Here is a 230,045-nt window from a genome sequence, read left to right as displayed (position 1 = left end):
ACCCAAAAATTTCTTGAACGCGTAAAGGCCCTGGAAGTTTTTAACGCCCAGAATATTTTGAGATTCAGCCAAGCTGGGGCGGACGCAAACGGCATCACTATTGCCATGGGTGTCGGCACCACTTCCAGCAGCACCAGATACAACAACACAAGCGGAACAGTCCTAATAGATGAAACACGAATCGGCTTCAACGGGGCTCAGCAGGACCTTCTGAACCAAGCCTATGAAAGCCTAAAGACTTCGATATACAACGCATTGCTGCTGCAAACTCGCTTGAAACCGTATATGGATGCGATGGATCTGGAGCTGACAGGCTCAACGATCAAGCTCGTTCCGAATCGGGAGCGGCTCGAAGAGCTTTATTCAAATACCCCAGTGCAGGTAATAAGAGACATCTTTGAGTTCAATGGCACATCAGTAGGAAAACAAGTCAACTCTGGGCTATTTAGTAGCTTAGGCGACTTTCTATCCAGATTGGCGCCAGCCGATCAGAACGCAATCCATACGGAATTCCCCCATATAGAGTTTGGTACACCCGGTGCCGATCAGCTCCAAAGCACAGCCAGCAAGCCACTTGTCTTTGGTGGTAATGGCAACGACACCCTGGAGGGTCTGAGTGGCCATGACAGCCTCTACGGCGGTGATGGCGATGACGTCCTGCGCGGCGGCGACAACAACGACCTGCTCGAAGGCGGTGACGGTAACGACACCCTCGATGGCGGCGACCAGGCTGACCGTCTCTACGGTGGGGCCGGCAACGACCTCCTCCTCGGCGGCTATGGTGACGACACCCTCCATGGCGGACAGGGTAACGACACCCTCAGCGATGGCTATGGCAGTGACACCTTCCTCTTCAACCTCGGCGATGGGCAGGACACCCTCATCGTGACCGACTCCGTCTGGACCTATGACGTCCTGCGCTTCGGCGATGGCATCCTCCCGACCGACATCACTGCCAGCCGCTCCGGTAATGACCTGGTCCTGCAGCATGCCAATGGCCAGGATCGCGTCACCCTGCAGAACTGGTTCATCGCCACCAATGGACAGGGCAGCTACAACCAGCTCGACCACATCCTGTTTACCGATGGCACGACATGGACTGCCGCTGAGCTCAACACCCAGGTACTCACTGTCCACGGCACTGAAACCGGCGAGCAAATCACCGGCATAGAGGCCTACAGCGACTACCTCTACGGCAATGGTGGCAATGACACCCTGGAGGGCCTGAGTGGCCATGACAGCCTCTACGGCGGTGATGGCGATGACGTCCTGCGCGGCGGCGACAACAACGACCTGCTCGAAGGCGGTGACGGCAACGACACCCTCGATGGCGGCGACCAGGCTGACCGTCTCTACGGTGGGGCCGGCAACGACCTCCTCCTCGGCGGTTATGGTGACGACACCCTCCATGGCGGACAGGGTAACGACACCCTCAGCGATGGCTATGGCAGTGACACCTTCCTCTTCAACCTCGGCGATGGGCAGGACACCCTCATCGTGACCGACTCCGTCTGGACCTATGACGTCCTGCGCTTCGGCGATGGCATCCTCCCGACCGACATCACTGCCAGCCGCTCCGGTAATGACCTGGTCCTGCAGCATGCCAACGGCCAGGACCGTGTCACCCTGCAGAACTGGTTCATCGCCACCAATGGACAGGGCAGCTACAACCAGCTCGACCACATCCTGTTTACCGATGGCACGACATGGACTGCCGCTGAGCTCAACACCCAGGTACTCACTGTCCACGGCACTGAAACCGGCGAGCAAATCACCGGCATAGAGGCCTACAGCGACTACCTCTACGGCAATGGTGGCAATGACACCCTGGAGGGCCTGAGTGGCCATGACAGCCTCTACGGCGGTGATGGCGATGACGTCCTGCGCGGCGGCGACAACAACGACCTGCTCGAAGGCGGTGACGGCAACGACACCCTCGATGGCGGCGACCAGGCTGACCGTCTCTACGGTGGGGCCGGCAACGACCTCCTCCTCGGCGGTTATGGTGACGACACCCTCCATGGCGGACAGGGTAACGACACCCTCAGCGATGGCTATGGCAGTGACACCTTCCTCTTCAACCTCGGCGATGGGCAGGACACCCTCATCGTGACCGACTCCGTCTGGACCTATGACGTCCTGCGCTTCGGTGATGGCATCCTCCCGACCGACATCACTGCCAGCCGCTCCGGCAATGACCTGGTCCTGCAGCATGCCAACGGCCAGGACCGTGTCACCCTGCAGAACTGGTTCATCGCCACCAATGGACAGGGCAGCTACAACCAGCTCGACCACATCCTGTTTACCGATGGCACGACATGGACTGCCGCTGAGCTCAACACCCAGGTACTCACTGTCCACGGCACTGAAACCGGCGAGCAAATCACCGGCATAGAGGCCTACAGCGACTACCTCTACGGCAATGGTGGCAATGACACCCTGGAGGGCCTGAGTGGCCATGACAGCCTCTACGGCGGTGATGGCGATGACGTCCTGCGCGGCGGCGACAACAACGACCTGCTCGAAGGCGGTGACGGCAACGACACCCTCGATGGCGGCGACCAGGCTGACCGTCTCTACGGTGGGGCCGGCAACGACCTCCTCCTCGGCGGTTATGGTGACGACACCCTCCATGGCGGACAGGGTAACGACACCCTCAGCGATGGCTATGGCAGTGACACCTTCCTCTTCAACCTCGGCGATGGGCAGGACACCCTCATCGTGACCGACTCCGTCTGGACCTATGACGTCCTGCGCTTCGGTGATGGCATCCTCCCGACCGACATCACTGCCAGCCGCTCCGGCAATGACCTGGTCCTGCAGCATGCCAATGGCCAGGATCGCGTCACCCTGCAGAACTGGTTCATCGCCACCAATGGACAGGGCAGCTACAACCAGCTCGACAGCATTCTTTTTGCCAACGGCACTGCGTGGACAAATATTGATCTTCGTGTTCTTACGGTTGTTGGTACAGATGCTAATGAGCACTTCGTTGGTGTTGAAGGCTACAGCGACTACCTCTACGGCAATGGTGGCAACGACACCCTGGAGGGTCTGAGTGGCCATGACAGCCTCTACGGCGGTGATGGCGATGACGTCCTGCGCGGCGGCGACAACAACGACCTGCTCGAAGGCGGTGACGGCAACGACACCCTCGATGGCGGCGACCAGGCTGACCGTATCTACGGTGGGGCCGGCAACGACCTCCTCCTCGGCGGTTATGGTGACGACACCCTCCATGGCGGACAGGGTAACGACACCCTCAGCGATGGCTATGGCAGTGACACCTTCCTCTTCAACCTCGGCGATGGGCAGGACACCCTCATCGTGACCGACTCCGTCTGGACCTATGACGTCCTGCGCTTCGGCGATGGCATCCTCCCGACCGACATCACTGCCAGCCGCTCCGGTAATGACCTGGTCCTGCAGCATGCCAACGGCCAGGATCGCGTCACCCTGCAGAACTGGTTCATCGCCACCAATGGACAGGGCAGCTACAACCAGCTCGACCACATCCTGTTTACCGATGGCACGACATGGACTGCCGCTGAGCTCAACACCCAGGTACTCACTGTCCACGGCACTGAAACCGGCGAGCAAATCACCGGCATAGAGGCCTACAGCGACTACCTCTACGGCGATGGTGGCAATGACACCCTGGAGGGCCTGAGTGGCCATGACAGCCTCTACGGCGGTGATGGCGATGACGTCCTGCGCGGCGGCGACAACAACGACCTGCTCGAAGGCGGTGACGGCAACGACACCCTCGATGGCGGCGACCAGGCTGACCGTCTCTACGGTGGGGCCGGCAACGACCTCCTCCTCGGCGGTTATGGTGACGACACCCTCCATGGCGGACAGGGTAACGACACCCTCAGCGATGGCTATGGCAGTGACACCTTCCTCTTCAACCTCGGCGATGGGCAGGACACCCTCATCGTGACCGACTCCGTCTGGACCTATGACGTCCTGCGCTTCGGCGATGGCATCCTCCCGACCGACATCACTGCCAGCCGCTCCGGTAATGACCTGGTCCTGCAGCATGCCAATGGCCAGGATCGCGTCACCCTGCAGAACTGGTTCATCGCCACCAATGGACAGGGCAGCTACAACCAGCTCGACCACATCCTGTTTACCGATGGCACGACATGGACTGCCGCTGAGCTCAACACCCAGGTACTCACTGTCCACGGCACTGAAACCGGCGAGCAAATCACCGGCATAGAGGCCTACAGCGACTACCTCTACGGCAATGGTGGCAATGACACCCTGGAGGGCCTGAGTGGCCATGACAGCCTCTACGGCGGTGATGGCGATGACGTCCTGCGCGGCGGCGACAACAACGACCTGCTCGAAGGCGGTGACGGTAACGACACCCTCGATGGCGGCGACCAGGCTGACCGTCTCTACGGTGGGGCCGGCAACGACCTCCTCCTCGGCGGCTATGGTGACGACACCCTCCATGGCGGACAGGGTAACGACACCCTCAGCGATGGCTATGGCAGTGACACCTTCCTCTTCAACCTCGGCGATGGGCAGGACACCCTCATCGTGACCGACTCCGTCTGGACCTATGACGTCCTGCGCTTCGGCGATGGCATCCTCCCGACCGACATCACTGCCAGCCGCTCCGGTAATGACCTGGTCCTGCAGCATGCCAATGGCCAGGATCGCGTCACCCTGCAGAACTGGTTCATCGCCACCAATGGACAGGGCAGCTACAACCAGCTCGACCACATCCTGTTTACCGATGGCACGACATGGACTGCCGCTGAGCTCAACACCCAGGTACTCACTGTCCACGGCACTGAAACCGGCGAGCAAATCACCGGCATAGAGGCCTACAGCGACTACCTCTACGGCAATGGTGGCAATGACACCCTGGAGGGCCTGAGTGGCCATGACAGCCTCTACGGCGGTGATGGCGATGACGTCCTGCGCGGCGGCGACAACAACGACCTGCTCGACGGCGGTGACGGCAACGACACCCTCGATGGCGGCGACCAGGCTGACCGTCTCTACGGTGGGGCCGGCAACGACCTCCTCCTCGGCGGTTATGGTGACGACACCCTCCATGGCGGACAGGGTAACGACACCCTCAGCGATGGCTATGGCAGTGACACCTTCCTCTTCAACCTCGGCGATGGGCAGGACACCCTCATCGTGACCGACTCCGTCTGGACCTATGACGTCCTGCGCTTCGGCGATGGCATCCTCCCGACCGACATCACTGCCAGCCGCTCCGGCAATGACCTGGTCCTGCAGCATGCCAATGGCCAGGATCGCGTCACCCTGCAGAACTGGTTCATCGCCACCAATGGACAGGGCAGCTACAACCAGCTCGACCACATCCTGTTTACCGATGGCATGACATGGACTGCCGCTGAGCTCAACACCCAGGTACTCACTGTCCACGGCACTGAAACCGGCGAGCAAATCACCGGCATAGAGGCCTACAGCGACTACCTCTACGGCAATGGTGGCAATGACACCCTGGAGGGCCTGAGTGGCCATGACAGCCTCTACGGCGGTGATGGCGATGACGTCCTGCGCGGCGGCGACAACAACGACCTGCTCGACGGCGGTGACGGCAACGACACCCTCGATGGCGGCGACCAGGCTGACCGTCTCTACGGTGGGGCCGGCAACGACCTCCTCCTCGGCGGTTATGGTGACGACACCCTCCATGGCGGACAGGGTAACGACACCCTCAGCGATGGCTATGGCAGTGACACCTTCCTCTTCAACCTCGGCGATGGGCAGGACACCCTCATCGTGACCGACTCCGTCTGGACCTATGACGTCCTGCGCTTCGGCGATGGCATCCTCCCGACCGACATCACTGCCAGCCGCTCCGGCAATGACCTGGTCCTGCAGCATGCCAATGGCCAGGATCGCGTCACCCTGCAGAACTGGTTCATCGCCACCAATGGACAGGGCAGCTACAACCAGCTCGACCACATCCTGTTTGCCGATGGCACGGCGTGGACTGCTGCTGAAATCGACAATCGTCCCAAGTCAATCGTCGGTACCGAGAACGCGGACGTGCTTTACGGTACCAACGGAAATGACACGTTCAATGGCCTGGGAGGCAATGACACTCTTGTCGGTGGTATGGGCGACGATACCTACTCAGTTTCTCAAGGTACTGGCCAGAAGCAGATATCCGATACAGATGGCAACGACACCCTTCTCTTCGGCGAAGGCATCTCCGCCAACGACATCTGGCTCCAACGCAACGGCAGCAACCTGGAGCTGCCCCTGCGCGACTCCACCGACAAGGTCACCATCAACAACTGGTACTCGAGCACCTCGAACCACATCGAGACCATCAAGTCCGGCGACGGCAAGACCCTGCTCGACAGCCAGGTGCAGAACCTGGTCAACGCCATGGCGGCCTTCGCGCCGCCTGCCGGTGGCAGCTCCAACCTGACGCCTGAACAAAAGGCGCAGCTGGAGGTAGTGATCGCCGCGAACTGGGCCTGACCTGCATCAGCGATAACGACAGGAGCGCCCATTGGCGCTCCTGTTCGCTGTGTGAAGCCCTGGGGTACCAGGGGTGTTCTGTTCCGCTCGGTAGAAACTCCAACGTTCCATGGATCACGCGGCTTGCCGAGCTGTGCGGATGACTGTCGCCTCGCCCCCATCAGGATGAGTGTTTGGAAATGACCAGCGGCTCATTCGAGCCCCTGGAGAGTTGGATATTTCTAGTCAAGGAGACGAGGCAATGTGGCGATACGTAGGAAGGGATGGTGATGTCGTTGTGGTCGAGAACGACCAGGGCCGTCGCATCGAGATCAACACCAAGGATGAGGTGGTCAACGGCAATACCGTCGGCATGAGCACCGGTGAGGCGCACGATGCGCTGGAGGCCCTGGACGAAGGGCTGGAAGCCGCAGGTGCCGGGGCGGCCTCCAAACCCGCCAAGCTGCTGCTGAAGTTCTTCAACAAGGCCGGTGTGGCCGATGACATCCCGCAGGATGCCGTCGGGCCCGTCTGGTGGTGGAAGAACAGGAGCGCCTTTGAAATCGAGCAGATGGACAAGGAGATCAACACCAACTTTGACGCTGCCGTGAAAACCGCCTCCCCCATGGTTCTGGACCTGGATGGCGACGGTATCGAAACCTATGGCGCCGAGGGCCAGACGCTGTTCGACCATGATGGCGATGGCAACAAGCACGGCTCTGGCTGGGTCAAGCCGGACGACGGCTTGCTCGTGCTGGATCGCAACCACAACGGCTCCATCGACAGTGGCCATGAGCTGTTCGGCGAGAACACCCTGCTGGCTGATGGCAGCAAGGCCAAGGATGGCTTCGCCGCGATGCAGGCCGTGGACGGCAATGCGGACGGCAAGCTGGATGCCAACGACGCAGTGTGGGGTGATCTGCGCGTCTGGCGCGACTTGAACGGTGACGGTATCAGCCAGTCTGGCGAGCTGTTCACCCTGCAGGTCCTGGGCATCGAGAGCATCGCCACCGGCTCGGATGGCAAGAAGCAGGCCCTGGGCAACGACAACCATATCGACGGCTTCGGCACCTTCAAATGGGATGCTGCCCATGGCGGCGGCAGCGGTGTGTCGGGCGATGTCTACTTCGAGAACAACCCCTTCTATCGCGAGTTCGCCGACTCGATCGAGATTCCGGCCAACCTGGCCGGGGCGGCTGATATGCGCGGCGCAGGGGCCGTGCGTGACCTGCGCGAGGCTGCAGCCAGCAGCAGCTCCCTGAGCGCGGCGCTTGCCACCTATTCCCAGGCCGATACCCGGGTGGGCCAGCAGGTGCTGCTGGATCAACTGGTCCGGGCCTGGGCCGATAGCGCCAGCTTCCGCACCTTCGATGAACGCATCTCGGACCTGGCCGAAGGCAAGACCTACAAGATCGAGTTCGACTACTCCTGGGAAGTGAAGAAGAAAGGCTTTGCGGCAGGTTCCAGCAGCGGTGGCTCGAACGTCAGCGGCGGGACCAACGGCATTCCCGTAGGTACCGGCCAGGACACCTCGCCCACCGCCGACCAGCTCCGCAAGAAAGAGCTGCTGGAGATGGTGCGTGTGTTGGAGGTGTTCAACGGCCAGTACTTCTTCGACTTCAAGCCTGTTACCGATGACGACAAGGATGGAAAGATCAACCTCTCGTACGTCGCGGGGGTGCAATCGCGATCCGGCAGTGCCGGGGGCTCGCTGGCGTTTGGTTCGACCTTCTACCTTACGGAGGAGGACTTCTCCTTCGGCCCGAACCAGGAGAAACACATCCGCGCGGCCTATCAGGCCCTGCTGGATTCGGTCTACAACGGCCTGCTGCTGCAGACCCGCCTGAAGCCCTATCTGGACGCCGTATCCCTGGTACTGACCCAGGACACGCTGACCCTGGACTTCACTGCAGCCCTCGACAAGTTCGCCCAGACCCACGCCCACTCCCCGGTGAAAGCGATTGTCGACGTGCTCGAGTTCGGCTCGGCCATTGCAGGTACTGCGGGCTGGGCGGCCAATGAAATCGCCATTGCCGGCAACTGGGTCCGCCAGTTGGATGCAGCCCAGGTCGAGGCGCTGAAAGCGCAACTGGGCGCGGCCAGCAACGTGGTCTTCGACACCATCGCCAATAGCAACCTGATAGGAGGCTCCGGCTCCGACTTCCTGTTTGGCGAAGCCGGCAACGACACCCTGACCGGTAACGACGGTGCCGATTTCCTGGATGGCGGCGACGGCAATGATCGCCTGTACGGCAACAGCGGAAATGACCTGCTGCTGGCGGCAGCAGGCAATGACTCGCTCTATGGTGGCGACGGCAATGATGTTCTCGACGGCGGCACCGGCAACGACGCCCTGAGCGGTGAAAGCGGCAGTGACACCTACCGCTTCGCCCGTGGCTGGGGCCAGGACAGCATCAACAACAACGACGCCAGCACCGGCAAGGTCGATGCCATCGAGTTCGGCGCCGGCATCACGGCCAGTGACATCGTCGCTACCCGCTCCGGCACCCACCTGATCCTCAGCCTGGTCGGCAGTACCGACCGCATCACCGTCACCAACTACTTCAATGCCGATGGCACCAGCAGCTATAAGCTGGAGGAAATCCGCTTCATCGATGGCAGCGTCTGGGACATTGCCAAGGTCAAGGAATTGGCCCTGCTCAATACCGCCGGCAACGACACACTGACCGGCTATGCGACCGCTGATGTACTCAACGGCGGTGCTGGCAATGACTCGCTCTACGGCGGTGCCGGTGATGACCAACTGCTCGGTGAGTTGGGCGACGACCGCCTCTACGGCGAAGACGGCAACGACCTGCTGCAAGGCGCCGAGGGTAACGACAGCCTGTACGGCGGCGAAGGCAACGACGCCCTCTACGGCGGTGAAGGCGTCGACAACCTCTTTGGCGGTAACGGCAATGACATCCTCGAAGGCGGTGCCGGCAACGACAACCTGAGCGGCGAAGGTGGCAGTGACACCTATCGCTTCGCCCGTGGTTGGGGCCAGGACACCATCAACAACAACGATGCCGGCACCGGCAAGGTCGATGCCATCGAGTTCGGCGCCGGCATCACAGCCAGCGATATCGTCGTCACCCGCTCCGGCACCAACCTGATCCTCAGCCTGGTTGGCAGCACTGATCGCATCACCGTCACCAACTACTTCAATGCCGATGGCACCAGCAGCTATAAGCTGGAGGAAATCCGCTTCATCGATGGCAGCGTCTGGGACATTGCCAAGGTCAAGGAATTGGCCCTGCTCAATACCGCCGGCAACGACACACTGACCGGCTATGCGACCGCTGATGTACTCAACGGCGGTGCTGGCAATGACTCGCTCTACGGCGGTGCCGGTGATGACCAACTGCTCGGTGAGTTGGGCGACGACCGCCTCTACGGCGAAGACGGCAACGACCTGCTGCAAGGCGCCGAGGGTAACGACAGCCTGTACGGCGGCGAAGGCAGCGACGCCCTCTACGGCGGTGAAGGCGTCGATAACCTCTTCGGTGGGAACGGCAACGACATCCTCGAAGGCGGCACCGGCAACGACAACCTGAGCGGCGAAGGTGGCAGTGACACCTATCGCTTCGCCCGTGGTTGGGGCCAGGACAGCATCAACAACAACGACACCAGCACCGGCAAGGTCGATGCCATCGAGTTCGGCGTCGGCATCACGGCCAGCGATATCGCCATCACCCGCTCCGGCAGCAACCTGATCCTCAGCCTGGTTGGCAGCACCGACCGCATCACCGTCACCAACTACTTCAATGCCGATGGCACCAGCAGCTACAAGCTGGAGGAAATCCGCTTCATCGATGGGAATGTGTGGGACATCGCTACGGTCAAGGAACTGGCCCTTCTCAATACCGCCGGCAACGACACACTGACGGGCTATGCAACCGACGATGTACTCAACGGTGGCGCTGGCAACGACTCTCTCTACGGCGCAGCCGGCGATGATCAGCTCAACGGCGAGCTGGGCGACGACCGCCTCTACGGCGAGGACGGCAACGACCTGCTGCAAGGCGCCGAGGGTAACGACAGCCTGTACGGCGGCGAAGGCAGCGACGCCCTCTACGGCGGTGAAGGCATCGACAACCTCTTCGGTGGGAACGGCAACGACATCCTCGAAGGTGGCACCGGCAACGACAACCTGAGCGGCGAAGGTGGCAGTGACACCTACCGCTTCGCCCGTGGTTGGGGCCAGGACAGCATCAACAACAACGATGCCGGTACCGCCAAGGTCGATGCCATCGAGTTCGGCGCCGGCATCACGGCCAGCGATATCGTCGTCACCCGCTCCGGCACCAACCTGATCCTCAGCCTGGTCGGCAGTACCGACCGCATCACTGTCACCAACTACTTCAATGCCGATGGCACCAGCAGCTACAAGCTGGAGGAAATCCGCTTCATCGACGGCAACGTCTGGGACATCGCCACGGTCAAGGAGCTGGCCCTGCTCGGAACGGCAGGCAATGACAGCCTGACCGGCTATGCCACTGCCGATGCCATCAATGGCGGCAGCGGCAACGACACGCTAGCGGGAGAAGGCGGCGACGACACCCTCGTAGGCGGCCAGGGCAATGACGTGCTGAACGGCGGTGCCGGCAACAACACCTTTGTGTTTGCGCGCGGCGATGGCAGCGACATCATCAAGGGCTTCAGCGACCAGACGGCGTCCAAGCTGAACACCTTGCTGTTCGCGGAAGGCATCCGTCCCGAAGATGTTTCTTCGTACCGCAGCGGCAGTTCGCTGGTCCTCACCATCGGTACCGATGACAAGGTCACCATCGAGAACTTCTTCTACTCGGCAGCGACAGCAAGCAGCTCGAGCCCGGTGCAAACCATCAGGTTCGCCGATGGTACCGAGTGGTCGATCAACGCCAGTTCCGGGACGACGAACGTCATCAGCGGCAAAGCTGGCAAGGACTTTATCGTCGTCGCCGATGGCTCGAAGAACAATGTCCTGAGTGGCGGCCTGGGGGATGACGTCTTGCATGGCAGCTACTACGCCGACACCTACGTGTTCAACCTGGGCGATGGCAAGGACACGGTCGTCGAAACGTCCACCTACACCAATGTCACCGACACCCTGCGCTTCGGCGATGACATCGTTGCCAGCGATATCCAGGTGCAGAAAGTCGGTGTCGATCTGGTCTTCGCTCACCGCAACGGTGCCGATCAGGTCACCGTGAGGAACTGGTTCAACACCACGGCATCCACGGCCACGGCGGTCGACGCCAGCCGGGTCGAGCGCATCGAGTTTGCCGATGGATCGAGCTGGGACGTCAACCAGATCCAGAGCCAGATCATCGTGCTGGGCACCACCCAGGCCGACACCCTGAACGGCTGGGCCGGTGACGAGACCCTCCACGGCGGTGATGGCAATGACCTGCTGGACGGCGGCGCCGGCACCAACCAGCTGTTCGGTGGTGCAGGCGATGACACGCTCAAGGTGGCAACCACCGCCAAGGGCAGCTCGCTGGCAGGCGGAACCGGGAGTGACACGCTGTTCGGCAGCTATTACGCCGATACCTACGTGTTCAACCTGGGCGATGGCAAAGACACGGTCGTCGAGACCTCCACCTACTCCAACGTCACGGACACCCTGCGCTTCGGCGATGGCATCGCTGCCAGCGATATCCAGGTGCAGAAGGTCGGCGTCGACCTGGTCTTCGCTCACCGCAATGGCTCCGATCAAGTCACCGTCAGGAACTGGTTCAACACCACGGCATCCACCGCCACGGCGGTCGATTCCAGCCGGGTCGAGCGTATCGAGTTTGCCGATGGATCGAGCTGGGACGTCAACCAGATCCAGAGCCAGATCATCGTGCTGGGCACCATCCAGGCCGACACACTGAACGGCTGGGCCGGTGACGAAGCCCTCTACGGCGGTGACGGTAATGACCTGCTGGACGGCGGCGCCGGTACCAACCGGCTGTTTGGTGGTGCAGGTGATGACACGCTCAAGGTGGCAACCACCGCCAAAGGCAGCCTGCTGGCCGGCGGGACGGGAAGCGACATGCTGTACGGCAGCTATTACGCCGACACCTATGTGTTCAACCTGGGCGACGGTAAGGACACGGTGGTTGAGACCTCCACCTACGCCAACGTCACGGACACCCTGCGCTTCGGCGAAGGCATCGCTGCCAGCGATATCCAGGTGCAAAAGGTCGGCGTCGACCTGGTCTTCGCTCACCGCAATGGCTCCGATCAGGTCACCGTGAAGAACTGGTTCAACACCACGGCATCCACCGCCACGGCGGTAGATAGCAGCCGGGTCGAGCGCATCGAGTTCGCCGATGGGTCAAGCTGGGACGTCAACCAGATCCAGGGCCAGATCGTCGTGCTGGGCACCGCCCAGGGCGACACACTGAACGGCTGGGCTGGGGACGAGAGCCTCTACGGCGGTGACGGTAATGACCTGCTGGACGGCGGCGCCGGTACCAACCAGCTGTTTGGTGGTGCAGGTGATGACACGCTCAAGGTAGCCAGTACTGCAAAGGGCAATCTGCTGGCGGGCGGGACGGGTAGCGATACGCTTTACGGCAGCTACTACTCGGACACCTACCTGTTCAATGCAGGGGACGGTCACGACACCCTCATCGAGACCTCAACCTACTCAGGGGTCACCGATGTGCTGCGTTTCGGTGGGGATATCGACGCCAACGAACTGTGGTTCCGCCAGGTAGGGACGGATCTGGAGATTTCGACCGACAACCCGGCGGACAAAGTCTCGATCAAGGGCTGGTATTCATCGAACGCAGCCCGCGTGGAGCGCGTTGAGTCGGCCGACGGGAAAGTGCTGCTCGACAGCCAGGTGCAGAACCTGGTCAACGCCATGGCGGCCTTCGCACCGCCTGCGGGCGGCAGCTCGAACCTGACGCCCGAGCAGAGGGCGCAGCTGGAGGTGGTGATCGCCGCGAACTGGCAGTAACCGCTAAGTAAACGACAAGGCCCCTGACGGGGCCTTGTTCATTACCGGGGTTTGGAAATGTGCAGCGCTCCGTCTACCCATCCCCTCACCTGCTCGGCGCTGGGGGCTTGGGGGGCGAAGAGGATGCGGTAGATCATCGGGGCGACCACGGCGTCGACCAGTTGATCGGCGCTGGGGGCCGATTCGCCGCGTTGGGCGGCGCGGTCGAGGATGAGCTGCAGCTGGCAGCGGACGAGGTCGGCGCATTGGCCAGGGTAGTCGCCGGCGAGGTCGGAGACGACGTCGCGGATCAGGGTGCGGCCGAGCTCGGAGCTCATCTCGTCGAGGTATTGCTCGGCCCAGGCGTGCAGGTCGCCGGCGAGGGTGCCGGTGTCCTGCGGCTCGCTGGGGAGCATGCGTTCCAGGGCGACGTCGGCCAGCAGCGCCGAGAGGTCGCCCCAGCGGCGGTAGATGGTGGAGGGCGTGACGCCAGCGCGAGCGGCGATCTGCGGGACGGTGAGGTCGGCGCGGTCGCGCTCGTCGAGCAGTGCGCGCACGGCGGTGTGGATGGATTCCTGCACCCGGGCGCTGCGCCCGCCAGTGCGGCGGTTTTCTTTGATGGCCATGGCGGCGGACCTTATCACAAAGAATTTGCGTTAAGGAATTACTGCGCGCAGACTGCGCAAACGCAATGTCTTAGCTTTAGTGAGCCCATCATGGTCCAGACCGCCGATACCTGCCTCGACCAGCGTCACACCCGCAGCGGCATCGCCTTGCTGGCGAGCACGCTGCTGAGCTTCCTGGCCGCGTCCAGCGCGCCCACCCCGCTCTACCCCGTGTACCAGGCGCATTGGGCCTTCAGCCCGGCGATGCTGACGCTGGTCTTCGCCATCTATGCCTTCAGCCTGCTGGCGGCACTGCTCACCCTGGGCAAGCTGTCCGATTACCTGGGCCGGCGGCCGGTGATCCTCGCCGCGCTGTTGCTGGAGATGCTGGCGATGGCGCTGTTCATCGAGGCCGATGGCGTCGGCTGGTTGCTGGCAGCGCGGGTGATGCAGGGCTTCGCCACGGGGATGGCGACCAGCGTGCTGGGTGCGGCGCTGCTGGATCGCAACCCCGAGCGCGGGCCGCTGTTCAACAGCGTGGCGCCGCAACTGGGCATGGCCTGTGGCGCCCTGGGCTGCGGGATGCTGGTGGAGTGGGCGCCCTGGCCCTTGCACCTGGTCTACCTGGTCCTGCTGCTGGTGTTCGCCGCCCAGGCTCTGCTGCTGTGGTGGCTGCCGGAATCCATCTCGCGCCGCCCGGGCGCCCTCGCCTCGCTGCGCCCGACCCTGCGGGTGCCGCCCCAGGCCCGGGGCGCGCTGTGGCGCACGCTGCCGGTGAACGTCGCGGTCTGGTCCCTGGGCGGTTTCTACCTGTCCCTCGCGCCGTCGTTGATCCGCACAGCCACCGGCTCCAATTCGGCGTTGGTGGGTGGGCTGGCGGTAACGGCGCTGACCCTGAGCGGCGCGCTGTCGATCCTGTGGCTGCGCCAGCACACGGCGCAGCAGGTGTTGCGCATCGCCACCACCCTGCTGCTGATCGGAGTGGGCGCCATGCTGGTGGCCGTGCAGGCCGGCTGGCTGTGGCTGTTCCTGCTCGCCTCGCTGGTGGCCGGCGGTGGCTTCGGTTCAGGGTTCCTCGGCGCGCTGCGCAGCGTGATGCCGCTGGCCCATGCCCACGAACGCGCGGGGCTGATGGCCACCTACTACGTGATCAGCTACCTGGCGTTCTGTGTACCGGCGCTGCTGGCGGGTGTGATGGCTCGCCACTTCGGCCTGGTGGCGACCGCAACGGGATTCGCGACGGTACTGATCGGGCTGACGCTGGTGGCACTGATTGGGCTGGCGCGCCGGGATCACGCCTGAGCTATCCCAGCCTGTAGCGATCCGACGATTGGATTACAGGTGTAATATACAAGCGTTTGAATTATGCATATCATCCTAAGCATGCGCCCGTCGTATCGCTCTCTCACCCTGGCGCTCCCGCCGGCTCCGCCCGGCTCTACCACGCAAGGACACGAGATATGCAATCCATCGTCATCGCCGGTTTCGCCCGCTCGCCCTTCCACTTCGCCAAGAAGGGCGGCCTGATCAACATCCGCCCGGACGACCTCGCCGGCCAGGTCGTGAAGGGGCTGGTGGACCGCCTGGACATCGACCCCAACGAGATCGAGGACCTGATCCTCGGCTGCGCCTACCCCGAGGCCGAGCAGGGCATGAACCTGGCACGTATCGTTGGCTTCCTCGCCGGCCTGCCGCAGAGCGTGGCCGGGGCCACGGTGAACCGCTTCTGCGGCTCGTCCATGACCTCCATCCACTTCGCCGCCGGGCAGATCCAGCTCGGCGCCGGTGAGGCCTTCATCTGCGGCGGCGTGGAATCCATGACCCGCGTGCCCATGGGCGGCTTCAACATTTCGCCCAACCCGCGCCTGACCAGCGGCGAGATCCAGGCCTATATCCCCATGGGCCACACCGCCGAGATCGTCGCCGAGCGCTACGCCATCAGCCGCGCGGACCAGGAGGCGATGGCCGTGCAGTCCCACGAGAAGGCCGCCGATGCACGCCTGCGCGGCTTGCTGCAGGACGAGATCATCACCATCGAGACGCCCGACGGCCCGGTCACCGAAGACGGCTGCATCCGCCCCGGCACCAACGCCGAGGCCCTGGCCCAACTGAAGCCGGCCTTCGGTGGCAGCGTGACCGCCGGCACCGCCTCGCCGCTGACCGATGGCGCGGCGGCGGTGTTCGTGTGCACCGAGGCGTTCGCCCGGCGCTGGAAGCTGGACATCCTCGCCCGCATCAAGGCGGTGGCTGTGGTCGGCTGCGCGCCGGAGGTGATGGGCATGGGCCCGCTGCACGCCACCCGCAAGCTGCTGCAGCGCAGCGGCCTGTCGGTGAACGACATCGACCTGTTCGAGATCAACGAAGCCTTCGCCAGCCAGGCACTGGCCTGCATCCGCGAACTGGACATCGACGTCGCCAAGGTCAACCTCGACGGCGGCGGCATGGCCATCGGGCACCCGCTGGGCGCCACCGGTGCGCGCATCACCGGCAAGGCCGCTTCGCTGCTCAAGCGCACCGGCGGCCGCTACGCCATCGCCACCCAGTGCATCGGTGGCGGCCAGGGCGTGGCCACGCTGCTGGAAAGCGTCGAGTGAGGCGCCGGGGAGGTGCGCTCGCACCTCCCCTTCCGTCGGCCACCGGCACTCGCGCGACGCTGACTGCATACAGGCGGTGAATGTGGAATTACAATCGCCATACTAACGCCCGGAAGTTGAGGCCATTGCCATGCGCTACTCGGAAGACCACAAAGCCGAAACCCACAAACGCATCATCGCCGAAGCCTCCCGCCGCTTCCGCGCGGACGGCATCGACGCCACCGGCCTGCAGCCGCTGATGAAGGCGCTGGGCCTGACCCACGGCGGCTTCTACGCCCACTTCAAATCCAAGGACGCCCTGGTGCAGGAAGCCCTGCGCGCGGCGGCCAACGACGCCAGCGGTCAGTGGGCCAAGGTGCTGGCCAAGCCGGAACCGCTGAAGACCCTGTTCAAGCGCTACCTGTCGCCGGAACACCGCGACAACCCGGACGCCGGCTGCCCGCTGCCGACCATGTCGTCCGAGCTGGGCCAGCGCGGCCAGGCCAGCCCCATCAGCGACGAGGTGGTGGGCAACCTGCTGAGGATGATCGAGAAGGAAACGGGCGACCCGCAGGAAGCGATGGCGATGGTCGCCACCATGGTCGGCGCGCTGAGCCTGTCCCGCAGCGTGGCGGACGAGGCCCTGTCCAAGCGCATTCTCGACGATGCCTGCGCCAACCTGACGGCGCGCCTGGAAGAAAAAAGCGGCAAGGCCTGAGCCTGCCGCTTCGATGTAACGGGAGCGGCCGCAAGGGCCGCTCGGCTCACCCCATCCAGCGTCGGAACAGCACGCTGGCATTCACCCCGCCGAAACCGAAACCGTTGGACAACGCGTAGTTGATGGTCATCGGCCGCGCCGCACCGTGGACGATGTCCACGCCGGCGGCATCCTCGTCCGGTTGCTCCAGGTTCAGGGTCGGCGGTGCCACCTGGTCGCGGATGGCCAGTACGGTGAAGATCGCTTCCAGCCCACCGGCAGCGCCAAGCAGGTGCCCGGTGGCGGACTTGGTGGCGGATACGGCCACCCCGCCCTCCTCGCCGAACACCGCCTTGATCGCCGCCAGCTCCCCCTTGTCGCCCACCGGGGTGGAGGTGGCGTGGGCGTTGAGGTGCTGGATCTGCCGCGGCTCGATACCGGCCTGGGCGATGGCGGTGCGCATGGCGCGCTGGGCGCCGCTGCCATCCTCCGGCCCGGCGGTGAGGTGGTAGGCGTCGGCACTGGTGCCGTAGCCCACCAGTTCGGCAATGGGCGTGGCGCCACGGGCCAGGGCATGGTCGAGTGATTCGATCACCAGCATGCCGGCGCCTTCGCCCATGACGAAGCCGTCGCGGCGGCTGTCGAAGGGCCGCGAGGCCTGCTCCGGGTGCTCGCTGAAGTCAGTGGACAGCGCCCGCGCCGCCGCGAAGCCGGCCAGCGCCACGCGGTCGATGGAGGCTTCGGCGCCGCCGCACAGGGCGATATCCACTTCGCCGGCACGAATCATCCGCGCGGCGTCGCCGATGGCCTGGACGCTCGCGGCGCAGGCGGTCACCGGGGCACCGATGGGGCCCTGGAAGCCATGGCGGATGGACACGTGCCCAGCGGCCAGGTTGACCAGGAAGGACGGGATGGTAAAGGGCGACAGGCGCCGTGGGCCGCGGCTGTCGGTGGTGCGCACGGCGTCGGCGATGGCGCCGAAACCGCCGATGCCGGAACCGATCACGGTGGCGGTGCGGGCCTTCTTCTCGTCGCTGTCGGCGACCCAGCCGGATTGCTGCAACGCTTCGTCGGCGGCGGCCAGGGCGAAGAGGATGAAGCGGTCCATCTTCTTCTGCTCCTTCGGCGGCGCGGCGCTGTCAGGATCGAAGCCGCCTTCGGCGTCTTCCTCCCGGGTCGGTACGCTGCCGCCCACCTTGGCGGCGAGATCCCGCACGGTGTCTTCGGGCAGGGCACGCAGCCCCGAGCGTCCCGCCAGCAGGCGCTGCCAGGCGGTTTCCACGCCGCAGCCCAGGGGCGAGACCAGCCCCATGCCGGTGACGACGATTCGTTGCGAGTTCATCATTTCCCTCCGAGTATCAGGCAGGTCGTGGAACCGGTGGCATAGAGCTTCCCGTCCACGTCATAGATGCGGCCCTCGGCCAGTGCGGTCGAGCGCCCCACGTGGATGATCCGCCCCTCCGCCCGCACCGGCCCCGTGTTCACGGTCATGGCCCGCACGTAACTGATGCGCAGGTCGGTGGTGGTGTAGCCCTGCCCCGGCTTGACGTGCATATGGATGGCGCAGCCCATGCAGGAATCCAGCAGGGTCGCCGCATAGCCGCCATGCACGGTGCCCAGGGGATTGTAGTGACGGGCATCGGGAACGCCCTGGAAAACGAAGCGCTCCTCTGACCATTCGATAGGCACGAAGCCCATCAGTTCACCGATGGGAGGTGACGGCAGGTCGCCCCGGCCGATGCCGTCGAAGAACTCACGGGGGCTCAGTTGGACGACCTCGGACATGCTCAGGGTGCCGGGCTTCAGGCGCTCCAGCATGCTGCGCTCCGCTTCCAGCCAGGCCTGCAGTTTCTCTTCACGGCTCGATTCGCTCATGGCACCTACCCTCTTGTCCGGCCCGCAGGCCCTATTTGAATTTCGATCATCATATAACGAGGCGCAGGGCCTCGCGCAAGGCCACCCGATGGGCGCCTTGCGCGGGTGGCTTCAGAGCCCCATCTGCTTGCTGATGATTTCGTTCATGATCTCCCGCGAGCCGCCGCCGATGGAGAGGATGCGGTTGTCGCGGTAGAGGCGCTCCACCAGGCTCTCGCGCATATAGCCCATGCCGCCGAGCATCTGCACGGCGTCGTAGGTGAGGCGGTCGGCGATGTCGGTGGCGAAGTTCTTGGCCATGGAGATCTCCTTGATCACGCTCTTGCCGGCGGCCATCTTCGCCGCCTGGCGGTAGGTGAACTCGCGGGAGACCTCAACCTGGGTGGCCATCTCGGCCAGGCGGTGCTTGAGCACCTGGAACTTGCCGATGGGCTTGCCGAAGGCCTCGCGCTCGCGGGCCCAGGCCAGGGATTCCTCCAGCGCCAGCTGCGCGGTCATGTTGGCCATGATGGCCAGGGCCAGCCGCTCGGACTGGAAGTTGGCCATGATGCAGGCGAAGCCCATGTTCTCGGCACCGATCAGGTTGCCCACGGGCACCAGGCAGTCCTCGAAGAACAGCTCGGCGGTGTCGGAGGCCCACCAGCCCATCTTCTTCAGCTTGCGGCCGACGCTGAAGCCGGGTGTGCCCTTCTCGATCAGCAGCAGGCTGACACCGCCGAAGCCATCGCCACCGGTGCGCACCGCCACCGTGTAATAGTCCGCACGCACGCCGCTGGTGATGAAGGTCTTGCTGCCGTTGACGCGGTAGAAATCGCCCTCGCGCACGGCGCGGGTCTTGAGGCTGGCGACGTCGGAGCCGCCAGAGGGTTCGGTGATGGCCAGGGCCATGATCTTCTCGCCGGCCAGTACCTGGGGCGCGATGCGTTCGCGCAGCTCGGGGCGGCCCCACTTGACCAGCGGCGGCAGGCCGATGTCCAGGGAGCCCAGCCCGGCCACCAGGCCGCCGGAGCCGCTGCGCATCAGCTCCTCGCTGGCCGCCACCTTGGCGAACAGGTCGCCTTCGTGGCTGCCGCCGTACTGCTCCGGGTAGCCGATGCCGAGAATGCCGGCGGCGCCGGCCTTGAGGTAGAGCTCGCGGGGGAATTCCTCGGCCTCCTCCCAGTCGCCGATGTGCGGGAGGATTTCCCGCTCGACGAAGCGGCGCACCGAATCGCGCACCAGTTGATGGGATTCGTCGAAGTATTCCTGGCAAACGGACATGGCGGAGCTCCCTGAGAAAGTTAGAGAAAATTACCGAGCGCTTGCTTGGTTTTCAAGGCGAGACAAGCGCCATCGATCAGGACGTATGCGCCGCGCCGAAGCGCTCCCGGTAGGCCGAAGGCGGTAGCCCGACGGCGTTGCGGAAGGCCACGCGGAAGCTTTCCACCGAGCGGAAGCCGCACAGCTCGGCGATGCGTTCGCTGCCGTCGACGCCGCTTTCCAGCAGCTCACGGGCACGGGCCAGGCGCTCGTACTGCAGCCAAGCCTTGGGCGTCATGCCGGTGGCTTCGCTGAAACGCCGCAGGAAGGTGCGCTCGCTCATGGCCACGCGGCGTGCCAGCTGGCTCACCTCCAGCGGTTGCTGCAGGTTCTGCCGGGCCCAGTGCATCAACGCCGAGAGGTCGTTGCGCGGCGCCCGGGCCACCGGTGCCGGAATGAACTGCGCCTGGCCGCCGGCGCGCTGGGGCGACATCACCAGGCGCCGCGCCACGGTGTTGGCCACCTGGGTACCGAAGTCCCGCGCCACCAGGTGCAGGCAGGCGTCGATGCCGGCGGCGCTGCCCGCCGAGCTGATCAGTTGGCCGGCGTCGACGTACAGCACCTCGGGGTCCACCTCGACGGCCGGAAAGCGCTGCGCCAGTTCCTCGGCGTAGCGCCAGTGGGTGGTGGCGCGCTGGCCGTCCAGCAGGCCGCTGGCGGCGAGGACGAAAACGCCGGAGCAGATGGACACCAGCCGCGCCCCACGCGCATGGGCCTCGCGCAGCGCGGCCAGCAGCCGCTCGGGCGGTGCCTCGGCACGGTCACGCCAGCCGGGGATGACAACGGTCCGGGCCTCAGCCAGGCGCTCCAGCCCGCCGTCGGCGAGCACCTGGATGCCACCCATGGCGCGCATGGGGCCATCGTCCAGGCCGACGATGCAGTGGCGGTACCAGGGGAAATCGAACTCGGGCCGAGGCAGGCCGAAGACTTCCACGGCGATGCCGAATTCGAAGGTGCACAGGCCGTCGTAGGCGAGGATGGCCACCAGGCCGGGGTCGTCGTTCATTTGGCGGAAACTTACCAGTCGCTGTCCTGCCCGCCACTGTAGAGCAGGAAAGGCGCTGGATACAGTGGCGTCATCAACTCAACCGATGGAGAACCACCATGCCCAGCCTCGTCAGCCAGTTCCCCGCCGCCGCTCCCCATGCGGCCCTGGCCCATTTCACCCAGCGCCTGGCCTTCGAGACCGATTGCTCGGACGTGAACGCCAGCCAGCAGGCCGGCGACGTCGACTACGTGCTGGTCGATGTGCGCGGTGAGACGGCCTTCGCCGCCGGCCATGTGCCAGGCGCGATCAACATCCCCCACCGCCTGATGGACGCCGCGTTCATGGCGGTCTACCCGCGCGACACACTGTTCGTCGTCTACTGCGCCGGCCCCCACTGCAACGGCGTGCACCGCGCCGCCGTGCGCCTGGCCGGGCTGGGCTTCGCGGTGAAGGAGATGCTCGGCGGCGTCACCGGCTGGCTGGATGAGGGGCTGAGCCTCACCGGCGCGGTAGCGGTCCACCCCGCTGGCCAGGGCATCCCCTGCGCATGCTGAGTGCGGAGATACACGAGGCGCGGGCCGAGGATGTGCCCGCCCTCCTCCCGCTGATGCGCGAACTGGCCCGCTTCGAGGACTACCTGGAGGACTTCGCGGTGGACGAGGCGCAGCTGCTGGCCCGCGCCTTTGGCCCGCAGCCTCAGTGCCGGATAGTCGTGGCCGAGGCGGCGGGCAGGTTGCTCGGCTATGCGGTAACGCTGGAGATCGCCTACACCTACGACCTGCAGCCGACCCTGGTGCTCAAGGAGCTGTTCGTGGCACCGCCGGCACGCTCGCTCGGCATCGGCGAGCGCCTGCTCGCCGCCGTTGCGCGGTTTGCGCTGGCACGCGGTGCGGGGCGGATGAAGTGGGATGTGCTGGCGGGCAACGGTGATGCCGAGCGCTTCTATCAGCGCCTGGGTGGGCGGCCGGACGGCAAGTGGATCGCCTATGGGATGGATGCAGAGGCGTTGGCTGCATTGGCGGACAAACTCACTCCGGCCCCGGGCTGAAGCCCGGGCTACGGCGCACGTTTACGCAGAGGGGCGATCAGAGGCCGATGGGGCGGCGACCGGCCAGGGCGTGGGTCAGGGTGCCGCCGTCCACCAGCTCCAGTTCGCCACCCAGGGGCACGCCATGGGCGATGCGGGAGGCCACCAGGCCCTTGGGGGCCAGGAGTTGGGCGATGTAGTGGGCAGTGGCTTCGCCTTCCACCGTGGGGTTGGTGGCGAGGATGACTTCGCTGAAGGCGCCGGCATCCACACGCTCCATCAGCTCGGGAATGCCGATGGCTTCCGGGCCCAGGCCATCGAGGGGCGAGAGGTGGCCCTTGAGCACGAAGAAACGGCCGCGATAACCGGTCTGCTCGACGGCGAACACATCCAGCGGCCCCTCCACCACGCACAACAACGAATCGTCGCGGCGCGGGTCGGCGCACTGCGGGCAGAGATCATCCTCGCTGAGAGTGCGGCACTGCTTGCAATGCCCCACGCCTTCCATCGCCGAGGTCAGCGCCTGGGCCAGGCGCAGCCCGCCGCTGCGGTCACGCTCGAGCATCTGCAACGCCATGCGCTGGGCGGTCTTCTGCCCGACACCGGGCAGGATGCGCAGGGCATCGATCAGTTGGCGGATCAGCGGGCTGAAGCTCATCAAGAAATCTCGGGATTGGGGCTGAAACGGGCTCCGGTGCCCTGCTCTGTTCCGACCTTTACCTCAACCGCTGTCGCCAGGAGCGATCAGACGGTATGCAGTACAAGGCGTGAACGGCTACGGGCACCGGAGTTTACGTCTGTAAATGAGGATGCCCGGGGCCGTTCGCAACGCAGTAATGCGTGCTGGCTGGGCGCTCCCCACTTAGAAGGGCATCTTGAAGCCGGGCGGCAGTTGCATACCGGCAGTCATGCCGGACATCTTTTCCTGGCTGTTCTGCTCGACCTTGCGCACGGCATCGTTGACGGCGGCGGCGATCAGGTCTTCGAGGATGTCCTTGTCTTCCTGCATCAGGCTGTCGTCCAGGGTGACGCGCTTGACGTCATGGCGACCGGTCATCACCACGCTCACCAGGCCGGCACCGGACTGGCCGGTAACCTCGGCATTGGCCAGCTCTTCCTGCATCTTCTGCATCTTTTCTTGCATCTGTTGGGCCTGTTTCATCAGGCCTGCCATGCCACCCTTCATCATGATGGTTGTCCTCAGCGGTCAAGGGGTTCAATGGTGTCCGGGCGAACGCTCGCGCCGAACTGTTCGATCATCTTCTGTACCAGCGGGTCGAGGGAGATGGATTCCTCGGCATCGCGCTGGCGGGCAGCACGCTTGCGGGCGGCGGCCTGGGCAGGGGTTTCCTGCTCGGGCTTGCGCACCTCTACTTCCAGCACCAGGGTACGACCGTGGTACTGGTTCAGCGCGTCGTTGATGCGGCGCTGCTGGGTGGAGTTGAACAGCGCGCTCTGCGCCGGGTCCAGGTGCAGGCGCCAGACGTCGCCCTCCACGGACACCAGGGTGCAGTTGGCGGCGATGTTGCCGGTGAGGCCACTGATGCCCAGGCGCGGGAACAGGTCCAGCCACTCGGCGGCAAGCCCCGTGGCGGGCTGCGCGGCGGGCAGCACCTCCGGCACGGCGGCGGCTTCAGGTTCGGCGACGGGCAGTTCATCCATGTAGGCGATGGATTCGACGTCCGCCTCGTAATAATCGTCGTAGTCGCCGGGTGGCGGCTCGTCGTCATCCGCATCCGAGGCGACAACCAGCTCCGTACCCTGGGGTTGCGCCACCACGGGCTCGGCAACGGGCTGCGGCTCGGGAGTGGGCTCGACGACCGGGGCTGGCGCTTCCACCACCGGAGCAGGCGGCTCGACCGCCTCGACTACTGCAACGGCTTCAACAATCTCGGCGACTGCGGCCGGCTCGGCGATCTCGGCTGCGGGCTGGGCAGGCGCGACCGGCGAGGCGGGACGCTCTTCCCAGGGCAGGTCGATCACCTCGGCCTGGGCAACAGGTTCGGGCTCGGGCTCGGGCTCGGGAGCAGGCTGAGCGACCTGGGCAGGCTCGGCTACAGGCTGCGGCGCCACTTCAGCAGCAGGAGCCACTTCAGCCACGCGGGGCGCGACCGGGGCTTCCACCACAGGGGCAGCAACCACCGGCTCGGGTGCAACCTGCACCGGCACCACGGCCGCCGGGGCGACCACGGGCTCGACAGGCGGCTGGGGAGCCGCTACCGGGGCAACGGGGGATACGGGGGCAACCGGCGCCACGACAGCGCCGGCCACTGGGGGGTTCGAGGAATCAGCCGTGGCCCTGCTGATTCCCGGGTCCTTTAGCGTGACCCTCGGGGCGCCGTCGGCATCCGCAGGACGGAAGGCGAGCATGCGCAGCAGCACCATTTCGAAGCCACCACGCGGGTCCGGCGCCAATGGCAGGTCGCGGCGGCCGATCAGGCCCATCTGGTAATAGAACTGCACGTCCTCGGCGGGTAGCGCTTCGGCCAAGGCCAGCACGCGGTCGCGGTCGCCCTGGCCGTTGTCCACCGCATCCGGCAATGCCTGGGCGATGGCCACGCGGTGCAGCACGTTGAGGATTTCGGCGAGCACGCCGCTCCAGTCCGGGCCTTGCTCGGCCAGGTGGCGGATGGCCTCGAGCACGCCACGGGCATCGCCCTGCAGCAGCGCATGGAGCACGCCATAGACCTGGCCATGGTCGAGGGTGCCGAGCATGGCACGCACATCGGCAGCGAGGACCTTGCCCTCACCGAAGGCGATGGCCTGGTCGGTGAGGCTCATGGCGTCGCGCATCGAGCCGTCAGCGGCACGGCCCAGCAGCCACAGGGCGTCGGGCTCGAACGGCACGCTTTCGGCACCGAGGACGTGGGTCAGGTGCTCGACCACACGCTCCGGCGGCATGTTCTTCAGGGAGAACTGCAGGCAACGCGAGAGGATGGTCACGGGCAGCTTCTGCGGGTCGGTGGTGGCCAGCAGGAACTTGACGTGGGGTGGCGGCTCTTCGAGGGTCTTGAGCAGGGCGTTGAACGAGTGCGTGGAGAGCATGTGCACTTCGTCGATCAGGTAGACCTTGTAGCGGCCACGGCTCGGCGCGTACTGCACGTTGTCCAGCAGTTCGCGGGTGTCTTCGACCTTGGTGCGGCTCGCGGCGTCCACTTCGATCAGGTCGACGAAGCGGCCCTCGTCGATCTCGCGGCACACCGAGCATTGGCCGCACGGCGTGGAGCTGATGCCGGTTTCGCAGTTCAGGCACTTGGCGAGGATGCGTGCGATGGTGGTCTTGCCCACGCCACGGGTGCCGGTGAACAGGTAGGCATGGTGCAGGCGCTGGTTGTCCAGCGCGTTGATCAGAGCCTTCAGCACATGGGTCTGGCCGACCATTTCGCGGAACGAGCGCGGACGCCATTTACGTGCAAGAACCTGATAACTCATTGAAAACCGTCGCAGCTGGGGAATCGGAAGGGGCTAATGCTAGCGGAGCAAACCGCAAATTGCATCCGATGCGAAGTGCTCTATGTTCAACAGGTGTGACACGGGGCATCGTGGATGCCTCGCCATACCCGTTCGAGGGTGCTCGATGCGTCCAACGCTGCTCCTTCTGTTGCTGATCACCAGTGCGCTGGCTCGCGCCGAAACGGCTCCCCTGCGCTTCTCCGCGGTGGACAGCTGGGCCATGCCGGTGGCGCAGATCGAGAGCAACGAGCTGACCGGCGGCATCATCTTCGACATCATCCAGGGCCTGGCCCGGCAACTCGGGCGCGAGGCGCAGATCAACGTGCTGCCCCGCACCCGCGTGCAGTTGGCCCTGGAGCATGGCGATGTCGACGTCCGCTGCTACGTGAGCCCCAACTGGATGGGCGACTTGGGCGTGAACTACCTGTGGAGCGAGCCGATCCTGGTGCAGCGTGACCTGCTGGTGAGCGCCCCCGACAACGCGAGCCCCGTCGACCCGCAACGCCTACCGGCGCAGAGCGTGGGCACCGTACTGGGCTATTCCTATCCAGGCCTGCAGGAGCGGTTCGATGACGGCACCCTGCAACGAGACGAGGCCCGCAACCAGGGCCTGGTGCTGCAGAAACTCGGCGCGGGGCGCTACCGCTACGCAGTCAGCAGCGAACTGGCGCTGAAATGGTTCAACCGCGGCATGCCGGCGAGCGAACGCTTGGCGGCGGTGGCGGTACTGGAGGAAGAGCCCGTGGCCTGCCTGGTGCGCAATGCACCGGAGATACCGGCGAACGAAATCGTGCGTGCACTGGCGCGCATGCGGACATCGGGAGAGATAGAGAGAATCGTGTCGCGCTACCGGTGAATTGCAGCGCTGGGAGATGGGGGTGACCCTACCAGCCACACCCCGGCACACAATGTTCCCGCTGTGGCTGCTTCCTTCCGGATCTGACCAGGTTGACGGGTAATCGTTGCGGGGGGACCGGCAGGGCCACCATAACGCAGCTCGCCAGATCGGCGAGCCGCGCCATTGTACCGGCTCTTCGCCAACTTACAACTGCTAAAAACATTTCCGTTACAAGCACTTGCGACTCATACCCGGAAGCGCCCGACCAGCTTGGCGAGGCCACTGGAAAGCTCGGAGAGATGACGGCTCGCCTGGGTGCTCTGGTCGGAGGTTTGTGCCGCTTCGGTTGAGAGGTCGCGGATGTCGCTGATGTTGCGGGCGATCTCTTCGGTGACGCTGCTTTGCTCCTCGCAGGCGGTGGCGATCTGCGCAGCCATGTCGTTGATGCGCTGCACCGAATCGCCGGTGTCCGTCAGCGCCTGGTCGACGCCAGCGGCGCGCTCCACGCTGTCACGGGCCTGGGCGCTGCCCGAATGCATGGCGCGCACGGCATTCTGCACGCCCACCTGCAGGCGCTCGATCATCTGCTGGATGTCCTTGGTGGACTCCTGGGTGCGCGCGGCCAGGGCACGCACCTCGTCGGCCACCACCGCGAAGCCCCTGCCCTGCTCGCCGGCCCGCGCCGCTTCGATGGCTGCGTTGAGCGCCAGCAGGTTGGTCTGGTCGGCGATGCCCTTGATCACCGCCAGCACGGCGCCGATGTTGGCGGTCTCCTGCTCCAGGGTGCCGATGGTGGTGGAGGCGCTTTCCACCTCCTGGGCCAACTGGCGGATTGCCTTGATGGTGGCGCCGACCACCTGCGCCCCCTCGCGGGATTGCACCTCGGCGAAGCGCGCGGCATCGGCGGCGTTCTGGGCGTTGCGTGCCACCTCATGAACGGCCGCGCTCATTTCGGTGGCAGCGGTGCTGACCTGGTCGACCGCCGCGTGCTCGCTGCTGATCAGCCGGTCGTTGGCCGCCGCCAGGCCGGCCAGGTTCTGCGCCGAGTCGGCAACCTCGCCGGTGACGCGCCCGACCTCCTTGATCAGCGGCTGCAGCTTGTCGAGGAAACGGTTGAAGGCGTGGCTGAGCTTGCCCAGCTCGTCCCGCGAGGTAACATCGAGGCGCACACGCAGGTCACCGTCGCCATCGGCGATCTGCTCGATGCGCTCCAGCAGGCGATGCAGGGGCCGGGTGACCAGAGTCGGGAAGCCGAGCACCAGCACCAGGCAGATGGCCAGGCCGATGACGATGATCACCCCCTGCTGCCAGCTGCGCGTCTCGCCGATGGCAATCGCCCGCTGCCCCTCGGCATTGGCTGCGTTGTCCTCGAGCTCGCCGAGCTTATCGATGGCATCGCGCATGTTCTGGAACTGGCTTTCGCTGTCACCAAAGCTGAGGACGCTGGCGGCTTCCGGGTCGGAAGTCGCCAGCTGGACCACTTTCAGGGAGGTGACCTTCCACTGCTGGAAGCCGCTGTCGAACTGGGCCACCAGCTGCCGCGCCTCGGCACTCGCGCCCATCTCTGCGTACTTGTGCACGCGGTCATAGGCCTGCTGCAGGTTCTCCGCATGGTCGGCCTTGAGCTGCTCGATATGCGTACCTGCCCCCTCGTCCAGCAGGCTGCGCTCGGCCGTGAAGGCCTGGTAGAGATCGCGGTCGGCGTTGAGCAGCAGGCTGATGGCGGGCAGGTAGCGATTGGTCAGCTGCTTGCTGGAATCGGCCACCTGGGACACCCCCTGCATGCCCAGGCCCCCCATCAGCACCAGGAGCACCACCAGGAGCAGGATGGGCAGGGCGATCTTCCAGCGAAACCCCAGGTCGGCAAAGGCACGTAGCATGGCGACTCTCCGCGATGTCATAGCGATGTAACAGCAAGCGTAGACCGCCCATCACCGCCTGTCGGGCTTCTGCGAAAAGGCCGTGGCGACGAACAGAAACACTTGGTGGCAGGAGTGCCCTGGCTTTTATGCTAGCGTGCCGCCCGCTTCGCTAATGGCACCTGGCGCCATCGCACTTTCAGCGCGAGCGCGGGTCTGAACCCGCGCTGGCATCGCCAACCCGAACGCGAACCGAACCCACATCCACTGGAGCTACACCATGGCAATCACCAAAGACCAACTGATCGCAGACATCGCCGAAGCCACCGACACCACCAAGGCCTCCGTGCGTGCCGTGCTGGAACAGCTGAGCGAGATCGTCAGCGATACGCTGGAAAACAGTGATGAGATCACCCTGCCGGGCATCGGCAAGCTGAAGATCACCGAGCGTCCGGCCCGCACCGGCCGCAACCCGCAGACCGGCAAGAGCATCGACATCGCGGCCAAGAAGGTCGTCAAATTCGTGCCGGCCAAAGGCCTCAGCGACGCCGTGAACAAGTAAGCGACAACGCAATAAAAAAGGCCGGGCTAATGCCCGGCCTTTTCATGTGTGCCGCCTTTCAGCAAGAGCACGCTCGCTGAGCATGGCCACGACGGATCACAGCGAAACGCCCATCCCTTTCAATTCGGCCAGGAAGGCCTCCTCGTCCAGCACGCGCACGCCCAGCTCGGTGGCCTTGGCCAGCTTGGAGCCGGCACCGGGGCCCGCCACCACGCAGTGGGTACGGGCCGAGACCGAGCCCGCCACCTTGGCGCCGAGGGCTTCCAGCTTTTCCTTGGCCACATCGCGGCTCATCACTTCCAGGGTGCCGGTCAGCACCCAGGTCTGCCCGGCCAGGGGCAGGCCTTCGACGGTCTTCTTCTCGCTCTCCCAGTGCATGCCGAAGTCGCGCAGCTGCGCTTCGATCAGCGCGGCGCGCTCGGCATTAGCGGGCTGGCCGAAGAAGTCGCGCAGGGACTTGGCCGCCTTCTCGTTGAGGCGTTCCACCTGGCGCAGGTCCAGCCAGTCGGCCTTGATCACGCCCTCCAGGCTGCCGAACTTCACTGCCAGCTTCTCTGCACCGGTGGCAGCGATGAAGGGGATGTTGAGCTTGTCGATAAAGCCCGCCAGGGTCGCGCAGGCAGCGAACTCGGGGCTGAGGTCGCCCTCCTCCTGCAGCACCACGCCACGGGCCAGCAGGTCGTCGATGACCTGGAGGTTGTGGGCATCGCTGAAGAAGTTGTGGATCTCGAAGGCGACCTCCAGGCCCACGTCCGGCAGGTAGGTCAGCACCTCGGGCAGCGCCTGGCGGATACGCGCCAGGGAACCGAGGGCGCGGGCCAGCAGCTTGGCGGTTTCCTCCCCCACATCGGGGATGCCCAGCGCATAGATGAAGCGCGCCAGGGTCGGCTTGGCGCTGTCCTGGATCGCCGCCAGCAGGTTGCGGGTCGACAGATCGGCGAAGCCTTCCAGCGCCACCACCTGTTCGTAGGTCAGGGTGAACAGGTCCGCCGGCGAGGCCACCAGCCCGGTGTCCACCAGTTGCTCGACGATCTTGTCACCCAGGCCTTCGATATCCAGCGCGCGACGGGACGCGAAGTGGATGATCGCCTGCTTCAGCTGGGCGCCACAGGCCAGGCGACCGACGCAGCGGTAGACCGAGCCTTCGCTGGTGGTTTCCTTGCCCTTGGCGCGCTTGACCAGCTGGGTGCGCTCGACAGCCGAGCCGCACACCGGACACTGCTCGGGGACATGCACTTCGCGGGCATCTGCGGGGCGGCGCTCGGTGACCACCTGCATCACCTGGGGGATCACGTCGCCGGCCCGGCGGATGATCACCGTGTCGCCGATCATCAGGCCCAGGCGTGCGACCTCGTCCATGTTGTGCAGGGTGGCATTGGCCACGGTGACGCCGGCCACCTTGATCGGCTTCAGCCGCGCCACCGGGGTGACGGCACCGGTACGGCCGACCTGGAATTCCACGTCCAGCAGCTCGGTGAGCTCCTCCTGGGCGGGGAACTTGTGGGCCAGCGCCCAGTGCGGGGTGCGCGCACGGAAACCCAGCTGCTGCTGGTCTTCGATGTTGTTGACCTTGAACACCACGCCGTCGATGTCATAGGCCAGGTCCATGCGCCGCTGGCCGATGTCGTGGTAGTAGGCCAGGCAGGCTTCGACGCCCTTGGCCAGTTTCAATTCACGGCTGATGGGCACGCCCCAGCCCTTGAGCTTCTCCAGCATGCCGACCTGGGTGGCCGGCAGCTCGCCGCTGACCTGGCCGATGCCGTAGCAGCAGAACTCCAGGGGGCGGCTGGCGGTGATGCGCGGGTCCAGCTGACGCAGGCTGCCGGCCGCGGCGTTGCGCGGGTTGGCGAAGGTCTTGCCGCCGCTTTCCGCCTGGCGCGCGTTCAGCTCATCGAAGCCGGCCTTGGGCATGTACACCTCGCCGCGCACTTCGAGCACGGCGGGCCAGCCCTCGCCCTTGAGCTTCAGCGGCACGTTGCGGATGGTGCGCACGTTGGCGCTGATGTCTTCACCGGTGCTGCCGTCGCCACGGGTGGCACCGCGCACCAGCTGGCCGTCGCGGTACAGCAGGCTGACCGCCAGGCCGTCGAGCTTGGGCTCACAGCTGTACTCCACCTCGGCGCCGCCACCGAACAGGTCGCCGGAAGAGAGCCCCAGGCCGCTCTGCACGCTGCGGTCGAAGGCGCGCAGGTCGTCCTCCTCGAAGGCGTTGCCCAGGCTGAGCATAGGTACCTCATGGCGCACTTCGCCGAAGGCACTCAGGGCCTCGCCGCCCACACGCTGGGTCGGCGACTCCGGCGTCACCAGCTCCGGATGCTCGGCCTCCAGGGCCTGCAACTCGCGGAACAGGCGGTCGTACTCGGCATCGGGGACGCTGGGTTCGTCCAGCACGTAGTAGCGGTAGTTGTGCTCATCCAGTTCGGCACGCAATTGGTGGATGCGCTGGGCGGCGGTCTGGGCGTCGGTCATGATTCGTGCTCTTTTCTGTGCAAACGAAAAGAGCAGCCTGGGCCGCTCTTTCGTTGGATCCTGTGATTCAGCGTTTGGTCAGGCTGCGGCGCTCGAACTCGACGATGCGCTGCCGATAGTGTTCGATCGTTTGCGCCGTCATCACGCTGCGCTGATCGTCCTTCAATTCGCCGTTCAGTTCCTGGGACAGCTTGCGCGCCGCGGCGACCATCACATCGAAGGCCTGCTTCGGATGACGCGGGCCCGGCAGGCCGAGGAAGAAGCTCACCGCACGGGTGCTGAAGTGGTCGATGTCGTCCAGGTCGAAGGTGCCGGGCTTGACGCCGTTGGCCATGGAGAACAGCACTTCGCCGTTACCGGCCATGCTTTCGTGACGGTGGAAGATATCCATTTCGCCGAAGCGCAGGCCGCTCTCGAGGATGTTCTGCAGCAGGGCCGGGCCCTTGAAGCCGTCACCGTCGCGCGCCACCACGTTGATCACCAGCACTTCCTCCACCGGAGGCAGGTCCTGGGCCGGTGCAGCATGGGTCTTGCCGTTCTTGGCGGGCTTGGCCGGGGTGCCATCGTCCACGGGGTTGAGCAGGGTCGGTACCGGCTCATCGAGATTGAGGTCGCCCTGGTGCGGTTCGCCGCGGCGCTTGTTCAGCTCCTTGGCGCTCATGGGCGGCAGGTCTTCCTCGTCCAGCGAGGGCTCCTGGTGGCGTTCCTTGACGCGGACGGGCCCCATCAGGCCGGGGTCCTCGTCGTCATCGGGGAGATTGGAGAAGCTGCGATCGAGCTTGAACTTGAGTTTTCCCTTGCCGCCGCTCATGCGGCGCCAGCCATCGAACAAAATGCCGGCGATTACGATGATGCCGATGACGATCAGCCACTCGCGCAGACCGATATCCATTAATCCTGTGTCCCCTGGTCAAAAAATATTCTGATGATGGTGAAGAAAGGACATCCGGTCCCCTGAAAACGTGGCGCCCAACTCCATGTTCTGAATGGCGTTTTCCACGTGCGACAAAAGTGGGCATTAAGCTAGCACGGCCAGCCCAGCAGAGAAACCTCTGATAGAGGCTTCACGGCCCCTGGAGCGGTGAGGATTCTCCCCGCCCGGTCAGGCCTCTACGAGGGAAAGAGCCTCCTCGACATCCACCGCGACCAGACGCGAGCATCCCGGCTCGTGCATGGTCACGCCCATCAGTTGATCGGCCATTTCCATGGCGATCTTGTTGTGGGTGATATAGATGAACTGGACCTTCTCCGACATCTCCTTCACCAGGCGGGCATAGCGCCCGACGTTGGCGTCGTCCAGCGGCGCGTCCACCTCGTCGAGCATGCAGAACGGCGCGGGGTTGAGCTGGAAGATGGCGAATACCAGGGCCAGCGCGGTGAGCGCCTTCTCGCCACCGGAAAGCAGGTGGATGGTGCTGTTCTTCTTGCCTGGCGGCCGCGCCATGATGGCGACGCCGGTGTCGAGCAGGTCCTCCCCGGTCAGCTCCAGATAGGCATGGCCGCCACCGAAGACCTTGGGGAACAATGCCTGCAGGCCCGAGTTGATCTGGTCGAAGGTTTCCTTGAAGCGGTTGCGGGTCTCCTTGTCGATCTTGCGGATGACGTTTTCCAGGGTGTCCAGCGCTTCCACCAGGTCGTCGTTCTGGGCGTCCAGGTAGCGTTTGCGCTCGGATTGCTGCTGGTATTCGTCGATCGCCGCGAGGTTGATCGGCCCCAGGCGCTGGATGCGCGCCGCGAGGCGTTCGAGTTCTTCTTCCCAGGCCGCTTCGCTGGCCTCGTTGGGCAGCGTGGCGAGCACGCCGTGGAGGTCGTAGCCGTCTTCGTGAAGCTGGTCCTGCAGGGTCTTGCGGCGCACGCTCAGGGCTTGCCAGTCCATGCGCTGCTGCTCCAGCTGGCCGCGCAACAGTTGCGCTTGCTGCTCGGCCTGGGTGCGGCGCTTCTCGGCGTCACGCAGCTCACGGTCGGCATCTTCCAGGGCCAGGCGGGCGAGCTTGAGCTCCTCCTCCACACCCATGCGCCGGTCCAGCAGTTCTTCGAGCTTCATGCGCAGCTCTTCCAGTGGCGCGGCGCCCTCTTCCAGATTGAGGTTGAGCTGCTCGCGGCGCTCTTCGAGGCGCTCGAACTGCAGGCTCAGGCGCTCCAGCGCCTGGCGCGTGGAATCATGCTGGGCACGCAGGGAGCCGACGCGCACGGCCAACTGGTGTGCTTGGTCCTTGTGCTGCCGGGCCTCCTGGCGGATGCGGTCGAGGCGCTCGCGCAGGCTGTCGCGCTCGGCGAGCAGCTTCTCGCGCTGCTCGGTGTCGGTTTCCATCGCATCCAGCGCGTCCTGCAGGGTGAGGCGTGATTCGCCGAGCTGCTCGTGTTCGATGGCGCGCTGCTCGTCCAGCTCGGCCAGCTCCGCTTCCAGGCGGCGGCGACGCAAGGTGAGCTGCTCGACCTTGGCCTGCTGGGCAGACAACTGCGCCTTGAGCTCGCCCAGGCGGCGGGATTCATCCTGGGCGCGGCGGCGTTGCTGCTCGCGACTCTCTTCCTGCTGGCGCTGGCTGTCACGCAGGTGCTGCAGGCGCTCTTCCAGGGTTTCCAGGGCCGCTTGCTGCTCATCATGCTCAGCATGCAGGCGCTCCAGCTCCTGGCCACGGGCCAGCACGCCACTCTCGGCTTCGCTGGCGCGGCGCACACGAAGGAAATTGCGCCCGACCCAGTAGCCATCACGGCTGATCAGGCTCTCATCAGCGGCCAGCGTCGAACGCGCGGCCAGGGCCTGGTCGAGGCTGTCCACGGGCCGTACCCGCGCCAGCCAGGGCGCCAGGTCGATGGCGGACTCGACCTTGTCCAGCAGACTGCCGGGCACCCGGGCGCCGCCCTTGACGGCAGCCGCCAGGCGCAGGTCGCCCTGGGTAAAGCCGCTCAGGTCCAGGGCATTGAAATCGTCCAGCAGCACGGCTTGCAGGTCGGCACCGAGCACGGTTTCCACCGCCAGCTCCCAACCCGCTTCCACCCGCATGCTTTCAGCCAGGCGCGGGCGCTGGTCGAGCTTCTGGTTGCGCAGCCATTCAGCGGTGCCGCTACCGGGATCGAGCGCGGCCTGCTGCAGGGCTTCGAGGGAGGCGATGCGCCCGTTGAGGCGCTGCAGTTCACCCTGGGCACGCTGCTGGGCCTGGGTCGCCTGCTGGAGTTCTTCACGCAGTTGCTCCAGGCGCTCGACCTGGGCCTCTTCAGCGGCCTGCAGCTCTTCCAGCTGCAATTCACCGGCGGCGAGCTGCTCGCTCAGCTCGAGAATGGCCGCGTCTTCCGGGTCAGCCGCGAGCTGGGCGCGTTCGTCATTGAGGCGGCGCCCACGCTCCAGCAGGCGCTCGAGGCTCTGCTCCAGCTGCTGGATGCGCGCCTGCTGCACTTCGGCCTGACGCCGGGGCTCGGCGCTGCGCTGGTTGAAGCCGTCCCACTGCTCCTGCCAGGCATGCATGCCGGTCTCGGCTTCTTCCAGCTGAGCGGCGGCTTCCTCGGCGGCGGCGGCGCTGATCTCCTGCTCGGGCGCGAGCATTTCCAGCTCCTCGCCCAGGGTGGCCAACAGGGTGCGGTCGTGGCCGAGGTGGGATTCGGTTTCCTGGCGGGCGCGCTCGGCGTCGCGCAGGTCGTCCTGCAACTGGCGCAGGCGCTGCTGGCCGTGCTGGATGCTTTGCTCGACGCGAGCGATGTCGCCGCCCACGGAATAGAAACGCCCCTGTACCAGGTTGAAGCGCTCGGACAGCTCGTGATGACCATCGCGCAGGCGTTCGATGCTGGCATCAGCGCTGCGCTGCTCGGCCACCAGCGCCTCGAAGCTGACCTCCTGGCTGCCGATCACCGCCTCACGCTGGCCTACCTGTTCGTTCAGGGCCTGCCATTTGAGGGCCGCGAGCTGGGCGCGCAGCTGGCGCTCTTCGGCCTTGTATTCCTGGTACTTCTCGGCCGCCTGGGCCTGGCGATGCAGGCGTTCGAGCTGGCGTTCCAGCTCTTCGCGCAGGTCGGTGAGGCGGGCGAGGTTCTCGTGGGTGCGGCGGATGCGGCTCTCGGTCTCGCGGCGGCGCTCCTTGTACTTGGAGATGCCGGCGGCTTCCTCGATGAAGTTGCGCAGGTCCTCGGGCTTGGCCTCGATCAGCTTGGAAATCATCCCCTGCTCGATGATCGAGTAGCTGCGCGGCCCCAGGCCGGTGCCGAGGAAGATATCGGTGATGTCGCGGCGCCGGCACTTGGTGCCGTTGAGGAAATAGGTGTTCTGCCCGTCGCGGCTGACCCGGCGGCGAATGGAGATTTCGGCGAAGGCCGCGTACTCGCCCACCAGGGTGTTGTCGGAGTTGTCGAAGATCAGCTCGATGCTGGCCTGGGCCACCGGCTTGCGGGTGTTGGAGCCGTTGAAGATGACGTCGGTCATCGACTCGCCGCGCAGGTTCTTCGCCGAGCTCTCGCCCATTACCCAGCGCACGGCGTCGATGATGTTGGACTTGCCGCAGCCGTTGGGGCCGACGACCGCCGCCATGTTGCTGGGGAAGTTGACCGTGGTCGGGTCGACGAAGGATTTGAACCCCGCCAGTTTGATGCACTTGAGCCGCATCCCTGCCTCCCTCGGTCAGTGAACGATCAGCGCCCGGCCAGCGCCGCAAGCACCAGTTGGCAGTTGTGCTGGCCATAGGCGTGCAGCACGTCGCGGATGCGCGCCGGCTCACGGGCGATCACCGCCTGCAGCAACTCGGCGAACGCCAGCATGAACTGGGCCATCTCGCCTTTGCGCTGTTCCAGCGCCAGGTGATAGGTGCGGCTGATGGCCGGCAGCAGGTTCTCCACCGTCTCTTCCAGGTAGGGGTTGTCGGCGAAGGGGAAGGCGGCGCGCATGATGTCGAAGCTGGCATCGACGAAGTTGCCGATGTCGTGCTCCTTCAGGCATTCCTCCAGGCGCAGCTGGATGGCGCGGAAGGGGGCGAGGTCCGCTTCGCTTTTCCAGCGCTGGGCCACGGCGTTGGCCAGGAGGATGTACATCTCCATCATCAGCGCATAGAGGCTCTGCACGTGATGGGGGGTGAGCTCGGAAACCTGGGCGCCACGGCGCGGCAGGATGTTGATCAGGTGGCGGCGCTCGAGGATCAGCAACGCCTCGCGCACGGAACCGCGGCTGACGTTGAGGGACTGGGTGACCTTCTGCTCCTGAATGCGCTCGCGTTCCTTCATCTCCCCGCGAATGATGCGCTCGGCGAGGTGGCGGGCGATCTGTTCGGCGAGGCTGTCCGGTGCCTTGAACGTCATGGTTTTCCTTCGGTCATGGAGGCTGGGAATGTCCGTAAGGCGCCCTCGGCGATAGCTCCGGCGTTGCTATATCGGCCCGGGAACGCAGCAGCTTCAAGGGATTGCGGCCCGCAGCGGAACGCTGCAGGGGGCGAAGTGTAACACAGGGTGTTACCTGGCAAAGGTGACAACAAGCGGGCATTCAGACCTAAAGGTCGGTCGCCGGGTGGGGCTGGGAAGCGCAGGATTGTCTGACAATTTTACAAGAACCCATCCACCTCGACACGGAGAACACCCATGTTCGAACGCCTGCCTTCCAACTGGATGCTCGCCCTGAAAAAGGTCGGCTACTGGATCTGGCTGATCCCGGTTGCCGGAATCCCCATGAGTTTCTACTGGTCGCTGGACAGCAGCTACGCCAATGCGTGGCCCTGGCTGGTGATCACCGTGGTCTTCGGGGTGATCCCGCTCCTCGACGCCATCGTCGGCCGCGACCCGGCCAACCCGGATGAAGCCGAGCAGGTGCCGGAGATGGAGCGCCAGGACTACTACCAGGTGCTCAGCCTGGCCACCGTGCCGCTGCTGCTGGGGATGCTGGTCTGGAGCGGCTGGGTCTTCATCCACCACGAGGACTGGAACTGGGTCGGCCGCCTCGGCTGGCTGCTCTCGGTGGGCACCGTGATGGGTGCCATCGGCATCACCGTATCCCACGAGCTGATCCACAAGGACCCGAAGATCGAGCAGAACGCCGGCGGCCTGCTGTTGGCGGCCGTCTGCTACGGGGGCTTCAAGGTCGAGCATGTGCGTGGCCACCACGTCCATGTGTCGACGCCCGAGGACGCCTCCTCCTCGCGCTACGGGCAAAGCCTCTATGCCTTCCTGCCCCATGCCTATAAGCACAACTTCCTCAATGCCTGGCACCTGGAGTCCGAGCGCCTGAAGCGCAAGGGCTTGCCTGCACTGCATTGGCGCAACGAGCTGATCTGGTGGTACGCCATCAGTGCAGCCTTCACCGTCGGTTTCGGCCTGGCGTTCGGCTGGCTCGGCGTGCTGTTCTTCCTCGGCCAGTCGGCCATGGCCTTCACCCTGCTGGAGATCGTCAACTACGTGGAGCACTACGGCCTGCACCGGCGCAAGCTGGAGAACGGCCGCTACGAGCGGACCAGCCCGGCGCATTCCTGGAACAGCAACTTCCTGCTCACCAACCTGTTCCTCTTCCATCTGCAGCGCCACTCCGACCACCACGCCTACGCCAAGCGCCGCTACCAGGTGCTGCGTCACTTCGACGACAGCCCGCAACTGCCCAACGGCTATGCGGGGATGATCGTCCTGGCGCTGATCCCGCCGCTCTGGCGCGCGGTAATGGACCCCCGCGTGCGGGCCTACTACGCCGGCGAGGAACACCAGCTGACGGATTCCCAGCAGGCCGCCTGACCGCCCTCCCCACCCCCACCGTTCGACCGACGCCCCCGCATGGGGGCGTCGGCGTTTCTACACTTGCAGATGACTGGCACGGATTAAGCAACTTTGCCGTACCAGAGCGGGCGCGCCGCCCTTATAGCCCATCGGCATGAAGATTTTCTGACTTTTGAGTCAAATATTTATTGACCAGAAAGTCAGGGGATTCTAAATTCGCGGCCATACGAGCCCTCGTAAAAACAATAAAGTGCCTGGAGGTCGTCCTTGATCCAGTTTTTAGTCAATCGGGAGCTGCGCACCGAGCGCGATCTCGATCCCAACGTCACCGTGCTCAACTACTTGCGTGAACACCTGGCCAAACCCGGAACCAAAGAAGGCTGTGCCTCGGGCGACTGCGGCGCCTGCACGGTCGTGGTCGGCGAGCTGGAGGGGGATCGCATCCGCTATCGCACCCTCAACTCCTGCCTGACCTTCGTCTCGTCCCTGCACGGCAAGCAGCTGATTTCCGTGGAAGACCTCAAGCACAAAGGCCAGTTGCACTCCGTGCAGCAAGCCATGGTCGACTGCCATGGTTCCCAGTGCGGCTTCTGCACCCCCGGCTTCGTCATGTCGCTGTTCGCCCTGCAAAAGAACAGCGACGGCTACGACAAGGCCCAGACCCTGGAAGCCCTGGCCGGCAACCTGTGCCGCTGCACCGGCTACCGCCCCATCATCGACGCCGCCGAGCAAGCCTGCTGCCAGAAACAGCCGGACCAGTTCGACGCCTTCGAGGCCCAGACCGTGGCCCAGCTCCAGGCCATCGCCCCGCGCGAGACCGCCGAGCTCAACAGCGGTGACAAGCGCTGCCTGGTGCCGCTGACCGTCGCCGACCTGGCCGACTTCTACACCGCCAACCCGCAAGCCCGCCTGCTGGCCGGTGGCACCGACCTGGCCCTGGAAGTCACCCAGTTCCACCGCGAACTGCCGGTGATGATCTACGTCGGCCACATCGACGCCATGAAGCGCGTCGAGATCGGCCCCGACTTCATCGAGATCGGCGCCGCCACCGCGCTCTCCGACTGCTACAGCGCCCTGGCCCGCGAGTACCCGGACTTCGGCGAACTGCTGCACCGCTTCGCCTCGCTGCAGATCCGCAACCAGGGCACCCTGGGCGGCAACATCGGCAACGCCTCCCCCATCGGCGACGCCCCGCCGCTGCTGATCGCCCTGGGCGCGAAGATCGTCCTGCGCAAGGGCAACCAGACCCGCACCCTGCCGCTGGACGAGTACTTCCTCGACTACAAGGTGACGGTGCGCCAGGAAGCCGAGTTCATCGAAAAGATCCTCGTGCCGCGCGCCCGCACCAACCAGGCATTCCGTGCCTACAAGGTCTCCAAGCGCCTGGACGACGACATTTCCGCCGTCTGCGCCGCCTTCAACCTGGTGATCGAAAACGGCGTGGTGCGTGAAGCCCGCATCGCCTTCGGCGGCATGGCCGGCATTCCCAAGCGCGCGGCAGCCTGTGAAGCCGCGCTGGTGGGCGCCGCCTGGTACCCGGGCGTGATCGAGCGCGCCTGCGAAGCCCTGGCCCAGGACTTCACCCCGCTGTCGGACTTCCGTGCCAGCAAGGAATACCGCCTGCTGACCGCACAGAACCTGCTGCGCAAATTCTTCCTCGAACTGCAGGCCCCCGAAGTCGAAACCCGGGTGACTGCCTATGTGTGATTTCAAGCATGTCGCGCACCAAGCGCCGCACCCGGCAGTTGCTGGCCAGGAAGCGCAGTACCGTCGGCTTAATCTGCACGTCGCGCCCGTCACCGTTCACGCGGGCGCAGCAGTCGTTGGAGGCACAGAGCATGTCTAACCACCACAAGATCAAATCCCAGGAAGAACTGGCCGCGCTGTTCCGCGCCGACATCACCAACGGCGTCGGCAAGAGCGTCAAGCACGAGAGCGCGCCCAAGCACGTGTCCGGCGAAGCCGTTTACGTCGACGACCGCCTGGAGTTCCCCAACCAGCTGCATGTCTATGCCCGCATGAGCGACCGCGCCCATGCCCGCATCCTGCGCATCGACACCACCCCCTGCTACGCCTTCCCGGGCGTGGCCATCGCCATCACCGCCGAGGACGTTCCCGGCCAGCTGGACATCGGCCCGGTCGTGGCCGGCGACCCGCTGCTGGCGGACGGCAAGGTCGAGTACGTCGGCCAGGTGGTCATCGCCGTTGGTGCCGACAGCCTGGAAACCGCCCGCAAGGCGGCCATGGCCGCGATCATCGAATACGAAGACCTGGAGCCGGTGCTCGACGTGGTCGACGCGCTGCGCAAGAAGCACTTCGTCCTCGACAGCCACCAGCACAAGCGCGGTGACTCGGCCAGCGCCCTGGCCAGCGCGAAGAACCGCCTGCAGGGCAACCTGCATATCGGCGGCCAGGAGCACTTCTACCTGGAAACCCAGATCTCCTCGGTGATGCCCACCGAGGACGGCGGCATGATCGTCTACACCTCCACCCAGAACGCCACCGAGGTGCAGAAGCTGGTGGCCGAGGTGCTGGGCGTGCACATGCACAAGATCGTCATCGACATGCGCCGCATGGGCGGTGGCTTCGGCGGCAAGGAAACCCAGGCCGCCGGCCCGGCATGCCTCTGCGCGGTGATCGCGCACCTCACCGGCCGCCCGACCAAGATGCGCCTGCCGCGCGTCGAAGACATGAGCATCACCGGCAAGCGCCACCCGTTCTACGCCGAGTACGACATCGGCTTCGACGACAACGGCCTGCTCACCGGCATCGAACTGGAACTGGCGGGCAACTGCGGCTACTCGCCGGACCTCTCCGGCTCCATCGTCGACCGCGCGATGTTCCACTCGGACAACGCCTATTTCCTCGAACACGCCACCATCAACGGCCACCGCTGCAAGACCAACACCGCGTCGAACACCGCCTATCGCGGCTTCGGCGGCCCGCAGGGCATGGTGGTGATCGAAGAGATCATGGACGTGATCGCGCGCCACCTGGGCAAGGACCCGCTGGAGGTGCGCAAGACCAACTACTACGGCAAGGACGAGCGCAACGTCACCCACTACTACCAGCCGGTCGAGCACAACCTGCTGGATGAGATGACCGCCGACCTCGAGACCAGCAGCGAATACGCCAAGCGCCGCGAAGAGATCCGCGCGTTCAACGCCAAGAGCCCGGTGCTGAAAAAGGGCCTGGCGCTGACTCCGGTCAAGTTCGGCATCAGCTTCACCGCCACCTTCCTCAACCAGGCCGGCGCGCTCGTGCACATCTACACCGACGGTTCGATCCACCTGAACCACGGCGGCACCGAGATGGGCCAGGGCCTGAACACCAAGGTCGCCCAGGTGGTGGCCGAGGTCTTCCAGGTGGACATCGGCCGCATCCAGATCACCGCAACCAACACCGACAAGGTGCCCAACACCTCGCCGACCGCGGCCTCCAGCGGCACCGACCTGAACGGCAAGGCCGCGCAGAACGCTGCCGAAACCATCAAGAAGCGCCTGGTGGACTTCCTCGCCATCCACTTCAAGGTGACCGACGAAGACATCGAGTTCAGCAACGAGCAGGTGCGCGTACGCGACCACTACCTGTCCTTCGAGGAAGTGATCCAGCTCGCCTACTTCAACCAGATCTCGCTCTCCAGCACCGGTTTCTACCGCACGCCGAAGATCTTCTACGACCGCGACAAGGCCAGCGGCCGCCCCTTCTACTACTTCGCCTACGGCGCTGCCTGCGCGGAAGTGCTGGTGGATACCCTGACCGGCGAGTACAAGATGCTGCGCACCGACATCCTGCATGACGTGGGCGACTCGCTGAACCCGGCCATCGACATCGGCCAGGTGGAAGGCGCGTTCGTCCAGGGCATGGGCTGGCTGACCATGGAAGAGCTGGTGTGGAACGCCAAGGGCAAGCTGATGACCAGCGGCCCGGCGAGCTACAAGATCCCCGCCATCGCCGACATGCCCATCGACCTGCGGGTGAAGCTGGTAGAGAACCGCAAGAACCCCGAGCAGACGGTGTTCCACTCCAAGGCCGTTGGCGAGCCGCCCTTCATGCTCGGCATCGCCGTGTGGTGCGCACTCAAGGACGCCGTGGCCAGCCTGGCGGACTACAAGGCGCAACCGAACATCGATGCACCGGCCACTCCGGAGCGTGTGCTCTGGGGCGTGGAGCAGATGAAGAAGCTGCAGCAGGCGGCCAGCAAGCCCGCTGCCAGCCAGGTAGAGCCCGCCTGACGGCGGGCCGGGAGCCGAGATGAACAGCCAACCCGCCTTCAGCCGCGAAACCCCGGAACAGCAGGCCGCTCCCGTCCTGCCGACCGAAGCCTTGCGTCGCCCGGAACAGGATGTCTGGCGCCTCTCGCGCTCCGCCAAACCCCTGCGTACCTGGAGGTTGAGCAAATGAGCTGGATCAGCGCCCTGGCCGAACTCCAGCAACGCAGCGAAGCCTGCGTGCTGGTGACCATCATCGAAGAGCGCGGCTCCACCCCGCGCAATTCCGGCTCGAAGATGGTGGTCAGTGATGACCGCATCTACGAAACCATCGGTGGCGGCCACCTGGAGTTCAAGGCGATGGAAATCGCCCGGGAAATGCTCCGCACCCGCACCCAGGACACCCGCCTGGAACGCTTCAGCCTGGGCGCCAGCCTCGGCCAATGCTGTGGCGGTGCCACGGTGCTGCTGTTCGAACCCATGGGCCAGCCCCAGGCGCACATCGCCCTGTTCGGCGCCGGCCACGTCGGCCGCGCCCTGGTTCCGCTGCTCGCCAGCCTGCCCTGCAAGGTGCGCTGGATCGACTCGCGGGAGAACGAATTCCCGGCATTCATCCCGGCAGGCGTCGAGAGGGTGGTCAATGATGAAGTGGTCGATGAAGTCGAGCGCATGCCCGTCGGCAGCTACTTCATCGTCATGACCCATAACCACCAGCTCGACCTGGAGCTCACCGCAGAGATCCTCAAGCGCAACGACTTCGCCTACTACGGCCTGATCGGCTCGAAGACCAAACGCGTGAAGTTCGAACACCGCCTGCGCGACCGCGGCTTCGCCGCCGAGACCGTGCAACGCATGCGCTGCCCCATGGGCATCGCCGAGGTGAAAGGCAAGCTGCCCGCCGAGATCGCCATCTCCATCGCCGGCGAGATCATCGCCACCTACAACGCCACCTTCGGTCAGAAGGAAGAAGGCCAGGACGTGAAGAAAAGGGAAACAGTCGCCAAACTGGTGCCCTCTTCCCGCCGCGAACAGGCCTGACACCCCGATTCATGCAGAAGGACGCCGAGCTGCTTCAGCTCGGCGCTCGCCTGCGCGGAGCCCCGACACGGGGCATCACGATCACGAAAGAACGAGATTCAACATGACCAGCCCTGTAAAAGCCTATCGCGCCGCCATCCTGCACAGCATCGCCGACCCCGCCGAGGTGGGCATCGAGCAGTCCTACGAATACTTCGAGGACGGCGTGCTGGTGATCGAGGACGGCAAGGTCGCCCGCGCCGGCAATGCCGCCGACCTGCTGCCCGGTCTCAAGGGCGTGGACGTGCGCGAATACCGCGACGCCCTGATCACCCCCGGCTTCATCGACACCCACATCCACTACCCGCAGACCGGCATGATCGCCTCCTACGGCGAACAGCTGCTGGACTGGCTGAACACCTACACCTTCCCCACCGAGAAAGCCTTCGCCGACAAGGCCCACGCGGCGGACGTGGCGGCCATCTTCCTCAAGGAACTGCTGCGCAGCGGCACCACCACGGCCCTGGTGTTCGGCACCGTGCACAAGCAGTCGGTCGACGCCTTCTTCGAAGCCGCCGAAGCCCTGGACCTGCGCATGATCGCCGGCAAGGTGCTGATGGACCGCAACGCCCCCGACTACCTGACCGACACCCCGGAAAGCGGCTACGCCGACAGCAAGGAGCTGATCGAGCGCTGGCACGGCAAGGGCCGCCTGCACTACGCGGTGACCCCGCGCTTCGCCCCCACCAGCACCCCGGAGCAACTGACCCTGGCCGGCAAGCTGTTCGGCGAGTTCCCGGACCTGTACATGCACACCCACCTCTCCGAGAACAAGGCGGAGATCGAATGGGTGAAGTCGCTGTTCCCGGAGCGCAAGGGCTACCTGGACGTGTACGACCACTACGAGCTGATCGGCCCACGCGCGGTCTTTGCCCACGGCGTCCACGTCTGCGACGACGAGTGCAAGCGCCTGGCGGAAACCGGCTCGGCCGTGGCCTTCTGCCCCACCTCCAACCTGTTCCTGGGCAGCGGCCTGTTCGACCTGCAGAAGCTGGAAGAGCACGGCGTGCGCGTGGGCCTGGGCACTGACGTCGGCGCCGGCACCAGCTTCTCCCAGCTGCAGTCGCTGAACGAGGCCTACAAGGTCATGCAGCTGCAGGGCAAGAAGCTCGACCCGTTCAAATCCCTGTACCTGGCCACCCTGGGCGGCGCCCGCGCGCTGTACCTGGACGACAAGATCGGTAACTTCGCCAGCGGCAAGGACGCGGACTTCGTGGCCCTCGACTACCAGGCCACCCCGCTGATCGCCTACCGCATGCAGCAGGCCAAGACCATCGAGGAGAAGCTCTTCGCGCTGACCATCCTCGGCGACGACCGCTCCGTGAAGGAAACCTTCGCCGCCGGCCGCTCCGTGCACAAACGCGACTGATCCAGCGCCCCTCCCGAGAAGCCCCGCTTTGCGGGGCTTTTTCTTTGTGCACCGCCCGTGGGCGAATTCATTCGCGATGGGATATCCGGCCACATGCAGCCACATGCCGGCGGCGGATCTTTCGCGGCTGAAGCCGCTCCCACGGGAAGCACCTGCGACGCCGTGCCGCTGTAGGTCGGGGGCAACCCGACAGGGCTCCTGCGTGGAACCACGCGGGTTTCACCCGCCCTACGGAGCGGACCGGTGTGTAGGGTGGATGGCGCTCTTTTCATCCACCAAGCGACCTTCCAGCCCACACGCATGCCCGCCTCGTGGGAGCGAATTCATTCGCGATGAAGCCAGCAACCTGCGCCCTTTTTCGCGGCTGAAGCCGCTCCCACAGAGGCCGGTGGCCGTTGCGCCAGGCCGTCGGGTTGCACCCGACCTACCCGCCTCCCCCAAACCACCCGCCCACAAAAAAGCCCCGCATTGCGGGGCTTCTTCATTGCGCCAGGCTCAGGCGCTGCGCGAAGTGGCGCGGGTGCTTTTCTTCTTGCTCTGCAGCAGGTGCGAGAACACCGCGTGCAGGTCATCGGAGGCGGTCTCGCCTTCGAGGTTGAGCTTGGCGTCGACGCTGTCCATGTGGCGCATCATCAGGTCGACCGCGACCTCGACATTGTGCGATTCGATGGCGTCGATGACCTTGTCATGCTCCTCGTCCGAGCAGTGGGTGCGGCTGTTGCTCTCGTAGAGGGCGATGATCAGCGAGGTCTGCGAGATCAGGCTGCGCAGGAAGCCCAGCAGGGTGAAGTTGCCGGCGGCCTCGGCCAGTTTCAGATGGAACTCGCCGGACAGGCGGATGCCCATGCCGCGGTCACCACGGGCGAAGCATTCGCGCTCCTCGATGACCATCTGGCGCAGGCCGGCGATCTGTTCGGGGGTGGCGTTGACGCAGGCCAGTTCGGTGATAGCGCGCTCGATCATGCGACGGGCATAGAAGATCTGCCGCGCCTCCTCGGCACCGGGGCTGGCCACGACGGCACCACGGTTGGGACGCAGCAGCACCACGCCTTCATGGGCGAGGCGCGACAGGGCGCGACGGATGATGGTGCGGCTGACGCCGAAGATCTCACCCAGGGCTTCTTCGCTCAGCTTGGTGGCCGGGGCCAGGCGCTGTTCGAGGATGGCTTCGAAGATGTGTGCGTAGACGACTTCGTCCTGGGTGCCATTGCGCGTGCCTTTGGCGGCACGCGGCGGCTTCTTCAAACTGTGTTCAACGTCGTTCATGGGGGCCCACGTAGAAGGTTTCGAAAGCGGCAATAGGGCTGACACTACGCCGAGTCGGCATCGTATTGCCAGCCTCCGGCGGGGAAAGCCTCGGAAAAATGTGCGCATTGTACACAATCTGACCGAACAAAAGCAGTGCCGCTCCGCTCAACCTCACCTCTACAGGGCCCTGGAGCCCTCCGGCAGCTCCAGGCGCAACCCCATGCGCCGCCCCTCGCTCACCAGATGGTCACGCATCAGCGAGGACGCCAGCAGGCTGTCCCGTCGGCGGATGGCCTGCACCAGCGCTTCGTGCTCGCGCACCCGCTCCTGCAGCTCGTCGCCGCGCTGGCGCAGCAAGGCATCGCTGCGGGCCAGGGCGTCACCTGCCTGGGTCACCAGGGACTGGAAGATGGGGTTGGTGGTCAGCGAGCCGAGCAATTGATGGAAGCCTATATAGGCCTCGACGAAGGCATCCATGTCGTCATCCTCGGCGGCATCGCGCAGGTCCATCAGGCGCAGGCGCAGGCGGTCGAGGTCGCTTGATGCGATGGATTGCGCCACCAGGCCGACGATGAAGGGTTCCAGCGCATAGCGCAGCTGGATCACATCCTCGATGCTGTGGTCCCGGGGCGCCGTGATGGCGTGCTCTGTCGCCTCCCGCCCCAGCACCTGCACGCCCTTGCCGGGCAGCGAGCGGACCATGCCGAGGGTTTCCAGCACCGTTACCGCCTCGCGCAGGCAGGGCCGGCTTATGCCCAGTTGCTCGGCCAGCTCTCGTTGGCCCGGGAGCATCTCGCCGACGGGCCAGCGCCCCTGCTCGATGGACTCGCGCAGGGACTGGACGATGGAACCCACCAGGGTCGATGAGCTGTTCACTGTGATTTCCTCCTTGTGAAACCAGGCGAGCCGGATCGGGCCGCAGCATCATGCAGCCCACCAGCATCGTTCTCAATCCGCCGTTGTGCTCACACCACTGCGATCCTTGAAGGCGAAACCCTGTTCGCCGGCCAATACGCTGCGGGCGCGGCCCAGGTCGATGTCCTTCTCCCAGCGGGCGATGGCCACGGTGGCGATGCAGTTGCCGATCAGGTTGGTCAGCGCCCGGCCGATGCCCATGAACCAGTCCACCGACAACACCAGCACCAGGCCTACAACGGGTATGGCCGGTACGGCCGCGAGCGTGGCGGCCAGGATCACCAGCGCCGAACCTGGAATGCCGTGGGCGCCCTTGGAGGTCACCAGGGACACCAGCAGGATGGTGATCAGGTCATTCATCGCCAGCGGCGTTCCGGTGGCATGGGCGATGAAGACGATGGCCAGGGTCAGGTAGATGGAGAAGCCGTCCAGGTTGAAGGAATAGCCGGTGGGAATCACCAGACCCACCGTGGAACTGCGGATGCCCAGGTGCTCCAGCTTGCGCATGATCTGCGGCAGCACCGCATCCGAGGAGGCGGTGCCGAGGACGATCAGCAATTCCTCGCGCAGGTAGCCGAGGAACGGCCACAGGCGCAGCCCGGAAACCCGCAGCACGGTGCCCAGTACCAGCAGCACGAACACCGCGCAGGTGGCGTAGAACACCACCACCAGCCCGCCCAGGTGGCGCAGCGAATCCACGCCGTACTTGCTGGTGGTGAAGGCGATGGCGCCGAACACGCCGATGGGCGCCAGGCGCACGATCATGCCCATGATGCGGAAGATCACATGGCTCATCTCGTTGATCAGCCGGGCCACGCCCGAGGCGGCCTCGCCCACCTGGTTCAACGCACAGCCGAACAGCACCGAGAACAGCAGCACCTGGAGGATGTCGTTGCTGGCGAAGGCGCCAACGACCGAGGCCGGGATCAGCCCCATGACGAAGTCCACCGGCCCGTGCAGGTCGCCGGTGCGCGAGGTGTAGAGCGCAGCGTCTCCGGCCGGCAACTGGCCGAGATCGATATTGGCGCCCACGCCCAACCCGCCGCCATAGGCCACCAGCAGGCCGATCAGCAGCGCCACCGTGGTCAGCACCTCGAAATACACCACCGCCTTGAAGCCGATGCGGCCGACCTTCTTCAGGTCACCCGCCCCGGAAATGCCGCTCACCACCACGCAGAACACGATCAGCGCGATGAGCATCTTGATCAGCTTGATGAAGCCATCGCCCAAGGGCTTGAGCTGCGCGGAGAACTCGGGGAAGCCGATACCGCAGAGGATACCGATGACCAGGCCAATGACGACCTGCAGGAATATCGAGCGCGAGCACCACTTGAGCATGGGGGAATCTCCGTTGCGGTGCCCCCGGAGCGCTGGCGTGGCTACGCCCTTGTGCGAGATCCGGAGGCTTTGTTGTTGTGGTCTTACCGGTCAGTCCAGCACGCGCAGTCTATGCCCCCAAAAAGCTGCACACAAGCCGACAAACATTAATTGACTTTTTTGTACACAAACACATAATCCGACTGCGTACTTTTTGACCCAAAAGTCAGAAATCTCGCACTGCCCCGTGAGGCACCAAACCTCAGGCTTTTCGCTGCGCAAGGGACCCAGGTAACCAGCCGGCCGAAACAGCTAAAAACAACTAAATGAGAGGTACCTGCTGTGGAAAGCACCAAACAACAAGAACAAGGAACGTATGCTGCGAGCCCTCCCGCCAAAGGCCTGCTTGAACGCCTCTTCAAGCTGACCGAACACCGCACCACCGTGAGAACCGAGCTGGCCGCCGGCCTCACCACCTTCATCACCATGGCCTACATCATCTTCGTAAACCCCAACATCATGGCGGACGCCGGCATCGATCACGGTGCGGCATTCGTGGCCACCTGCCTGGCCGCGGCATTCGGCTGCTTCCTGATGGGCCTCTACGCCAACTGGCCGGTCGGCCTGGCACCGGGCATGGGCCTCAACGCCTTCTTCACCTACACCGTGGTCAACACCATGGGCTACAGCTGGCAGATCGCCCTCGGCGCGGTGTTCCTGTCCGGCGTGCTGTTCATGATCCTGACCTTCTCGCGCATCCGCGAATGGCTGCTCAACAGCATCCCCAGCAGCCTGCGCTTCGCCATGGGCGCGGGGGTCGGATTGTTCCTCGGGCTCATCGGCCTGAAGACCGCAGGCATCGTGGTACCGAACTCCAGCACCCTGGTGCACATCGGTGACCTGACCTCCCCCGCTCCCCTGCTGGCCGCCATCTGCTTCCTGATGATCGCCGTGCTGGAATATCGCCGCGTGTTCGGCGGCATCCTGATCAGCATCCTCACCGTCACCCTGATCGGCGTCGGCCTGGGCATCGTCAAGTTCGGCGGCGTCTTCTCCATGCCGCCGAGCCTGGCGCCCACCTTCATGGCGATGGACATCACCGGTGCGTTCGACGTGACCATGATCAGCGTGATCCTGGCCTTCCTCTTCGTGCACATGTTCGACACCGCCGGCACCCTGATGGGCGTGGCCCAGCGCGCGAACCTGGTGAAGGAAGACGGCCGCATCGAGAACCTGTCGAAAGCCATGAAGGCCGATAGCGCCTCCAGCGTGTTCGGCGGCGTGCTCGGCGTACCGCCGGTCACCAGCTACGTGGAAAGCGCCGCGGGCGTCGCCGCAGGCGGCCGCACCGGTCTGACCGCCGTCACCGTCGGCATCCTCTTCGTCGCCGCCATGTTCTTCGCCCCGCTGGCCGGCATGATCCCCGCCTACGCCACCTCCGGCGCGCTGATCTACGTCGCCATGCTGATGATGGGCGGCATGGCCCACATCGACTGGGACGAGCACACCGAAACCATTCCCGCGATCGTCACCGTCATCATGATGCCGCTGACCTTCTCGGTCGCCGACGGTATCGCCCTGGGCTTCGTGACCTATGTGGTGATGAAGGCCTGCACTGGCAAATACCGCGAGGTATCGCCCAGCCTGTATGCACTTTGCGCCATCTTCGTCGCCAAGTTCATTTTCCTGTAAGCTCGCCCCGCAACACCCCAAGGCCCTGGCGCTGAAGCGCCAGGGCCTTTTCATTTCCCGGAGACGAGCGAATGAGCCTGGAAACCTGGCTGCTGTTCAGCAGCGCCGCGCTGGTGGTGATCCTGATCCCCGGCCCCCTGTCCCTGCTGATGGTCAGCAACAGCCTCAACTACGGCATCCGCCGCTCTCTGCCCGCCTTCCTCGGTGGCGTCAGCGCCGCCACCGGGCTGCTCGCCGCCTCCGCGCTCGGCCTCGGCGCCCTGCTGCTGGCCTCCGAGCAACTGTTCAGCGCACTCAAGCTGGTGGGCGCGCTCTACCTCTTCTACCTCGCCTGGCAAAGCTGGAAGCAATCGCGCAACGCCGCCAAACCGGTGGCGACCGAGGAGCAACCGGTCAACCCGGGCTTCCGCGCCCTCTACTGGAAAGCCTTCGGCCTCGCCGCCAGCAACCCCAAGGACATCCTCTTCTTCGCCGCCTTCCTGCCCCAGTTCATCAGCGCCGACCGCCCGCTGCTGGGCCAGCTCTCGGTGATGATCGCCACCTGGGCCGTGCTGGACCTCGCCTGCAAGCTCTTCTACGGCCTCAGCGCCCACGCCGCCGCCCGCTACCTGCGTTCCGGCCAGGGCCAGGCCTGGTTCAACCGCGTCAGCGCCGGGCTGTTCGGCGCAGCGGGGACGGCGGCGCTGATCTCGCGCTGACGCCTTCCGCCGGCTCGACAAGGGCGGATTTCCGCCAGAAACACCCAGAAACGTGGCGGTTTCCCGCCATGAATTCCCCGCAGCGCTCGCAAGCGCTGCTCCGCAGGACCCAGAATCCGTGCCTCAACGCGCCTGGTACGGGTCTTGCCATTGCATCGCCAACGAGCCGACAAGAACAAGACTGGCCGTGATTCAGGTACTGACCGCTTTCCCCCTGGTCAGCGCCTAGACTTGCTCTTGTCAGCCGTAGTAGCGCTACCCGCGCATGGATCTGCTTACAACTACAAGAGGAAGTCCCATGTTCAAACCCACGCTAAAAGCTCTCGCCTGTGCACTCGCCCTGGGTGCCGCCAGCCTGGCGCATGCTGCCGATCCCATCGTCATCAAGTTCTCCCACGTCGTCGCCGAACACACGCCCAAGGGCCAGGGCGCGCTGCTATTCAAGAAGCTCGCGGAAGAACGCCTGCCCGGCAAGGTCAAGGTCGAGGTCTACCCGAACTCCTCGCTCTTCGGCGACGGCAAGGAAATGGAAGCGCTGCTGCTGGGCGACGTGCAGATGATCGCGCCCTCCCTGGCCAAGTTCGAGCAGTACACCAAGCAGGTGCAGCTGTTCGACCTACCCTTCCTGTTCAACGACATCCAGGCCGTCGACCGCTTCCAGCTCAGCCCCGAGGGCCAGGGCCTGCTGAAGTCCATGGAGAGCAAGAACATCACCGGGCTGGGTTACTGGCACAACGGCATGAAGCAGCTCTCGGCCAACAAGCCCCTGCGCGAACCCAAGGACGCCCGCGGCCTGAAGTTCCGCGTGCAGGCTTCCGCCGTGCTCGAGGAGCAGTTCAAGGCCGTACGCGCCAACCCGCGCAAGATGAGCTTCGCCGAGGTCTACCAGGGCCTGCAGACCGGCGTGGTCAACGGCGCCGAGAACCCCTGGTCGAACATCTACTCGCAGAAGATGCATGAAGTGCAGAAGTACATCACCGAGTCCAACCACGGTGTGCTCGACTACATGCTGATCACCAACACCAAGTTCTGGAACGGCCTGCCGCCGGATGTACGCAGCGAGCTGGAGAAGATCACCCAGGAAGTCACCGCCGAGGTGAACAAGCAGGCCGAAGCCCTCAACCAGGGTGACAAGCAGCGCATCATCGAAGCCAAGACCAGCGAGATCATCGAGCTCACCCCCGAGCAGCGCAACGAATGGCGCGACGCCATGAAGCCGGTGTGGAAGAAGTTCGAAGGCGAGATCGGCGCCGACCTGATCAAGGCCGCCGAAGCGGCCAACCAGGCTCAGTAACCGCCAGCCGGCGCGGGACCACCGCGCCGGCACCGCCTCCAGCCATCGGGAGACACCATCCATGAACGCCCTAAGGCGCGTCTGGGACCACTTCGAGGAAGGCTTCATCGCCTTCCTCCTGGCGGCCATGACGCTGGTCACCTTCGTCTACGTGATCCTCAACAACCTCTACACCCTCTTCTACAACCTCGCCGACCGCTGGGAAGGTGCCAGCGAAAGCCTCTTCGCCATCGGCGACAGCATCATGGGCATGGCCCAGGCCATGACCTGGAGCACCTCGCTGACCAAGGCCCTGTTCGCCTGGCTGATCTTCTTCGGCCTTTCCTACGGCGTACGTACCGCCGGCCACATCGGCGTCGACGCCTTGGTCAAGCTCACCTCGCGCAAGGTGCAACGCATCATCGGCGTCATCGCCTGCCTCTGCTGCCTGGCCTACGCCGGCCTGCTGGGCGTGGCCAGCTTCGAGTGGGTGCAGACCCTGTTCACCGCCGCCATCGGTGCGGAAGACCTCGGCCACTACGGCGTCATGCAATGGCATATCGCCCTGATCGTGCCCCTCGGCTTCGCCATGGTCTTCATCCGCTACGGCGAAATCCTCGTGCGCCTGCTGCAGAACCGGCAGACCGGTCTCGGCCTGGCCGATGAAGCCGCCGACGCCCTGAAACTCACCGAGCTCGAGGAAGGCAAGCAATGACCATCCTGTTCCTCTTCCTCCTGCTGTTCCTGCTGATGTTCATCGGCGTGCCCATCGCCATCTCCCTGGGCCTCGCCGGCTCGCTGACCATCATGCTGTTCAGCCCCGACTCGGTGCGCTCGCTGGCCATCAAGCTGTTCGAGACCTCCGAGCACTACACCCTGCTGGCCATTCCCTTCTTCCTGCTGGCCGGCGCCTTCATGACCACCGGCGGCGTGGCCAAGCGCCTGATCGACTTCGCCAACGCCTGCGTCGGCCACATCCGCGGTGGCCTCGCCATCGCCGCAGTACTGGCCTGCATGCTGTTCGCCGCCCTCTCCGGCTCCAGCCCCGCCACCGTGGCCGCTGTGGGCTCCATCGCCATCGCCGGCATGGTGCGCTCCGGCTACCCGCAGGCGTTCGGCGCCGGCATCGTGTGCAACGCCGGCACCCTGGGCATCCTCATCCCGCCGTCCATCGTCATGGTGGTCTACGCCGCCGCCACCGAAACTTCGGTGGGCAAGCTGTTCATGGCGGGCGTCGTCCCCGGTCTTCTACTTGGCCTGGTGCTGATGGTGGCGATCTACATCATCGCGGTGAAGAAGAACCTGCCTGCCATGCCCCGCGCCACCTTCCGCGAATGGCTCAGCGCCGCGCGCAAGGCGATCTGGGGGCTGCTGCTGATGGTGATCATCCTCGGCGGCATCTACTCAGGCATGTTCACCCCCACCGAAGCCGCCGCCGTCGCCGCCGTCTACTCGGCCTTCATCGCCCTGTTCGTCTACAAGGACATGAAGCTCAGCGAAGCGCCCAAGGTGCTGCTGGAGTCGGGCAAGCTGTCGATCATGCTGATGTTCATCATCGCCAACGCCATGCTCTTCGCCCACGTGCTGACCACCGAGCAACTGCCCCAGCAGATCACCGCCTGGGTCATCGAAGCGGGGCTCACCCCCTTCATGTTCCTGCTCATGGTCAACATCGTGCTGCTGGTGGCCGGCGCCTTCATGGAGCCCTCGGCGATCATCCTGATCCTCGCGCCCATCCTCTTCCCCATCGCCATGAAGCTGGGCATCGACCCGATCCACCTCGGCATCATCATGGTCGTCAACATGGAGATCGGCCTGATCACCCCACCCGTGGGGCTCAACCTCTTCGTCACCTCCGCGGTGACCGGCATGCCGCTGACCTCCACCATCCGCGCCGCCATGCCCTGGCTGATGATCCTGCTCGCCTTCCTGATCCTCATCACCTACGTGCCCTGGATCTCCCTGGCACTGCCCAACTGGCTGGGTATGAGCTGACTGTTCGCAGATACAAAAAAGCCCGGCTTAGTGCCGGGCTTTTTTATGGGGGCGCAAGAGCACTCGATTCAATGCTTCAGAAGCCAAAGCGCAGGTAGTCGACAGCACTCGCTTTGCGTGGAAAAGCTCATTGGAACGCTCTTTCTCTTGTACTGGAAGCAATCACGCAGTGCTGCCAAGCCGGTAGCAGCCGAGGAGCAACCGGCCAAGCCGGGCTTCCGAGCCCTCCACTGGAAAGCCTTCGGCCTTGCCGCGAGCAACCTGAAGGGCATCCTCTTCTTTCCCGCCTTTCCACCCCAGTTCATCAGCGCCGACCTCCCACTGCTGGGTCAGCTCTCGGTGATGATCGCCACCTGGGCCGTGCTGGACCTCGTCTGCAAACTCTTCTACGGCCTCAGCGCCCACGCCGCCGACCGCTACCTGCGTTCCGGCCAGGGCCAGGCCTGATTCAACCGCGTCAGCGCCGGGCTGTTCGGTGCGGCGGGAACAGCGGCGTTGATATCTCGCTGAAACGGTTCCTCTGAAATGACGAAGCCCGGCGGATGCCGGGCTTTTTATGATGGGGCGAGAGGGCTTAGCTGCAGGCGCTCAAACGAGCTCGTCGAACTACTCAGCGAAACAGACACAAGAATCCAGCAGCAGATTGACCGTACCGGCCAAGCCGCAGCCACTCACCCCGCTATCAGAGTGGAGGACAGGGAAAGCGGATCCACCTGCTCAACGCATACCACTGTAGGGATCCGCAATCGTTGAGGACATCTCAGCTTCTGCCTCCTCAATTGCCTCTCGACTGGCAATGGACATCACCTGCCTATCAAGCCCTAGAAGAAATTCCCAGGCTTCTACCAGTCCTAATTTAGATACGATCGACAAGGCGTAATCGGTTATTTCTGGCTGGTCTCGCCAACATAAGATGATCAACTGTTCGACACGAGATTTCAGCGGCTCTGGCAATAAAGAATATGTATGCCATTGGCGGTCAGCCAACTCGTCAAGCGCCTCCATGAACGGGAGCACTTCCATATCACCTTGTGTCTGTAGAAGCGTTTCGATTTCATAGCGAACAGCTTCAGGTGCTGCTTCCTCGGTTAATGATCGATGGCACTCAGAGTTTTTCATCATCAAAAAATTCATTAGCAGTATTCGACCCTCTTCGTCTTAGCAAGGTTACTACCGTTGTAACACCCTGAGAGCAATAGCACACTTATGCACTCTCTCAACCAAGAGAGTCCCAGCGAATATAAAAGCACTCAGTAAACTGACCCTACCAGCAACGATCACCCTAAATAGGGTGCCACCATCACCCACATGCACATGCCGAAACCCTCCTTGGCAACTGAGTGCCAAATGGCGCTCACATGACTAGACCGAAACACCACCTCCATCTAAACATGCGCGAGCAGACAAAAGTATCATACGACAGCTCCAGCCACGCCTTTCAAGAAGCCTATCAAAGCTCATCAAACATTTGCCGCTCATAGAACTGCATTTCTGGAAACTTAGCATCACTATCAAATATCAAAGCATGCCCTTCATGCTTTTGCAGAAAAGCTTGAAGCGCAAGCCAAACTCTGCCCTCATCAACCCATTTCATCTCCTGCTCGGAGAACATCCCCTGTAAAACCAGCCTCTCCCCCTTCGCAATTTTTTTACCGAAATTCAGAGACACCTCACAATCCCTACAGCAAATGTTATAATAATCACCCACTACAAATTCCTTCAGCAACTCCATTAGAGCCTAGCAATTACGACAAACTGCAAAAATAAAGACAGGGAAAGAGCTCACTGAGCCTATCACTTGGCAGAAGCCTATCAACAGAAAAATCCACGCTCGTTGAAACCGCAACTCCCTTACGGAGCTCCGAAGGAAAGTCATTGATTGACCCAAGCACACCAGGGACCATAAACCTGTAATAATCCCCCATCTTGGATTCACCTATATGCCCGACGGGGTAATCATCACCAGGAAAACTCCCTTCCACTGCATGATAAACATAGAACCCCTTGTTTTTAGCCACGTTGGCATCCGCAAACCGGCCTCTCCTTAACAACTCCTCTTGAAGCCTGCCACGCACTTCCTCTCGAGAGGAAAACTCACGCCACATAAATGCAGAGTACAGATCCACCTCAAACGAACCGCCTTTATCTTGGGGGTATTCCACGTACTCAGCAGACTCCTCCCATATGAACTCATTCATCTTATCTAGCAATATCTCAACCTGATCAACCCTCAATAACTGGCTTGGTAGACCTCCAAAACCGTTATTCACCATCATTGCCAAGCAACCATTTATATCGATAGCAAACCACGTATGTATAACGCCAAAGCCAGGCACCCAATCCTTGCCAAGCATCGTCATACCCTCCTGTTTAGAAACGAACGCTACTCCTGCTCACCCGCAATTTCACGCCAATACGTTGATGGTATTCGCTTTTCCAGCCAGCCCGTAGGGAGTTCAACGGCACACATACTCAAATTTCGTTCAAACAGAGCTCCAGAAGATAAAAAATCGACATCACCAGACGACGATGGATAATTACCACTTCTATTGAAATTCTCCCAATGCTCAATCCCAGCACCCAAATATAATCCAATAGAATAGATCGCTTCGCTCAGCGAACCATATATAAACTCTACGAGTAGCCCACCTTCATCGTACCCATACGTATCAAACTCAACTAGAACTCTATTACCTGCAGCGATGCTGACCGACCTTACCAAGCCGGGATACTCATCTAGCAAGTGCTTGCTTACGCAAACGCTGTTAGTAGAGCCAACGGAAATATAAGCCTCAATTTCTGAAATATTCATCATTACAGTTCATGCAAAAATGACTATCCATACCTTGCAACCGTGATCGTCGATAACGCTTACTTGGATCTACTTATCGCTTAGCGCCCCGACGGGATCGGCAATGAAGCGATACGCTCTCGACCCTTCAAATAGTCTTGTCAGTCGCTCCAGAGAGGGCCCTACAACCCGTCCATCTTGGCCGAGAACGATCAGACAGTCCGCGTCCCTGGCAAGATCAGAAAAAAATCTCAACTCATCTACCACTGCCTCACGGGCGTCGACAAAAACCACCACATCATCTGTCCAGAGTTCCACCCGCGTACCGTTATCGCGCCCAAACATAGCCGCCTCTTCGCTCCAGGAGCCGGATAACGGATACCGAGACTCGACGCGCGACCGAATAAGTGGGGAAACGCCCTCTCCCATCCAGTAATCAGGGTACTGCTTGTTCTCGTCGAACTCAGAGTCGACAGAATGGGGTTTGTATTCGTCTAGGCTCAGAGGAATACATCCATATACTTTCAGCAACCCGGATGTGGGAACCAGATAGATCCTGAAATGCCAGACAGCCATTCTTGGCTCCTCTATTCTTGATAAGCGCTAACTAGTCGGCAGGACATTCCGTTTGCGGATGACATAGATCAGTGCAATGCAATAGAGCATTACAACCAACCCATAGCCGACGCTAAAGATTAGCATCGAGTAATCAAACGCAGTTGCGAAGTCCGCTTTCTCGATCTCCATCACATGCCCCTCGACGCCCCAAGAGGCCCCGGTGATAAGGCTAATCACCAAGGCCGGCATATAAGTCCAGAGCACCACGAAATGAGGACGTCCCTGCACCTTGCTGGCCAGCAACCACGACACCATGTAAAGCGCCGATACCACCGCTGCGCTGAGCCACATTCCCGTGTGAGCGTCCAGTGGGATAGCAGCAGGCGCTCTCCAAGTACTGGCATGGTGATCAGCACCATGACGCAGGACAAGAACAGGAAGAAGGCGATGAGAATAAGGGAGAGTGCACGCATGACGTTCCTTGTGAACGGGCTACACAAGCGCGTCCTGTAGCTCCATAACCACGGGGCGCGGGGACTATTCGGTCAAGCACCCCGGCTTGCCACAATCGCGGCCACTTGAAGCGGAGGATGAAACGTTCTCGGATTGCTCGTAGGCCACCTCGTCGAAGGGCGGGTCGGCGAGCACCTGGGCGACGAAGGTATCGACGATCACCCGCACGTTCGCTCCTCGAGCATCCCCAGTCGGGATCAGGCCGATCCTGTGCTCGGTGTGATTGACGATCTCGTAAGCGCGGAGCGGCTTCTCACCTTTGCTGACAAGGAAGCCGATACGGCTATCCCAGTATGTCGGGGCGGGCACGAGGAAGAAGGTGAACGCACTCAGGAACATCCTGGGGATGTTGTGCCACTGCCAGTAGTTGCTCTGGGAAATGACCACCAGGTTGTAGCCGTTCCGATCATAGCCCTCGGTCACCTGCTCGAACGCCCCGGTACCTCGCAGATAGTTGCGAATGAGAGGCGCCGGTACATCTCCACTCATCACGACATTGATGGGGGGCAGCGGCTCGCCGAGTACGATGTCCGGCTCCTTGAGCGTGTGATGGATCTGGCAGCCTGTCAGGAGCAGTAATGCTGCAAGCAATAGCATGCACTTCTTCATTTCAGCTCCCCGGACATCAGCGCCTTGTAGACAGAAGCTTTGGGGCCGTTCTGGTCGATAATCGTCGGATAAGCACCATCGAGGTACTTGAGGTCGAGTTCTTCAATGGAAGGCAACTCAGGGTGCGCCGTCCTTGCGAGCGCTAAATCCCGCTCCGGATGGCGGCTATGGAAATAGGTACAGGCATTCCCGACGATAATGCAGGCGCTGCGGAAATCACCGATGTAGTAGGCCTTGCCAGCCTCCAGATTCAGCGGAATCGAGAAATCCTCCCGACTCCAGGAGCGAGTACGCCCAGTATCGAACCAGACGTTGAAGAGCTCATAGCGTCCAGGCTTCAACGGCATCACGAACAACGAGCCAACTCCTTTCGATCGATCACGTACATCTCGAGGCGTCTGGACGAACCAACCATTGAGCGACTGTGCAGAGGCGAACTCATGACCGCCGCGCTGGCGCAGTAGCAGTTTCTGCTCTTCGGCAGCGATATAGGCATCCGACCAGATACCCACGACACCGATCAGATAACTGGTGCCAGAAGTGGCGGTAGGTTCGTAGGAGGCAGGTACCGATGAGGTGGGCATGCTGTAGCAGCCCCCCAGACTGACAAGGGCAAGAGCGATAAAGAATTTCTGGAGCATTAGGCGACCGATAACGAAGAAAGAAATGGCTGTCCCGACCGGGTAATGGCCGGAAGCAAAATATCTGAGGGGAGTGACGCCGGCACCGTAACCTGTGCCGGCACTATCGACTTAACGTCAGTCTTTTGCTTTCAGCAGGACATACGCCTCACCGCCACTTCGGTCATGAGCGAGGATGAAAACCTGGCCGCCGAGCGTGACCATGGAAGGAGCGGTTTGCGCAACCGGAGTGCCGGATAGACCACGAGCAGAGTCCAGCAATTGCCGGGTAAGGCTTTCGTCCCGCTGCGAAGGCGTGGTCACAGCACACTCCTTCCCTGCCTGGATCTGGACACTCATGCTCTTGTCAGCGTTGAAGCCCGCCATCATGAAGCCCATATCGGTAACTTCGACACCAAATTTCTTGGCGACCACTGCGGCCTGAGAGAAGTCGGGCGCAGTCTTCAGGCAGATATCACGGAAGGCCTGAATAGCAGCAGAAGGTGCTTCATTAGAGGCAACTGGAAGAGTTGCTGGATCTTTATTGGAACAGGCAGTCATAAGAGCCATGACCGCGACAAGACAAGTACGTTTCATATTTCCTTAACACCCTTTCATTTACAGCCTATTCAGATCATAGCCCTAGCACATGCCCAAAGAGCTCAACTATAAGCAGCACAACAAACCATTGACCGGCATCCGCCCAAGCAGACTTTCACCCCTCACCCATCGCCCAGTTACACAGACAGAATATATTTCTTCCTCAACCCGACTAAGGTAGTAGGCAAACACGTAATACTGATCACTCTTTAACCTTGAAAGCCCATCACTTCCAATACTGCACACAGCATAAGATTAAGCAAATTGGGTCAATCACACTCGCGAAGTCGCCTTCCCCCAGCAGTTAAAAATTGAATTCATCTTATTTTGAAGGTCACTGCTTTCAGCACTAGAGAACCCCACACCATGAGCTGAGAAAAAAGCCTTCATCACATTGAAGAAAAGCCAGATCTGCTCTGGGTGAATACCATCCCAAGGATGACTTATCTACGCGACTCGAAAACAGTCACTACATACTTTCAGTGGAGTCCCTCTCACTAGGAAAAATTTTAATGCACATTTTTCAAAGAGCGCAGCCAAACACTCCCCAGATAACCATCTAGCAAAACAAAGCCGATCATCTATCAGGCAGTACATTACTAGTAGGCAGCCATTAAAAAACCTCTAAAAAGCTCAACTCACCAATAACATCGACCCTTAAATCCTCGTAGCCACACACAGAGAAATCATTAGGCTTACTGCATAATCCATGACACAAAAAAACTTGCTCTCGGTTATCCATAACAAACATAAGCCCCACCTCATTTGGCAGATCTTCGTACATCACATCTATAGGCTTTCGCTTTATCAGAAAAACACGTTCTATTTTTTTACCAGAAATCTCACGCCATACGCCTTGGCTAAATCTTTCATCATCATGAAAGACAGGGAAAAACTCCTCATTTCTTTCAATTTCCAATTCAGCCTCCCCCTTTTCCTCCCCCTCTCGCTCCATCCAAATAATTAGCGAATTCAAAGAGTCAGCACTAGTAAAGCCAGCAACCTCCCCCGACCCCAAATAAATAAGAAGCGTCCCCTCAGTGAAAGAAAAGAGCTCACTGTCTTTGATTTTAAATAAATTTATAAATTCCCCTGCCGGCCACCAACCAAACCTAACAGCCTTCAGAATTTCTTTACCCTTCAAGCGCCTAAGAACATCAAAACTTTTACTAGGCACATCAGAATCACTAGCAGCCATTATTTCGCCACTTCAATTAGCTTAGTTTTAGTGCGTTCATTCCGAGCCCTCTTCTAGCACCAGAAAAAGTGGGGACCAGAAGAGCCGACAAACCATGTTTAATCAATCAACCCTGGGTCTAGCCGATAGAAAATGGACGCACTGAGAAACCTCCGGGCTATTGTGCCACTGCAAGTAGCTGCTGGGGAATAATCATCAAATTGTGGCAATTCCGAACATTGCGCTGATTTATTTGCTCGGGCGACTCGCTCCCCACAGATGAACGAAGATCACAAGCATAGAACTTACAGCCAGTTACTCAGATACGAATCTAAAACCAAAAGGAATGTGGCTACTCAACTTGTAGATATCTATGACACGACCAATATCTTTATCTTCTCGAATCCCAAAACCAGTGCTATCACTATAGTATGGGGGAACTTGATACCATGTTCCCGGATACTCTCCTGCCATCCTAAAAGCCTCGACTGCAAAATTACCATCCTTAGAAATCTTCATATATTTTGCTTCCGGCCTTTTAGATGGTTTCACCCTCAATGCCAATAGTTTTTCCTCTAGAGCATCAAACTCAGACTTAGCCAGTATTCTAAGTGTCGGATCATTACCAACCTGCTCACCGAGCAACCGCCCATCTGGCCTAAACAACTCGTCCCACCTCTTCAAATCTGCTACAAGCTTCACAGGATCAGGAATTTTATAGCCACAGCCCCGTAAAAAAACTCTCATACGCGCCTGATCAAGTGCATCGGAGAAGCCCGCCGACAACTTATTGTCGTATTTAAATTTCAGCCCCTTACAAAAATCGACCTTGGACGCATCCCATTTCGCAAGCAAAAGTGGCGAGACTGGCTTAACTTGCATACTAGCCAACAAAGGCCATATGAGAATTTTGTCTAAATCTCTTCCAGCATCCCCCTTGGAGACTCTCTCTGACGCATATAGATAAATGGAATAAGGAGATCCACCAAGCGACTCCCAGCAATAGTATTCAACCTTTCTGAAGGTACTAGAGCCACTATCTGCATCCGAATAGAGACGTGCACATCGCCCCAGCGGCCATGCCACCCAAGATGCTCCAACCAATCTGGAGGACCTATCATAGTTACTCAGATAATCGACTCTTTCTTCGAATAGATCTGCCGGAGAAAGAAATAACTCTGCGCGCCCAAAACCTGCCTGAATTTCCACATTATAGCCCCGTAAAAGCTCCCCATCATGGACCTCCCCTAGGCTCTCTACATTGAGGCTATTGCTTCTCACGTCGTAAATATAGCCCGGCCAACTATCATCACATGGCACACGCTTAAATACTTCCGGCAATTCAAAGCTAACCCTCTGCATATCCTGAACTCTTTGTTTTGCCTTTTCGCATAGCGGGTAATAGACACTTCCGTTTCTTTCAACGCCATACTCGACTCTATGAGCGCACCCACTTACAACGATTAAAAACAGAAGCAATAAAAATAGCCGATTCACTTAAGTCTCCTTATCGCCCCGCCTTCATCAATGACTGTGGGAGAAATCACAATATCCCTAATCTTCTCATTAACTCCTCCTGGAGAAGGCGGGCAATTAACACAACTATAATTGCTGTGTGGACTATCCTTACCCATAAGGCTAGCAAGGCTAAAGAAAGCCCCAAGCCCAAGAGCAGCAGGGTCACTTGAGTACTTTGAGTTCCCACCCAGGATATAGGGGAGATCTGCAACGGCATCAGTTTTTGGTAGTCCTAAGGAGGTTTTTTCATTGGGCCTATTTATTTGAAAGACACGAGACTCATCACTCTTAAAACCAGCCTCCTTTGCTACCCCATGAAACTTAACAGCGTCCACCGGCGCCCCGGACAGTTGAATAGAATTAATCTGAACCGAAGGCTTACTTCCCTTCGAAAAATCTAACCCTTTCAGCGCGACCCAAGTAAGCAGCCCTCCCTGACTATGCCCATAAATATAGAGACTCTCAGAGCTTGAGTTAATCCCCTCCTGAAATAGCCCATTCAGATTTCTTGCCGTCCCGGACCGGACCGCCCCCTGAAGATTCTTATCAAATGCAGATTCAATAAGATCCCCCACCAAACCGTGGGTTGGATTATAAGCAAGCACAAAACTGGAGTCTCCATCTCCACTTCCAGACTGCATGAGGCCATTAACAATTGCCTCACTCAAACTATTCATAATTCCATTGGTGAATATTTTCTCTTCCCCGTTCCTGAATCCCTCAAAGCGCGAGACCTCTACTCCAGCAGCCTTGGGCTTCCCGCCTTCATCCAGCACAAGATCACCCTCTGAATCAACTTCCAGCATGGCTTGCACCCGTAGAGGCCTGAGGTCTCCAGCAACTAGAACCGGCAGTTGCGTAAGGAGCCCTCCATTATTTTTCACACCGGGAAGTATTCCGTAGCTTCTGTCCGCCAAACCATCCATCGCGTTTACGAGTAAATCTGGAGCCCACGCTAGCGCAGCCACCAACTTATCATGCTCTGCAGCAGATAGCGCTTGATCTCTCAGCACACCGAGGTTTGCAAAAGCATCAACGGAATTCCTTCCATAGTTATCAGCATTCTCTTTCCATGTGCGCAGCGTTTCCTTGGGGTTGCTCACCGCCTCCACAGACGACTTGGTTACATAAAGATCTGTACGCTCTTCATGGTCCCTGGTGATCTCGTACGCTTTACTGATATCCCGATTGAGCCCAGCTGTGGAGTCGGCGCCAGTCTCGGAGTCCTTACGCACGATGACGTCGCCATCACCCACAGTGGCGCGGACAATCTGTTGGCGATCCTTCTCGTATTCCCAGCCGTTTACGCTCCAGCCGGCTTCGCCTTCCTTGCCTTTGCCAACCTGGCTGGCATCCTGCGTTGTGCCGCCACTGCTGCCCCCGGCGCTATAGGTACCGCCAACGTTAAGGTAGTAGCCATGCTCTTTGTCCACACCAGCAATGTCGCTGTGTCCCAGCGTGTTGGTGTCCAGCTTGAGGTTGCCGCTATCGGACGCGATGAGTGCGCCGTCGATCTGAGTGTGGTTTTCGGTGCGGATATCCAACTTGTCCTTGGCAGTGATGCTTGTCTGCTCACCTACCCAGTTGGTCTTGCCGGTGGTTTGCCCATAACCGACAGAGCCGCTGAAGCCCGCGCCAGGACCGAAGGTGGCGGTGGCACTGACATCGAACTCCTTGCCCTTCACTTCGCCGGTATCAACGGCAGAGGAAACGTGCAGGTCCCCACCAACACGCCCGACGACCTCATCGCCGCGTAGCGTGGCGCCTGAGATGGTGGTGTCCTTACCACTGTTGAAGTTCAGGCTGTTCCCCGCGTAGAGGTAGGCTTCCTGTTGGCGATCCGCCTCTCTCTCCAGATCGCCCTTGCCCATGTTCACGCTGACATAGACACCCACCCCTTGCGAGCCGAAGGTCAGGCCGACCTCGCCGCCGCCGTTATGGCGGTTGCTTTCGCTGTTGCTGGCGTTTTGCGCGGAAAGAATCTTGAGGTCGTTGCCCGCGTTCAGGTTAATGTCCCGCTCGGCCTTCGCCTCGGTACCGATCAAGCTCAGGTCGTTGCTGGCCTGGAGGTTGATGTCGCGCCCCGCGTCTAGCTGAGTCGCACTGGAGCTGCCCTGGCTGCGGTCCTCGTTCGCGACGCCATTACTGCCGCCGACACCGACCTTGAAGCCGCCGGACGTGCCGCCATGTATGCCGCCCCAGCTCTGCCGCTCCTGGTTCTCCTCGCGGGTTTCGCCCTTGGCCACGTCCAGGGTGATGTCACGCCCCTTGACGTTGATGTCGCGTCCGGCGCCGAGCTGGCTGCCTTTCACCTGCACATCGTTGCCCGCGGTCATGTTCAGGTCGTTGCCAGCCTCCAGAGTGGAAGCACGAGTAGTCTGCTCGGTGATCTCCTGGCTCGAACTCTGCTTGGAGTTGCCCAGTTTCACATCCGCCGTCGGGCCGGCCAGGAACTGGCTGACCGCATCCACACCACGCAAGGCGCTGGAGCCCTGGCTGACGCTGTTCTCACCTTTGCCAGCGTTGCTCACCGCATCCTTGGTGCTGCCGAAGTTGTGATTGAGGCTGATACCCAGGCCCTGACGCTCCTGGACTTCGACATGCTCGATGACCTTGGTCTCGCGGGCAGCATCGATATTGATGTTGTGCCCGGCCTTCAGGTTGATGTCGTTGGATGCCGCCAGGTCGGATCCGATCTGGTTGATATCGCGCCCCGCATTGACGCCAAGGTCCTTCCCGGCAGTGATCTGGCTGGCCGCAGCCGTCTGTTGCTCAAGGCGATTCTTTTCCTGGGCACGATCAGCACCGATGAACAGGTTGATGCCGTTGTCATTACCCGAAATGCCGATACCGACCTGCTTCTTCTTCTCCCAGTCACGTTCGGCATTGCTGTTCTGAGCAGCCACGACGTTGACATCCCGGCCGGCGTCCAGGCTGACATTGCGACCCGCATTGATACCACTGCCGATCACGTTAATGTCGCGCTCCGCCTGCAGCGTCGCATCCCGGTCCGCGTACACCTGGCTGCCAACACTGGTACTGCTCTGCGCCTCGCGACCGGCCTCCTTGGCCGAGGAGATCGACAGGAAGCCACCCGAAGTGGAGAGACCGACCTTCTTCTTGTATTCCTTGGTGAGGCTGTACGCCGTGTCGTTGGCGGAAACGAGGTTGATGTCGCCGGTGTCCTTCACCAGGCCGGCGCGCAATTCCACGTCATTACCCGCGCTGGCTTCACTGGCGCGCAGGCGTATGTCGTTACCCGCCGCGATCACGACATCGTTGCCAGCCTCCAGCTCACTGGCGACCTGGGTCGCGCTGGTCTTGAGCTGGCTCTTGCCGCTCTTCGACATGCCGAGGAAACCGGACTTGGTCTTCTTGCTGTAGGAGCCGTGCTCCTCGACACCGGACAGGATCGCGACATCCCCAGTCGCGCCTACCAGCAGGTCATTACCGGCATGCAGTTCGCTGCCGATCACGGTGACGTTGCGCCCACCGTCGATGTTCAGACTGCCATCGGCCGCCTTGCTGGTGTTGAGGGTGAGATCGCCACCCGCTTCGACGACGGACGCGATATTGGTGCTGTCGTAGCTTTCCCGCTGCTCGGTCTTCTTGCGCCCGAAGGAGCCCTTACTCTTCTTGAAGTAGAAGCTGGCGTCCTCATCCTTCGCGGAAAGCAGGTTCGTGTCCCGCTCGGCATCCAGGGCCACATCCTTCGCGCCCTTGATCTGGCTAGCGACCAGGGTCAGATCCTGGCCTGCCTCGATGGAGATATCACCACCCGCCTGAACGACGGACGCCTGCTGACGAATCTGGTCGTTGCTGCTCTGGACCTTCTTGCTCCGGGAGGCGCGATGGCTCTCATTGGCAGCCGACTCGATGCTGACATCGCGCCCTGCGACCAGCGCCAGCTCCTGACCGGCAGTCACCTTGCTGGCAACTATCCCCAGGTCCTGGCCCGCTTCAGCTCGGAGAGCGCCACCGACCTGAACTTCACTGCCGTGTTGGGTGACCTGCGACTGGGTCGCATAGGACTTCTTGTACCGGGCATCAGCACTGTCCACCTCAGCGACTGCACCGATGGTGAGGTCACGCCCGGCGCTCAGGTTGGCGTTGCCTCCAGCCTTGAGTACGCCGCCCAGATTGTTCAGATCGCGACCTGCGTCCAGATCAAGGCTGTTGGTCGCTTCGATCCTCGCCGCGCTATCAACCGACGCCTGGCTCCAGCTGAAACGCCCGCTGTGCTCGGTGTAGCCGACGGAGCGCTCGTTGGTGATATCGCCCTTGACGGCCGCGACGCTGACGTCCTTGCCGTTGATGATGCCGCCCTGGGCATTGCGGATGCTGTCGGTGGCCAGTAGCGCCAGGCGGTCGCCGGCCTGGATCAGGCCCCTGTTATCGATGTTTTCGGCGCTGGCCTGAAGGCCGGCGCTGGCACGCAGGGTGCCCTTGTTGGCGAGGTCGCCGCCACTGATCAGGCTGACGTCGCGCCCCTGGATCAGCGCGCCGGTGGGTGCGAGGCGATTGTTAGCCTGGGCCAGGTAGAGCACCGGCACCAACACCTTCTCGCCATTCACTACCTGTTCCTGCATCCACACGATGTCGTGGGTCAGGGCTGCGACTTGCTCGGAGGTCAAGGCCACGCCCGGGGCAAGGTTCAGCGCACTCTTGCTGGCGATAGCGTTGTCCATCAGGTAGCGGTACATGGCCTCGTCGCTGTCCAGGCCGGCGATCAGGCGCTGGCCGGTGCGAGCAATGACAGCTTCGCGGATCAGGCGCTGCTCGTAGAGGCCATCACCCAGGCGTTTCTGCGCCTGGTCGGGGTCGAAGCCGAGGCGGCCCAGCAGGTAGTCGGAACTGAGGAAGTTCTTCAGGTTGGCGAAGGCCGGGTTGGTCTCCACCAGGTAGCGGTGGCTGGGGTTGTTGCTGACCTGGAACAGGCCGTTCTGGCCCTGGGGCAGGCTGAAGCTTGGCAGGGCCAGCGGATCAACCGACTGCTGGTGGCTATCCGGCGCCAATTGGGCATTGAGGGTAGCGACCGGCTTGGCATCGCTGCTTACAGCGGTCTGGCCGACACGGCTTGCGCCACGGTCGATCTGCTCGCCCGGGCGCAGCAGGCCGTTCTCGATCGTCTGGGTGCCCTTGATATCGACACGCCCGGCAGCCTGGACCACCGCGTTGGCGATGTCGCCACCACCCGAGGTCTGGGAGACGCTGGAATTGCGCACGCTGCCGATGGCGATGGCGCCGAGCGGCATGGCCGCCGGGTTGTAGTTCGGCGAGTTGGGGTCGTTGTAATCGTTGTAGCGACCGATGTTGGCGATGAAGCCGTAATACTGGCTCTCGCTCTTGGTGTAAATGTAGTAGTCGTAGTAGCGCTTCTCTCCGCCGGCTGCACCGGTATTGAGGAAGTTGCGAGTGTCGAGGCTGATGTCGCCACCGGCGGATACGGTGCTGAAGCGGTTATCGAAATCCCCACCGACGAAGGTCAGGTCGCCGCCCGCGATGAGGCTGGCGCGCGCCGAATCCTGGATGATCTTGAGGCCGAACTCCTCATCCACCACGTAGGAGGCTTCGCAATGATTGCCCTTGCAGTTGTCGGTACCCGTGAGGGTGATACGGCCGCTGGTCTGGCTGATGGTGGAGGCGAAGACATCCTTGCGGTTGATCAGTGAGGCCGCGTCCAGGCGCATGTCGCCCGCGCTTTCGACGGTGCCGGAACGGTTCTCCAGCAACGCCATCTGCCCATTCGCATCGTCCTTCGCCGCGCTCAGTGCGCCCAGGCTGTAGATGTCACCCTTGAGGTTGGTGAGGCTGTTGGCGCGCAGGGCCATGTCGGCGCCACTGAAGACCAGGCCCTGGTTGAGCAGGGTCGGGGCTTCGATGCGCAGCTTCTGCGCGGCGCCGAGGGTGCCGCGGTTGTCGAGGCTGGCGACGATCAGCAGGGTATCGCCCACGGTGCTGATAGTGCCGGCGTTGACCAGGCTGCTGCCGAGGCGGAACTCGCCCTTGCCGCCGCTGCGCAGTTGCGCGCCCTGGCCGAGTTCGGCATTGGCGGCGCTGAGGGTCAGGTCGCCCAGGCTCTTCAGGCTGCCATTGCCCTGGTAGCGGCCGGTGAGGGCCAGTTGCAGGCTGCCTTCGGTTTCGATGGCGCCGTCGTTGGTCCAGTCGCCACCGCTGGCGGTGATGTCGTCGATGGACACCAGCTTGCCGCTGGCGGTCTGGGTGAAGGTGCCGACCTTGAGGTCCAGGCGCTGGGCCTGCAGCAGGCTGCTGTTGGTCCAGTCGGCGACGTCGAGGCTGAGCACGCCGTTGGTGATGAAGCTGCCGCCGGCCTGCCCGGCATCGGCCAGGCTGAGGGCGAAGCCCTGGGTACCGACGTGGCGCAGGGTGCCCTGCTGGTTGCTGAGGCTGGCGCTGGTGAGGCTGAAGCCGGCGTTACCGATTTCCACCAGGCCGCCGTCGTTGTCGAAGCGGCCGCCGATGGCGAAAGCGCTGGTGCCGGTGCTGCCGAGTGCGCGCAGCTTGCCGCCGGCGTTGCTGGCGGAGCCGATGTCGAGGGCGAGGGTCTTGCTGGCTTCGATCAGGCCGCCGTCGTTGGCCAGCTTGCCGGTCAGGGTGAGGCTGGCGCTGTCGCCACCCACAGTGCCGCCCTGGTTGCGCAGGCTGTCGGCATCGACCGTCACCGCCTGCTTGGCCAGTAGCTGGCCGCCGTCGTTGATGACCTCGCCGCGCTTGATGCTCAGGTCGCCCTGGGTGGCGACGATCTGGCCCTGGCCGTTATCCAGGCGGGTGGTGCTGGTGAGCTCGACGCTGTCGCCCTGGATGCGGCCCTGGCCGTTGCCGAGGCTGTCGACGGTGGCCGTGAGGGCACCGCCCTGGGCGTTGAGGCGGCCCTGCTGGTTGCGCAGTTCGCCGGCCGTGAGGGTCAGCGTGCCGTCGCCGGCGAGGACCTTACCGCTGCGGTTGTCCAGGCGGGTGCGGGCGGTGGCCTTGAGCTCGCCGCTGTCGGCCTGGAGGGTACCGCCCTGGTTGTCCAGCACGGCGGTGGTGAGGGTCAGGCCGTCGGACTTGGAGAGGATCAGGCCGTCGCCGAGGTTCTTCACCTCATCGGTGACGGTAACGGTCAGCGCCTTGTTGGCGGCCAGGGTGCCACCGCTGTTGTCCAGCTGCTTGCCATCGACCTTCAGGTCCTGCCGGCCGATGAGTTGGCCACCCTGGTTTTCCAGGGTCTGGGCCTTCACCTGGGCGGAGCCAGCGGCGACCAGCTGCGCGCCCTGGTTGTCGAGCTTCGCCAGGTCGGTAGTGAGGGTGCCTTGGGCCAGCACCTTGCCGCGGTTGGTCAGGGTGCCGCCCTGGATGTCGAGGACGCTGGCGGTGTTGGCGCTGCCGTCGGCGCGCACGCCGGCTTCCAGGCTGCCCTGGTTGTCGATGCGCGCGGCATTCAGGCTCAGGTCGCCGGCGGCAGCCAGGCTTTCCTTCACCTCGACCGTGCCGCCGCTGGTGACGCTGGCCTTGCCGCCGGCGTAGGCGCTGCGGGTCAGGTCGACGTCGGTGGCCTTGAGGGCGATGTCGCCGCTGGCGGCAGTGCGTGCCAGGGTCAGCTTGCCGTTGGCATCGATCTGGATGTCGCCGCCGCTGGCGGCCATGTCGCCGGCGAGCTTCACGCCCACGCCCTGCTCGGTGCCCACCAGGCGGATAGCGCCGGCGTACATGCCGCCGAGGGCGGAGCTGTCGATGGCCAGTTGCGGCTTGGCGCTGCCGTCGTCGGCCTTGGCAGTGACGGCCAGGGTGGCGGCGTCTACCTCGTTGCGGCCAGTGACCATGGCCAGCTGCTTGGCGTGCAGCTCGGCGTTGATCTGTGCACTGCGGGTGATCAGTTCGAACTGGTCGACATTGCCGGCGTTGAGGCCGGCGCCCTCGATGGCGATGGCGCCGCCGTCCACGTCGTAGCGGTCGAGACGGCCGTTCTCCACCACCGGCTTGCCGGTGCTCAGGGTGACCTTGGGCGTATTGATGAAGCCGCAGCCGTCACAGGTGATGCCGTGGGGGTTGGCGACGATGACATGGGCGCCCTGCCCGGCCACTTCGGTGTAGCCCTTGAGCTGGCTGGGGCTGCCGCCGTTGACCTCGTTGAGGATGAGACCAGCGGCGCGGCCGTTGAGGTTGGTGTTGCCGATGATGTAGCCGCCGAGCTGGGTGTTCTGCAGCTTGTCGGTGGCGTTGTTGAGGATCAGCCCCTGCTGGCCGACGTTGTAGTCGGTGAAGCGGTTGTGGGACAGGCCGTTGGCGTTGGGCGTGGCGATATTGACCACGGGCACGCCATTGCCGGCACTGCCGATGCTGGTGTTGCCACCGGCAGCAGCATCCACTGCCAGGTCGGCGGCGGTGGAGACGATGGGGTTGAGGAACATCACGCCGACGAGGAGGGTGGCGATGTTCTGGAACAGGGGGCTGCGAACGTCCATGTACTGGAACTCCGGGCGAAGCTGAAATCAGAAGAAGAGGTCGAAGCGGAAATACACCGGGTGCTCCTGGCGCGTAATGGCGTCAGGACGTTCCAGGGACCGCGCGAAGGTGACCGAGGCGGCCAGGTGTTGGCCACGGGCACTGAACTCGAAGGCGTTGCCGCTGAGGCGGCCGCTCTGGCCGGGGTTGTAGCGATCGCCGTGGATCACCCCCAGGTCGTAGGCGAAGGCGGCACCGTATTCCTGCACGAAGGGCTGCAATGCGGCCCAGGTCACCGGCCGGCGCCAGCGCAGCTGGTTGCGCCAGTAGGCGCCGGTGTCGCCGGAGAGGGATTGCTCCTTGAAGCCACGCACCGAGCTGAGGCCGCCGACGCTGATGCGTTGCGGGCTGTAGAGCACGTCTTCGCTGTGTTGGCCGTTGACCAGGCTGTCGAAGCTGAAGGATTCCCCCAGCAACTGGAAGGACTGCAGGTAGCTGGCGGTGAGGCTGTACTTGTTGTAGCGGGCCTCGGGCGAACCATGGAACGGCGTGCGATCGTGCTGGGCATCGAAGGCGCCGATACCACGCTGCCAGCCGATATCGACGTTGACGAAGGCGTTGCCGATACGGCGGCCATGGTTGAAGCCCAGCTGGGATTCGGTCAGGCGCGGGCTGGAGGTGCCGAGCAGGCTGTTCTCCACGTAGTTGCGCGTTTCCAAATGGGCGATGCCGAGGCTGGCCGCAGTCTTGCTGACGCTGTCGCGGTGCAGCACACGCTCGGCGCGCAACTGGTGGTTCTTGCTCTCGCCGTCGGTGACGAAGGGGAAGCCGCTGTTGTCGTTACGGGTGCGGTAGTAGCTCTGGCTGTAGGCGTAGCTGAAGTTCCACCAGCCGTAGGGCAGGTTGTAGAGAAAGCTCTGGTTGGCCGAGTGCTTCCAGTGGTCGCTGGCCAGGTCCCCGCCGCCACGCAGGCTGAGCTGGTCGGCCAGGCCGAAGGGGCTGTCCCAGTCGAGGCTGGCGCCCCACTGCTGCTCGCCGGTGCTGCGCTGGCCGTCGTTGTGACGGTTCAGGCCCACGCGCCAGGGTTTGCTCGGCTCGCCCTTGAGCTGCACGCGGCTGCCACCCACGTCCGCGCCGGGCACCAGCTCCAGTTGCGCGGGGCGCGACGGCAGGCGGTTGATCTGGTCCACCAGCTGTTCCATTTCACGCAGGTCGAGCACTTCGCCGTTGCGTGCGGGCGACGCCATGGCCAGTTCGCGGTCGCTGGCGATGGCCGAACTGTCGAGGCCTTCGAGCTTGCCTTCGACCACGATGACGTCCAGCTCGCCGTCGGCCAGGTCCTGCTGCGGCAGATAGGCGCGGGAGGTGACGTAGCCCTTGTCGATGTAGTGCTGGGTGATGGCCTTGAGCAGCTCGTTGAGGCGGCCGCTGTCCAGGCACTGGTTTTCGAAGGGCTTGAGCAGCTCGCGCTGGCGCGACGCGGAAATCAGGCTGGCGCCCTGCAGGCGGATGCTGCGGATGTCGAAGCACGGCCCCTGGCTGGTGGGGGTGCTGGGCTGGACGGGAGCCTCGCGGCCGGGCAATTGCTGGAGGTCCTGCAGGCGCTTGCGCTGTTCTTCGAGGATGCGGTCCTGACGCTCGCGGATCAGGTCGCGGTCACCCGCGAAGGGCGCGCCGGGGCTGTCAGCGGCAAAAACAGAAAAAGCGGGGAAAAGCAGGCAGAAGCCCGCAGCGAAAGACTGCAGACGCATTGCGACCGTCCTTGGAATAGTGGCATCTCGACATCGGGGCGGCATTTTTATGGCGCCGGGAACTTTGCTCAAGCCCTTTCCCGACCAAATGCGAACCACTCGTCAGAGAGGGGGCGAAATGCCATCACCCTGGTACGGAAGTGCCATACCCCGCAGTCCAGACAGGACTCTCCTGTCTAGCTCCATGCTGACAGGCACCAAATCGCAGGCAAAAAAAAGCCCGCAGTGTGGACGGGCTGGGAAAAAGGACTCGCTGATGAGTCAGGGGGTAAGACGGGTACTAGCTACCGCGGTAGGTGGAGTAGCTGTAGGGGGAGATCAGCAGCGGTACATGGTAGTGGTCCTGCTCGGCGCTGATGCCGAAACGCAGCACGACCACGTCGAGGAAGGCCTGCTCGGGCAGCTTCACGCCACGCTTGCGGTAATAGTCGCCGGCATGGAAGTGCAGCTGATAGACGCCGGTGGCGTAGCTCTCGCCCTGCAGCAGGGGAGCATCGCAACGGCCGTCGTCGTTGGTGGTGGTGCGGGTGATCAGCTCCATGCCGCCGTTCTCGACGCGGTAGAGCTCGATGCTGATGTCGCTGCCAGGGCAACCGTGGGCGGCATCCAGTACGTGGGTGGTCAATCGTCCCATTGCTTTCCGGGCTCCCGCTGCAGTCGTCGACCCGCGGTTGCCACGCCTCCTCTTCTCGTTGAATTCGGTGCATCCAGGGTGCCTACCGCCCCATGAAAGGGCATCGAGGGCACCGCGATGCGACAAATATAAGACATTATTCTTCAGAATTGTACACAATTATTCGAGAATTTTTCCCACCTCCATAAGAGCTCGGGCAGCTGGCACCATTTTGATGCATACCTCCACCCGACAAGGGTTTTATTGCAAAGAGCTGACCAATCAGGCAAGTTTTTTGCAAACCTGCAGAACGTCGACTTGGGCAAATATTCGATTTACAAAACGCAACGACATTTGTATACAATCACCCATCGCGTTCGCGCAGCCACGGCTCCGCGAACCCTCAATAGACAAGAAGGAATCCAGTAGTGAGCCTCGACTACCCCCGCGACCTGATCGGCTACGGCAGCAATCCCCCGCATCCGCACTGGCCGGGTGAGGCTCGCGTCGCCCTTTCCTTCGTCCTCAACTACGAGGAAGGCGGCGAACGCAACATCCTTCATGGCGACAAGGAATCCGAAGCCTTCCTCTCCGAGATGGTCGCGGCGCAGCCCCTGCAGGGCGCGCGCAACATGAGCATGGAATCCCTCTACGAGTACGGTAGCCGCGTCGGCGTCTGGCGCCTGCTCAACCTGTTCAAGAAGCACGACATCCCGCTGACCATCTTCGCCGTCGCCATGGCCGCCCAGCGTCACCCGGACGCCATCCGCGCCATGGTCGAGGCCGGCCACGAGATCTGCAGCCACGGCTACCGCTGGATCGACTACCAGTACATGAGCGAGGAGCAGGAGCGCGAGCACGTGCTCGAGGCCATCCGCATCCTCACCGAACTGACCGGCGAGCGCCCCGTAGGCTGGTACACCGGCCGCACCGGCCCGAACACCCGCCGCCTGGTGATGGAAGAAGGTGGCTTCCTCTACGACTCCGATACCTACGATGACGACCTGCCCTACTGGGACCCGGCCAGCACCGTGGAGAAACCGCACCTGGTCATCCCCTACACCCTCGACACCAACGACATGCGCTTCACCCAGGTGCAGGGCTTCAACAAGGGCGACGACTTCTACGAATACCTGAAGGACGCCTTCGACGTGCTCTACGCCGAAGGCGCCGCCGGCGCGCCGAAGATGTTGTCCATCGGCATGCACTGCCGCCTGCTGGGCCGCCCCGCGCGCCTCGCCGCCCTGGCCCGCTTCATCGAATACGTGAAGAGCCACGACAAGGTCTGGTTCGCCCGCCGCGTGGACATCGCCCGCCACTGGCACACCACCCACCCTTTCCAAGGCAACGCCCAATGAGCAGCTTCCAGAAGATCACCCCGTCCAGCCTGTCCCGCGATGCCTTCGTCAGCGCCTTCGCCGACATCTACGAGCATTCGCCCTGGGTCGCCGAGAAGGCCTATGACCTCGGCCTGGACGCCAGCGTCGATCAGATCGACGGCCTGCATAAGCGCATGTCCGACATCCTCCTCAGCGCCAGCCACGACGCCCAGCTGGCCCTGATCAACGCTCACCCGGACCTGGCAGGCAAGGCCGCCGTCCGTGGCGAACTGACCGAAGCCAGCACCAGCGAACAGGCCGGTGCCGGCATCCACGAATGCACGGCTGAAGAGTTCTCGCGCTTCACCGAGCTGAACGACGCCTACAAGGCCAAGTTCGGGTTCCCTTTCATCATGGCGGTGAAGGGCAGCAATCGGCACCAGATCCTGGCGGCCTTCGAGGAGCGCATCCACAACTCCCCCGAAGCCGAGTTCAGCCGGGCCCTGGCCGAGATCAACAAGATCGCGCTGTTCCGCCTGCAGCAGATGTAACCCCAGCTGCACGCACGCCGCACCACGTAATGCCCCAGTTCCAAGGCAGACCGTAATGAAGAGCTACGCAGTACCCTTCGAAAAGTACGTCAACCTCGCCGATGCCCGCCTCGGGACCCGAGCACTCTCGGTCACCGACGACTGGTTCGCTGACGTCAACCGCCTGTTCCAGCCGACCGCGGCCGTCTGGAAGGAAGGCGTGTTCGACGACAACGGCAAGTGGATGGACGGCTGGGAATCCCGCCGCAAGCGTTTCGAAGGTTACGACCATGCCGTGATCCGCCTGGGTGTACCGGGCTCGATCAAGGGCGTGGACATCGACACCAGTTTCTTCACCGGCAACTACCCGCCGTCCGCGTCCCTCGAAGGCTGCTTCGTGGCCAACGGCGACCCGGACGAGAACACCCAGTGGAGCGACGTGCTCGGCGCCGTGGAGCTCAAGGGCGACAGCCACCACTACCACGCGATCGACAACGACCAGGCCTTCACTCACCTGCGTTTCAACATCTACCCCGATGGTGGTGTGGCGCGCCTGCGCGTATACGGCGTGCCCCATCGCGACTGGAGCGCGGTCGGCGACAACGAGCAGGTCGACCTCGCCGCCGCCCTCAATGGCGGCCGCGCGCTGGCCTGCTCCGACGAGCACTTCGGCCGCATGGGCAACATCCTCAACCCGGGCCGTGGCATCAACATGGGTGACGGCTGGGAAACCGCCCGCCGCCGCACGCCTGGCAACGATTGGGTGATAGTCGCCCTCGGTCACCCCGGCGAGATCGAGCGCATCGTGGTCGACACCCTGCACTTCAAGGGCAACTACCCCGACAGCTGCTCGATCCAGGCGGCCTTCGTCAAAGGCGGCACCGACAGCCAGATCGAGACCCAGAGCCTGTTCTGGCGCGAACTGCTGCCGAGCCAGAAGCTCTCGATGCACGCCGAGCACGAATACACCGAACAGATCCGGGCCCTCGGCCCCGTCACCCACGTACGCCTGAACGTGTTTCCGGACGGAGGCGTCAGCCGCCTGCGCCTGTTCGGCAAGGTGGCCAGTTAACGCCGGACAGCTTCCGGCAACCCCCGTCACCGTGGCGGGGCGACAGTAAGGATAAGAAGAACAGCATGCGCACTCTCAAGATCGAGCCCCTGACCAAAGAAGCCTTTGCCGCGTTCGGTGACGTCATCGAAACCGAAGGCAGCGAATTCTTCATGATCAACAACGGCTCCACCCGCCGTTACCACAAGCTGGCCACCGTCGAAACGGCCCAGCCGGACGACAAGGCGATCATCAGCATCTTCAGCGCCGAATCCCTGGAGATGCCCCGCCCCATCAGCATGCTTGAACGACATCCGCAGGGCAGCCAGGCCTTCATACCGCTGCTCGGCAACCCCTTTCTGGTCGTGGTCGCGCCCGTTGGCGATGCACCTGTACCGGGTCTGGTCCGCGCTTTCCTCACCAATGGCAAGCAGGGCGTTAATTACCATCGCGGCGTTTGGCACCACCCGGTGCTGACGATCGAAAAGCGGGATGACTTCCTGGTGGTTGATCGCAGTGGTTCTGGCAACAACTGCGATGAGCATTACTTCACCGAGGACGAACAGCTCTTCCTCGACCCCCACCACTAATAAGAGAAGCCCAGCGATCGCCGTGCCGATCGTTCGGGAAAGAGGTACGTACTGTGGAAGCACATCTGACCGAATGGCTGAACCTGAGCATTCGCTGGGTTCACATGATCACCGGTATCGCCTGGATCGGCGCATCGTTCTATTTCGTCTGGCTGGAGAACAACCTCAACCGCAAGGCCCCGCGCGACGGGCTGGCCGGTGACCTGTGGGCGATCCACGGGGGTGGCATCTACCACCTGGAGAAATACAAGCTCGCCCCGCCGAAAATGCCGGACAACCTGCACTGGTTCAAATGGGAAGCCTATTTCACCTGGCTGTCGGGCGTCGCCCTGCTGACCGTGGTGTTCTACCTGAACCCGACCCTGTACCTGATCGCCCCCGGCCTGGACCTCGCCCCTGCGGCAGCCATCGCCATCGGCGTGGGTTCGCTGATCGCCGGCTGGTTCATCTACGACCTGCTGTGCGACTCGCCCCTGGGCAAGCAACCCGCCCTGCTCGGCCTGATCCTCTTCGTGCTGGTGATCGGCGCGGCATGGGGCTTCACCCAGGTGTTCAGCGGTCGTGGTGCCTACATCCACGTCGGCGCACTGATCGGCACCATCATGGTCGGCAACGTGTTCCGCATCATCATGCCGGCACAGCGTGCACTGGTTAAGGCGATCGAAGAGAACCGCACCCCGGACCCGGCCCTGCCGGCCAAGGGCCTGCTGCGCTCGCGCCACAACAACTACTTCACCCTGCCGGTGCTGTTCATCATGATCAGCAACCACTTCCCGAGCACCTACGGCAGCAAGTACAACTGGCTGATCCTGGCCGGGATCGCGGTGATCGCCGTTCTCGTGCGCCACTACTTCAACACCCGCCACGAGAGCAACAAGTTCGCCTGGACCCTCCCGGCCGGCGCACTGGGCATGATCTGCCTGGCCTTCGTCACCTCGCCGAACTACAAGGCCGCCACCGCGCCCACCGCCAACGTCGCCCCGGTCACCGCACCGGCCAAGACCGAAGCCGCAGCGCCGGCAGCCACCACCGAAGCCAGCAAGCCCGCTGAGCAGGCCCAGGCTCCGGCCCAGCCCGCCACCGAGCAGGCGCCCGCTACCGCCCAGGCCAATGCCGGCAGTGCGGACTTCGACAAGGTCCACAGCGTGATCCAGGAACGCTGCTCCGTCTGCCATTCCGCCACCCCCACCAGCCCCCTGTTCACGGCGGCTCCGGGTGGCGTGATGTTCGACACTCCGCAGCAGATCCAGGCCCTCGCGCCGAAGATCCAGGCTCAGGCCGTCGCCACCCAGATCATGCCGCTGGGCAACATCACCCAGATGACCCAGGCCGAGCGTGACCTGATCGGCTCCTGGATCGCACAGGGCGCCAAGACCAACTGATCTCGACCACGACGGGCCGCATCCCCAAGCTGCGGCCCGTGTTTCAAGCCTGCCCCAGGCAGGCTTTTTTTATCGTCTTCCGGCACGGCGTTCCGGTGCACCTCCAGCATCAGGCCCCGCCATTTCTTCCGCGTGCCCCATCCATCGCCCACAGCTGGGCCTGGATGGCAGAAACATGAATACCAGGATCGCAGCCGGCCTTTGCCGGCTGCGGCCTAAACGGCTCAACAAAAACAAAAGCGCCAGAGGTGTTGCATGACCAAGCTGACCGAGCCCGAGCTCGCCATTCCGCCCGCCGATCAACGCCTGCCTCTGCTGCAACTCCTGCTCGTCGGCATCCAGCACGTACTGCTGATGTACGGCGGCGCCGTGGCCGTGCCGCTGATCGTCGGCCAGGCGGCTGGCCTGTCCCGCGAGGAAATCGCCTTCCTGATCAACGCCGACCTGCTGGTCGCCGGCATCGCCACCCTGGTGCAGTCGCTCGGCATCGGCCCGGTGGGCATCCGCATGCCGGTAATGATGGGCGCGAGCTTCGCCGCCGTCGGCAGCATGGTGGTGATGGCCGGCATGCCCGGCGTCGGCCTGCAGGGCATTTTCGGCGCGACCATCGCAGCCGGCTTCTTCGGCTTGCTGCTGGCCCCCTTCATGGCGCGAATCGTGCGCTTCTTCCCGCCGCTGGTAACCGGCACGGTGATCACCTCCATCGGCCTCACCCTCTTCCCCGTCGCAGTGAACTGGGCCGGCGGCGGCAGCAAGGCGGTGCAGTTCGGCGCCCTGGAATACCTGGCGGTCGCCGCCCTGGTGCTCGGCATCATCCTGCTGGTGAACCGCTTCATGCGCGGCTTCTGGGTCAACGTCTCGGTGCTGATCGGCATGGCCGTGGGCTACCTGGTCGCCGGCGGCATGGGCATGGTCGACCTTGCAGGACTGGAACAGGCGCCCTGGTTCCAGGTGGTCACCCCGCTGCACTTCGGCATGCCCAAGTTCGAACTGGCCCCGGTGCTGTCCATGTGCCTGGTGGTGGTGATCATCTTCGTCGAGTCCACCGGCATGTTCCTCGCCCTGGGCAAGATCACCGGCCGCGAGGTCTGCCCGAAAGCCCTGCGCCGTGGCCTGCTGTGCGACGCCGGCGCGTCCTTCTTCGCCGGCTTCTTCAACACCTTCACCCACTCCTCCTTCGCCCAGAACATCGGCCTGGTGCAGATGACCGGCGTGCGCAGCCGCTACGTCACCGCCGTTGCCGGCCTGTTCCTGATCACCCTCAGCCTGCTGCCCAAGGCCGCCTTCCTGGTGGCCTCCATTCCACCTGCGGTCCTGGGCGGCGCAGGCCTGGCGATGTTCGGCATGGTCGCCGCCACCGGCATCAAGATCCTCCACGAAGCGGACATCACCGACCGTCGCAACCAGTTGCTGGTGGCCGTGAGCATGGGGATGGGCATGGCGCCGGTGGTGCGCCCCGAATTCTTCGCCCACCTGCCCCACTGGATGGAACCCATCACCCACAGCGGCATCGCCATGGCCACCGTCAGCGCCCTGGTGCTCAACATCCTGTTCAACATCCTGGGTGAGAAGGAACGCAGCCGACACTGCGCCGCCCACTGAGTTTTGCTCCCACCTGAATGCACCCACCCGGTGAGGACAGGAATTACAGCCCGCCTACAAAGCGGGCTTTTTTATGGCATCCATCTCCGAACGGAACGGCGAGGCACGTAGAGGCTTCGTGCAGGGATGGCGTGCTTCACAGGGCGTTCGGGGGAGGCGCGTGGCGAGTCGATCGGTCGCAGGCAAAACAGCCGATTTTATGTACACAATTTTGATTTATTTTGTTACCCAGCTTGTAAACAGGATGCTATATTCGCAAAACCTGACCCGCAGTTCAGTTTCCGAACGCGAGGCGGCCCGCGGGACGGCTGTAACCCGCAAGCCCACGACCTACAAAAACAACAGGCAGGCTTTGAACGATGAACGCATCCGCCCAGACCGGCACATCCGGCGCCGTCCGCCGCCCGGACCGCGACATGCCCACTGTCCTGCCCTCCCCGTTCACGACATTCCCCACCGCGGCCTTCCCCCACGAGGCCCGGCGCATATCGCACGACGCAGCCGAACAGCCCAGCGCTGAAGATCGCCCGTCGCCGCCCTGGAATCCGAAGACCGACCGCGTCGTCATGCCGAGCTGACGCCAGGACGGCCAACCCGGAATCCCTCCACGCCTCCAGCAAGACCGCCCTGCTCCGTCGGGCGGCTTCCTGCCGGCTGCGTAGAGGCCAACCTGAAGCCCTGAAAAATAAGGAAAACCGCATGAACCTGAAGCATCTGCCTCACTGCATCGCCCTTACCGCAGGCCTCCTGGCGGGAGGGCAGGCCATGGCCGACGGCCCGCTGCTCTGGCAGAACAACAGCGTCACCTACCTCTATGGCAAGGATTTCAAGGTCAACCCGGAAATCCAGCAGACCTTCACCTTCGAGCACGCCAGCGGCTGGACCTGGGGCGACCTGTTCATCTTCGCCGACCAGATCAACTACAACGGCAAGGCCGACGCCAATGCGGGCAACAACACCTACTACGGTGAAATCCAGCCGCGCCTGTCCTTCGGCAAGCTGTTCGATCAGAAGATCGCCTTCGGCCCGGTGGCCGACGTACTGCTGGCCGCCACCTACGAGCGTGGCGAGAACCGCAACCAGAACTACCTGCTCGGCCCAGGCTTCGACCTGGCCATCCCCGGCTTCGATTTCTTCCAGCTGAACTTCTACTACCGCAAGCCCGACGGCATCACCAACAACCCCGCCGGCCAGTGGCAGGTCACCCCGGTGTGGTCGTACACCATTCCGGTGGGCAACTCCGACATCCTCATCGACGGCTTCATGGACTGGGTGTGGAACAACAAGGACGGCACCAGCAGCCACCCGAACGACCTGCACGCCAACCTGCACTTCAACCCGCAGATCAAGTACGACCTGGGCAAGGCCATGAACCTGGGTGCCAAGCAACTCTACGTCGGTGTCGAGTACGACTACTGGAGCAACAAGTACGGCATCGACAACGACAGCTTCCTCGGCGACGAGATTCTCGGCGGCACCGACCAGAACACCGCCAGCCTGCTGGTCAAAGTGCACTTCTGATCAGGTTCGCGGCATGAAAAAAGGGACGGCGCAAAACGCCAGTCCCTTTTTCATGGGGTGGCCCGAAAGCCACCGGGGCCCGCATCAGCTGGCCTTGGCCAGATTGCGCAGGGCCTTGATCTGGTCATGGTTGCGCTGCACGCCGAGCAGTTGCTTCTCGACGATGGAACGCGCGGGCGCCGGCAGCTCCTTGCCCAGTGCTTCCTTGTAGTGCTTCAGCGCCACGTCTTCGCCGCGCTCGCACTCGTTGAGAATCGCCGTGTCGTCCTTGCCGGTGACCAGAGCCTTGAGGTCGATCCAGCGACGGTGCACGGCACCCGCCACGCTGGAGGAGGTTTCCGGGTCACCGCCCATGGAACGGACCACCTGCTGCAACTCGGCAGCGGCGCGTGCACATTCCTGGGAGCGCTGGGTGAAGGTGGCTTTCAACTGGGGATTCTTGATGTCCTCGGCGCATTCGAGAAACCCCTTTTCGCCATCCTTGCTGGTTTCGATCAGGTCGTTGAGAACGGAGATAGCCTTGTGGTTATCCATCGTGCTTTCCTCTTTTCCGCTACGGGTTCCAGCCGAGTTTCTTCCTCAGCCACTCAGGAAAATGGACCGGACGGGATTTCCGATGGTTCAAGGTTTCGGCCACGAGGCAGGCCGGGGCGGTTCACCGCAAGCGGAGCGAGTCGGCGGGATACGGGCCGCCCCACGCGGAGCGGCCCGTTCGTCGATCAGGGTTTGGCGGGGGCGTCCTTGCTCTTCTGCCGCTTCAGGTAATCCACCTTCCACTGCTCCAGGCCCATGTACTCGGAATCGAGGTTGGCCTCGACGCGGTACTGCGCCTTGAGCGCGTCCACCTCGCCCTTGTGTTCGGCCAGGAAGCGGTTGAAGCGCTGGATCAGCTCGGGGTGACGGGAGCTGGAGAGCTGGAAGGTGCCACGGGTGTGCGGCAGCGAGGGGTCGAACACCAGCGCACCCGGGCGGGCACGGATGTTGTCCAGGTAATAGGTGGCGACCACCACGTTGAAATAGGCGCCGTCAGCCTGCTTCTTCAACGCCTGGCGGATCATCTGCCGCAGGTCGTTGCCCTGCACCAGCTGCACCTTGCCCTCGTCGATGCGCGACTGGTAGCCACGGGGCGTCCAACCCTGCACCATGGCCAACCGCTGCAGGGTCTCGACGCCCTGCCCGACCCGCTGGGGCTCCACCAGCACGCCATCCACGTAGCCCACTACCGGCTCGCTATAGGCCATGGGCTTGCCGGCCTTGAGGTCGTCGGCCCATTCGGGGCTGTCCGGGTACTTCAGATCCACCTCGCCCTTGAGCAGGCGCCCGGTGAGTTCGGTGACCGGCACTGCGCGGTAGCTCAGTTCGATGTGCTCGCTGCGGGCGAAAAGGTCCAGCACCTCGCGGGCGAAGCCGCGGTACTCGCCCTGCTCGTCGACCCAGTAGTGCGGCTGGAAGGACTGGCGCTCGACGCCTACCACATAGCTTTCCCCATGGGCGGCGCCCAGGGGCAACAGGCCGGCCAGCAGCCAACCCAGATACCGTGTTCTCAAGAGACTCTCCTTCTGTCGAGGAACAGGGGCCGGCCGCGAGGCAAGCGCGGCCAGCTCGTCATCACTCACCCAGCACCAGTTGGTGGGCGAGGCGGTTGTGGCGCTCGATCACCCGCGGCAGGTCGACCGTCACCAGCTGGCCGTCCTTCACCACCTGGCGGCCGTTGATCACGCTGTGGGAGACCTGGGCCGGGGCGCAGAACACCAGCGCCGCCAGCGGGTCGTGCAGGGCACCGGCAAAGGCAATCTGCTTCAGGTCGAAGGCGACGAAGTCCGCCACCATGCCCGGCGCCAGGGCGCCGATGTCGTTGCGGTTGAGCACCTTGGCGCCGCCCAGGGTGGCGATCTCCAGGGCCTCGCGCGCGGTCATCGCATCAGGGCCGAAGCCCACGCGTTGCAGCAGCAGCGCCTGGCGCACCTCGCCGATCATGGTGGCGCCGTCGTTGGACGCCGAACCGTCGACACCCAGCCCGACCGGTACGCCGGCGTCACGCATGCGGCGGATCGGCGCGATGCCGGACGCCAGGCGCATGTTCGAGCAGGGGCAGTGGGCGACACCGGTGCCGGTACGGGCGAACAGGTCGATGCCGTGCTGGTCGAGCTGCACGCAGTGGGCGTGCCACACGTCATGGCCGACCCAGCCCAGGTCCTCGGCGTATTCGGCCGGGGTCATGCCGAACTTCTCGCGGCTGTAGGCGATGTCGTTGACGTTCTCCGCCAGGTGGGTGTGCAGCGACACGCCGTACTGGCGCGCCAGCACCGCCGCCTCGCGCATCAGGTCGCGGCTCACCGAGAAGGGCGAGCACGGCGCCACCACCACCCGCAGCATCGAGCCGTGGGACGCGTCGTGGTAATCCTCGATCAGGCGCTGGGACTCCTTGAGGATGTCCGCCTCCTTCTCCACCACCGAATCCGGCGGCAGGCCGCCCTGGCTGCGGCCGACGCTCATGCTGCCGCGCGCAGCGTGGAAGCGCATGCCGATCTCCCCGGCGGCGTGGATGCTGTCGTCCAGCTTGCAGCCGTTGGGGTAGATGTACAGGTGGTCGCTGGAGGTGGTGCAGCCGGAGAGGATCAGCTCGGCCATGGCCGTCTGGGTGGAGACCTGGATCATCTCCGGGGTCAGCCGCGCCCAGATCGGGTAGAGGTTGGTCAGCCAGTTGAACAACTCGCCGTCCTGGGCGGCCGGCACCACGCGGGTGAGGCTCTGGTACATGTGGTGGTGGGTGTTGACCAGGCCGGGGATGACGATATGGCCCTTGAGGTCCAGCACCTCGTCGGCGGTCTGCGGCAGCTCGGCGCTCGGCCCCACCTGACGGATGATGTTGTCCTCGATGAACAGCCCGCCCTGCTTCAGCTCACGGCGCTCGCCGTCCATCGTGACCAGCAGGTCAGCGTTCTTCACCAGCAATGTCTTGCCCATGCCTCAATCTCCTCAGCCCTTCAGGGCGCTCTTGTTCTTGAAAAGGAATGCAGCAACGGATCGGGTTGCTGGGAGACGGACCGGCAAGGCGCGCCCTCGAAGACAGTACGGTACGTACGGCGAGAGGGCGCAACGCAGCCGGGCCTAAGCCCAGCAGCCCGATCAGCCGCCGGTGGTGCTCATGAAGCGGACTACCTGTACCTGGGAGTCCGCCTCGAAATGGTGCCGCTCCGGCTTCAGCCTCAGGGCATCCACCAGGGCTGCGCGGAGTCGATCGTTGTCACCGGGGTGGCGACGGATCAGGGCCTTGAGGTCCAGTGCACCTTCGTGGCCGAGGCACAGCACCAGCTTGCCTTCGGCGGTGACGCGCACGCGGTTGCAGTCGCCGCAGAAGTTGCGGCTGTGGGGGGAAATGAAACCGACCTGGGTATTGCTGCCGATCACCTGCCAGTAACGCGAGGGGCCACCGGTGCGATGGCTGCTGAGCAGCAGCTGGAAGCGCTGTTCGACCCGCTCGCGCACCTCTTCGGAGGTGCACAGGGTGACCTTGCGCTCGTGGCTGGAGATGCTGCCCAGGGGCATCTCCTCGATGAAGCTAATATCCAGATCGCGTTCGACGGCGAAGGCCACCAGGTCCTCCACCTCATCGTCATTGCGGCCCTTCTGCACCACGGTGTTGAGCTTGATGCGACGGAAGCCGGCCGCACGCGCGGCGTCGATGCCGGCCAGCACCTGGTCGAGGCTATCGCGACGGGTGAAGGCGGCGAAGCGCTCGCGCTGCAGGGAATCGAGGCTGATATTGAGGCGGGTAACGCCGGCGGCGCGCAGGTCCTGGGCCATGTGGGCGAGCTGCGAGCCGTTGCTGGTGATGGCCAGGTCATCCAGTTCGCTACGGGCGCCGAGCCGGGCCAGCAGGCCGGTCACGCCCTTGCGCACCAGCGGCTCGCCACCGGTCACGCGGATGCGCTTGACCCCGAGCCCGATGAAAGCATCGGCCACGGCGTAGAGTTCTTCGAGGCTGAGTATCTGCGCCCGCGGAGCGAAGACCATGTCTTCGCTCATGCAGTAGGTGCAACGGAAGTCGCAACGGTCGGTGACCGAGAGGCGCAGGTAGGTGATCCGGCGACCGAAGGGGTCGCGCAATGTGCTGTCTTGCATGGTGCAGCCTGCCGCAACACGCGCCGGTCAGGACCCCGGCGGCATGGACGGATGCGGAATAAAAACAGAAATCGCAAATCTTGTATACAGAAACCTTTCGCCCGGCCCCTGCAGCGCCCTACCCGCTTGCTTGAGAGGCCCGGGAGCCCGGTGCTACCATGCCCGACCGCCCGCCAGCCGACCCGTGACGGCACCGGCGAGTGCACAGAGGAGCAGATGTGAGCAGCATTCGCGAGCGCAATAAAGAGCTGATCCTGCGGGCAGCCAGTGAAGAGTTTGCCGACAAGGGTTTCGCCGCCACCAAGACCAGCGACATCGCAGCCAAGGCCGGCCTGCCAAAGCCCAACGTCTACTACTACTTCAAGTCCAAGGAGAACCTCTATCGCGAGGTGCTCGAAAGCATCGTCGAGCCGTTGCTGGCCGCCTCCCACCCGTTCAATGCGGGCGGGCACCCGGGTGATGTGCTCAAGGCCTACATCCGCTCGAAGATCCGCATCTCCCGCGAGCTGCCCTACGCCTCCAAGGTGTTCGCCAGCGAGATCATGCACGGCGCGCCGCACCTCTCCGCCGAGCAGACCGCCCACCTGAACGAGCAGGCCCGCCACAACATCGCCTGCATCCAGAGCTGGATCGACCAGGGGCTGATGGCCAGGATCGACCCCAGCCACCTGCTGTTCAGCATCTGGGCCGCGACCCAGACCTATGCCGACTTCGACTGGCAGATCTCCGTCGTCACCGGCAAGGCCAGCCTCAGCGATGCCGATTACGAAGCCGCCGCCGACACCATCATCCGCCTCGTGCTGAAAGGCTGCGAAGTGGAAGAAGTCCCCCAGGCGCAGAGCGCCTGAGGGGCTCCCCTCAGGCCTTGAAGGTGAGCACCGGGCTGAACCGGGCGATCACCGCCACCGTTTCCTCCTCCACCTGCGAACGCACCACTTCGCCGATCTCCTTATAGGCACCAGGCGCCTCCTCGATCAGCCGCTCCTCGCGGGTGGTGATGCACTGCACCCGCTCCAGTCCGAGAATGCCCGGGTCCTTGCGGCCCTTGAAGAGGATCTCGCTGCGCGACATCGAGCGCCCCGCGCCGTGGCTGGCCGAGCTCAGCCAGCGCTCGTTGCCGAGCCCGGTGAGCAGGTAGGAGTCATGGCCCATGCTGCCGGGGATGAGCAGGTCCTGCCCCGCATAGGCCGGCGTCGCGCCCTTGCGATGCACGTTGCCCACCGCCTCCTGCAGCACGATGTTGTGGGGCACATCCACCAGCAGCGGCGCTTCGGTGTCCGGCCCGAACAGCTCGCGGGTGCGCTGGCGCACCATCTCGGCGATCAGCGCCCGGTTGGCATCGGCGTAATGGGCCGCACTGTGCATGGCCAGCAGGTATTGCCCGGCCATCTCGCCCACCAGGGCGAACACCTTGGACTCGGGGTGCTTCATTCCCTTGGGCCACAGCTCCCGGGCCTTGTCCATCCAGCGACGGCCGACATGGAAGCCGACATCCCGCGAGCCGGTGTGGATCATCACCACCACCTGCCCCACTGACAGCCCGCGCTCGAAGCAGGCGCGCCGGTCCACCAGTTCGGTCACCACCTGCACCTCGACGAAGTGGTTGCCACCGCCGATGGTGCCCAGCCCCGGGTCGCGCAGTACCGCGCGGCCCGTGTTCTGCAGCGCCTCGGGTGCGTAGGCCGCCTCGCCACGGGCGAACGACGACGGGTGCAGCCCGGCCAGTTCACGCGTCACCTGCTCCAGGTCGAGCCGCGCCAGGAGCCCGTCGCGGTTGGAGCGACGCCCCCACCGCACTCCAGAAATCACCCAGCCCACCGGCGAACAGCGCGGTCATGTCGCCCGGCGCGGTGGGAATGTTGCGGGTGCCGCCCAACAGGTCGCCGCGCACCCGCTCCACCCATTCCGCCTTGCGTGCGAGGAAGGCGTCGTAGTGGATGCCCAGCCGATGCAGGCGCATGCCGCAGTTGATATCGGTACCGATGCTCTGGGGAATCACCATGTCGGGGCTGGTGACGATCACCGAGCCCACTGGGATGCCGGAGCCGGCGTGAAAGTCCGGCGTCGCGCAGGCGCAACGCACCTCACCCCCTTCGGGGTGAGACACACCGGCGAAATCCAGCAGCTGCAGCACCGCCTTTTCCTCGATGGGAAAGGATTCGGGCAACAGGATGCTGGCACCCAGGCCGGCGCTGTTCAGTGAGGAAACGGACAGGGTGTTGCCATTGACGCGGCTGATGGCCACGCCGGATCGGGCCAGCTTCTGCTGAACCCGCTTGAAGGGAGTCTTCTTCATGGAATGCTGCTTTTTCGACAGACGAAAAAAGACATCGCCGAATTGGCGATGTGGATGTCCGTCAGCAGCAGAAAGGGACGGCGCGGATGGTAGCGGCATCGCCGGGGCGATTCAACACCTGCGCCAGGGTGCCTCCCGCAGCCGGGAGGCACGGGAGGGGATCAGGCCGCAGCGATGCCGGCATCGGCCTTCAGGCCCACCGACTCCACGCCGCTGATGGCGCACTGCTCGTCGATGTCGGAGGTGTCGCCGCTGATGCCGATGGCGCCGATCACCTCGCCCGCCTGGTTGCGGATCAGCACACCGCCCGGCGCCGGCACCAGGTTGCCGTCCGCCAGGTTGTTCACCGCACCGATGAAGGCCGGGCGCTGCTGGGCGTCGGCGGCGATCAGGCGCGAGCCCTTGCCCAGGGCAACGGCGCCCCATGCCTTGCCGATGGCGATCTGCGGGCGAAGCATGCTCGCGCCGTCTTCACGTTGCAGGGTGATCAGGTGACCGCCGGCATCCAGCACGGCGATGGTCAGGGGGGCGGTACGCAGCTCGCGACCGATGGCCAGTGCGCGGTTGGAGATGCTGACGGCGGTTTCCAGGGACAGGGTGCTCATCGTGAGGCTTCCTCAGGGGAGTGGTTGAAACCATTGGCACGTCGCCGGGTGGTGCTGGCCTTCACGGAGCCGGGGTACGAATGGCGGTGCTTTTCTCAACTATCTCACCGAACACAAAAAAATCAATCCAGATATACAATTAAAATTAATTTTGTATACAGTCATTCTGCCACTGTACCTATAAAGCTCTAGAAGCCGCATCAAACGGGCGTTTTAAAGATTCACCAGCCTGCGACATTTCGCCCGACAAATCTCCTTGACCCTTGAGTCGGCAGCTGAATAGAATCCGGCCCAAGCACTTTGTATACAATTTTCACAAGAAAAGAGGCACAAAACATGGCCAAAATGAGAGCAATCGAGGCCGCCGTCCTGGTGATGCGCCGCGAAGGTATCGACACCGCGTTCGGCATCCCCGGCGCCGCCATCAACCCGCTTTACGCTGCACTGAACAAAATCGGCGGCATTGACCATGTACTGGCTCGTCACGTCGAAGGCGCCTCGCACATGGCCGAGGGCTACACCCGTACCAACCCGGGCAACATCGGCCTGTGCATCGGTACCTCCGGCCCCGCCGGCACCGACATGGTCACCGGCCTGTACTCGGCGTCCGCCGACTCCATCCCGATCCTCTGCATCACCGGCCAGGCTCCCCGTGCACGCCTGCACAAGGAAGACTTCCAGGCCGTCGACATCACCAACATCGTCAAGCCGGTGACCAAGTGGGCGACCACCGTCCTCGAGCCGGGCCAGGTTCCCTACGCCTTCCAGAAGGCCTTCTTCGAAATGCGCAGCGGCCGCCCCGGCCCCGTGCTGATCGACCTGCCCTTCGACGTGCAGATGGCCGAGATCGAGTTCGACATCGAGGCCTACCAGCCGCTGGCAGTGAACAAGCCGTCCGCTTCCCGCATCCAGGCCGAGAAGGCCCTGGCCATGCTCAACGACGCCGAGCGCCCGCTGCTGGTCGCTGGTGGCGGCATCATCAACGCCGACGCCTCCGAGAAGCTGGTGGAGTTCGCCGAGCTGACCGGCGTGCCGGTGATCCCGACCCTGATGGGCTGGGGCACCATCCCCGACGACCACGCGCTGATGGCCGGCATGTGCGGCCTGCAGACCTCGCACCGCTACGGCAACGCCACGCTGCTGGAATCCGACCTGGTGTTCGGCATCGGCAACCGCTGGGCCAACCGCCACACCGGCTCCGTCGATGTCTACACCCAAGGCCGCCGCTTCATCCACGTCGATATCGAACCGACCCAGATCGGCCGCGTATTCACCCCGGACCTGGGCATCGTCTCCGACGCAGGTTCCGCGCTGGACGCTTTCCTGGAAGTCGCCCGCGAGTGGAAAGCCGCCGGCAGGCTGAAGGACCGCAACGCCTGGGCCGAATCCTGCCGCGAGCGCAAGCGCACCCTGCAGCGCAAGACCCACTTCGACAACGTGCCGGTCAAGCCCCAGCGCGTCTACGAAGAGATGAACGAGTTCTTCGGCAAGGACACCTGCTACGTCAGCACCATCGGCCTGTCGCAGATCGCCGGTGCCCAGTTCCTGCACGTGTACAAGCCGCGCCACTGGATCAACTGCGGCCAGGCCGGCCCGCTGGGCTGGACCATCCCCGCCGCTCTCGGCGTGGTCAAGGCCGACCCGGCTCGCCAAGTGGTCGCGCTGTCCGGCGACTATGACTTCCAGTTCATGATCGAAGAACTGGCCGTGGGCGCGCAGTTCAACCTGCCCTACATCCACGTGCTGGTGAACAACTCCTACCTGGGCCTGATCCGCCAAGCGCAGCGTGGCTTCGAGATCGACTACTGCGTGCAGCTGTCCTTCGAAAACATCAACGCACCGGAGCTCAACGGCTACGGCGTCGACCACGTCGCCGTGGTCGAGGGCCTGGGTTGCAAGGCGATCCGCGTGTTCGACGCCAACGAGCTGCAGGGTGCCTTCGCCCAGGCTCGCAAGCTGATGGAAGAGTTCCGCGTACCGGTCGTAGTCGAGGTCATCCTGGAGCGTGTCACCAACATCTCCATGGGTACCGAGATCAACGCCGTCAACGAGTTCGAGGAACTGGCCCTGCGTGGCGCCGACGCCCCGACTGCCATCTCGATGCTGGACTGACGAGCAATGCCCCCTCTCCCGTTCGTGGCGGGAGAGGGACGTCTACCGAGGAGAAACTTCATGCCCCGTTTTGCCGCCAACCTGTCGATGCTGTTCACCGAAGTCGACTTCCTGGACCGATTCGCCGCCGCTGCCGAAGCCGGTTTCACCGGTGTCGAATACCTCTTCCCCTATGACTTCCCGGCCGAAGAGATCAAGGCCCGCCTGGACGCCAACAAGCTGGAACAGGTGCTGTTCAACCTGCCCGCTGGCGATTGGGCCAAGGGTGAGCGCGGCATCGCCTGCCACCCCGACCGCGTCGAGGAATTCCGCGCCGGCGTGGACAAGGCCATCGCCTACGCCAAGGTGCTCGGCAACAAGCAGGTCAACTGCCTGGCCGGCATCCGCCCCCAGGGCCCGGACTGCGCCACCGTCGAGAAGACCTTCGTCGACAATCTGAAGTACGCCGCCGACAAGCTGGAAGCCGCCGGCCTGCGCCTGGTCATGGAAATGATCAACACCCGCGACATCCCGGGCTTCTACCTGAACACCACCAAGCAAGCCCTGGCCATTCGCGAGAAGGTCGGCAGCGCCAACCTGTTCCTGCAGTACGACATCTACCACATGCAGATCATGGAAGGTGACCTGGCCCGCACCGTGGAAGGCAACCTCGCCGTGATCAACCACGTGCAGCTGGCCGACAACCCCGGCCGCAACGAGCCGGGCACCGGCGAGATCAACTACCGCTTCCTCTTCGAGCACCTGGACCGCATCGGCTACCAGGGCTGGGTCGGCTGTGAATACAAGCCCGCCACCACCACCGCCGCCGGCCTTGGCTGGCTGAAAACCCATAACGCCATCTAAGAAAAGAGGTAATCCACATGGCCAAGATCGGATTCATCGGCACCGGCATCATGGGCAAGCCCATGGCTCAGAACCTGCAGAAAGCCGGCCACACCCTGTTCTTCTCCGAGCACTTCGACAAGGCGCCCGCCGACCTGGTCGGCGACAACGGCGTTGCCCTGGCCAACCCGCGCGAAGTGGCCCAGGAAGCCGAATTCATCATCATCATGGTTCCGGACACCCCCCAGGTCGACGACGTACTGTTCCGCAAGGACGGCGTGGTCGAAGGCGTTGGCGCCGGCAAAGTCGTGATCGACATGAGCTCCATCTCCCCGACCGCCACCAAGACCTTCGCCGAGAAGGTCAAGGCCACCGGCGCTTCTTACCTGGACGCCCCGGTATCCGGCGGTGAAGTCGGCGCCAAGGCCGCGACCCTGAGCATCATGGTCGGTGGCTGCCCGAACGCCTTCGAACGCGCCCTGCCGCTGTTCCAGGCCATGGGCAAGAACATCACCCGCGTCGGTGGCAACGGTGATGGCCAGACCGCCAAGGTCGCCAACCAGATCATCGTCGCCCTGAACATCCAGGCCGTTGCCGAAGCCCTGCTGTTCGCCGCCAAGAACGGTGCCGACCCGGCCAAGGTCCGCGAAGCGCTGATGGGTGGTTTCGCCGGCTCGAAGATCCTCGAAGTGCACGGCGAGCGCATGATCAAGGGCACCTTCGACCCGGGCTTCCGCATCAGCCTGCACCAGAAGGACCTCAACCTGGCCCTGGCCGGCGCACGCGAGCTGGGCCTGAACCTGCCCAACACCGCCAACGCCCAGCAGGTGTTCAGCACCTGCGCCGCCATCGGTGGCAGCAACTGGGACCACTCCGCACTGGTGAAGGGCCTGGAGCACATGGCCAATTTCTCCATCCGTAAAGAGTAAGCCGCACTTCGCCGGGCACCCGCCCGGCACCCCTTTCGACCTTCCTGGCTGGCGGAGTCACGGCCCAATGGCCAGGGAGGTCGATTCCAGTCCCGAGCCGCTGCACGCGGCGGCTGGGGACTGCAATCGCCCTCGAAAGCACCACCAGAACAAGAATTCAGCACCCCTCCGGAGTCTGTCATGTCCTTCGATCCGCAAAGCCTGCTGCGCGACCTCTTCGCCACCGCCATCGACGCCGCCCACCCCCGCCAGGTGCTGGCCGACCACCTGCCCGCCGACCGCAGCGGCCGCGTCATCGTCATCGGTGCCGGCAAGGCCGCAGCCGCCATGGCCGAGGTGATCGAGCAGGAATGGCAGGGTGAGATCTCCGGCCTGGTGGTAACCCGCTACGGGCACGGCGCCAACTGCCGCCGCATCGAAGTGGTCGAAGCCGCACACCCGGTGCCGGATGCCGCCGGGCTGGAAACCGCACAGCGCGTGCTCAAGCTGGTCAGCGGCCTGTCCGAGAGCGACCGGGTGATCTTCCTCCTCTCCGGCGGCGGCTCCTCGCTGCTGGCGCTGCCCGCCGAAGGCATCAGCCTCAAGGACAAGCAGGCGATCAACAAGGCCCTGCTGAAATCCGGCGCCTCCATCTCCGAGATGAACTGTGTGCGCAAGCACCTTTCGGCGATCAAGGGCGGCCGCCTGGCCAAGGCCTGCTGGCCGGCCAGCGTCTACACCTACGCCATCTCCGACGTGCCCGGCGACGAAGCCACCGTAATCGCCTCCGGCCCCACCGTCGCCGACCCGACCACCTCGGCCGAAGCCCTGGCGATTCTCGCCCGCTACCAGATCGAGGTGCCGGCCAACGTCCGCGCCTGGCTGCTGGACCCGCGCTCCGAGACCGTGAAGCCCGGTGACCCGGTGCTCTCGCGCAGCCACTTCCAGCTGATCGCCACGCCCCAGCAGTCCCTCGATGCCGCCGCCGAGAAGGTCCGCGCCGCCGGCCTCACGCCGATCATCCTCGGCGACCTGGAGGGCGAATCCCGCGAGGTGGCCAAGGTCCATGCCGGCATCGCCCGGCAGATCGTCCTCCACGGCCAGCCGATCAAGCCGCCCTGCGTGATCCTCTCCGGCGGCGAGACCACCGTCACCGTACGCGGCAACGGCCGCGGCGGGCGCAACGCCGAATTCCTGCTGAGCCTGACCAACACCCTCAAGGGCCTGCCCGGCGTCTACGCCCTGGCCGGCGACACCGACGGCATCGACGGCTCGGAAGACAACGCCGGCGCCATCATGACCCCGGCCAGCCATGCCCGCGCCGCCGAACTCGGCCTGTCCGCCAGCGACGAGCTCGACAACAACAACGGCTACGGCTACTTCGCCGCCCTGGACAGCCTGATCGTCACCGAGCCGACCCGCACCAACGTCAACGACTTCCGCGCCATCCTGATTCTCGAGAGCCCCGCACAATGACCGCCGACAAGAAAGTCAAAATCCTCGCCACCCTCGGCCCTGCCATCAAAGGCGTCGACGACATCCGCCAACTGGTGGAGGCCGGGGTCAACCTGTTCCGCCTCAACTTCAGCCACGGCGAACACGCCGACCACGCCCAGCGCTACCAGTGGGTGCGCGAGGTCGAACGCCAGCTGTCCCGCCCCATCGGCATCCTCATGGACCTGCAAGGGCCCAAGCTGCGCGTCGGCCGCTTCGCCGAAGGCAAGGTCCACCTCGAGCGCGGCCAGGCCCTGCGCCTGGACCTGGACGCCACTCCGGGCGACGCCACCCGGGTCAACCTGCCCCACCCGGAAATCATCGAAGCCCTGCAGCCGGGCATGAACCTGCTGCTGGACGACGGCCGCCTGCGCCTGCAGGTGACCGCCAAGCACGCCGATGCCATCGACACCCAGGTGATCGCCGGTGGCGAGCTGTCCGACCGCAAGGGCGTCAACGTCCCCGAAGCGGTGCTGCAGCTTTCCCCGCTGACGCCCAAGGACCGCCGCGACCTCGACTTCGGCCTGGAACTGGGCGTCGACTGGGTCGCCCTCTCCTTCGTCCAGCGCCCTGAAGACATCGTCGAAGCCCGCGGCCTGATCCAGGGCCGTGCCGCGCTGATGGCCAAGATCGAGAAACCCTCGGCCGTGCAGCACCTGGAAGAAATCGCCCGCCTGTGCGATGCCATCATGGTTGCCCGTGGCGACCTGGGCGTCGAAGTGCCGGCCGAGAACGTGCCGCGCATCCAGAAGGACATCATCCGCACCTGCCGCCAGCTCGGCCGCCCGGTGGTGGTCGCTACCCAGATGCTGGAGTCCATGCGCTTCTCCCCGGCGCCGACCCGCGCCGAGGTGACGGACGTCGCCAACGCCGTGGCCGAAGGCACCGACGCGGTGATGCTCTCCGCCGAGACCGCCTCCGGTGACTACCCGCTGGAAACCGTGCAGATGATGAGCAAGATCATCCGCCAGGTGGAACAGGGCCCGGACTTCCAGTCCCAGCTCGACGTCAGCCGCCCGCAGGCCGAAGCCACCGCCTCGGATGCCATCAGCTGCGCCATCCGCCGCATCAGCAGCATCCTCCCGGTGGCGGCCCTGGTGAACTACACCGAGTCCGGCAGCTCCAGCCTGCGCGCCTCCCGCGAGCGGCCCAAGGCGCCGATCCTCAGCCTCACCCCGAGCCTGGAGACCGCACGCCGCCTGACCGTCGCCTGGGGCATCTACTCGGTGGTCAACCAGCGCCTGGACAAGGTCGAGGACGTCACCGGCACCGCCCTGGAGATCGCCCGCGCCCAGGGCATGGCCCGCAGTGGCGACACCCTGGTGATCACCGCCGGCGTGCCCCTGGGCCAGCCGGGCACCACCAACATGCTGCGCATCGAGCACCTGGACTGATCCACGCACGGCCACGGCGCGCATAGACGCACCGGGCCGCCCTGCTTCGGCAGGTCGAATGCCACTCGCAGGCGCCGCGTCCCCAGGGACGGGCGCCTTTTCCCTTTCAACCGGCCACTGCCATGCGACACCTTTCTCTGCCTTGTGATGCCCGTTCCTGGGCCAGCGCCCAGCTCAACGGTTTCAGCCAGATATTCCTGCAGCGCCACCCCGGCTGCGGCATCCTCCTGCTCTGCGCCATCGCCATCGGCGCGCCGGAGCTGCTCGGTGGTGCACTGCTCGGCGGCTTCGCCAGCTGGCTCACCGCCCTGCGCCGGGGCTACCCGCGTGACGACGTGGAGGCCGGCCTTTATGGCTACAACGGCGTGCTGCTGGGCATGCTGCTGTGCACGCGCTTCGCCTGGACGCTGCACCTGCCACTGCTGATCATCTGCTGCGCCGGCCTTTCCACCCTGCTGCTGCACCGCCTGCTGCGCAACGCCCGGGAACGCGAGTGGCTGCCCGCCTTCACCAGCCCCTTCGTCGGCTTCGGCTGGGTGCTGCTGTGGCTGGCCCATGGACTGCAACTGACCGCCCTGCCAACCCCGCCGGCAGCCATTCTCGACGCCGATGCCGCCGGCCTGGCCCTCGCCCTGTTGCGCGGCTTCGGCCAGGTGATCTTCCTCGCCGACCCGCTGGCCGGGGCCTGCGTGTTCCTCGGGTTGCTGCTGGCCTCCTGGCGGGTGGCGCTCTGGGCCCTGTTCGGCAGCACGCTGTCATTGGCCCTCGGCCTCTGGCTCAGGCTGCCCACCGACGCCCTGCTGGCCGGGCTGTTCAGCCTCAACGGCGTGCTCATCGGCATCACCCTGGGCAAGCGCCTCGCCAGCCTGCCGGTGGTCGTCATCGGCGTCGCCCTCGGCGCACTGCTGCAACCGGGCTTCGTCGCCTTCCAGCTGCCCGCCATGACGGCGCCCTTCATCCTCGCCTGCTGGCTGGTGATCGCCGGTGGCCGCCTGCTGCGCCAGAACGGCACCGGGCCGCGCCCTACCCGCTTGCGCCACTGAGAGGCGGCGGGCGGCTTCGGCTCTGCTAAGGTTCGTCTCCTGAGGAGGACTCCATGGCCGAGGCAAACAGCAGGCGCGCGCGCCTGCACAGCATCATCTTCCAGGCCGATACCCCGGCCGGGCGGCGCTTCGACACCTGGCTCATCTGGCTGATCCTGGCCAGCCTGGTGATCGTGCTGCTGGACAGCGTCGAGCACATCCACACCCGTCATGCCGGGCTGCTGTCCGGCCTCGAATGGGTCATCACCGGGCTGTTCGCGGCGGAGTACCTGCTGCGCCTGTACAGCTCACCGAAACCGCTGCGATATGCCTTCAGCTTCTTCGGCCTGGTGGACCTGCTGGCCATCATCCCCGGCGTGGTCGCGCTCTTCTACGCGGACGCCCAGTACCTGCTGATCATCCGCGCCCTGCGCCTGGTGCGGGTGTTCCGCATCTTCAAGCTGCGCCACTACCTGGTGCAGGCGAACTTCCTGCTCAGCGCGCTGCGCAGCAGCCGCCAGAAGATCGTGGTATTCCTCCTCAGCGTCTCCACCCTGGTGGTGGTCTTCGGCGCGCTGATGTACGTGATCGAAGGGCCGGAGAACGGTTTTACCAGCATCCCCACCAGCATCTACTGGGCGGTGGTTACCCTGACCACCGTCGGCTTTGGCGACATCACCCCGAAAACGGCGCTGGGCCAGGCGGTGGCGAGCCTGGTGATGATCACCGGCTACTCGATCATCGCCGTGCCCACGGGTATCTTCAGCGCCGAGCTGGCCAACGCCATGCGCCAGGAGGGGCAGCTGGACCAGGAATGCCCCACCTGCCGCAAACGCAGCCACGAATCCGCCGCGAGCTTCTGCAGCCGCTGCGGCAACCCGCTCTTCCCCCGAGGAGGCGAACATGAAGCAACTTGATCAGGCACGCTGGGACGCCCTCTGGCTACGCCTGGGCGCCCCGGCTCCCGAAGGCAGCTTCGAGCACCTGCAGGCGGCCTATGGCACGCCCCAGCGCCAGTACCACAGCACCACCCACATCGCCGCGTGCCTGGGCCATTTCGACGAGTGGAGCCACCTGGCCGACCACCCCGACCGGGTCGAGCTGGCGCTCTGGACCCATGACCTGGTGTACGACCCGCAGCGCCAGGACAACGAAGCCGCCAGCGCCGAGCAGACGGTCATCTGGCTGCTGGAAGCCGGGCTCGGCGACCATGGCGAAGCGCTGCGCGGGCTGATCCTCGCCACCCGCCACATGGAGCCGCCGCGCGCCGGGGATGCCGAGCTGGTGGTGGACCTGGACCTGTCGATCCTCGCCGCACCGCCCGCCCAGTACGACGCCTATGAAAAGGCCGTGCGCGCCGAGTACGAATGGGTGCCCGAGCCACTGTTCCGCGCAGCCCGCAGCAAGTTGCTGAAGCAGTTGCTGGACATGCCCCGCCTCTACCACAAGAGACCGCTGGCGCAGCGCTGGGAGCAGCCGGCGCGCGCGAATCTGCTTGGCGCGCTGCAAGCATTGGCCTGAGAATAAGCAAATTCGTTTTCAGTATTTAAAAGAATATATGGCACACCGCTATATTCCCTTGCTCTCACTCCCTAGAAGGAACGATCCGTGAAACGTCTGTTCTCCGCTTCGCTGCTGGCAGCGAGCTTGGCACTGGCCAGCGCGGCCCAGGCCGCCCCCACCCTGCTCAACGTCTCCTACGACGTGATGCGCGACTTCTACAAGGACTACAACACCGCCTTCCAGAAGCACTGGCAGCAGGAGAAAGGCGAGAACATCACCCTGCAGATGTCCCACGGCGGCTCCAGCAAGCAGGCCCGTGCGGTGATCGACGGGCTGCCCGCCGACGTCATCACCATGAACCAGGCCACCGACATCAACGCCCTGGCCGACAACGGCGGCCTGGTGCCGCAGAACTGGGCCGAGCGCCTGCCGAACAACAGTGCACCCTTCACCTCCGCCACCGTGTTCATCGTGCGCAAGGGCAACCCCAAGGGCCTGAAAGACTGGCCGGACCTGCTCAAGGACGGCGTGCAAGTCGTCGTGCCCAACCCCAAGACCTCGGGTAACGGCCGCTACACCTACCTCTCCGCCTGGGGCTACGTGCTGAAGAACGGCGGTGACGAGAACAAGGCCAAGGAATTCGTCGGCAAGCTGTTCAAGCAGGCCCCGGTCCTGGACACCGGTGGTCGCGCCGCCACCACCACCTTCATCCAGAACCAGATCGGCGACGTACTGGTGACCTTCGAGAACGAAGCCGAGATGATCGCCCGCGAGTTCGGCCGTGGCGGCTTCGAAGTGGTCTACCCGAGCGTCTCCGCCGAAGCCGAGCCGCCGGTGGCCGTGGTCGACAAGGTGGTGGACAAGAAAGGCACCCGCGAGGCCGCCGAGGCGTACCTCAAGTACCTGTGGAGCGACGAAGGCCAGACCATCGCCGGCAATAACTACCTGCGCCCGCGCAACCCGGAGATCCTCGCCAAGTTCGCTGATCGCTTCCCCAAGGTGGAGTTCCTCTCCGTGGAGAAGACCTTCGGCAACTGGCGTGACGTGCAGAAGACCCACTTCAACGACGGTGGCGTATTCGACCAGGTCTACACCGGCCAGTAAGGCAGGCGGCAGACACGAAAACGGCGACCCTCGGGTCGCCGTTTTTCATTGCGGATCAGGCTGGAGCGATCGGCATCACTGCCCGAAGGTGCTCGCCCACTCGCCGAACTTCATGCACAGGCCGAAGCTCATCACGTCGTCGGTATCGGCCAGGCAGTTCACCGCCAGGCGCGCGGTGCCACCCTTCGCGTAGTCGCTCGCGCAGGCCTTCTCGTTGCGTTTCATTTCCTTGTAGGCGGTGTCCATCTTGTACATGGCGTCATCCAGCTGCGCCTGGGTGGCGCGCTTCTGGCGCACCGCCTCACGGCCGATCTTCTGCGTCTCGGTGATCAAGGACGGCATGCGGCGGATGGCGGCGGCACACTGCACCATGCCCTTCTGGTGCAGCTGGCCGGGGTTCAGCTCTTCCTCGTCGTCCTCGAACATCTTGCGGGACGAGGTGCGCTGGACCTCAGAGTCGTCCAGCCCCTGGATGGTGTTCACCTGCAGCTTCTGCTCGGTGACATTGCGGCTTTCAGGGGGCGGGGTGTCGGTGAAATGCACCTTCCCCTGCTCGTCGCGCCACTGGTAGACCTGGGCGAACGCGCTGGAGGTGGTGAGAAGGGTCACGGAAGACCAAGGCAAGACGAGCGAACATCCTTGTGCTCCAAATGGCAGAACGCCAGCACAGTACACAAGGGGTAGAACGCTGTCCATGCGGCAGATGGGCAGTGGTCGGATGGCCATGACCGCGCGTCCGGGTGCGCGGTCATGGGCTCAGGGATGGCGACGCCCCAGGCCGGCGGGCACGCCGCTGGAGTCGGTCGGCTGCCAGGGGCCCGTGGGGCTGTTGGACCAGGTCCAGCCCTGGTTCCAGCGGTAGTAGGTGCGCTCGCGGTAATAGAGGTCCTGCTGGCCTTCGAGCACATAGACGCCCAGGGCCGTATCCCAGTAGCAGGCAGCGCCGGGCGGCGGTGCGTAGCGCGGGTGGGACTTCATCCGCGTGACCTTGGGCGGCAGCGGCTGGGAGGGCGTCACCGGCGGGCGGTTCTGCTGGCCGGGCGGCGGCAACTGCTGGGGCGTACCCGCGCTGCCGCCGTGATCAGGGGCTGGCGGTTGCAGGGAGCAACCGGCAAGGCCGAGGAGCAGGCAGGCAAGGGAAAGTCGAAGGGTCGAATTCATGGCTGCATGCTCGTCGGTCGGTGGATCAGGGCTGGTCCGGGCTGTCGATGGTCAGGCGCTGCTGCTCCTGTACAGCACTAGACAACGGCGCGCTGCGTCCGATCCATTCGCCTGCCTTGGCATTGCCCTCGCGGGAGATGCGCGCCACCAGTTGCACCTGGGCGAAGTTGGAGATCTTCAACTGCGGCATCATCGCGTCGGCGTCACTGAGCAACACCTCGGCCGGCAGTTCCTTCACCGTCAGGCGCTTCACCGCCAGCGGCATGGGCGGGCCTTCGGCGGCGCGGGCGAAGATGAACACCGCGTCGTCCGGCTGCACCTTGTCCTTGAGCGCGGCGGCCAGGTCCACACGGACCTTCAGCTGCGGCATGGACTTGGTGAAGGTCTCCGGCTCGGGCTGGGCTTCACCCTTCTCGGCGAGCTTCTCGCGGGCCCGGTCGATACCGCCCTGCAGCGCCGCGCGGGACGGGTCGTCCTGCGCCAGCACGGCGATCAGGCGCTCCCAGTAGCCGATGGCGTCGGTGAAGCGGCCATCCTCGAAACCGGCGATGCCCAGCAGGCCAAGGCTGGTGACTTCGTTGGCGTCGGCCTTCAGGGCCTCCTCGGTCAGTGCCTGCACCTCGGGGGTGAAGCGCTTGTCGCTGGCGAAATACAGCGCCTGCGCCCATTGCCCCAGCAGTTCAGGCTGGCGGCCGGCGATCTCCACGGCACGCTCGTAGGCCTTGGCGGCATCGGCGACGCGCTGCTGGGCCATGTAGGTGCGGCCGAGGAAGTACCAGCCCTCGGCGGAATCCGGCTGGGCCTTGACGACCTTCTCCAGGCGCGTGGTCATCTCTTCGATGGTCTGCGGCTGCTCGCGCATTTCGCGGGCCAGCTCCACCTTGTCGCTGGCGCCCCAGTGCAGGTACAGGCCGATGCCCAGCAGCGGCACCGCCAGTGCGGCGGCCAGCGGCAAGGCCTTGCCCAGGCGCGAGGTGCGACCCAGGTCGGCGCCTTCGGTGTCGGCCAGCAGCTCACGGGCGGCTTCGGCGCGGCCCGCTTCGAGTTGTGCTTCGGTCAGGGTGCCGGCGGCGCGCTGGCCCTGGAGTTCGGCCAGGCGCTCCTGGTACAGGGCGACGTTGAGTGCGGTGCGGTCCTCTTCGGCCTGGGCCTTGCGGCCACGCAGCACGGGGATCAGCAGGAATGCGAGCGCGACCAGCAGAAGCAGGCCGGCGGCGAGCCAGAAATCGATCATCAGTGGTTCTTGTCCTGAGTCTCTTGATTGAGCAGCGCATCCAGACGGGCACGCTCATCGCTGGTAAGCAGTGCATCACCCGGCGCGTTCTCCACGCGACGGCGACGCAGCACGATCACCCCGAGCACCAGCAGGCCACCCACCAGCAGGCCCGCCGGGCCGTACCAGAGCAGCAGGGTGCGGCCGTTGACCGGCGGCTTGTAGCGCACGAAATCGCCATAGCGGGCCACCAGGAAGTCGACGATCTCGTCGTCGCCCTTGCCCTCTTCCAGCATGCGGAAGATCTCGCGACGCAGGTCGGTGGCGATGGGGGCGTTGGAGTCGGCGATGTTCTGGTTCTGGCACTTGGGGCAACGCAGTTCTTCGGTGAGCACACGGAAGCGCTCGCGCTCCGACTCGTCCTTGAACTCGTAGGTGTCGATGGCGGCGCGGGCCACGCCGGTAAGGGCGAGGCCAAGGGCCAGGGCAGCGATCAGGCGCTTCATTGACCGGCCTCGTCGACCAGGGCCTGGTACAGCGGCGCCAGTTGCTCGCGCCAGACGACCTCGTCGATCACGCCGACGAACTTGTGGCGGATGATGCCGTTCTTGTCGATCAGGAAGGTCTCGGGGGCGCCATAGACGCCCAGGTCCAGCCCGAGGCTGCCCTTCTCGTCGCGGATGTCCAGCTGGTAGGGGTTATGGAACTCCTGCAGCCATTTCAGCGCAGCGGCGTTGTCATCCTTGTAGTTGACGCCGTGGATCACCACGCCCATCTGCGACAGCTTGTTCAGCACCGGGTGCTCGACCCGGCAGGAAATGCACCAGGTGCCCCAGACGTTGACCAGCGCCGGCTTGCCCTTGAGGTCCGCCTCGGTGAGGGTGCGCGAGCCGTCCACGGACTGCAGGGAGAACGCTGGGAACGGCTTGTCGATCAGCGCCGAGGGCAGCTCGGCGGGGTCGAGGAACAGCCCGCGGTAGAGGAACACCGCCACACCCAGGAAGATCGCCAGGGGCAGCAACAGGATCAGGCGCTTCATGCTTGTGCTCCAGCCATGCCCAGCGCATCACGCACGCGGGTCTTCACCTTGACCCGGTAACGCGGGTCGAACGCCGCCAGCACCCCGCCGAGGCCCATCAGCAGGCCACCGAACCAGATCCAGCGGACGAAGGGTTTGACGTGCACGCGCACGGCCCAGGCGCCATCGCCCAGGGGCTCGCCCAGGGCCACGTAGAGGTCGCGGGTGAGGCCGGCATCGATGCCGGCCTCGGTCATCATCGATTGCTGCACGGTGTACAGGCGCTTCTCCGGGTGCAGCACGGCGATCTCGCGGTCACCGTCGAGCACGCGCACGGTGCCCTTGTCGGAGGTGAAGTTGGGGCCTTCGTGGTGGGCAGCGCCCTCGAACACGAAGCGGTAGCCGGCCAGCTCCATGGACTCGCCCGGCTCCAGGCGCAGGTCGCGCTCGGCACTGTACTGGCTCGAAAGCACCACACCCAGTGCACACACGGCGATGCCGAGGTGGGCAAGCTGCATGCCCCAGTAGCTGCGGGTCAGGCTGCGGGAACCCTTGAGCAGGCCCTTGTGGCGGGTCTTGTCGAGCAGGTCACGCACACCGGCCAGTACCACCCAGGCGGACAGGCAGCACACCGCCAGCACCGCCCAGTGGAAGTCGCCGTAGACGTACGCCGCCACCACGCCGAGCACCAGGCTGGCGAGCAGCACCGGGCCGAGCATGCCCAGCAGCCACTTCAGCGGGGTGTCCTTCCAGCGCACCAGCACGCCCACGGCCATCACCAGCATCAGCAGCGCCATCAGCGGCACGAACAGGGCATTGAAGTACGGCGGCCCCACCGACAGCTTGGCGCCGGAGATCGCGTCCAGCACCAGCGGGTAGAGGGTGCCGAGGAGGATCATCGAGGCGGCCACCACCAGCACCAGGTTGTTCACCAGCAGCAGGGTCTCGCGGGACCAGAGGGCGAAGCCCACCTGGCTCTTGACCACCGGCGCGCGGACGGCGAACAGGGTCAGCGAACCGCCCACCACCATCAGCAGGAAGATCAGGATGAACACCCCACGCTCCGGGTCCGACGCGAAGGCGTGCACCGAGGTGAGCACGCCGGAGCGAACCAGGAAGGTACCCAGCAGGCTGAGGGAGAAGGCGGCGATGGCCAGCAGCACCGTCCAGCTCTTGAACACGCCGCGCTTCTCGGTCACCGCCAGGGAGTGGATCAGCGCGGTGCCCACCAGCCAGGGCATGAAGGAGGCGTTTTCCACCGGGTCCCAGAACCACCAGCCGCCCCAGCCGAGTTCGTAGTAGGCCCACCAGGAGCCCAGCACGATGCCGACGGTGAGGAAGGCCCAGGCGACGATGGTCCACGGGCGCGACCAGCGCGCCCAGGCGGCGTCGAGGCGACCGCCCAGCAGCGCGGCGATGGCGAAGGCGAAGGCCACCGAGAAGCCCACGTAGCCCATGTAGAGCATCGGCGGGTGGACGATCAGGCCGAAGTCCTGCAGCAGCGGGTTGAGGTCGTTGCCGTCGGCCGGCATGTTCGGCAGCAGGCGATTGAAGGGGTTGGAGGTGATGATCAGGAACGACAGGAAGCCGATGCTGATGATCCCCATCACCGCGAGCACGCGGGCCAGCATCACCTCCGGCAGTTGGCGGGAGAACACCGACACGGCGAAGGTCCAGCCGCCGAGGATCAGCGCCCAGAGCAGCAGCGAGCCCTCGTGGGCGCCCCATACGGCGCTGAACTTGTAGTACCAGGGCAGCGCGCTGTTGGAGTTGCTGGCCACATAGGAGACGGAGAAGTCGTCGACCATGAAGGCGTAGGTGAGGCAGCCGAAGGCGAAGGCGAGGAAGGCGAACTGCCCCCAGGCTGCTGGCTGGGCCAGGCTCATCCATTGGCGGTCGCCGCGCCAGGCGCCGATCAGCGGCAGAGTCGCCTGCACGGCGGCCATGCACAGGGCGAGGATCAGGGCCAGGTGGCCGAGTTCGGGAATCATGGGTCAGCCCTCTTTCTTCGCGGGGGCCATCTGGCCGCTTTCTTTCAGCGCCTTGGTCACTTCCGGCGGCATGTACTTCTCGTCGTGCTTGGCCAGCACTTCATCGGCCACCAGTACGCCGTCGGCGTCCAGCTTGCCCAGGGCGACGATGCCCTGCCCTTCGCGGAACAGGTCCGGGAGGATGCCGTGGTAGCGGATGGTCACGTCCTTGGCGAAGTCGGTGACCACGAACTGCACTTCGAGGGAGTCCTGCGAGCGCTGCACCGAGCCGTCGCGGACCATGCCGCCCGCGCGGATGCGGGTGTCCTTGGGCGCTTCGCCGTTGGCGATCTGCGTGGGGGTGTAGAACAGGTTGATGTTCTGTTGCAGCGCCGACAACGCCAGCGCCACGGCGATTCCCACACCGGCCAGGATGGCCAGGATGATGAACAGGCGCTTCTTGCGGATCGGATTCACTTCGACTCCTCCCGGCGCAAACGACGCGCCTCGTCTTGCAGGTAGCGACGGCGCGCCAGCAGCGGCAGCGCGACGTTGAGAATCAGGATGGCCAGGCTGATGCCGTAAGCGCTCCAGACATAGAGGCCGTGATGGCCCATGGCGATGAACTCACCGAACGACGCGAAATTCACGATGCCTTCTCCACCAGCGCCTTGACCTCGGCCTTGACCCAGCTGGCCCGCGCCTCGCGGCGCAGCACGTCGAGGCGCATGCGCATCATCAGGACCGCGGCGAAGAAGCAGTAGAAGCCCAGCACCATGATCAGCAGCGGCACCCACATCTCGGCGGGCATGGCCGGCTTCTCGGTCACGGTGAAGGTCGCCGGCTGGTGCAGGGTGTTCCACCACTCCACCGAGTACTTGATGATCGGAATGTTGATCACGCCGACGATGGCCAGCACCGAGCAGGCCTTGGCGGCGCTGTCACGATTGCTGATCGCCTGGCCCAGGGCAATGACACCGAAGTAGAGGAAAAGGAGGATGAGCATCGACGTCAGTCGGGCATCCCAGACCCACCAGGCGCCCCAGGTCGGGCGGCCCCAGATGGCACCAGTAAGCAGCGCGATGGCGGTCATCCAGGCACCGATGGGGGCGGCGGCCTGCAAGGCGACGTCGGCAAGCTTCATCTTCCACACCAGCCCGACCACGCCGCACACCGCCAGCATCACGTAACAAGACTGCGCCAGGAAGGCGGCCGGCACGTGGATGTAGATGATGCGGAAGCTGTTGCCCTGCTGGTAGTCCGGCGGCGCGAAGGCCAGGCCCCAGACCAGGCCGGCGGTTATCAGGATGCCCGCCGCCCAGGCGAACCAGGGCAGCCAGCGGCCGCTGATCTCATAGAACCATTTGGGCGAGCCCAGCTTGTGGAACCAGGTCCAGTTCATGAAAGCTGCCTCAAAACTACTGCGCTTGCCGATACGGCGTTGAAAGCAGGCTCGGGCTGCTCATTTAGGGCGCCTAAACTCCGCGCCCTCGCCTGCTTTCGCCTTGTCTCGGCTGCGCTCGCTACGTTTTTCAACAGCTTTCTCATGATCAGGCAACTCTGTTTCTTATTCGCCGACGCTGATGGTCAGGCCGGCGGCTATGGCAAAGGGAGTCAGGGTCACCGCCAGGGCGGTGAGGCAGGCCAGCCACAACAGGTGGCCGACTGCAGGCAGTCCTTGCAGGGCCGCTTGCATCGCCCCGCTGCCAAGAATCAGCACCGGGATGTACAGCGGCAGAATCAATAGCGCCAGCAACAGCCCGCCGCGCTTGAGGCCCACGGTCAGGGCCGCACCGACGGCACCGAGCAGGCTCAGCACCGGCGTTCCCAGCAGCAGCGAGCCGAGCAGCACCGGCAGGCAGCGCGCTGGCAGGCCCAGCATCAGCGCCAGCAGGGGCGCCAGCAGTACCAATGCCAGCCCGGAAAAAAGCCAGTGTGCCAGCACCTTGGCCAAAACCAGAAGCGGCAGGGGGTGCGGCGAAACGACCCACTGTTCAAGCGAGCCATCTTCGAAATCACTGCGGAAAAGCCCGTCCAGCGAGAGCAGGACGGCCAATAGGGCCGCCACCCAGACCAGCCCCGGAGAAAGGCTTTGCAACAATTGCGTCTCCGGGCCGACGGCCAGGGGGAACAGAGCGATGACGATAGCGAAGAACACCAGGGGGTTGGCCAGCTCCGCCGGTCGGCGGAACAGCAAGCGCGCCTCGCGGGCCACGACCAGGCTGAATACACGGATCATGCAGCGCGTCGCCCCAGGTCGAGTTCGCGGTAGCCGGCGGGAACGCGGCTCATGCTGTGGTGGGTGGTGAACACCACCAGGCCGCCGTTATCGCAGTGCTGCGCCAGGTGCTCTTCCAGTTGTGCCACGCCCTGCTTGTCGAGGGCGGTGAAGGGTTCGTCGAGGATCCACAGCGGCGGCGCGTCGAGGTAGAGGCGCGCCAGGGCCACGCGGCGCTGCTGGCCGGCGGACAGGGTATGGCAGGGCACATCTTCGAAGCCGCGCAAGCCCACCGCTTCCAGCGCCTGCCAGATGGCATCGCGGCTGGCCGGCTGGTGCAGGGCACAGAGCCAGGCGAGGTTCTCTTCGGGGCTGAGCAGCCCCTTGATGCCGGCGGCATGGCCGATCCAGAGCAGTTCGCGGGCGAGTTCACCGCGCTGCCCGGCCAGGGCAACGCCCTTCAGCCGTACTTCGCCGGCGGTGGGTTGCATCAGCCCGCAGAGCAGGCGCAGCAGGCTGGTCTTGCCGCTGCCGTTGGGGCCGGCCACCTGCAGCATCTCGCCATGGCCGAGGCGCAGGTCGAGCCGCTCGAACAGCATGCGCCAGTCGCGCTCGCAGGCGAGATCGTGGGTCTCGAGATAAGGACTGGTCACGGCAACGGATACCCTGGGGGGAACTCAAGTCATGGAGGTGCCGGCCGCTATACTCAGGTACGCGCAAAACAGCGCCCGGCCCGGACGGGGCGGCATTATACATGTCATCCACGGCCCCCGAAGGGGGCTTTCAACAGGTTGTAACCCTTTGATGACCGAGATCAGCACCTCGCGCCCCATCAGCGCCACACCACCGGCCAGCCGCCCCGTGCAAACGGTCGCGGAAGCCGCGGTCAAGCTGCTGCAACCGATCAACGGCCTGCTCTCGGCGGGGGAAAGCGCAGACGCGGAAGTGGTGAGCGTCAAGGAGTCGGCACAGAACAGCTTCCAGGTGCTGCTCAAGCTCACCCTCAACGGCGGCCAGCAGGCCACAGTGGAAGCCAGCAGCAACCGCCCCCTGGCCCAGGGCAGCCTGATCAACGTCACCGCCGTCTCGGAAACCAAGCTGATGGTGGCCCTGCAACCCGGCGGCACCGCAGCGCTGGACAGCATCGACCTCGACCAGCTGCCGGTGGGCACCCTGGTGCAGGGCAAGGTGGTTTCCAGCGAGCAACTGGCCGAAGCGCGCGCCACGGTCTATCGCTCGCTGATCAACCTGATCAACACCCCCCTGGCCGGCCGCCAGATGGCGGTGGAAGGCCCGCTGCCGCTGCCCCTCGGCAGCCTGCTCAGCGCTCAGGTGCAGAGCAGCCAGTCGCTGCAGTTTCTCCCCCTCTCCGCCCAGCTCGACCAGCTCGCCCTGACCCAGCAACTGGCCAACCAGCAAAGCCGCCAGGGCTCACTGGAAGGCCTGGTACAAGCCTTGAAGGGCATGGGCGACGAGCTGCCGAGCAACCTGCGTGGCACCGTCGACCGGCTGCTAAACAGCTTGCCCGACGCGGCCCAACTCAGTGACTCCAAGCTCCTGGCCAAGGCCATGGAGAACAGCGGCGCGCTGCTGGAGGCCCGGCTGCTGGCCGGCCACGGCGCCGCACTGGGCCAGGACATCAAGGGCAACCTGCTGCGCCTGATCGCCCAGTTGCTGCCCAACCTGCCCAATGGCCCAGCCGCACTGCCCACCGCCGGCGCCAGCAACGCCATGGCCCAGGCCTTGCCGGCCTTCATCCGCAGCGCCCTGGGCTCCCTCGGCCAGGCCAGCGCCCGCCAGCAGGCACTGAGCTTTCCCCTGCCCTCGCGCCTGGCGCAGCAGGCCGAAGGCGAAGGTGACCTGGAGCTGCTGCTGAAGATGGCCGCCGCTGCGGTCTCGCGCCTGCAGACCCACCAGCTGTCGAGCCTGGCCCAATCTCAGATGACTCCCGAGGGCAACCTGCTGACCACCTGGCAGCTGGAACTGCCCATGCGCAACAACCAGGACATCGTGCCCCTGCAGGTCAAGGTGCAGCAGGAGCAAAGCCCGCAGAAACGCAGCAAGGAAGAGCAGAAGGACACCCTGTGGCGCATCGAGCTGGCGTTCGACATGGAGCCGTTGGGGCCGCTGCAGGTGCAGGCGCAATTGCTGCGCGGCGCCATCTCCAGCCAGCTCTGGGCCGAGCGGGCCCGCACCGCCAGCCTGATCGACGGCGAGTTGCCCAACCTGCGCGAGCGCCTGGTTTCCGCCGGCCTCGAAGTCAGCGAGCTGGCCTGCCGCCAAGGCATACCGCCGCAAGGCCCGCGTACCAACCTGCAACAGCGCTGGGTGGACGAAACCGCATGAGCCCCCTCTCCTTCCCGCGCCCCCGGAGCAACCCGCAATGACCCAGGCCAAGCAGCCGCGCCAGGCCATCGCCCTGTCCTATGACGGTGTCTCCGCCCCGAGCCTCACCGCCAAGGGCGACGACGAGCTGGCGGAAGCGATTCTCGCCATCGCCCGCGAATACGAAGTGCCGATCTACGAGAACGCCGAACTGGTGCGCCTGCTGGCGCGCATGGAGTTGGGCGAGGCGATTCCCGAGGCGCTGTATCGCACCCTCGCCGAAATCATCGCCTTCGCCTGGTACCTCAAGGGCAAGTGCCCCGCCGGTTTCGTCGCCGACGGCGAACGCGACGTCACCCCACCGGTACCGCTGCTGGGCGGCCCTAGGGGCTGAGGGCCAGCACCTCGCCTTCCACCCCCTTGCCCAGGGGGAAGTCCAGCAGCTGCCAGGCGAAATAGCCTTCACGGAAGTAGAACACCTGCTTGTAGCCCCAGCTCACGGCGAGCTGCGCCGCCAAGGCGCCACGGGGGCAGACGTCACTGTCGCAGTAGATGACCAGGGGCACATGCCGGGGCCAGTGGGGCATGGCCAGCCCGGCGAAGCGGTCGGCCAGGTCGAGGTGCACCGCCCCGTGCACATGGCCCCAGCTCCACTCCGCCGAAGGCCGCACATCGATGAACAGGGCACCGTAGTCATACAGCCGCTTGGCCTGGAGCACGTTGACCGTGGTCGCGCCCTTGACGCGCAGGGGCGCCTCCTCGGCCTGGGCCAGGGGCAGAACGCAAAGCAGCAGGAAGGACAGAACACGCATGGCGGCGCTCGCGGAGTCGGGACCCGAGTCTTGAGCTTAGGCAGCGAGGGGAGCCGGCCTTGGAACTATTGGTTCAGGGCGGGCGCGCTCGTTAGAGCAGGAGGGAGTTAAAGCGGGGTTCAGCCTTGTTTCTGCTTGCGGGCCAACTGCAGCTTGCTGACCAGCTCGGCCTCGGCCTGGGTCAGGCCACAGGAATGGGTCAGGTCATCGACGCTGGCACCCATGCCGGCAAGGCGCGCGGCCTGGGTGAAGGACAGGCTGCTGGGGTCACGCTGCTCGATCTGGCTGACCTTGTCCGGCAGCGGCGCCACCACGCGGCGCAGCTCGTGCAGCTCCTCGCCCATGCGGATGGAGCCGCTGAGGTAGGCGTCGAGCCGACGCGCCAGTTCCTTGATGCGCTGGTCGCGCACCGCATCGCGCTTGGCCTGCTCCTCGGCCGCCAGGCGTTGCCCCTTCTGCAGCCGCACGCAGGTGACTGCGAGGGCTGCACAAGCGATCGCCAGGACCAGCAGCGCGATCTCGATCAGCACGTCAGATGCTCTCCAGCTCCGACCACTCTTCCTCGCTCATCATCTTGTCCAGCTCGACCAGGATCAGCAGCTCGCCGTTCTTGTTGCAGACGCCCTGGATGAACTTGGCCGATTCCTCGTTGCCCACGTTGGGCGCGGTCTCGACCTCGGACTGACGCAGGTAGACCACTTCGGCGACGCTGTCGACGAGGATGCCCACGACCTGCTTGTCCGCTTCGATGATGACGATGCGGGTGTTGTCGGTGACCGACGCCGAATCCAGGCCGAAGCGCTGGCGGGTGTCGATCACGGTGACCACGTTACCGCGCAGGTTGATGATGCCCAGCACATAGCTCGGAGCACCCGGGACCGGCGCGATCTCGGTGTAACGCAGGACTTCCTGGACCTGCATCACGTTGATGCCGTAGGTCTCGTTATCCAGGCGGAAAGTCACCCATTGCAGGATGGGATCTTCGGAACCTTGCCCTGACGATTTCTTCATGTTCCCTAGCCTCTTCTAGAACCGCCCGGGGCGGCGTTCGCGGGTTCTGCCCGCTTGTTTCAAATCCGGAGCGCCGCGCTTTCGCGAGGCGCCGGTGTTCAGTTGAGCGACATTTTCTTGACGGCACCACTGGCGATCAGTTCAGCCAGGGCGGCGACGTCCAGCAGCGCGCACATGTGTTCGATCACGGTGCCGGCGAGCCACGGACGCTGGGTGCGCTGGCTGCGCCATTTGATTTCGCTCGGGTCCAGGCGGATGGAGCGGCTCACCTGGTGCACGGCCAGGCCCCACTCGTACCCCTGGACCGAGATAACGTACTGCAAGCCTTCGCGGAAATCATCGCGGTAGCGGTCCGGCATGACCCAGCGCGCGGTGTCGAGCACCTTCAGGTTACCCCCCTGGCTCGGCAGGATGCCGAGGAACCAGTCGGGCTGGCCGAACAGCGGCGTGAGTTCCTGGCCTGCCAGCGGGTAGATGGAGCCCAGGCACACAAGCGGCACCGCGAGGGTGAGGCCGGCGACATCGAACAGCAGGCACTCGAAGGGTTCTTCAGCCCAGCTGGGGCGGCCGTCGGAAGCCACCGGCTCGCTGTCCAGCAGCGGCGCATTGGCGGTCTTCAGCTCGGCAACCGGCTCCACCAGGGTCGGGCGGGCGATCGGGGCGGCAGGCGGCGGGACAGGCACCGGCGCTACGGGCTTGACCTCGGTACGCAACTCCGTCGGTGCGGCGACCAGGGTGCGCAGCGGCGTGGCCTCCAGCACCGGCCTGGCCACGGGCGCAGGCGCCGATACCGCCGCGGCGATCGGGGCAGGCGCAGGGGCCGGCACAGCGGCGATCACCGGTTTGACGGTCAGCCGGGCATCACGAACCTGTTCCTCCAGCACGGCAGCCTCGAACTCGTCCAGGCTGATGCTGTCGGCGAATTCGACGGCCGCTTCCTGCAGCAGGGAATCGAGGTAGGACTGCAAGGCCAGCTGCGGCCTTGTGGCGGTGGCGACGGTACGGCTCATGGATGGGACCTGCAGGAGTGGACTCCACAGTCTATCGGCAGCAAGGCTGCGGGACTTGAGGTATGCAGTTCAGCATAGTCGGTCATTTCAGGCTACCTGGGCGGCCAGTTGCTGACTGAGCAAATGCTTGAGCAGCGCGCGATAGGCGATCACCCCGCGGCTGTTGGAATCGTATTGCGAAGGCGTGACCCCGGCGCGGCTGGCATCACGCAGGCGGGTATCCACCGGGATATAGGCCGGCCACAGGTGCTCGGGATAGGAATTGCGCAGCACCCGCAGGGTATTCAGGGAGGCCTGGGTACGGCGGTCGAACAGGGTCGGCACGATGGTGTAGGGCAACGCCTGCTTGCGCGAGCGGTTGATCATCGCCAGGGTGCTGACCATGCGCTCCAGGCCCTTGACGGCGAGGAACTCGGTCTGCACCGGGATCACCAGCTGCTGGCTGGCGGCCAGGGCGTTGACCATCAGCACGCCCAGCAGCGGCGGGCTGTCGATGATGGCGTGGTCGAACTCCTGCCACAGCTGCGCCAGGCTCTTGGCGATCACCAGGCCCAGGCCGTTCTGCCCGGGCGACTGGCGCTCCAGGGTAGCCAGCGCGGTGCTCGAAGGCAGCAGCGAGATGCGTTCGTGGCTGGTCTGCAGCAGCAGCTGCCGCGGCAGGCCATCGGGCACCGTGCCCTGGTGCAGGAACAGGTCGAAGCAGCTGTGTTCCAGGGTGTCCGGGTCATGCCCGAAGTAGCTGGTCATGGAACCGTGGGGGTCGAGGTCGACCACGACCACGCGCTTGCCGGCATCGGCCAGCAGGCCCGCCAGTGCGATCGACGAGGTGGTCTTGCCCACTCCACCCTTTTGATTGGCTACCGCCCAAACTCTCATGGTCTTCATCCTCCCGGCAGAAACGCCGCCTTGCCGAGAATCATTGTCCGCCCGCAGGGGCCGGCGACGGGGAATTGACGGCCCCCGCTGCTGGGGGCCTCGCTTCTGGCGCTGGTGCAGGTTGCGTGCCAGCACGCTGCAGGGCGCCATCCGGTTTTGCGTTGGCGCTGCCTACGCCACTGACCGCACGACGCACGTCCAGGTTGCGCGACACCACCAATACCACGCGCCGGTTGCGCCCGCGCCCTTCGGCCGTCGCATTGTCCGCCACCGGCTGGAACTCGCCATAGCCGACTGCGGCCAGGCGCGCCGGGTTCACGCCATCCATCGAGAGCATGCGCACGATGCTCGAGGCCCGTGCCGTAGACAGCTCCCAGTTGGAAGGATAGTTCGCCGTATTGATCGGCAGGTTATCGGTGAAACCTTCTACGTGCACCGGGTTTTCGTAGGGCGCCAGGATCTTGGCCACCTTCTCGATCAGGGTGAAGGCTTCGTTGGCCGGTATCGCGTCGCCGCTGGGGAACAGCAGGCTGGAGTTGAGCTCGATCTCCACCCACAGCTCATTGCCGCGAACCGTCATCTGCCCGTCCTTGATCAGCTCGCCAAAGGCCTCGCTGATGTCCTGGCTGATCTCCTGCAGCGGATCGGTAGCAGCGCTCGGCGTATCACTGGAGCCGCTGTCGGTCATGGACTTGTCCGCCTCGGTGGTACGCGGGCGCTCATCGCCAACGGGGATCGGCTTGATCGAGCGATCCGGCTGGCTGAAGACGCCGGTGAGGGTCTCCGAAAGGATCTTGTACTTGCCTTCGTTGATCGAGGAGATGGAGTACATCACCACGAAAAAGGCGAACAGCAGGGTGATGAAGTCCGCGTAGGAGACCAGCCAACGCTCGTGATTCTCGTGTTCTTCCTGATGACGTCTGCGGGCCATGTCGCCTCCATCAATCCATGAAGCCTTGCAGCTTCAACTCGATGGAGCGGGGATTCTCGCCCTCGCCGATGGAGAGGATGCCTTCGAGCAGCATCTCCCGATAGCGCGACTGGCGCATGGCGATGGACTTGAGCTTGTTACCGATCGGCAGCAGCAGCAGGTTGGCGAAGCCGACGCCATAGATGGTGGCGACGAAGGCCACGGCGATGCCACCGCCCAGCTGGCTGGGGTCCGCCAGGTTACCCATGACATGGATCAGGCCCATTACCGCACCGATGATGCCGATGGTCGGCGCGTAGCCGCCCATGCTTTCGAACACCTTGGCGGCCTGGATATCACGGGCTTCCTGGGTGTAGAGGTCCACCTCGAGGATGCTGCGGATAGCTTCCGGTTCGGCACCGTCCACCAACAGCTGCAGGCCCTTGCGGGCGTACGGGTCCGGCTCGGAATCGGCGATGGGCTCGAGGCCCAGCAGGCCTTCCTTGCGGGCAGCCATGCTCCAGCCGACCACGCGGTTGATGCCGCCGGCCAGGTCGATCTGCGGGGGGAAGATGATCCAGCGAATGGTCACCAGGGACCGCTTGAACACACTCATCGGGGTCTGCAGGAACGCAGCCCCGAGGGTACCGCCCACCACGATCAGCGCAGCGGGGCCGTTGAGCAACGCCCCCGCGTGGCCACCTTCGAGGTAGTTGCCGCCGATGATGGCGACGAGTGCGAGTATGACGCCGACAACGCTCAGTACATCCATTGACGCGCGTTCTCCATTACAGGCACGCCTCGGCTATGTGCCTGCCGATATCGTCGAGCCCGTAGACGGCGTCGGCCAGGTTGGCCTTCACGATGGCCATGGGCATGCCGTAGATCACGCAGCTGGCTTCATCCTGCGCCCAGACCTGGCTGCCGCCCTGCTTGAGCAGGCGAGCGCCTTCCCGGCCATCGGCGCCCATGCCGGTGAGCACCACCGCCAGGACCTTGTCGTTATAGGCCTTGGCCGCAGAGCCGAAGGTGATGTCGACACAGGGCTTGTAGTTCAGCCGCTCGTCACCCGGGAGGATGCGCACGGTGCCACGGCCGTCGACCATCATCTGCTTGCCGCCCGGTGCCAGCAGGGCCAGGCCGGGGCGCAGCACATCGCCGTCCTCAGCTTCCTTGACGGAAATCCGGCAGAGCTTGTCGAGGCGCTCGGCGAAGGCCTTGGTGAAGGCTGCCGGCATGTGCTGGATCAGGACGATGGGCGCCGGAAAGTTGCCGGGCAGCTGGGTCAGCACCCGCTGCAGGGCCACCGGGCCGCCGGTCGAGGTGCCGATGGCCACCAGCTTGTAAGACTTGCGTTTGGGAGCCGGGCTGGACGAGCCCCCCGAGCTGGAAGCCGGCGCAGGTGCGGCACCGGCGCTGGGGCGCGACGGGGCCGGCGTGGGCGCAGCGGGGCTGGGCGCCGACGCCGGGGCTGCCGGCGCTGGGCTGTAGCTGCTGTAGCGACGGTTGCTGCGGGCGATGCTGTGCACCTTCTCGCAGAGCAGTTGCTTGACCTTGTCGGGGTTGCGCGAGATGTCCTCGAAGTTCTTCGGCAGGAAATCCACCGCACCCGCGTCGAGGGCGTCCAGGGTCACCCGGGCGCCTTCGTGGGTCAGGGAAGAAAACATCAGCACGGGGGTCGGGCAGCGCTGCATGATGTGCCGCACTGCGGTGATGCCGTCCATCATCGGCATCTCGTAGTCCATGGTGATCACGTCCGGCTTGAGCGCCAGCGCCTGATCGATGGCTTCGCGACCGTTGGTGGCGGTGCCGATCACCTGGATATTGGGGTCGGCGGACAGAATCTCCGAGACACGACGACGGAAGAAACCGGAGTCATCAACCACCAGAACCTTGACTGCCATAAACACTCCTAACAGGCGGCCCGCCAGGGCCGCCTAAACGATCAACCGCGGCGCGCGTAGCGCTTGAGCATGCTCGGCACGTCGAGAATCAGGGCGATGCGTCCATCGCCGGTGATGGTGGCGCCGGACATGCCGGGAGTGCCCTGGAGCATCTTGCCCAGGGGCTTGATCACCACCTCTTCCTGGCCGACCAACTGGTCCACCACGAAGCCGATGCGCTGGGTGCCCACGGAGAGGATCACCACATGGCCTTCGCCCTGTTCCTCGTGGGCCGCGTTACGCACCAGCCAACGCTTGAGGTAGAACAGCGGCAGCGCCTTGTCGCGCACGATCACCACTTCCTGGCCGTCCACCACGTTGGTGCGCGACAGATCGAGGTGGAAGATCTCGTTGACGTTGACCAGCGGGAAGGCGAAGGCCTGGTTGCCCAGCATCACCATCAGGGTCGGCATGATCGCCAGGGTCAGCGGCACCTTGATGACGATCTTCGCAGCCCTGCCCCTTCTGCGAGAACACGTTGACCGTGCCGTTGAGCTGGGAAATCTTGGTCTTCACCACGTCCATGCCGACACCGCGGCCGGAGACGTCGGAAATCTCGGTCTTGGTCGAGAAGCCCGGGGCGAAGATCAGGTTGTAGCACTCGAGATCGGTCAGGCGGTCGGCGGCGTCCTTGTCCAGCAGCCCCTTCTCCACCGCCTTGGCGCGGAGGATATTGGCGTCCATCCCCTTGCCGTCGTCGGTGATCATCAGAAGGATGTGGTCGCCTTCCTGTTCGGCGGAGAGCACCACGCGGCCGGTGCGCGGCTTGCCGGCGGCCTCGCGCTCCTCGGGCGTCTCGACGCCGTGATCGACGGCGTTGCGCACAAGGTGGACCAGCGGGTCGGCCAGGGCCTCGACCAGGTTCTTGTCGAGGTCGGTCTCTTCACCCACCAGCTCGAGGTTGATCTCTTTCTTCAGGTTGCGCGCCAGGTCGCGGACCAGGCGCGGGAAGCGGCCGAAGACCTTCTTGATCGGCTGCATGCGGGTCTTCATGACCGCGGTCTGCAGGTCGGCGGTGACCACGTCGAGGTTGGACACGGCCTTGGCCATGGACTCGTCACCGCTGTTGAGGCCCAGGCGCACAAGGCGGTTACGCACCAATACCAGCTCGCCGACCATGTTCATGATCTCGTCCAGGCGCGCGGTGTCGACGCGTACCGTGGTCTCGGCCTCGCTGGCGGCGGACGCGGCCTTGTCGCCACCCGCGGCAGGCGCGGGAGCGGCCGCAGGCTTGGCAGCGGGCTTGGGCGGCTCAGCCGCCTTGGGAGCAGCAGCCGGTTTCGCGGCGGCAGGCTTGGCGGCCGGAGCGGCAGCGGGCTTGGCCGGAGCAGCCGGTTTGGCAGGGGCTGCCTCCGCGGCGTCGGCAACGAACTTGCCCTTGCCGTGGAGCTGATCGAGCAGCGCTTCGAATTCGTCGTCAGTGATGTTTTCGCCGGCGCCGGCAGTAGGTGCCGCAGGAGCCTTGTCGGCCGGAGCGGCAACCGCAGGGGCCTCGACCTCAGCGGCGGCCACGAACTTGCCTTTGCCATGCAACTGGTCGAGCAGCGCTTCGAACTCGTCGTCGCTGATCTCGTCACCGCCACCGGCAGGTGCCGCAGGCGCGGGCGCCGGGGCGGCGGCCTTGGCAGGCGCAGCAGGGGCCTGCTCGGCCACGAACTTGCCCTTGCCGTGCAGTTGGTCGAGCAGCGCTTCGAACTCGTCGTCGCTGATTTCGTCAGCCCCGGCAGCGGCCGATGAGGCCGCGCTGACGCTCGACTCGGCGGCGGGCTCATCGAGCACGTTGAGCAGCTGTTCGAACTCGCTGTCGGTGATATCACCGGACGCGGCTTCGGCTTCAGCAACGGGCTCAGGCTCGGGCTCGTACTCCGGTTCGGCAGCCGCCTCGTCACCACCCGGCTCGGCCAGGCGTGCCAGGGCAGCCAGCAGCTCCGGCGTGGCCGGCGTCGGCTCGGCGCGCTCGCGTACCTGGCTGAACATCTCGTTGACCGTGTCCAGCGCTTGCAGGACCACGTCCATGAGCTCCGCCGTCACACGGCGTTCGCCCTTGCGCAAGATGTCGAAGACGTTCTCGGCGATGTGGCAGCACTCCACCAGCGCATTCAGCTGGAGGAAGCCGGCACCACCCTTGACCGTGTGGAAGCCGCGGAAAATGGCATTGAGCAGATCCATATCGTCCGGACGGCTCTCGAGCTCGACCAGCTGTTCGGACAATTGCTCCAATATTTCGCCGGCCTCAACCAGGAAGTCCTGGAGGATTTCTTCATCGGCGTCGAAGCTCATTCGGTTGCTCCCTAGAATCCAAGGCTGGATAACAGATCATCGACATCGACCTGACCGGACACGACATCATCACGCTTATCGGCATTGATCTGCGGACCTTCACCCCTGGAAGGCTCTTTTTGTTTTTCTTTTTCAGCCACGATCTCCGCACGGTCGTGGTGGATACCAGCGAAGCGATCGACATCGCTGGCCATCAGTACCAATTTCACCAGGTTGCTCTCGACCTCGGTGACCAGTTGGGTGACGCGCTTGATCACCTGGCCGGTGAGATCCTGATAGTCCTGGGCAAGGAGGATGTCGTTCATCCTCGACGAAAGCTGTTCGGTATCGCGTTGACTGCGAGCAAGGAAAGTCCCGATGCGCTCGGCCAGGTCGCGGAAGGCATCCGCGCCAATTTCCCGACGCATGAAGCGCCCCCACTCCTCTCCCAGGCTCTGGGCTTCATCGCCTAGACCATTGAGCAGCGGTGCGCTCTCCTCCACCAGGTCCATGGTCCGGTTCGCGGCCTTCTCGGTCATCTTCACCACGTAGGAAAGACGATCCGCGGCGTCGGCGATCTGCGAAACCTCGGTGGCATGGGGCAGGTGCGGGTCGATCTGGAAGTTGACGATCGCGGTGTGCAGCTCGCGCGTCAGCTTGCCGACTTCCTGGTACAGCCGCGATCACGGACTTTGTTGAGTTCATGGATGAGTTGCACGGCATCGCCGAAATTGCCTTTTTCAAGGGTATCGACCAGCTCGCGCGCATGGTTTTTCAGGGTCGACTCAAGGTCTCCCGGTTGGGAATCTTTTTGGTCCATGGCGTCCTCGCGACTGGCATCAGCCGTTGACCCGTTCGAAGATCTTCTCGATCTTCTCTTTGAGCACCTGGGCGGTGAAAGGCTTGACCACATAGCCGTTCACACCGGCCTGGGCCGCTTCGATGATCTGGTCACGCTTGGCCTCGGCCGTCACCATCAGCACCGGCAGGTGCTTGAGGCGCTCGTCGGCACGCACGGCGCGCAACAGATCGATCCCGGTCATGCCCGGCATGTTCCAGTCGGTGACCAGGAAATCGAAGTTGCCACTGTGCAGCATGGGTAGAGCGGTGGTGCCATCATCGGCCTCTGCGGTATTGGTGAAACCCAAGTCACGCAGGAGGTTCTTGATGATGCGTCTCATCGTCGAGAAATCGTCCACGATGAGGATTTTCATGTTCTTGTCCAAATCGACCTCCGTACAGCCTAAACGCCCCCGTAGAACGGGGGCGTCGATCAATCGAAAAACCGGCGTGCCAATCAGTGCGCGCGCCATTCACCCAGCCGTGACCGCAAGCGTGCGGCACATTGGCTGTGCAACTGGCTGACCCGCGATTCACTGACCCCCAGCACTTCGCCGATTTCCTTCAAATTCAGCTCTTCGTCGTAATACAGCGCCAGTACCAAGCGCTCTCGTTCCGGCAGATTGGCGATGGCGTCAGCCAGCGCCGCCTGGAAGCGCTCGTCTTCCAGATCATTCGAAGGTTCGAGATGGGTGACTCCGGTGTCTTCGTGCGTCGCGCCATGCTCACCGTCCTGCAACAGGTCGTCGAAGCTGAACAGGCGGCTGCCCAAAGTGTCGCTCAGGATGCCGTAGTAATCTTCGAGACTCAATCCAAGTTCGGCCGCAACTTCCTGATCTTTAGCGTCTCGCCCGTTTCTTGCCTCAATTTTCCGGATGGCATCGCTCACCATCCGGGTGTTGCGATGGACCGAGCGTGGTGCCCAATCCCCTTTTCTCACTTCATCGAGCATGGCACCGCGGATGCGTATGCCTGCATAGGTCTCGAAACTTGCGCCCTTGCTGGAATCGTATTTCTTCGAGGCTTCGAGCAGGCCGATCATGCCGGCCTGCATCAGGTCCTCCACCTGCACGTTGGCCGGCAAGCGGCCCAAGCAGGTGGTAGGCGATGCGTTTGACCAGCGGCGCGTAGCGCTCGATCAGCTGGTGCTGGGAATCCCTAGCCTGTGCCTTGTTGTACATACGAAGTCCACTAGCGGGTGTCATATGGCCGAATCCGCGATCGGTTGCTGCACCAGGCGCTCCACGAAGAACTCCAGATGACCGCGTGGGTTGGCCGGCAGGGGCCAGCTGTCCACTTTCTGGGCTATCGCCTTGAACGCCAGGGCGCACTTCGAGCGCGGGAAGGCTTCGTAAACCGCGCGCTGCTTCTGCACGGCCTTGCGTACGGATTCGTCATAGGGCACCGCGCCGACATATTGCAAGGCCACATCCAGGAAGCGATCAGTCACTTTGGTCAGCTTAGCAAAGAGGTTGCGACCCTCCTGTGGACTATGTGCCATGTTGGCCAATACGCGGAAACGGCTCATGCCGTAGTCGCGGTTGAGGAGCTTGATCAAAGCATAGGCGTCGGTGATGGAAGTGGGTTCGTCACAGACGACCACTATCACTTCCTGCGCCGCGCGCACGAAGCTGACCACCGCGTCGCCGATGCCGGCGGCGGTGTCGATCACCAGGACGTCGAGGTTGTCGCTGATCTCGCTGAAAGCCTGGATCAGGCCGGCGTGCTGCATGGGCGAGAGCTGCACCATGCTTTGAGTGCCCGAGGCGGCCGGCACGATACGAACGCCCACCCGGGCCCTGCAGCAGCACGTCACGCAGGTCGCACTCGCCGGCGATCACGTCGGCCAGGGTGCGCTTGGCGGTGAGGCCGAGCAGTACGTCGACGTTGGCCAGGCCAAGGTCGGCGTCCAGCAGCATGACCCGGCGACCGAGATCGGCGAGGGCCAGCGAGAGGTTCACCGACACGTTGGTCTTGCCGACGCCACCCTTGCCGCCGGTTACGGCAATCACCTGTACGGGATGCAAACTACCCATTTATTACACCTTGTCTCACGTCGACTGGGCCACTTGGCGGGCTCGTGCCACTCATCCGGAGTGGCTGGGGTTCTATCCGACTCGGCGGGCCGGGTTCTGGTACAGCCCGGCGAACAGGTCGGCCATGGCTTCTTCGCTGGGGTCCTCCGGCGTCTGCAGGCTCACTGCACGGCTCACCAGCTGGTGGCTGCGGGGGATCTGCAGGTCATCCGGAATCCGAGGCCCGTCAGCAAGATAGGCTACCGGGAGATGCTGGCCGATAGCCAGTCCTAAAACCTCTCCCAGGCTCGCCGCTTCGTCGAGCTTGGTCAGGATGCAGCCAGAAAGACCGCAACGCTTATAACTATGGTAGGCCGCCTTTAGCACTTGGCTCTGACTCGTTGCAGCCAGCACCAGATAGTTCCTGGCTTTGACACCACGGCTGGCCAAGGTCTCCAACTGCATTTTAAGCGCAGGATCGGTCGCCGGCAGGCCTGCGGTGTCAATCAGCACCACACGTTTGCGCGCCAGCGGGGCCAGCGCCTGGGTCAGGGATTGGCCGGGATCGACATGGGTCACCGACACGTTGAGGATGCGGCCGAGGGTCTTCAGCTGCTCCTGGGCGCCGATGCGGTAGCTGTCCATGCTCACCAGGGCGATCTGCTGGGCGCCGTATTTCAGTACGTAGCGCGCAGCCAGCTTGGCCAGGGTGGTGGTCTTGCCCATGCCGGCCGGGCCGACCAGGGCGATCACACCGCCCTCTTCCAGCGGCTCCTGCTGCGGCGTGCGGATGGCGTGGGCCAGATGGGCCAGGACCATGCGCCAGGCCTGGCGCGGGTCCTTGACGGAGGCGACACGCTCCATCAGGGCACGGGACAGTTCGGCGGACAGGCCCATGCGCTGCAGGCGACGCCAGAGGCCGGCCTGCTGCGGACGGCGGCTCTGCATCTGGCCCCAGGCGATGGAGCCCAGCTGGACTTCGATCAGTTCACGCAGGCCGTTGAGCTCGAAACGCATGGCATCCAGGCTGCGCTGGTCGGCGGCGGCCGGTGCGGCGGCCTTCGGCTGGGCAGCAGGTGCCGCCAGCGGTGAGGCACTTGCACGCTCGGTGCGTTGCGGACGCATGGCGGCGGCGAGGCTTTCCGCAGACACGTCCGAACGGTCGGCAACCAGCTGGCGGTTCTTGCCGGCGTCGGCCTGGCCACCGCGGTTGCTCAGCTCGGCATGGGCCTCGGCGATGCGGGTCTGGGTACGGCGCAGCTCGGCTTCGAGGGCCGGATTGGGCTTGCTCGGGGCGGGAGCCGGCATGGGATAGTCGAGCGCGGCGGTGATCTCCACCCCACCGGCGACCCGACGGGTGCCGATGATGGAGGCATCCGCGCCCAGTTCGTCCCGCACCAGTTTCATGGCCTGGCGCATATCCGCAGCGAAGAAGCGTTTGACCTGCATGGCCTGTGACCTCGGTTAGTTCTGCCCCACAGTCGAGACTATGGTGACCTGCTTGTTGTCCGGTATTTCCTGGTAGGCCAGTACGTGCATGGTTGGCACGGCGAGCCTTGCGAAGCGCGACAGCATCGCCCGGATCGGCCCAGCTACCAGCAGGATGGCCTGCTTGCCGAGCATTTCCTGGCGCTGCGCCGCTTCCACCAGGCGAACTGTTGCAGCTTCTCAGCCATGCCAGGCTCCAGGAGGATGCCATCCTCGGAGCCTTGTCCGGCCTTCTGCATGCTACTGAGCAATATCTGTTCCAACCTGGGCTCCAGGGTGATCACAGGCAGCTCCGGCTCTAGTCCCACAATGCTTTGCACGATTGCGCGGCTCAGCGCCACGCGAACAGCTGCCACCATAGCGGCGGGATCTTGACTCTTGGGTGCGACGTTGGCGATGGCCTCGGCGATGGTGCGGATGTCGCGCACCGGCACCTGTTCCTGCAGCAGCGCCTGCAGCACCTTGAGCAGGGTCGACAGCGAAACCAGGCCCGGAACCAGCTCTTCCGCCAGCTTGGGCGAGCTCTTGGCCAGCAATTGCATGAGCTGCTGCACTTCTTCGTGCCCCAGCAGCTCGTGGGCGTGCTTGTGCAGGATCTGATTGAGGTGGGTGGCGACCACGGTACTGGCGTCCACCACCGTGTAGCCGAGGGACTGCGCCTGGTCACGCTGGCTGCCGTCGATCCACACGGCCTCCAGGCCGAACGCCGGATCCTTGGCGGCGATGCCGTTGAGGGTGCCGAACACCTGGCCGGGGTTGATCGCCAGCTCGCGGTCCGGGTAGACCTCCGCCTCGGCCACGCTGACGCCCATCAGGGTCAGGCGATAGGCGTTGGGTAGCAGGTCGAGGTTGTCGCGGATGTGCACCGACGGCATGAGGAAGCCCATCTCCTGGGACAGCTTCTTGCGTACGCCCTTGATGCGGGTGAGCAGCTGGCCACCCTGGTTGCGGTCCACCAGGGGAATCAGGCGGTAGCCGACTTCCAGGCCGACCATATCCACCGGGGTGACGTCGTCCCAGCCCAGCTCCTTGGTTTCCGGGGCACGCTGGGCCGGCAGCAGTTCCTGCTGGCGCTGCGCTTCCTGCACAGCCACTTCCTTCTCCTTCTGGCCCTTGCGCCAGATCCACCAGGCGCCGCCAGCGGCGATCAGGCCGAGGCCGAGGAAGGACACGTGGGGCATGCCCGGGACCAGGCCCATGGCGATGAGGATGGCGGCGGAGACGGCCAGCGCCTTGGGCGAGGCGAACATCTGGCGGTTGACCTGCTGGCCCATGTCCTCGGAGCTGGAACACGGGTCACCATGATCGCAGCGGCGGTGGACAGCAGCAGCGAGGGGATCTGCGCCACCAGGCCGTCACCGATGGTCAGCAGGGAGTAGATGCGCCCGGCGTCGCCGAAGGTCAGGCCGTGCTGGATGATGCCGATGGCCATGCCACCGATCAGGTTGATGAAGAGGATCAGCAGGCCGGCGATGGCGTCACCGCGGACGAACTTGCTGGCACCGTCCATGGAACCGTAGAAATCGGCTTCCTGGGAGACTTCCGCGCGGCGCTTTTTGGCTTCGACCTGGTCGATGATGCCGGCGTTGAGGTCGGCGTCGATCGCCATCTGCTTGCCGGGCATGGCGTCCAGGGTGAAACGTGCACTCACCTCGGAGATACGGCCGGCACCCTTGGTGACCACCACGAAGTTGATGATCATCAAGATGGCGAAGATCACCGCACCGACCACGTAGTTGCCGCCGATGACCACTTCACCGAAGGCCTGGATCACCTTGCCCGCGGCGTCGTGGCCGTCCTGGCCGTGGAGCAGTACCACGCGGCTGGAGGCCACGTTCAGCGCCAGGCGCAGCAGGGTCGAGACCAGCAGGATGGTGGGGAAGACCGCGAAGTCCAGCGGGCGCAGGGCGTAGACGCTGACCAGCAGAACCACGATGGAGAGCGCGATGTTGAAGGTGAAGAACACGTCCAGAAGGAACGGCGGCACCGGCAACGTCATCATGCCCAGCATGATCAGCACCAGCAGCGGCACCCCCAGGTTGCCCCGGGACAGGCTGGCGACATTGCCGCGCACGTTGCCGATCAGTTGCGAACGATCCAAATCTCTACCCTCAAGCAGTGGCGAAACACAGCCCTCGCCCATTCAATCTTTTGACGCGCGGATGCGCGCAGCAGAGCTTGTGCAAGAAGCTCACCAACTTCCCGGAGGTGGCGGTGCAGAGGGGTGCGCAGCGACCTTTGCCTACAGGCAGGGGCAGCGCAGGGTCAGTCGTCGCGACGCAGGTCAGCGGGGATCGGCGGCTCCGTCAAGGGCGCAGGGCGCTTGCCCTTGCCCGCGCGGAATTGCTTGAGCTGGTAGACGTAGGCCAGTACCTGAGCCACCGCCAGGTACAGGCCGGCGGGGATTTCCTGGTCCAGCTCGGTGGAGTAGAACACCGCCCGCGCCAGGGCCGGGGATTCCAACACGGTGATCTTGTTCTCCTGGGCGATCTCGCGGATCTTCAGCGCGGTGAAGTCGTTGCCCTTGGCCAGCAGCAGCGGCGCGGTGCCCTTGGCCGGGTCGTACTTCAGGGCCACGGCGAAGTGCGTCGGGTTGGTGATCACCACGTCGGCCTCGGGCACGGCGGACATCATGCGGCGCTCGGCCATCTCCCGCTGCATGCGACGGATACGCGACTTGACCTCGGGCTTGCCCTCGCTGTCCTTGTACTCGTCGCGCACTTCCTGCTTGGTCATCATCAGCTTCTGCTTGTTGTCCCAGAGCTGATACGGCACGTCGATGGCGGCGATGAGGATCAGCCCGCAAGCCAGCCAGAGCGCGCTCCAGCCCACCACCTGGACGCTGTGCAGAATGGCCTGCTCCAGGGGCTCGTGGGCGATGGACAGGAGGTCGTCGGCATCCGAAGACAGCACCATCAGCGCCACCATCAGGATCAGCCCGAACTTGCCCAGCGCCTTGAGCAGCTCCACCACCGCGTGCATGGAGAACATGCGCTTGATGCCGGACAGCGGGTTCATGCGGCTGAATTTCGGCGCCAGGGCCTCGAAGGAGAACAGCCAGCCCCCCAGGGAGATGGGCGCCACAAGCGAGACGATGAGCAGCGTCACCAGCAACGGGGTAACGGCCGAGAGTGCCATCTGCCCCGACTGCAACAGCCACAGCGCCATGCTGCGCTCGTCCATCAGCGCTTCGCGCGACAGGGTGAAGTTGGCCTGCATCATGCGCATCATCATGTCCGCCAGGCCGCCGCCGGAGGCCAGCACGCCCCCTGCCCCACCCAGGGTGATGGCCAGGGTATTGAGCTCCTTGGAACGGGCTATCTGCCCCTTCTCTCGCGCCTCCTGTTGGCGTTTCGCGGTGGGTTCTTCGCTTTTGTCCGCCCCGCTCTCACTTTCTGCCATGGCGCACCTCGGCAGAAGGCCCGGCTAACCGACCGGGACGGGTAATGGGCGGCATGCAGCCGCAGCGGGAGGTCATCAGCGCGCCCTCGCCAGCTCGCGCAGGAGCTGCAAGGCGTCGGTGGCGAGAAGCTGGTACTGGGAGAGGATGTCGGCCATGCCGATCCAGATGATCACCAGGCCCAGGGCCACCGTCAGCGGGAAGCCGATGGAAAAGATGTTCAGTTGCGGCGCGGCGCGGGTCATCACGCCGAAGGCGATGTTGACCACCAGCAAGGCGGTGATCGCCGGCAACGCCAGCAGCAGGCCGGCGCCGAGCACCCAGCCCAGCTTGGTGGCCAGGGTCCAGTAGTGCTCGACCATCAGGCCCCCGCCCACCGGCAAGGTCACGAAGCTCTCGGCGAGCACCTCGAACACCACCAGGTGGCCGTTCATGGCCAGGAACAGCAGAGTCACCAGCATGGTGAAGAACTGCCCGATCACCGGCACCGAAACGCCGTTGGTGGGGTCGACCATGGAAGCGAAGCCCAGGCCCATCTGCACCGCGAGTATCTGCCCGGCGACGACGAAGGCATGGAAGAACAGCTGCAGGGCGAAACCCATCACCGCCCCCACCAGTATCTGCTCGGCGATCAGCAGGAAGGCCTGCAGGGTGACAGCGTCCACCGGAGGCATGGGCGGCAGCGAAGGGGCGATCACCGCAGTGATGCCGAGGGCCAGGTACAGCCGCACCCGGGTCGGCACCAGCTGGGTGCCGATCAGCGGCATGGTCATCAGCAGCGAGGCGATGCGGAACAGCGGCAACAGGTAGCTGCCGACCATGCCGCCGATCTGCGCTGTGGTCAGCTCCAGCATGTCAGCCGATCAACATGGGGATGTTGTGGTAGAGGTTGGTCATGTACTCCATCAGCTCCCGGGTCAGCCAGGGCCCGGCCCACATCAGCGAGATGAGCATCACCAACAGGCGCGGCAGGAAGCTCAGGGTCTGTTCGTTGATCTGCGTGGCGGCCTGGAACATGGCGACGATCAGGCCCACCACCAGGCTGGGCACCACGAGGATGCCGACGATGACGCAGGTCAGCCAAAGCGCTTCACGGAACAGGTCGACGGCGACTTCGGGTGTCATGGCTAAACCCCTCCAAAGCTTCCGGCCAGGGTGCCGATGATCAGCGCCCAGCCATCCACCAGCACGAACAGCATGATCTTGAACGGCAACGAGATGATCAGCGGCGACAGCATCATCATGCCCATCGCCATCAGCACGCTCGCCACCACCAGGTCGATGATCAGGAACGGGATGAAGATCATGAAGCCGATCTGGAACGCGGTCTTCAGCTCCGAGGTGATGAAGGCCGGGATCAGGATGGTCAGCGGCGCGGCGTCGGGCGACTGGATGTCGGTGCGCTTGGACAGGCGCACGAACAGCTCCAGGTCACTGGAGCGGGTCTGCGCCAGCATGAAGTTCTTCACCGGCACCTCGGCGCGCTTGATCGCCTCCTGGGCCGGCAACTGCTCGTTGAGGTAGGGCTGCAGGGCGTCGCGGTTCACCTGGTCGAACACCGGCCCCATGATGAACATCGTCAGGAACAGCGCCATGCCGGTGAGGATCTGGTTCGACGGCGTCTGCTGCAGGCCCAGCGCCTGGCGCAGGATGGAGAAGACGATGATGATCCGCGTAAAGCTGGTCATCAGCATGACGAACGCCGGGATGAAGCTCAGCGCCGTCATGATCAGCAGGATCTGCAGGCTGACCGAGTACTCCTGCTGGCCTTCGGCGTTGGTCGACAGGGTGATGGCGGAGATCGACAACGGGTCGTCGGCGCCCAGCACCAGGGGTGCCGCCACTGCCAGCAGCAGGGCGATCAGGATGCGCCAGTAACCCATCAGCTCTTGTCCTTGTCCTTGCCCAGCAGCTCCATCAGGCGCTGGGCGAATTCCGGGGTGGCAGGCTCGGCGTCGGGCATGTGCACCGGTTCCTTGAGCACATGCAACGGGGTGATGCGCCCGGGCGTGAGGCCCAGGAGGATCTGCTCGCCGCCCACCTGCACCAGCACCAGCCGATCACGCGGGCCCAGCGCCTGGCTGGAGACCAGCTTGATCACCTGGCCGCCGCGGGGGCCCATCTGCTGGACCCGGCGCAGCAGCCAGGCGAGCACGAAGATGACGCCGACCACCAGCAACAGGCCGATGGTCAGTTGCCCGAGCTGCGCGGCGACGCCGCCCCCGGCATTGACCACCGGAGTGGCAGCCACGGCAGGCGCGGCAACGGCGGCCGGGGTGGCGGATGCGGCGGTTGCCGCCGGCTCCGCGGCGAACGCCGTCAGGGGCAGGCAGAACAGCGCGAGCAGGAGTCGTCCCATGGCGTCAGCGCAGTTTCTTGATGCGTTCGCTGGGGCTGATCACGTCGGTCAGGCGGATGCCGAACTTCTCGTTGACCACCACCACTTCGCCATGGGCGATGAGCGTGCCGTTGACCAGCACGTCCAGCGGCTCGCCGGCCAGGCGGTCCAGCTCGATCACCGAGCCCTGGTTGAGCTGCAGCAGGTTGCGGATGGTGATGTCGGTGTTGCCCACTTCCATGGAGATGGACACCGGGATATCGAGGATGACATCGAGGTTGGGGCCATCCAGGCTCACCGGTGCGTTGGAGCGCGGCATGCTGCCGAACTCTTCCATCGGTGCCCGGGGGTTGGCCGGTGCCGCCGCTCCGCCGCCCTGGTTCATCAGTGCGTCGATGTCGTCCTGGCTGGCCTCGTCGCCCGCCTCGGCCAGGGCCGCCGCCCATTCATCGGCGAGCGCCTGTTCCTCGGGGGTGGTGCTTTCTTCGTCTGCCATCGGTTGACCTCGGCTGGCTCAAATAGGGTGTGGGTCGACCGTCAGCGCTGACGGTCGATCGGATCGAGAATCTGCAGGGCCAGGTTGCCCTTGTGGGCGCCCAGCTTGGCCTTGAAGGCCGGCACGCCGTTGGCGCGCATGATCATGTGCTCGGGCATTTCCACTGGAATCACGTCGCCCGGCTGCATGTGCAGGATGTCGCGCAGGCGCAGCTGGCGGCGCACCACGGTGGCGCCAACCGGCACGCTGACGTCGAGGATGTCTTCGCGCAGGGCCTTGATCCAGCGCTCGTCCTGGTCGTCGACATCGGACTGGAAGCCGGCGTCGAGCATCTCGCGGATGGGCTCGATCATCGAATAGGGCATGGTGATGTGCAGGTCGCCGCCACCGCCATCGAGTTCGATGTGGAAGGTGGAGACGACGATCACTTCGCTGGGGCTGACGATGTTGGCCAGCGCCGGGTTCACCTCGGAGTTGATGTACTCGAAGTTCACGTCCATCACCGCGTGCCAGGCTTCCTTCAGGTCGACGAAGGCCTGGTCGAGCACCATGCGCACCACACGCAGTTCGGTGGGGGTGAATTCGCGGCCCTCGATCTTGGCGTGACGGCCGTCACCGCCGAAGAAGTTGTCCACCAGTTTGAACACCAGCTTGGCGTCGAGGATGAACAGGCCGGTGCCGCGCAGCGGCTTCATCTTCACCAGGTTGAGGCTGGTGGGGACGTACAGCGAGTGCACGTACTCGCCGAACTTCATCACCTGCACGCCCCCTACCGCCACATCGGCGGAACGGCGCAGCAGGTTGAACATGCTGATGCGGGTATAGCGGGCGAAACGCTCGTTGATCATCTCCAGGGTCGGCATGCGTCCACGGACGATGCGATCCTGGCTGGTCAGGTCGTAGCTTTTGACGCTCCCGGGTTCCGCCTCGTTCTCGGTCTCGACCAGGCCATCGTCCACGCCATGGAGCAGCGCGTCGATCTCGTCCTGGGAAAGCAGGTCTTGGACTGCCATGGGTCTCCCCTGCTACTGCAATACGAAATTGGTGAACAGCACTTGCTCGACCGCCACCTTGCCGGTTTGCGCCTTGGCCACTTCCTGGATGGTGGCGGTGGCCTGCTGGCGCAGCATCTCCTTGCCCACCGGGGTGACCAGGGTGTCGAAGGTCTGGCTGGAGAAGAGCATCACCAGCTTGTTGCGCACCACCGGCATGTGCTCCTTGAGCGCATCCATCTCGGCCTTGTCGCGGCCCATCAGGGCCACGGTGACCTGCATGTAGCGCTGGTGGCCGTTCTGGTTGAAGTTGACCACGAAGGCCGGAGCCAGGGGCTCGTACAAGGCGATCTGCTTGACCGGAGCAGCGTGCTCGGCGGCGGCCTCGTCCTTCTTGTCATCCTTCTTGGCGTCGCCACCGCGGCCCAGCAGGAACCAGGTCGCGCCGACCGAGGCGCCCACGACCACCAGCAGCACCACGGTCAGCAGGATGATCAGTTTGAGCTTGCTCTTGCCGGCGGGCTTTTCGTCGCCGCCCGCATCCGCCTTCGCTTCTTTCTTCGCCATGCCAAAATTCCGTCGCTGATCGGGTTAATGCCCGCATTCAATGGGTTGAGAGCAAGTGTTATGCCAGCTTCTCACCAAACGCCGCAGCGGATATACCAGTGTCCTTGGCGCCTGTCACCCACGAAAAAAGGCGCCCGGTGGCTTTTTATCGAGCCACCGGGCGCCTTCAGTCTAGAACATGACGATTGCGGGGATGCGGATCAGGCGTAGTAGTCCACCAGGCCGCGCCCGCCAGTTGCCGTGGGGCTGCGTATCTCGCTGATGCCGACGGCGATCTCCTCGTCGCCGCCACCGCCCAGGTGCGAGCCGCCGCCATTGCCTCGGCCGCTGCCGCCCTCATTGCTCTGCTGGCCCTGCCAGCCACGGTTCAGGGACTGGTCGGAGACGTTCACATCCAGCTGGTTCATGCCCTGCTGGGAGAACATGTCGCGCAGGCGGTGCATCTGCCCTTCCAGCGCCTCGCGCACCCCGGCGTTGGGGCTGGCGAAGGTCACCTGGGTCTGGTCCTGGCCCATGTTGATGCGCACTTCCAGGCGCCCCAGGTCTTGCGGGTCGAGCTGGATCTCGGCCGACTTGAGGTTCTGGCTGGACAGCCACATGACCCGATCGACCACCGCTTCGCTCCAGCCGCCCTGGTTCATCGCCACCGGCTGGCCGGGAACCAGGGCCGGCGTGCGCTGGGCCAGGGCCGACTGCTGGCTGATGGTCTGGCCGATGGCATTCAGGCGGCTATCGAGGACTTCGCTGCGGATTTCCGACTTGCTCTCGCCCAGGCCCTGGGTGAGCTGCTCGGAGAGTTCCGCCACTGGAAGTTCGACATCCACCGGGACTTCTTCCGGTTCCGCCGTCTTGTCGCCGAAGGCGGCCAGGGCGCTGGCGAAGTTCTGCCCGGCATTGGCCGAATTCTGCGTGGTGACGGTGGTGGTGGTCGCCACCTGCACCTGGTCGCCCTCACCCTCGGTTTGCAGGCCGATCTGCATGCCGGCGAAGCCTTGCAGCGGATCTGCCTGGGCATCGACCTCCAGCGTGGCGGTGCCCTGGGTAGCAGGCGCGACACTGGGCAAGCCGGTCGGCAAGGTGACTTCCGGCGCAGGCGGCTCGACCACCGGCGGCGCGATCTGGCCGCTCATGGCCATCAGCAGCAACGGATCGATGACCGGGTCTTCGGGCTGGGTGCCGTCGCTGGCGGCCACACTGTCGTCAGGGGTATCGCCACCACTGCCGCTGCCCTTCCCGCTGTCGCGGTCGGCCGGCAAGCCGTTGCCGCTATCGGCAACCGTCGACGGCTTGCCGGTGTTGTCATTGGCCGGCCTGTCCGCCGAATCGTCCGCCTTGCGGGTGTCATCGGGCTTGTCACGGGCAGGCTTGGCCGCAGGCTCGTTTCGTTCTACAGGCTTGGCCTGCTGCTCCTTCGCATACACCTGGGCAAAGCTCGGGGCCGCGTTCTTGACGGGTTCCGGTGTCTTGACCTGGGTTTTTGCCGCCTGCACTTTCGTCTTCACGCCAGGGTTCGCCTGCAGAAGAATATCGGGGGCAACGGGCATGGGCACTCTCCGCTGAGGGGTTGGTTCGTGCCAGGGGGATTGCAAGGGGCGGGCCAAGTTTCGGCCGAGCCCCCATCAGCGCCTCAGAAGCTGTGACGCTGGCGCTCGGAGCGGAACAGGATGCGCACGATGGCGAACTCCCGCTCGATGCGTTCGACCAGGTCCGGCGCGTCTTCCAGGCGCTCGCGTCGGGCGCTTTCCTCCAACTGCTTGCACAGGGTCGCCAGCAAGGGCGCGCCCATGTTGCTGCAGCTGCCCTTGAAGCTGTGCGCGGCGAGGCGCAATGCCTGGGCGTCCTGCTGGTCGCAGGCCTGGTGGAGCAGGCGTACACGCTCCTCCGAGTCGACCAGGAAGGTGTCCAGCAACACCGGGTACTCGTCTTCCATGACTTCCTGCAAAGCGGCCAGTACGCCATTGTCGATATGCAGATCGGACAACCGGATCACTCCTTGAACGACACGATGGGAATCAGGATGGGCGTGGCCAGACGAACTCCACGCGGATGCCCCTGCCATCCTCCGGCAAGTCGCAGCGCGCGGCAAGTTGTCTGACCAGCGTCAGGCCACGTCCGCTCAGGCTCGACGTATCGATATCCCGCTCCAGCACCGACCGGGCATCGAAGCCCTTGCCGCTGTCCTCGACCCGCACCAGCAGGCGCCCGCCCTCCTCGCCCACCGGCAACAGCTCGAGGTGGATGCGCACATGGCCGTGCTCGAGCCCGGCCAGGCGCGTGGCGCGCTCGCGGTAGTACTCGGCAAAGCCACGGGCATCGCGCTTGAGCGCGGAGTCCAGGCCCAGCACACCGTGCTCCAGGGCGTTGGAGTAAAGCTCGGCGAGTACGGTGTAGAGCGCCCCGCCCTGGTCGCGCAGGCCCTGCACCTCCAGCAACAGCTGCAGGAGGAAGGGCAAGGGGTTGAAGCGCTTGAGGGTCTGGGCGCGGAATTCGAAGCTGGCCGACCAGTCCAGCGGGCTCAGCTGGCCGCTATCGGTGAACGCCAGCTGCGGGCGCTGTTCGAGGTCTTCGACCAGGGTCACCTCGATCATGCTGACGTCGTCCTGGGCTTCGCCCCGGAAGGCGGCCAGGGTGCGCTGGATCTCGTCGAACAGCTGCTCCGGCGCGGTATTGCTGGCGAAAACACGCCGCAGGCGCTCGTCACCGAACAGCTCGCCGGCCTCGTTGCAGGTTTCCAGCACGCCATCGGACCAGAGGAACACGCGGTCGCCGACATCAATCGGGTAGACCTCGTACTTGTCATCGAACTGGGCCGGCTCCAGCACCCCGAGCGGCAGGTGCCGCGATACCAGCGGCACCACCGGGCCGCCATCGGCGCGGCGCAGGTAGCCGTCGGGCAAGCCGCCGTTCCACACCTCCAGCACACGCCGCTGGAAGCTGAGATTGAGCAGGGTCGCGCAACAGAACACGCCCACCGGCAGGATGCGCTTCAGCTTGGCATTCATCTCGCGGAGGATGTCGGCCATGGCGTAGCCCTTGGCGGTCATCCCGTAGAAGACTTCGGCCAGGGGCATGGCCCCGATGGCCGCCGGCAGGCCGTGGCCGGTGAAGTCGCCCAGCAGCACATGCATGCCACCGGAAGGCTTGTAGGCGGCCAGCAGCAGGTCGCCGTTGAACAGCGCATAGGGCGATTGCAGGTAGCGGATATTGGAGGCATTGAGGCAGCCGGAGTGGGCCACCTTGTCGAACACCGCCTTGGCCACGCGCTGCTCGGTGAGCAGGTGCTCGTTGTGCTTGGCGATCAGGTCGCGCTGGTGCAGGACGGTCTCCTGCAGGCGGCGCAGGCGGTCCATGGCCTTGATCTTGGCTTCGAGGATGACGCGGTTATAGGGCTTGGCGAGGAAGTCGTCGCCACCGGCTTCCAGGCAGCGCACCAGCGCTTCGTTCTCGGTGAGCGAGGTGAGGAAGATGATCGGCACCAGCTCCTCGCCCGCCAGCTGCTTGATCCGCCGCGCGGCCTCGAAGCCATCCATGACCGGCATCAACGCGTCCATCAGCACCATGTCGGGCTGCTCCTGCTGGAACAGCGCGACGGCTTCCAGGCCATTGGCGGCCGTCAGGGCACGGTGGCCCTGGCGGTTGACGATGGTGGAAAGCAGCATGCGGTCGGCCGCGTTGTCCTCGGCGATGAGAATGGACAGGCGCGCCGACATGGCGGTGTCAGGCAATCTGGAACAGCTGTTCGAAGTTGGAGATGGCGAGGATCTTGCGCACGTCGGGGTTGCAGTTGACCAGGCGTATCTGCGCGCTGTCGCCACCGGCGTGGTCACGCAGCAACAGCAGCATGCCGAGGGCGGAGCTGTCGAGGTAGGTGGTGCCCTTGAGGTCGACCACGTAGCGCTTGGGGTTGATGCTCACGCGCTCGTAGGCGTCGCGAAATTCCTGGTGAGCCCCGAAATCGAAACGTCCCTGGATGACGATGGTCAGCTCTTGCCCGTCGCTCGAAGGCAGCGAGGTGATGGCCATGCAAGACTCCTTGATCAGAAATGTAAACGCGTGCAGAAGATTTAGCACCCGCCTGGAGCCTCGGCAACCGCGATTTAGCGTTCCTCGCGCCCGATGAGGCGTTGCGAGAGTTCATCGAGGAGTTTCTGCTCGCGCTTGTCCTGGATTGCACGCGCCTCGTCGATGTAGCGCTGCACCAGCTTCTTCAGGCCCTCCAGCCGCGCGTAGCGCTGCTGCCAGGCCTCCCGCGCCTTGGCCAGGTTGTCGCGATGCCAGGCCACGCTCTGGGTCTGCTGGGCGACGGCCGTTTCCAATTGCGAGAGAAAGCGCTGGTAGTTGGTCAGCCACTGGCCGGAAACGCCCTGGCTGCCCTGGGTGATCCACTGCTGCTGGTAATCGGAGCGGAAGCGTTCGAGGTCACCGAGCTTGCCCTCGGCCTGGCCCAGCAACCCCTGGCAATGCCCGACCAGGCGGGCGGCATCGCGTTCGGCTTTCTGCGCCATGTCCACGACGGGAGCAAGGCGCGCGGCGCGGTCACGGGCCATGGTTCATCAACCCGCGCTGCCGGTGTTCAGCACCGCGGCGAGGCGCTCGACGCTCTGTGCCAGCGGCTCGCTTTCGTTGAGCCCCTGGTGAAGGTATTTGGCCATGGCCGGTTGCCGGGCGATGGCCAGGTCGGTGTCGGCATCACCGCCGGCGACATAGGCGCCGACGCTGATCAGGTCGCGGGTCTGCTGGTAGCGCGACCACAGCTGCTTGAAGCGCTGGGCCATCTTCATGTGCTCGGGGCTGACCACCTGGGGCATGACCCGGCTGATGGACGCCTCGATATCGATCGCCGGGTAGTGGCCCTCTTCCGCCAGGCGCCGTGACAGCACGAAGTGGCCATCGAGCACCCCCCGCGCGGCGTCGGCGATGGGGTCCTGTTGGTCGTCACCCTCGGAAAGCACGGTGTAGAAGGCGGTGATCGAGCCGCCGCCCTTCTCGCCGTTACCGGCCCGCTCCACCAGCTTGGGCAGCTTGGCGAACACCGAGGGCGGGTAGCCCTTGGTGGCCGGCGGTTCGCCGATGGCCAGGGCGATCTCGCGCTGGGCCTGGGCGAAACGGGTCAGCGAATCCATCAGCAGCAGGACGTTCTTGCCCTTGTCGCGGAAGTATTCGGCGATGCGCGTGCAATACATGGCGGCACGCAGGCGCATCAGCGGCGCGTCGTCCGCGGGCGAGGCGACCACCACGGAGCGCTTGATGCCCTCCTCGCCGAGGATGTGTTCGATGAATTCCTTGACCTCGCGGCCCCGCTCGCCGATCAGCCCGACGACGATGATTTCCGCCTCGGTGAAGCGAGTCATCATGCCCAACAGCACACTCTTGCCCACGCCGGTGCCGGCGAACAGGCCGAGGCGCTGGCCACGGCCGACGGTAAGCAGGCCGTTGATGGAGCGGATGCCAACGTCCAGCGGCACGGAAATGGGGTCGCGGTTGAGCGGGTTGATCACCGGGCCGTCCATCGCCACCCAGTCTTCGGCCTTCATCCCGCCCTTGCCGTCCAGGGCGCGGCCGGCGCCGTCGAGTACACGCCCGAGCATGGACATGCCCATGGGCAGGCGGCCGGTATCGGGCAGCGGCACCACGCGGGCGCCGGGGGCGATGCCGGCGAGGCTGCCCACCGGCATCAGGTAGATCTTGTTGCCGGAGAACCCCATGACTTCGCCTTCCACCTGCACCGGGTGGTAGCTGTCGTCGTTGATCACCAGGCAACGGCTGCCAATGGCGGCGCGCAGGCCTTCGGCTTCCAGGGTAAGGCCGACCATGCGCAGCAGGCGCCCTTCCACCACGGGCTGGGTGGGCAGTTGCACGGCATCGGCGTAGCCGCCGAGGCGCTTGGCGAAACTGGTCCGCTCAAGACGCATGGGGCGGTTCCGGCGGGCTCAGGTCGAGGGCGATATCGGCCGGTGGCGTGTGCACCTTCTGTTCGCGCTGCTGGTCGAAAAGCTGCTTCAGCGCCTGGGTCATGCGCGTCTCGATGCTGGCGTCGATGCGGCTGTGTTCGGTTTCGATGCGGCAACCGCCGGGCAGAAGGGTCTCGTCTTCGAGGATGCGCCAGGTTTCTTCGTGGCGTTCGCGCAGGGCCTTCACCAACTCGAAGTCCTGCGGGTTGATGTGGATGCGCAGGTTGCTGGCGCCCATGGGCAGCAGCTTGAGCGCTTCGCGGAGGATCTGGCGGATCTGGGTGGAGTCCATCGCCAGCTCGCGCTGAATGACCTGCCGGGTGATCTGCCCGACCAGGTGCACCATGGCTTCTTCCAGTTGCTGGTCCTGCTCGGCGATGGGCGCCATGAGCTGGCCCATGAGGCTTTCCAGGGACTCCAGGCGCGCATTGGTGGCCACCTCGGCCTCCTGGCGCGCCTTGATCTGGCCGGCATGGAAGCCGTCCTTCTCGCCAGTAGCGAAGCCTTCGTTGTAGGCGTCCTGGCGGATCGCTTCCAGCTCATCGAGCGTCAGCGGCTTGACGGCCTCCGGCTCGACGTCCTCGACGGCCTGCGGGGCCTCCGTGACCGGTGCAGCTTCGGCCATCACGGGTGCGTCCGGCTGCTGGGCGGGCTCGGCCGGCTCCTCGGCGACCACGGCAGGGCCTTCGGGATCGAAGCTGGGCAGGGACCAGCGATCGAAGGCGTTCACATCCTTGGCGCGAATCAGCTCGCTCTGTGCTTCCTTGGTAGCCATCGGGCGCGCCTCAGATCATTTCTTCGCCGCCCTTGCCACCGAGCACGATTTCTCCGGCTTCGGCCATGCGGCGGGCGATGGTGAGGATTTCCTTTTGCGCGGTCTCCACGTCGCTGACGCGGACCGGGCCCTTGGCTTCGAGGTCGTCGCGCAGCAGCTCGGCGGCGCGCTTGGACATGTTCTTGAAGACCTTCTCCTTGATCGCTTCGTCCGAGCCCTTGAGGGCCAGCACCAGCACATCGGAAGACACCTCGCGCATCAGCGCCTGGATGCCGCGGTCGTCGACGTCCGCCAGGTTGTCGAAAACGAACATCAGGTCTTCGATCTGGCCGGACAGGTCCTCGTCCACCTCGCGGATGGAGTCCATGAGCTGGCCCTCCACCGAGCTGTCGAGGAAGTTCATGATGTCCGCCGCGCGCTTCACGCCGCCCATGGTGGTGCGGGTGGAGCTGGAGTTGCCGGCGAACTGCTTCTCGAGGATCAGGTTGAGTTCCTTGAGCGCGGAAGGTTGCACGGTGTTCAGCGAGGACACGCGCAGGATGATGTCCAGGCGCACCTTGTGATCGAAGTGACTGAGCACCTCGCCGGCCTGGTCGGGGTCGAGGTAGGCGACCACGATGGCCTGGATCTGCGGGTGCTCGTAGCGGATGACGTCGGCCACGGCGCGCGGCTCCATCCACTTCAGGCTGTCCAGGCCGCTGGTGCTGCCGCCCAGGAGAATACGGTCGATCAGGTTGTTGGCCTTGTCCTCGCCCAGGGCCTGGGTGAGCATCTTGCGGATATAGCCGTCGGCACCGACGCCCAGGCTGGTCTGGTCGCCGACGATCTCGACGAACTCGCCCATCACCTGCTCGACCTGCTCGCGGTGCACGTTGCGCATCTGCGCCATCGCCACGCCGACCTTCTGCACTTCCTTCGGGCCCATGTGGCGCAGCACTTGCGCGGCATCGGTCTCGCCGAGGGAAAGCAGGAGGATGGCGGCCTTGTCCACCTTGGTCAGCTTGGGAGCGCGGTTATCACTCATCGGCGTTGATCCACTCTTTGACTACCAGGGCCACGCGACCCGGGTCTTCGGCTACCAGGCTTTTGATCGCGTTCAGTTGTGCATCATACCCCTCGCTCGGGCTCGGCAGCAGGATGCTTTGCGGCCCGCCGAGGCTCACCCGATCATCGGACAGCTCGCCGGACAGCCCACCCATTTCGCCCAGCTCGACGTCGCCGTCGCGACCGCCGCCGACCAGGTCCTTGCCCTTGCCGCCGCCGGAGATGTTGTTGAGCACCGGGCGCAGCACAAACAGTATCAGGACCAGGATCAGCAGCACCGGAACCAGCTGCTTCAGCGCCGAGGCCACCATCTGGAACCAGACCTGCTCGTACCACGGCAGTTCGATCACCTCATCGCCACCAGCGACGAACGGCGTGTTGATCACGCTGACGCTGTCGCCACGGCTGGCATCGAAGCCCACGGCGTCCTGTACCAGACGGGTGAAGCGAGCGATCTCGTCAGCGGTCCAGGGCACATGGGTGGTCTCGCCCTGGGCGTTGACCTTGACCTGGTCGTCCAGCACCACGGCGACGGAAAGCCGGCGCAGGCGACCCTGCTGTTGCTTGGTGTAGCTAATGGAGCGGTCCAGCTCGAAGTTGCGCGTGGTCTGGTCACGCTTGTCGGTCGGGTACGGCGCCAGCATCGGCTTGCCGGTGGCCTGGTCGATGATCTGCTGGCCGTTGTCGTCGAGGATCGGCTGGCCGGGTGCCACGGCCGGTGCGGCGGCTGCCGGAGCAGCCTGCTGCGGCGCGTTGGCCGGGCCCGGGGGCTGGTTGGAGAGCGCGCCGGGCACACCCTGCGGGCCGGAGCCGGCCTGGCGCTCTTCGTTGAGTTTCTGCTCGCTGCGCAGCGCCGGCTGGTCCGGATTGAACATCTCGGCAGTGGATTCCACCGCACTGAAGTCGACGTCCGCCGAGACTTCGGCCTTGTAGCGGCCATTGCCCAGGACCGGCTGCAGGATGCTGTGCACGCGCTGGGTGAACAGACCTTCCATGCGGCGGGTGTAGTCGTACTGCTTGCCCGCCATGGACAGCTCGGAAAGCTCCTGCTGGTCAGACAGCAAGGTGCCCTTCTGGTCCACGACCGTGACCTGGCCCTTCTCCAGTTCCGGCACGCTGGTGGCGACCAGGTTGACGATGGCCATCACCTGGCTCGGCTCCAGGGAGCGGCCCGGGTACAGCTCGACCAGCACCGAGGCGCTGGGCTTGCGCTCGTCACGGACGAACACCGAGCTTTTCGGGATGGCCAGGTGCACGCGGGCACCCTTGACGTTGTTCAGGCTGGAAACGGTGCGCGCCAGCTCGCCTTCCAGGCCGCGGCGGTAGCGGGTGGCTTCCATGAACTGGCTGGTGCCCAGGCCTTGCTCCTGGTCGAGGATCTCGTAGCCGACGTTGCCGTCATTGGGCGCGATGCCGGCGCCGGCCAGCTTGATGCGGGCACGGGCCACGTCGTCGGCCTTGACCAGCAAGGCACCGGAATTGGGTTCGATCTTGTAGGGGATGTCGGCGCCGTTGAGCGCCTCCATCACCTGGTTGGCATCCATGCCGCTCAGGCTGCCGTAGAGCGGACGGTAGTCCGGCTGCTGCGACCAGAGCACCACGGCGAAACCGATCGCCACGCTGGCGGCAAGACCGACCAGCAGGCCGATCTGGCGCAGCATGCTCATCTGCGACAGGTTTTCCAGGAATGCCAGGCCGAAGAGGGGTTTCTTCTCGCCCTGCTCGCCCGCCGGGGCCGGAACGTTAGCGGTTGCCGCGTCTGCCATTTCTCAACCCTGCCCTTAAACCGGCATCTGCATGATGTCTTGATACGCCTGGACCAGCTTGTTGCGCACCTGGGTCATGGCCTGGAACGACACGCTGGCCTTCTGCGAGGCGATCATCACATCGGTGATATCGACGCCGCTCTGCCCCGTCTCGAAGGCGGTGGCGAGCTGGCTGGACGCCTGCTGGGTTTCGTTCACCTTATTGACGGCCTGGCCGAGCATGTCGGAGAAGCTCGGCGCATTGACCTCGGGCGTAGCGCTGACCACGGGCTTGGTACGGGCCATGGCCTCCATCTGCATGGAGCGCATTTCCAACATCAGGCGATTGAATTCGACACCCTGGCTCATCACATTCCTCCGCGACCGCAGTTTTTTGACGCTAGAGCGGTCTTTGTGGGGGAGGTTGCAACAAGGGTGCCAATTAGGCGGGCAAGCTGGAAGCTGGAAGCTGGAAGCTGGAAGCTGGAAGCTGGAAGCTGGAAGCTGGAAGCTGGAAGCTGGAAGCTGGAAGCTGGAAGCTGGAAGCTGGAAGCTGGAAGCTGGAAGCTGGAAGCTGGAAGCTGGAAGCTGGAAGCTGGAAGCTGGAAGCTGGAAGAGCCTGGGGATCGGCGGACACCGTCAACCCCTGGGCTGATTTATTTCCGCACTCTGCGCGTAGCCCGGGGCTTCAGCCCGGTGAACTTCGCAGCCATGCCAAGCCCCACCGGTGGATGCAAAGAGCGACACCCACCCGGCTTCAGGCTTCAGGCTTCAGGCTTCAGGCTTCCAGCGTCAAACTTCAGCGTCAGCTGGCATACAAATACGCCTCCACATCCATCCCCGCGTCGCGCATCTGCGCGAGCTTGTAGCGCAGGGTGCGCGGGCTGATGCCCAGGCGCTCGGCGGCTTCCTTGCGGCGGCCGCGCTCGGAACGCAGGGTGTCGATGATCATCTGGAACTCGTGGCGACGCAGGTCTTCGCCCAGCGCGCCTGCGGCGTCCGCAATGGGCGCGGCAGGATTGACGGGCAGGCCGACCGGCGCCGGAACGATGGCAGCAATCGGGCTCAAGGGTACCGATACCGGTGCGACGGCCATGCCGATGGGCGCGGTGAGGCACAGGTCGTGAGGCTGGATCAGGCCGCCCTGCTGGAGGATCAGCGCTCGCTGGATGGCGTTGTCCAGCTCGCGCACGTTACCCGGCCAGGGGTGGCTGACCAGTGCATGCCGCGCTTCGGCGGAGAAGCGCACCGGGGCATGGTTCATTTTCTTGACGTGCTTGCCCAGCAGGCGCTCGGCCAGGGGAAGAATGTCTGCCGGGCGCTCACGCAGCGCGCGCCAGGCCAGGGGGAAGACCGAGAGACGGTAGTAGAGGTCTTCACGGAAGCGCCCCGCCGCCACTTCGCCGGCCAGGTCACGGTTGGTGGTGGCCAGCACGCGGATATCCAGCTCTATGGGTTTGCGTGCGCCGACCCGCTCCACCTCGCGCTCCTGCAGCACGCGCAGGAGCTTGGCCTGCAGGCCCAGGGGCATCTCGGAAATCTCGTCGAGGAGGATGGTGCCGCCGTCGGCCAGTTCGAACTTGCCGGGCTGGGCGGCGATGGCGCCAGTGAAGGCGCCCTTCTCGTGACCGAACAGGGTGGCCTCGAGCATGTTGTCGGGGATCGCCGCACAGTTGATGGCGATGAAGGGCTTGGCCGCGCGCGGCGATTGCTGGTGGATGTAGCGCGCGAGCACTTCCTTACCGGTACCGGACTCACCGGAGATCAATACGGTGGAGTCGCTGCGGGCGACACGGGCGGCCAATTCCAGCAATTGCAGGCTGGCCGGCTCCTGGGCCACGGGCCCCTCCCCTTCACCAGCCGTGGCGCGCCCCAGGGCATGGCGCTCGACCAGCTCCAGCAGCGCACGAGGCTCGAAGGGCTTCACCAGGTAGTCGGCAGCACCCTGGCGGATGGCATCCACCGCGCGCTCGACGGCGCCATAGGCGGTCATCAGCAGCACGGGCAATTGCGGATAGCGGGTGCGCACCAGCGCGAGCAGCTGGTGGCCGTCCATGCCGGGCATGTTGACGTCGCTGATCATCATGCCGAAGGGCTCTTCGCCAAGGGCCACCAGGGCCGCTTCGGCGCAGTCCGCTTCGCGGAAGTCGTAGCCGCCGAGCATCAGGGTGTCGGCAAGCGCTTCGCGTAGGGCACGGTCGTCTTCGACCAACAGAACTTTGACGGTCATGGGGTTACTCCTGAATTACCGGCTGTGCCGTGCCAAGCAACGGCAGGACCAGGGTGGCGCAGGTGCCACGACCCGGGCGGGAGCTGAGCAGCAACTCGCCCTGGTGTGCGCGCGCCACCGCCTTGACCACCGCGAGGCCGAGGCCCGTTCCGGTGGTCTTGGTGGTGAAGAAGGGTTCGCCCAGGCGAGCCAGGGTAGCGGCATCCATGCCCGGGCCGTTGTCACTGATGCACAGGCGCAACGTGCCGTCGCGGCTGTACAGGTGGATCTTGAGGCGCACATCGCGGCCGGAGGCCTGGATGGCGTTCTCGATGAGGTTGAGCAGCGACCCCACCAGGGTGTCGCGGTTGCACAGCAGCTCGCCGCCGCTGGCGTCGCATTGCCAGCGCACCGAAAGGCCGGTGACATGGGATTCGGCGGCCGAGCGCAGCGCAGCGAAGAGCATCACCGGTTTCAGCCGATCCGGCAGCGGCAGGTCGCCACGGGCGAAGATCAGCATGTCACGCACCTGGTGTTCGAGCTCGTGCAGCCGCTCCTTGAGGCGACCGGCGAAACGCTGTTGCTGCTCCACCGGCAGCACCTGCTCGGTGAGGTGGCTGGCATAGAGCAGCGCGGCGGAGAGCGGCGTACGGATCTGATGGGCCAGGGACGCGACCATGCGCCCCAGGGCAGAAAGCCGCTCGTGGCGGGCCAGCTGATCCTGCAGGAGACGGGTTTCGGTGAGGTCGGCGAGCAGCACCAGTTGCCCGGGCTCGCCGTTCAAGGAACGGGTGGCGATAGACAGGCGACGCCCATCCTTCATGGAGATCTCGTGACCGTCGTCCTTGCGCGGAGCGAAGCTGCGCGCGATAACCTCGCGCCAGAGCATCCCCACCAGCGGCTTGCCGAGCAGGCTGCGCGCCACGGGATTGGCTTCACGGACCACGCCCTGGCCATCGATGACGATGACGCCACCGGGCAGCAGGTCGAGCAGGCTTTGCAGGCGCAGGGCCAGGCGCTCTTTCTCCGCCAGTTCCTGCATGCGCTGGGCGCTGACCAGGGCCAGTTGCCCCTTGAGCTCGGTCACCCGTGCCTCCAGCAGGCTGTACGACTCGCTCAGCTGGTTGGACATCTGGTTGAACATGGCGAACGCCTGTTCGAGGCTGGCTCTGCCGGCCTCTTCTACGGGCGCCGCACTGGCGGACTCAGGTTTCTGCGATGGGCTGGCACTGGCGGTCATGGTTCTCTCTCGCTCGGCAAACCGTCAGGAGACGGTCAGTCGAGAGAGACATAGCAATACCCGTGCCTAAAAAAATACCCTTGTAAAACATACATTTACGAAATCAGCGTCAATCTTCTGCCATTTCGTCGTCGCGACGGCTCATGCCGTACTTGCGCATTTTCTCCACCAGGGTGGTGCGGCGGATGCGCAAACGCTCGGCAGCACGGGCCACGACACCGGCGGCATCGTCCAGCGCCTGCTGGATCAACCCCTGCTCCAGGTTGCCCAGGTAGTCCTTGAGGTCCAGGCCTTCGGGCGGGAGCATCGCCGGGCTGCTGACGCCGGGCAGGCCGGCGCCGATGGCGGAGCGCTCTTCGAGTTCTTCGCGCAGGCTGGCGGCCAGTTGCTCGTCCTCGTCGTCCACGTGGCGGAATTTCTTCGGCAGCTCGGTCACGCCGATGACGCCATAGGGATGCATGATCGCCATGCGCTCCACCAGGTTGGCCAGCTCGCGGACGTTGCCCGGCCAATCGTGGTTGCACAGCGACATGATGGCGGCGGAGTTGAAGCGGATGGAGCCGCGCTTCTCGTGCTCCATGCGCGAGATCAGCTCGTTCATCAGCAGCGGGATGTCCTCCACGCGCTCGCGCAGCGGGGCCATCTCGATGGGGAAGACGTTGAGGCGGTAGTAGAGGTCCTCGCGGAAGCCACCGGTCTCGATCATCTGCTCGAGGTTCTTGTGGGTGGCAGCAATGATGCGCACGTCGACGTTCTGGGTCTTGTTGCTGCCCACGCGCTCGAAGGTGCGCTCCTGCAGCACGCGCAGCAGCTTGACCTGCATCGGCAGCGGCATGTCGCCGATCTCGTCGAGGAACAGGGTGCCGCCGTTGGCCAGCTCGAAGCGCCCGGCACGGCTGGTGATGGCACCGGTGAAGGCACCCTTCTCATGGCCGAACAGCTCGCTTTCCAGCAGCTCGGCGGGGATGGCGCCGCAGTTGACCGGCACGAAGGGCGCATCGCGGCGCTTGGAGTGGTAGTGCAGGTTGCGCGCCACCACTTCCTTGCCGGTGCCCGACTCGCCGAGGATCAGCACGCTGGCGTCGGTATCGGCCACCTGCTGCATCATCTGCCGCACCTGCTGGATGGCACGGCTGGTGCCCACCAGGCTGCGGAACAGGTTCGGCTCGCGCTGGCGGCCGCGCTCGCGGGCCTGGTCGTACATCTCGCGATAGACCTGGGCGCGGTGCAGGGAATCCAGCAGCTTGTTGTAGCTGGGCGGCATCTCGAGGCTGGCCAGCACGCGGCGGCGGACCTCGTCGGACCAGTCGGCCGGCACCGCCTGGTCGATCAGCAGCACGGGAAGGAACTCGTCCCAGGTGGCGACCTGCTTGAGCAGCTCGGTGGTGCCGCCCTTGGACTCGACATCGCCCAGGAGGATGCAAAGCACATCACGGGTGGCGCTCAGCGCGCCGACGGCGTCACGCCAGTCGCGGCTGGCGCAGGCCAGATGCTCTTCGCCGAGAAAGTTCAGAATGACCGCCAGATCACGGCGGCGATCGCTGTTGTCGTCAATCAGCAGAATCTTGGTTTCACGCCACATGCTTGTTCTGGTCTTTGCTCGAGGACTGATGCCGCGTTAGAGCGGCACAAGGGCAGCCGGTGCCATCAAAATCGCGATCGGCAACGGCAATTGGCCACTAGTAAAGTCAAAAAAGCGAACAGAGTCAAATTTATGGCGTGCTTTTTTTGAGGAGATCGACAGAAAGCCTAAGAGACTGAGGACGCAGCACCGATATGCCATCAGTGCCGCATCGGGGTGCCATCAACCGAACAGCTGATAGACCTTGGCACCCTGGTTGGAGCGGACGAGATTGCTGAGCTCGCTGGCCACCTGGTCGCGCTGCTGGGCGCAGGATTCGGTCAGACGACGGTAGACGTCGATCAGGGCCTCCAGTTGCGTGCGCAGGCCCTCCTCGATATCGGCGCAATCGAGCATGGCGACGTTCACCTGATCGCGGCACTGGCGGTCGAGCTGGCTCACGCTCTCCCAGTCCTGGCTCTCGAAGGCGGAGACCAGGGCCAGGCGGGTTTCTTCGATCTGCTTGAGCATGATGTGGCTCATGTTGCTCTCCTACTCAGGGCGCAATGGCATCCCAGCCGGACTTCACTTCACGCAACAGGCCGGCCACCTCGGTGAGCACCGCCGGGTCGTTGGCTTTGTTGGCGTGGATGAGGCGCGCGATCATGTATTCGTAGAGGCGGTCGAGGTTGGCCGCGACTTCGCCACCGCGAGACGGGTCCAGCGCCTCGCGAAGGCCGCCGATGATACCGATGGATTTGCTGATCAGCTCGCCTTTCAGCGGTCCCTGCTCGCGCATCATCGCACCCTGGGCCTGCGCCATGCGTTCGAGGCCGCCTTCCATCAGCATCTGGATCAAACGATGCGGGCTGGCGTCAGACACCTGAGCCTGCACGTTCACCTGCTGATACTGCTTCATGGCCAACATCGCTCTCATTTCGCAACTCCTCGTGAACCGGTGTTTCTTCGATATCCATAATATCGGCTGGTTTCACGGGAGCTTTAAGCCTTCTGCTGAGCATTTTTCGTCATTAAGACGCGAGCGGACCAAACCTCGGGCTCGGTCAGTTCTTCTTGACCAGGCCAGGCAAGGCGTCGAGCTGCGAAGCGAGGTTGTCGCTGGTGCCCTGCATCTGCGCCAGTAACGAGTCCAGGGTGGTGAACTGCTTGTACAGACGGGTCTGCAGCGCGGTCATGCGCAGGTCCAGCGCTTTCTGCTGGTTGTCGACGCCCTTGATGGTGTCGCGCAGCACCGAACTGCGCTGCTCGATGACGCCACCAGAGTCGGTGTACGGCTTGGCCTTGGCGGTCATGCGCGCAGCCAGGCCGTTGTCACCGGTGAAGAAGTCGGCGATGCCCTGGTAGTCGGAGGCGATGGCCGCATCCAGCTTGGCGGAGTTTAGGTCCAGGGTGCCGTCCTGCTTGGTGGTGATGCCCAAGGATGCCAGCGCCTTGACCGAGCCATCGCTGCTGCTCGGGGTGACCAGTTCGCTGCGCATGGAGTTCAACAGTGCGCGTGCGGTGGAGTCGCCGGCCAGCGCGGCAACCACCGGGTCGCTGCCTTCCACGGGGGTGACCTTGGTCAGCGAGCTGATGGCGGAGGCCATCTTGTTGTACGCGGTGACGAAGTTCTGCACGTTGGTCTTGACCGCGCTGCTGTTCTGCCCGACGGTCAGCGTCAAGGGTTTGAGCGCCTCGGTCTCACCGGTGAGATTGAGCGTGATGCCATCGATCGCGGTGGTGACGGTATTGGAGTCACTGACCACGCTCAGGCCGTCCACCGTCAACTTGGCGCTCTGGGCGGTGGACAGTGTCTTGCCGGCCTTGGCCACGGCCGCGTCGTACTCGGCGGTCGAGCCGAAGTCGGAAGGATTCAGGGTCGGGCCGGGGAAGTTCAGCTTGCTCAGGTCGGTTTTGCTGCCCGAGGTGCTGGTGCCGGTCAGGGTGATGTCTTTGCCGTCCCCCATCTTGCTGCTGCTCAGCACCAGGCGCGAACCCTGGCTGTCAGTCACGATGGTGGCGCTGATGCCCTTGTCCGCACCCTGCTTGTTGATGGCGTCACGGATACCGGAAAGGGTGTTGTTGGTGCTGTCGACAGCGATGGTCAGCGCATCGCCACCCCCGATCTTGATGTCCAGCGAACCTTCGTTGAAGGCCGTGGTAGCCCCGGTGCTGAAGGCCGCCGAAGCGATCTTGCTGCCTGCAGCCAACTGGGTGATGTTGATCTTGTAGCTGCCGGAAACCGCACTCGGGGTCGCGGTGGCGTTCAGCGCCGCGGTGTTGGACGAAGTCGCAGTCCGCGCCAGAAAACTGGTGGGGCTGTTGAGCAACGCCATGGCGCTCTGGAATTCACTGACGGCGCTCTTGAGGGAGCCGAGGGCGGTGAGCTTGGTCGTGGATTTCGACTCCAGGGTATCGAGCTGGTTCTGCTTGGGCGCACGGGCGTTGGCCACCAGCGCTTTCACAGTGGTATCGATATCGATGAGTCCAGATCCAACAGTACCGATGGTGGTAGCCATCTCACACCTCCGTCAAAAAAACGTCCCGAGTTCCCTTCCAGGGAACGATCAAGAGTTTGGTACTCAAGAAACGTACCAACTCAAGCCTTGGCCTCGAACATCAGACTGCGGATGTCTTCCAGCCGTTCAGCGAGCTTCAGCAATTCCTCGGAAGGAATCTGCCGGATCAGCTTGCCCGAATCGGTATCGATGACCTTCACCACGACTTCGCCACTGGAGTCATCGACGTTGAAATCCAGCCCGCGCTTGACGGTCTGGACGAAGGACTGGATATCAGCGACAGCGGATTCCAGGTTGCCCCCCTGCGCCTGGGACTGCTGGGACTGGGCGTCCGCTTCAGCGCTGCTGACCGCAGTGCTTGCCGGAGCCACCTTCCTGGCAGCCTCCTGGCCGGGCGTTACGCTGGCGACGGGGTCCTTGGCCAACCTGGGCAGGGCACCGACCGACGTAATGTTCGAGATATCCATTTTTCATACCTCACAATGGCCAAATGGGAGGAAGGGTCATCCCCTTCCCCCCATTGTTGCTGGGCGCTCTTCCTGCGTTATTGCAGCAGGCTGAGAACCGACTGCGGCAGCTGGTTCGCCTGGGCCAGGATCGCAGTACCGGCCTGTTGCAGAACCTGGTTCTTGGACAGGGTCGCAGTTTCAGCTGCGAAGTCGGTGTCCTTGATCCGGCTACGAGCAGAAGAGGCGTTCTCGGAGATGTTCTGCAGGTTCGATACGGTGTTATCGAAGCGGTTCTGCACAGCACCGAGGTCGGCACGCTGGGAGTCGATCGCTGCCAGGGCGCTGTCTACCACTGCCAGGGCGCGCTGAGCACCGTCGGCGGTGGAGATATCGACGTTGGCAACGGTGTTCAGGGTCGACGAACTGGTGCTGAACACCTGGGTGGTATCGCCGGTCACCGCGAAGGATACCGGGGAATCCAGCTGCACGTAACCGAAGGCCTTGCCGCCAGTCGCCGCCACATCCGTCGCGCCGCCGTAGGTACCGTCGTTGCCCTGAGCGGCCACGTCGATGGTGCCTGCGGAGCTACCGGTAGCAGCACCGAACTCGATCGTCTCACCAGTCGCGGAGGTGATGGTGATCTTGTCGTTCTGCTGGTCGAAGTTGGCGGTGAGGCCAAGCTTACCGGCGTTGGAGTTGATCTGGTTGGCCAGGTCTTCGTTGGAGGTCACACCTACCATCTGCACGGTGTTGGAACCAACGGTCAGGTTGAACGAGGCTGCACCGGAGGTGAAGTTGACGTCGGCCTGAATCACGGTACGGGCGCTGGCGGAGAGGCCGGCGATCGAGCCGTCGAACTTCTGGGCGATGCTCTTCGCGCTGTCGGTCGCGGCGAGGGTCACGTCCTTGGTCTGGCCGTTGCCGACCACGGTGACGGTGCCGGAGGCGAACGCACCACCGCTACCCGCAACCACGCTACCGGCCACGGTGGTACCGGATGCCGAGGCACCGGCCGCGGAAGTGGAAGCACCACCACCGACCTGGTAGGAACCCAGCTTGGCGGAGGACGCATCCTTCAGGGTCACGTCGATGGTCTGGTAGGCGTCGGAGCCGACCTGGAAGCTGGTGGTACCGAAAGTGCCGTCCAGCAGCTTGCGACCACCGAAGGTGGTGGTTTCAGCGATACGGGACAGTTCGGCCTGCTGCGCGGTCACTTCTTTCTGCAGGGCGGCGCGGTCGGCGTCGCTGTTCGAGCCGCTGGCTGCCTGGATGGACAGGTCGCGGATACGCTGCAGGATGTTGGTGGACTGCTGCAGTGCACCTTCAGCGGTCTGCGCCAGGGAGATACCGTCGTTGGCGTTGCGGGTCGCCTGGTTCAGGCCGCTGATCTGGTTGGTCAGACGGTTGGAGATCTGCAGGCCGGCGGCATCGTCCTTGGCGCTGTTGATACGGCTACCGGTGGAGAGACGCTGCAGCGAGGTATTCAGCGAATTGGACGATGCGTTCAGGTTGCGCTGAGTGTTGAGCGAAGCAATGTTGGTATTGACTGTAAGTGCCATTTGGCGTCTCCCGAAGTACCTAGTATTTACCTGAGCTTTGCGACCTTCAGGACCTGCTGCTCAGGTGCCCCTAGAATTCGCATTCGAACTGTTTATCGGCGCTTGCCGGTGGAGCTTTAGGAGAAATTTGAAATTTTTTCTCTTTGGGCTTGCCGCGCAGCCGCGAACAGTGTTCGTACTCCTGTTATCGGCAGGCGTAGCGAAGGTTTAGCCTTTTGCCACGCCGTTCGTCGGTGAGCGCCAGGACGGTCAATCCGGCAACCAGGCGGCGCGCCAGCGCACCAGGTTCTCCCCGTCCAGCATCCAGTTCCCCAGCACCTGGGCACGCAAGGTGTCGCCGGCGGCGGCGGTGGCCTTGAGGTCGCTCAAATGCATGCGGATGGCGTCCACCCAATCCTTGAAGCGGTTCTTCACCCGGGTCGCCGTGAGGTCGCCGCGGTAGCAGAGCACGTCGCTGCAGATCACCGGGAAGCCACAGGCGCCGTATTCCAGCAGGCGCAGGTTGCTCTTGCAGTCGTTGAACAGGTTCTGCTCCAGCGGCGCCAGGGCAAGGTCCAGGTCCAGACTGGCCAGCTTGGCCGGATACAACTCGATCGGCACGCCGATATGGAATTCGTGCACGTAGGGCCGGAGCTTCTCCGGGCACATGCCGAAGAACACCCACTCCACCTCCCCCGCCAGTTCACGGACCACATCGGCGATCAGCTCCAGGTCACCCTGGTGGCTGCTGCCACCCGCCCAGCCAACCCGGGGCTTGCTGCCACGGCGGCGCCGGCTGCGCAGATTGCTCCACCAGGGCAACGGCAGGCAGTTCGGCACCACGCGGATATCGCTGTGCAGGTCGGCGAAGGCCTCGGCCAGCGGCGCGGTGGAAACGACGAAGCGATCGGTGAGCGCCACCGCCTGGCGCAATGACTTGAGCACATCGCGCGGCATGGTTTCCCGGTGCGCGCTCTTGAGCGGCAGGTTGGGCAGGTAGTCATCCAGTTCGTAGACGCGGAATGCCCCGGACAGCGCCTTCACTTCGCGCATGCCCTCGATCTGCGGGTCCATGATCTGCCGCTGGAACACCACCGTCTGTGCACCGAAGCGCTCCAGCTCCACGGGCGTCAGGTGGGTGCCGCTGAACGTACCCTCCACCAGGCCCGCCTCACGCAGCGCCTCCAGTGGCTGGCGAATCCGGTAGTGGCCGCAGCCGGTGGCGTCCGCCGGGTAGCAGAGCACCTGGGGCAGCAGCGGATGACGCACGCGCCGCGTGCCGTATTCAAAACCGAAGCCGTGGCCGGACAGAGACAGGTTGGCGTTGTAGGCCGGGTCGCGGGCCAGCACCGGCAGCCAGCGCTGCAGCATCTGCTCGCGCTCGGCCTTGAGCGCGGCCTGGCGTGCCAGGGCGCCGTCGATGGCCAGCACCGGCAGGTCGATGCCGTCGCGCATCACCACGCAATCGGGGGTCCACACGTTGAGCAGCCCGGACGCGCGGATGCGCAGGCACAGATCGACATCGCCATAGAAGGCACCGAGGCGTTCCGCGTCCATGCCGTCCACCGCGATGAACGCCTCGCGCCGCACCATCATGCAGGCCGAGCCCACCGCGCTGTAGTTCTGGGGAACCTGCAAACGGTTCATATAGCCGGCGGCATCGCCCGGTTCGCCGACGAAGGTGCGCCCCGCCACCTCGTGCAGGCCGAGGATGATCCCCGCCTGCTCGATGCAGCCCATGGCATCCAGCACCTTGGCGCCAACCACCCCCACCTCGGGCCGCAGCGCGTGGTTGAGCAGTTGCTCCAGCCAGTCCTCGTGCACGATGCGCACATCGTGGCTGAGCAGCAGCAGGTAGTCGGACTCCACCGACATCGCCACCGCGTTGACCATCGCCGAATAATTCAGCTCGCCAGCGAAGCGCCAGACCTTCACCTGCTCGCTGTCCAGCGCCTCGACGCCATCCAGCCACTGGCGGGTCGCCGGCTCCTGGCTCTCGCAATCCACCAGCAGCAGCTCGTAATGACCGTAACGGGTCTTCTCCAGCAAGCTATCCACGCAGCGCTGCAGCAGCGACAGGTGGTCACGCACCGCCACTACTATGGAGACCTTCGGCCCGACCTCGTGGCCGTAGTCGATGCGGTAGCGCCCCGGCAGGAAGCTCTCCACCCGCGCCTGGTAACCACGCTGTTCGAGGTGGCGTTCGATGGCCACCTGCTCCACCGGGTTGGCACGCAACTGCGGCACCCGGCTGGTGAGCAGCACCTCGTCGACATGTTCCAGGCCCACCAGGCCGTCCCGCTCCACCAGGCGCAGGATGAACTCCAGCTCCATGGCGTCGGCGAAGATCGGGTCGAAGCCGCCCTCGGTCCGGAATACGTCGGCGCGGATGAACCAGTAGCGGCACAGGCTGAGGGGGAAGCTGAGCAGCAGGTCGAGGTTGAAGTCCGGCTTGAAGCAGGCCCCGCGCGCGCCCAGCTCGGTCAGCTGGAATTCATCGGCATAGAGCGCGCGGCACTGCGGGTCGGAGGCGACCTTCTGGGCGATGGCGAGCAGGCCGGTGGAGGTGAACTCCACCCCGGCATCCACCACCAGCACCCAGTCCAGATCCGCGCCGGCCACCAGTTCGTTGATCGCCTCCACATGGCTGCCGTCCTGCACCAGCCGGGCGGGGATGTTCGCCTCACCGACGACTTCGGCATTGGCACTCACCAGCATCGGCACGAGTTCCGGGTAACGGCTTTCGGAGAGGCTGCCCACGGTGGTGATCACATCAGCCAGGCTGCCCTGGCGGTCCAGTATCACGACGCCCAGCTGTGGCGCCCGGGGGCTGTGGGCGGCGAGGTGATCAAGGATGATCCTCAGCGCATTGCCGGTCGGCGCGGCGGATTCCAACCAGTCCATCAACTGGTCGCTGGCCTGCAGGCGACGCGGTGCGGGCAACGCCAGCTGCGACATGAACGCCGCGATGGCCGCGGTGGAGCCCCGGGGCAACTGCTCGATGCAGGCATTGGCCCGCTCGAGCATGCGCTGCCGGTGCTCCGGGTCATCCAGCAGTCGACGGATGGCGGGCGCCAGCTCATTGCCGTCCACCGTGTCCACGCCCTGCCCCGGCACCAGGCCGGGGCCATAGAAGAAGCCGGTCTCGGTCATCAGGTTGAGTGCCGGCGTGCCCACCAGCATCGCCTCCACCTGCAGGCCGGAATCCACCGCCACCAGCACATCTGCCGACAGCAGGAACGGCAGCGGCGCGCCATCGGCGTACCGGTAGTCAGCGGCCGTGAGGCCGTACTCGGCGGCCAGCACGGCCACCTGCTCGGCGCCGAAACGGCCCTGGGGCCTGCGCCCCTTGATCACCACCTGCACGCCCTTGCCCAGGGTGCCGATCGCGCCGAGGTAGGCACGCAGCACCTGCTCGTCGATGTTCAGCTCCGGCGGCAGCGCATGCTCGGCCAGCAGGGTGGTACCCAGCACCACGATGGGCAGGGACGGGTCCAGGCCCAGCTCCGCGCACAGCGCTTCACGGCTGGCCTGGCGTTCGCCACGCACGGCGAAGAGGTCGTCGAACTGCGGCAGGCCCATCACCTGCAGGCGCTCGGTGTCGTAGCCGGCGTCGCCGTAAAGGCGGCGGCTGTCCTCGCTCCACACCACCATCCGGTCGGCGTTCTGCTGGTCGTGGACGGTGTAGGGGTAGCACAGGGTCGGGTTGTGCTCGACGTGCAGGCTGGGGATGCCCCGCGCCTTGCCCCAGGCCACCAGGGTCTTGGAGCCGAACATCCAGTCTTCGTTGACGGCGATCAGTTCGATTTCATAGAGGGTCGCCAGGCGATCCAGCGCGTCCACCAGGGCGAAGGACACCGGCAGCGTGCGGGTGGCGACGTCCTGCAGGGTGCGCACCCAGTCTTCCCAGGTCAGGCCGGCAGCCTCGAGCTGCGGCTGGATGCCCTGGCGCACGGTATCGCTGAAGGGCAGCGCGGCCCGCTCATTGAAGGTTTCGGTGGTGGCGGTGACCATGCTTTCCAGCAGTGAGTCGATGAGCACCACGTCGCTACCGTGGCGTTCCAGCATGCTTTCGAATTCGGGGGTGACGCAGCCCTGGAAGGTCAGGACGGTACGGGGGCCGTAATCGGCCAGGTATTGCTCCAGCAATGGAACGTTCTTGGTCCAGAGCTGGGTAATGATCGCGCGCAAGGGCTGGGACATGGGTATCACTCGTCCGTGAAGGCGTGGAACAGCGAATCGAGCATGCGCGGGAAGGCCGGGTAATCCAGCACGCCTTGCAGTTCGACGCCGCGATACAGGTAGGCAGCGCGGACCTCCGGCTGCTGCTGCCAGGCGAGCAGGCACTCCAGCGCCACGAAGTCGGTGTGGTACTTGCGGTGCCAGCGCGTGAAGTGCGCCCAGTGCTCCGCCCCGAGCAACGTCTCGAGGTCGGGCAGCTCGGCCAGCGGCGTGGGCCGGGCCCCTTCGCGGAAGAACCAGAGGATGAACAGGAAGAAGCGGTTGCGCGGCCGCGCCAGGTGCGGCTGCAGTTGCTGCGCCAGGGCCTCGCTGTCGAGCGCCGGGCCACTGGGCAGGGATTCGAGGAACGCCAGGAAATCGCCGAAGGCGGCATCGCTTTCGCGGTAGCCCAGCCAGCGTTGCCAGAGCACGGGCCAGTAGCCGCACGGCTGCTCGGGGTCGAACCCGCTGAAGCCGGTGGGCAGCAACTTGCGCCACACGGGCTTGCCTTGCATCGAGGGGGGGAGCACGAGTCCGACCATAACCTACCTGTCTGGAAGCGGTTCAGGCGGCACGGCGGGCGTCCCGACCTGAACGGAAAATTGACGTATCCCGCGCTGCAGCAAGATTCACACCAGCAAGTTGACACCTGCCTGGCGCGCGAGGCTCTGCAGAGCGGCCGGATAGCTGAAGCCATCCATGAAAAGGTAGCCCGGCCGGCCACGGATGAAGTCGATGTAGCGGCGTGCATGATCGTTGTTGCGCGATGCCATGAAGAACACCGCGTACTTTTCCTGGCCTTCCGGCACCGGCTGCACCGGCCAGCAGGCCTTGTGATCGAGGCGGGTGTTGAAGATGACCATGTCCCCCGCCTCGCTCAGCACGCGCAGGCCCTTCTGGCTCTCCTCGTACCAGCGCATGTCCACCCGGTGGGAACCCGGGATCACCTCCAGGCCGCCCCCGTGCTCGGGCGTGTTGGCCTGGAGATAGAAGGCGATCTGCACGATGTCGCAATCCGGCTCCCATTGGAACCGGTGCCCGGCCTTCTGCTGGGAGTCGGTGTCCTTGTGCCAGGTTCCATAGCCCTTGCGGTGCAGCGCCGACTCCGGCAGGAGCGCGAAGTCCTCGCCCAGGAGGATCTTCAGCACGGCGAGGATCTCGCTGTCGAAGATCGCCTTCCATACCGAGGGATAGCGGCTGAACACATCGATGCGGATGTCGCCCAGCCCGGGGTTGTCGTAGATGTCGCCGGCATAGCGCGGCTCCCGCTCGAACAGCACCGCCATGTCCTTGCGCAGCCGTTGCGCCACCTCCGGCGAAAGCAACTGCTTGATCAGGGCGAAGCCGTTGTCCTGGTAGGTCTGGCGCAGGGCGCGGGCGAACTCCTCGTAGTCAGACATCGGCAGCGCCCGGCTTGCGGGCCATCACCCACATGTGGGAGGACATGCCGGCATCGGCGATGAAGCACTGGAAGGCAGCGCCCAGCTCGTCCCAGCGCTCGAACAGCACCTCGTGGAGGAAGGGCTCGAGCTGCCCTTCGCGCCCCTGGGCGGCGATGCCCTTGCGCACCAGCTCGGCATCCAGCTTGCCGGGGGTGATGCACTTCAGCGTGGCCAGGCCGTGGCGCTCCAGCAACAGCGGCAGCGAACGGGTATTGAAGTAGTTGAGGTGCTCGTGATCGACGCAGGGGCTGTCGGGGCCGAGTTGCTGCACGTCGAAGCCGGCGCCGTTGGGGCAGGTGAGGATCAGCACCCCGCCCGGGCGCAGCAGGCATTCGAGGCTGGCCACCACCTGGCCGGGGTCGAACAGGTGCTCGATGACCTCGAAGGCGACGATCAGGTCGAAGCGGCGGTCGGTCGTAGCGGCGAAATCCTCGACCCGCGACTCCACCACCTCGAAGCCCTGCTCGCGGCAGATGCCCGCCAGGTCGGGCGTGGGCTCGATGCCGACGATGTGCCGCCACAACCCGCGCCGCTGCATCTCGCTGCAGAAGGAGCCGTAGCCGGCGCCGATCTCCAGCATCTCGCCGAACGGCAGGCCGATTTCATGGCACAGCTCCAGCACCCGCTCCACGCGCGGCACGATCACCGACTGGTGGCGGGCGGCGGCGGACGCCGGGTAGATGTGCCGCGCCCAATAGGCGTAGTTCTCGCTGCTGCGGTAGAAGTCGCCGAGCAGCGCCTCCCCCGGTCTCGGGTTGACGTAGAAGGTGGTGCAGGCCTGGCAGTCCTGGTAGCGGAAGCCGTTCTTCTCGAACTTGAAGCGCGCATCAACGGAGCCGCACGCCGGGCAGGCCGCCTCGACGAACTCGTCGTTGCGTGCCAGCAGCATGGCGATGTCGCGCAGCAGGGCCACGCGCTGCCCCGCCTGCAGGCGGGAAGGCCGGATGTCGTCTTCTTTCATGTCCCCTCCTCCCGGTGCTCAGTTGGCCCGACGGTATTTCTGCTGCTGGTCTTCCGGCAGGTGCACCGGCCCGTAGGCGCTGGCTTCGCCCCAGATATTGTCCTTCCACCACTGGCCATCCTCGATCCACCAGACGCGCGGCGAGCGGAAGGTGTCGGCCACTTCCCAGAACTCGCGCTCGCTCAGGCCCACGTAGTCCAGCCAGTGCTGCAGGTCGCTGGACACCACGTGGTCCATCTTGCGCACGATCTCCACGCCTTCCTCGCGGGTCATGTAGCCGGCGCGGATATCCTTGGAGGCGTGGTCGGAGGCCCGGCCGTAGCCGAACTTGATGAACTTGAGCAGGTCGTGCACGCCGTTCTCGTAGCGGTCGTCCAGGTTCGACATCTGCCGGTAGGTGCGCTCGAAGGGCTTGTCCGCCATCTTCCAGCCGTAGTTCTCGTGCACCAGGCGCGTGTGCTGGTTGGCGTCCCAGGGGAAGAAGTTGCCGATGTAGATGCCACGCACGTTCGACTTGAGGATCTCTGCATCGCTGGGGTAGCGCGCCCAGAGCAGGTCCTTCTCGCGCAGCGGCTCGGCCGGGTCGTCCAGCATGTCGTGCCACTCGAAGCCGCGCAGGGCGTGCTCATGACGGACCCGCGCGCTGAATTCGACGTAGTCGTCCGGGTCGAACATCCCGGAAATGTCCCAGGCGGTCTCGCCCCAGATGATCAGCGGAATGTCGAACTTCACCGCCACCTGGATGGGGTAGGTCATGATCCCGCAGTGGGCGTGCCAGTTCATGTCACCCATCTTGCGGAAGCACAGGCGGTTGAGGCGCTTGAGCACCTCCACGCTGGGGCCGAAGACCATGTGGTCGGCATCGAACACATGGCGCATGCGGTCGCGGTTGTAGTCGCCTTCGGGCAGGTAGTTGTTGCCGTGGTAGGTCACCAGCAGCGGCTTGAGGCCGTACTGGGCGGCGATCACATGGGCCTGGTAGTAACTGTCCTTGCCACCGCTGACGGGGATGATGCAGTCGTAATTGTCGTTGCGCTTGCCGGCACCGGTCTCCTCCAGCACCCGCTCGAAGCGCTTGCGACGCTCATCCCAGAATGACTCGGGGAGCTGGGCGAACTGCTCCGCCACCTGGCAGGCCGAACAGACCCCCTGCTCGTCCAGCATCAGGTTGACACTGGCCCTCGGGTACACGCAGCGGCTGCAATATTCCACGGAACTCTCCTAGAGACTCAGCAATTGCGGGCTGCGTACGTTGAGCCCGCGATCGAATAGATATTTGCGCGCCAGATAGACGCTCTGGTCGGTGTAATGAAAGACGTTGGCGGCGGCCACGGCGTCCACCCCGGTCTGCTCCAGGGCCTGGGCCAGGTGCTCCCACTCACCCACGCCGCCCAGGGCGATCACCGGGATGCTCACCTGCCGGCAGACGATATCCAGCAGTTGCAGATCGTAGCCCTGGCGGGCGCCGTCGCGTTCGATGGAGTTGATCATCACCTCGCCAGCACCGCGCGCCTGCAGCTCGCTCGCCCAATCGGCCACGAAGCGTTCGGTGGGGCGCTTGCCGCCTTCGGCGAACACCCGGTAACCACCCTCCTCCCGGGCCACGTCCACGGACACGACTATGCACTGGGAGCCGTACTCGCGGCTGGCTGCCTCGATCAGGCCGGGGTCATCCAGGGCGGCGGTGTTGAGCGTCACCTTGTCGGCGCCGGTGGCCAGGCGCCGGGCGATATCGTCGAGGCTGCGGATGCGGCCACCCAGGGTGATGGGCATGAAGGAGGCCCGCGCCACCTCGGCGACGATGGCATCGATGTCGCGCAGGTTGCCGCCACCCAGGTCATCGCGGCCCATGTCGTAATGGTCGTCGCGGCTGATGTCGAGGTAGATCAGCTCGTCCGCTGCCCAGTCGCTCAGGCGCTTGACCGCCGCCGAGGGGTTGCCCAGCACCTGGTGACGGGTGAAGCGCTTGCTCTGCACCAGCTGGCCATTCTTCAGCAGCAGGACGGGGATCAGGCGTTTCTTCTTCATGCCAGCTCCAGAAAGTTCTTCAGCAGCTGGGCGCCGGCACGCTGGCTCTTCTCCGGGTGGAACTGCACGCCCAGCACGTTATCCCGGCCGATGACCGCAGCGAAGCGGCTGCCGTACTCCACCGTGGCGATGACGTCGCCCGGCTCCACCGCCTGGAAGGCGTAGCTGTGCACGAAATAGAAGTCCGGCGTGCTTTCCAGCCCGGCCAGCAAGGGGTGCGGCCGCGCCTCGCGGATATCGTTCCAGCCCACGTGGGGCAGCGGCAGCCCGGGGGCCTCCAGGCGCTCCACCCGGCCGGGAATCCAGCCCAGCCCAGCGGTGGCACCGAACTCCATGCCCTCGTCGCTGAGCACCTGCATGCCCACGCAGATGCCGAGGAAGGGCTTGCCCTGGGTGAAGACCGCCTCACGCACGGCCTCCATCGGCAGGCTGCGCTGGATGCGCGCCATGGCCGCCCCGTAGGCACCCACGCCGGGCAGCACCAGGTGGGTGGCAGCGGCGATGACCGCCGGGGCGTTGGACACCTGGGTCTCCGCCAGGGTGGCGAACAGGTTGGCGACCGAGCGCACGTTGCCCGAGCCGTAGTCGAGGATGCACACCCGCGTCATCGGGGAGCGTCCCTCAGGTGGCGCAGGGCCAGTGGCTGGCCGCGCTTGAGCGGCTCGCCGGCGACACTGCCCAGCACCTGCTCCAGGTACTTGGGCGGCAAGCCCAGCCCGGGGCGGATGGCGCGCACGTTGGCTTCGCTGAAGGCCTCGCCGGCGGCCATGTCGCGCACCACATAGAGCGAACGGCGGAACACCAGCGACTTGCGCTCGGCGGCCGTGGGCCCGTAGCTCACACCGCCCAGTGCCTGCCAGGCGCGCTCGGTTTCGGCGACCAAGGCGGCCAGCTCGTCCGGCTCCAGGGAGAAGGTCGAATCCACGCCACCATCGGCGCGGCTCAGGGTGAAGTGCTTTTCGATCACGCTGGCGCCCAGGGCCACCGCCGCCACCGAAGCGCCGACGCCCAGGGTGTGGTCGCTCAGGCCGATCTCGCAGCCGAACAGCTCGCGCATGTGCGGAATGCTGCGCAGGTTGGTGTTGCTCGGGCTGGCCGGGTAGGTGCTGGTGCACTTGAGCAGGATCAGCTGTTCGCACCCCGCGCCCCGCGCCGCCTCCACGCACTCCTGGATTTCCGCCAGGGAGGCCATGCCGGTGGAAACGATGAGCGGCTTGCCGGTCGCCGCCACGCGGCGGATCAGCGGCAGGTCGACGTTCTCGAAGCTGGCGATCTTGTAGGCCGGCACATCGAGGGATTCGAGGAAATCCACTGCCGTCGCATCGAAGGGCGTGGAGAACGCCAGCATGCCCAGCTCGGCGGCACGACGGAAGATCGGCTCGTGCCATTCCCAGGGCGTGTGCGCCTCGCCATAGAGGCGGTACAGAGAGGTACCGGTCCAGGGGCTGTCGGGGTCACCGATATGGAACTCGCCCTCGTCCAGGTCCAGCGTCATGGTATCGGGGGTGTAGGTCTGCAGCTTCAGGGCATGGGCCCCGGCCTTGGCAGCGGCCTCCACCAGCGCCAGCGCACGGTCGAGCGATTGGTTGTGGTTGCCGCTCATTTCGGCGATCACGAACGGCGGCGCGTCGCGCCCTATCGCCCGCGTGCCGATATGCAGGGTGCTCATGGGTTTTCTCCCGGCAAGGGTCGACGGAAAAGACAGTGTTCCTGCTGGTACCCGGCGCGGGCGAACAGCGCCAGGGAGGCGGCATTGTCGGGACGCACCTGCGCCTCGACAACCCCGAGGTCGGGCCAGTGGGCACGCAGGGCTTTCTCGCCGGCGGCCAGCAGGTGGTGGCCCCAGCCGACGCCAGCGCGGCCGGGGAGCAGGTAGATGGACACCTCCGCGGTGTCGGGGCGCGACTCCAGGCGGTCATAGCGCAGCACGCCGACCGGGCCGTCCGCCAGTTCGGCCACCAGCAGCCAACGCCGCTCGGATGCCAGCACGCCCTCCAGCCAGTGCAGATGCCCCTCCCAGGACACCGGCTCGCGGCTGAGCGAGGCCTGGCGCACCGGCTCGGCATTGCGCCCCTCGAACAGCAGCCGTGCATCGGCGAGGGATGCCGGGCGCAGCGTCAGCGCCGGAGCCAACAGGGCGCAGAGCACTCGCCCCACGCCCATGCCGTCCACCAGGGCGCGTGAGCGCGCGGCGAGGCTGCGGCGCAAGCCGAGGTTGCCGGCCAGCACCTGCACGGCGGCGCACAGGTCAGCGGCCGTTACAGCGGAGGACTCGCCCAGGTAGAGATGGGCACCCGCCTCGGCCAGGGCCTCGGCATTGGGCCGCTGGTTCTCGGCCAGGGCGATGCACAGGGTCGGGATGCCGAGTACGGCACGCTCCCCAACTGGTCGCCCCGCCCGCGCCGATGCACAGGTCGGCGCGCCGCAGCAGCTCGGCGAAATCATTCAGGTGACGGTGCAGCCGCCAGTTCGGCTGGCCCTCGCAACGCGAGACGAGCTCGTCCCAGGCCGGGTTGGCAGCCCCGGCGACGAAATCCACCTCCAGCGCCGGCAATCCCTGCAATGCCTCCATGGCCTTGAGCGTCTCCCCGGTGGGATCGACGCCACCGAAACTCACCACGACCCGGCGTGCCTCGCCGGCCAGTTCGATGGGCCCACCGAAGAACTCAGGGCGCAACAGGGCGAAGCGCGTCCCCAACAGCGATTGGCACGGCGCGGGCAGGCGCCCGGCATAGGCCCGGTTCGAGGCGGTGAGGTTCTGGTCCAGCAGCAGGTCGGCATCGTGGTCGCGGTTGGCGAGGTCATCGATGACCATCACCTGGCGCGCCCGTGCACGGACCGCACGCTGCCAGTCGGCCCCCAGCCCGTAGTGATCGACGATGCACCAGTCGAAGGTTCCGGCGCCGTCCAGCGCGACCCATAGCGCGGCGATATCCGCCGCCCAGGGCAAGGGCGCCTCCGCGCTCTGCCGCAGGTCGCCCCCCGGCAGCGCGCAGGTGGAGAACCCTCTGTCGACGATCAGCTGCAGGGCATTGCCCGGCTCGGCGGCACAGGCGAACACGACCTCGCAGCCGTTATCGCGCAGGGCGTCCGCCAGGGTCAGGCAGCGCATGACATGCCCGAAACCGATACGCAGCGACGCATCCGCGCGGATCAGCACGCGCATCTCAGATGTCCCCCTCCAGCAGGAGGCTGGCGTACATCAGTTCGGCGCGGTGCCAGTCTTCGGGGCTGTCGATGTCCTGCACCAGGTAGCGCGGCAGCACCAGTGGCAGGGAATGCGAACCGTGCAGCACCTTGCCTTCGGCCCAGGCGGCAGCCCGACCCCAGTAGAACTGCCCGGCGTCGTGGTAGGCGCGCTCCAGGTCCTGGGAACGGGTCTGCTGGTATTCGGGATAGAGCGATTCGACGCCGCCATCGGCATTCACCCGCAGGGCGCGCTGCACCGGTGCGGCGTAGTCACTGACCGTGAAGGCGAAGTCCTTGTCCGGGCGCGATGCCAGCAGTTCGAAGCCTTCGCAGAGCTTCTCCGGCAGGACGAAGGGCGCGGTGGCGTAGAGGCAGCAGGCGTAGTCGGGGTGGTAGCCGGCGGCGGCCAGCTCGCGCAAGGCGTGCTGGATGACTTCGACCGTGCCGGTATGGTCATCGGCCAGGGAGGCCGGGCGCAGGAAGGGCACTTCGGCCCCAAGGGCCAGGGCCACCTCGGCGATCTCGCCATCATCGGTGCTCACCACCACCCGCTCGAACAGGCCACAGGTGAGGGCCGCGCGGATGGAGTAGGCGATCATCGGCTGGCCCTGGAAGGGTCGGATGTTCTTGCGCGGAATCCGCTTGCTGCCGCCGCGCGCGGGGATGATGGCGACCTTGCTCATGGGCGTTTTTCCAGAAGGAACCAGTTGATGTCGTCGGTCGGAAAATTGACGTCGCGCCGATAGACGAAGCCGTAGTCGACCAATTGCAGGTCGGGATACAGGTCGAGCATCTCGCCGGCGAAATCGCGCTTGAACAGCTTGCCGGCGTGGCCGCGGTAGCTGATCTCCACCGGCGAGGGGCTGTAGTACTCGGCGATCAGCACATGGCGGCGGCTGGCCTCATGGAGTTTGGCATAGGCCTGGGGCAGCAGCTCCGGCGACAGGTGGATGAGCACGCCACGGGTGAAGGCCAGGTCCACCTGCTGCTGCACCGGGTAGTCGAACAACGAGCCGTGCCACACCTCGGCGATACCCAGGCCCTGGGCGATCTCCCGGGCCTTGGCGTTGAGCTCGACGCCCAGCAGCGTCGCCTGGGGCAATAGCCGGTTGAGCGCGCGCAGGTTGAGGCCCCGGTTGGTGCCCAGCTCCAGCAGGCTGTCGATGCGCCCCGCCCGGCGCAGGGCCTGGGCGAAGAAGGACGTCGCGCTGGCTACGGGCACCTCGCCGTCGTTGCGCTCGACGTACTGGTCGCCGAACTCGCCCTGCCAGAATCGTTCTTGCTCGGTCAGCTCACGCACGGGTTTCTCCAGTCACTGCAGGACGCTGGCGAGAGTGCTCGCCACCTGGTCCTGCTGGTCGTCGGTCAGGTCGGGGAACAGCGGCAGGCTCAGGGCTTCGGCGTAGTAGCGCTCGGCCTCGGGGAAGTCGCCCGGGGCGAAGCCCAGCTGCTGGTAATAGGGCTGCAGGTGCACCGGGATGTAGTGCAGGTTGACGCCGATACCGGCGCCGCGCAGGGCTTCGAATATCTCACGGTGGCTACGTTGCAGGCGCTCCAGGCGCAGGCGCACCGGGTACAGGTGCCAGGCCGGCTCGGCGCCCGCCTGCAGCTGCGGCAGGCCCAGGGGCAAACCGGCCAGCCGCTCGCCATAACGGGCCACCAGTTGCCGGCGGCGGGCGACGAAGGCATCCAGGCGCTGCAACTGGGACAGGCCGAGGGCGGCCTGCAGGTCGGTCATGCGGTAGTTGAAGCCCAGTTCCAGCTGCTGGTAGTACCAGGGGCCTTCGCTGGGGCCGGTCATCGCGGCCGGGTCGCGGGTGATGCCGTGGCTGCGCAGGCGACGCAGGCGCTCGGCCAGTTGCGGGTCGTTGGTGGTGAGCAGGCCGCCCTCCGCCGTGGTGATGATCTTCACCGGGTGGAAGCTGAACACGGTGATATCGGCATGCTCGCAGCAGCCCACCGGCCGACCGCCATAGCTGGCGCCGATGGCGTGGGAGGCATCCTCGATCACGCGGAAGCCGTAGCGCCGCGCCAGCTCGCCGATGCGCGCCATGTCGCAGCTCTGCCCGGCGAAGGCCACGGGGATGACCACCTTGGGCAGGGTGCCGTCGCGCTCGGCGCGCTCCAGCCGGGCTTCCAACTGGCCGACGTCGAGGTTGAGCGTGGCCGGGTCGATGTCGACGAAGTCCACCTGCGCGCCGCAGTACAGGCCGCAGTTGGCGCTGGCAACGAAGGTGTTGGGGCTGGTCCAGAGCCGGTCGCCCGGCCCCAGGTCGAGGGCCAGGCAGGCGATGTGCAGCGCCGCAGTGGCGTTGCTCACGGCCACGCCATGACCAGCCTGGCAGCGCTGGGCGACGGCCTGTTCGAAGCGCTCGATCGCCGGCCCCTGGGTGAGCCAGTCGGAGCGCAGGGTGTCCACCACCGCGTCGATGTCCGCCTGGGAGATGTTCTGTCGACCGTAAGGGATCATGGTCAGGCCCAGGTGTCCGCCAACTGGCGCAGCTCGGGCACGCTCAGGTAGTGGGGGTTGCTGTCGGAGACGTACTCGAAGCCCTCTTCCACCGCCACGCCCTGGCCACCCAGGCCATCACGGGTGTAGTCGTATTCGGTGTTGAAGGTGATCGACGGGGCGATGACGAAGTGCCGGTCGAATTCGAAGGTGTGGGTGCTGTCATCGCGGGAGATCATCATTTCGTGCAGCTTCTCGCCGGGACGGATGCCCACCAGCTTGTGCGGCATGCCGGGCGCCAGGGCCTCGGCCATGTCGGTGATGCGCGCGGAGGGGATCTTCGGCACGAACAGCTCGCCACCGTGCATGCGCTCGAAGCTGCGCAGGACGAAGTCGACGCCCTCGTCGAGGGTGATCCAGAAGCGGGTCATGCGCGGGTCGGTGATGGGCAGCTCACGGGCGCCATCGGCGAGCAGGCAGCGGAAGAACGGCAGCACCGAGCCGCGCGAGCCGACCACGTTGCCGTAGCGCACTACGGCGAATCGGGTCTGGTGGTCACCGGTGATGTTGTTGGCGGCGACGAACAGCTTGTCGCTCAGCAGCTTGGTGGCACCGTAGAGGTTACCGGGCTGGAGGCCTTGTCGGTGGACAGCGCCACCACCTTCTGCACGCCGTTGGCCAGGGCGGCGTTGATGATGTTCTCGGCACCGCTGACGTTGGTGCGGATGCATTCGGTGGGGTTGTATTCGGCGGCCGGCACCTGCTTCAGGGCGGCGGCGTGGACCACCAGGTCGATGCCGCGCATGGCTTGCTGCAAGCGCTCGGCGTCGCGGACGTCACCCAGGAAGTAGCGCATGCAGGGGGCGTTGAACTCCTGCTGCATCTCGTACTGCTTGAGCTCATCGCGGGAGAACACCACCACCCGCTTGGGCTGGTAGTTCGCCAGCAGGGTGCGGATGAACGCGCGACCGAACGAGCCGGTGCCCCCGGAAACGAATACGGACTTGCCATCGAACATGCTGCTCTCCCCTGCCCATATCAGCCGGCCCTGCGCCGGATGAGCGCGCTGCCTTTATTGCCGACAGTTTTATGGCACTCGCTTTTGATGTCGAGACCCAAAGCAAGCATGGTGCCAACCCGTTGAAATGCAAGGCGGGTCGGCAAGGGGTCAGGCGACGGCGGGCCACCACGCGCCTGGCGCGCGGTGGCGGGGTCAGTTGAGGAAGTTGAACAGGCTCAGGCCGCTGATCTTCACGTAGCTCTGCTGTGCCGCCTGGAGGATGGTGGACTGCATGGTCAGGCGCGACAGGGCCTCGGCGTAGTCGAGGTCTTCAGGGACGATTGCGCCGACTTGTTCACCAGGCTCACGTCATCGACGAAGCCCTCGGTGGTGTCCAGTGTGTTGAGCCGTGCCCCCACCGAACCCTGCACGCCCAGCACCTTGGTGTTGACCGCGTCGAGGTTGGAAGTGGCCACCGCCACGGCGTCGCGGTCTCCGGTTGCCCTCGGGGGTGTCCGCGGAGGACTGCAGCGCCTTGCGCAGGTCCGAAACCACATTGAGCAGGCTACGCTTCTCGGCGTCCGGCTTGCGGTTGACGGAGAAGTCGTCACCGGCGACGGGAGTGCCGTCGATCTGCACCTTCACCCCCCCATAGGTGATGAAGTCGGAGGTCTGCGAGTTGGTGTCCAGGGCCCCGGTGGCCAGCTGCCCGGCGGGCGGCGTGGCGGGGTTGTAGGTGTTCCAGTCATAGCCCACCGGCAGGGTGGCCGGGTCGTAGACCACGTAGCGCTGGGAATCGAGGAAGTGGATGCCGATCGCATCGGTCGCCGCCGGCGGGTTGCTGGCGGGGAACACGGTGTCGTAGTCGGTCTTGTCGATCGCCAGGCCTGGGAAATGCTCGCGGTGCTGCCGGTGCCGGTCGCCCCCTTCGAGGTGGTCACGCGGTTGGCGTCGAACACGTTCTCGAACAGGTCCTTGCCGTTGTCGCCCAGGGCCAGGAAGGTGCTACTCGCTACCTGAACCTCGCGGCGGCCTTCGTCGCCCTGGTAGCTGTAGGTGCCATCGGCATTTCGCACGAAGGGCTGGGTGTCGGCCTGGGAGCCGGAGAACAGGTACTTGCCGCTGGCGTCCTTGCTGTTGAGCAGGCTCATCAGCTGGTCTTCACGCTGTTGCAACTCGGTGCCCAGGGAGGCCTTGTCGGTGGCGTCAAGGGCGCCGTCGCCCGCCTCCACGGCAATACTCGCGGATGCGCTGCATCACGTTGCCGACGGAAGTGAGGATGCTCTCTTCGGAGTTCAAGCTGTTCTTCGCGGCGGTGATGTTGGACTTGTACTGGCCGTTGAGCGCCTCTTCCTGGCTCAATTGCAGCAGGCGCACCGAGGCCACCGGATCGTCGGCAGGCGTAAGGATGCGCTTGCCGGTACTGATCTGTTCCTGGGTCCGGGTCACGTTCCGTAGTTCTCTGCAAGCCCGCGACCTGGTTGTTGAAAGCCTGGATAGTCGAGATTCTCATTTCACATCAGCCTTTAGTTGAAGGCGCCGATCAATGTATCGAACAACGCGCGCGCAACTTGAATGACCTGAGCGTTGGCATTGTAGTACTGCTCGAGGAACTGGATCCAGGCTCGCCGCCTCTTCGTCCAGGTTCACGCCCGAGAGCGAGTCGCGGTTTTCCTGCGCCTGCTTCAGCACCGCTTCGCCGGCATCGGCATTGACCCTCACCTGAGCGGTCAGCGAACCGACCCGCTCGACGAGCCCACTGTAGGCGTCGGTGTAGGTGGCGCCGGTGCTGCCGTTGCCGACCACCGGCTTGGTCTGTAGGCCGACCAGGGCCAGGGCGTTGCGGTTATCACCGGTGCCCTTGTTGTTGAACGCCAGGTTGAAGCTGTCGCCGCTTTGCGGCGTGCCACCCATGGTGAATTCGTAGGTGTAGCTGTTGTTGGTCGACGGGTCGGTGTAGTTCAGTCGCAGGGTGTTGGTCTGCCCCGGGGTCAGCGCGGTGGTCGAAGGCGAGACGTAGCTCAGGGTCGCGCCGGCCGGCAGGGTACCGTTGAGGGTGTTGGTGGCGGCATCGAAGGTCAGCGAAATGCCATTGGCGCCGAACAGGTCCTGCAGGTCGGTGATGTCGATGGGCGACGGCCCGCTGACCAGCCCGGGCTGGCCGATGGTGCCCGTGCCCCGGTTGTTGGTGGTCGCCTCGGCCCGCGCCGAGCCGGAGAAGGCCAGCTGGTCGGACGACTTCAGCGTGCTCTCGAAATCCGTGGCGCCGCGCCGGGTCGGCTGCAGGGTGAAACGATCGTTGGCCGCCGGCAGGGTGCTCGTCTGCACCTGGAAGCCCTGACTGTTGCCCGCCGCATCGGCGAAGCTCAGTGTGTACGGCCCGGTACCGGTCACCGAAACAGTCATCGGCGCGTTGTCGGACAGGCGCGTGGCAGTGAAGTTGGTGCCGTCGTAATCCAGTCGGTAGTCGCTGGTGCCCAGCTTGCTGGTATCGGTGATGTTCAGCGCCGCGCTGGCGGTGCCGGTGTTGTTGACGTTCGACAGCACCCGCAGCGAGGCGTCCTGGGGGTCGTTGATGTTGCCAAATAGTGGGCTGCCGGCGCGACCGGCGGAGTCCAAGCCCTGCCCCAGCTGCTTGTTGATGGTGTCGGAGATGGTGATCGCCAACTGGCCAAGGCTGTTGTACGACTGGTCCAGCGTGGTATCGCGGTAGGCCAAGAGGCCGCCCATCTCGCCGCCGGAAATCTGCGTGGTGATGGTTTGCGACACACCGCCGGTGACCAGGTCGATCTGGTAGCGCGACGGGTCGTCGACACCGGGCTTGGCGCGCAGCGTGGAGGCGGTGTTGCCCACCACCAGGGGCTGGCCGGTGCCGACGAAGAGGCTGACGCTGCCGTCGTTCTGCTCCAGGGTCTTGACCCCGATCATTTCGGAAATCTGGCGGATGGTTTCTTCGCGGGCGTCCAGCAGGTCGTTGGGCTCGGCGCCACTGGCGCGGGCCTTGGCGATGGCATCGTTGTAGTTGGCCACGTTGGCCGCCAGGGAATTGACCTGAGTGGTCAGCGCGCCGAGCTGGTCGTTGATCTGGCTGTTCTGCTTGTCCAGCTGGTCGTAGAGCGTGTTGAAAGCGTCTTCCAGCCCCTTGGCCTGGGACAGCACCGCCTCGCGTGCGGCCACCGAGGATGGGTCCTGGGAGGCGGTCTGCAGCGAGGTGAAGAAACTCTTCAACGCCGGACTAATGCCGGTGGTGGTGTTGGACAACAGGCCGTCGAGCTGTTCGATCTGGCTCTTGAAGGTCTGCAGCTCACTGTTCTGGCTGGTGGCAGTGCGCAATTGCGAGGTAAGGAATTCACTGGCCAGCCGGCGCACGTCGACCACCTGGCTGCCGGAGCCGATGTAGCCGCCGCCGGTGAACTGCGGGACGTTGGTCTGCTGCACCGCCTGCTGCCGCGAGTAGCCGGGGGTGTTCACGTTGCTGATGTTGTGTCCGGTCACCGTCAGGGACGTCTGCGAGGTACGCAGGCCCGACAGTCCGATGGATAACAGGTCAGCCATGTCTCATCCTCATGAACGCGGCACCACCGCATCGCCCGCCGCTACAGCCTGATAGGTCTGCATCTGTCGGGCGATCTGGGCGACCTTGCGCGCGTATTGCGGGTCGGTCGCGTAGCCGGCCTGCTGCAGTTCGCGGACGAATCGCTCAGGCTTGTCGGTTACTTCCAGTGCCTCTTGATATCGATCGTTCCCCTGCAGAAAGTTCACATAATCGTGGAAGCTCTGCTGATAGGAGTCGTATGCGCGGAACGATGCCGCTTCCTTGACGGCCTGGCCGTCCTTGAATTCGGTGGTCAGGGCGCGGGCCGACTGGCCGTCCCAGCCGTGGGACTTGATGCCGAACAGGTTGTGGCTGCTGCTGCCGTCCTGCTGACGGATGATCGACTTGCCCCAGCCGGTCTCCAGGGCTGCCTGGGCCACCAGGTAGCGCGGATCGACGCCGATGCTCTTCGCCGCTTCCTGGGCCATGGGCAGCATGGTGTCGATGAATTCCTGGGGCGAACGGAAGGCCGACTTGCCGGGTGCCAGCGGCGGCTGGGCGATACGCCGGCCAAGTACCGCGTCGGTGCCATCCACCCGCGTGGCGCCGCTCTCGGGCGCGCCATAGGACTTGGCCGGCACCCAGTCGGCACCCGCCAGGGCCTGGTTCTGCGCAGTGGCCGCCTGGGCCGCCGCCCCCTCCCCGGCACTGGCGGACGGCACGATGCCGGCCAGCAGGCGGTCGGTGAGCTTGCCCGGCAGGCTGATGCGGCGCATGGCCAACATCTTGGAATCATCACGGCCCTCGGCCGGTGCTTCGAGCTTGCTGCCCTTCTGCGGCCAGCTGATGCCGTTGGTCTCGGCCACCTGGGCGAAGGGGTTGGGCCCGGTGGACTTGGATGCGCCCTTGTTCTTCGACAGCTGGCGGGTGAGCACGTCGGACAGGCCGATGCCCTGCCCCTTGGAGATGGTCACGGCCAGTTGCTGGTCGTACATGTCCTGGTAGGTCTTGCTCTCGTTGCTGTTGAGGAAGTTGCCCTCGGCGAACACCTCGTTGGCCGAGCGCATGGCCTTCATCATTTCGTTGAGGAACAGCGACTCGAACTCCTGGGCGACCTTCTTGATGTTCTCGTCACTGTCCCGGCCCTTGCCCACCTTGAATTGGGCCATGCGGTTGAGGTCGGTGTAGGCGCCCGAGTCGACGGGGCTGGAGCCCCCGAGGCCGGCAGAAAACTTGGAGTCCATGGTCGCCTCCTCAGATCACGATCAGGTCGGCCTGGAGGGCGCCAGCTTGCTTCAGCGCCTCGAGGATGGCCATCAGGTCGGAAGGGGCCGCGCCCACCTGGTTCACCGCGCGGACGATCTCGTCCAGGGTGGTACCGGGGCCGAACTTGAACATCGGCTTGGCCTCCTGGTCGGCTTTGACCTTGGAGCGCGGCACCACGGCGGTCTGCCCGCCGGACAGGGCACCGGGCTGGCTGACGATCGGGTCTTCGGTGATGGTCACGGTCAGGCTGCCGTGGGTGACGGCGGCTGGCTGCACCCTGACGTTCTGGCCGATGACGATGGTGCCGGTACGCGAATTGATGATGACCTTGGCCACCGCCTGGCCGGCTTCCACCTCGAGGTTCTCCAGCACCGACATGTAGTCGACGCGCTGGCTCGGGTCCATGGGCGCGGTGACGCGGACCGAGCCGCCGTCCAGGGCCTGGGCGACGCCCGGGCCAAGCAGCTCGTTGAGCTTGTCGACGATGTTCTTGGCGGTGGTGAAGTCCGGGCGGTTGAGGTTCAGCGTCAGGTAGTTGCCCTGGTCGAAGCCGCTGGGTACCGGGCGCTCGACCGTGGCACCGGCGGGAATGCGGCCGGACGACGGAACGTTGACGGTGATCTTCGAGCCGTCGCTGCCCTCGGCATCGAAGCCGCCCACCACCAGGTTGCCTTGGGCGATGGCGTAGACGTTGCCGTCGATGCCTTTCATCGGCGCCATCAGCAGGCTGCCGCCGCGCAGGCTCTTGGCGTTGCCGATGGAGGAGATGGTGACGTCGATGGCCTGGCCCGGCTTGGCGAAGGGCGGCAGGTCGGCGTGGATGGACACCGCCGCGACGTTCTTCAGCTGCACGTTGCCGGAGCCGGCCGGCACCTTGATGCCGAACTGCGCCAGCATGTTGTTGAAGGTCTGCAGGGTGAAGGGCGTCTGGGTGGTCTGGTCGCCGGTACCGTTGAGGCCCACCACTAGGCCGTAGCCGATCAACTGGTTGTTACGCACGCCCTGAATGCTCGCTAGGTCCTTCAGGCGTTCGGCATGAACGGCCGTGGCGGCGAGCAACAGGCAAAGGGCAGCGGTCAGTCGTTTCATCTTCGCAATCACCTGCTCAGAATGGCCACAGGGGGCTCATGAAGAAGCGGTCGAACCATCCTGGCTGGCTGGCATCGGCGAAGGCGCCGGTGCCGGAATAGGTGATACGCGCATCGGCGATGCGGTTGGAGGAGACGCTGTTGTCGGTGCCGATGTCATCGGCGCGGACCAGGCCGGCGATGCGCACCAGCTCGTCGCCGGTATTGAGGGTCATCCATTTCTCGCCCCGCACGGCGAGGATGCCATTGGGCAGCACTTCGGAGACGGTGACGGTGATGGAGCCGCTGAGGCTGTTGCTCTGCCCCGCCTGGGAGTTGCCGCTGGTGTCGCGCGTGCCGCTGTAGCCGACGTCCATGGACAGGTTCTCCGCCTTGAGCGGGTTGAGGCCGGTGCTGGGGTTGTCGACCCGCACGCCGCCGCCGAACAACGAGGTCAGCCCGAGGTTGGCGGTGCTGTCCTTCTTGATCTGCGAGGTGGCGTTCTTGCTGGCCTGGGTGCGCTCGTTGAGGGTGATGGTGATGATGTCACCCACACGATACGCCTTGCGGTCGTCGTAGAGGTTGGTTTCGAAGCCGGCCTGATAAATGGAGCCGTTGTTCTGCGCGGCGGGCATGGGCGTGCGCGGCAGGACAGGGGCGTAGTAGGGATCGTTCGGTTTGGCGGCCGGCGCGACGCACCCGGTGAGCAGGTGGGCGGCGAGCAGCGAGACAGGAAGGATCAGCCGGTTCATGACAACTTACCTCGGGGGTATTACAGGTTCTGCGAGAGGAAACCAAGCATGGAGTCGGCCGTGGAGATGACCTTGGAGTTCATCTCGTAGGCGCGCTGGGTGGTGATCATATTCACCAGCTCCTCGACCACGCTGACGTTGGAGTTTTCCAGGGTGTTCTGCAGCACGTTGCCCAGGCCGGTCAGGCCCGGGGTACCGACTTGCGGAGCGCCGCTGGAAGCGGTCTCCAGGAACAGGTTGTTGCCGATGGCCTGCAGGCCGCCGTAGTTGACGAAGTCGGCGGTCTGGATGTTGCCGATCACCTGGGGCGTGGGGTTGCCGAAGGTGGTCACCGAGGCGGTGCCGTCCTCGCCCACGGTGAAGGTCTGCACTTCGGCCGGCAGCACGATGGCCGGCTCCAGGGCATAGCCCTGGGAGGTGACGACCTGGCCGTCGGAGTTCAGGTGGAAGCTGCCGTCACGGGTATAGGCGACGGTGCCATCCGGCATCAGGATCTGGAAGAAGCCGCGGCCGTTCACCGCCAGGTCCAGCGGCTGCTCGGTGGTCTGCAGGCTGCCCTGGGTGAAGATCTTCTGGGTGCCGGCGATGCGCACACCGGTACCCAGCTGCAGGCCGGTGGGCAGTTCGCTGTCCTGGCTGCTCTGGGCGCCGGGTTGACGGCGGATCTGGTACAGCAGGTCCTCGAACTCGGCGCGATCACGCTTGAAGCCCGTGGTCGACACGTTCGCCAGGTTGTTGGAAATGGTGGTCAGGTTCATGTCCTGAGCCGCGAGGCCCGTCTTGCTGACCCAGAGTGCCGGAAGCATCTTCGTTCTCCTCGGGCGCCGGTTTCATGGCGCCGCGTACTGGTAATTAGCTGAGTTGCATGACCCGTGCCATCGCCGAAGCATCGTCTTCGGCGGTGCGCATCATCTTCACGTGCAGTTCGAACTGGCGGGACAGCGAGAGGATCGCGGTCATCTCTTCCACGGCATTGACGTTGCTGCCCTCGAGGAAGCCGGAGGTGACCTGGACGTTGCCGTCCACGCCGGCCGGCTGGCCGCTCTTCAGGCGGATCAGGCCGTCGGTGCCCTTCTCCAATTGCTTGGGATCGGGGTTGACCAGCTTGATGCGGTCGACCTCGGCCATCACGTTGGGGGCCTCGCCCAGGGCACGGATGCTGATGGTGCCGTCGGCGCCGATCTCCACCTTCTGCTCCGGGGGAATGGCGATGGGGCCGGCATTGCCGATCACCGGCAAGCCGTTGCCGGTGCGCAGCTGGCCGAGGGCATCTACCTGCAGGCTGGCGGTACGCACATAGGCTTCGCTGCCGTTGGCGGACTGCACGGCGATCCAGCCCTGGCCACCGATGGCGATGTCCATGTCACGACCGGTCTCCTGCATGGGGCCGGGGGTGAAGTCGGTGCCGGGGCGCTCGCTCATGGCGTAGACCCGCGCCGGGAAGGTTTCGCCGAACACGGGCATCGAGCGCGCCTGTTCGTAGTCGCGACGAAAGCCGGTGGTGGAAATGTTCGCCAGGTTGTTGGCGTGGGCACGCTGGGCCAGGGTGTTCTGGCTGGCGCCTGTCATGGAGACGTACAGCATCTTGTCCATGGGGTTCTCCGAGTGGGCTTTTGACGCCCGCTGACTCTTTGCAGGCTATTCAGCAATTGCTGTGCCATAACTCGAAAAACAACCACAAGACACTGATTACAAAGGAAAAACAGAAAATAAAAAGGCCCGAGCAAAGGGCCTTCGAATGCCGTGGCGGCGAGGGGCTGCCGCCAGCGGCAAGGTCTTTGCCGCCCGATGAGCCGGGCGGCAAACACCACTCAACGCAGGTTGATGATGGTCTGGGTGACCGCGTTCTCGGTCTCGATGGTCTTGGCGTTGGCCTGGTAGTTGCGCTGCGCCACGATCAGGTCGACCAGCTCGGTGGAGATGTCCACGTTGGACGCCTCCAGGGCACCGGACTGCAGCGCGCCCAGGGTGCCGGAACGCGGGGTGCCGATCACCGGCTCGCCGGACTCCGACGATTGCACCCAGGAGGTCTTGCCCACCGGGGTGAGGCCCTGGACGTTAGCGAAGTTGGCCAGCACCACCTGGCCCTGGATCTTCGACTGGCCGTTGGTGTAGCGGGCGAAGATGTTGCCCTCGTCGTCGATCTCCAGGCCCGACAGCTGGCCGGTGGTGTAGCCGTCCTGGGCGACCTTGGTCACCGCGAAGGCGTTGGAGAACTGGGTCGAGCCGCGGATATCGAAGCTGATGGTCGGCGCGGCAGCAGCACCGTTGGCGCTCCATACCGGCGGCGTGGCGCCATTGGACTGCGCCGGCACCCAGCCGGTGATGCCCAGGGTGCCGTCGGCATTGACCGCAAAGCCACCGGTGTTGGTGAAGGTGCTGGTGTCGAGCTGGCCGGAGGTGGTGAAGCCCACGGTGGTGCTCATCGGCGCGGCGCTGGCCGGGTTGGTCGGGCTACGGCCGTCGATCAGCACGTTCATGGTCCAGGTGTTGACCGGGGTGGCCGCCTTGACGAAGTACTGGGTCATGACGTGGGCGTTGCCCTGGGCGTCATAGATGTTCACCGAGGTCGACGAGTTGTAGGTGGTCGGGTCGGCCGGGTCGAACGGCGTCTTGGTGGGCACCGTGTTGGTGGAGTTCAGGTTGAACGGCTGGGTAATGGTGGTGGTGGCCTTGGGCTGCTGGTTGTTGGTCTGGATCACCAGATCGCCCACTACGCCGCTTTGCAGCGCACCGTTGGCATCCACCGAGTAGCCCTGCAGGCGATAGCCGTTGTTGTCGACGATATTGCCGTTCTTGTCGGTGCCGAAGTAGCCGGCACGGGTGTAGCTGATGGCGCCGTTGTTGCTGGTGATGAAGAAGCCGTTGCCGTTCACCGCCAGGTCCAGGGCGTTCTCGGTGTAGTCGATGGTGCCCTGGTTGTAGAGCTGGGCGACGTTGCCCAGCAGCACGCCGCTGCCGATGGTCTTGCTACCGGAGCCGAGCACGGACGCCGAGTACAGGTCCTGGAATTCGCCACGGGACTGCTTGAAGCCCACGGTGCCGGCGTTGGCGATGTTGTTGCCAGTGATATTGAGGTCACTGGAGGCGGCGCGGATGCCGCTGAGTCCGATATTGAAAGACATGGGATGCTCCTGTAACGCCGGCGCCGCCGACGATTATTGACCGATGACCTTGACCTTGGAGAGTGCGACGCTGCCCAGCCCGGCGAGGTTGAGCGTCATCTCGCCGCCATTCAGGCCGAGGGTGACGCTGTCCACGTTCGCCGGCAGGTTGGTGGACATCGCCACCGTCTTGCCGTCGATGGCCGCCTCGGCCTGGAAGGTGTAGGTGCCGTTGGGTGCAACGGCTCCGCTCGAATCCTTGCCGTCCCACATGAAGCTGACCTGGCCGGCGCTCTGGGCGCCCAGGTTGATGCGGTTGACGGCGTTGCCCTTGCTGTCCAGCACGTTGACGTAGACGTTGGTGCTGGCGCCGGTGAGGTTGACGCTGCCCTTCATGGTCTCGCTGGTGTCCACCACCGCCTTGTTGGTGGTGACGATGACCTTGCGACCGACCAGGGACGAAGCCTGCAGCGCCTGGGATGACTGGGTGCTGGAAAGAATGGTGTTCACACTCTTGTTCAGGTTATCCAACCCCTCGACCGTACTGAACTGGGCCAACTGCGCCACGAACTCGCTGTTGGTCTGCGGGTCCAGCGGGTTCTGGTTATTCATCTGTGCCACCAGCAACTGAAGGAACTGGTCCTTGCCCAGTTCCTTGGACTTGGCGGTGTCCTTGAGTTTGTACTGGTCCAGTACCGAGGTACTGGTAGTGGCGCCTACGTCAACGCTCATCTGGTCGCTCCCTCACGCAATCACTGACCCAGGGTCAGCACGCGCTGCATCATCTGTTTGGCGGTGTTCATCATTTCGACGTTGGTCTGGAAGGCACGGCTGGCAGAAATCATGTCGGCCATCTCCTCCACCACGTTGACGTTGGGGTAGTACACGTAGCCGTCGGCGTTGGCGGCCGGATGGTTCGGCTCGTAGCGCGGGGTGAGCGCGCTCTGGTCTTCGATCACGCCCAGCACCTGCACGCCACGGCCGGATTCGTCTTCGCCGGCGAACAGCGAGCTGCTGCCACTGCCGCTCTCGCTGTTGAGCTGGCTCTGGAACATGGTGGCGAACACCGGGTGGCGAGCGCGGTAGGTCTGGTTGAGGCTGGAGGACACCGTCTCGGCGTTGGCGATGTTGCTGGAGATGGTGTTCAGGCGAGTGCTCTGAGCGCTCATCCCGGTGCCGGCAATGTTGAAGACGCTGGACAGTGACATGGTGGTGTTCTCCCTTATTCGCCGCGCAGGGCAGCGACCAGCCCTTTGAATTTGCTATTGAGCATCGTGAAGCTGGCCTGGAACTGCATGGAGTTCTCGGTGTAGGTCGATTGTTCCTGCTGCAGGTCGACGGTGTTCTGGTCGATCGAGGGCTGGAACGGAATCCGGTACTTCAGGCTTTCGTCGAACAGGCTGGCGCCTTCGGCAGCGATGTGACGCTGGTTGGTCAGGTTGGCATGGAAGGTGCCCTTGCTGTTCTCCACCTGCTGCTGGAGCACAGCCTTGAAGTCCAGGTCACGCGCCTTGTAGTTGGGCGTGTCGGCGTTGGCGATGTTGTTGGCCAGCACTTCGGCACGCTGGGTGCGGAAGCTGAGGGCCTTTTCATGGATGCCGAGGGCGCTTTCGAAGCTGATGCTCATGTCTCTAACCTTTGCCGGCTGGCAATGTCGGTTTACCTGCATGACATTCAGCAAAGGCTGTGCCAACTTTTAAATCCCTTTATTTTCAATGGCTTGAGATAAATCCTCGCAGCAATCGAGGCGGCAACGGCAAGGCATTACCGCTTTTGCCGGTGCCGGCGGCAACGCGGACGAGCGGTCTTGCCGCTGAGCGGCAATGGCCGGCAGCGGTGATTGCCGCCCCGCCCTCTCCTTTCATCTGCGTGGTCTAGGCTTTGGTTTCCGTCTGGCGGCAGCCGCTGTGCAACGCCGCCATCACCCCTTGATCGACGAACCCGAGGAGATCGAAATGCCCATCGAAAAAGCCCTGTATCGCGCCTACGCCGAAGCCTACGGTGGCCGTGAAGGCCGTGCCGTATCGTCCGATGGAGTACTGGATGTGAAACTCACCACGCCCAAGGAGCTGGGTGGCGCGGGCGGCGAAGGAACCAACCCGGAGCAGCTGTTCGCCGCCGGCTACTCGGCGTGCTTCCTCGGCGCCATCAAGTTCGTCGCCGGCAAGCAGAAGGTCAGCCTGCCGGACGACGCCTCCATCGAAGGCATCGTAGGCATCGGCACCCTGCCCACCGGCTTCGGCATCGAAGTGGAGCTGCGCATCTCCCTGCCCGGCATCGACAAGGCCGTGGCCCAGGACCTGGTCGACAAGGCCCATGTGGTCTGCCCCTACTCCAACGCCACCCAAGGCAATATCAACGTCACCCGCACACTGGTTTGAGCCCGCCCGCAGGCAAATAAAGCAGGCCAATAAAAAGGGAGGCTTTCGCCTCCCTTTCCCATGTCGCGCTACCCGGTCATTTGACCTTGTAGATGATCCCCGGGCTGCACTGCACCATCTGGTACAGCTCCGGCAGGCCATTGAGCGCCTCGGACGCACCTAGAAACAGATAGCCACCGGGCTTCAGCGTCGCGTGGATGCGCGTGAGGATGTCCTTCTTCACCTCGGCGGAGAAGTAGATCAGCACGTTGCGGCAGAACACGATGTCGAACTTGCCCAGCGCCGCGTAGCTGTCCAGCAGGTTCAGCGCACGGAACTCGACACGGTTGCGGATCGCCGGCTTGACCACCCAGCGCCCCGGCCCCTTGGGGTCGAAGTAGCGGGTGAGGCGTTCCTGGGAAAGCCCGCGCCCCATCGCCAGGCTGTCGTACTCGCCGGCCTTGCAGGCGGCGAGCATCGAGCTGGACAGGTCGGTGGCGACGATGCGCACGCCGGCCTTGAGCTGGCCCAGGTTGACCTTCTCGAACTCGTCGATCGCCATGGACAGGGAGAACGGCTCCTGCCCGGAAGAGCTGGCGGCCGACCAGATGCGCAGCGGCTGGTTCGGCGAGGCCTTGATCATTTCCGGCAGCACCCGGCTCTTCAGTACTTCGAAGGGGTAGGTGTCGCGAAACCACAAGGTCTCGTTGGTGGTCATGGCATCGACGACCTGCTCGCGCAGGCCGCCACGCGGGGAACCCTGGATCTTCTGTATCAGCTCACCCAGCGACTTGATGCCGTTCTGTTCCATCAGCTTGTTAAGGCGGCTGGATACCAGGTACTGCTTGTTGCTTCCCAGCAGGATGCCGCAGGTTTTTTCCAGGAAGATCCGGAACTGCTCGAAATCCAAGTTACCTGAAGACACTAGGCCCGCCTCATTCATATCTGTTTCCTGGGGGAATCATCCCTCAGCCGCCATCCGCGATTCTGATCCGCTCGATCACACGTGCAGCCAGGTCATCGGGTCGGAACTTGGCGAGGAAATCATCCGCGCCGACCTTCTTCACCATCGCCTGGTTGAACACGCCGGAGAGCGAAGTATGCAGGAGGATGTGCAGTTTCTGCATTCTCGCATCGCCTCGGATCTCCGCCGTCAACGTATAACCGTCCATTTCCGGCATCTCGATGTCGGAGATGATCATCAGCAGCTCCTTCTCCGGCGCCTTGCCCTGCTCCACCAGGTCATGCAGGTAGTTGTACGCCTGCCGGCCATCGTTGAGCGCGGTGACCTCGACGCCGACGGTCTCCAGGCAACGGATCAGCTGCTTGCGGGCCACCGACGAGTCGTCGACGATCAGCACCCGCTTGGTCACGGCACTGGCTTGGGTGTTCTGGTCGATCACGCCCTCGGAAATCACTTCGGAAGTCGGTGCGACCTCGGCGAGGATCTTCTCCACGTCGATGATCTCCACCAGGTTCTTGTCGACCCGGGTAACCGCGGTCAGGTAATGCTCACGACCGGTGCCCTTGGGTGGCGGATGGATCTCCTCCCAGTTCATGTTGACGATGCGCTCCACCGAGCGCACCAGGAACCCCTGCACCTTGGTGTTGTATTCCGTGATGATGACGAAGCTGTTCTTCAGGTCATCGAGGCCACGTCGACCGGTGGCCATGGCCAGGTCGAGAATCGGGATGGTGCCCCCACGGATATTGGCCACGCCGCGAACCACAGGGCTCGACTTGGGCATGATGGTGAGCTTGGGGCACTGCAGCACCTCCTTCACCTTGAACACGTTGATCCCGTATAGCTGGGTCCCATCCAGCCGGAACAGCAGCAACTCCAGCCGGTTCTGACCGACCAGTTGCGTACGCTGGTTAACCGAATCCAATACACCGGCCATGCCAGGACTCTCCCGTTATTAGCTTCAGCACGCTTCGCCTTAGAGTAGCAGGCGGCACGGGCCTTGCTTTTGATCTTGATATGAACGCTATGACGACGATTTTCCGACACACGATGGCACAACGCCGCCACCTTTTTAAGGTCGTTTTACCTGTTTTGTTCTGCCTCGGCCACAACAGCGCCTCGGCGGAGGAACTCACATCGCCCGAAGTCCTTATCGGCTCCACCCAAGGCTTTCTTGAGTTCACGGTGGAGGATTATCTGCAGACCAACAATATCCCCGGTCGTTACGACATCCAGATCAACCGGCTCGACCCCAGGTTGCGCCTGGCGGCCTGCGACAGGGAATTGACGGTCACACTCGAAAGCCCGGCACAACCCATCGGTCGGGTCACCGTCGGCGTGCGCTGCGAAGGCAGCACGCCATGGAGCGTCTACGTCCCCGCGCAGGTCCGGCTGTTCCGCGAAGTAATAGTAGTAGCCCGTCCGCTGCGCCGTGGGGCAGTCGTCAGTGCGGACGACTACAACCTGGTGGAACGCGAGGTGGGCCTGCTCAACCAGGGCTACCTGACCGATCCGGCACAGGTAGAAGGCTACAAGCTCACCCGCGCCGTGGTCGCCGACCAGGTGCTGGCGCCGGTTCACCTGGAAATGGCCGAGGTGATCCGCAAGGGCGACCAGGTGGTGATCATCGCCAAGAGCACCAGCATCAGCGTGCGCATGCCCGGCGAGGCGCTCTCCGACGGCTCCCCCGGGCAGCAGATCAGGGTGCGCAACCTGCAGTCCAAGCGAGTGGTCAAGGCGCGGGTCACCGGGCCCGGCCAGGTCGAGGTGGCGATGTAACCTTGGTTAGGCACGAGTCTTGTATGCAAATACGCCATCTCGTGTAGAGTGCCGTTTCTACGTCGCTTCCGGGGGCCGGAAAAAAATCGGAAATCTGCCCTAAAGTTTATTTCCGTATGGCCGATAGCGTCGGTAAGCGTCCAAACACCCAGAGGTTTTGCATCATGGTCATCGACTTCAACCGGCTGAATAACGCCGCTACGCCGCCCGGTACGGGCCGTACGAGCAATGCCCAGTCCGGCGGCAAGAACGAAGCCGTCGCAAGCTCGACCACGACTCCGTCGCAGGCGGCCAGCGTCGATGCGGCCAAGACCGCCAAGACCGGCGAAAACGTGCAGCTGAGCAGTGATGCGCAGAACCTGCAGAAAGCCACCGACAAGCTGCGTGACCTGCCCACCGTGGACAAGGAACGCGTCGAAAAACTGAAACAGGCCATTGCCGACGGCTCCTATCAGGTAGACAGTCAGCGCGTGGCCAGCAAATTGCTCGACTTCGAATCCCAGCGCTAGTCTCAGGGCAGCGCTGGGGATATTGGACGCCCAATCCCCAGAGCCCGCGATGCAAGACACTATCCTGCTCGACCTGTTCACCCACGATATCGGCCACGCCCAGCAGTTGCTTGAGCTGATCGATACCGAATTCAAGGCCCTCACCGAGCGTGACTTGGGCCACCTCGAAAAAATCCTCGCCGACAAGCAGCCCCTGCTCGCCCTGCTTGATGCCCATGGCAAGCAGCGCACCGAAGCACTCGTGGCCCTTGGCCTCAGCGCCGACCGCACCGGCCTGCACACCCTCGCCGAAACCTCGCCACTGGGGGCCGACCTGATCGCCCGCAGCGAAGAACTGAGCGCCGTGCTCGAGCAGTGCCAGAACGCCAACCAGCGCAATGGCCGGCTGATTCGTGCGAACCAGGCCTCGGTTGGCAGCACCTTGGCGATTCTCCGCGGTCAGGATGCGCCCAGCCTCTATGACAGCCGTGGCGGTGCCGCTAAAATCCAGCGACAGCGCCCGCTTAGCCAGGCCTGATAACAACAACGGCACGACGACATTACCGGCAAATTGCCAGTATGCTAGTGCCGGAAGTCTTTCGTGCTTGGAGAGTCCTGGACCGTGTCCAATGCGTTTATCGAAGAAGATGGGCCGCAACCGCCCAAGGTGCTGAAGGCACCGGTGGAGATTCACGCCAATCTTCGTCTGCTGCAGCAAAACCACGACCCGCTGATCATCACCTTCCACGAGCGCAGCCAGCGCTTCCAGAGCTACCTGGTCGAGATCGACAAGGACAAGAAGCTGCTGGCCCTCGACGAGATGATTCCCAACGATGGCGAGCGCTTCCTGCGCAACGGTGAAAGTTTCCGTGTGGAAGGTTTCCGCGATGGCGTGCGCATCGCCTGGGAATGCCCGCAGCCGGTCCGTGTCGGTGAGTTCGAAGGCGACGCCTGCTACTGGTGCCCGCTGCCCGAAGAGGTGATCTACCACCAGCGCCGCAACGCCTTCCGCGCGCCGCTGATGCTCAGCCAGCTGGTGGTCATCGAACTGGCCGGCGACAAACTGCCCAAGGGCTTGCCTGGGCACATGCTGGATATCTCCGCCACCGGCTGCAAACTGCGCTTCTCCGGTGACCTCACCAGCCGCCTGCAAGCCGGCCAGGTCTACGAACGCCTCAGCGCCCAGCTGCCGGTGGGCACCCTGGTCGCTGCCGTCGAGCTGCGCCACGCCAGCTATGACGAGAAGCTCGACATGACCTTCACCGGCATGCGCTTCTACCGCTCCAGCGGCCAGGAGCAACGCCTGATCGAGCGCTTCGTCTACCAGCTGCAGCGCGAAGCCCGCCGCTTCGACAAGGACGACCTGTTCTAGTCCTTCCGCGCCGCTCGCCTCCGCGACCGGCGCCACCCCTCTCGACACACCCCCTACAAGCCTCCAGCCGACCCAGCGCCTACAGCACTGGCAGCCGTTTTCATGGGGCGTAAACCGCCACGCCCCCGGGATCTGCCCGTGGGTCATGGCGTCTGCCTGTAACGATTGGAATGGCCGGCCCCGGGGTACGAACGGGACCGCAGGGAGTACCTGTCACCCTCAGCTGGGACGGGGCTCCTCAGGCGCCGGAGGCGGCGGGGTGAAGCTGTCGCCGCCCATCTGGTCGTGCACCACCTGCTCGTCCACGCGCGGGTCGAGGGCGGCCACCAGGGGCGAGCTGACTTCCGGGGTCGCCACGTGGTGCAACGGCGCCTCGTCGACGCGGTGCAGGCCGGTGACCTTGTCGGGCCGTACCCGCAGCACCAGCACCAGGGCGCAGACGCTGGCAAAGGCATAGAACATGTTCGGCCCCACCTGCTTCATCAACGCGCCGGTCACCAGCGGGCCGATGCTCGCGCCCACGCCGAAGGTGATCAGCAGCATGGCGGTCAGCGAAACCCGCCGCTCCGCCTCGATATGGTCGTTGGAGAAGGCCACCGCCAGCGGGTAGAGGGTGAACTGCAGCATGCACACCAGGAAGCCCATGGGGAACAGCATCTCCATCGGCACCTGCGGCATCAGCGCCAGGGGAAGCGCCGCCAGCACCAGCAGCGCGGCGATGGTGCGGATCAGCATGGCGCGGTCGTGGCGGTCAGACAGCCAGCCCAGCGGCCACTGCACCAGCAGCCCGGCGAGGATGCAGAAGCCCATGAACAGGCCGATCTGCTCGGTGCTCAGCCCCTGGCGCGTGGCATAGAGCGGCGCCAGGCCGTAGAAGGAACCCAGCATCAGGCCGGAGATCAGCACCGTGGTCATCGACTGCGGCACCCGCTTGATGAAGAAGCGCGGCTCCAGGGGCGCCGGGTGCAAGGGCGCGGGGTGGATCTTGCGGGTCACCGCCACCGGCACCAGGCACAGCGCGAAGCACATCGCCACCAGCATCAGCAGCTCGGGGCCCAGCCCCGGATGCAGCACCAGCACCAACTGGCCCAGCACCAGGCCGAGGTAGGAGGCCACCATGTAGCCGGCGAACACCTGGCCACGCTGGCCGGCCTCCGCCTGCTCGGTCAGCCAGCTCTCGATGACCATGTACTGGCACATCATCCCCAGGCCCACCAGCATGCGCATGAACAGCCAGGCCGGCAGCCAGTTGATCAGGCCATGCCCCAGCACCGCCGCCGTCACCAGCCCGGCGCATGCGACATAGGCGCGGATATGCCCCACCCGCGCGATCAGCCGATGCCCCAGCTTGCCGCCGAGGATCAGGCCCAGGTAGTTGGCCGCCATCAGCGCGCCCACCCAGAGCCCGTCCACCTTGTCGGCGGCCAGGCGCAGGCCCAGGTAGGTACTCAGCAGGCCGGAGCCGATCAGCATCAGCAGCGTGGCGAAGTAAAGGGCACGAAACGACTTCAAGACACGACCCATTGGCTTTCCATGCGCTCCTTGAACAGGGCGGGCCGCAATGCGCGGCCCGCGAGAGGGTGCTACGCCTGGGCAGCCAGCACGCGGCGCTCCCAGGGGGTGATCTGGTCGAAGAAGCTGCTCAGCTCCATCGTCTTGGTGGCGATGTAGCCTTCGATGAACTCATCCCCGAACAGTTCCCGGGCCAGATCACTGCGTTTCAGACGCTCCAGAGCGGCATGCAGGGTACAGGGCAGGACCAGGGATTCGGGAATATCGAACTCGCCCTGCATGGGCGCGCTCGGCGCGATCCGCTGTTCCATGCCGTGCAACCCCGCCGCCAGGCTGGCCGCAATGGCCAGGTACGGGTTGGCGTCGGCGCCGGGCAGGCGGTTCTCCACCCGCCGCGCCACCGGCGCACTGGCCGGAATGCGCAACCCCGCCGCACGGTTGTCGTGGGACCAGCAGGCATTGTTCGGCGACGCGTAAGGATGACAGAGACGCTGGTAGGAGTTCACGTTCGGCGCGAACAACCCGGTGAAATCCGCCATCGCCGCCTGCTGCCCGCCAATGAAATGGTAGAAGGCATCGGTGGCTTCGCCCGCCCCATCGCTGAAAATGTTCCGCCCGCCGTCGATCTCCACCACGCTCTGGTGAATGTGCATCGAGCTGCCCGGCGTATGCGCCAGCGGCTTGGCCATGCACACCACCGTCACCCCGTGCTTGAGCGCCACCTCCTTGAGCATGTGCTTGAACAGGAAGGTCTGGTCCGCCAGCAGCAGCGCATCGCCGTGCAGCAGGTTGATCTCGAACTGGCTCACGCCCATCTCGTGCATGAAGGTATCGCGGGGCATGCCCAGCAGCTCCATGCAGGCATACACCTCCTCGAAGAACGGCCGCAGGCCGTTGTTGGAGGTCACGCTGAAAGCCGAGCAACCGTCCTCGCGGCGCCCGTCCAGGCCCAGCGGCGGCAGGAACGGCTGGTGCGGATCGGGGTTGGGCGCGAAGACGAAGAACTCCAGCTCGGTCGCCACCACCGGCGCCCAGCCATGGGCCGCATAGCGTTCCAGCACGCGACGCAGCAGGCCGCGGGTCGACAGGCCCGAGGGGCGGCCATCCAGCTCCTGGGCATCGCAGATGGCCAGGGCGCGGGGGTTGGAGCTCCAAGGCAGGCGGTGCACCTGGCTCGGCTCGGCCACCAGGGCCAGGTCGCCGTCATCGCTGCCGTAATACTTCGCCGCCGGGTAGCCACCCATAATGCATTGCAGCAGCACGCCACGCGCCAGCTGCAAGCGGCGGCCGGAAAGGAAGCCCTCGCCGGTCATCACCTTGCCCCGCATCACCCCGTTCAGGTCGGGGGTGACGCACTCGATCTCGTCGATGCCTGCCAGTCGTTCTGCGAGGGAACCTGGGACGTCGGTAGTCATGCTTATTATCCTTGTGGGTACTGCGGTCACGCCGAAATGGCGGCGTGCACAAAATACGCACCGACTGTTCGATATTTCAAGCACCGCCACTAAACCGCACTGGATCTCTGCATGGGTTTCGCTGCGCGCTACCCACGCCCCCATAAAAAAGGGGCACAACCTTCGTTGCGCCCCTCTCTCGTCCATCCGTCCGTAGCCCGGGCTCCAGCCCGCGAATTCCAGCCGCCACTCAGGCGATACGCGCACTCCTCGGGCTCACTTCCAGCTCGCCGATCTTCTCCAGCCGCGCCCGCACGATATTGCGGCTGATGCCCAGCAGGCGCCCGGTCTGCAACTGGTTGCCGTGGCAGAAGCGGTAGGCGGTGCGGAACACCGTCTCCTCGATGTGCTCGTAAAGGTCCGGGCGGTTCTGTTCGAACAGCGCCGTCAGCGCCGCCTCCAGGTCCACCGGCGCGGCCGGACCGGGCAGCACGCCCTGGTGAGCATCGTGGCGCACGCCGGCGGGGCGCATGTCCACCAGGTGCAGGTCATTGGGTTGCACCTGCTGGTTGCGGCACACCAGCAGCGCATGGTGGATGGCGTTCTCCAACTCGCGAATGTTGCCTGGCCAGCTGTGGGTCAGCAGCTTGCGTTCAGCCTCCACGCTCAGGGAGGCACGGTTGTAGCCCAGGCGCTGACAATGCTCCTCGAGGAAGAACTCGGCCAGCGGCAGGATATCGCCCGGCCGCTCGCGCAGCGGGGGCAGGCGGATGGTCGCCACGTGCAGGCGGTAGAACAGGTCCTCGCGGAAATGCCCCGCCACCACCGCGTCGGCCAGGTTGACGTTGGTCGCCGCCACCAGGCGCACATTGATCGGGATCGGCGTACGCGAACCCAGGCGCACCACCTCGCGCTCCTGCAACACGCGCAGCAGCTTCACCTGCATGTTCAGCGGCAGGTCACCGATCTCGTCGAGGAACAGCGTGCCGCCGTTGGCCGCCTCGAACCAGCCGGCCTTGCTGTTGGTGGCACCGGTGAAGGCGCCCTTCTCGTGGCCGAACAGCTCGCTCTCCACCAGGGATTCGGGGAAGGCGCCGCAGTTCACCGCCACGAAGGGCTCCTTGCCGCGTCGGCTGAGGTGATGGATATGGCGGGCCACCAGCTCCTTGCCGGTACCGGTCTCGCCGATGATCAGGGCATTGGCCTCACTCGGCGCCAGCCGCTCGATACGGTTGAGCAGCTCCTGCGAGCGCGGGTCCTTGAAGACCAGCACCGTGGCACGCACGGACTTGGTCAACTCGCGAGCATTGGGGTGGGTGAGCAGCGACATGATGCATTCCTGGCAGAGATGGGCGCGCCGCCATAGTGCATCAATCCAAATAGACTAAAAAATTATTAATTAGCATTTATATATTCCATAAACGATATAAGGCGGCGGATTGCTGCTGCAGCAGCAACGCGTCAGCAGCCCCCTGCGTCGACACCAGCAATGCAGCGGCCGCCCCGCCACACCGCCTGCACCGCGAAGCCCGCGCCACCACTGGCGCCAAGGCCTATCGTCCGTTCCATGGCATGCATCCTGCTCCCGCCGCTCCATCAGCCGGGCTCACCGGCCCGCATTGCAAGGAGTGGAACCATGAACAGAATCTGGCGCAGCAGCCTGGTGGCCCTCGCCGCCCTGGCCTTCAGCCTCGGCGCGTTCGCCAGCGAGGCCCCCGCCTCGGTGAAGATCGCCATCGTCGCCTACACCCAGGGCGGCAAGCCGGTATTCGGCGGCATCCCCGGGCGAGTCATCGAAGACGGCTGGCTCGCCGCCGAGCTGGGCAAGCGCGGCATCACGCTCGACTGGATCGCCCTCCCCCACGCCGGCGCCGGCCCGCAGATCAACGAAGGCTTCTCCAACAACAGCATCGACTTCGCCGTGCGCGGCGACCTGCCTTCGGTCATCGGCGCCGCCGGTGGCGTGCCCGGCAAGCTGATCGTCCCCGGCGGCAACGGCAACAACGTCTACCTGGTGGTACCGGCCAACTCCGAAGCCAAGAGCATCGAAGACCTCAAGGGCAAGCGCATCGCCCTGCACCGTGGCCGTCCCTGGGAGTTTGCCTTCAGCAACTTCCTCGCCAGCAAGAACCTGGCCCTCACCGACTTCAAGATCGCCAACCTCAACCCCCAGGTCGGCGCCGCCGCCGTCTCCGCCGGCAAGGTCGACGCCGCCGTGCTGCTCAGCGAGTCCTACCTGCTGGAAGACAAGGGCGTAGGCCGCATCATCTGGTCCACCAAGCAGGGCTCCAACGACTGGCGTCTGGTCTCCGACCTCTGGGGCACCGACGACTTCATCCAGCGCTACCCCGAGGTCACCCAACTGCTCGCCACCGCCTGGATCAAGGCCGCCTGGTGGATCTCCCAGGAGCAGAACCAGGACGCCTACTACCTCATCTCCTCCCGCGCCGGCACCCCGGAAAGCGTCCTGCGCCGCGACGACCAAGGCGATCCCGTGGCCTGGAAGGACCGCTGGGCCCCTAAGAGCGACCAGCAGCTCAAGGCCCACTACCAGGCCCTCACCCGCTACGCCCTGGACAACCGCCTGATCCGCGAGGACGTCGACATCGGCCAGTCCCTCGCCACCCGCTTCACCAACCAGGCCCTGATCGACCTGCACCTCGAAGACTACTGGCCCAGCCTCAAGGGCCAGATCAGCGCCCGCGACTGAATCCAAGGAGGAACCCCATGAGCATCGAATTCTTCACCCGCCTGCCGCTGCACGGCGAAACCCAATACCTGCCGGGCGACCCGCGCAACCGCGGCGACTGGCACCGCGGCGGTCCCAGCACCGGGGCGGTCTCCAGCTTCGCCGTCGGCGACCACTTCACCTACATCGACTACCTCGGCCAGATCGCCCGCGCCGCCGAGATCAACGGCTTCGGCGGCGCGCTGATGGTCAACGCCCCCACCGGCGAAGAGCCCTGGACCGTCTGCTCGCTGCTGGCCCGCGAAACCCGCACGCTGAAGTTCGTCACCGCCTTCCAGCCCTACCACTACACGCCCTGGGTCGCCGTGCAGCAGGCCGCCACCTACCAGCGCGCCACCGGCAACCGCCTGGTGTGGAACATCATCAACGGCGGCTCCGACGCCATCCAGCGCCAGGTCGGCGACTACAGCGGCCACGACGACCGCTACGCCCGCGCCATCGAATTCATGGACGTGGTCAAGGGCTACTGGCACAACGAAAACTTCCACTACGACGGCGTCTACTACAAGGCCGACGGCGGTGGCCTGCGCGGCCCGCTGAAAAAGGCCGAGCTGCCGCTGATCTGCACCGCCGGCTCGTCCATCCCCGCCCGTGAATTCGCCGCCAAGCACGCCGACTACTACCTGATGCGCGCCGAGCACCCGGACGAGGTCCGCGCGCTGATCGCCGACGTGCGCGAGCGCGCCCTCAAGTACGGCCGCAGCGACATCCGCTTCGGCCTGTCCATCGACGTCATCACCCGCGAGACCGAGGAACAAGCCCAGGCCGAAGCCAAGCGCTTCTTCGACGAAGGCGTCGCCCGTGGCGCGGTCAAGGCCGTCGCCGCCCACGCCGGCCTGCGTACCGCGCGCAAGCTCAGCTACGAGCACGGCTACGCCGAGAAGGACGCCGCCCCGGAGTTCGACGACTTCTTCGTCCACCCCAACGTCTGGGCCGGCTTCGGCTACATCGGCATCCCCCCGGGCTGCGCCCTGGTGGGCAGCTACGCCAACGTCGTGGCGCGCATCCGCGAATACAACGAACTGGGCATCGGCCTGTTCTTCCTCGCCGGCTACCCGCACCTGGAAGAGGCCTATCGCCTGGGCGAACACGTGCTGCCGCACTTCCGTAACGAACGCGCGGCCCTGGTGAAGAGCACCGACGCCCCCATCGAACTGCGCGCTGTCAACGGCGGCCCGGCCGGGGCTTGAACATCCGCCTGGCCGCCCTCGGGGGCCGCCAGGCGAGCAGACAGCCACGGCCTTGGCGCGAGGCTTTGCTTTCGTTGCTCACTATGGACGTGGGGTGGACTGCGCCCGCCGGAAGCACCGTGCGGCGCTGCGCACGGTTTCCCACGTTCAGATGACGTCGCCTCCACAGATGGCCCGGGCCTCAGCCCGGGACATCCCCTCCCTAGACCTGCTCCACCTCCGGCGCCCGCGCCGTCACGCCCAGTTGCGGCACCTCAAAGCCGTGGTCCAGCTCCAGCAGCGGGAACAGCAGGTCGGCCACGCGCTGGGCCTCATCGATCAGCGGGAAGCCCGAGAGGATGAAAGCCGAGGTGCCATGGCGTTCGTACTCGCGGATGCGCTCCGCCACCTGCTCGGCGCTGCCCACCAGGTAGGAGCCGGCGGCCGGGCCGAGGATGTTGAAGCCGAACAGGCTGGGGCCGACCCACACGTTGGGGTAGATCTCCAGCTCGCGGGCGCTAGGCAGGCGCCCGGCGCGGATGCTCTCCAGGTTGCGCTGGATCTGCGGGTCGTCGCTGACGAAGCTGTCCAGGGTCTCGCCGGGCGGCAGCTGGCGCAGGATGGCGTTGCGCGCGGTCTCGATGGAGGTGCGCCGCAGCAGCTTCTCGGCATGGGCCCAGGCCTCCTCCTCGGTCTCGCGGACGATCACCTGCAGGCGCGTGCCGAAGGTCAGCTCGCGGCCGATCTTCGCCGCCTCGGCCGCCACCCGGGCGAACTTCTCGCCCAGCTTCGGCGGGGTGTCGGCGAAGCTCAGGTAGACATCCAGCAGCTGCACCGAATGGGCCACGCCCGGGCCGGAAGTACCGGCGCCCCAGAGCGGGATGCCGGGCTTCTGCTTCGGCGGGTGCCAGCCGCCCAGCGGGTGGCTGGCGGCCCCCGGCTGACGCGGTGCGAGCTTGACGTAGCAGCCGTCGTAGCCCCCGGTCTCGCCGGCGTAGATGCTCTGGAAGGCACGCCAGTACTCCAGGCTGAAGTCGTAGCGCTCGTCATGCCCGTAGTGGATGCCGTAGGTGGCCAGGCTGGCGTCGCTGCCATTGACCACGTTGAACAGCAGGCGGCCGTTGGAAAACTGGTCGAAGGTCAGCGCCCACTTCGCCAGCACCGCCGGCGACAGCTCGCCCGGGTGCTGGGCGACGAGGAAGCGCAAACGCTCGGTGGCGTCGATCAGCGCGGCGGAAACCGCCAGGCTCTCGTTGGGGCTGGAGCCCAGCAGGGAGCCGTAGTAGCCGAGGCGGTCGGCGGTCACGGCGATCTGCTTGAGGTGCTGGAAATCACTCTTCCAGCGGCCTTCGGCCTCCCAGGGATAGGGGCCATCGGGGGTGGTGAGGTACCAGAGAATCTTCACAGCCATGTTCGTGTCCTTGATTGCATTGAAGGGGGTGCACGCAGCGGCACGGGTCATGGCCCGGCGCGGTATCAGGCGCGGCGCCGGGCCAGCAGTTGCTGGGCGGCCTGCAGCGGACGGGCATCGACCCAATCGGCGATGTCGAAATCGCGCTCGAGGAAGCCGTGCAGGTTGAGGAAGTTCTTCTGGATGCCGAGGAATTCCAGGCGCTGGGCGGAGAGGTCCGGTGCCAGGGTGGTGTGGAAGTCGCCGCGGTAGGCTTCGGCCACGCCTTCGCGACCGGCACGGGTCTCCACTTCGAGAATGGCGTACAGGTCATCGCGGTTGTCGGCGGCCCACTCGGCGGCGCGCAGGGTCTGGGCGAGGAAGCGCACCACCAGGTCGAAATGGTCGTCGAGCAGCTCCTGGTGCACGGTGATCGGCCGGGGCGTGCCGTTGTTGATGCGCTGGCGCGGGTCCACCAAGTCGAGGTCGACACCCACCACCAGGCCCAGGCGGCGGGCCGCATCGGCAGCGGCGGCACCCTTGACGTAGACGGCGTCCAGCTCGCCACGGGCCAGGGGTTCGAGGCCCGACCAAAGGCGTTGCAGGCCCTCCTCCGGGGTGTGCGCGGCGGCCTGGTCCAGCAACGGCACCTCCACCAGCTGCACATCGTCGAAGCCCAGCCCGGCCAGGGCCAGGGCGCCCTTGTAGCCGTGCAGGCTCATGGCCCGGGCGATGCTGCCGGGGCGGCTGTCGCCCCAGGCTGGTAGCGCCAGGCGCTTGCCCTTGAGGTCGGCGGGGCCGCGGATGCCCGAGTCGGGGCGGACCAGGATGGTCTGCCATTCCTCGATCCAGGTCAGGCCGATCAGCCGGCTCGGCGCCCCGGCGGCGCGGGCGGCCAGGGCCGGCACGTTGCCGCCCTCGCGGAAGAGCCCGGGCAGCTCGTGGTCGTAGTGGTGGTGGCCGAGCTGGCGGGCCTCCTGCAGGGTGGCCACCGGCAGGCCGTCGGCGGCGAACTCCTCGGCCAGCCAGCCGAGCTTGTAGGCGATACCGGAGGCGGTGGGCACCGGGCAGCGGGTGAACCAGATCTGCTCCAGCGGCGCCTTCTCGGCGAAGGTCGGCTGCGCGGGTGCGGTGGCGGCTAGGGTCATGGTGGCTCCAGATAAGAGGGGCATGGCGGCCTTTCACGGCCATTCGCCCCGCCATCGCAATGCCCGTGCCAGTGCCCAAAAGCCCCATGTTCCGTGGCCTGCAGCGGATCGCCTGGAAACCCCGGCGGCCACCCTGCTGTCCAGCCAGCAGGGTTGCGCGGCCATTGTTGCCTGCCGAGCAAACGCCCCCGCACCGCTGCTGCCCCAGCAACAACGACCCACCCGGGCATGGCCCCCGTCATTCCGTGCAAGCCGCGCCGCGCAAGGCTTCGGCGGCCGTCGGAAAACCGCTGGCATAGAACCTGCTCAAGCCCCCACAGCGCCCGGCACAGGCCTGGTATCGCGACGTTTGAATCCACAGAGGTGAACCATGAGTACGGCCGAACGCAATTTCGCCACGGAACAGCCGCACGCGGCGGTGAACATCCTGCGCAGCGAGGCGGATGCCATCGCGGTGGCGAAGGAAGTGGCCAGGGAGATCGCCGAGATCGCCGCCGACAGCTCGCAGAACCGCGAGCTGCCCAGGCGCCAGGCGCAACTGCTGTCCGACAGCGGGCTTACCGCCATCGGCGTGCCCAAGGCCTTCGGCGGCCTGGGCGCCTCGGTGGAAACCATCGTCGAGACGGTGCGCCTCATCTCCGTCGCCGACGGCGGTGTCGGCCAACTGCTGCAGATCCACAACGTAATGCTGCGCGGCATCTTCACCGGCTACCCGGACGCGGTGCGCGACCGCCTGGTGGCCGACGTGCTGGCCGGCAAGCGCTTCGGCAACGCCCTGGCCGAAGTCGGCGGCAAGAACAAGTTCGCCCTCAAGACCCGCGTCGAGCGCCGCGCTGACGGCAAGCTGGTCCTCAACGGCAGCAAGTTCTACTCCACCGGCGCCTACCTGGCCGAGTGGATCTCCCTCACCGCCGGCTCCGATGACGGCGGCGTGGGCGTGCTGCTCAACCGCGACACCCCCGGCCTGACCCTGGTGGACGACTGGGACGCCTTCGGCCAGAACAACTCGGTCAGCGGCACGGTGATCTTCGACAACATCGAACTGGACGAACGCTTCGTCTCCCGCCGCGAAGGCCCGATGAAGCGCACCGGGCTGACCTTCCCGCAGATCCTCCACGCCGCCATCGACACCGGCATCGCCGCCGGCGCGCTGCAGGCCGGCGTGCACTACCTCAACCACCATTCCCGCCCCTGGGTGGAAAGCGGCGTCGAGCGCGCCAACGAGGAGCCGCACATCATCCGCCAGATCGGCGAATACGCCGTGGCCCTGCGCGCCGCCGAATCCCTGCTGCGCGACGCCGCGCGGGTGTTCGACCGCCACGAGCAGGACCCAGACAACAAGGAGCTGCAGGACGAGCTGATCCTCTCGGTGGCCACCGCCCGTGCCCACTCCGACGGTGCCTCGCTGAAGATCTCCAGCGACATCTTCTCGCTGCTCGGCGCCAGCGCCTCGCTGACCAAGTGGAACCTCGACCGTTTCTGGCGCAACGCGCGGGTGCACACCACCCACGACCCGATCCGCTGGCGCCTGCACCACGTCGGCAACTACTACCTCAACGGCATCGACCCGGGCGAGTACACCGCCATCCTCAACGCCAAGCAGAGCGAGGGCGCCACCACGGGGCAACACCTCTCCTCTTCGGCCCCTGCGGCACCACGCCCATAGCGAGCGCGGAGCCCAAGCGGCCTGTAGGGCGGGTGCAACCCACGAGTGGGCCTGGCTCATTGACGTCGGGTTTCACCCGACCTGCGAGGCGTGCCATGCGCCCCCATCTCCCGGGCCTGGCGGTGGCACGCTTGTAGGGTGGATGACGCTCTTCTCATCCACCAGCGGAGTGGCCGGCAAACACGAAAGGTGGACCGATAAAGCGGGGGCCATCCTACGCGGCAGGCACCTCGGTGAAGGCCTAACGAGCGGATTCGCCGGCCCCCAGAAGCGGGCGAATGAATTCGCCCCTACGTAGCGACAGCAGGCCGGATCATGCTCCGCGCCTACGCCCACCAACCGATCCGAACATCCTCACAGCCCTTCCGCCTTGCGGCCCTACACGCTCCAGCGGTATTTCGTCGTGTTGGCGCCGGAAGAGCCGGGTGCAAGGCTAGGCCTCCGGAAACATATCCAAACCAGTATATTTTCGATGATGAAACCACTACGCTTTCTGGGCGATGCCTTGAAGTGCCTGCGCGGCTTTCCCTGTGCGGCAAAACAGGACGCTGGCTACCAGTTGGACAGGCTGCAACGCGGTTGCATGCCGATGGATTTCAAGCCGATGCCAAGCATCGGTGCCGGCGTGGAAGAGATACGGATCAGGGACGAGTCCGGGGCCTACCGGGTGATCTACACCACCCGGGTGGCCGATGCCATCTGGGTTCTGCATGCCTTCCAGAAGAAGACCCAGGCCACACCCAAACGCGACGTCGAACTGGCCAAGGCCCGTTACCAGGAACTGATGCGAGGTTTGAAATGAGCGAGATCGCAAGCTTCGACAGCGTATGGGATGCCATCGCTGACACGCCCGAACAGGCAGCCAACCTGCAGGCACGCGCCGAGCTGATGCAGCAGATCGCGGCCCTCATCGAAGAGAACGGCTGGAAACAGGCGGAAGCCGCAGCTCGCTGCGGTGTGACCCAACCTCGGATCAACGACCTGCTGCGCGGGCGCATCTCGCGCTTCTCCCTGGACGCCCTGGTGAACATCGCCACCGCCCTGGGCCGGCGGGTTCACCTCACCCTTGGCGTGGCCTGAGCCAGGCGAACGGGGCCATTGGCACAACCCCGTCTCCGCCACCTCGCAGTGGCTCGTTTGTAGGGTGGATGACGCTCTTTTCATCCACCAGCGGAGCAGCCGGCAAGCACGAGCGGCGGACCGATAAAGCGGGGTCCACCCCACGCCGCAGGCACATCCGTGGGTCGCAGCCGTAAGCCTCGGATTACGTGGCGCCGAGCGGTAGTCGACAAGGATTTTGCGCCGATGTATCAATGGCAGGTTAAGGCCTCGAGTCGTTCGCCATGTTGCGTAAATCCTGCCTCGCCCTGCTGGCCCTGGTTCCTCTCTGCGCCCTCGCCGATGACGTCAAGGTGCGCAACCTCGCCCTCACCCGTTCCGGGCACGACAGCTACATCAACGGCACCGCCGCCAACACCACCGAGAAGTCCTTCTCCACCGTCACGGTGGTGTTCGACATCTACCAGGGCGACAAGCTGGTGGACACCGAGACCTTCCGCGCCAAGGGCATCGAGGGTGGCCAGGCGTGGCGCTTCTCGGTGCCGGTGAAGGCGCGCAAATTCGACAGCTACAAGGTGCGCACGGTGCTCATCGACACCGAGTTCAGCGAGTCCATCGGTGCCGCCACCGTCGCGCCCGCGGCGCCCACGGTGCCCGTGCAGTAACGGGCACCGCGCCGCCCGCGTCAGGCCACCTCGCCCAGCAGCTTCTGCCCCTCGGCCCAGAGGCCGGTCATCTTCCATTGCTGCTCCAGCACGCCGGGGCCGAACTCCTTGGAGCCGCCGAGGTTTTCCGCCAGCGCCTGGAAGTAGGCGCCCTCTTCCACCAGCAGGACCAGCTTGGCCACCTGGAGGATGCCGGTGCCCCAGAAGGTCGCCCCGCCGTTGGCCTCCAGCAGCCCCGGCGTGTGCGGGTTGGCCTTGATGGCGTCGACGATGAAGGCCGGCTCCGGCTGGCGGCGGTCGATGTACACCGGCAGCTCGCGGGCCAGGGTCACCCGTTGCGAGGCGGCGTAGCGCAGCGGCAACACGCGGTGGGTGCCGGCCCAGCCACCCAGGTAGGGCGTGTGCACGTGGATCACCACATTCACCTCGGCGCGCTCGCGCAGCACCTGGGCGTAGCGCTTGCCGCTGCCGGCCTCGCGGCTTTCGCTCAGGGTCTGGGCGCGACCCAGGGTCTCGTCGAGGTGGACCACGCCGTCGTAGCTGACCACCGAGGCGCGGATGCCCGGCTCGTCGTCCCAGGGCGAGGGTGCGCGCAGGGCGATCACCAGCTCGGTGCCGGGGACCCGCAAGTAGGCCTGCAGGGTGTTGGTGGCGGTCAGGGTGCGGGTCTCCTGGAGCACGCGGAAGGCCTTGGCGAAATCGCGCTTGGCCTGCTCCACCTGTTCGAGGATGGCGTTGCCGAGGGTGGTGCTGGTCTGAGTCATGGGGTTGTCCGTCCTTCAAGGGGTCTTGCAACGAAGCTCCGTTGCCGCCGCGGTGTGCGGTTGCAGCGATGCAGAGCAGGACTTGTGCCGACTCCTTCAACCCCTTGAAACACAAGGCCTGGCGCCATCCATCACACTATCCAAGGGCATGCTGTAGGCGATTCTGTTGCGCCCCCAACAGCCGGCTGCTGGCGGGGTGTTGCTGGAGACGCACCCCAGCACCCCACACCCTCGCCCGACGCCCACGCAGCCCTTGCCACGCCTGGCGTACAGGCCCGCCGGCAGGCCGTGGCATGGCGGTTGCACTCGCTCCTTCACAGCGTGGCTCGCCGGCCCCGGCGGGAACCACGGCCACCTCATCAGGAGCGAATATGAGCACTGAATTCTTCTGGCGCCTGCCGCTGGGCACCGACGGACCGCAGCTGTCCACCGACAAGCACAACCGTGGCAGCCACGCGCACCGCCCGGGCAACATCGCCCCCGGCCGCCTGCCCAACGGCGAGCCCGACGGTTTCGGCTACATCGACTACATCGCCCAGGTGGCCAAGGCCGCCGAGCTGGCCGGTTTCGAAGGCGCCCTGCTGCCCACCGGCCCCGAGCCGTGGGTGGTGGCCTCGGCCCTGGCGCGGGAGACCCGCCGCATCAAGTTCCTCATCGCCTTCCAGGCCACCTGGACCCTGCCCGCCTACGCCGCGCAGCAGGCGGCCATCCTGCAGAACCTCAGCCGTGGCCGCCTGGAGTGGAACATCATCACCGGCGGCAACCCGGCCAGCCAGCGCGCCAATGGCGACTTCCTCGAACACGACCTGCGCTACAAGCGCACCGGCGAGTTCCTCGACATCATCCAGGGCCTCTGGGAGAACGAACGCTTCTCCTACGACGGCGACATCTACCAGCTGGAGAACGGCGCGCTGCCGCCCGGCCTGCATGACGAGCGCAAGCCCGGCGTGTACTTCTCCGGCTTCTCCGACGCCGCCCTGGACGTGGCCGCGCGCCACGCCGACGTCTACCTCAACTGGGCCGAGCCGGTGGACAAGCTCAAGCCGCACATCGAGCGCGTGCGCGAGCTGGCCGACAAGCAGGGCCGCACGGTGCGCTTCGGCCTGCGCGTCGACCTCTTCGCCCGCGAGACCGAGGAAGCCGCCTGGCGCGACCTGCGTGCCCAGTTCGACCGCCTCGAAGGCAAGCCCAGCTCCCTGGTGAAGACCTTCACCAGCGGCTCCGACTCGGTGGGCGGCGCACGCCAGACCGCCTACCACCAGAACATCGACCGCTTCGACGACCTGATCCTCGGCCCCAACCTCTGGGCCGGTTTCGCCAAGGCCAAGCCCGGCCCGACCGTGGGCCTGGTGGGCAGCCACGAGAACATCGCCGAACGCCTGGTGGAATACCGCGACGCCGGCTTCTCCACCTTCATCCTCGCCGGCAACCCGCACCTGGAAGAAGCCCTGCGCATCGGCCAGGAAGTGCTGCCGCTGGTGCACCAGCGCAGCGCCGCCAGTCCCGCCGCCACCCTCAAGCAAAGTGCCTGACCGGAGCCCCACCATGAGCCAACTGGACACCCTCTGGTACACCCGCTGCCCGGTCCCCACCGGGCTCGGCATCGCCGTGCAGAAAGGCTGGCTGGAACAGACCCTGGCCAGCCAGGGCACGCGCATCCAGTCCCTGCGCGAATCCACCGAGCAGGCGGTGCGCGAATCGCACTTCGATCACAGCCTGCAGAACTCGGTACGCCACGGCGGCAACATCCCGGCCATCTGGGCGCGCTCCCAGGGCCGCGACACCCGCGTCATCGGCCTTTCCTGGGCGGACGAGGTGCAGCTGATCCTCGCCCGCCCGGACAGCGGCATCAAACGCGTCAAGGACCTCAAGGGTCGCCGCTTCGGCCTGCCCGACTGGCACGGCGCGCAGATCGACTTCACCCGCGCCCAGGCCCTGCGCGGCCTGGAAAACGCCCTGCGCCTGGAGGGCCTGGAAGTGGCCGACGTGGAGCGCGTCGACTACCGCTACGGCGGCACCTTCAGTGACGAGCCGGTGCAGGCAGTGGCCGGCACCCCGGTGAGTTCGCGCCGTGCCGAAGGGCGCAACGCCGAGCTGGTCGGCCTGCTGCGCGGCGAGGTGGACGCCATCTTCCTCAAGGGCGCCAGTGCCGCCCAGCTGGCCCATGACTTCGGCCTGCGCACGGTGATCGACACCGGTTCGCACCCCGAGCCGCTGGTGCGCTCGAACAACGGCACGCCGCGCACCCTGACTGTCGACGCCCACCTGCTGGAGCAGCACCCGCAAGCCGCCGCCGGCATCCTCGACGCGGTACTGCGCGCCGAGGAATGGGCCCACGCCCACCCCGACGACACCCGCCGCTACCTCGCCCGCGAAACCAACAGCAGCGAGTACTGGGTGACCGTGGCCTATGGCGAGGACGCCCACCGCCGCCTGCGCACCGAGCTGGACGAACAGGCCATCGCCGCGCTGCAGGACTTCACCGCCTTCCTGCACCGCTGGGGCTTCATCCCGCAGCTGTTCGACGTGCGTGACTGGATCGATACCCGACCGCTGGATTCCCTGCGCGCAGCCACTGCGCTGGCAGGCTGATCGGCCGGGCTCTACTGACCTCAACCGAGCCACTTATGAGCAAGCCACTCGACACCCTCTGGTACACCCACAGCCCGGTTCCCACCGGGCTCGGCATCGCGGTGCAGTCCGGCCGCCTGGCCGAGGCCTTCCGCCCCTTCGGCACCAGCATCCAGTCGCTGCGCGAATCCAGCGAGCGCGAGGTGCGCGAAGCCCACTACGACCACCACCTGCCCAACTCGGTACGCCACGGCGGCAACATCCCGGCCATCTGGGCCTACGCCAGCGGCGTGCAGACCCGCGTCGTCGGGCTGTCCTGGAGCGACGAGGTGCAGCTGATCCTGACCACGCCGGAATCCGGGGTGAACAGCATCCGCGACCTGAAGAACCGCCGCTTCGGCCTGCCCAAGTGGGCCAACGTGCAGATCGACTTCACCCGCGCCCAGGCCCTGCGCGGCCTGGAGAACGCCCTGCGCCTGGAAGGCCTCTCCGTGCAGGACGTCGAGCTGGTGGACTATCCCTACGGCGGCACCTACAGCGACGAGCAGAAGCACCACCTGCATGGCGCCGAAGTCAGCCTCGGGGTGGACCGCGTCAAACGCCGCAACAACGAGCTGATCGGCCTGCTGCGCGGCGACATCGACGCCATCTTCCTCAAGGGCGCCCACGCCGCCCACCTGGCCAACGAGTTCGGCCTGCAGGTGGTGGTGGACACCGGCTCGCACCCCGACCCGCTGATCCGCTCCAACAACGGCACGCCGCGTACCCTGACCGTCGACACCCACCTGCTGCACGAGCACTTCGATGCCTCGGTGCGCATCGTCGACACCGTGCTGCGCACCGAGCAATGGGCCTGGGCCAACCCGGACGAGACCCGGCGCTTCCTCGCCCGCGAACTCAACACCAGCGAGTACTGGGTCGCCGCCGCCTACGGCGAGGATGCCCACCGGCGCCTGCGCACCACCCTCGACGAACGCTCGATCGCCGCGCTGCAGGACTTCACCGATTTCCTCCATCGCTGGGACTTCATCCCGCGCCGTTTCGACGTGCGCGACTGGATCGATTTCAGCGTGCTGGAGAAGGTCATCGGCTCCACCTCGCGAGTCGCCGTATAAGGCTGCTGCCCGGGCAGCAATGCCCGGGCGACTGCTTCCCCAGCAGCAACTTCCCAGCAACTTCCTGCTGCCGACAACGCACACTTTCCAGCCCCTCTCCCGGCCCTCGATTCGGCCAACTCCCCTGCGCCCTTAGTTGTTACAAAGCCGCGCCAAAACAAACATTAAAATCCTTTAAAAACAGCTAGTTGCGAATTTAACGAAATAACCGTTCCGCCCAACAAAAGACTGGCACGACTCCTGCTCTCACCCTCTTGGCTTATTCATGGCACGCCTTGCGACCGCCCACTTGGCGACCCGTGCCTTACATATAAAAGGGGAGAGAACATGCACACACCCAATCCGATTACCCGAGGCATCTGGCTGGCCTTGTTGCTGGCCGCCAGCGGCTCGCTGGTAGCCGCCGAACAGACCGATGCGAAGAAGGCCGAAGCGGCCGCCAAGGCCCAGCCGACCACCGCGCTGAAGACGGTCACCGTCACCGCCCAGCACCGTGAAGAAACCCTGCAGGAGACGCCCACCACCGTCTCCGCCATCAATGGCACCAACATCACCACCGACGGCGTGCGCGCCATCGGCGACATCACCACCTTCGTGCCCAACGCCGCGGCCAAGAACCCCGACGGCGACGGCCGCCCGCGCTGGTACATCCGTGGCCTGGGCACCGGCGACACCGGTGCCGCCACCGTATTCCCGGTGGGCATCTACGCCGACGACGTCTACCTCAACGCCCCCATCGCCGGCGGCGGCCCGCTCTACGACCTGGAGCGCATCGAAATCCTCCGTGGCCCCCAGGGCACCCTGTACGGCAAGAACACCACCGCCGGCGCGGTGAACATCATTTCCAAGAAGCCCGATTTCGACACCGACGGCTACGGCACCATCGGTTTCGGCAGCAAGAACGAACGCATCCTCAACGGCGCCATCGGCGGCGCCCTGGTGGACGAGCGCCTGGCGGCGCGGGTGGCGGTCTACTCCGAGGAGCGCGACGGCTTCACCCAGAACCTCAGCAACGACCACACCTACGGTGACGTCAACAAGAAGGCCGTGCGCCTGCAGTTCCTCGCCCAGCTGACCCCGGACCTGGAAGCCCTGTGGAAGATCCACAGCCGCGAGCACAAGGGCGACGGCAGCAACGGCTCGCTGCCGGTGGGCCGCTACTACAACGTCGGCTACGTACGCCCCCATGGCAGCAAGATCCAGCTCAACGTCGACGAGGACGCCAAGCTCGACCACGACGGCACCTCGCTGACCTTCAACTGGGACCTGGGCGGCTACACACTCACCTCCATCACCGCCTATGACTACATCCGCAACCAGAGTGTCAGCGACGCCGACTACACGCCCTACGAGGTCAACGGCGTCAGCGACGTCGACAACGAGTACAACCAGTACAGCCAGGAATTCCGCATCGCCTCCCCCCAGGAAGACGCCCTGCGCTGGCTCGCCGGCAGCCACTACTTCCACGAGAAACTCGACAGCGACGCCCTGCGCTACGTGCGCCCCGGTACCACGCCCAACGGCACCGGCAGCAACCAGACCGGCACCGTGTACCGGGACCTCGCCTACACCCACAAGACCAACAGCATCGCCCTGTTCGGCAACCTCACCTATGACTTCACCGAAAAATTCAGCGTGACCGGCGGCCTGCGCTGGACCCAGGAGAAGAAGGACATCGACCTGGTCCTGACCCAGCTCGGCCCGACCGGCGCGCCCATCGCAGGCGCCGACAACAACGGCACCAGCGAGAAGGACAAGACCTGGGACGCCTGGACCTACGACCTGACCCCGGAATACCGCATCAACGACAACCTGCGGGTGTTCTTCCGCTACGCCCACGGCTTCCGCTCCGGCGGCTTCAACACCGGCCTTTCCGGCGGTCTCTCCGGCCTCACCACCGTGGACCCGGAAGAACTGGACTCCTATGAGCTGGGGCTGAAGTCGGAGTGGCTGGACGGCCGCCTCACCGCCAACGCCAACGTCTTCTACTACGACTACTCCGACATCCAGGTGAACCTGCTCACCGTCAACAACGGCGTGCTCACCACCGCCCTCACCAACGGCGCCGCCGGCGAGGTCAAGGGCGCGGAACTGGAGATCGAGGCCCAGGCCACCGAGTTCCTCCACCTGCGTGCCGCCCTCTCCCACCTGGACACCGAATACACCGACTTCAAGAACATCAACCCCAACACCGGCGCGGTCACCGCCGACTACAGCGGCAACCGCTTCGTGCGCTCGCCCGAGCAGGTCATCTCCCTGGGCGCCGACTACACCATCCCGCTGGAGGTCGGCGGCAAACTGGTGGCCGGCGGCGACGTCAGCTACCGCGGCAAGGAATACTTCCTCGCCGACCGCCAGAGCAGCGCCGAAAGCACCCTCAGCCAGCCCCACTACACCCTGGCCAACGCCCGCCTGACCTGGTTCAACCACGACGAGAAGATCAGCGTCACCGGCTTCGTCAACAACCTCACCGACCGCCGCTACCAGGTCCACGGCCGCCCCAACGGCGCCGTCGGCAGCGGCCAGTACGTCATCACCTATGGCGACCCGCGCACCGTCGGCGTCAGCCTCACCACCCGCTTCTGATCCCCACCGCCACACCCACGCGGGAGCCCGAGCGATCGGCCTCCCGCGTTTTCACTCCTGCCCTCCGTCCTTCGTAGGATGGGTAGAGCACCGCGAAACCCATGCGGCCGATGTCGCCCCGAACTCCGCACGGTGGAGGTAAAAAGCGACCTCCACCCAGCAGCCCCCAACCCCGCAGCCCCCCCTGCTCCATCCCTGTAGGAGCGAGTTCATTCGCGATGGCCACGTGCAAGGGCGTCGGTTTTCACCCGACCTACGCCGCCATTCATTCGCGATGCCCGCAACCCTGCAAAGTGTTTCCCCAGCAACACCCGATCAGCAGAAGTGTTGCCCACCTGGCAGGTTTTCCTGCCGCCAACCCGCCCAACTGCCCTGTTTCCGCACACTTCGGCTCTTGGTACGGCCCTTGCTCTGTCCCTCTGTACATAGCGCAACATCACAAGGGACAACCCCATGAGCAACGCCATCAACGTGGTCGCCGTCTCCGGCGGCACCTTCCGCCCCTCGCGCACCCTGGTGCTGACCCAGGCCCTGGTGGCCGAGCTGGGCAAGCACCTGCCGGTCAACGTGCGCATCATCGAACTCGGCGATATCGCCCGCCCCGTCGGCGGCGCGCTGTCGCGCAAGGAGCTGCCGGAAACCGTCGAGCACGAGCTGCGCGCCATCGAGACCGCCGACCTGCTGGTGGTGGCCGCGCCTGTCTACCGCGGCTCCTACCCGGGCCAGTTCAAGCACCTGTTCGACCTGATCGACATGAACGCCCTGATCGACACCCCCGTGCTGCTCGCCGCCACCGGTGGCAGCGAGCGCCACGCGCTGGTCATCGACCACCAGCTGCGCCCGCTGTTCAGCTTCTTCCAGGCCCTCACCCTGCCCATCGGCGTCTACGCCTCCGAGGCCGACTTCGTCGATTACCAGGTCACCAGCGAGCCGCTGAAGGCCCGTATCTCCCTGGCCGCCGACCGTGCCGCCAGCCTCTTCGGCAGCCGCGCCGACGCCCTCAAGAAGATCGCCTGAAGGACAGCCCCATGAACGTGTTCTGGTTCCTCCCCACCCACGGCGACGGCCACTTCCTCGGCACCAGCCAGGGCGCACGCCCGGTGTCGCTGCCCTACCTCAAGCAGGTGGCCCAGGCCGCCGACAGCCTCGGCTACTACGGCGTGCTGATCCCTACCGGCCGTTCCTGCGAGGACTCCTGGGTGGTCGCCTCGGCCCTGGCGCCGCTGACCGAGCGCCTGCGCTACCTGGTGGCGATCCGCCCCGGGATCATCTCGCCCACCGTCTCCGCGCGCATGGCCGCCACCCTCGACCGCCTCTCCGGCGGCCGCCTGCTGATCAACGTGGTGACCGGCGGCGACCCGGACGAAAACCGTGGCGACGGCATCCACCTCAGCCACGCCGAGCGCTATGAGGTGACCGACGAGTTCCTGCGCATCTGGCGTCGCGTGCTGCAGGGCGAGTCGGTGGACTTCGAGGGCAAGCACCTGCAGGTGCAGAACGCCAAGGCGCTCTACCCGCCGATCCAGAAGCCCTACCCGCCGCTGTACTTCGGCGGCTCCTCCGACGCCGCCCACGACCTCGCCGGCGAGCAGGTGGACGTCTACCTGACCTGGGGCGAACCGCCGGCCGCCGTGGCCGAGAAGATCGCCGACGTGCGCGAGCGCGCCGCCCGCAACGGCCGCACGGTGAAGTTCGGCATCCGCCTGCACGTGATCGTCCGCGAGACCGCCGACGAAGCCTGGCAGGCCGCCAGCAAGCTGATCGAGCACATCAGCGACGAGACGATCGAGGCGGCGCAGAAATCCTTCTCGCGCTTCGACTCCGAAGGCCAGCGGCGCATGGCCGCGCTGCACAACGGCCGCCGCGACAACCTGGAGATCGCCCCCAACCTCTGGGCCGGCGTCGGCCTGGTGCGCGGCGGTGCCGGCACCGCGCTGGTGGGCGACCCGCAGCAGGTGGCCGAGCGCATCAAGGAGTACGCGGACCTCGGCATCGAGAGCTTCATCTTCTCCGGCTACCCGCACCTGGAAGAGGCCTACCGCTTCGCCGAACTGGTGTTCCCGCTGCTGCCCGAGCCCTACGCCAGCCTCGCCGGCCGCGGCGTCACCAACCTCACCGGGCCCTTCGGCGAAATGATCGCCAACGACGTGCTGCCGACCCAGGTCGCCGCCCACTGAACCGCCCGCCCCTCCCCGTGCGGAGGGGCGCACCCGACAAGCCCCCATCAGAAGAGGACCCGAGCGTGAATGCCCCTCAGCATCTCGCCACCCCCACGCCGCTGCAGATCGCCCGCGAGCTGGCCGCCGGCTTCGCCGTCAGCGCCGCCGAACGCGACGCCCAGGGCGGCACCCCCAAGGCCGAGCGCGACGCCATCCGCCAGAGCGGCCTGCTGTCGCTGGTGATCCCCGGCGAATACGGCGGCCTCGGCGCCGACTGGCAGACCACCCTCGCCGTGGTCCGCGAGTTCGCCCGCGTCGACAGCTCCATCGCCCACGTCTTCGCCTTCCAGCATCTGATGCTGGCCACCGTGCGCCTGTTCTCGCGCCCCGAGCAGTGGCAGCCCTGGTTCGAACTCACCGCACGCAACCGCTGGTTCTGGGGCAATGCCCTCAACCCGCTGGACACCCGCACCACGGTGCGGCGCTTCAACGGCTACCGCGAGTTCTCCGGCAAGAAGAGCTTCTGCTCCGGCGCCCTGGATTCGCAGATGCTGATCGCCTCCGGCCTCGACGAAGAGAGCGGCAAGCTGCTGATCGCCGCCATCCCCACCGCCCGCAGCGGCATCAGCCTGGCCGAGGACTGGGACAACATGGGCCAGCGCCAGACCGACAGCGGCAGCGCCACCTTCGAACGGGTGCGGGTGGAGGAGAACGAACTGCTGCTGGAGCCCGGCCCGCTGAGCACGCCCTTCGCCTGCCTGCGCCCGCTGATCGCCCAGCTGATCTTCAGCAACATCTTCCTCGGCATCGCCGAGGGCGCCTTCGAGGAAGCCCGCGCCTACACCCTGCGCGAAGCCCGCCCCTGGTTCCGCTCCGGTGTCGAGAACGCCAGCGAAGACCCCTACGTGCTGGCCCGCTACGGCGACTTCTGGGTGGGCCTGGAAAGCGCCCGCGCGCTGATCCAGCGCGCCAACCAGTTGCTGGACGCCGCCTGGAACCAGGGCACCGCCCTGGGTGAGGCGCAGCGCGGCGAACTGGCCCTGGCCATCGCCACGGCCAAGGTCGCCACCACCCGCAACGGCCTGGAACTGTGCAACCGCATGTTCGAGGTCACCGGCGCCCGCTCCACCCACGCCGCCCTGCGCCTGGACCGCTACTGGCGCAACCTGCGCACCCAGACCCTGCACGACCCGGTGGACTACAAGGTCCGCGAGCTGGGCGACTGGGCCCTGAACCAGAACCTGCCACAGCCGACCTTCTACTCATGAAAGCACCCCGTCCGAACGGCTCCGGCCTGCTCACCCTGCCCCCTTCCCCGGCCCTGGCCACCTCGGTGCGTGCCACCGCCCAGGTGTTCGAGGACCCGAAATCCCAGGCCCTGCTCGAACACCTGCAGCAGGTGGCGCCGAGCGAGGCCAGCGTGCTGGTGATCGGCGAGACCGGCACCGGCAAGGAACTGGTGGCCCGCCACATCCACAACCTCAGCGCGCGCCGCGACGGCCCCTTCGTGGCGGTCAACTGCGGCGCCTTTTCCGAGTCGCTGGTGGAGGCCGAGCTGTTCGGCCACGAGAAAGGCGCCTTCACCGGCGCCCTGGCGGCCAAGGCCGGCTGGTTCGAAGCGGCCAACGGCGGAACATTGTTCCTCGACGAGATCGGCGACCTGCCCATGCCCATCCAGGTGAAACTGCTGCGGGTGCTGCAGGAGCGCGAGGTGGTGCGCCTGGGCTCGCGCAGCAGCATCCCCATCGATGTGCGCGTGCTCGCCGCCACCAACGTGCAACTGGAAAAGGCGATCAACGCCGGGCACTTCCGCGAGGACCTCTACTACCGCCTCAACGTCGTCAGCCTGGAGCTCTCGCCGTTGCGCGAGCGCCCCGGCGACATCCTGCCGCTGACCCGGCACTTCATCGGCGAATACAGCCGCCGCCTGGGCTACGGCCAGAGCGAGCTCAGCCCCGAGGCCGCGCAGAAGCTGCGCACCTACTCCTGGCCCGGCAACATCCGCGAGCTGGAGAACGTCATCCACCACACCCTGCTGATCTGCCGCGACGGCGTGATCCAGGCCGACGACCTGCACCTCTCCAACCTGCGCATCGAACGCCCGGAAGAACCCCGCGGCCACGACGGCTCGGCCGAGGCGCAGATGCTCCACGCCTTCCAGCGCCTGTTCGAGGAACAGGGCGGCGACCTGCACCAGAAGGTCGAAGACGCCCTGCTGCGCGCCGCCTACCGCCACTGCCACTGCAACCAGGTGCACACCGCCAACCTGCTCGGCCTCAGCCGCAACGTCACCCGCAGCCGCCTGATCGCCATCGGCGAACTGGTGGTCAACCGCCGTGGCAACGACGCCCGCATCGATGGCGAGCGGGTGGTGCAGTTGACGGTTTGACAGCACGTGCCAGCGGATGGGCATGACCACCGCGGGTGGATGACGCCTCACCCATCCACCCTTACGGAGCCCGCTTCCACACAGTGATCGCCCGCCTGCTCTCGACCTAGGGCGGGTGAAACCCTCGATGGAAATCCCATGCTCGCCGGTGAGCTCGTTTGGTGGATGAAAAGAGCGTCATCCACATCCACCCTCAGATCACATGTGCCAGCGTATGGACGTGACCGCTGCGTAGGGTGGATGACGCTTCACCCATCCACCCTTACGGAGCCCGTTTCCACACAGTGGTCGCCCGCCTGCTCTCGACCTAAGGCCGGTGAAACCCGCGATGGAAATCCCATGCCCGCCGGTGAGCCCGTTTGGTGGATGAAAAGAGCGTCATCCACCCTACATCCGCCCCTCAGATCACATGCGCCAGATGCAGCTCGGTCAGCGCCTCGGCCTTGAGCCGCGCCAGCTCCGGGTCGCGCCGGTCGCGGGGGCGCGGCAGGGGTACGGCCAGCTCCTGGCGCACGTTGCCCGGGCGGGCGCCCATCACCAGCACACGGTCGCCCAGGTACAGGGCTTCGTCGATGTCATGGGTGACCAGCAGCAGCGCGATGGCATGGTGTTCGGCCAGTTGCAGCAGCAGGTCCTGCAGCTTCATGCGGGTGAAGGCGTCCACCGCGCTGAAGGGCTCGTCCAGCAGCAGCACGCGGGGCCGCGAATAGAGGCCACGGGCGATGGCCACGCGTTGCGCCATGCCGCCGGAAAGCTGCTTGGGCAAGGCGTCGGCGAAGCCCTCCAGGCCGACTTCGCGGATCAGCCGCGCCACGCGCTCGCGGTCGTAGCCACGGTCGTCGGCGAAGCCGATGTTCTGCGCCACCGTCAGCCAGGGCATCAGCCTCGGCTCCTGGAACACGAAGGCCACCTCGCCTTCGCCGCGCAGGGTGCGCCCGACGTAGTCGCGCTCCAGCCCGGCGACGATGCGCAGCAGGGTGCTCTTGCCGCAGCCACTGGGGCCGAGCAGGCTGACCACCTCGCGTTCCTGCAGCTTCAACTGCACGTTCTGCAGCACGGTATGGCCGGCGAACTGCTTGCGCTCGACCTGGATATCCAGCAATGCGTCATTCATGTTCAGCCCTCCCCGCCCTGGCCGGCGAAGGCGTCGCGCCAGGCCAGCAGCCGTGTTTCCAGCGCCGCCAGCAGGCCGTCGCTGAGCTTGCCCAGCAGCGCCAGGACGATGATCGAGGCCAGCACCAGGTCGGGTCGCGAGGTTTCGCGGCCGTCGGTGAGCAGGTAGCCCAGGCCCTTGGTGGCGGCGATCAGCTCGGCAGCGACGAGGAACATCCAGGCCAGGCTGAGGCCGCTGCGCAGGCCGGTGAACAGCCCCGGCAAGGCGGCCGGCAGGAGGAGGCGCCAGGCCAGGCGCGCCGGACCGAAGCCGTACATCTGCCCCACCTCCACCAGCTTGCGGTCGATGTTGCGGATCGCCGCCACGCCGTTGAGGTAGACCGGGAAGAAGGCGCCGATGGCGATCAGCACCACCTTGGAGGTTTCGTCGATGCCCAGCCAGAGCAGCAGCAGGGGCACCCAGGCCAGGCTGGGAATGGCGCGCAGGGCAGCGAAGGTGGGTTCGAGATAGGCCTCGGCCTCGCGGCTCAGGCCAACCCAGGCGGCGACGCCCAGGGCCAGCACCGCGCCGATGGCGAAGCCCGCCGCCACCCGCGCCAGGCTGACACCGATGTGGCTCCACAGGGAGCCGGTGGCGAGGTCGCGCAGGGTGAGGAAGATCTCGCTGGGCGCGGGCATCTGGTAGGACGGCACCCAGCCGATGCGCACCAGCACCTCCAGCAGGGCGAGGGCCAGCAGCGGGATCGCCAGGCCCTTGAGGCGGCGCCGCAGCGCGACGCCGGAGAAGGTCGGTTTCCAGGGGCCGACGGCGGGCGCCGGCAGGGTCTTGCTCTTGCTCATGTCTCTGCTCCCGGCGCCGGGGTGGTCCCGCAGGCGCCAATGCCGGGGCGGCTTGCGCACACCCCGGCGGACGTGCGGATCACTGCCTGGCGATGGCCTGGGCGCTGAAGGCCGGGTCGATCAGCTGGTCCACCACCTGCTCGACCTGCACGCCACGGCGCACCAGCTCCTCGGTCACCAGGATCGGCGCAGCGGCCTTGAGTGCGGCGATGTGCTCCGGGCCCGGCTGGGCGTTGGAGAAGTCGGTGCGCGACAGTTGCAGGCGCGCCACCTCCAGCGGCAGGCCGGATTCCTTGGCCAGCAGCTGGGCCAGCTCCTCGGGGTTCTCCCGGGCCCACTTGCGGGCTTTCTCATAGGCACCGAGTACGGTGGCGATGGCCTGCGGGTGCTCCTTGGCGAAACGCTCGGTGACGCTGAGCACGCCGTAGCTGTTGAAGGCGACGTTGCGGTAGAGGATGCGCGAGCCGGCCTGCACCTGGCTGGCGGCCAGGTGCGGGTCGAGGCCGGCCCAGGCGTCCACGTCGCCCTTCTCCAGGGCCACGCGGCCATCCGGGTGCTGCAGGTGCACCAGCTCGACGTCGTCCTTGCTCAGGCCGGCCTGCTCCAGGCTGCGCAGGGTGAACAGGTAGGGGTCGGTGCCCTTGGTGGCGGCGATCTTCTTGCCCTTGAGGTCGGCGACGCTCTGGATGGACGAGTCCTTGCGCACGGCGAGCGCGGTCCATTCCGGGCGGCTGGCGATGTACACCGTCTTGATCGGGCTGCCGTTGGAGCGGCTCAGCACGGCGGCGAGGCCGGCGGTGGAGGCGAAGTCGATGCTGCCGCCGTTGAGGTATTCCAGCGAGCGGTTGCTGCCCTGGCTGAGCACCCAACTGACCTGGGTGCCGGCGCCCACCTCCTGCTCCAGCCAGCCGAAGTGCTTGAGCACCAGGCTGGTGGGCGAGTAGTAGGCGTAGTCGAGGCGCAGCTCCTTGGGCAGGGCTTCCGCCTTGGCGGCGGAGGTGCCGAAGGCGAGGACCGCCGAGGCGCCGAGCAGGCCGAACAAACGGGCCAGTTTGCCGGGCTTGCGGGCCCGCGAGGTGAAGGTGTGCATGGTGTCGCTCCTTGCCGCTGGATGGGTGGGCTCGGCGCGCCGTGCTTATTCTTTCGAGTAAGGTCAGGCTGCGCTTTCGCTTTCTGCAAGGAATATTGCAGCACTCGTGCCAGCAGGCTCGGTGCCCGTCCCACGGGGCTTGGCGACGTGCCCCGGAGCGCTCCACTGTCGCTGCAGCGACAGCCTGCTGATCAAGTGTTCGCCCAGCAACAGTTGCCCATTTCGCTTATGCACCCTGGTTATCAGGGCATCGCTATTCATTCCTTTGTAGCGGGGATAACCGCGTGTTTAGCTGACCCGGCAGCAACAGCGGCCCTTACCGACGAAAAAATCACGCCCAGGCGACGATTGCCCGTTCCTCCGCAGGCCCCGCAACTGGTACAACGAAGGCGCGGCCCCAGCAGCGTCGCGCACCACCGAGAGATACGCGTTATCCATGTCAGGCCAGCACGATATTCACCCGCCCTACCCGCCCCAGCTGGATCAGCCGGTGCGGTTGACCCCCGGTGAGTTGCTGGCCTCCCTCGAAGCGACGATGAAGGCCCACCGTGGCGGGCCGGTCTGGCTGTTCGCCTACGGCTCGCTGATCTGGCGCCCCGAGTGCCCCACGGTGGAAACCCGCCGCGCGCGCATCCACGGTTACCACCGCGGGCTTTACCTCTGGTCGCAAATCCACCGCGGCACCCCGGAATCCCCCGGCCTGGTGCTGGGCCTCGATCGCGGCGGCTCCTGCGCCGGCTTCGCCTACCGCCTGCCCGACGAGCAGCTGCACGAACACCTCTTCGCCCTCTGGCAACGGGAAATGCCCGATGCCGGCTACGAGCCGCGCTGGCTCAACTGCCACCTGGCGGACGGCCAGCGCGTGCAGGCCCTGGGCTTCGTCCTGCGGCGCAACCTCCCCTGCTACGCCGGCGCCCTGCCGGACCACGTGCTCACCCAGGTCTTCGCCGGGGCCTGCGGGCACTACGGCACCACCCGGGATTACGTGGAAAAAACCGTCAACAGCCTGCGCGCCCATGCGATGCCGGATCGCAAGCTGGAGGCGGCGTTGATGAGGTGCTGCAAGCAGGGGAATTTGAGTCTGGGGTGATCACCGTAGGATGGGTCGGGCGGCGTTCCGCGAGCTCCGCGAAACCCATCAATGCGAGGCCCCGGCATAAGCCTGTGCCGATCCCGACTCCGCCTGGTGGATGAAAAAAGCGCCATCCACCCTACACAACGGTCATCTCCGTGCCGGGCCTTCGCAGGAGCGAATTCATTCGCGATCGGACGCCCAGGCGAGCCCCCGGAAGGCCCGGTTTTCGCGGGCCGTTCTCCCCCAAAACCGTTATGCATGAAAATATATAGCGCTACGCAAACGGCTCGATTACTCTGTGGCCCGCCGGGCCTTCCCTCCCGGCGCAAGGCCGGTCAGCCAACGCCGGTCGCATTCCCCGAGCTCAAGCGTTTGCCGGTCGTACCGACCCTGTAGAAGTCACGGCAATCGCTATATACAAAAATACATAGCGAGCATCCATGAACGACAAGATCCTCTCCCGCTGCCTGGCATTGGGACTGCTAACGCCGAGCGTCTTCGCCCCACCGCTGCTGGCCGCCGGCCAGACCGAAAGCCAGGTGTTCAGCCTCGGCGAGCTGCTGATCCGCGCGCCGTCCAACCGCAGCGACGGCTTCGGCGACCAGGTTTCCTCCTCGGTCAGCGCCCATGACATGCAGCGCTTCGAGCGCCACACCGTCACCGAGGCGCTGGGCCTGCTCAGCGGCGTCAGCACCTCCACCAACGCACGCAACGAGGGGACCATCAGCCTGCGCGGCTTCGACTCGCGCCAGGCGCCGATCTTCATCGACGGCATCCCCGTGTACGTGCCCTATGACGGCTACGTCGACCTCGACCGCTTCACCACCGGCGACCTCGCGGCGATCCAGGTGGCCAAGGGCATGAGCTCGACCATGTACGGCCCCAACACACTGGGCGGCGCCATCAACCTGGTGACGCGCAAGCCGGTAAGCGAGTTCGAGGGCGATGTCAGCCTCGGCGCCGGCAGCGGCCGCCTGCTGCGCCGTGGCGTCAACCTTGGCAGCAATCAGGGCAGCTGGTACGTGCAGGCCTCCGCCTCCCAGGACGAAGCCGACTACTACCGCCTTTCCGACGACTTCGAGCCGACCGTCCGCGAGAACGGCAACAAGCGCGAGAACTCCGACTTCAAGGACCGCAAGCAGTCGCTGAAGATCGGCCTCACCCCCAACGAGACCGACGAGTACGCCTTCGGCTACGTGCGCCAGGACGGCCAGAAAGGCCAGCCGCCGAGCACCGACCCGGCCGCCACCCAGCGCTACTGGCGTTGGCCATACTGGGACAAGGAGAGCTATTACTTCATCGGCAACCACGCCCTGACCGACTACGAGACCCTGCGCGTGCGCGCCTTCGCCGACCACTACGCCAACGGCCTGGACGGCTACACCAACGCCACCTACACGCGCCTGGCCACCAGCGGCAACAACCCGCAGTCGCCCTCCAACACCGGCAGCAGCAACTACGACGACCACAGCCGCGGCGGCTCCATCCAGCTGCAGAGCGACCGCCTCGACGGCCACCAGATCAAGGTGCAGTACGCCCTCAAGCAGGACCGCCACGAGGAAGACGACGGCGTGCGCACCACCAAGCGCCTGGAAGATCGCCTCACCTCCATCGCCCTGGAGGACACCATCCGCCTCGCCGACCGCTGGCACCTGTCCCTCGGCGCCAGCCGCGACAGCCTCAAGCCGCTGGACGCCGACGTCTACGCCAAGCCCGACGAGCAGCACGCCAACAACTGGCAGGGCGCGCTCTACTTCGACCCGGCGCCGGACCACCGCCTCTACGCCAGCATCGCCCGCAAGAGCCGCCTGCCCACGCTCAAGGACCGCTACTCCCTGCGCTTCGGCACCTTCATCGAGAACCCCGGCCTCGCCCCCGAGCACGCCACCCACTACGAGCTGGGCTACCAGGGCCAGCCCTGGGCCGGCGGCCAGCTGGAAGCGGCGCTGTTCCGCAGCGAGATCGAGGACCTGATCCAGCGCGTGCGCAACGTGCAGCCCGGCCGCGACCAGATGCAGAACATCAACAAGGCGCGCCATGAAGGCGTCGAGCTGAGCCTGCGCCAGGAGCTGGGCGAACAGCTGGAAACCGGCTTCGCCTACACCTACCTGGAGCGACGCAACCTCAGCTCGTCCACCCGCCTCACCGACACCCCGCGCAACAGGCTCAACCTCTGGGCCGACTTCGCGCCCATCGAGCGCCTGCACCTGATCGCCATGCTCGAGCACGCCGACCAGCGCTGGTCCTCGGACACCGCCAAGGTCTCCAGCTTCACCCGCGTCGACCTCAAGGCCAGCCTGGCGCTGACCCGTGAGCTGAGCGTCGAGGCCGGTGTCAGCAACCTGGGCGACGAGGACTACGAGCTCTCCGATGGCTACGCCGAAGCCGGCCGCCAGTACTTCACCAACCTGCGCTACGAGTTCTGACCATGGACCTGAGACTTTCCCTGCGCATCGCCCTGCTCGCCCTGCTGAGCCCGGCGCTGCATGCCGCCGAGTTCGTCCCCGACGACCCCAGCACCTACGTGACCGAAACCCTGGAAATGACCGGCGAGGTGCAGAACCCGCTGCGCTTCACGGTCGACGACCTCAAGCGCCTGCCCTCCTACGACTACAAGGCCGTGGCTGCCGCCTGCGGTGGCGACGTGGCCAACGCCGAGTACAAGGACTACCGCGGCGTGCTGCTGCGCGAACTGGTGCAGAAGGCCGCGCTGGCCGGCGACGACCCCAAGGGCTGGAAGCGCGCCTACGTCATCGCCCATGCCAGCGACGCCTATATCGCGCTGTTCAGCTGGAACGAACTGCTCAACACCCAGGTCGGCGACGGCGTGCTGGTGGTCTACGCCCAGCACGGCGAGGCGCTGCCACCGGAAGCCGGGCGCATCGCCCTGGTCTCCGGCTGCGACCGCCACGCCGGCCCGCGCCACGTGAAATGGCTGAAAAGCATCGAATTGAAAACCGTACCGCAGTAATTCAACCCCAGGGCTCGGTGGAGGCCCGACCCCGCAGCAAGGCCTCCATCCCTTTCAGACCGTCGACTTCGACGGTCTTTTTTTGCTCGCAGGAAAGCGGCGGGAAGCTTGAAGCTTGAAGCTTGAAGCTTGAAAGGATGGTGCCGCGGATCGACGTAGGTTGGCGCCGAGCGCAGCGAGGCCCAACGCAACGATGCAGGCCCACGCACGCCAATCACCGCAATGATGGGTTTCGCGGAGCTCGCGGAACGCCGCCCGTCCCATCCTACGAATAGCTCGCAGCCCCGTCGTAGGGTGTGCTGCGCACCGAGAAGAGGGTGCGCACCCACGGTTCAAGATGATCGAAGGACGTTGAGGCAGCCGGCGAAGAAGAGCGATGAGCTGAAACGGAGCACCCTACGCCCATTGGGGCTCCGCTTGGTGGATGAAAAGAGCGTCATCCACCCTACACACCGGGAAGCTGGGTGCCATGCATGGCACCCATCGTTTTCGCGATCAGGCGAAGACGAAGTACTTGCGCACCGTCTCCACCACTTCCCAGGTGCCTTTCATGCCGGGTTCGATGACGAAGACGTCGCCGCCGCGCAGGTGCACCGGCGCTTCGCCTTCCGGGGTGATGATGCAGTAGCCCTCGAGGAAGTGGCAGAACTCCCACTTCTCGTAGTTCACCTCGAATTTGCCGGGGGTGCAGATCCAGGTGCCCATGATCTTGCTGCCGTCGGCCGAGAGGTAGGCGTTGAGGTTGACCGTGTGCGGGTCGCCGCCGATGCGCTTCCATTTGGTGGCGTCGACCACGGGGACGGGGCAGGTTTCGCGCAGGACGGTGATGAAATCGGACATGTGAGCTCCATGCTTGGCGGAATCGAGCGGCCACCATAGGCAGGATGCCCGGCGCGGACTTGCCTGTGACCGCCGCCCGGGTGTCCAGAAACGCAGCTGCTGGTCTTCGATCGCGAATGAATTCGCTCCCACCGGGCCTGTAGGTCGGGTGCAACCCGAGGCCGCCGTGCATCGGGCCACGCGGGTTTCACCCGCCCAGCGGGGCGATCAGAGGAACATGCCGCCCGAGGCTTCGATGCGCTGGCCGGTGACCCAGCGGCCGCCGTCGGAGAGGAGCATGGCGATGGCGCCGCCGATGTCGTCCGGCAGGCCGACGCGGCCCAGGGCGGTGTTGCCGGCGATGAAGTCGTTGACCTGGCTGTTGTCGCGCACCACGCCGCCGCCGAAATCGGTCTCGATAGCGCCGGGGGCCAGCACGTTGACGGTGATGCCGCGCGGGCCCAGCTCCTTGGCCAGGTAGCGGGTCCACACCTCGATGCCGCCCTTCATCGCCGCGTAGGCTCCGTAGCCCGGCAGGGAGAAGCGCGCCAGCCCGGTGGAGATGTTGATGATGCGGCCGCCGTCGGCCAGCACCGGCAGCAGTTTCTGGGTGAGGAAGAACGGCCCCTTGAGCTGGATGTTCACCAGGGTGTCGAACTGCTCCTCGGTGGTTTCGGCGCAGCTGGCGTGGATGCCGATGCCGGCGTTGTTCACCAGGAAGTCGAAGGTCTCGCGGCCGAACGCCTGCTGCAGGGTCTCGCCCACCTGGGCGGCGAAGGCGCCGAAGCCCGTGCTGTCGCTCACGTCCAGGCGCAGCATGCGGGCGCGGCCTCCGAGGCGCTCCACTTCGCGGGCCACGGCCTGGGCTTCGTCGGCCTTGCTGTGGTAGGTGCCGATGATGTCGACGCCTTGGGCCGCCAGGTGCAGGGCAGCGTTCTTGCCGAGGCCACGGCTGGCGCCGGTGATGAGTGCGATCTTGCGGGTCATGGTGGAGCTCCTCAGGGGATTGGAAGTGGAGCCAGCTTATTGTCCGGCCGAATACTGATAAACGCCGCGAAATCGGAAATACTGATCGCCTCAACCGAACAAACGGAAACGGGCCATGAACAAGCTCGAGCTGTTGCGTACCTTCGCCCGGGTCACCGAGCTGTCCAGCTTCACCCAGGCCGGGGAAAGCCTCGGCCTGCCCCGCTCCAGCGTCTCCGAGCAGGTGCAGGCGCTGGAGCAGTTGCTGGGCGCGCGCCTGCTGCAACGCACCACGCGCAAGGTGCAGGCGACCCAGGATGGCCTGGCGCTGTATGAACGCTGCAAGGCGCTGCTGGCGCAGATGGACGAGCTGGAAGGCATGTTCCGCCAGGACGGCGAAGTGCTCGCCGGGCGCCTGCGGGTGGACATGCCCAGCCGCATCGCCCGCCAGTTGGTGATGCCGCACCTGGGGGAGTTCCTCGACGCCCACCCGGGCCTGGAGCTGGAGCTGAGCGGCACCGACCGCCGCGTCGACCTGGTGCGCGAGGGCTTCGACTGCGTGCTGCGCGCCGGCAACCTGGTAGACGAGACCCTGGTGGCGCGCTCCCTCGGCGCCATGCCCATGGTCAACTGCGCGAGCCCCGAGTACCTGGCCCGCCACGGCACGCCGCACAGCCTCGACGACCTCGCCCGGCACCGCCTGGTGCACTACCTGCCGGTGCTCGGCGCGCGGCCCGACGGCTTCGAGTACCTGATGGGCGGCAAGGTCCACCAGGTGCCCATGGCCGGCAACCTCACGGTGAACAACGCCGATGCCTACGAGGGCGCCTGCCTCGGCGGCCTGGGGCTGATCCAGGCGCCGCGCATGGGCCTGCGCGAGCACCTGGCCAGCGGCGCCCTGGTGGAGCTGCTGCCCGGCTACCCGGCGCCGCCCCTGGCGCTCAACCTGCTCTACGCCCACCGCCACCTGCCCCGCCGCGTGCGGGCCTTCATCGACTGGCTGGAAGGCCTGCTGGACCGCGAGAGGAACCGCTGATGCGCAACACCCTGAAATGGCGGATCGCCCGCCGCCGGCAATTTAGGTTGTCCGCTCTAGACCGCAGCGCGGATGCTCCCCTGGCCGACACGCACAACAACAAGGCGCATGCACTGCACCCCAACCCCTGCCTGGTTGAACGGGGCGAGCCCCGGGAGGTTACATGCGACTCCATTGTTTTCTGTTCGGATGCAGCTGGACCGAAGGACACGAAACCGACGTGGGCGCCGAGCCCATGCTCTGTCAACGCTGCACACGCTGCGGCGCCCATCGCTACGTGAAGCGCGAGGTCCCCGAGGAGCCCTCGCCCGGCTAGCGCTTGTTGAGCAGTCGCGCCAGCCGATCCCCACCGAACTGGATCAGGGTCACCAGCACCACCAGCAGGATGATCACCGTGAGCATGATCTGCGTGTCGAAGCGCTGGTAGCCGTAGCGATACGCCAGGTCGCCCAGCCCGCCCGCGCCAATGGCGCCGGCCATGGCCGAGGAGTTGATCATGGTCACCAGGGTGATGGTGAAGCCGCCGACGATGCCCGGGCGCGCCTCGGGCAGCAGCACGTTCCAGATGATGTGGCGGCGCTGGCAGCCCATCGCCTGGGCCGCTTCCACCAGGCCGAAATCCACCTCGCGCAGGCTCACCTCGGCGATGCGCGCGAAGAACGGCGTGGCGGCGATGGTCAGCGGCACCACTGCGGCCCAGACGCCGTAGCTGGTGCCGACGATCAGCCGGGTGAAGGGGATCAGCGCCACCATCAGGATCAGGAAGGGGATCGAGCGCAGCACGTTGACCACGCTGCCCAGCGAACGGTTGAGCGCACGCGCCTCGAAGATCCCGCCCGGGCCCGTGGTGACCAGCACCAGCGCCAGGGGGATGCCCACCAGGAATACGATCAGCGACGAGGCGCCGATCATCAGCAGCGTGTCGAGGATGCCCTGCAGCAGGCGGTCAAGCATGGGCGACATAGCCGAGCACCTCCGCCTTGTCCGCCAGGCCGTGGGCCTGCTCCAGCACCCAGGCACCGCCCTGCCCCACATCGCTGATGCGCACCAGCAGGTGCCCCTGGGCGCGGCCCTGGATGCGGTCGATGCCGCCGTGCAGCAGGCTCACCCGCGTGCCCAGGGCCTGGGTGATGGCCAGCAGGTCCGGCTCGCGGCCGCTGGCGCCGGTGAAGTGCAGGTCCAGCAGCAGGTCGCCGCCGGGCACCGGCTCGCTGGCCAGGCGGCCTTGCAGGTCGTCCGGCAGCTCGTGGCGCAGGGTGCCCAGCAGGGTGCGGGTGACCTCATGTTGCGGGTCACCGAACACCCGCCAAACCTCGCCCTGCTCCACCACCCGGCCACGTTCCAGCACCACCACGCGGTCGCAGATTTCGCGGATCACGCCCATCTCGTGGGTGATCAGCACGATGGTCAGGCCCAGGCGTTTGTTGATGTCGCGCAGCAGCGCCAGGATCGACTGGGTGCTCTCCGGGTCCAGCGCCGAGGTGGCCTCGTCGCAGAGCAGGATCTCCGGCTGGTGCACTAGCGCCCGGGCGATGCCGACACGCTGCTTCTGCCCGCCGGAAAGCTGCGCCGGGTAGGCGTCGCGCTTTTCCGACAGGCCCACCAGGGCCAGCAGTTCGCCGACCTTGCGCTCGATATCGGCCTTGGCCACGCCCGCCACCTTCAGCGGCAGGGCGACGTTCTGCCAGACGGTCTTGGCCGACATCAGGTTGAAGTGCTGGAAGATCATGCCGACGCGCCGGCGCAGCAGCACCAGCTGCTTCTCGTCGAAGGCACCGATGTCTTCCTCGTCTATCACCACCTGGCCCACCGAGGCCTTCTCCAGGCGGTTGAGGGTGCGGATCAGCGACGACTTGCCGGCGCCGCTGCGGCCGATGATGCCGAACACCTCGCCCCGGCGGATCTCCAGGTCGATGCCCTGCAACGCCTGCACCGGCCCCTGGTTGCCCTGGTAGGCCTTGCCCAGCCCCTGCAGGCGGATGTGCGGCAGGTCCAGGCTGATAGTGCGGTTGAAACTGACCATAAGGGCCTCTCGAAAATATGTTTAAAGCCCGAAAACAGGAGCCTTGGGAGTCAGTAGCACGGGCTTCAGCCCGGGAATGATCCACGCCGCTCCCGGGCTGAAGCCCGGGCTACACGCTGATTTCCAATGGCCGAGCGACGCAGAACCTGTGGGAGCGGATTCATCCGCGATTGCAGGCCGAAGGACTGCCAGGGCCGCCCGGGGAGCGCTGCGCGCTCCTTTCGCGAATGAATTCGCTCCCACAAACAGCAATGACACCGTGCCTCCGGTAGCCCTGGATTCCAGGGGCATCACTGCCAGCCGGGCTGGTACAAACTTCCGTGCGCCTTATCCAAGGCGGCGCGGACTTGCGGCGAGTGCTGGTACACATCCACGAACTTGGCCAGGCGGCCGTCGTCCTGGTAATCGCCACGGGTGACGAACTGGATGATGTATTCCTTGTTCTCGATGCCGTCGAAGAGCAGCGCGCTGTTGGGGTCGAGGGTGCCGGCCAGGCGGATGTAGTGCGGGTAGCCCTGGGCCAGGTCGACGTCGTCCAGGGCGCGCACCAGCTGCACGGCTTCCAGCTCGATGATGTCGATGTGCTTGGGGTTGTCGATGATGTCGTCCAGGGTCGCCTTGTAGCCCACGCCGTCCTTGAGCTTGAGCAGCCCGGCCTTCTGCAGCAGCTGCAGGCCGCGACCGCCGTTGATGGGGTCGTTGGCAATGGCCACCTTGGCGCCTTCGGGTAGGTCGGCGATGGCCTTGTACTGGGTCGAATACAGGCCGACGTTGTTGATCACCCCGGGGGCGAAGGCCTTGAGGGCGAAGCCGCCTTCCTTGTTGGCGTTCTCCAGGAAGGGCGTGTGCTGGAAGTAGTTCACGTCGATGTCGCCGTGGGCCAGGGTGATGTTCGGCGTGTTCCAGTCGGTGAACTCCACCAGCTCCACCTTGAGGCCTTGCTTGGCGACTTCTTCCACCGCCACTTCCAGGGGCGGGGCGAAGGCGGCGGTGGTGCCCACCTTCAGGGGCTGCTCGGCGGCCTGGGCGATGCCGGCGGCCAGGAGCAGGCCGAGGGTGAGGGTCTTGAGGCTGTGTCTGGGCATGGTTTCTATCCTTGGGTAATGGGTTCAGGTCGTGGGAGCGAATTCATTCGCGATGGAAGGCGCAGCCTTCCCCTGGAAGTCCGGGGTCGCCCCTTCGGGCCGATTCGCGAATGAATTCGCTCCCACACGGGCCCCCCGATGGTCCGCCGGCAGGTGGTTACCCGCGCCGAACAGCTTGTGGCGCAGGGTGCCTTCGGCATACGCGGTCTTGTAGGCACCGCGGGCCTGCAGCTCGGGGATCACCAGGTCGATGAAGTCGGCGTAGCTCTCGGGGGTGACGATGCGGGTGAGGTTGAAGCCGTCGAGCCCGGTCTCGTCGATCCAGGCCAGCAGCTCGTCGGCCACCTGGGTCGGCGAACCCACCAGGAGGATGTAGCGGCCGCCCAGAGCGTGCTGCTCCAGGAGCTGGCGGCGGGTCAGGCTGTTCTCCCGCAGCTTGTTGGTGGCCGATTCGATGGCATTGGTCTTCACCGGGCGGATGGGCTCGTCCAGGCCGTACTCGGCGAAGTCGATGCCGGTGGAACTGGCGAAATGGGCGACACCCGCCTCGGCGCTGGCATAGGCCAGGTACTCGGCGTGCTTGGCGCGGGCCTCGGCCTCGGTGGGCGCGACGATCACGCTGATGCCCATGAACACCTTCACCGCCTGTGGATCGCGGCCGGCGGCCTGGGCGGCGGCGCGCACCTTGTCCACCTGGGCGCGGGTGGCCTCGCGGTTGTTGCCGCTGATGAACACGCACTCGGCATGCTCGCCGGCGAAGCGCAGGCCGCGCGCCGAGGAGCCGGCCTGGAACAGCACCGGCGTGCGCTGCGGCGAGGGCTCGCAGAGGTGATAGCCCTCGACGTCGTAGAACTCGCCGTGGTGGTGGACCTTGTGCACCTTCTCCGGCTGGGCGTAGAGGCGCCGCTGGCGGTCGCCGAGCACCGCGCCCTCCTCCCAGCTGCCCTGCCAGAGCTTGTAGAGCACCTCCAGGTACTCGTCGGCCTGGTCGTAGCGGCGGTCGTGCTCCACCTGCTGGGTCAGGCCCATGGCCCGCGCCGCGCTTTCCAGGTAGCCGGTGACGATGTTCCAGCCCACGCGGCCGTCACTGAGGTGGTCCAGCGTGCTCATGCGCCGGGCGAACAGGTAGGGGGCGTCGTAGCTGAGGTTGGCGGTGAGGCCGAAGCCCAGGTGGCGGGTCACCCCGGCCATGGCGGAGACCAGCAGCAGCGGGTCGTTGACCGGCAGTTGGATGCTCTCCTTGAGGGTCAGGTCGACGTTGCCCTGGTAGACGTCGTAGACGCCGACGATGTCCGCCAGGAACAGCCCGTCGAACAGCCCGCGCTCCAGCAGCTGCGCCAGCTCCGTCCAGTAGGCCAGCGTGCGGTAGTCGCTGGAGCGGTCGCGCGGGTGGGTCCAGAGGCCGTGGTTGATGTGCCCCACGCAGTTCATGTTGAAGGCGTTGAGGAGGATCTGCTTGCGCGCCATCAGATCGTCCCCCGTCGTGGTGGCAGTACCTCGTTGAGGTAGTAGTTGCCCACCGCGTGGACCTTCCAGCGCACCGGGTCGTGCAGGGTATGCACCCGGGCGTTGCGCCAGTGGCGGTCGAGGTTGTGCTCGGCCAGGGTGGCGCGGGTGCCGGCCAGTTCCAGCAGCTTGCTGCCGGCACTGAGCGAGACCTCGGTGGTCAGCGCGCGGGCCTCGGCGACGGCGATGGAGGCAGCGGCGACGCTCTCCACCGTGGGCTCCGCCGTGGCGGCGTCGAGGATGCGCCCGGCGCGGTCGAGGATGGCCTCGGCGGCATGCAGGCGGATGGCCAGGCGGCCGAATTCGTGGATCGCCAGCGGGTCGTCGCTGGCCTTGTCCACCCCGGCGTCGATCCAGGGCCGCGAGCGGGTGCGCACGAACGCCAGGGCGTCTTCATAGGCCTCGCGGGCGATGCCGGCGTCGATGGCGGCGTGGAGGATCTGGGCGAAGGGGCCGACCGTGGTCGGGCGCTCGAAGGCGGCCTGGAACGACACCACGTCCTCCGCCGCCACCGGTACGTCGTCGAAGATCGCGGTGCCGCTGCCGGTGGTGCGCTGGCCGAAGCCGGACCAGTCGTCGACGATCTCCAGCCCCGGTGCATCGCGCTCGACGAAGGCGAAGTGCTGGTGGCCGTCCTCGCCTATGGCCAGGGTCGGCACGCGCTGGGCATAGAGCGCACCGGTGCAGTAGAACTTGCGGCCCTGGATGCGGAAATCGTCACCGTCGCCGACCAGCCTGGTGGTGCGGTCGTTGGAGGTGCGCGTGCCGATTTCCGCCAGGGCGTTGCCGAAGCGCTCGCCGGCCAGGGCGGCGGCGAACAGGCGCCGTTGCTGGGCCTCGCTGCCGTTCACCCGCAGCACTTCGAGGGCGTAGAAATGGTTCTGCGGGATCTGCCCGATGGAGCTGTCGGCGGCGCAGATGATCGCCACCACGCGGGCCAGGGTGACGCGGGACACCCCGGCGCCACCGAACTCGCGGGGCACGGTGATGCCCCACAGGCCGGAGCGGCTGAAGGTGTCGAGCTCGGCATGGGGCAGGCGCCGCTCGCGGTCGCGCTCGGCAGCGCCGCTGCGGAATTCCTCGGCCAGTTGCCGGGCCACGGCCAGCGCCTCGGCGTCGTCGCGGATGATGGCCACCGCCGGGCCCTGTTGCGGTTGCAGGAGGGTCATGGGCGCTGCCTCATATCCAGGAATGACGCGCCGGGAAGGCGCCATTGAGGTGGTAGTTGCCGACGGCGTGGACCTTCCAGCGCACCGGGTCGTGCAGGGTATGCACCCGGGCGTTGCGCCAGTGGCGGTCGAGGTTGAACTCGGCGAGGGTGGCGCGGCTGCCAGCCAGCTCGAACAGCTTCTCGCTGGCCAGCAGGCTGATCTCGGTGGTCAGCACCTTGGCCTCGGCGACGGCGATGGAGGCGCGGGCGGCGGCCGCGGCGTCGATGGGCGCGGCGGCGATCTCGTCGAGTACCTGCCCGGCGCGTTCCAGCAGCGCGTTGGCGGCGTTCAGCTCGACCTTCAGGCGGCCGATCTCGGCAATGGTGTAGAGCTCTTCGCTGGCGCGCTCGACGCCGGCGTCGACCCAAGGCCGCGAGCGCTCGCGGATGAAGGCGATGGCGTCGTCGATGGCGGCCTCGGCGATGCCGGCATCGATGGCCGCCTGGATCAGCTGCGACAGCGCGCCCTGGATGCTCGGCACCTCGGCCAGGCGGCCGTTGTGGAACACCAGGTCGTCGGCCACGGGGGCGCGGTCCAGCAACACGGTGCCGCTGGCGGTGGTGCGCTGGCCGAAGCCGGACCAGTCGTCGACTATCGCCAGCCCCGGCACCCCGCGCTCCACCAGGGAGAGCACGCCGACACCGCTGTCGTCGATGGCCTTGACCGCCACCCAGTGGGCAAACAGCGCGCCAGTGGAATAGAACTTCTCGCCGCTGACCTCGAGGCCGGCATCGCCGCGGGTGATGCGCGCCTTGATCTCCAGGGTGTGCCGGGTGTTGCGCTCGGGCCCGGCATTGGCCAGGCGGCGCCCTTCGAGGATGCCGGCGAAGACCTTGCGCTTCTGTTCCTCGCTGCCGACGTACTCGATGACGCTGAGCAGGCCGAACTGGTTCTGCGGGATCTGCCCCAGCGCCGGGTCGGCCGCGCAGATGATGCGGAACACCTCGGCGAGGGTGACGTAGGACACCTCGGCGCCGCCATAGGCGCGCGGGATGCGGATGCCACCCAGGCCGAGCCGGGTGAAGCGTTCCAGCTCGCGCCAGGGCAGCAGGCGTTCGCGGTCACGGTGTGCAGCCCCTTCCTTGGCCAGCTTCGCCACTTCGTGGGCGGCGAGCAGGGCCTGGGCATCGTTCTCGATCAGCGCCGCCGGGAGTAGCGGTGGCGCTTCATCACGAAGAACCTTGGGTTCGGTTTCGTTAGTCATGCATGTGGCCTTGGGCAATGTGCGTGTTCAGGCTTCCTTCATCCGGGATTCCGGACACGAAGGAGGCGGAGGCAAGCAAGGCGGGAAAGGTGGAAGCGCGAAGGGGAAAACCAGCTTCTCCGTCAGCGCTGTTGGATCGCGAACACCCGCGACCTTGCTTGCAAAGAGACAAAGCACAAGCCGTGCCTGATTTTTATTTCCTTTAAATTCAATTAGATAGAGTTTTAGTCCAACACTTCATGGCGGCTGGGGCAGGCAATCTGTTGGTCAGGTGTTGCTGGAACAACAGTTGATGAGCGAGGGCCTCACCGTAGGAGCGAGCTCTGCTCGCGAAGCTTTTGTGCGGGGGGGGTTGGTGGGCTGAAACCCACCCTACATAAAAAGCCCTCCCATCCCGAGGCCTTGCGGTTGCCCCTTGTAGGGTGGATGACGCTTTTTTCATCCACCAGCGGAGCCCGGCATGACCCCGATTGGTGGACCGATAAAGCGGGGTCCACCCTACTCCTGTGGGAGCGGTTTCAACCGCGAAAAGCATCGCGAATGAATTCCACACACAGTTCCCCCCATAAACCGCACCTGCGCACCGGCAAAAACACCCTGTCGCTGCACTGCTGCCCCAGCAACACCGCGCAAGCACCGGGCTGCTGGCCTTGCAGCACGGCATCCGCAATCGCGCCACCCATCAAAATAAATCCCTTTTAATTCAATGACTTGAATTGAAATCAAAAAGCGGCACGCATGCTGCTATGTCACCTGGCCCATGCGGTCGATGCGCCTTGCGCTACCGACTGCCAGCTGTTCGCCCAGGACTCCACCCATGCAGCCGATACCTGTTCCACCCTCGCCCTTCACGGCATCGTTCCCGCCATGCGGGGCGCGACCATGAGCCAGCGCCCGTCCGCCTTCCTGTTCAATTTCCTGCTGCTGGCCGCCTTCAGTGGCGCCACCATCGGCATGGCGAAGATCGTCACCACCCTCTATGCGCTGGAGCTGGGTGCCAACTCCATGCAGATCGGCGTGATCGCCGCCATGGAGTCCCTGGGGATGATCTTCGTCACCCTGCCCGCCGGTTTCGTCATCGCCCGCTTCGGCGCGCGGCGGGTGTACTTCCTCGCCAGCCTCGGGCCGATGCTGCTGAACCTGCTGATCCCGGTGTTCGCCAGTTGGTGGTGGCTGGCGCTGGCGCGGCTGCTGATCGGCCTGTGCATCCCCTTCCGCATCGTTTCGATGAACAGCGCCTTCCTCCGCCAGTTGCGCCATATCGGCCACGCCAAGGCCGGCTGGTACCGCGGTGCGCTGACCCTGGGCATGGGGCTGATCGGGCCGCTGCTGGGCAATGCCCTGAGCGGCACCGGCAGCTTCACCCTGGGCTTCGTGGTGATCGGCCTGTGCTTCGGCGCCATGGCCGCGTACAGCCTGGGCTTCTGGAACGAGGCCGGCGGCGACGAGAGCGCCGCCAGCGCACCCGGTGGCAGGCTGCTTGGCGAGGTGCGCGGCATGCTGGCCAACCCGGCGATCAGCGAGAGCTGCCTGATCGAGGCGGTCAGCGCCTCCACCGGTTCCCTCTACGGCACCTTCATCCTGTTGCTGGCCATGCAGGTGGCCGGGCTGACCCAGGGCCAGGCCGTGAGCCTGGTGATGATCCAGGGGCTGGCCTCGGTGCTCGCCCTGTTCGGCCTCGGCCGCCTGGTGCAGCTCGGCGGCCGCGCCTTCGCCTATGGCTCCAGCTTGCTGGCGGCGGTGGTGGCGCTGGTTCTGCTGGGGCTGGCCCACCACTACTGGCTGCTGGCCCTGGGCGCGGTGCTGCTGAGCATCGCGGCGGCCCAGGTGCACCTGGTGAACATGGCGCAGCTGGCCAGCCACGCCATGGACAAGAGCAAGATCTCCGGCCTGTTCAACCTCGCCACCATGCTCGGCGGCTTCGGCGGCGCCATGCTCGGCGGGCTGGTCAGCCACCTGGTGGGGCTCGGCAACCTGTTCCTCTGCTGGATTCCCCTGGTGCTGGCCACCACCCTCGCCTGCTGGTTGCGCGCCCGGCGCCGCACGCCGGCCAACGCCCCCTCGCTGTTGAATGAGGCCTGACATGACCGCGACCCTGAAACGCCTGCCGGGTGCGCTCACCTGGCTGATCTCGCCCCTGGCGCTACTTGCGCTCTGGGCCCTGGTGGCCGACGCCGGCCTGTTCCCGCGCCAGCTGCTGATCCCGCCGCTGCACGTGCTGCAGGCCTTCGAGGAACTGCTGCAGAGCGGCGAGCTGCAGGAGCACCTGGGCGGCAGCCTGTCGCGCCTGGGCCTGGGCTTCTGCTTCGGCGCCGTCGGCGGCCTGGCCTTCGGCGTGCTGATGGCGCTGTCGAAGCAGGTGGAGGCCTATTGCGGCCCGCTGTTCCACTGCCTGCGGCAGATCCCCAGCATCGCCCTGATCCCGATGTTCGTGCTGTTCTTCGGCATCGAGGAGACCTTCAAGATCGTCATCGTCGCCAAGGCGGCGTTCTTCCCCGTGGCCCTGGCCGCCAGCGAGGGGGTGAAGGCCATCCCGCGCAGCTACTTCGAAGTGGCGGACGTGTACCGCCTGCGCTGGCCGACCCTGGTGCGCGAGGTGGCCTTCCCCGCCGCCGCGCCGCCGATAATCACCGGCCTGCGCATCAGCCTGACCCGCGCCTGGGTGGTGCTGGTGGCCGCCGAGCTGCTGGCGGCCGACAGCGGCCTGGGGCAGATGATCGAGATGGGCCGGCAGATGCTGCGCATCGACGTGGTGATGGTCGGCGTGCTGGTCACCGGGGTGATCGGCTTCAGCCTCGATTTCGTTTTCCGCCTGCTGGAACGCCGCCTGTTCCGCTGGCAGTCGCGCTAGGAGCCCGTCATGTCCCGAATCCTTTCATTGCTGCCGCGCCTGCGTGGCCTGGTGCTGCCGCTGCTGCTGGTGGCCGGCTGGGAAGCCCTGTCGCGCCAGGACGCCGCCAACGCCTACGCCTTCGTCCCCCTGAGCCGCATCGGCCAGGCGCTGGTGGAGCTGCTGGGCAACGGCGAGCTGCTGGTCAACCTCTTCGCCAGCCTTGCACGCACCAGCGGCGGGCTGCTGTTCGGCGTGCTGTTCGGCCTGGGCCTGGGCGTGCTGATGGCGCTGTCGAAGGTGGCCGACCGGGTCATCGGCCCGCTGTTCCACTCCATCCGCCAGGTGCCGATGCTGGGCTGGATCCCGCTGATCGCCATGTGGTTCGGCAACGGCGAATTCTCCAAGGTGCTGATCGTTTCCCTGGCCGCCTTCTACCCCATGGTGCTCAACACCTATGAAGGCTTCACCCAGGTGGAGAAGCGCTACCGCGAGTTGGGTCGGGTCTTCGAGCTGGGCCCGTTGCAGCAGTTCCGCCATGTGCTGCTGCCGGCCGCCCTGCCGAGCATCGCCACCGGCCTGCTGCACGCCCTGGCCTTCGCCTGGGTGACGGCGGTGGGCAGCGAGCTGTTCCTCTCCTCCGGGGCCGGCCTGGGCAACCTGATGATGAGCGCCGAGGCTGGCTCGCGCATGGAAGTGATCGTCCTCGCGGTGCTCTGCATCGGCCTGCTCGGCTACCTGATGAACCTCACCTTTTCCCGCCTGGCGCGCTATCTGCTGCGCTGGCGCAACACCCGTTGAACGCAGGTTGATGACCATGACAGCACTCGCACAGCACGCCCCCACGGGGCAGCAACAGACCCTGCCCGGCGCCCTGGAGATCCGCGGCCTGAGCAAGCAGTACCGCATCGAGGGCCGCGACCTGCCGGTGCTCGAAGGCATCGACCTGAAGGTCGCCCCCGGCGAGTTCGTCAGCATCGTCGGCGCCAGCGGCTGCGGCAAATCCACCCTGCTGCGGCTGATCGTCGGCCTGGAGAACGACTACCAGGGCGAGATTCTCCTCGACGGCCAGCGCATCGCCGCCACCAGCCTGGAGCGCGGCATCGTGTTCCAGGACCACCGCCTGTTCCCCTGGATGACCGTGCGCGAGAACATCGCCCTGGCCCTGAAGAACCACCGCCTCAGCGCCGCCGAGAAGGAGCGTCTGGTGGCCGAGCACATCGCCCTGGTCAACCTGCAGGGCTTCGAGAACGCCTGGCCGCACCAGCTTTCCGGCGGCATGGCACAACGCGCGGCCATCGCCCGGGCGCTGGTGAACAAGCCGAAGATCCTGCTGCTGGACGAGCCCCTGGGCGCCCTCGACGCGCTGACCCGCGTGCACTTGCAGCGGGAACTGCAGCGCATCTGGATCCAGCAGCGCAGCACCATGATCATGGTCACCCACGATGTGGAGGAAGCGCTTTACCTGGGCGACCGGGTGATCGTGCTCGACTCCCACCCGGGGCGCATCAAGCACGAGATCCGGGTCGACCTGCCGCACCCGCGCGACCGTGCCTCGCCGCTGCTGCAGACGCTCAAGGAGGAACTGCTCACCGAGCTGACCGGCCACGACACCCCCACCGCCGGCCAGGCGGCCTGAGGAGCGCAGCATGCGGATCGTCACCCTCGCCGGCAGCCCCGGCCTGCGCTCACGCTCCGGCGTGATCCTCGCCCACGGCCAGCGCTGGCTGATGGAGCACGGCGCCAGCGTGCGCCATTTCGGCATCCACGACTTCAAGGCCGAGGACCTGCTCCACGCGCGCTTCGACAGCCCGGACGTGCAGGTGCTGATCGAGGCGGTGGCTGCGGCAGACGCCCTGGTGATCGCCACCCCGGTGTACAAGGCGTCCTTCTCCGGCGCCCTGAAGACCCTGCTCGACCTGCTGCCGGAGCGCGCCCTGTGCGACAAGCCGGTGCTGCCCATCGCCAGCGGCGGCAGCCTGGCCCATATGCTCGCGGTGGACTATGCGCTGAAGCCGGTGCTCTCGGCCCTCAAGGCGCAGCAGGTGCTGCACGGCATCTTCGCCATCGACGCCCAGGTGAGCTACGACGACCAGGGCGGCACCCTGGCCGACGACCTGCGCCAGCGCCTGGGGGACGGCCTGCAGCAGTTGCTAGAAATCCTCCAGCGTCGCCCCGCACGGCTGCAACCGCACCAGCTGGGGGACAGCCTGAAGGCGGCGCGCTGGGGTATCTGACCCCGGCCTTCAGGGACCCAGGCGGATGGCGCCACCCAGCTCGTCGAACAGCGTCACCACCGAGCGCAGGGCGCGGCAATCCGGACGGGTCAACAGCCACAGGGCGGTGTCGCAATCCGGCAGTTCGCCCTCCAGCGCCTGCAGCCCGTCGCCGATGAGGAAGCGCGGCAGGGCCGCCACGCCAAGCCCGGCACGGGCCATTTCGGCGACCGAGAGCATGCTGTTGCAGCGGTAGGCCGTCACCAGCGCCGGGTAGCGCTGGCGGCGCCAGACCACGCTGGGGTGGTTGGGCAGGAATTCGTCCGGGGCGATCCAGGCCATGGCGGCCAGGTCGCTGGTGTCGCGCCCCTGCAGATAGGCCGGGCTGGCGCACAGGCCGTAGGCGACCTGGCCCAGACAGCGGCCGACCAGATGCTGCGGCGGCGCGTTGGTCAGGCGCAGGGCGATGTCGGCGTCGCGGCGGCTGAGGTTGGCGAAGTCGTTGGAGGTGGCCAGCTCCAGGTGCAGCGCCGGGTAGTTGGGCATGAAGCGCGCCAGGGCCGGCAGCAACAGGCCGTGCAACACCGAGTCGGTGCAGGTCAGGCGCACCGTGCCGTTGAGCACCTCGCGGCCCTGCTCCAGGGCCACCCGTGCCGCCTCCAGGGCCTGTTCGGCCTGTTCCGCCTGCTGGGCCAGGAGCAGCGCAGTGCTGCCGGGCAGGTAGCCGGCGCGGCTCTTCTCGAACAGTTCCTCGCCCAGGGCCTTCTCCAGCTTGCGCACCGCGCGGAACACCGTGGAGACATCCACCTTGAGCAGTTCGGCGGCCCGCGCCAGGCTGCCGCCCCGGACCAGGGCGAGCACCAGGGCCAGGTCGCCGTGCTCCAGGCGATAGTGCGCAGCTGCAATGATCAATTGTGTTTTCGCCAATATTGAGTGCCAGGACGCAACTATATAGTCCGTCTGCCACCGCGCATATCGCGCCGCAGACAAGGAACGGACATGGCTTCCACCCTCCCCCGCGCCACCCGCCTGCGCATCGCCCTGATCGGCGACCGCAACCCCGAAATCACCGCCCACCAGGCCATTCCCGAGGCGCTGTCCCTGGCCGCTTCGGCGCTGGACATCGGCCTGGCGCCCACCTGGCTGGCCACCGATGCCCTCGATACGGCCACCCTCGCCGGTTTCGACGGCCTCTGGTGCGTGCCGGGCAGCCCCTACCGCGACACCGAAGCAGCGCTGCGTGCCATCGGCCATGCCCGGCTCGAGGGCGTGCCCTTCCTCGGCACCTGCGGCGGCTTCCAGCATGCGTTGCTGGAGTACGCGCGCAATGTGCTGGGCTGGGCCGATGCCGAGCACGGCGAGAGCGCGCCCGAGGCCGCCCGCCAGGTGATTGCGCCGCTGTCGTGCTCGCTGGTGGAGGCCATCGATTCGGTGCGCCTGGAACCCGGCTCGCGCATCGCCCGGGCCCACGGTGCGGAGCTGGCCTTCGAGGGCTACCACTGCCGCTACGGGCTCAACCCGCAGTTCGCCACGGCGCTGCTGGGCGGGCCGCTGAAAGCCAGCGCGCGGGATGCCAGCGGCGAGGTGCGTGCCGTGGAGCTGGAGGGCCATCCCTTCTTCGTCGCCACGCTGTTCCAGCCGGAACGTGCCGCCCTCGCCGGTCGCCTGCCCGCGCTGGTGGCGGCCTTCGTCGCGGCCTGCGCCCAATGAGCGGCGGCGACGGGCAGGCGTTCGCCCAGACGCCGGCGGCGCCCTACTACGCGGTGATCTTCACCTCGCTGCGCACCGCCACGGACGACGGCTACGGCGACACCGCCGAGCGCATGGTGGACCTGGCGCGCGAGCAGCCGGGCTTCCTCGGCGTGGAGTCGGCACGGGGCACGGACGGGCTGGGCATCACCGTTTCCTACTGGGAGAGCGAGGCGGCGATCCTCGCCTGGAAGCGCCAGGGCGAACACAGCCTGGCGCGGGCACGGGGCCGGGCGGATTGGTACAGCGCCTTCGAGGTGCGCATCGCCCGGGTGGAGCGCGCCTACGGCTTCTCTCGCGAGGGGGAACCGGCCTGAGGCTGGCCGTGGTTGCGCTGGAAGGTCTCCTCGCCCATGGCGGCGATCTGGCCTTCGATCAACGCTTCGAAGGGCTTGAGCAGGGCATCGAAACGGGCCGGTGCTTCCAGCAGGTCCAGCGCCTGGGCGATGGCCTCGACGGTGGACAGCGCCCCCGGCGCCGGAGCCTTGCGCAGGCGGTAGCGGGAGACGCCGCCGGCCGGCAGCGTGACCCGGGGCAAGGCCGCCAGGGCGGGATTGAGGTGCAACAGCTTGCGCGCCTTGCGCCAGGTGCCGTCGGGCACCACCAGCAGCACGGGGCGCCCGGCGGTGCCGTCCACTTCCGCCAGCGACACGGCCTCGTCCCCCGGGAACAGCAGCCGCGCGTCATGGCGCGGGTCGGCCAGTTCGGCCGCCAGCTCAGGGAAATGCTCGCCCACCCGCAGCTCGGCGTTCTCCAGACCCAGCGCCGCCAGCCGTGCGGTGTTCAGCGCATGCCCCACCTCGCTCGGGTGCTGCAGGACGAGCACGCGGGTACGGCTGGGCAGGCTGGGGATCAGCGGGCACAGGCAATGGCTGGCGGGGCGTTGGCAGCGGGGGCATTGGGGGCGGGACATGGGCGGGGATTTTGCCATGGATGCCGAGCACGGCGTGGGCCCTTTTCGCGAATGAATTCGCTCCCACAAGATCGCGAAGGGCATGACCGCTGCATAGGGTGGAGGTCGCTTTTTACCTCCACCGGGCGGAGTCGAGCGCGGCACGTTGTGGTGCCTGAAACGCCGCGTTGATGGGTTTCGCAGAGCTCGCGGAACGCCGCCCGACCCATCCTACGGACACGGGGGCGGGGTTCGGGAAAGTGGGGCATCCCTGCCCCGGGAACCGCGCCCTCCTGCGTGGCTCCGCCCGCCCATGCTCGGTCGTTAGCGGTTGAAGCGTTCCGCCAGGCTGTGCAGGTACTCGGCCATGTGCTCGAGGTCCTGGCTGATCTGCGCGCCTTCCTGGGCCTGGCCGGCGCTGTGGTCGGAGAGCTGGGCGATGCGGGTGATCTGCCGGCTGATGTCGTCGGCCACGTGGCTCTGTTGTTCGGACGCGGCGGCCATCTGCTGGCTCATGCCGGTGATGCGCGTCACCGCCTGGCTGA

General features: G+C 65.2%; 197 protein-coding genes, 1 other RNA gene and 11 pseudogenes (2 of these 209 cut by a window edge). 72 read left to right on the top strand and 137 right to left on the bottom strand.

The window, feature by feature from the left end; translation table 11 throughout:
* A protein-coding gene (locus tag ACXI0U_RS08355; protein ID WP_479550007.1) for a calcium-binding protein crosses the window boundary here: on the top strand, positions 1-6,486 show its 3' portion. Its footprint begins 957 nt before the window's first position; 6,486 of the gene's 7,443 nt are visible here — the last part of the coding sequence; its start codon lies off the left edge, out of view; it ends in the stop codon at positions 6,484-6,486.
* Positions 6,487-6,727: 241 nt separating this feature from the next.
* A complete protein-coding gene (locus tag ACXI0U_RS08350; RefSeq protein WP_479550006.1) occupies positions 6,728-13,402 on the top strand; it encodes a calcium-binding protein in 6,675 nt (2,224 codons plus the stop codon).
* Positions 13,403-13,443: 41 nt separating this feature from the next.
* Here the strand turns inward: ACXI0U_RS08350 and ACXI0U_RS08345 are convergent, their stop codons facing one another.
* The gene (locus ACXI0U_RS08345) at positions 13,444-14,007 is read right to left on the bottom strand and encodes a TetR/AcrR family transcriptional regulator (RefSeq protein WP_431484046.1); all 564 of its coding nucleotides are present in this window, start codon (positions 14,005-14,007) and stop codon (positions 13,444-13,446) included.
* A gap of 90 nt (positions 14,008-14,097) precedes the next feature.
* Here ACXI0U_RS08345 and ACXI0U_RS08340 point away from each other — a divergent pair, with 90 nt between their 5' ends.
* From ACXI0U_RS08340 to ACXI0U_RS08330, 3 genes are all read left to right on the top strand, one after another.
* Positions 14,098-15,288: an MFS transporter gene (locus ACXI0U_RS08340; RefSeq protein WP_431484045.1), complete on the top strand. Its 1,191-nt coding sequence runs from the start codon at positions 14,098-14,100 to the stop codon at positions 15,286-15,288.
* Between the two features lie 158 nt (positions 15,289-15,446).
* On the top strand, positions 15,447-16,580 hold the full coding sequence (locus ACXI0U_RS08335) for a thiolase family protein (RefSeq protein ID WP_431484044.1): 1,134 nt from the start codon (positions 15,447-15,449) through the stop codon (positions 16,578-16,580).
* A gap of 130 nt (positions 16,581-16,710) precedes the next feature.
* A complete protein-coding gene (locus ACXI0U_RS08330) occupies positions 16,711-17,277 on the top strand; it encodes a TetR/AcrR family transcriptional regulator (protein WP_021222142.1) in 567 nt (188 codons plus the stop codon).
* A 46-nt stretch (positions 17,278-17,323) separates the two neighbouring features.
* On the opposite strand, the gene fabF is transcribed toward ACXI0U_RS08330, so the two are convergent.
* From fabF to ftrA, 4 genes are all read right to left on the bottom strand, one after another.
* Positions 17,324-18,598, bottom strand: a complete 1,275-nt coding sequence (fabF, locus tag ACXI0U_RS08325) for a beta-ketoacyl-ACP synthase II (protein ID WP_374981499.1) — start codon at positions 18,596-18,598, stop codon at positions 17,324-17,326.
* On the bottom strand, positions 18,598-19,131 hold the full coding sequence (locus ACXI0U_RS08320) for a PaaI family thioesterase (RefSeq protein WP_043242897.1): 534 nt from the start codon (positions 19,129-19,131) through the stop codon (positions 18,598-18,600). Before ACXI0U_RS08320 ends, fabF begins: the two co-directional genes overlap by 1 nt.
* Positions 19,132-19,242: 111 nt before the next feature.
* Positions 19,243-20,391: an acyl-CoA dehydrogenase family protein gene (locus ACXI0U_RS08315; protein WP_431484043.1), complete on the bottom strand. Its 1,149-nt coding sequence runs from the start codon at positions 20,389-20,391 to the stop codon at positions 19,243-19,245.
* Positions 20,392-20,467: 76 nt separating this feature from the next.
* Positions 20,468-21,436 (bottom strand): transcriptional regulator FtrA, encoded by a 969-nt coding sequence (gene ftrA / locus ACXI0U_RS08310; RefSeq protein ID WP_479550005.1) that lies wholly within the window; start codon positions 21,434-21,436, stop codon positions 20,468-20,470.
* Positions 21,437-21,534: 98 nt separating this feature from the next.
* On the opposite strand from ftrA, the gene ACXI0U_RS08305 reads away from it, so the two are divergent.
* On the top strand, positions 21,535-21,972 hold the full coding sequence (locus tag ACXI0U_RS08305; RefSeq protein ID WP_431484041.1) for a rhodanese-like domain-containing protein: 438 nt from the start codon (positions 21,535-21,537) through the stop codon (positions 21,970-21,972).
* Between the two features lie 32 nt (positions 21,973-22,004).
* Positions 22,005-22,466, top strand: coding sequence for a GNAT family N-acetyltransferase (locus ACXI0U_RS08300; protein ID WP_431484040.1), 462 nt, complete (start codon positions 22,005-22,007; stop codon positions 22,464-22,466).
* A gap of 37 nt (positions 22,467-22,503) precedes the next feature.
* Here ACXI0U_RS08300 and recR read toward each other — a convergent pair whose 3' ends face one another.
* The 3 genes from recR to dnaX all read right to left on the bottom strand — a co-directional run bounded on the left by recR (position 22,504) and on the right by dnaX (position 25,877).
* The gene (recR, locus tag ACXI0U_RS08295; RefSeq protein WP_021222149.1) at positions 22,504-23,103 is read right to left on the bottom strand and encodes a recombination mediator RecR; all 600 of its coding nucleotides are present in this window, start codon (positions 23,101-23,103) and stop codon (positions 22,504-22,506) included.
* Positions 23,104-23,307: 204 nt separating this feature from the next.
* Positions 23,308-23,634, bottom strand: coding sequence for a YbaB/EbfC family nucleoid-associated protein (locus ACXI0U_RS08290; RefSeq protein WP_021222150.1), 327 nt, complete (start codon positions 23,632-23,634; stop codon positions 23,308-23,310).
* Positions 23,635-23,645: 11 nt separating this feature from the next.
* A complete protein-coding gene (gene dnaX / locus ACXI0U_RS08285; protein ID WP_479550004.1) occupies positions 23,646-25,877 on the bottom strand; it encodes a DNA polymerase III subunit gamma/tau in 2,232 nt (743 codons plus the stop codon).
* Positions 25,878-26,022: 145 nt separating this feature from the next.
* Between dnaX and ACXI0U_RS08280 the strand changes: the two genes are divergently transcribed.
* Complete coding sequence (locus ACXI0U_RS08280) at positions 26,023-26,754, top strand: substrate-binding periplasmic protein (RefSeq protein WP_184489465.1); 732 nt, start codon at positions 26,023-26,025, stop codon at positions 26,752-26,754.
* A gap of 26 nt (positions 26,755-26,780) precedes the next feature.
* On the opposite strand, the gene ffs is transcribed toward ACXI0U_RS08280, so the two are convergent.
* The 3 genes and pseudogenes from ffs to ACXI0U_RS08265 form a co-directional block, all read right to left on the bottom strand.
* An RNA gene (gene ffs / locus ACXI0U_RS08275) (signal recognition particle sRNA small type) lies at positions 26,781-26,877 on the bottom strand.
* A gap of 104 nt (positions 26,878-26,981) precedes the next feature.
* A complete protein-coding gene (locus ACXI0U_RS08270; RefSeq protein WP_371877143.1) occupies positions 26,982-27,737 on the bottom strand; it encodes a methyl-accepting chemotaxis protein in 756 nt (251 codons plus the stop codon).
* A gap of 102 nt (positions 27,738-27,839) precedes the next feature.
* Positions 27,840-28,616: pseudogene (locus ACXI0U_RS08265) on the bottom strand (HAMP domain-containing protein); the annotation flags it as partial.
* 211 nt (positions 28,617-28,827) lie between these two features.
* Here ACXI0U_RS08265 and ACXI0U_RS08260 point away from each other — a divergent pair.
* The gene (locus ACXI0U_RS08260) at positions 28,828-29,157 is read left to right on the top strand and encodes an HU family DNA-binding protein (protein ID WP_265170551.1); all 330 of its coding nucleotides are present in this window, start codon (positions 28,828-28,830) and stop codon (positions 29,155-29,157) included.
* A 96-nt stretch (positions 29,158-29,253) separates the two neighbouring features.
* Here the strand turns inward: ACXI0U_RS08260 and ligA are convergent, their stop codons facing one another.
* The 4 genes from ligA to ACXI0U_RS08240 all read right to left on the bottom strand — a co-directional run bounded on the left by ligA (position 29,254) and on the right by ACXI0U_RS08240 (position 36,903).
* The gene (gene ligA / locus ACXI0U_RS08255) at positions 29,254-31,626 is read right to left on the bottom strand and encodes an NAD-dependent DNA ligase LigA (protein WP_479550003.1); all 2,373 of its coding nucleotides are present in this window, start codon (positions 31,624-31,626) and stop codon (positions 29,254-29,256) included.
* Between the two features lie 67 nt (positions 31,627-31,693).
* A complete protein-coding gene (zipA, locus tag ACXI0U_RS08250; RefSeq protein WP_021222156.1) occupies positions 31,694-32,518 on the bottom strand; it encodes a cell division protein ZipA in 825 nt (274 codons plus the stop codon).
* 210 nt (positions 32,519-32,728) lie between these two features.
* On the bottom strand, positions 32,729-36,217 hold the full coding sequence (smc, locus tag ACXI0U_RS08245) for a chromosome segregation protein SMC (protein WP_479550002.1): 3,489 nt from the start codon (positions 36,215-36,217) through the stop codon (positions 32,729-32,731).
* A gap of 26 nt (positions 36,218-36,243) precedes the next feature.
* Positions 36,244-36,903: a GntR family transcriptional regulator gene (locus tag ACXI0U_RS08240; protein ID WP_479550001.1), complete on the bottom strand. Its 660-nt coding sequence runs from the start codon at positions 36,901-36,903 to the stop codon at positions 36,244-36,246.
* A 276-nt stretch (positions 36,904-37,179) separates the two neighbouring features.
* On the opposite strand from ACXI0U_RS08240, the gene ACXI0U_RS08235 reads away from it, so the two are divergent.
* The 6 genes from ACXI0U_RS08235 to guaD all read left to right on the top strand — a co-directional run bounded on the left by ACXI0U_RS08235 (position 37,180) and on the right by guaD (position 44,955).
* Positions 37,180-38,316, top strand: a complete 1,137-nt coding sequence (locus ACXI0U_RS08235; RefSeq protein WP_021222159.1) for an alkane 1-monooxygenase — start codon at positions 37,180-37,182, stop codon at positions 38,314-38,316.
* Positions 38,317-38,565: 249 nt separating this feature from the next.
* A complete protein-coding gene (xdhA, locus tag ACXI0U_RS08230) occupies positions 38,566-40,005 on the top strand; it encodes a xanthine dehydrogenase small subunit (RefSeq protein ID WP_374981508.1) in 1,440 nt (479 codons plus the stop codon).
* Positions 40,006-40,136: 131 nt separating this feature from the next.
* Entirely contained in the window at positions 40,137-42,533 is a 2,397-nt protein-coding gene (xdhB, locus tag ACXI0U_RS08225; protein WP_479550000.1) for a xanthine dehydrogenase molybdopterin binding subunit, read from the top strand.
* Between the two features lie 19 nt (positions 42,534-42,552).
* The gene (locus ACXI0U_RS08220) at positions 42,553-42,702 is read left to right on the top strand and encodes a hypothetical protein (RefSeq protein WP_158480976.1); all 150 of its coding nucleotides are present in this window, start codon (positions 42,553-42,555) and stop codon (positions 42,700-42,702) included.
* The gene (xdhC, locus tag ACXI0U_RS08215; RefSeq protein WP_479549999.1) at positions 42,699-43,547 is read left to right on the top strand and encodes a xanthine dehydrogenase accessory protein XdhC; all 849 of its coding nucleotides are present in this window, start codon (positions 42,699-42,701) and stop codon (positions 43,545-43,547) included. Before ACXI0U_RS08220 ends, xdhC begins: the two co-directional genes overlap by 4 nt.
* A 103-nt stretch (positions 43,548-43,650) precedes the next feature.
* Positions 43,651-44,955 carry a guanine deaminase gene (gene guaD, locus ACXI0U_RS08210; RefSeq protein ID WP_479549998.1) on the top strand — a complete coding sequence of 435 codons (1,305 nt, stop codon included), beginning with the start codon at positions 43,651-43,653 and terminating at the stop codon, positions 44,953-44,955.
* A 495-nt stretch (positions 44,956-45,450) separates the two neighbouring features.
* Here guaD and ACXI0U_RS08205 read toward each other — a convergent pair whose 3' ends face one another.
* From ACXI0U_RS08205 to ACXI0U_RS08195, 3 genes are all read right to left on the bottom strand, one after another.
* The gene (locus ACXI0U_RS08205; protein WP_031288141.1) at positions 45,451-46,221 is read right to left on the bottom strand and encodes a GntR family transcriptional regulator; all 771 of its coding nucleotides are present in this window, start codon (positions 46,219-46,221) and stop codon (positions 45,451-45,453) included.
* A gap of 159 nt (positions 46,222-46,380) precedes the next feature.
* On the bottom strand, positions 46,381-47,079 hold the full coding sequence (locus tag ACXI0U_RS08200) for a FadR/GntR family transcriptional regulator (protein WP_021220507.1): 699 nt from the start codon (positions 47,077-47,079) through the stop codon (positions 46,381-46,383).
* Between the two features lie 72 nt (positions 47,080-47,151).
* Entirely contained in the window at positions 47,152-48,456 is a 1,305-nt protein-coding gene (locus tag ACXI0U_RS08195; protein WP_021220508.1) for a C4-dicarboxylate transporter DctA, read from the bottom strand.
* 321 nt (positions 48,457-48,777) lie between these two features.
* Between ACXI0U_RS08195 and ACXI0U_RS08190 the strand changes: the two genes are divergently transcribed.
* From ACXI0U_RS08190 to ACXI0U_RS08165, 6 genes and pseudogenes are all read left to right on the top strand, one after another.
* A complete protein-coding gene (locus ACXI0U_RS08190) occupies positions 48,778-50,127 on the top strand; it encodes an NCS2 family permease (RefSeq protein WP_043243483.1) in 1,350 nt (449 codons plus the stop codon).
* A gap of 71 nt (positions 50,128-50,198) precedes the next feature.
* Positions 50,199-50,825 (top strand): LysE family translocator, encoded by a 627-nt coding sequence (locus ACXI0U_RS08185; RefSeq protein WP_184488857.1) that lies wholly within the window; start codon positions 50,199-50,201, stop codon positions 50,823-50,825.
* A 298-nt stretch (positions 50,826-51,123) separates the two neighbouring features.
* A complete protein-coding gene (gene dctP, locus ACXI0U_RS08180; RefSeq protein WP_021220511.1) occupies positions 51,124-52,119 on the top strand; it encodes a C4-dicarboxylate TRAP substrate-binding protein DctP in 996 nt (331 codons plus the stop codon).
* 61 nt (positions 52,120-52,180) lie between these two features.
* Complete coding sequence (locus ACXI0U_RS08175; RefSeq protein ID WP_479549997.1) at positions 52,181-52,813, top strand: TRAP transporter small permease; 633 nt, start codon at positions 52,181-52,183, stop codon at positions 52,811-52,813.
* Positions 52,810-54,093 carry a C4-dicarboxylate TRAP transporter large permease protein DctM gene (gene dctM, locus ACXI0U_RS08170; RefSeq protein ID WP_184488859.1) on the top strand — a complete coding sequence of 428 codons (1,284 nt, stop codon included), beginning with the start codon at positions 52,810-52,812 and terminating at the stop codon, positions 54,091-54,093. Before ACXI0U_RS08175 ends, dctM begins: the two co-directional genes overlap by 4 nt.
* Positions 54,094-54,216: 123 nt before the next feature.
* A pseudogene (locus tag ACXI0U_RS08165) lies at positions 54,217-54,603 on the top strand (LysE family translocator); the annotation flags it as partial.
* Positions 54,604-54,810: 207 nt separating this feature from the next.
* Here the strand turns inward: ACXI0U_RS08165 and ACXI0U_RS08160 are convergent.
* The 14 genes from ACXI0U_RS08160 to uraH all read right to left on the bottom strand — a co-directional run bounded on the left by ACXI0U_RS08160 (position 54,811) and on the right by uraH (position 73,309).
* Positions 54,811-55,227, bottom strand: a complete 417-nt coding sequence (locus ACXI0U_RS08160; RefSeq protein ID WP_431484030.1) for a hypothetical protein — start codon at positions 55,225-55,227, stop codon at positions 54,811-54,813.
* Positions 55,228-55,543: 316 nt separating this feature from the next.
* Complete coding sequence (locus ACXI0U_RS08155; RefSeq protein WP_431484029.1) at positions 55,544-55,762, bottom strand: hypothetical protein; 219 nt, start codon at positions 55,760-55,762, stop codon at positions 55,544-55,546.
* Positions 55,763-55,838: 76 nt separating this feature from the next.
* Positions 55,839-56,447: a hypothetical protein gene (locus tag ACXI0U_RS08150; RefSeq protein WP_431484028.1), complete on the bottom strand. Its 609-nt coding sequence runs from the start codon at positions 56,445-56,447 to the stop codon at positions 55,839-55,841.
* 29 nt (positions 56,448-56,476) lie between these two features.
* Complete coding sequence (locus ACXI0U_RS08145) at positions 56,477-56,905, bottom strand: hypothetical protein (protein ID WP_479549996.1); 429 nt, start codon at positions 56,903-56,905, stop codon at positions 56,477-56,479.
* A 69-nt stretch (positions 56,906-56,974) separates the two neighbouring features.
* On the bottom strand, positions 56,975-57,460 hold the full coding sequence (locus ACXI0U_RS08140; RefSeq protein ID WP_479549995.1) for a hypothetical protein: 486 nt from the start codon (positions 57,458-57,460) through the stop codon (positions 56,975-56,977).
* Positions 57,461-57,487: 27 nt separating this feature from the next.
* Positions 57,488-57,793 (bottom strand): hypothetical protein, encoded by a 306-nt coding sequence (locus ACXI0U_RS08135; protein WP_479549994.1) that lies wholly within the window; start codon positions 57,791-57,793, stop codon positions 57,488-57,490.
* A 186-nt stretch (positions 57,794-57,979) separates the two neighbouring features.
* Complete coding sequence (locus ACXI0U_RS08130; protein ID WP_479549993.1) at positions 57,980-58,564, bottom strand: hypothetical protein; 585 nt, start codon at positions 58,562-58,564, stop codon at positions 57,980-57,982.
* Positions 58,561-59,205 carry a hypothetical protein gene (locus ACXI0U_RS08125; RefSeq protein WP_479549992.1) on the bottom strand — a complete coding sequence of 215 codons (645 nt, stop codon included), beginning with the start codon at positions 59,203-59,205 and terminating at the stop codon, positions 58,561-58,563. The genes ACXI0U_RS08130 and ACXI0U_RS08125 overlap by 4 nt, the downstream gene beginning before the upstream one ends.
* Positions 59,206-59,322: 117 nt before the next feature.
* Entirely contained in the window at positions 59,323-59,781 is a 459-nt protein-coding gene (locus ACXI0U_RS08120; RefSeq protein WP_479549991.1) for a hypothetical protein, read from the bottom strand.
* Between the two features lie 616 nt (positions 59,782-60,397).
* Positions 60,398-60,982, bottom strand: a complete 585-nt coding sequence (locus tag ACXI0U_RS08115; RefSeq protein WP_431484021.1) for a hypothetical protein — start codon at positions 60,980-60,982, stop codon at positions 60,398-60,400.
* A gap of 294 nt (positions 60,983-61,276) precedes the next feature.
* A complete protein-coding gene (locus ACXI0U_RS08110) occupies positions 61,277-62,458 on the bottom strand; it encodes a hypothetical protein (protein WP_431484020.1) in 1,182 nt (393 codons plus the stop codon).
* On the bottom strand, positions 62,455-70,944 hold the full coding sequence (locus ACXI0U_RS08105) for a hemagglutinin repeat-containing protein (protein WP_479549990.1): 8,490 nt from the start codon (positions 70,942-70,944) through the stop codon (positions 62,455-62,457). Before ACXI0U_RS08105 ends, ACXI0U_RS08110 begins: the two co-directional genes overlap by 4 nt.
* A gap of 27 nt (positions 70,945-70,971) precedes the next feature.
* Entirely contained in the window at positions 70,972-72,675 is a 1,704-nt protein-coding gene (locus ACXI0U_RS08100; RefSeq protein WP_479549989.1) for a ShlB/FhaC/HecB family hemolysin secretion/activation protein, read from the bottom strand.
* 280 nt (positions 72,676-72,955) lie between these two features.
* A complete protein-coding gene (uraH, locus tag ACXI0U_RS08095; RefSeq protein WP_031288154.1) occupies positions 72,956-73,309 on the bottom strand; it encodes a hydroxyisourate hydrolase in 354 nt (117 codons plus the stop codon).
* A gap of 407 nt (positions 73,310-73,716) precedes the next feature.
* Between uraH and puuE the strand changes: the two genes are divergently transcribed.
* From puuE to ACXI0U_RS08055, 8 genes are all read left to right on the top strand, one after another.
* Positions 73,717-74,646, top strand: a complete 930-nt coding sequence (gene puuE / locus ACXI0U_RS08090; protein WP_479549988.1) for an allantoinase PuuE — start codon at positions 73,717-73,719, stop codon at positions 74,644-74,646.
* Complete coding sequence (gene uraD / locus ACXI0U_RS08085; protein WP_021220529.1) at positions 74,643-75,158, top strand: 2-oxo-4-hydroxy-4-carboxy-5-ureidoimidazoline decarboxylase; 516 nt, start codon at positions 74,643-74,645, stop codon at positions 75,156-75,158. The genes puuE and uraD overlap by 4 nt, the downstream gene beginning before the upstream one ends.
* A gap of 55 nt (positions 75,159-75,213) precedes the next feature.
* Positions 75,214-76,209: an allantoicase gene (gene alc / locus ACXI0U_RS08080; RefSeq protein ID WP_021220530.1), complete on the top strand. Its 996-nt coding sequence runs from the start codon at positions 75,214-75,216 to the stop codon at positions 76,207-76,209.
* A gap of 65 nt (positions 76,210-76,274) precedes the next feature.
* Positions 76,275-76,778, top strand: coding sequence for an ureidoglycolate lyase (locus ACXI0U_RS08075; protein ID WP_021220531.1), 504 nt, complete (start codon positions 76,275-76,277; stop codon positions 76,776-76,778).
* Between the two features lie 53 nt (positions 76,779-76,831).
* Complete coding sequence (locus tag ACXI0U_RS08070) at positions 76,832-78,160, top strand: urate hydroxylase PuuD (protein ID WP_184488876.1); 1,329 nt, start codon at positions 76,832-76,834, stop codon at positions 78,158-78,160.
* A 255-nt stretch (positions 78,161-78,415) separates the two neighbouring features.
* The gene (locus ACXI0U_RS08065) at positions 78,416-79,762 is read left to right on the top strand and encodes a nucleobase:cation symporter-2 family protein (RefSeq protein ID WP_423499253.1); all 1,347 of its coding nucleotides are present in this window, start codon (positions 78,416-78,418) and stop codon (positions 79,760-79,762) included.
* Positions 79,763-80,121: 359 nt separating this feature from the next.
* Positions 80,122-80,340 (top strand): hypothetical protein, encoded by a 219-nt coding sequence (locus ACXI0U_RS08060; RefSeq protein WP_184488879.1) that lies wholly within the window; start codon positions 80,122-80,124, stop codon positions 80,338-80,340.
* Positions 80,341-80,461: 121 nt separating this feature from the next.
* Positions 80,462-81,283, top strand: a complete 822-nt coding sequence (locus tag ACXI0U_RS08055; RefSeq protein WP_479549987.1) for an outer membrane protein OmpK — start codon at positions 80,462-80,464, stop codon at positions 81,281-81,283.
* An 84-nt stretch (positions 81,284-81,367) separates the two neighbouring features.
* Here ACXI0U_RS08055 and ACXI0U_RS08050 read toward each other — a convergent pair whose 3' ends face one another.
* The 4 genes from ACXI0U_RS08050 to moaA all read right to left on the bottom strand — a co-directional run bounded on the left by ACXI0U_RS08050 (position 81,368) and on the right by moaA (position 85,408).
* Positions 81,368-81,817, bottom strand: coding sequence for a PA2169 family four-helix-bundle protein (locus ACXI0U_RS08050; protein ID WP_021220535.1), 450 nt, complete (start codon positions 81,815-81,817; stop codon positions 81,368-81,370).
* A gap of 185 nt (positions 81,818-82,002) precedes the next feature.
* Positions 82,003-82,815, bottom strand: coding sequence for a substrate-binding periplasmic protein (locus ACXI0U_RS08045; protein ID WP_316924944.1), 813 nt, complete (start codon positions 82,813-82,815; stop codon positions 82,003-82,005).
* 76 nt (positions 82,816-82,891) lie between these two features.
* Positions 82,892-84,250 (bottom strand): 8-oxoguanine deaminase, encoded by a 1,359-nt coding sequence (locus tag ACXI0U_RS08040; RefSeq protein ID WP_350448298.1) that lies wholly within the window; start codon positions 84,248-84,250, stop codon positions 82,892-82,894.
* 162 nt (positions 84,251-84,412) lie between these two features.
* A complete protein-coding gene (gene moaA / locus ACXI0U_RS08035) occupies positions 84,413-85,408 on the bottom strand; it encodes a GTP 3',8-cyclase MoaA (protein ID WP_431484016.1) in 996 nt (331 codons plus the stop codon).
* 218 nt (positions 85,409-85,626) lie between these two features.
* On the opposite strand from moaA, the gene ACXI0U_RS08030 reads away from it, so the two are divergent.
* A complete protein-coding gene (locus ACXI0U_RS08030) occupies positions 85,627-86,256 on the top strand; it encodes a TetR/AcrR family transcriptional regulator (protein WP_374981518.1) in 630 nt (209 codons plus the stop codon).
* A 10-nt stretch (positions 86,257-86,266) separates the two neighbouring features.
* Here ACXI0U_RS08030 and ACXI0U_RS08025 read toward each other — a convergent pair whose 3' ends face one another.
* The 3 genes from ACXI0U_RS08025 to ACXI0U_RS08015 form a co-directional block, all read right to left on the bottom strand.
* Positions 86,267-87,145 (bottom strand): RtcB family protein, encoded by an 879-nt coding sequence (locus ACXI0U_RS08025; protein ID WP_479549986.1) that lies wholly within the window; start codon positions 87,143-87,145, stop codon positions 86,267-86,269.
* Positions 87,135-87,704, bottom strand: a complete 570-nt coding sequence (locus tag ACXI0U_RS08020) for an RtcB family protein (RefSeq protein WP_479549985.1) — start codon at positions 87,702-87,704, stop codon at positions 87,135-87,137. The genes ACXI0U_RS08025 and ACXI0U_RS08020 overlap by 11 nt, the downstream gene beginning before the upstream one ends.
* 161 nt (positions 87,705-87,865) lie before the next feature.
* Positions 87,866-88,309 carry a GlcG/HbpS family heme-binding protein gene (locus tag ACXI0U_RS08015; RefSeq protein WP_021220542.1) on the bottom strand — a complete coding sequence of 148 codons (444 nt, stop codon included), beginning with the start codon at positions 88,307-88,309 and terminating at the stop codon, positions 87,866-87,868.
* 336 nt (positions 88,310-88,645) lie between these two features.
* Here ACXI0U_RS08015 and gcl point away from each other — a divergent pair, with 336 nt between their 5' ends.
* The 9 genes from gcl to ACXI0U_RS07970 all read left to right on the top strand — a co-directional run bounded on the left by gcl (position 88,646) and on the right by ACXI0U_RS07970 (position 98,668).
* Positions 88,646-90,421 (top strand): glyoxylate carboligase, encoded by a 1,776-nt coding sequence (gene gcl / locus ACXI0U_RS08010; protein WP_021220543.1) that lies wholly within the window; start codon positions 88,646-88,648, stop codon positions 90,419-90,421.
* A 60-nt stretch (positions 90,422-90,481) separates the two neighbouring features.
* Positions 90,482-91,264, top strand: coding sequence for a hydroxypyruvate isomerase (hyi, locus tag ACXI0U_RS08005; protein ID WP_431484014.1), 783 nt, complete (start codon positions 90,482-90,484; stop codon positions 91,262-91,264).
* A gap of 17 nt (positions 91,265-91,281) precedes the next feature.
* Positions 91,282-92,172: a 2-hydroxy-3-oxopropionate reductase gene (locus tag ACXI0U_RS08000; RefSeq protein WP_374981520.1), complete on the top strand. Its 891-nt coding sequence runs from the start codon at positions 91,282-91,284 to the stop codon at positions 92,170-92,172.
* A gap of 180 nt (positions 92,173-92,352) precedes the next feature.
* Positions 92,353-93,627 carry a glycerate kinase type-2 family protein gene (locus ACXI0U_RS07995; RefSeq protein WP_350448294.1) on the top strand — a complete coding sequence of 425 codons (1,275 nt, stop codon included), beginning with the start codon at positions 92,353-92,355 and terminating at the stop codon, positions 93,625-93,627.
* On the top strand, positions 93,624-95,039 hold the full coding sequence (gene pyk, locus ACXI0U_RS07990; RefSeq protein WP_021220547.1) for a pyruvate kinase: 1,416 nt from the start codon (positions 93,624-93,626) through the stop codon (positions 95,037-95,039). The genes ACXI0U_RS07995 and pyk overlap by 4 nt, the downstream gene beginning before the upstream one ends.
* Before the next feature lie 122 nt (positions 95,040-95,161).
* Complete coding sequence (locus ACXI0U_RS07985; RefSeq protein ID WP_431484013.1) at positions 95,162-96,082, top strand: urea transporter; 921 nt, start codon at positions 95,162-95,164, stop codon at positions 96,080-96,082.
* Positions 96,083-96,135: 53 nt separating this feature from the next.
* Entirely contained in the window at positions 96,136-96,978 is an 843-nt protein-coding gene (locus ACXI0U_RS07980) for an ion transporter (RefSeq protein WP_479549984.1), read from the top strand.
* Positions 96,965-97,582 carry an HD domain-containing protein gene (locus ACXI0U_RS07975; protein ID WP_184488899.1) on the top strand — a complete coding sequence of 206 codons (618 nt, stop codon included), beginning with the start codon at positions 96,965-96,967 and terminating at the stop codon, positions 97,580-97,582. Before ACXI0U_RS07980 ends, ACXI0U_RS07975 begins: the two co-directional genes overlap by 14 nt.
* An 87-nt stretch (positions 97,583-97,669) precedes the next feature.
* Positions 97,670-98,668: a sulfate ABC transporter substrate-binding protein gene (locus ACXI0U_RS07970; RefSeq protein WP_479549983.1), complete on the top strand. Its 999-nt coding sequence runs from the start codon at positions 97,670-97,672 to the stop codon at positions 98,666-98,668.
* Between the two features lie 75 nt (positions 98,669-98,743).
* Here the strand turns inward: ACXI0U_RS07970 and ACXI0U_RS07965 are convergent, their stop codons facing one another.
* The 11 genes from ACXI0U_RS07965 to ccmA form a co-directional block, all read right to left on the bottom strand.
* Complete coding sequence (locus tag ACXI0U_RS07965; protein WP_479549982.1) at positions 98,744-99,292, bottom strand: DUF4124 domain-containing protein; 549 nt, start codon at positions 99,290-99,292, stop codon at positions 98,744-98,746.
* A 132-nt stretch (positions 99,293-99,424) separates the two neighbouring features.
* Positions 99,425-99,829 (bottom strand): hypothetical protein, encoded by a 405-nt coding sequence (locus tag ACXI0U_RS07960; RefSeq protein ID WP_263402070.1) that lies wholly within the window; start codon positions 99,827-99,829, stop codon positions 99,425-99,427.
* A gap of 25 nt (positions 99,830-99,854) precedes the next feature.
* Positions 99,855-101,063: a c-type cytochrome biogenesis protein CcmI gene (gene ccmI / locus ACXI0U_RS07955; RefSeq protein ID WP_479549981.1), complete on the bottom strand. Its 1,209-nt coding sequence runs from the start codon at positions 101,061-101,063 to the stop codon at positions 99,855-99,857.
* Positions 101,063-101,548, bottom strand: a complete 486-nt coding sequence (locus ACXI0U_RS07950; protein ID WP_431484011.1) for a cytochrome c-type biogenesis protein — start codon at positions 101,546-101,548, stop codon at positions 101,063-101,065. The genes ccmI and ACXI0U_RS07950 overlap by 1 nt, the downstream gene beginning before the upstream one ends.
* On the bottom strand, positions 101,545-102,081 hold the full coding sequence (locus ACXI0U_RS07945; protein WP_479549980.1) for a DsbE family thiol:disulfide interchange protein: 537 nt from the start codon (positions 102,079-102,081) through the stop codon (positions 101,545-101,547). The genes ACXI0U_RS07950 and ACXI0U_RS07945 overlap by 4 nt, the downstream gene beginning before the upstream one ends.
* Positions 102,078-104,051: a heme lyase CcmF/NrfE family subunit gene (locus tag ACXI0U_RS07940; protein ID WP_021220557.1), complete on the bottom strand. Its 1,974-nt coding sequence runs from the start codon at positions 104,049-104,051 to the stop codon at positions 102,078-102,080. The genes ACXI0U_RS07945 and ACXI0U_RS07940 overlap by 4 nt, the downstream gene beginning before the upstream one ends.
* 3 nt (positions 104,052-104,054) lie before the next feature.
* Positions 104,055-104,507, bottom strand: a complete 453-nt coding sequence (gene ccmE, locus ACXI0U_RS07935; RefSeq protein ID WP_021220558.1) for a cytochrome c maturation protein CcmE — start codon at positions 104,505-104,507, stop codon at positions 104,055-104,057.
* A complete protein-coding gene (gene ccmD / locus ACXI0U_RS07930) occupies positions 104,504-104,680 on the bottom strand; it encodes a heme exporter protein CcmD (protein WP_043245772.1) in 177 nt (58 codons plus the stop codon). The genes ccmE and ccmD overlap by 4 nt, the downstream gene beginning before the upstream one ends.
* Positions 104,677-105,432 carry a heme ABC transporter permease gene (locus ACXI0U_RS07925; protein WP_021220560.1) on the bottom strand — a complete coding sequence of 252 codons (756 nt, stop codon included), beginning with the start codon at positions 105,430-105,432 and terminating at the stop codon, positions 104,677-104,679. The genes ccmD and ACXI0U_RS07925 overlap by 4 nt, the downstream gene beginning before the upstream one ends.
* A gap of 165 nt (positions 105,433-105,597) precedes the next feature.
* On the bottom strand, positions 105,598-106,269 hold the full coding sequence (ccmB, locus tag ACXI0U_RS07920) for a heme exporter protein CcmB (protein WP_021220561.1): 672 nt from the start codon (positions 106,267-106,269) through the stop codon (positions 105,598-105,600).
* Positions 106,266-106,901, bottom strand: a complete 636-nt coding sequence (gene ccmA / locus ACXI0U_RS07915) for a cytochrome c biogenesis heme-transporting ATPase CcmA (RefSeq protein ID WP_031288161.1) — start codon at positions 106,899-106,901, stop codon at positions 106,266-106,268. The genes ccmB and ccmA overlap by 4 nt, the downstream gene beginning before the upstream one ends.
* A gap of 151 nt (positions 106,902-107,052) precedes the next feature.
* Between ccmA and fliK the strand changes: the two genes are divergently transcribed.
* Together fliK and ACXI0U_RS07905 are read left to right on the top strand one after the other, a co-directional pair.
* Positions 107,053-108,594 carry a flagellar hook-length control protein FliK gene (gene fliK, locus ACXI0U_RS07910; RefSeq protein ID WP_431484009.1) on the top strand — a complete coding sequence of 514 codons (1,542 nt, stop codon included), beginning with the start codon at positions 107,053-107,055 and terminating at the stop codon, positions 108,592-108,594.
* Between the two features lie 37 nt (positions 108,595-108,631).
* Positions 108,632-108,967, top strand: a complete 336-nt coding sequence (locus ACXI0U_RS07905; protein ID WP_021220564.1) for an EscU/YscU/HrcU family type III secretion system export apparatus switch protein — start codon at positions 108,632-108,634, stop codon at positions 108,965-108,967.
* Here the strand turns inward: ACXI0U_RS07905 and ACXI0U_RS07900 are convergent.
* The 65 genes and pseudogenes from ACXI0U_RS07900 to flgB all read right to left on the bottom strand — a co-directional run bounded on the left by ACXI0U_RS07900 (position 108,957) and on the right by flgB (position 175,202).
* Positions 108,957-109,385: a rhodanese-like domain-containing protein gene (locus tag ACXI0U_RS07900; RefSeq protein WP_021220565.1), complete on the bottom strand. Its 429-nt coding sequence runs from the start codon at positions 109,383-109,385 to the stop codon at positions 108,957-108,959. The genes ACXI0U_RS07905 and ACXI0U_RS07900 overlap by 11 nt on opposite strands.
* Positions 109,386-109,504: 119 nt before the next feature.
* Positions 109,505-109,912, bottom strand: a complete 408-nt coding sequence (locus tag ACXI0U_RS07895) for a DUF2802 domain-containing protein (RefSeq protein ID WP_201769973.1) — start codon at positions 109,910-109,912, stop codon at positions 109,505-109,507.
* 4 nt (positions 109,913-109,916) lie between these two features.
* A complete protein-coding gene (locus tag ACXI0U_RS07890) occupies positions 109,917-110,396 on the bottom strand; it encodes a chemotaxis protein CheW (RefSeq protein WP_021220567.1) in 480 nt (159 codons plus the stop codon).
* Positions 110,397-110,494: 98 nt separating this feature from the next.
* Positions 110,495-111,406, bottom strand: a complete 912-nt coding sequence (locus tag ACXI0U_RS07885) for a CheW domain-containing protein (RefSeq protein WP_431484008.1) — start codon at positions 111,404-111,406, stop codon at positions 110,495-110,497.
* A gap of 87 nt (positions 111,407-111,493) precedes the next feature.
* On the bottom strand, positions 111,494-112,282 hold the full coding sequence (locus ACXI0U_RS07880; protein ID WP_031288163.1) for a ParA family protein: 789 nt from the start codon (positions 112,280-112,282) through the stop codon (positions 111,494-111,496).
* A gap of 40 nt (positions 112,283-112,322) precedes the next feature.
* Positions 112,323-113,213 (bottom strand): flagellar motor protein MotD, encoded by an 891-nt coding sequence (gene motD, locus ACXI0U_RS07875; RefSeq protein WP_265168134.1) that lies wholly within the window; start codon positions 113,211-113,213, stop codon positions 112,323-112,325.
* Positions 113,214-113,223: 10 nt separating this feature from the next.
* Positions 113,224-113,964: a flagellar motor protein gene (locus ACXI0U_RS07870; RefSeq protein ID WP_021220571.1), complete on the bottom strand. Its 741-nt coding sequence runs from the start codon at positions 113,962-113,964 to the stop codon at positions 113,224-113,226.
* Positions 113,965-113,980: 16 nt separating this feature from the next.
* Complete coding sequence (locus ACXI0U_RS07865; RefSeq protein WP_043244984.1) at positions 113,981-115,096, bottom strand: protein-glutamate methylesterase/protein-glutamine glutaminase; 1,116 nt, start codon at positions 115,094-115,096, stop codon at positions 113,981-113,983.
* A gap of 41 nt (positions 115,097-115,137) precedes the next feature.
* Positions 115,138-117,415, bottom strand: a pseudogene (locus ACXI0U_RS07860) (chemotaxis protein CheA).
* Positions 117,416-117,426: 11 nt separating this feature from the next.
* Positions 117,427-118,214, bottom strand: a pseudogene (locus ACXI0U_RS07855) (protein phosphatase CheZ).
* A gap of 19 nt (positions 118,215-118,233) precedes the next feature.
* Positions 118,234-118,608 (bottom strand): chemotaxis response regulator CheY, encoded by a 375-nt coding sequence (locus ACXI0U_RS07850; RefSeq protein WP_003083073.1) that lies wholly within the window; start codon positions 118,606-118,608, stop codon positions 118,234-118,236.
* 83 nt (positions 118,609-118,691) lie between these two features.
* Positions 118,692-119,439 (bottom strand): annotated as a pseudogene (fliA, locus tag ACXI0U_RS07845) (RNA polymerase sigma factor FliA).
* A pseudogene (gene fleN, locus ACXI0U_RS07840) lies at positions 119,436-120,270 on the bottom strand (flagellar synthesis regulator FleN). The pseudogenes fliA and fleN overlap by 4 nt, the downstream one beginning before the upstream one ends.
* Before the next feature lie 72 nt (positions 120,271-120,342).
* The gene (gene flhF, locus ACXI0U_RS07835; RefSeq protein WP_021220577.1) at positions 120,343-121,698 is read right to left on the bottom strand and encodes a flagellar biosynthesis GTPase FlhF; all 1,356 of its coding nucleotides are present in this window, start codon (positions 121,696-121,698) and stop codon (positions 120,343-120,345) included.
* 15 nt (positions 121,699-121,713) lie between these two features.
* Positions 121,714-123,838: pseudogene (flhA, locus tag ACXI0U_RS07830) on the bottom strand (flagellar biosynthesis protein FlhA).
* Between the two features lie 164 nt (positions 123,839-124,002).
* On the bottom strand, positions 124,003-125,139 hold the full coding sequence (gene flhB, locus ACXI0U_RS07825; protein ID WP_271660679.1) for a flagellar biosynthesis protein FlhB: 1,137 nt from the start codon (positions 125,137-125,139) through the stop codon (positions 124,003-124,005).
* Between the two features lie 75 nt (positions 125,140-125,214).
* Positions 125,215-125,991 carry a flagellar biosynthetic protein FliR gene (gene fliR, locus ACXI0U_RS07820; protein WP_184488927.1) on the bottom strand — a complete coding sequence of 259 codons (777 nt, stop codon included), beginning with the start codon at positions 125,989-125,991 and terminating at the stop codon, positions 125,215-125,217.
* Between the two features lies 1 nt (position 125,992).
* The gene (gene fliQ, locus ACXI0U_RS07815; RefSeq protein ID WP_021220581.1) at positions 125,993-126,262 is read right to left on the bottom strand and encodes a flagellar biosynthesis protein FliQ; all 270 of its coding nucleotides are present in this window, start codon (positions 126,260-126,262) and stop codon (positions 125,993-125,995) included.
* 2 nt (positions 126,263-126,264) lie between these two features.
* Positions 126,265-127,020, bottom strand: coding sequence for a flagellar type III secretion system pore protein FliP (fliP, locus tag ACXI0U_RS07810; protein ID WP_479549979.1), 756 nt, complete (start codon positions 127,018-127,020; stop codon positions 126,265-126,267).
* Positions 127,020-127,496, bottom strand: coding sequence for a flagellar biosynthetic protein FliO (gene fliO, locus ACXI0U_RS07805; RefSeq protein ID WP_431484005.1), 477 nt, complete (start codon positions 127,494-127,496; stop codon positions 127,020-127,022). Before fliO ends, fliP begins: the two co-directional genes overlap by 1 nt.
* Before the next feature lie 4 nt (positions 127,497-127,500).
* Positions 127,501-127,971, bottom strand: coding sequence for a flagellar motor switch protein FliN (fliN, locus tag ACXI0U_RS07800; protein ID WP_021220584.1), 471 nt, complete (start codon positions 127,969-127,971; stop codon positions 127,501-127,503).
* Between the two features lie 41 nt (positions 127,972-128,012).
* Positions 128,013-128,984 (bottom strand): flagellar motor switch protein FliM, encoded by a 972-nt coding sequence (fliM, locus tag ACXI0U_RS07795; RefSeq protein WP_021220585.1) that lies wholly within the window; start codon positions 128,982-128,984, stop codon positions 128,013-128,015.
* Between the two features lie 12 nt (positions 128,985-128,996).
* Entirely contained in the window at positions 128,997-129,530 is a 534-nt protein-coding gene (gene fliL, locus ACXI0U_RS07790) for a flagellar basal body-associated protein FliL (RefSeq protein ID WP_184488929.1), read from the bottom strand.
* Positions 129,531-129,730: 200 nt separating this feature from the next.
* Positions 129,731-131,032, bottom strand: coding sequence for a flagellar hook-length control protein FliK (locus ACXI0U_RS07785; protein WP_423728367.1), 1,302 nt, complete (start codon positions 131,030-131,032; stop codon positions 129,731-129,733).
* 125 nt (positions 131,033-131,157) lie between these two features.
* Positions 131,158-131,511 carry an Hpt domain-containing protein gene (locus tag ACXI0U_RS07780; protein WP_021220588.1) on the bottom strand — a complete coding sequence of 118 codons (354 nt, stop codon included), beginning with the start codon at positions 131,509-131,511 and terminating at the stop codon, positions 131,158-131,160.
* Between the two features lie 31 nt (positions 131,512-131,542).
* Positions 131,543-133,240: a SpoIIE family protein phosphatase gene (locus tag ACXI0U_RS07775; protein ID WP_431484863.1), complete on the bottom strand. Its 1,698-nt coding sequence runs from the start codon at positions 133,238-133,240 to the stop codon at positions 131,543-131,545.
* A gap of 7 nt (positions 133,241-133,247) precedes the next feature.
* Positions 133,248-133,553: an STAS domain-containing protein gene (locus ACXI0U_RS07770; RefSeq protein WP_021220590.1), complete on the bottom strand. Its 306-nt coding sequence runs from the start codon at positions 133,551-133,553 to the stop codon at positions 133,248-133,250.
* 74 nt (positions 133,554-133,627) lie between these two features.
* A complete protein-coding gene (fliJ, locus tag ACXI0U_RS07765) occupies positions 133,628-134,077 on the bottom strand; it encodes a flagellar export protein FliJ (protein WP_021220591.1) in 450 nt (149 codons plus the stop codon).
* A 6-nt stretch (positions 134,078-134,083) separates the two neighbouring features.
* Entirely contained in the window at positions 134,084-135,442 is a 1,359-nt protein-coding gene (gene fliI, locus ACXI0U_RS07760; protein WP_021220592.1) for a flagellar protein export ATPase FliI, read from the bottom strand.
* Positions 135,432-136,256, bottom strand: coding sequence for a flagellar assembly protein FliH (fliH, locus tag ACXI0U_RS07755; protein WP_431484004.1), 825 nt, complete (start codon positions 136,254-136,256; stop codon positions 135,432-135,434). The genes fliI and fliH overlap by 11 nt, the downstream gene beginning before the upstream one ends.
* Positions 136,257-136,266: 10 nt before the next feature.
* Complete coding sequence (fliG, locus tag ACXI0U_RS07750) at positions 136,267-137,280, bottom strand: flagellar motor switch protein FliG (protein ID WP_021220594.1); 1,014 nt, start codon at positions 137,278-137,280, stop codon at positions 136,267-136,269.
* A complete protein-coding gene (fliF, locus tag ACXI0U_RS07745; RefSeq protein WP_431484003.1) occupies positions 137,273-139,066 on the bottom strand; it encodes a flagellar basal-body MS-ring/collar protein FliF in 1,794 nt (597 codons plus the stop codon). Before fliF ends, fliG begins: the two co-directional genes overlap by 8 nt.
* A 15-nt stretch (positions 139,067-139,081) precedes the next feature.
* On the bottom strand, positions 139,082-139,414 hold the full coding sequence (gene fliE, locus ACXI0U_RS07740) for a flagellar hook-basal body complex protein FliE (protein WP_021220596.1): 333 nt from the start codon (positions 139,412-139,414) through the stop codon (positions 139,082-139,084).
* A 436-nt stretch (positions 139,415-139,850) separates the two neighbouring features.
* Positions 139,851-141,275, bottom strand: a complete 1,425-nt coding sequence (fleR, locus tag ACXI0U_RS07735; protein ID WP_431484002.1) for a sigma-54-dependent response regulator transcription factor FleR — start codon at positions 141,273-141,275, stop codon at positions 139,851-139,853.
* 4 nt (positions 141,276-141,279) lie between these two features.
* A complete protein-coding gene (locus ACXI0U_RS07730) occupies positions 141,280-142,494 on the bottom strand; it encodes a sensor histidine kinase (protein ID WP_021220598.1) in 1,215 nt (404 codons plus the stop codon).
* A 109-nt stretch (positions 142,495-142,603) separates the two neighbouring features.
* The gene (locus tag ACXI0U_RS07725; RefSeq protein ID WP_021220599.1) at positions 142,604-144,076 is read right to left on the bottom strand and encodes a sigma-54 dependent transcriptional regulator; all 1,473 of its coding nucleotides are present in this window, start codon (positions 144,074-144,076) and stop codon (positions 142,604-142,606) included.
* Between the two features lie 222 nt (positions 144,077-144,298).
* Positions 144,299-144,598: a flagellar protein FliT gene (gene fliT / locus ACXI0U_RS07720; protein WP_184488937.1), complete on the bottom strand. Its 300-nt coding sequence runs from the start codon at positions 144,596-144,598 to the stop codon at positions 144,299-144,301.
* 13 nt (positions 144,599-144,611) lie between these two features.
* On the bottom strand, positions 144,612-144,992 hold the full coding sequence (fliS, locus tag ACXI0U_RS07715; RefSeq protein WP_031288165.1) for a flagellar export chaperone FliS: 381 nt from the start codon (positions 144,990-144,992) through the stop codon (positions 144,612-144,614).
* Positions 144,993-145,119: 127 nt separating this feature from the next.
* On the bottom strand, positions 145,120-146,574 hold the full coding sequence (gene fliD, locus ACXI0U_RS07710) for a flagellar filament capping protein FliD (RefSeq protein WP_431484001.1): 1,455 nt from the start codon (positions 146,572-146,574) through the stop codon (positions 145,120-145,122).
* A gap of 80 nt (positions 146,575-146,654) precedes the next feature.
* Entirely contained in the window at positions 146,655-147,041 is a 387-nt protein-coding gene (locus tag ACXI0U_RS07705; protein ID WP_021220603.1) for a flagellar protein FlaG, read from the bottom strand.
* A gap of 77 nt (positions 147,042-147,118) precedes the next feature.
* A complete protein-coding gene (locus tag ACXI0U_RS07700; protein ID WP_431484000.1) occupies positions 147,119-148,582 on the bottom strand; it encodes a flagellin in 1,464 nt (487 codons plus the stop codon).
* Between the two features lie 249 nt (positions 148,583-148,831).
* Positions 148,832-152,764, bottom strand: coding sequence for a glycosyltransferase (locus ACXI0U_RS07695; RefSeq protein WP_021220605.1), 3,933 nt, complete (start codon positions 152,762-152,764; stop codon positions 148,832-148,834).
* Positions 152,765-152,769: 5 nt separating this feature from the next.
* Positions 152,770-153,282 (bottom strand): hypothetical protein, encoded by a 513-nt coding sequence (locus ACXI0U_RS07690; RefSeq protein WP_148304322.1) that lies wholly within the window; start codon positions 153,280-153,282, stop codon positions 152,770-152,772.
* Between the two features lie 129 nt (positions 153,283-153,411).
* A complete protein-coding gene (locus ACXI0U_RS07685) occupies positions 153,412-154,182 on the bottom strand; it encodes a phytanoyl-CoA dioxygenase family protein (RefSeq protein ID WP_021220607.1) in 771 nt (256 codons plus the stop codon).
* Positions 154,175-155,185, bottom strand: coding sequence for a class I SAM-dependent methyltransferase (locus tag ACXI0U_RS07680; protein ID WP_431483999.1), 1,011 nt, complete (start codon positions 155,183-155,185; stop codon positions 154,175-154,177). Before ACXI0U_RS07680 ends, ACXI0U_RS07685 begins: the two co-directional genes overlap by 8 nt.
* Positions 155,186-155,203: 18 nt before the next feature.
* Entirely contained in the window at positions 155,204-156,397 is a 1,194-nt protein-coding gene (locus tag ACXI0U_RS07675) for an N-acetyl sugar amidotransferase (RefSeq protein WP_374981535.1), read from the bottom strand.
* A 9-nt stretch (positions 156,398-156,406) separates the two neighbouring features.
* Entirely contained in the window at positions 156,407-157,213 is an 807-nt protein-coding gene (gene hisF / locus ACXI0U_RS07670) for an imidazole glycerol phosphate synthase subunit HisF (protein ID WP_184488943.1), read from the bottom strand.
* Positions 157,210-157,821, bottom strand: a complete 612-nt coding sequence (gene hisH, locus ACXI0U_RS07665) for an imidazole glycerol phosphate synthase subunit HisH (RefSeq protein WP_479549978.1) — start codon at positions 157,819-157,821, stop codon at positions 157,210-157,212. The genes hisF and hisH overlap by 4 nt, the downstream gene beginning before the upstream one ends.
* On the bottom strand, positions 157,818-158,882 hold the full coding sequence (pseI, locus tag ACXI0U_RS07660; protein ID WP_184488945.1) for a pseudaminic acid synthase: 1,065 nt from the start codon (positions 158,880-158,882) through the stop codon (positions 157,818-157,820). Before pseI ends, hisH begins: the two co-directional genes overlap by 4 nt.
* Positions 158,879-160,379: pseudogene (pseG, locus tag ACXI0U_RS07655) on the bottom strand (UDP-2,4-diacetamido-2,4,6-trideoxy-beta-L-altropyranose hydrolase). Before pseG ends, pseI begins: the two are co-directional and overlap by 4 nt.
* A 1-nt stretch (position 160,380) precedes the next feature.
* Positions 160,381-161,085 carry a pseudaminic acid cytidylyltransferase gene (gene pseF, locus ACXI0U_RS07650; RefSeq protein ID WP_043245568.1) on the bottom strand — a complete coding sequence of 235 codons (705 nt, stop codon included), beginning with the start codon at positions 161,083-161,085 and terminating at the stop codon, positions 160,381-160,383.
* Positions 161,082-161,702, bottom strand: coding sequence for a pseudaminic acid biosynthesis-associated methylase (locus ACXI0U_RS07645; RefSeq protein WP_021220615.1), 621 nt, complete (start codon positions 161,700-161,702; stop codon positions 161,082-161,084). The genes pseF and ACXI0U_RS07645 overlap by 4 nt, the downstream gene beginning before the upstream one ends.
* Positions 161,703-161,714: 12 nt before the next feature.
* The gene (gene pseC / locus ACXI0U_RS07640; protein WP_184488949.1) at positions 161,715-162,872 is read right to left on the bottom strand and encodes a UDP-4-amino-4,6-dideoxy-N-acetyl-beta-L-altrosamine transaminase; all 1,158 of its coding nucleotides are present in this window, start codon (positions 162,870-162,872) and stop codon (positions 161,715-161,717) included.
* 2 nt (positions 162,873-162,874) lie between these two features.
* Positions 162,875-163,869 (bottom strand): annotated as a pseudogene (pseB, locus tag ACXI0U_RS07635) (UDP-N-acetylglucosamine 4,6-dehydratase (inverting)).
* 195 nt (positions 163,870-164,064) lie between these two features.
* Positions 164,065-165,364: pseudogene (gene flgL / locus ACXI0U_RS07630) on the bottom strand (flagellar hook-associated protein FlgL).
* 13 nt (positions 165,365-165,377) lie between these two features.
* A pseudogene (gene flgK, locus ACXI0U_RS07625) lies at positions 165,378-167,406 on the bottom strand (flagellar hook-associated protein FlgK).
* Positions 167,407-167,415: 9 nt separating this feature from the next.
* Positions 167,416-168,630, bottom strand: coding sequence for a flagellar assembly peptidoglycan hydrolase FlgJ (gene flgJ, locus ACXI0U_RS07620; RefSeq protein ID WP_021220620.1), 1,215 nt, complete (start codon positions 168,628-168,630; stop codon positions 167,416-167,418).
* 10 nt (positions 168,631-168,640) lie between these two features.
* Positions 168,641-169,750 carry a flagellar basal body P-ring protein FlgI gene (locus tag ACXI0U_RS07615; protein ID WP_371877142.1) on the bottom strand — a complete coding sequence of 370 codons (1,110 nt, stop codon included), beginning with the start codon at positions 169,748-169,750 and terminating at the stop codon, positions 168,641-168,643.
* Positions 169,751-169,757: 7 nt separating this feature from the next.
* Positions 169,758-170,471: a flagellar basal body L-ring protein FlgH gene (gene flgH, locus ACXI0U_RS07610; protein WP_021220622.1), complete on the bottom strand. Its 714-nt coding sequence runs from the start codon at positions 170,469-170,471 to the stop codon at positions 169,758-169,760.
* 20 nt (positions 170,472-170,491) lie between these two features.
* Positions 170,492-171,277 (bottom strand): flagellar basal-body rod protein FlgG, encoded by a 786-nt coding sequence (flgG, locus tag ACXI0U_RS07605; protein WP_021220623.1) that lies wholly within the window; start codon positions 171,275-171,277, stop codon positions 170,492-170,494.
* A 46-nt stretch (positions 171,278-171,323) separates the two neighbouring features.
* On the bottom strand, positions 171,324-172,064 hold the full coding sequence (locus tag ACXI0U_RS07600; RefSeq protein ID WP_021220624.1) for a flagellar basal body rod protein FlgF: 741 nt from the start codon (positions 172,062-172,064) through the stop codon (positions 171,324-171,326).
* A gap of 218 nt (positions 172,065-172,282) precedes the next feature.
* Entirely contained in the window at positions 172,283-173,596 is a 1,314-nt protein-coding gene (gene flgE / locus ACXI0U_RS07595; protein WP_043245564.1) for a flagellar hook protein FlgE, read from the bottom strand.
* Positions 173,597-173,629: 33 nt separating this feature from the next.
* Complete coding sequence (gene flgD / locus ACXI0U_RS07590; RefSeq protein ID WP_021220626.1) at positions 173,630-174,307, bottom strand: flagellar hook assembly protein FlgD; 678 nt, start codon at positions 174,305-174,307, stop codon at positions 173,630-173,632.
* A 20-nt stretch (positions 174,308-174,327) separates the two neighbouring features.
* The gene (gene flgC, locus ACXI0U_RS07585) at positions 174,328-174,783 is read right to left on the bottom strand and encodes a flagellar basal body rod protein FlgC (protein WP_021220627.1); all 456 of its coding nucleotides are present in this window, start codon (positions 174,781-174,783) and stop codon (positions 174,328-174,330) included.
* 14 nt (positions 174,784-174,797) lie between these two features.
* On the bottom strand, positions 174,798-175,202 hold the full coding sequence (flgB, locus tag ACXI0U_RS07580) for a flagellar basal body rod protein FlgB (RefSeq protein WP_043245562.1): 405 nt from the start codon (positions 175,200-175,202) through the stop codon (positions 174,798-174,800).
* A 328-nt stretch (positions 175,203-175,530) separates the two neighbouring features.
* Between flgB and ACXI0U_RS07575 the strand changes: the two genes are divergently transcribed.
* Positions 175,531-175,956, top strand: coding sequence for an organic hydroperoxide resistance protein (locus ACXI0U_RS07575; RefSeq protein ID WP_031288170.1), 426 nt, complete (start codon positions 175,531-175,533; stop codon positions 175,954-175,956).
* Positions 175,957-176,032: 76 nt separating this feature from the next.
* On the opposite strand, the gene cheR is transcribed toward ACXI0U_RS07575, so the two are convergent.
* Entirely contained in the window at positions 176,033-176,860 is an 828-nt protein-coding gene (cheR, locus tag ACXI0U_RS07570; protein WP_031288173.1) for a protein-glutamate O-methyltransferase CheR, read from the bottom strand.
* A gap of 43 nt (positions 176,861-176,903) precedes the next feature.
* A complete protein-coding gene (locus ACXI0U_RS07565; protein WP_021220631.1) occupies positions 176,904-177,836 on the bottom strand; it encodes a chemotaxis protein CheV in 933 nt (310 codons plus the stop codon).
* Positions 177,837-177,916: 80 nt separating this feature from the next.
* Between ACXI0U_RS07565 and flgA the strand changes: the two genes are divergently transcribed.
* From flgA to ACXI0U_RS07545, 4 genes are all read left to right on the top strand, one after another.
* A complete protein-coding gene (flgA, locus tag ACXI0U_RS07560) occupies positions 177,917-178,678 on the top strand; it encodes a flagellar basal body P-ring formation chaperone FlgA (RefSeq protein ID WP_043245561.1) in 762 nt (253 codons plus the stop codon).
* A 164-nt stretch (positions 178,679-178,842) separates the two neighbouring features.
* Entirely contained in the window at positions 178,843-179,187 is a 345-nt protein-coding gene (gene flgM / locus ACXI0U_RS07555) for a flagellar biosynthesis anti-sigma factor FlgM (RefSeq protein WP_479549977.1), read from the top strand.
* A gap of 49 nt (positions 179,188-179,236) precedes the next feature.
* Positions 179,237-179,704: a flagella synthesis protein FlgN gene (locus ACXI0U_RS07550; RefSeq protein ID WP_043245560.1), complete on the top strand. Its 468-nt coding sequence runs from the start codon at positions 179,237-179,239 to the stop codon at positions 179,702-179,704.
* Positions 179,705-179,788: 84 nt separating this feature from the next.
* Positions 179,789-180,538: a flagellar brake protein gene (locus tag ACXI0U_RS07545; RefSeq protein WP_021220635.1), complete on the top strand. Its 750-nt coding sequence runs from the start codon at positions 179,789-179,791 to the stop codon at positions 180,536-180,538.
* A gap of 219 nt (positions 180,539-180,757) precedes the next feature.
* On the opposite strand, the gene ACXI0U_RS07540 is transcribed toward ACXI0U_RS07545, so the two are convergent.
* The 3 genes from ACXI0U_RS07540 to ACXI0U_RS07530 all read right to left on the bottom strand — a co-directional run bounded on the left by ACXI0U_RS07540 (position 180,758) and on the right by ACXI0U_RS07530 (position 184,774).
* A complete protein-coding gene (locus ACXI0U_RS07540; protein WP_021220636.1) occupies positions 180,758-182,062 on the bottom strand; it encodes an MFS transporter in 1,305 nt (434 codons plus the stop codon).
* Between the two features lie 59 nt (positions 182,063-182,121).
* Positions 182,122-183,363, bottom strand: coding sequence for a glutamine synthetase family protein (locus ACXI0U_RS07535; RefSeq protein ID WP_271661290.1), 1,242 nt, complete (start codon positions 183,361-183,363; stop codon positions 182,122-182,124).
* Between the two features lie 331 nt (positions 183,364-183,694).
* A complete protein-coding gene (locus ACXI0U_RS07530) occupies positions 183,695-184,774 on the bottom strand; it encodes a sigma-54 interaction domain-containing protein (protein WP_271660651.1) in 1,080 nt (359 codons plus the stop codon).
* A 306-nt stretch (positions 184,775-185,080) separates the two neighbouring features.
* On the opposite strand from ACXI0U_RS07530, the gene ACXI0U_RS07525 reads away from it, so the two are divergent.
* Both ACXI0U_RS07525 and ACXI0U_RS07520 read left to right on the top strand, forming a co-directional pair.
* Positions 185,081-186,154 (top strand): ABC transporter substrate-binding protein, encoded by a 1,074-nt coding sequence (locus ACXI0U_RS07525; RefSeq protein ID WP_479549976.1) that lies wholly within the window; start codon positions 185,081-185,083, stop codon positions 186,152-186,154.
* A 17-nt stretch (positions 186,155-186,171) separates the two neighbouring features.
* Positions 186,172-187,383 (top strand): LLM class flavin-dependent oxidoreductase, encoded by a 1,212-nt coding sequence (locus ACXI0U_RS07520; RefSeq protein ID WP_479549975.1) that lies wholly within the window; start codon positions 186,172-186,174, stop codon positions 187,381-187,383.
* A 202-nt stretch (positions 187,384-187,585) separates the two neighbouring features.
* Here the strand turns inward: ACXI0U_RS07520 and ACXI0U_RS07515 are convergent, their stop codons facing one another.
* Both ACXI0U_RS07515 and ACXI0U_RS07510 read right to left on the bottom strand, forming a co-directional pair.
* Positions 187,586-188,773, bottom strand: coding sequence for an LLM class flavin-dependent oxidoreductase (locus ACXI0U_RS07515; RefSeq protein ID WP_479549974.1), 1,188 nt, complete (start codon positions 188,771-188,773; stop codon positions 187,586-187,588).
* Positions 188,774-188,838: 65 nt separating this feature from the next.
* Positions 188,839-189,900 carry an ABC transporter substrate-binding protein gene (locus ACXI0U_RS07510; RefSeq protein ID WP_479549973.1) on the bottom strand — a complete coding sequence of 354 codons (1,062 nt, stop codon included), beginning with the start codon at positions 189,898-189,900 and terminating at the stop codon, positions 188,839-188,841.
* Between the two features lie 370 nt (positions 189,901-190,270).
* On the opposite strand from ACXI0U_RS07510, the gene ACXI0U_RS07505 reads away from it, so the two are divergent.
* From ACXI0U_RS07505 to ACXI0U_RS07490, 4 genes are all read left to right on the top strand, one after another.
* The gene (locus ACXI0U_RS07505; RefSeq protein ID WP_479549972.1) at positions 190,271-191,566 is read left to right on the top strand and encodes an acyl-CoA dehydrogenase family protein; all 1,296 of its coding nucleotides are present in this window, start codon (positions 190,271-190,273) and stop codon (positions 191,564-191,566) included.
* 475 nt (positions 191,567-192,041) lie between these two features.
* A complete protein-coding gene (locus tag ACXI0U_RS07500; RefSeq protein ID WP_479549971.1) occupies positions 192,042-192,368 on the top strand; it encodes a type II toxin-antitoxin system RelE/ParE family toxin in 327 nt (108 codons plus the stop codon).
* Positions 192,365-192,646 carry a helix-turn-helix domain-containing protein gene (locus ACXI0U_RS07495; protein WP_021220656.1) on the top strand — a complete coding sequence of 94 codons (282 nt, stop codon included), beginning with the start codon at positions 192,365-192,367 and terminating at the stop codon, positions 192,644-192,646. The genes ACXI0U_RS07500 and ACXI0U_RS07495 overlap by 4 nt, the downstream gene beginning before the upstream one ends.
* Positions 192,647-192,909: 263 nt before the next feature.
* The gene (locus ACXI0U_RS07490; protein ID WP_479549970.1) at positions 192,910-193,290 is read left to right on the top strand and encodes an FxLYD domain-containing protein; all 381 of its coding nucleotides are present in this window, start codon (positions 192,910-192,912) and stop codon (positions 193,288-193,290) included.
* Between the two features lie 20 nt (positions 193,291-193,310).
* Here the strand turns inward: ACXI0U_RS07490 and ACXI0U_RS07485 are convergent, their stop codons facing one another.
* Positions 193,311-194,054, bottom strand: coding sequence for a class II aldolase/adducin family protein (locus ACXI0U_RS07485; protein WP_043245796.1), 744 nt, complete (start codon positions 194,052-194,054; stop codon positions 193,311-193,313).
* Positions 194,055-194,425: 371 nt separating this feature from the next.
* On the opposite strand from ACXI0U_RS07485, the gene ACXI0U_RS07480 reads away from it, so the two are divergent.
* From ACXI0U_RS07480 to ACXI0U_RS07445, 8 genes are all read left to right on the top strand, one after another.
* Positions 194,426-195,586: an LLM class flavin-dependent oxidoreductase gene (locus tag ACXI0U_RS07480; protein ID WP_479549969.1), complete on the top strand. Its 1,161-nt coding sequence runs from the start codon at positions 194,426-194,428 to the stop codon at positions 195,584-195,586.
* 13 nt (positions 195,587-195,599) lie between these two features.
* Positions 195,600-196,646 (top strand): ABC transporter substrate-binding protein, encoded by a 1,047-nt coding sequence (locus ACXI0U_RS07475; protein ID WP_479549968.1) that lies wholly within the window; start codon positions 195,600-195,602, stop codon positions 196,644-196,646.
* Between the two features lie 35 nt (positions 196,647-196,681).
* Positions 196,682-197,740, top strand: coding sequence for an aliphatic sulfonate ABC transporter substrate-binding protein (locus ACXI0U_RS07470; protein WP_021220661.1), 1,059 nt, complete (start codon positions 196,682-196,684; stop codon positions 197,738-197,740).
* A gap of 327 nt (positions 197,741-198,067) precedes the next feature.
* The gene (locus ACXI0U_RS07465; protein ID WP_431483990.1) at positions 198,068-200,326 is read left to right on the top strand and encodes a TonB-dependent receptor; all 2,259 of its coding nucleotides are present in this window, start codon (positions 198,068-198,070) and stop codon (positions 200,324-200,326) included.
* Positions 200,327-200,779: 453 nt separating this feature from the next.
* Positions 200,780-201,343: an FMN reductase gene (gene msuE / locus ACXI0U_RS07460; RefSeq protein WP_021220664.1), complete on the top strand. Its 564-nt coding sequence runs from the start codon at positions 200,780-200,782 to the stop codon at positions 201,341-201,343.
* An 11-nt stretch (positions 201,344-201,354) separates the two neighbouring features.
* Positions 201,355-202,503: an FMNH2-dependent alkanesulfonate monooxygenase gene (gene ssuD, locus ACXI0U_RS07455; RefSeq protein ID WP_021220665.1), complete on the top strand. Its 1,149-nt coding sequence runs from the start codon at positions 201,355-201,357 to the stop codon at positions 202,501-202,503.
* Positions 202,504-202,568: 65 nt separating this feature from the next.
* Positions 202,569-203,753 (top strand): acyl-CoA dehydrogenase family protein, encoded by a 1,185-nt coding sequence (locus ACXI0U_RS07450; RefSeq protein WP_043245789.1) that lies wholly within the window; start codon positions 202,569-202,571, stop codon positions 203,751-203,753.
* The gene (locus ACXI0U_RS07445; protein ID WP_043245788.1) at positions 203,750-204,874 is read left to right on the top strand and encodes a sigma-54 interaction domain-containing protein; all 1,125 of its coding nucleotides are present in this window, start codon (positions 203,750-203,752) and stop codon (positions 204,872-204,874) included. The genes ACXI0U_RS07450 and ACXI0U_RS07445 overlap by 4 nt, the downstream gene beginning before the upstream one ends.
* A 400-nt stretch (positions 204,875-205,274) precedes the next feature.
* Here the strand turns inward: ACXI0U_RS07445 and ACXI0U_RS07440 are convergent, their stop codons facing one another.
* The 3 genes from ACXI0U_RS07440 to ACXI0U_RS07430 form a co-directional block, all read right to left on the bottom strand.
* Positions 205,275-205,988 (bottom strand): ABC transporter ATP-binding protein, encoded by a 714-nt coding sequence (locus ACXI0U_RS07440; RefSeq protein WP_479549967.1) that lies wholly within the window; start codon positions 205,986-205,988, stop codon positions 205,275-205,277.
* 2 nt (positions 205,989-205,990) lie between these two features.
* The gene (locus ACXI0U_RS07435; protein ID WP_021222685.1) at positions 205,991-206,827 is read right to left on the bottom strand and encodes an ABC transporter permease; all 837 of its coding nucleotides are present in this window, start codon (positions 206,825-206,827) and stop codon (positions 205,991-205,993) included.
* Positions 206,828-206,906: 79 nt separating this feature from the next.
* Positions 206,907-207,917: an aliphatic sulfonate ABC transporter substrate-binding protein gene (locus ACXI0U_RS07430; RefSeq protein ID WP_479549966.1), complete on the bottom strand. Its 1,011-nt coding sequence runs from the start codon at positions 207,915-207,917 to the stop codon at positions 206,907-206,909.
* 436 nt (positions 207,918-208,353) lie between these two features.
* On the opposite strand from ACXI0U_RS07430, the gene ACXI0U_RS07425 reads away from it, so the two are divergent.
* From ACXI0U_RS07425 to ACXI0U_RS07415, 3 genes are all read left to right on the top strand, one after another.
* The gene (locus tag ACXI0U_RS07425; protein ID WP_479549965.1) at positions 208,354-209,007 is read left to right on the top strand and encodes a gamma-glutamylcyclotransferase; all 654 of its coding nucleotides are present in this window, start codon (positions 208,354-208,356) and stop codon (positions 209,005-209,007) included.
* 425 nt (positions 209,008-209,432) lie between these two features.
* Positions 209,433-211,418: a TonB-dependent receptor plug domain-containing protein gene (locus ACXI0U_RS07420; RefSeq protein WP_374980456.1), complete on the top strand. Its 1,986-nt coding sequence runs from the start codon at positions 209,433-209,435 to the stop codon at positions 211,416-211,418.
* Positions 211,419-211,420: 2 nt separating this feature from the next.
* Positions 211,421-211,963, top strand: coding sequence for a molybdopterin-dependent oxidoreductase (locus tag ACXI0U_RS07415; RefSeq protein WP_374980455.1), 543 nt, complete (start codon positions 211,421-211,423; stop codon positions 211,961-211,963).
* Positions 211,964-212,458: 495 nt separating this feature from the next.
* On the opposite strand, the gene ACXI0U_RS07410 is transcribed toward ACXI0U_RS07415, so the two are convergent.
* Both ACXI0U_RS07410 and ACXI0U_RS07405 read right to left on the bottom strand, forming a co-directional pair.
* Positions 212,459-212,803, bottom strand: coding sequence for a cupin domain-containing protein (locus tag ACXI0U_RS07410; protein ID WP_021222797.1), 345 nt, complete (start codon positions 212,801-212,803; stop codon positions 212,459-212,461).
* A 207-nt stretch (positions 212,804-213,010) separates the two neighbouring features.
* On the bottom strand, positions 213,011-213,769 hold the full coding sequence (locus ACXI0U_RS07405; protein WP_374980454.1) for an SDR family NAD(P)-dependent oxidoreductase: 759 nt from the start codon (positions 213,767-213,769) through the stop codon (positions 213,011-213,013).
* 115 nt (positions 213,770-213,884) lie between these two features.
* Between ACXI0U_RS07405 and ACXI0U_RS07400 the strand changes: the two genes are divergently transcribed.
* On the top strand, positions 213,885-214,784 hold the full coding sequence (locus tag ACXI0U_RS07400) for a LysR family transcriptional regulator (RefSeq protein ID WP_043245783.1): 900 nt from the start codon (positions 213,885-213,887) through the stop codon (positions 214,782-214,784).
* Positions 214,785-214,947: 163 nt separating this feature from the next.
* Positions 214,948-215,100, top strand: coding sequence for a PSPA7_2676 family Cys-rich small protein (locus ACXI0U_RS07395; RefSeq protein WP_286672668.1), 153 nt, complete (start codon positions 214,948-214,950; stop codon positions 215,098-215,100).
* Here the strand turns inward: ACXI0U_RS07395 and ACXI0U_RS07390 are convergent.
* The 6 genes from ACXI0U_RS07390 to ACXI0U_RS07365 form a co-directional block, all read right to left on the bottom strand.
* Positions 215,097-215,747 carry a methionine ABC transporter permease gene (locus ACXI0U_RS07390; protein ID WP_021222800.1) on the bottom strand — a complete coding sequence of 217 codons (651 nt, stop codon included), beginning with the start codon at positions 215,745-215,747 and terminating at the stop codon, positions 215,097-215,099. The genes ACXI0U_RS07395 and ACXI0U_RS07390 overlap by 4 nt on opposite strands.
* Positions 215,731-216,807: a methionine ABC transporter ATP-binding protein gene (locus ACXI0U_RS07385; RefSeq protein WP_479549964.1), complete on the bottom strand. Its 1,077-nt coding sequence runs from the start codon at positions 216,805-216,807 to the stop codon at positions 215,731-215,733. Before ACXI0U_RS07385 ends, ACXI0U_RS07390 begins: the two co-directional genes overlap by 17 nt.
* Before the next feature lie 290 nt (positions 216,808-217,097).
* The gene (locus ACXI0U_RS07380; protein ID WP_479549963.1) at positions 217,098-217,892 is read right to left on the bottom strand and encodes a MetQ/NlpA family ABC transporter substrate-binding protein; all 795 of its coding nucleotides are present in this window, start codon (positions 217,890-217,892) and stop codon (positions 217,098-217,100) included.
* A 24-nt stretch (positions 217,893-217,916) separates the two neighbouring features.
* On the bottom strand, positions 217,917-219,359 hold the full coding sequence (locus ACXI0U_RS07375; protein ID WP_479549962.1) for an LLM class flavin-dependent oxidoreductase: 1,443 nt from the start codon (positions 219,357-219,359) through the stop codon (positions 217,917-217,919).
* The gene (locus tag ACXI0U_RS07370) at positions 219,359-220,567 is read right to left on the bottom strand and encodes an SfnB family sulfur acquisition oxidoreductase (RefSeq protein ID WP_431483980.1); all 1,209 of its coding nucleotides are present in this window, start codon (positions 220,565-220,567) and stop codon (positions 219,359-219,361) included. The genes ACXI0U_RS07375 and ACXI0U_RS07370 overlap by 1 nt, the downstream gene beginning before the upstream one ends.
* Positions 220,568-220,577: 10 nt before the next feature.
* Positions 220,578-221,813 (bottom strand): SfnB family sulfur acquisition oxidoreductase, encoded by a 1,236-nt coding sequence (locus tag ACXI0U_RS07365; RefSeq protein ID WP_431483979.1) that lies wholly within the window; start codon positions 221,811-221,813, stop codon positions 220,578-220,580.
* A gap of 738 nt (positions 221,814-222,551) precedes the next feature.
* Here ACXI0U_RS07365 and ACXI0U_RS07360 point away from each other — a divergent pair.
* From ACXI0U_RS07360 to ssuE, 5 genes are read left to right on the top strand one after another with little or no spacing between them, the layout of a single operon-like run.
* Positions 222,552-223,895, top strand: a complete 1,344-nt coding sequence (locus ACXI0U_RS07360) for an MFS transporter (RefSeq protein WP_431483978.1) — start codon at positions 222,552-222,554, stop codon at positions 223,893-223,895.
* Position 223,896: 1 nt separating this feature from the next.
* Positions 223,897-224,664 (top strand): ABC transporter permease, encoded by a 768-nt coding sequence (locus tag ACXI0U_RS07355; RefSeq protein WP_374980446.1) that lies wholly within the window; start codon positions 223,897-223,899, stop codon positions 224,662-224,664.
* Between the two features lie 9 nt (positions 224,665-224,673).
* Positions 224,674-225,444 (top strand): ABC transporter permease, encoded by a 771-nt coding sequence (locus ACXI0U_RS07350; protein ID WP_316927527.1) that lies wholly within the window; start codon positions 224,674-224,676, stop codon positions 225,442-225,444.
* Positions 225,445-225,460: 16 nt separating this feature from the next.
* On the top strand, positions 225,461-226,282 hold the full coding sequence (locus ACXI0U_RS07345) for an ABC transporter ATP-binding protein (protein WP_031289083.1): 822 nt from the start codon (positions 225,461-225,463) through the stop codon (positions 226,280-226,282).
* A 10-nt stretch (positions 226,283-226,292) separates the two neighbouring features.
* Positions 226,293-226,880 carry an NADPH-dependent FMN reductase gene (gene ssuE / locus ACXI0U_RS07340; RefSeq protein ID WP_479549961.1) on the top strand — a complete coding sequence of 196 codons (588 nt, stop codon included), beginning with the start codon at positions 226,293-226,295 and terminating at the stop codon, positions 226,878-226,880.
* Positions 226,881-226,889: 9 nt separating this feature from the next.
* Here the strand turns inward: ssuE and ACXI0U_RS07335 are convergent, their stop codons facing one another.
* A complete protein-coding gene (locus tag ACXI0U_RS07335; protein WP_479549960.1) occupies positions 226,890-227,771 on the bottom strand; it encodes a LysR substrate-binding domain-containing protein in 882 nt (293 codons plus the stop codon).
* Positions 227,772-227,858: 87 nt separating this feature from the next.
* On the opposite strand from ACXI0U_RS07335, the gene ACXI0U_RS07330 reads away from it, so the two are divergent.
* Together ACXI0U_RS07330 and ACXI0U_RS07325 are read left to right on the top strand one after the other, a co-directional pair.
* Positions 227,859-228,569, top strand: a complete 711-nt coding sequence (locus ACXI0U_RS07330; protein ID WP_479549959.1) for a CTP synthase C-terminal region-related (seleno)protein — start codon at positions 227,859-227,861, stop codon at positions 228,567-228,569.
* Positions 228,566-228,925, top strand: a complete 360-nt coding sequence (locus tag ACXI0U_RS07325) for an antibiotic biosynthesis monooxygenase family protein (RefSeq protein ID WP_479549958.1) — start codon at positions 228,566-228,568, stop codon at positions 228,923-228,925. The genes ACXI0U_RS07330 and ACXI0U_RS07325 overlap by 4 nt, the downstream gene beginning before the upstream one ends.
* Here the strand turns inward: ACXI0U_RS07325 and ACXI0U_RS07320 are convergent.
* On the bottom strand, positions 228,892-229,521 hold the full coding sequence (locus ACXI0U_RS07320) for a tRNA-uridine aminocarboxypropyltransferase (protein ID WP_479549957.1): 630 nt from the start codon (positions 229,519-229,521) through the stop codon (positions 228,892-228,894). The genes ACXI0U_RS07325 and ACXI0U_RS07320 overlap by 34 nt on opposite strands.
* Before the next feature lie 303 nt (positions 229,522-229,824).
* On the bottom strand, positions 229,825-230,045 hold the end of the coding sequence (locus tag ACXI0U_RS07315; protein ID WP_371877140.1) for a methyl-accepting chemotaxis protein. It continues 811 nt past the right edge of the window; the window shows 221 of its 1,032 coding nt (coding positions 812-1,032); its start codon lies off the right edge, out of view — the gene reads right to left on this strand; it ends in the stop codon at positions 229,825-229,827.

The sequence above is a fragment of the Pseudomonas sp. C9D1 genome, from assembly GCF_056491235.1.
The sequence above is the reverse complement of the archived record's forward strand: the minus strand, read 5'-3'. Positions and strand labels throughout refer to the sequence as shown.

Bases quoted from the DNA above. Each gene is read 5' to 3' on its own strand.
- ACXI0U_RS08160 (WP_431484030.1), bottom strand. From the start codon at position 55,227: ATGAATTTTTTGATGATGAAAAACTCTGAGTGCCATCGATCATTAACC.
- fliN (WP_021220584.1), bottom strand. From the start codon at position 127,971: ATGGCAGACGAAGAAAGCACCACCCCCGAGGAACAGGCGCTCGCCGAT.
- fliH (WP_431484004.1), bottom strand. From the start codon at position 136,256: ATGGCTACCAAGGAAGCACAGAGCGAGCTGATTCGCGCCAAGGATGTG.
- ACXI0U_RS08280 (WP_184489465.1), top strand. From the start codon at position 26,023: ATGCGTCCAACGCTGCTCCTTCTGTTGCTGATCACCAGTGCGCTGGCT.
- ACXI0U_RS07375 (WP_479549962.1), bottom strand. From the start codon at position 219,359: ATGGCGCGCAAGCAGATCCTCCTCAACGCCTTCAACATGAACTGCGTG.
- ACXI0U_RS08175 (WP_479549997.1), top strand. From the start codon at position 52,181: ATGAACGCCCTAAGGCGCGTCTGGGACCACTTCGAGGAAGGCTTCATC.
- pyk (WP_021220547.1), top strand. From the start codon at position 93,624: ATGACCGCCGACAAGAAAGTCAAAATCCTCGCCACCCTCGGCCCTGCC.
- ACXI0U_RS08290 (WP_021222150.1), bottom strand. From the start codon at position 23,634: ATGATGAAGGGTGGCATGGCAGGCCTGATGAAACAGGCCCAACAGATG.
- fliT (WP_184488937.1), bottom strand. From the start codon at position 144,598: ATGAGCCACATCATGCTCAAGCAGATCGAAGAAACCCGCCTGGCCCTG.
- ACXI0U_RS07385 (WP_479549964.1), bottom strand. From the start codon at position 216,807: ATGGTCAGTTTCAACCGCACTATCAGCCTGGACCTGCCGCACATCCGC.
- ACXI0U_RS07695 (WP_021220605.1), bottom strand. From the start codon at position 152,764: ATGTCCCAGCCCTTGCGCGCGATCATTACCCAGCTCTGGACCAAGAAC.
- hisF (WP_184488943.1), bottom strand. From the start codon at position 157,213: ATGAAGAAGAAACGCCTGATCCCCGTCCTGCTGCTGAAGAATGGCCAG.
- ACXI0U_RS07850 (WP_003083073.1), bottom strand. From the start codon at position 118,608: ATGAAAATCCTCATCGTGGACGATTTCTCGACGATGAGACGCATCATC.
- xdhC (WP_479549999.1), top strand. From the start codon at position 42,699: ATGAGCTGGATCAGCGCCCTGGCCGAACTCCAGCAACGCAGCGAAGCC.
- ACXI0U_RS08315 (WP_431484043.1), bottom strand. From the start codon at position 20,391: ATGTCCGTTTGCCAGGAATACTTCGACGAATCCCATCAACTGGTGCGC.
- flhB (WP_271660679.1), bottom strand. From the start codon at position 125,139: ATGGCAGAAAGTGAGAGCGGGGCGGACAAAAGCGAAGAACCCACCGCG.
- ACXI0U_RS08235 (WP_021222159.1), top strand. From the start codon at position 37,180: ATGTTCGAACGCCTGCCTTCCAACTGGATGCTCGCCCTGAAAAAGGTC.
- recR (WP_021222149.1), bottom strand. From the start codon at position 23,103: ATGAGCTTCAGCCCGCTGATCCGCCAACTGATCGATGCCCTGCGCATC.
- ACXI0U_RS08350 (WP_479550006.1), top strand. From the start codon at position 6,728: ATGTGGCGATACGTAGGAAGGGATGGTGATGTCGTTGTGGTCGAGAAC.
- fliK (WP_431484009.1), top strand. From the start codon at position 107,053: ATGACCGAGATCAGCACCTCGCGCCCCATCAGCGCCACACCACCGGCC.
- ACXI0U_RS07685 (WP_021220607.1), bottom strand. From the start codon at position 154,182: ATGTCTGACTACGAGGAGTTCGCCCGCGCCCTGCGCCAGACCTACCAG.
- fliQ (WP_021220581.1), bottom strand. From the start codon at position 126,262: ATGACACCCGAAGTCGCCGTCGACCTGTTCCGTGAAGCGCTTTGGCTG.
- alc (WP_021220530.1), top strand. From the start codon at position 75,214: ATGAAGAGCTACGCAGTACCCTTCGAAAAGTACGTCAACCTCGCCGAT.
- ACXI0U_RS07905 (WP_021220564.1), top strand. From the start codon at position 108,632: ATGACCCAGGCCAAGCAGCCGCGCCAGGCCATCGCCCTGTCCTATGAC.
- fliO (WP_431484005.1), bottom strand. From the start codon at position 127,496: ATGGGACGACTCCTGCTCGCGCTGTTCTGCCTGCCCCTGACGGCGTTC.
- ACXI0U_RS07940 (WP_021220557.1), bottom strand. From the start codon at position 104,051: ATGATTCCCGAACTCGGCCACCTGGCCCTGATCCTCGCCCTGTGCATG.
- ACXI0U_RS07880 (WP_031288163.1), bottom strand. From the start codon at position 112,282: ATGAGAGTTTGGGCGGTAGCCAATCAAAAGGGTGGAGTGGGCAAGACC.
- ACXI0U_RS08040 (WP_350448298.1), bottom strand. From the start codon at position 84,250: ATGGGCAAGACATTGCTGGTGAAGAACGCTGACCTGCTGGTCACGATG.
- ACXI0U_RS07700 (WP_431484000.1), bottom strand. From the start codon at position 148,582: ATGGCACTTACAGTCAATACCAACATTGCTTCGCTCAACACTCAGCGC.
- gcl (WP_021220543.1), top strand. From the start codon at position 88,646: ATGGCCAAAATGAGAGCAATCGAGGCCGCCGTCCTGGTGATGCGCCGC.
- ACXI0U_RS07320 (WP_479549957.1), bottom strand. From the start codon at position 229,521: ATGTCCCGCCCCCAATGCCCCCGCTGCCAACGCCCCGCCAGCCATTGC.
- pseC (WP_184488949.1), bottom strand. From the start codon at position 162,872: ATGATCCCTTACGGTCGACAGAACATCTCCCAGGCGGACATCGACGCG.
- ACXI0U_RS07350 (WP_316927527.1), top strand. From the start codon at position 224,674: ATGTCCCGAATCCTTTCATTGCTGCCGCGCCTGCGTGGCCTGGTGCTG.
- fliD (WP_431484001.1), bottom strand. From the start codon at position 146,574: ATGGCTACCACCATCGGTACTGTTGGATCTGGACTCATCGATATCGAT.
- ACXI0U_RS07550 (WP_043245560.1), top strand. From the start codon at position 179,237: ATGCAAGACACTATCCTGCTCGACCTGTTCACCCACGATATCGGCCAC.
- msuE (WP_021220664.1), top strand. From the start codon at position 200,780: ATGAGCAACGCCATCAACGTGGTCGCCGTCTCCGGCGGCACCTTCCGC.
- ACXI0U_RS07390 (WP_021222800.1), bottom strand. From the start codon at position 215,747: ATGTCGCCCATGCTTGACCGCCTGCTGCAGGGCATCCTCGACACGCTG.
- fliE (WP_021220596.1), bottom strand. From the start codon at position 139,414: ATGAGCCAGGGTGTCGAATTCAATCGCCTGATGTTGGAAATGCGCTCC.
- ACXI0U_RS07505 (WP_479549972.1), top strand. From the start codon at position 190,271: ATGAGTACGGCCGAACGCAATTTCGCCACGGAACAGCCGCACGCGGCG.
- ACXI0U_RS08345 (WP_431484046.1), bottom strand. From the start codon at position 14,007: ATGGCCATCAAAGAAAACCGCCGCACTGGCGGGCGCAGCGCCCGGGTG.
- ACXI0U_RS07500 (WP_479549971.1), top strand. From the start codon at position 192,042: ATGAAACCACTACGCTTTCTGGGCGATGCCTTGAAGTGCCTGCGCGGC.
- ACXI0U_RS08130 (WP_479549993.1), bottom strand. From the start codon at position 58,564: ATGAAGAAGTGCATGCTATTGCTTGCAGCATTACTGCTCCTGACAGGC.
- ACXI0U_RS07490 (WP_479549970.1), top strand. From the start codon at position 192,910: ATGTTGCGTAAATCCTGCCTCGCCCTGCTGGCCCTGGTTCCTCTCTGC.
- ACXI0U_RS08105 (WP_479549990.1), bottom strand. From the start codon at position 70,944: ATGGACGTTCGCAGCCCCCTGTTCCAGAACATCGCCACCCTCCTCGTC.
- ACXI0U_RS08060 (WP_184488879.1), top strand. From the start codon at position 80,122: ATGAACGCATCCGCCCAGACCGGCACATCCGGCGCCGTCCGCCGCCCG.
- fliP (WP_479549979.1), bottom strand. From the start codon at position 127,020: ATGGGTTACTGGCGCATCCTGATCGCCCTGCTGCTGGCAGTGGCGGCA.
- ACXI0U_RS07535 (WP_271661290.1), bottom strand. From the start codon at position 183,363: ATGACCGGCGAGGGCTTCCTTTCCGGCCGCCGCTTGCAGCTGGCGCGT.
- hisH (WP_479549978.1), bottom strand. From the start codon at position 157,821: ATGACGCGGGTGTGCATCCTCGACTACGGCTCGGGCAACGTGCGCTCG.
- ACXI0U_RS07985 (WP_431484013.1), top strand. From the start codon at position 95,162: ATGCGACACCTTTCTCTGCCTTGTGATGCCCGTTCCTGGGCCAGCGCC.
- ACXI0U_RS07345 (WP_031289083.1), top strand. From the start codon at position 225,461: ATGACAGCACTCGCACAGCACGCCCCCACGGGGCAGCAACAGACCCTG.
- ACXI0U_RS07495 (WP_021220656.1), top strand. From the start codon at position 192,365: ATGAGCGAGATCGCAAGCTTCGACAGCGTATGGGATGCCATCGCTGAC.
- ACXI0U_RS07400 (WP_043245783.1), top strand. From the start codon at position 213,885: ATGAACAAGCTCGAGCTGTTGCGTACCTTCGCCCGGGTCACCGAGCTG.
- ssuE (WP_479549961.1), top strand. From the start codon at position 226,293: ATGCGGATCGTCACCCTCGCCGGCAGCCCCGGCCTGCGCTCACGCTCC.
- ACXI0U_RS08220 (WP_158480976.1), top strand. From the start codon at position 42,553: ATGAACAGCCAACCCGCCTTCAGCCGCGAAACCCCGGAACAGCAGGCC.
- fliI (WP_021220592.1), bottom strand. From the start codon at position 135,442: ATGCGTCTTGAGCGGACCAGTTTCGCCAAGCGCCTCGGCGGCTACGCC.
- ACXI0U_RS07360 (WP_431483978.1), top strand. From the start codon at position 222,552: ATGCTGCTATGTCACCTGGCCCATGCGGTCGATGCGCCTTGCGCTACC.
- uraH (WP_031288154.1), bottom strand. From the start codon at position 73,309: ATGGGACGATTGACCACCCACGTACTGGATGCCGCCCACGGTTGCCCT.
- flgA (WP_043245561.1), top strand. From the start codon at position 177,917: ATGAACGCTATGACGACGATTTTCCGACACACGATGGCACAACGCCGC.
- ACXI0U_RS08195 (WP_021220508.1), bottom strand. From the start codon at position 48,456: ATGCTCAAGTGGTGCTCGCGCTCGATATTCCTGCAGGTCGTCATTGGC.
- ACXI0U_RS07870 (WP_021220571.1), bottom strand. From the start codon at position 113,964: ATGGATGTACTGAGCGTTGTCGGCGTCATACTCGCACTCGTCGCCATC.
- dctM (WP_184488859.1), top strand. From the start codon at position 52,810: ATGACCATCCTGTTCCTCTTCCTCCTGCTGTTCCTGCTGATGTTCATC.
- ACXI0U_RS08055 (WP_479549987.1), top strand. From the start codon at position 80,462: ATGAACCTGAAGCATCTGCCTCACTGCATCGCCCTTACCGCAGGCCTC.
- fliS (WP_031288165.1), bottom strand. From the start codon at position 144,992: ATGAGAGCGATGTTGGCCATGAAGCAGTATCAGCAGGTGAACGTGCAG.
- guaD (WP_479549998.1), top strand. From the start codon at position 43,651: ATGACCAGCCCTGTAAAAGCCTATCGCGCCGCCATCCTGCACAGCATC.
- ACXI0U_RS07430 (WP_479549966.1), bottom strand. From the start codon at position 207,917: ATGCACACCTTCACCTCGCGGGCCCGCAAGCCCGGCAAACTGGCCCGT.
- pseF (WP_043245568.1), bottom strand. From the start codon at position 161,085: ATGAGCAAGGTCGCCATCATCCCCGCGCGCGGCGGCAGCAAGCGGATT.
- ACXI0U_RS08240 (WP_479550001.1), bottom strand. From the start codon at position 36,903: ATGACGTTCAAGGCACCGGACAGCCTCGCCGAACAGATCGCCCGCCAC.
- ACXI0U_RS07410 (WP_021222797.1), bottom strand. From the start codon at position 212,803: ATGTCCGATTTCATCACCGTCCTGCGCGAAACCTGCCCCGTCCCCGTG.
- ACXI0U_RS07540 (WP_021220636.1), bottom strand. From the start codon at position 182,062: ATGGGTCGTGTCTTGAAGTCGTTTCGTGCCCTTTACTTCGCCACGCTG.
- ACXI0U_RS08020 (WP_479549985.1), bottom strand. From the start codon at position 87,704: ATGAAGAAGACTCCCTTCAAGCGGGTTCAGCAGAAGCTGGCCCGATCC.
- ACXI0U_RS07325 (WP_479549958.1), top strand. From the start codon at position 228,566: ATGAGCGGCGGCGACGGGCAGGCGTTCGCCCAGACGCCGGCGGCGCCC.
- ACXI0U_RS07365 (WP_431483979.1), bottom strand. From the start codon at position 221,813: ATGACTAACGAAACCGAACCCAAGGTTCTTCGTGATGAAGCGCCACCG.
- ACXI0U_RS07370 (WP_431483980.1), bottom strand. From the start codon at position 220,567: ATGACCCTCCTGCAACCGCAACAGGGCCCGGCGGTGGCCATCATCCGC.
- uraD (WP_021220529.1), top strand. From the start codon at position 74,643: ATGAGCAGCTTCCAGAAGATCACCCCGTCCAGCCTGTCCCGCGATGCC.
- ligA (WP_479550003.1), bottom strand. From the start codon at position 31,626: ATGACCGACGCCCAGACCGCCGCCCAGCGCATCCACCAATTGCGTGCC.
- fliF (WP_431484003.1), bottom strand. From the start codon at position 139,066: ATGGCAGACGCGGCAACCGCTAACGTTCCGGCCCCGGCGGGCGAGCAG.
- ACXI0U_RS07565 (WP_021220631.1), bottom strand. From the start codon at position 177,836: ATGGCCGGTGTATTGGATTCGGTTAACCAGCGTACGCAACTGGTCGGT.
- ACXI0U_RS08125 (WP_479549992.1), bottom strand. From the start codon at position 59,205: ATGCTCCAGAAATTCTTTATCGCTCTTGCCCTTGTCAGTCTGGGGGGC.
- ACXI0U_RS07465 (WP_431483990.1), top strand. From the start codon at position 198,068: ATGCACACACCCAATCCGATTACCCGAGGCATCTGGCTGGCCTTGTTG.
- ACXI0U_RS08140 (WP_479549995.1), bottom strand. From the start codon at position 57,460: ATGGCTGTCTGGCATTTCAGGATCTATCTGGTTCCCACATCCGGGTTG.
- ACXI0U_RS07890 (WP_021220567.1), bottom strand. From the start codon at position 110,396: ATGAAGAAATCGTCAGGGCAAGGTTCCGAAGATCCCATCCTGCAATGG.
- ACXI0U_RS07330 (WP_479549959.1), top strand. From the start codon at position 227,859: ATGGCTTCCACCCTCCCCCGCGCCACCCGCCTGCGCATCGCCCTGATC.
- ACXI0U_RS07530 (WP_271660651.1), bottom strand. From the start codon at position 184,774: ATGTCGCTGCTCACCCACCCCAATGCTCGCGAGTTGACCAAGTCCGTG.
- ACXI0U_RS07355 (WP_374980446.1), top strand. From the start codon at position 223,897: ATGACCGCGACCCTGAAACGCCTGCCGGGTGCGCTCACCTGGCTGATC.
- dnaX (WP_479550004.1), bottom strand. From the start codon at position 25,877: ATGAGTTATCAGGTTCTTGCACGTAAATGGCGTCCGCGCTCGTTCCGC.
- ACXI0U_RS08335 (WP_431484044.1), top strand. From the start codon at position 15,447: ATGCAATCCATCGTCATCGCCGGTTTCGCCCGCTCGCCCTTCCACTTC.
- ACXI0U_RS08100 (WP_479549989.1), bottom strand. From the start codon at position 72,675: ATGCGTCTGCAGTCTTTCGCTGCGGGCTTCTGCCTGCTTTTCCCCGCT.
- ACXI0U_RS08120 (WP_479549991.1), bottom strand. From the start codon at position 59,781: ATGAAACGTACTTGTCTTGTCGCGGTCATGGCTCTTATGACTGCCTGT.
- ssuD (WP_021220665.1), top strand. From the start codon at position 201,355: ATGAACGTGTTCTGGTTCCTCCCCACCCACGGCGACGGCCACTTCCTC.
- ACXI0U_RS08135 (WP_479549994.1), bottom strand. From the start codon at position 57,793: ATGTGGCTCAGCGCAGCGGTGGTATCGGCGCTTTACATGGTGTCGTGG.
- ccmI (WP_479549981.1), bottom strand. From the start codon at position 101,063: ATGATCGATTTCTGGCTCGCCGCCGGCCTGCTTCTGCTGGTCGCGCTC.
- ACXI0U_RS07425 (WP_479549965.1), top strand. From the start codon at position 208,354: ATGTCAGGCCAGCACGATATTCACCCGCCCTACCCGCCCCAGCTGGAT.
- ACXI0U_RS08065 (WP_423499253.1), top strand. From the start codon at position 78,416: ATGACCAAGCTGACCGAGCCCGAGCTCGCCATTCCGCCCGCCGATCAA.
- fliJ (WP_021220591.1), bottom strand. From the start codon at position 134,077: ATGGCCCGTGACCGCGCCGCGCGCCTTGCTCCCGTCGTGGACATGGCG.
- ccmB (WP_021220561.1), bottom strand. From the start codon at position 106,269: ATGATCCGTGTATTCAGCCTGGTCGTGGCCCGCGAGGCGCGCTTGCTG.
- flgM (WP_479549977.1), top strand. From the start codon at position 178,843: ATGGTCATCGACTTCAACCGGCTGAATAACGCCGCTACGCCGCCCGGT.
- flgB (WP_043245562.1), bottom strand. From the start codon at position 175,202: ATGAGCATCAGCTTCGAAAGCGCCCTCGGCATCCATGAAAAGGCCCTC.
- ACXI0U_RS07435 (WP_021222685.1), bottom strand. From the start codon at position 206,827: ATGAGCAAGAGCAAGACCCTGCCGGCGCCCGCCGTCGGCCCCTGGAAA.
- pseI (WP_184488945.1), bottom strand. From the start codon at position 158,882: ATGAGCACCCTGCATATCGGCACGCGGGCGATAGGGCGCGACGCGCCG.
- ACXI0U_RS07770 (WP_021220590.1), bottom strand. From the start codon at position 133,553: ATGGCCATCACCTCGCTGCCTTCGAGCGACGGGCAAGAGCTGACCATC.
- ACXI0U_RS07885 (WP_431484008.1), bottom strand. From the start codon at position 111,406: ATGAGCCGTACCGTCGCCACCGCCACAAGGCCGCAGCTGGCCTTGCAG.
- ACXI0U_RS07900 (WP_021220565.1), bottom strand. From the start codon at position 109,385: ATGCGTGTTCTGTCCTTCCTGCTGCTTTGCGTTCTGCCCCTGGCCCAG.
- ACXI0U_RS07515 (WP_479549974.1), bottom strand. From the start codon at position 188,773: ATGGCTGTGAAGATTCTCTGGTACCTCACCACCCCCGATGGCCCCTAT.
- ACXI0U_RS08185 (WP_184488857.1), top strand. From the start codon at position 50,199: ATGAGCCTGGAAACCTGGCTGCTGTTCAGCAGCGCCGCGCTGGTGGTG.
- ACXI0U_RS07440 (WP_479549967.1), bottom strand. From the start codon at position 205,988: ATGAATGACGCATTGCTGGATATCCAGGTCGAGCGCAAGCAGTTCGCC.
- ACXI0U_RS07865 (WP_043244984.1), bottom strand. From the start codon at position 115,096: ATGGCAGTCAAGGTTCTGGTGGTTGATGACTCCGGTTTCTTCCGTCGT.
- flgJ (WP_021220620.1), bottom strand. From the start codon at position 168,630: ATGGACTCCAAGTTTTCTGCCGGCCTCGGGGGCTCCAGCCCCGTCGAC.
- ACXI0U_RS07960 (WP_263402070.1), bottom strand. From the start codon at position 99,829: ATGAATTCGACCCTTCGACTTTCCCTTGCCTGCCTGCTCCTCGGCCTT.
- ACXI0U_RS07525 (WP_479549976.1), top strand. From the start codon at position 185,081: ATGAACAGAATCTGGCGCAGCAGCCTGGTGGCCCTCGCCGCCCTGGCC.
- ACXI0U_RS07480 (WP_479549969.1), top strand. From the start codon at position 194,426: ATGAGCACTGAATTCTTCTGGCGCCTGCCGCTGGGCACCGACGGACCG.
- ACXI0U_RS08340 (WP_431484045.1), top strand. From the start codon at position 14,098: ATGGTCCAGACCGCCGATACCTGCCTCGACCAGCGTCACACCCGCAGC.
- moaA (WP_431484016.1), bottom strand. From the start codon at position 85,408: ATGCAAGACAGCACATTGCGCGACCCCTTCGGTCGCCGGATCACCTAC.
- fabF (WP_374981499.1), bottom strand. From the start codon at position 18,598: ATGAACTCGCAACGAATCGTCGTCACCGGCATGGGGCTGGTCTCGCCC.
- ACXI0U_RS07575 (WP_031288170.1), top strand. From the start codon at position 175,531: ATGCCCATCGAAAAAGCCCTGTATCGCGCCTACGCCGAAGCCTACGGT.
- ACXI0U_RS07380 (WP_479549963.1), bottom strand. From the start codon at position 217,892: ATGCCCAGACACAGCCTCAAGACCCTCACCCTCGGCCTGCTCCTGGCC.
- ACXI0U_RS07950 (WP_431484011.1), bottom strand. From the start codon at position 101,548: ATGAAGCGCCTGATCGCTGCCCTGGCCCTTGGCCTCGCCCTTACCGGC.
- ACXI0U_RS07420 (WP_374980456.1), top strand. From the start codon at position 209,433: ATGAACGACAAGATCCTCTCCCGCTGCCTGGCATTGGGACTGCTAACG.
- ACXI0U_RS08305 (WP_431484041.1), top strand. From the start codon at position 21,535: ATGCCCAGCCTCGTCAGCCAGTTCCCCGCCGCCGCTCCCCATGCGGCC.
- xdhB (WP_479550000.1), top strand. From the start codon at position 40,137: ATGTCTAACCACCACAAGATCAAATCCCAGGAAGAACTGGCCGCGCTG.
- fliG (WP_021220594.1), bottom strand. From the start codon at position 137,280: ATGAGTGATAACCGCGCTCCCAAGCTGACCAAGGTGGACAAGGCCGCC.
- ACXI0U_RS08205 (WP_031288141.1), bottom strand. From the start codon at position 46,221: ATGAACGACGTTGAACACAGTTTGAAGAAGCCGCCGCGTGCCGCCAAA.
- ACXI0U_RS07405 (WP_374980454.1), bottom strand. From the start codon at position 213,769: ATGACCCGCAAGATCGCACTCATCACCGGCGCCAGCCGTGGCCTCGGC.
- flgH (WP_021220622.1), bottom strand. From the start codon at position 170,471: ATGAACCGGCTGATCCTTCCTGTCTCGCTGCTCGCCGCCCACCTGCTC.
- ACXI0U_RS08000 (WP_374981520.1), top strand. From the start codon at position 91,282: ATGGCCAAGATCGGATTCATCGGCACCGGCATCATGGGCAAGCCCATG.
- ACXI0U_RS07475 (WP_479549968.1), top strand. From the start codon at position 195,600: ATGAGCCAACTGGACACCCTCTGGTACACCCGCTGCCCGGTCCCCACC.
- ACXI0U_RS07705 (WP_021220603.1), bottom strand. From the start codon at position 147,041: ATGGATATCTCGAACATTACGTCGGTCGGTGCCCTGCCCAGGTTGGCC.
- ACXI0U_RS07445 (WP_043245788.1), top strand. From the start codon at position 203,750: ATGAAAGCACCCCGTCCGAACGGCTCCGGCCTGCTCACCCTGCCCCCT.
- ACXI0U_RS07730 (WP_021220598.1), bottom strand. From the start codon at position 142,494: ATGACCGCCAGTGCCAGCCCATCGCAGAAACCTGAGTCCGCCAGTGCG.
- ACXI0U_RS07600 (WP_021220624.1), bottom strand. From the start codon at position 172,064: ATGGACAAGATGCTGTACGTCTCCATGACAGGCGCCAGCCAGAACACC.
- motD (WP_265168134.1), bottom strand. From the start codon at position 113,213: ATGGCCCGCAGACGTCATCAGGAAGAACACGAGAATCACGAGCGTTGG.
- ACXI0U_RS08320 (WP_043242897.1), bottom strand. From the start codon at position 19,131: ATGAGCGAATCGAGCCGTGAAGAGAAACTGCAGGCCTGGCTGGAAGCG.
- ACXI0U_RS08150 (WP_431484028.1), bottom strand. From the start codon at position 56,447: ATGCTTGGCAAGGATTGGGTGCCTGGCTTTGGCGTTATACATACGTGG.
- zipA (WP_021222156.1), bottom strand. From the start codon at position 32,518: ATGGATATCGGTCTGCGCGAGTGGCTGATCGTCATCGGCATCATCGTA.
- ACXI0U_RS07395 (WP_286672668.1), top strand. From the start codon at position 214,948: ATGCGACTCCATTGTTTTCTGTTCGGATGCAGCTGGACCGAAGGACAC.
- ACXI0U_RS07945 (WP_479549980.1), bottom strand. From the start codon at position 102,081: ATGAAGCGCCTGATCCTGTTGCTGCCCCTGGCGATCTTCCTGGGTGTG.
- smc (WP_479550002.1), bottom strand. From the start codon at position 36,217: ATGCGGCTCAAGTGCATCAAACTGGCGGGGTTCAAATCCTTCGTCGAC.
- ACXI0U_RS07975 (WP_184488899.1), top strand. From the start codon at position 96,965: ATGAAGCAACTTGATCAGGCACGCTGGGACGCCCTCTGGCTACGCCTG.
- ACXI0U_RS07980 (WP_479549984.1), top strand. From the start codon at position 96,136: ATGGCCGAGGCAAACAGCAGGCGCGCGCGCCTGCACAGCATCATCTTC.
- ACXI0U_RS07485 (WP_043245796.1), bottom strand. From the start codon at position 194,054: ATGACTCAGACCAGCACCACCCTCGGCAACGCCATCCTCGAACAGGTG.
- ACXI0U_RS07415 (WP_374980455.1), top strand. From the start codon at position 211,421: ATGGACCTGAGACTTTCCCTGCGCATCGCCCTGCTCGCCCTGCTGAGC.
- ACXI0U_RS07680 (WP_431483999.1), bottom strand. From the start codon at position 155,185: ATGAAAGAAGACGACATCCGGCCTTCCCGCCTGCAGGCGGGGCAGCGC.
- ACXI0U_RS07470 (WP_021220661.1), top strand. From the start codon at position 196,682: ATGAGCAAGCCACTCGACACCCTCTGGTACACCCACAGCCCGGTTCCC.
- flgD (WP_021220626.1), bottom strand. From the start codon at position 174,307: ATGAGCGTTGACGTAGGCGCCACTACCAGTACCTCGGTACTGGACCAG.
- ACXI0U_RS08050 (WP_021220535.1), bottom strand. From the start codon at position 81,817: ATGGATAACCACAAGGCTATCTCCGTTCTCAACGACCTGATCGAAACC.
- fliR (WP_184488927.1), bottom strand. From the start codon at position 125,991: ATGCTGGAGCTGACCACAGCGCAGATCGGCGGCATGGTCGGCAGCTAC.
- ACXI0U_RS07775 (WP_431484863.1), bottom strand. From the start codon at position 133,240: ATGTCGGCGCGCCTGTCCATTCTCATCGCCGAGGACAACGCGGCCGAC.
- ftrA (WP_479550005.1), bottom strand. From the start codon at position 21,436: ATGAACGACGACCCCGGCCTGGTGGCCATCCTCGCCTACGACGGCCTG.
- ACXI0U_RS07925 (WP_021220560.1), bottom strand. From the start codon at position 105,432: ATGAACTGGACCTGGTTCCACAAGCTGGGCTCGCCCAAATGGTTCTAT.
- hyi (WP_431484014.1), top strand. From the start codon at position 90,482: ATGCCCCGTTTTGCCGCCAACCTGTCGATGCTGTTCACCGAAGTCGAC.
- flgE (WP_043245564.1), bottom strand. From the start codon at position 173,596: ATGTCTTTCAATATCGGACTCAGCGGCATCCGCGCCGCCTCCAGTGAC.
- ACXI0U_RS07520 (WP_479549975.1), top strand. From the start codon at position 186,172: ATGAGCATCGAATTCTTCACCCGCCTGCCGCTGCACGGCGAAACCCAA.
- ACXI0U_RS07510 (WP_479549973.1), bottom strand. From the start codon at position 189,900: ATGACCCTAGCCGCCACCGCACCCGCGCAGCCGACCTTCGCCGAGAAG.
- fliM (WP_021220585.1), bottom strand. From the start codon at position 128,984: ATGGCAGTCCAAGACCTGCTTTCCCAGGACGAGATCGACGCGCTGCTC.
- flgC (WP_021220627.1), bottom strand. From the start codon at position 174,783: ATGTCACTGTCCAGCGTCTTCAACATTGCCGGCACCGGGATGAGCGCT.
- flgG (WP_021220623.1), bottom strand. From the start codon at position 171,277: ATGCTTCCGGCACTCTGGGTCAGCAAGACGGGCCTCGCGGCTCAGGAC.
- ACXI0U_RS08145 (WP_479549996.1), bottom strand. From the start codon at position 56,905: ATGAATATTTCAGAAATTGAGGCTTATATTTCCGTTGGCTCTACTAAC.
- ACXI0U_RS07725 (WP_021220599.1), bottom strand. From the start codon at position 144,076: ATGTGGCGTGAAACCAAGATTCTGCTGATTGACGACAACAGCGATCGC.
- ACXI0U_RS07995 (WP_350448294.1), top strand. From the start codon at position 92,353: ATGTCCTTCGATCCGCAAAGCCTGCTGCGCGACCTCTTCGCCACCGCC.
- flhF (WP_021220577.1), bottom strand. From the start codon at position 121,698: ATGCAGGTCAAACGCTTCTTCGCTGCGGATATGCGCCAGGCCATGAAA.
- fliL (WP_184488929.1), bottom strand. From the start codon at position 129,530: ATGGCGAAGAAAGAAGCGAAGGCGGATGCGGGCGGCGACGAAAAGCCC.
- ACXI0U_RS08330 (WP_021222142.1), top strand. From the start codon at position 16,711: ATGCGCTACTCGGAAGACCACAAAGCCGAAACCCACAAACGCATCATC.
- ACXI0U_RS08115 (WP_431484021.1), bottom strand. From the start codon at position 60,982: ATGGCTGCTAGTGATTCTGATGTGCCTAGTAAAAGTTTTGATGTTCTT.
- dctP (WP_021220511.1), top strand. From the start codon at position 51,124: ATGTTCAAACCCACGCTAAAAGCTCTCGCCTGTGCACTCGCCCTGGGT.
- ACXI0U_RS08075 (WP_021220531.1), top strand. From the start codon at position 76,275: ATGCGCACTCTCAAGATCGAGCCCCTGACCAAAGAAGCCTTTGCCGCG.
- fleR (WP_431484002.1), bottom strand. From the start codon at position 141,275: ATGACCGTCAAAGTTCTGTTGGTCGAAGACGACCGTGCCCTACGCGAA.
- ACXI0U_RS08015 (WP_021220542.1), bottom strand. From the start codon at position 88,309: ATGAGCACCCTGTCCCTGGAAACCGCCGTCAGCATCTCCAACCGCGCA.